The sequence below is a fragment of the Streptomyces sp. EDA2-14 genome (assembly GCF_054963755.1).
Genome location: NZ_JBUEGE010000019.1, coordinates 1 through 200,247, shown reverse-complemented (window position 1 = coordinate 200,247; position 200,247 = coordinate 1). Strand labels below are relative to the sequence as shown.

General features: G+C 71.0%; 178 protein-coding genes, 2 tRNA genes and 3 pseudogenes. 80 read left to right on the top strand and 103 right to left on the bottom strand.

The genetic code is table 11. The features are described 5' to 3' along the window. Positions 1–174: 174 nt before the first annotated feature. Positions 175–771 carry a TetR/AcrR family transcriptional regulator gene (locus ACY34M_RS33730; protein ID WP_462722014.1) on the bottom strand — a complete coding sequence of 199 codons (597 nt, stop codon included), beginning with the start codon at positions 769–771 and terminating at the stop codon, positions 175–177. A 153-nt stretch (positions 772–924) separates the two neighbouring features. Here ACY34M_RS33730 and hisN point away from each other — a divergent pair, with 153 nt between their 5' ends. Together hisN and ACY34M_RS33720 are read left to right on the top strand one after the other, a co-directional pair. Then, on the top strand, positions 925–1,725 hold the full coding sequence (gene hisN / locus ACY34M_RS33725) for a histidinol-phosphatase (RefSeq protein ID WP_462722015.1): 801 nt from the start codon (positions 925–927) through the stop codon (positions 1,723–1,725). 157 nt (positions 1,726–1,882) lie between these two features. After that, positions 1,883–2,284 (top strand): CBS domain-containing protein, encoded by a 402-nt coding sequence (locus ACY34M_RS33720; RefSeq protein ID WP_462722016.1) that lies wholly within the window; start codon positions 1,883–1,885, stop codon positions 2,282–2,284. A gap of 89 nt (positions 2,285–2,373) precedes the next feature. On the opposite strand, the gene katG is transcribed toward ACY34M_RS33720, so the two are convergent. Further along, positions 2,374–4,587 carry a catalase/peroxidase HPI gene (katG, locus tag ACY34M_RS33715; RefSeq protein ID WP_462722017.1) on the bottom strand — a complete coding sequence of 738 codons (2,214 nt, stop codon included), beginning with the start codon at positions 4,585–4,587 and terminating at the stop codon, positions 2,374–2,376. A 137-nt stretch (positions 4,588–4,724) separates the two neighbouring features. Here katG and ACY34M_RS33710 point away from each other — a divergent pair, with 137 nt between their 5' ends. The 4 genes from ACY34M_RS33710 to ACY34M_RS33695 all read left to right on the top strand — a co-directional run bounded on the left by ACY34M_RS33710 (position 4,725) and on the right by ACY34M_RS33695 (position 8,120). Beyond that, positions 4,725–5,144 (top strand): Fur family transcriptional regulator, encoded by a 420-nt coding sequence (locus ACY34M_RS33710; RefSeq protein WP_462722018.1) that lies wholly within the window; start codon positions 4,725–4,727, stop codon positions 5,142–5,144. A 175-nt stretch (positions 5,145–5,319) separates the two neighbouring features. Then, entirely contained in the window at positions 5,320–6,078 is a 759-nt protein-coding gene (locus ACY34M_RS33705) for an ABC transporter ATP-binding protein (protein ID WP_462722019.1), read from the top strand. Further along, positions 6,075–6,941 carry an ABC transporter permease gene (locus ACY34M_RS33700; RefSeq protein ID WP_462722020.1) on the top strand — a complete coding sequence of 289 codons (867 nt, stop codon included), beginning with the start codon at positions 6,075–6,077 and terminating at the stop codon, positions 6,939–6,941. The genes ACY34M_RS33705 and ACY34M_RS33700 overlap by 4 nt, the downstream gene beginning before the upstream one ends. A 30-nt stretch (positions 6,942–6,971) precedes the next feature. Continuing rightward, the gene (locus ACY34M_RS33695; RefSeq protein WP_462722021.1) at positions 6,972–8,120 is read left to right on the top strand and encodes an ABC transporter substrate-binding protein; all 1,149 of its coding nucleotides are present in this window, start codon (positions 6,972–6,974) and stop codon (positions 8,118–8,120) included. Positions 8,121–8,176: 56 nt separating this feature from the next. Here the strand turns inward: ACY34M_RS33695 and ACY34M_RS33690 are convergent. From ACY34M_RS33690 to ACY34M_RS33675, 4 genes are all read right to left on the bottom strand, one after another. Beyond that, positions 8,177–8,250 (bottom strand) — tRNA-Met (locus ACY34M_RS33690). Between the two features lie 192 nt (positions 8,251–8,442). Next, a complete protein-coding gene (locus ACY34M_RS33685) occupies positions 8,443–10,239 on the bottom strand; it encodes a tetratricopeptide repeat protein (protein WP_462722022.1) in 1,797 nt (598 codons plus the stop codon). Positions 10,240–10,466: 227 nt separating this feature from the next. Next, a tRNA-Met gene (locus tag ACY34M_RS33680) sits at positions 10,467–10,540 on the bottom strand. Between the two features lie 47 nt (positions 10,541–10,587). Then, positions 10,588–13,494, bottom strand: coding sequence for a UPF0182 family membrane protein (locus tag ACY34M_RS33675; RefSeq protein ID WP_462722175.1), 2,907 nt, complete (start codon positions 13,492–13,494; stop codon positions 10,588–10,590). Positions 13,495–13,633: 139 nt separating this feature from the next. On the opposite strand from ACY34M_RS33675, the gene ACY34M_RS33670 reads away from it, so the two are divergent. Then, positions 13,634–14,176 (top strand): PPA1309 family protein, encoded by a 543-nt coding sequence (locus ACY34M_RS33670; RefSeq protein WP_462722023.1) that lies wholly within the window; start codon positions 13,634–13,636, stop codon positions 14,174–14,176. A gap of 80 nt (positions 14,177–14,256) precedes the next feature. Here ACY34M_RS33670 and ACY34M_RS33665 read toward each other — a convergent pair whose 3' ends face one another. The 4 genes from ACY34M_RS33665 to ACY34M_RS33650 form a co-directional block, all read right to left on the bottom strand. Then, positions 14,257–15,345 carry a YlbL family protein gene (locus tag ACY34M_RS33665; RefSeq protein WP_462722024.1) on the bottom strand — a complete coding sequence of 363 codons (1,089 nt, stop codon included), beginning with the start codon at positions 15,343–15,345 and terminating at the stop codon, positions 14,257–14,259. 67 nt (positions 15,346–15,412) lie between these two features. Continuing rightward, the gene (locus ACY34M_RS33660) at positions 15,413–15,577 is read right to left on the bottom strand and encodes a hypothetical protein (RefSeq protein WP_462722025.1); all 165 of its coding nucleotides are present in this window, start codon (positions 15,575–15,577) and stop codon (positions 15,413–15,415) included. 126 nt (positions 15,578–15,703) lie between these two features. Further along, the gene (locus ACY34M_RS33655) at positions 15,704–16,168 is read right to left on the bottom strand and encodes a molybdenum cofactor biosynthesis protein MoaE (RefSeq protein WP_462722026.1); all 465 of its coding nucleotides are present in this window, start codon (positions 16,166–16,168) and stop codon (positions 15,704–15,706) included. Positions 16,169–16,267: 99 nt separating this feature from the next. Next, the gene (locus ACY34M_RS33650; RefSeq protein ID WP_462722027.1) at positions 16,268–17,380 is read right to left on the bottom strand and encodes an SDR family oxidoreductase; all 1,113 of its coding nucleotides are present in this window, start codon (positions 17,378–17,380) and stop codon (positions 16,268–16,270) included. Between the two features lie 192 nt (positions 17,381–17,572). Here ACY34M_RS33650 and ACY34M_RS33645 point away from each other — a divergent pair, with 192 nt between their 5' ends. Both ACY34M_RS33645 and ACY34M_RS33640 read left to right on the top strand, forming a co-directional pair. Next, the gene (locus ACY34M_RS33645) at positions 17,573–19,042 is read left to right on the top strand and encodes a zinc-dependent metalloprotease (RefSeq protein ID WP_462722028.1); all 1,470 of its coding nucleotides are present in this window, start codon (positions 17,573–17,575) and stop codon (positions 19,040–19,042) included. After that, the gene (locus ACY34M_RS33640) at positions 19,039–19,563 is read left to right on the top strand and encodes an NUDIX hydrolase (RefSeq protein WP_462722029.1); all 525 of its coding nucleotides are present in this window, start codon (positions 19,039–19,041) and stop codon (positions 19,561–19,563) included. The genes ACY34M_RS33645 and ACY34M_RS33640 overlap by 4 nt, the downstream gene beginning before the upstream one ends. Positions 19,564–19,644: 81 nt before the next feature. Here ACY34M_RS33640 and ACY34M_RS33635 read toward each other — a convergent pair whose 3' ends face one another. From ACY34M_RS33635 to ACY34M_RS33620, 4 genes are all read right to left on the bottom strand, one after another. Further along, complete coding sequence (locus ACY34M_RS33635; protein ID WP_462722030.1) at positions 19,645–20,400, bottom strand: AIM24 family protein; 756 nt, start codon at positions 20,398–20,400, stop codon at positions 19,645–19,647. A gap of 17 nt (positions 20,401–20,417) precedes the next feature. Then, on the bottom strand, positions 20,418–21,098 hold the full coding sequence (locus tag ACY34M_RS33630) for an AIM24 family protein (protein ID WP_306324306.1): 681 nt from the start codon (positions 21,096–21,098) through the stop codon (positions 20,418–20,420). A gap of 11 nt (positions 21,099–21,109) precedes the next feature. Beyond that, entirely contained in the window at positions 21,110–22,771 is a 1,662-nt protein-coding gene (locus tag ACY34M_RS33625) for a TerD family protein (protein WP_462722031.1), read from the bottom strand. A gap of 113 nt (positions 22,772–22,884) precedes the next feature. After that, positions 22,885–23,481 (bottom strand): M48 metallopeptidase family protein, encoded by a 597-nt coding sequence (locus ACY34M_RS33620; protein ID WP_462722032.1) that lies wholly within the window; start codon positions 23,479–23,481, stop codon positions 22,885–22,887. Positions 23,482–23,690: 209 nt separating this feature from the next. Between ACY34M_RS33620 and ACY34M_RS33615 the strand changes: the two genes are divergently transcribed. Together ACY34M_RS33615 and ACY34M_RS33610 are read left to right on the top strand one after the other, a co-directional pair. Next, the gene (locus ACY34M_RS33615; protein ID WP_462722033.1) at positions 23,691–24,857 is read left to right on the top strand and encodes a TOMM precursor leader peptide-binding protein; all 1,167 of its coding nucleotides are present in this window, start codon (positions 23,691–23,693) and stop codon (positions 24,855–24,857) included. A 67-nt stretch (positions 24,858–24,924) separates the two neighbouring features. Beyond that, a complete protein-coding gene (locus tag ACY34M_RS33610; protein WP_462722034.1) occupies positions 24,925–26,289 on the top strand; it encodes an ABC1 kinase family protein in 1,365 nt (454 codons plus the stop codon). Here the strand turns inward: ACY34M_RS33610 and ACY34M_RS33605 are convergent, their stop codons facing one another. From ACY34M_RS33605 to ACY34M_RS33585, 5 genes are all read right to left on the bottom strand, one after another. Next, entirely contained in the window at positions 26,290–26,490 is a 201-nt protein-coding gene (locus ACY34M_RS33605; protein ID WP_462722176.1) for a hypothetical protein, read from the bottom strand. It abuts the gene before it with no gap. A 137-nt stretch (positions 26,491–26,627) separates the two neighbouring features. Then, positions 26,628–26,951, bottom strand: a complete 324-nt coding sequence (locus ACY34M_RS33600) for a hypothetical protein (protein WP_462722035.1) — start codon at positions 26,949–26,951, stop codon at positions 26,628–26,630. After that, the gene (locus tag ACY34M_RS33595) at positions 26,948–27,316 is read right to left on the bottom strand and encodes a WhiB family transcriptional regulator (RefSeq protein ID WP_399237289.1); all 369 of its coding nucleotides are present in this window, start codon (positions 27,314–27,316) and stop codon (positions 26,948–26,950) included. Before ACY34M_RS33595 ends, ACY34M_RS33600 begins: the two co-directional genes overlap by 4 nt. A gap of 187 nt (positions 27,317–27,503) precedes the next feature. Beyond that, on the bottom strand, positions 27,504–27,827 hold the full coding sequence (locus ACY34M_RS33590) for a hypothetical protein (RefSeq protein ID WP_462722036.1): 324 nt from the start codon (positions 27,825–27,827) through the stop codon (positions 27,504–27,506). A gap of 163 nt (positions 27,828–27,990) precedes the next feature. Continuing rightward, entirely contained in the window at positions 27,991–30,207 is a 2,217-nt protein-coding gene (locus ACY34M_RS33585; RefSeq protein WP_462722037.1) for an ATP-dependent DNA helicase UvrD2, read from the bottom strand. Positions 30,208–30,369: 162 nt separating this feature from the next. On the opposite strand from ACY34M_RS33585, the gene ACY34M_RS33580 reads away from it, so the two are divergent. Then, on the top strand, positions 30,370–30,624 hold the full coding sequence (locus ACY34M_RS33580; RefSeq protein WP_462722038.1) for a mycoredoxin: 255 nt from the start codon (positions 30,370–30,372) through the stop codon (positions 30,622–30,624). A 152-nt stretch (positions 30,625–30,776) separates the two neighbouring features. On the opposite strand, the gene nudC is transcribed toward ACY34M_RS33580, so the two are convergent. The 5 genes from nudC to ACY34M_RS33555 all read right to left on the bottom strand — a co-directional run bounded on the left by nudC (position 30,777) and on the right by ACY34M_RS33555 (position 40,806). Next, complete coding sequence (gene nudC, locus ACY34M_RS33575; protein WP_462722039.1) at positions 30,777–31,736, bottom strand: NAD(+) diphosphatase; 960 nt, start codon at positions 31,734–31,736, stop codon at positions 30,777–30,779. A gap of 73 nt (positions 31,737–31,809) precedes the next feature. Beyond that, on the bottom strand, positions 31,810–33,222 hold the full coding sequence (locus ACY34M_RS33570) for a dipeptidase (RefSeq protein ID WP_462722040.1): 1,413 nt from the start codon (positions 33,220–33,222) through the stop codon (positions 31,810–31,812). A 10-nt stretch (positions 33,223–33,232) separates the two neighbouring features. Beyond that, positions 33,233–36,808 (bottom strand): ATP-dependent DNA helicase, encoded by a 3,576-nt coding sequence (locus ACY34M_RS33565; protein ID WP_462722041.1) that lies wholly within the window; start codon positions 36,806–36,808, stop codon positions 33,233–33,235. A gap of 63 nt (positions 36,809–36,871) precedes the next feature. Then, positions 36,872–40,153, bottom strand: a complete 3,282-nt coding sequence (locus ACY34M_RS33560; RefSeq protein WP_462722042.1) for an ATP-dependent helicase — start codon at positions 40,151–40,153, stop codon at positions 36,872–36,874. Positions 40,154–40,431: 278 nt separating this feature from the next. After that, the gene (locus ACY34M_RS33555) at positions 40,432–40,806 is read right to left on the bottom strand and encodes an MGMT family protein (RefSeq protein WP_462722043.1); all 375 of its coding nucleotides are present in this window, start codon (positions 40,804–40,806) and stop codon (positions 40,432–40,434) included. A gap of 155 nt (positions 40,807–40,961) precedes the next feature. Between ACY34M_RS33555 and ACY34M_RS33550 the strand changes: the two genes are divergently transcribed. From ACY34M_RS33550 to ACY34M_RS33540, 3 genes are all read left to right on the top strand, one after another. Continuing rightward, positions 40,962–43,730, top strand: a complete 2,769-nt coding sequence (locus ACY34M_RS33550) for a lysylphosphatidylglycerol synthase domain-containing protein (protein ID WP_462722044.1) — start codon at positions 40,962–40,964, stop codon at positions 43,728–43,730. Positions 43,731–43,819: 89 nt separating this feature from the next. Then, positions 43,820–45,364, top strand: a complete 1,545-nt coding sequence (locus tag ACY34M_RS33545; RefSeq protein WP_462722045.1) for an alpha/beta hydrolase — start codon at positions 43,820–43,822, stop codon at positions 45,362–45,364. Positions 45,365–45,460: 96 nt separating this feature from the next. After that, positions 45,461–47,080 carry an alpha/beta hydrolase gene (locus ACY34M_RS33540; RefSeq protein WP_462722046.1) on the top strand — a complete coding sequence of 540 codons (1,620 nt, stop codon included), beginning with the start codon at positions 45,461–45,463 and terminating at the stop codon, positions 47,078–47,080. An 88-nt stretch (positions 47,081–47,168) separates the two neighbouring features. Here ACY34M_RS33540 and moeZ read toward each other — a convergent pair whose 3' ends face one another. The 7 genes from moeZ to ACY34M_RS33505 form a co-directional block, all read right to left on the bottom strand. Next, a complete protein-coding gene (gene moeZ, locus ACY34M_RS33535) occupies positions 47,169–48,347 on the bottom strand; it encodes an adenylyltransferase/sulfurtransferase MoeZ (RefSeq protein ID WP_450811020.1) in 1,179 nt (392 codons plus the stop codon). A 63-nt stretch (positions 48,348–48,410) separates the two neighbouring features. Continuing rightward, a complete protein-coding gene (locus ACY34M_RS33530) occupies positions 48,411–49,160 on the bottom strand; it encodes a spherulation-specific family 4 protein (RefSeq protein WP_462722047.1) in 750 nt (249 codons plus the stop codon). Further along, positions 49,148–50,116, bottom strand: a complete 969-nt coding sequence (locus ACY34M_RS33525) for an NAD-dependent epimerase/dehydratase family protein (RefSeq protein ID WP_462722048.1) — start codon at positions 50,114–50,116, stop codon at positions 49,148–49,150. Before ACY34M_RS33525 ends, ACY34M_RS33530 begins: the two co-directional genes overlap by 13 nt. 291 nt (positions 50,117–50,407) lie before the next feature. Then, positions 50,408–52,156 carry a hypothetical protein gene (locus tag ACY34M_RS33520; protein WP_462722049.1) on the bottom strand — a complete coding sequence of 583 codons (1,749 nt, stop codon included), beginning with the start codon at positions 52,154–52,156 and terminating at the stop codon, positions 50,408–50,410. Further along, positions 52,153–54,321 (bottom strand): DUF3492 domain-containing protein, encoded by a 2,169-nt coding sequence (locus ACY34M_RS33515; RefSeq protein WP_462722050.1) that lies wholly within the window; start codon positions 54,319–54,321, stop codon positions 52,153–52,155. Before ACY34M_RS33515 ends, ACY34M_RS33520 begins: the two co-directional genes overlap by 4 nt. Before the next feature lie 200 nt (positions 54,322–54,521). Beyond that, positions 54,522–55,892: a DUF3152 domain-containing protein gene (locus tag ACY34M_RS33510; RefSeq protein ID WP_462722051.1), complete on the bottom strand. Its 1,371-nt coding sequence runs from the start codon at positions 55,890–55,892 to the stop codon at positions 54,522–54,524. Between the two features lie 8 nt (positions 55,893–55,900). Next, the gene (locus ACY34M_RS33505) at positions 55,901–56,950 is read right to left on the bottom strand and encodes an alpha/beta fold hydrolase (protein WP_462722052.1); all 1,050 of its coding nucleotides are present in this window, start codon (positions 56,948–56,950) and stop codon (positions 55,901–55,903) included. Positions 56,951–57,123: 173 nt separating this feature from the next. Between ACY34M_RS33505 and ACY34M_RS33500 the strand changes: the two genes are divergently transcribed. The 4 genes from ACY34M_RS33500 to ACY34M_RS33485 all read left to right on the top strand — a co-directional run bounded on the left by ACY34M_RS33500 (position 57,124) and on the right by ACY34M_RS33485 (position 58,989). Continuing rightward, positions 57,124–57,342: a hypothetical protein gene (locus tag ACY34M_RS33500; protein ID WP_462722053.1), complete on the top strand. Its 219-nt coding sequence runs from the start codon at positions 57,124–57,126 to the stop codon at positions 57,340–57,342. A gap of 178 nt (positions 57,343–57,520) precedes the next feature. Beyond that, positions 57,521–58,162 (top strand): TetR/AcrR family transcriptional regulator, encoded by a 642-nt coding sequence (locus ACY34M_RS33495; protein ID WP_462722054.1) that lies wholly within the window; start codon positions 57,521–57,523, stop codon positions 58,160–58,162. Positions 58,163–58,307: 145 nt separating this feature from the next. Then, entirely contained in the window at positions 58,308–58,535 is a 228-nt protein-coding gene (locus ACY34M_RS33490; RefSeq protein WP_327661699.1) for a DUF3107 domain-containing protein, read from the top strand. 178 nt (positions 58,536–58,713) lie between these two features. After that, the gene (locus ACY34M_RS33485) at positions 58,714–58,989 is read left to right on the top strand and encodes a hypothetical protein (RefSeq protein ID WP_462722055.1); all 276 of its coding nucleotides are present in this window, start codon (positions 58,714–58,716) and stop codon (positions 58,987–58,989) included. 3 nt (positions 58,990–58,992) lie between these two features. On the opposite strand, the gene ACY34M_RS33480 is transcribed toward ACY34M_RS33485, so the two are convergent. Further along, positions 58,993–59,748: a ferritin-like fold-containing protein gene (locus ACY34M_RS33480; protein WP_462722056.1), complete on the bottom strand. Its 756-nt coding sequence runs from the start codon at positions 59,746–59,748 to the stop codon at positions 58,993–58,995. Positions 59,749–60,281: 533 nt separating this feature from the next. On the opposite strand from ACY34M_RS33480, the gene ACY34M_RS33475 reads away from it, so the two are divergent. The 3 genes from ACY34M_RS33475 (at position 60,282) to ACY34M_RS33465 (ending at position 63,876) form a co-directional block, all read left to right on the top strand. Next, complete coding sequence (locus ACY34M_RS33475; RefSeq protein WP_462722057.1) at positions 60,282–62,483, top strand: DEAD/DEAH box helicase; 2,202 nt, start codon at positions 60,282–60,284, stop codon at positions 62,481–62,483. A gap of 82 nt (positions 62,484–62,565) precedes the next feature. After that, complete coding sequence (locus ACY34M_RS33470) at positions 62,566–63,441, top strand: alpha/beta fold hydrolase (RefSeq protein WP_462722058.1); 876 nt, start codon at positions 62,566–62,568, stop codon at positions 63,439–63,441. 282 nt (positions 63,442–63,723) lie between these two features. Then, positions 63,724–63,876, top strand: coding sequence for a hypothetical protein (locus tag ACY34M_RS33465; RefSeq protein WP_356374162.1), 153 nt, complete (start codon positions 63,724–63,726; stop codon positions 63,874–63,876). A gap of 110 nt (positions 63,877–63,986) precedes the next feature. On the opposite strand, the gene ACY34M_RS33460 is transcribed toward ACY34M_RS33465, so the two are convergent. From ACY34M_RS33460 to ACY34M_RS33450, 3 genes are all read right to left on the bottom strand, one after another. Next, positions 63,987–64,592 (bottom strand): MarC family protein, encoded by a 606-nt coding sequence (locus ACY34M_RS33460; RefSeq protein WP_462722059.1) that lies wholly within the window; start codon positions 64,590–64,592, stop codon positions 63,987–63,989. 81 nt (positions 64,593–64,673) lie between these two features. After that, positions 64,674–65,537 (bottom strand): PHP domain-containing protein, encoded by an 864-nt coding sequence (locus tag ACY34M_RS33455; protein ID WP_462722177.1) that lies wholly within the window; start codon positions 65,535–65,537, stop codon positions 64,674–64,676. Positions 65,538–65,681: 144 nt separating this feature from the next. Further along, positions 65,682–66,320 carry a DUF6758 family protein gene (locus tag ACY34M_RS33450; RefSeq protein WP_462722060.1) on the bottom strand — a complete coding sequence of 213 codons (639 nt, stop codon included), beginning with the start codon at positions 66,318–66,320 and terminating at the stop codon, positions 65,682–65,684. A 193-nt stretch (positions 66,321–66,513) separates the two neighbouring features. Between ACY34M_RS33450 and ACY34M_RS33445 the strand changes: the two genes are divergently transcribed. Continuing rightward, the gene (locus ACY34M_RS33445) at positions 66,514–67,770 is read left to right on the top strand and encodes an MFS transporter (RefSeq protein WP_462722061.1); all 1,257 of its coding nucleotides are present in this window, start codon (positions 66,514–66,516) and stop codon (positions 67,768–67,770) included. Between the two features lie 8 nt (positions 67,771–67,778). Here ACY34M_RS33445 and ACY34M_RS33440 read toward each other — a convergent pair whose 3' ends face one another. Then, positions 67,779–68,369 carry a suppressor of fused domain protein gene (locus ACY34M_RS33440; protein WP_462722062.1) on the bottom strand — a complete coding sequence of 197 codons (591 nt, stop codon included), beginning with the start codon at positions 68,367–68,369 and terminating at the stop codon, positions 67,779–67,781. Positions 68,370–68,869: 500 nt separating this feature from the next. On the opposite strand from ACY34M_RS33440, the gene ACY34M_RS33435 reads away from it, so the two are divergent. Further along, positions 68,870–70,000, top strand: a complete 1,131-nt coding sequence (locus ACY34M_RS33435; protein WP_462722063.1) for a magnesium and cobalt transport protein CorA — start codon at positions 68,870–68,872, stop codon at positions 69,998–70,000. A 38-nt stretch (positions 70,001–70,038) separates the two neighbouring features. Next, on the top strand, positions 70,039–70,554 hold the full coding sequence (locus ACY34M_RS33430; protein ID WP_462722064.1) for a hypothetical protein: 516 nt from the start codon (positions 70,039–70,041) through the stop codon (positions 70,552–70,554). 35 nt (positions 70,555–70,589) lie between these two features. Here ACY34M_RS33430 and ACY34M_RS33425 read toward each other — a convergent pair whose 3' ends face one another. Then, positions 70,590–71,285: a hypothetical protein gene (locus ACY34M_RS33425; protein ID WP_462722178.1), complete on the bottom strand. Its 696-nt coding sequence runs from the start codon at positions 71,283–71,285 to the stop codon at positions 70,590–70,592. A gap of 242 nt (positions 71,286–71,527) precedes the next feature. On the opposite strand from ACY34M_RS33425, the gene ACY34M_RS33420 reads away from it, so the two are divergent. Genes ACY34M_RS33420 through ACY34M_RS33410 form a run of 3 tightly spaced genes read left to right on the top strand, consistent with a single transcriptional unit; the run spans position 71,528 to position 74,548 of the window. After that, positions 71,528–72,811 carry a magnesium transporter MgtE N-terminal domain-containing protein gene (locus ACY34M_RS33420; RefSeq protein WP_462722065.1) on the top strand — a complete coding sequence of 428 codons (1,284 nt, stop codon included), beginning with the start codon at positions 71,528–71,530 and terminating at the stop codon, positions 72,809–72,811. Then, the gene (locus tag ACY34M_RS33415) at positions 72,801–73,370 is read left to right on the top strand and encodes a DUF1003 domain-containing protein (RefSeq protein ID WP_462722066.1); all 570 of its coding nucleotides are present in this window, start codon (positions 72,801–72,803) and stop codon (positions 73,368–73,370) included. The genes ACY34M_RS33420 and ACY34M_RS33415 overlap by 11 nt, the downstream gene beginning before the upstream one ends. 44 nt (positions 73,371–73,414) lie before the next feature. Then, positions 73,415–74,548 carry an Mrp/NBP35 family ATP-binding protein gene (locus tag ACY34M_RS33410; RefSeq protein WP_462722067.1) on the top strand — a complete coding sequence of 378 codons (1,134 nt, stop codon included), beginning with the start codon at positions 73,415–73,417 and terminating at the stop codon, positions 74,546–74,548. Positions 74,549–74,608: 60 nt separating this feature from the next. Here ACY34M_RS33410 and ACY34M_RS33405 read toward each other — a convergent pair whose 3' ends face one another. From ACY34M_RS33405 to sigE, 5 genes and pseudogenes are all read right to left on the bottom strand, one after another. Further along, complete coding sequence (locus tag ACY34M_RS33405; RefSeq protein WP_462722068.1) at positions 74,609–75,274, bottom strand: hypothetical protein; 666 nt, start codon at positions 75,272–75,274, stop codon at positions 74,609–74,611. A 134-nt stretch (positions 75,275–75,408) separates the two neighbouring features. Beyond that, positions 75,409–75,885 carry a sec-independent translocase gene (locus tag ACY34M_RS33400; RefSeq protein ID WP_462722069.1) on the bottom strand — a complete coding sequence of 159 codons (477 nt, stop codon included), beginning with the start codon at positions 75,883–75,885 and terminating at the stop codon, positions 75,409–75,411. A gap of 200 nt (positions 75,886–76,085) precedes the next feature. Continuing rightward, positions 76,086–77,324, bottom strand: a pseudogene (locus ACY34M_RS33395) (S1C family serine protease); the annotation flags it as partial. A gap of 176 nt (positions 77,325–77,500) precedes the next feature. After that, positions 77,501–78,496, bottom strand: coding sequence for an anti-sigma factor family protein (locus ACY34M_RS33390; protein ID WP_462722070.1), 996 nt, complete (start codon positions 78,494–78,496; stop codon positions 77,501–77,503). Continuing rightward, a complete protein-coding gene (sigE, locus tag ACY34M_RS33385; RefSeq protein WP_385763693.1) occupies positions 78,493–79,206 on the bottom strand; it encodes an RNA polymerase sigma factor SigE in 714 nt (237 codons plus the stop codon). Before sigE ends, ACY34M_RS33390 begins: the two co-directional genes overlap by 4 nt. Positions 79,207–79,434: 228 nt before the next feature. On the opposite strand from sigE, the gene ACY34M_RS33380 reads away from it, so the two are divergent. Continuing rightward, positions 79,435–80,133: an O-methyltransferase gene (locus ACY34M_RS33380; protein ID WP_462722179.1), complete on the top strand. Its 699-nt coding sequence runs from the start codon at positions 79,435–79,437 to the stop codon at positions 80,131–80,133. Positions 80,134–80,298: 165 nt separating this feature from the next. Here the strand turns inward: ACY34M_RS33380 and ACY34M_RS33375 are convergent, their stop codons facing one another. Then, a complete protein-coding gene (locus ACY34M_RS33375; RefSeq protein WP_266713770.1) occupies positions 80,299–80,466 on the bottom strand; it encodes a DUF3117 domain-containing protein in 168 nt (55 codons plus the stop codon). Between the two features lie 320 nt (positions 80,467–80,786). On the opposite strand from ACY34M_RS33375, the gene chcB reads away from it, so the two are divergent. Continuing rightward, the gene (gene chcB, locus ACY34M_RS33370; RefSeq protein ID WP_462722071.1) at positions 80,787–81,590 is read left to right on the top strand and encodes a 2-cyclohexenylcarbonyl CoA isomerase; all 804 of its coding nucleotides are present in this window, start codon (positions 80,787–80,789) and stop codon (positions 81,588–81,590) included. Positions 81,591–81,607: 17 nt separating this feature from the next. Here chcB and ACY34M_RS33365 read toward each other — a convergent pair whose 3' ends face one another. Both ACY34M_RS33365 and ACY34M_RS33360 read right to left on the bottom strand, forming a co-directional pair. Then, positions 81,608–82,207 carry a DNA-3-methyladenine glycosylase I gene (locus tag ACY34M_RS33365; protein ID WP_462722072.1) on the bottom strand — a complete coding sequence of 200 codons (600 nt, stop codon included), beginning with the start codon at positions 82,205–82,207 and terminating at the stop codon, positions 81,608–81,610. Then, entirely contained in the window at positions 82,204–82,608 is a 405-nt protein-coding gene (locus tag ACY34M_RS33360; protein ID WP_462722073.1) for a DivIVA domain-containing protein, read from the bottom strand. Before ACY34M_RS33360 ends, ACY34M_RS33365 begins: the two co-directional genes overlap by 4 nt. A gap of 139 nt (positions 82,609–82,747) precedes the next feature. On the opposite strand from ACY34M_RS33360, the gene folP reads away from it, so the two are divergent. After that, a complete protein-coding gene (folP, locus tag ACY34M_RS33355) occupies positions 82,748–83,608 on the top strand; it encodes a dihydropteroate synthase (protein WP_462722074.1) in 861 nt (286 codons plus the stop codon). Between the two features lie 19 nt (positions 83,609–83,627). Here folP and ACY34M_RS33350 read toward each other — a convergent pair whose 3' ends face one another. Further along, positions 83,628–84,377 carry an LOG family protein gene (locus ACY34M_RS33350; protein WP_462722075.1) on the bottom strand — a complete coding sequence of 250 codons (750 nt, stop codon included), beginning with the start codon at positions 84,375–84,377 and terminating at the stop codon, positions 83,628–83,630. A gap of 87 nt (positions 84,378–84,464) precedes the next feature. Next, positions 84,465–85,547: a succinyl-diaminopimelate desuccinylase gene (gene dapE, locus ACY34M_RS33345; protein WP_462722076.1), complete on the bottom strand. Its 1,083-nt coding sequence runs from the start codon at positions 85,545–85,547 to the stop codon at positions 84,465–84,467. A gap of 62 nt (positions 85,548–85,609) precedes the next feature. Between dapE and ACY34M_RS33340 the strand changes: the two genes are divergently transcribed. Together ACY34M_RS33340 and ACY34M_RS33335 are read left to right on the top strand one after the other, a co-directional pair. Then, positions 85,610–86,557, top strand: a complete 948-nt coding sequence (locus ACY34M_RS33340; RefSeq protein WP_462722077.1) for a heavy metal transporter — start codon at positions 85,610–85,612, stop codon at positions 86,555–86,557. A 298-nt stretch (positions 86,558–86,855) separates the two neighbouring features. Next, the gene (locus tag ACY34M_RS33335) at positions 86,856–87,296 is read left to right on the top strand and encodes an ATP-binding protein (protein ID WP_462722078.1); all 441 of its coding nucleotides are present in this window, start codon (positions 86,856–86,858) and stop codon (positions 87,294–87,296) included. 73 nt (positions 87,297–87,369) lie between these two features. Here the strand turns inward: ACY34M_RS33335 and ACY34M_RS33330 are convergent, their stop codons facing one another. Beyond that, the gene (locus ACY34M_RS33330) at positions 87,370–88,473 is read right to left on the bottom strand and encodes a bifunctional succinyldiaminopimelate transaminase/glutamate-prephenate aminotransferase (RefSeq protein WP_462722079.1); all 1,104 of its coding nucleotides are present in this window, start codon (positions 88,471–88,473) and stop codon (positions 87,370–87,372) included. A 110-nt stretch (positions 88,474–88,583) separates the two neighbouring features. Further along, complete coding sequence (fdxA, locus tag ACY34M_RS33325; RefSeq protein ID WP_356374204.1) at positions 88,584–88,904, bottom strand: ferredoxin; 321 nt, start codon at positions 88,902–88,904, stop codon at positions 88,584–88,586. Positions 88,905–89,044: 140 nt separating this feature from the next. Between fdxA and ACY34M_RS33320 the strand changes: the two genes are divergently transcribed. Together ACY34M_RS33320 and ACY34M_RS33315 are read left to right on the top strand one after the other, a co-directional pair. Continuing rightward, positions 89,045–90,049, top strand: coding sequence for a GNAT family N-acetyltransferase (locus tag ACY34M_RS33320; protein ID WP_462722080.1), 1,005 nt, complete (start codon positions 89,045–89,047; stop codon positions 90,047–90,049). Between the two features lie 144 nt (positions 90,050–90,193). After that, positions 90,194–91,036 carry a transglutaminase family protein gene (locus ACY34M_RS33315; RefSeq protein ID WP_462722081.1) on the top strand — a complete coding sequence of 281 codons (843 nt, stop codon included), beginning with the start codon at positions 90,194–90,196 and terminating at the stop codon, positions 91,034–91,036. 258 nt (positions 91,037–91,294) lie between these two features. On the opposite strand, the gene ACY34M_RS33310 is transcribed toward ACY34M_RS33315, so the two are convergent. The 4 genes from ACY34M_RS33310 to ACY34M_RS33295 form a co-directional block, all read right to left on the bottom strand. Next, on the bottom strand, positions 91,295–93,376 hold the full coding sequence (locus ACY34M_RS33310) for a hypothetical protein (RefSeq protein ID WP_462722082.1): 2,082 nt from the start codon (positions 93,374–93,376) through the stop codon (positions 91,295–91,297). A gap of 153 nt (positions 93,377–93,529) precedes the next feature. After that, on the bottom strand, positions 93,530–94,012 hold the full coding sequence (locus tag ACY34M_RS33305; RefSeq protein WP_462722083.1) for a DUF6113 family protein: 483 nt from the start codon (positions 94,010–94,012) through the stop codon (positions 93,530–93,532). Next, complete coding sequence (mshB, locus tag ACY34M_RS33300) at positions 94,012–94,935, bottom strand: N-acetyl-1-D-myo-inositol-2-amino-2-deoxy-alpha-D-glucopyranoside deacetylase (RefSeq protein WP_462722084.1); 924 nt, start codon at positions 94,933–94,935, stop codon at positions 94,012–94,014. The genes ACY34M_RS33305 and mshB overlap by 1 nt, the downstream gene beginning before the upstream one ends. Positions 94,936–94,984: 49 nt before the next feature. Further along, entirely contained in the window at positions 94,985–95,179 is a 195-nt protein-coding gene (locus tag ACY34M_RS33295; protein WP_462722085.1) for a hypothetical protein, read from the bottom strand. Positions 95,180–95,342: 163 nt separating this feature from the next. Between ACY34M_RS33295 and ACY34M_RS33290 the strand changes: the two genes are divergently transcribed. Beyond that, positions 95,343–97,460: a S9 family peptidase gene (locus tag ACY34M_RS33290; RefSeq protein ID WP_462722086.1), complete on the top strand. Its 2,118-nt coding sequence runs from the start codon at positions 95,343–95,345 to the stop codon at positions 97,458–97,460. 175 nt (positions 97,461–97,635) lie between these two features. Here the strand turns inward: ACY34M_RS33290 and ACY34M_RS33285 are convergent, their stop codons facing one another. The 12 genes from ACY34M_RS33285 to ACY34M_RS33230 form a co-directional block, all read right to left on the bottom strand. Next, entirely contained in the window at positions 97,636–98,772 is a 1,137-nt protein-coding gene (locus ACY34M_RS33285) for an ABC transporter ATP-binding protein (RefSeq protein WP_462722087.1), read from the bottom strand. Next, entirely contained in the window at positions 98,756–99,751 is a 996-nt protein-coding gene (locus tag ACY34M_RS33280; RefSeq protein ID WP_462722088.1) for an ABC transporter ATP-binding protein, read from the bottom strand. The genes ACY34M_RS33285 and ACY34M_RS33280 overlap by 17 nt, the downstream gene beginning before the upstream one ends. Before the next feature lie 6 nt (positions 99,752–99,757). Then, positions 99,758–100,684 carry an ABC transporter permease gene (locus ACY34M_RS33275; protein ID WP_462722089.1) on the bottom strand — a complete coding sequence of 309 codons (927 nt, stop codon included), beginning with the start codon at positions 100,682–100,684 and terminating at the stop codon, positions 99,758–99,760. Further along, positions 100,677–101,600, bottom strand: coding sequence for an ABC transporter permease (locus ACY34M_RS33270; RefSeq protein ID WP_462722090.1), 924 nt, complete (start codon positions 101,598–101,600; stop codon positions 100,677–100,679). Before ACY34M_RS33270 ends, ACY34M_RS33275 begins: the two co-directional genes overlap by 8 nt. 36 nt (positions 101,601–101,636) lie before the next feature. Beyond that, positions 101,637–103,253, bottom strand: a complete 1,617-nt coding sequence (locus tag ACY34M_RS33265; protein ID WP_462722091.1) for a peptide ABC transporter substrate-binding protein — start codon at positions 103,251–103,253, stop codon at positions 101,637–101,639. Positions 103,254–103,481: 228 nt separating this feature from the next. Next, on the bottom strand, positions 103,482–104,609 hold the full coding sequence (locus ACY34M_RS33260) for an ABC transporter ATP-binding protein (RefSeq protein ID WP_462722092.1): 1,128 nt from the start codon (positions 104,607–104,609) through the stop codon (positions 103,482–103,484). 27 nt (positions 104,610–104,636) lie between these two features. Then, positions 104,637–105,698, bottom strand: coding sequence for an ABC transporter ATP-binding protein (locus ACY34M_RS33255; RefSeq protein ID WP_462722093.1), 1,062 nt, complete (start codon positions 105,696–105,698; stop codon positions 104,637–104,639). Positions 105,699–105,708: 10 nt separating this feature from the next. Further along, positions 105,709–106,686 carry an ABC transporter permease gene (locus ACY34M_RS33250; protein WP_462722094.1) on the bottom strand — a complete coding sequence of 326 codons (978 nt, stop codon included), beginning with the start codon at positions 106,684–106,686 and terminating at the stop codon, positions 105,709–105,711. 112 nt (positions 106,687–106,798) lie between these two features. Next, entirely contained in the window at positions 106,799–108,595 is a 1,797-nt protein-coding gene (locus tag ACY34M_RS33245) for an ABC transporter substrate-binding protein (protein WP_462722095.1), read from the bottom strand. Between the two features lie 106 nt (positions 108,596–108,701). Then, complete coding sequence (locus tag ACY34M_RS33240) at positions 108,702–109,733, bottom strand: ABC transporter permease (RefSeq protein ID WP_462722096.1); 1,032 nt, start codon at positions 109,731–109,733, stop codon at positions 108,702–108,704. A 734-nt stretch (positions 109,734–110,467) separates the two neighbouring features. After that, a complete protein-coding gene (gene typA / locus ACY34M_RS33235) occupies positions 110,468–112,375 on the bottom strand; it encodes a translational GTPase TypA (RefSeq protein WP_462722097.1) in 1,908 nt (635 codons plus the stop codon). A 174-nt stretch (positions 112,376–112,549) separates the two neighbouring features. Continuing rightward, positions 112,550–114,841 carry an ABC transporter family substrate-binding protein gene (locus tag ACY34M_RS33230; protein WP_462722098.1) on the bottom strand — a complete coding sequence of 764 codons (2,292 nt, stop codon included), beginning with the start codon at positions 114,839–114,841 and terminating at the stop codon, positions 112,550–112,552. A 296-nt stretch (positions 114,842–115,137) separates the two neighbouring features. Between ACY34M_RS33230 and ACY34M_RS33225 the strand changes: the two genes are divergently transcribed. The 4 genes from ACY34M_RS33225 (at position 115,138) to ACY34M_RS33210 (ending at position 119,086) form a co-directional block, all read left to right on the top strand. Further along, positions 115,138–115,434 (top strand): hypothetical protein, encoded by a 297-nt coding sequence (locus ACY34M_RS33225; RefSeq protein WP_462722099.1) that lies wholly within the window; start codon positions 115,138–115,140, stop codon positions 115,432–115,434. 91 nt (positions 115,435–115,525) lie between these two features. Continuing rightward, positions 115,526–116,368, top strand: a complete 843-nt coding sequence (locus ACY34M_RS33220; RefSeq protein ID WP_462722100.1) for a hypothetical protein — start codon at positions 115,526–115,528, stop codon at positions 116,366–116,368. Between the two features lie 16 nt (positions 116,369–116,384). Next, the gene (locus ACY34M_RS33215; protein ID WP_462722101.1) at positions 116,385–118,316 is read left to right on the top strand and encodes a fumarate reductase/succinate dehydrogenase flavoprotein subunit; all 1,932 of its coding nucleotides are present in this window, start codon (positions 116,385–116,387) and stop codon (positions 118,314–118,316) included. Beyond that, positions 118,313–119,086, top strand: a complete 774-nt coding sequence (locus ACY34M_RS33210; RefSeq protein WP_462722102.1) for a succinate dehydrogenase/fumarate reductase iron-sulfur subunit — start codon at positions 118,313–118,315, stop codon at positions 119,084–119,086. The genes ACY34M_RS33215 and ACY34M_RS33210 overlap by 4 nt, the downstream gene beginning before the upstream one ends. Before the next feature lie 173 nt (positions 119,087–119,259). On the opposite strand, the gene argG is transcribed toward ACY34M_RS33210, so the two are convergent. From argG to ACY34M_RS33170, 8 genes are all read right to left on the bottom strand, one after another. After that, positions 119,260–120,705, bottom strand: coding sequence for an argininosuccinate synthase (gene argG / locus ACY34M_RS33205; RefSeq protein WP_462722103.1), 1,446 nt, complete (start codon positions 120,703–120,705; stop codon positions 119,260–119,262). A gap of 90 nt (positions 120,706–120,795) precedes the next feature. Next, entirely contained in the window at positions 120,796–123,600 is a 2,805-nt protein-coding gene (locus ACY34M_RS33200; protein ID WP_462722104.1) for a SpoIIE family protein phosphatase, read from the bottom strand. A gap of 210 nt (positions 123,601–123,810) precedes the next feature. Continuing rightward, on the bottom strand, positions 123,811–124,227 hold the full coding sequence (locus ACY34M_RS33195) for an ATP-binding protein (RefSeq protein WP_462722105.1): 417 nt from the start codon (positions 124,225–124,227) through the stop codon (positions 123,811–123,813). 144 nt (positions 124,228–124,371) lie between these two features. Further along, entirely contained in the window at positions 124,372–124,800 is a 429-nt protein-coding gene (locus ACY34M_RS33190; RefSeq protein WP_462722106.1) for a (deoxy)nucleoside triphosphate pyrophosphohydrolase, read from the bottom strand. Positions 124,801–124,821: 21 nt separating this feature from the next. Continuing rightward, complete coding sequence (locus ACY34M_RS33185; RefSeq protein ID WP_462722107.1) at positions 124,822–125,016, bottom strand: SPOR domain-containing protein; 195 nt, start codon at positions 125,014–125,016, stop codon at positions 124,822–124,824. Positions 125,017–125,243: 227 nt separating this feature from the next. After that, positions 125,244–126,971, bottom strand: a complete 1,728-nt coding sequence (locus ACY34M_RS33180) for a purine-cytosine permease family protein (RefSeq protein ID WP_462722108.1) — start codon at positions 126,969–126,971, stop codon at positions 125,244–125,246. Between the two features lie 159 nt (positions 126,972–127,130). Beyond that, positions 127,131–127,883 carry a GntR family transcriptional regulator gene (locus tag ACY34M_RS33175; RefSeq protein ID WP_462722109.1) on the bottom strand — a complete coding sequence of 251 codons (753 nt, stop codon included), beginning with the start codon at positions 127,881–127,883 and terminating at the stop codon, positions 127,131–127,133. A gap of 227 nt (positions 127,884–128,110) precedes the next feature. Next, positions 128,111–129,235, bottom strand: coding sequence for a threonine synthase (locus ACY34M_RS33170; protein WP_462722110.1), 1,125 nt, complete (start codon positions 129,233–129,235; stop codon positions 128,111–128,113). Between the two features lie 241 nt (positions 129,236–129,476). On the opposite strand from ACY34M_RS33170, the gene ACY34M_RS33165 reads away from it, so the two are divergent. Next, a complete protein-coding gene (locus ACY34M_RS33165) occupies positions 129,477–132,098 on the top strand; it encodes a glycosyl hydrolase family 65 domain-containing protein (protein ID WP_462722111.1) in 2,622 nt (873 codons plus the stop codon). Here the strand turns inward: ACY34M_RS33165 and ACY34M_RS33160 are convergent. The 4 genes from ACY34M_RS33160 to ACY34M_RS33145 form a co-directional block, all read right to left on the bottom strand. After that, positions 132,035–133,495, bottom strand: coding sequence for a sodium:solute symporter family protein (locus ACY34M_RS33160; RefSeq protein WP_462722112.1), 1,461 nt, complete (start codon positions 133,493–133,495; stop codon positions 132,035–132,037). The genes ACY34M_RS33165 and ACY34M_RS33160 overlap by 64 nt on opposite strands. Continuing rightward, complete coding sequence (locus tag ACY34M_RS33155; protein WP_462722113.1) at positions 133,492–133,725, bottom strand: hypothetical protein; 234 nt, start codon at positions 133,723–133,725, stop codon at positions 133,492–133,494. The genes ACY34M_RS33160 and ACY34M_RS33155 overlap by 4 nt, the downstream gene beginning before the upstream one ends. Positions 133,726–133,773: 48 nt before the next feature. Beyond that, positions 133,774–135,207: an amidase gene (locus tag ACY34M_RS33150; RefSeq protein WP_462722114.1), complete on the bottom strand. Its 1,434-nt coding sequence runs from the start codon at positions 135,205–135,207 to the stop codon at positions 133,774–133,776. Positions 135,208–135,360: 153 nt separating this feature from the next. Further along, on the bottom strand, positions 135,361–136,338 hold the full coding sequence (locus tag ACY34M_RS33145) for an Lrp/AsnC family transcriptional regulator (RefSeq protein WP_462722115.1): 978 nt from the start codon (positions 136,336–136,338) through the stop codon (positions 135,361–135,363). A gap of 157 nt (positions 136,339–136,495) precedes the next feature. Here ACY34M_RS33145 and ACY34M_RS33140 point away from each other — a divergent pair, with 157 nt between their 5' ends. The 6 genes from ACY34M_RS33140 to ACY34M_RS33115 are packed head-to-tail and all read left to right on the top strand — an operon-like array spanning position 136,496 to position 142,330. Next, on the top strand, positions 136,496–137,764 hold the full coding sequence (locus ACY34M_RS33140) for a flavin-containing monooxygenase (RefSeq protein ID WP_462722116.1): 1,269 nt from the start codon (positions 136,496–136,498) through the stop codon (positions 137,762–137,764). A 9-nt stretch (positions 137,765–137,773) separates the two neighbouring features. Further along, positions 137,774–138,220 carry a RidA family protein gene (locus ACY34M_RS33135; protein ID WP_422474198.1) on the top strand — a complete coding sequence of 149 codons (447 nt, stop codon included), beginning with the start codon at positions 137,774–137,776 and terminating at the stop codon, positions 138,218–138,220. Further along, complete coding sequence (locus ACY34M_RS33130) at positions 138,217–138,894, top strand: DUF1028 domain-containing protein (protein ID WP_462722117.1); 678 nt, start codon at positions 138,217–138,219, stop codon at positions 138,892–138,894. Before ACY34M_RS33135 ends, ACY34M_RS33130 begins: the two co-directional genes overlap by 4 nt. Beyond that, positions 138,891–140,036 (top strand): M20 family metallopeptidase, encoded by a 1,146-nt coding sequence (locus ACY34M_RS33125; RefSeq protein ID WP_462722118.1) that lies wholly within the window; start codon positions 138,891–138,893, stop codon positions 140,034–140,036. The genes ACY34M_RS33130 and ACY34M_RS33125 overlap by 4 nt, the downstream gene beginning before the upstream one ends. Then, entirely contained in the window at positions 140,033–141,373 is a 1,341-nt protein-coding gene (locus ACY34M_RS33120) for an MFS transporter (RefSeq protein ID WP_462722119.1), read from the top strand. The genes ACY34M_RS33125 and ACY34M_RS33120 overlap by 4 nt, the downstream gene beginning before the upstream one ends. 39 nt (positions 141,374–141,412) lie before the next feature. Beyond that, positions 141,413–142,330 (top strand): LysR substrate-binding domain-containing protein, encoded by a 918-nt coding sequence (locus tag ACY34M_RS33115; RefSeq protein ID WP_462722120.1) that lies wholly within the window; start codon positions 141,413–141,415, stop codon positions 142,328–142,330. 3 nt (positions 142,331–142,333) lie between these two features. Here ACY34M_RS33115 and ACY34M_RS33110 read toward each other — a convergent pair whose 3' ends face one another. Next, positions 142,334–142,945 carry a TetR/AcrR family transcriptional regulator gene (locus tag ACY34M_RS33110; RefSeq protein WP_462722121.1) on the bottom strand — a complete coding sequence of 204 codons (612 nt, stop codon included), beginning with the start codon at positions 142,943–142,945 and terminating at the stop codon, positions 142,334–142,336. A gap of 138 nt (positions 142,946–143,083) precedes the next feature. Between ACY34M_RS33110 and ACY34M_RS33105 the strand changes: the two genes are divergently transcribed. From ACY34M_RS33105 to ACY34M_RS33090, 4 genes are all read left to right on the top strand, one after another. Beyond that, positions 143,084–144,556 carry an aldehyde dehydrogenase gene (locus tag ACY34M_RS33105; RefSeq protein ID WP_462722122.1) on the top strand — a complete coding sequence of 491 codons (1,473 nt, stop codon included), beginning with the start codon at positions 143,084–143,086 and terminating at the stop codon, positions 144,554–144,556. Between the two features lie 17 nt (positions 144,557–144,573). Continuing rightward, entirely contained in the window at positions 144,574–145,926 is a 1,353-nt protein-coding gene (locus ACY34M_RS33100; RefSeq protein WP_462722123.1) for an aminotransferase family protein, read from the top strand. A gap of 109 nt (positions 145,927–146,035) precedes the next feature. Then, positions 146,036–147,541, top strand: coding sequence for an APC family permease (locus ACY34M_RS33095; protein WP_462722124.1), 1,506 nt, complete (start codon positions 146,036–146,038; stop codon positions 147,539–147,541). Positions 147,542–147,571: 30 nt separating this feature from the next. Beyond that, the gene (locus tag ACY34M_RS33090) at positions 147,572–148,168 is read left to right on the top strand and encodes a DUF7010 family protein (protein ID WP_462722125.1); all 597 of its coding nucleotides are present in this window, start codon (positions 147,572–147,574) and stop codon (positions 148,166–148,168) included. 38 nt (positions 148,169–148,206) lie between these two features. Here the strand turns inward: ACY34M_RS33090 and ACY34M_RS33085 are convergent, their stop codons facing one another. The 11 genes from ACY34M_RS33085 to ACY34M_RS33035 all read right to left on the bottom strand — a co-directional run bounded on the left by ACY34M_RS33085 (position 148,207) and on the right by ACY34M_RS33035 (position 160,769). Next, positions 148,207–149,376, bottom strand: a complete 1,170-nt coding sequence (locus ACY34M_RS33085) for an FAD-dependent oxidoreductase (protein WP_462722126.1) — start codon at positions 149,374–149,376, stop codon at positions 148,207–148,209. Beyond that, the gene (locus ACY34M_RS33080; protein ID WP_462722127.1) at positions 149,373–151,268 is read right to left on the bottom strand and encodes an anthranilate synthase family protein; all 1,896 of its coding nucleotides are present in this window, start codon (positions 151,266–151,268) and stop codon (positions 149,373–149,375) included. The genes ACY34M_RS33085 and ACY34M_RS33080 overlap by 4 nt, the downstream gene beginning before the upstream one ends. Beyond that, positions 151,265–151,930 (bottom strand): isochorismatase family protein, encoded by a 666-nt coding sequence (locus tag ACY34M_RS33075; RefSeq protein WP_462722128.1) that lies wholly within the window; start codon positions 151,928–151,930, stop codon positions 151,265–151,267. Before ACY34M_RS33075 ends, ACY34M_RS33080 begins: the two co-directional genes overlap by 4 nt. 152 nt (positions 151,931–152,082) lie before the next feature. Then, the gene (locus ACY34M_RS33070) at positions 152,083–152,859 is read right to left on the bottom strand and encodes a 2,3-dihydro-2,3-dihydroxybenzoate dehydrogenase (RefSeq protein WP_462722129.1); all 777 of its coding nucleotides are present in this window, start codon (positions 152,857–152,859) and stop codon (positions 152,083–152,085) included. A 5-nt stretch (positions 152,860–152,864) separates the two neighbouring features. Further along, entirely contained in the window at positions 152,865–154,280 is a 1,416-nt protein-coding gene (locus ACY34M_RS33065) for an FAD-dependent oxidoreductase (protein ID WP_462722130.1), read from the bottom strand. Next, the gene (locus tag ACY34M_RS33060) at positions 154,280–156,163 is read right to left on the bottom strand and encodes a squalene--hopene cyclase (RefSeq protein ID WP_462722131.1); all 1,884 of its coding nucleotides are present in this window, start codon (positions 156,161–156,163) and stop codon (positions 154,280–154,282) included. Before ACY34M_RS33060 ends, ACY34M_RS33065 begins: the two co-directional genes overlap by 1 nt. Continuing rightward, entirely contained in the window at positions 156,160–156,588 is a 429-nt protein-coding gene (locus tag ACY34M_RS33055) for a DUF2834 domain-containing protein (RefSeq protein ID WP_462722132.1), read from the bottom strand. Before ACY34M_RS33055 ends, ACY34M_RS33060 begins: the two co-directional genes overlap by 4 nt. Further along, a complete protein-coding gene (locus tag ACY34M_RS33050; RefSeq protein WP_462722133.1) occupies positions 156,575–158,107 on the bottom strand; it encodes a flavin-containing monooxygenase in 1,533 nt (510 codons plus the stop codon). Before ACY34M_RS33050 ends, ACY34M_RS33055 begins: the two co-directional genes overlap by 14 nt. Beyond that, positions 158,104–158,997 (bottom strand): 1,4-dihydroxy-2-naphthoate polyprenyltransferase, encoded by an 894-nt coding sequence (locus ACY34M_RS33045; protein WP_462722134.1) that lies wholly within the window; start codon positions 158,995–158,997, stop codon positions 158,104–158,106. Before ACY34M_RS33045 ends, ACY34M_RS33050 begins: the two co-directional genes overlap by 4 nt. Then, a complete protein-coding gene (locus ACY34M_RS33040; protein WP_462722135.1) occupies positions 158,991–159,701 on the bottom strand; it encodes a class I SAM-dependent methyltransferase in 711 nt (236 codons plus the stop codon). The genes ACY34M_RS33045 and ACY34M_RS33040 overlap by 7 nt, the downstream gene beginning before the upstream one ends. A 12-nt stretch (positions 159,702–159,713) precedes the next feature. After that, entirely contained in the window at positions 159,714–160,769 is a 1,056-nt protein-coding gene (locus tag ACY34M_RS33035; protein WP_462722136.1) for a polyprenyl synthetase family protein, read from the bottom strand. Positions 160,770–161,130: 361 nt separating this feature from the next. Here ACY34M_RS33035 and ACY34M_RS33030 point away from each other — a divergent pair, with 361 nt between their 5' ends. The 4 genes from ACY34M_RS33030 (at position 161,131) to ACY34M_RS33015 (ending at position 166,756) form a co-directional block, all read left to right on the top strand. Continuing rightward, entirely contained in the window at positions 161,131–162,495 is a 1,365-nt protein-coding gene (locus tag ACY34M_RS33030; RefSeq protein ID WP_462722137.1) for a cytochrome P450, read from the top strand. A 183-nt stretch (positions 162,496–162,678) separates the two neighbouring features. Further along, a complete protein-coding gene (locus ACY34M_RS33025) occupies positions 162,679–164,772 on the top strand; it encodes an MMPL family transporter (protein WP_462722138.1) in 2,094 nt (697 codons plus the stop codon). A 71-nt stretch (positions 164,773–164,843) separates the two neighbouring features. Beyond that, positions 164,844–166,058, top strand: a complete 1,215-nt coding sequence (locus ACY34M_RS33020) for a sensor histidine kinase (protein ID WP_462722139.1) — start codon at positions 164,844–164,846, stop codon at positions 166,056–166,058. Next, positions 166,055–166,756, top strand: coding sequence for a response regulator transcription factor (locus tag ACY34M_RS33015; protein ID WP_462722140.1), 702 nt, complete (start codon positions 166,055–166,057; stop codon positions 166,754–166,756). Before ACY34M_RS33020 ends, ACY34M_RS33015 begins: the two co-directional genes overlap by 4 nt. 59 nt (positions 166,757–166,815) lie before the next feature. Here ACY34M_RS33015 and ACY34M_RS33010 read toward each other — a convergent pair whose 3' ends face one another. The 7 genes from ACY34M_RS33010 to ACY34M_RS32980 all read right to left on the bottom strand — a co-directional run bounded on the left by ACY34M_RS33010 (position 166,816) and on the right by ACY34M_RS32980 (position 173,611). Continuing rightward, a complete protein-coding gene (locus ACY34M_RS33010; protein WP_462722141.1) occupies positions 166,816–168,048 on the bottom strand; it encodes an acyltransferase family protein in 1,233 nt (410 codons plus the stop codon). 210 nt (positions 168,049–168,258) lie between these two features. Beyond that, on the bottom strand, positions 168,259–169,467 hold the full coding sequence (gene metK, locus ACY34M_RS33005; protein ID WP_462722142.1) for a methionine adenosyltransferase: 1,209 nt from the start codon (positions 169,465–169,467) through the stop codon (positions 168,259–168,261). A 55-nt stretch (positions 169,468–169,522) separates the two neighbouring features. Beyond that, positions 169,523–169,726 carry a DUF6059 family protein gene (locus tag ACY34M_RS33000; RefSeq protein WP_462722143.1) on the bottom strand — a complete coding sequence of 68 codons (204 nt, stop codon included), beginning with the start codon at positions 169,724–169,726 and terminating at the stop codon, positions 169,523–169,525. Between the two features lie 61 nt (positions 169,727–169,787). Next, entirely contained in the window at positions 169,788–171,452 is a 1,665-nt protein-coding gene (locus ACY34M_RS32995) for an NAD(P)/FAD-dependent oxidoreductase (protein WP_462722144.1), read from the bottom strand. Between the two features lie 13 nt (positions 171,453–171,465). Further along, complete coding sequence (locus ACY34M_RS32990; protein WP_462722145.1) at positions 171,466–171,900, bottom strand: ester cyclase; 435 nt, start codon at positions 171,898–171,900, stop codon at positions 171,466–171,468. Next, complete coding sequence (locus ACY34M_RS32985; protein ID WP_462722146.1) at positions 171,897–172,700, bottom strand: methyltransferase domain-containing protein; 804 nt, start codon at positions 172,698–172,700, stop codon at positions 171,897–171,899. The genes ACY34M_RS32990 and ACY34M_RS32985 overlap by 4 nt, the downstream gene beginning before the upstream one ends. A 173-nt stretch (positions 172,701–172,873) precedes the next feature. Further along, positions 172,874–173,611, bottom strand: coding sequence for a thioesterase II family protein (locus tag ACY34M_RS32980; protein ID WP_462724129.1), 738 nt, complete (start codon positions 173,609–173,611; stop codon positions 172,874–172,876). A 299-nt stretch (positions 173,612–173,910) separates the two neighbouring features. Here ACY34M_RS32980 and ACY34M_RS32975 point away from each other — a divergent pair, with 299 nt between their 5' ends. From ACY34M_RS32975 to ACY34M_RS32965, 3 genes are read left to right on the top strand one after another with little or no spacing between them, the layout of a single operon-like run. Further along, positions 173,911–174,279 carry a hypothetical protein gene (locus tag ACY34M_RS32975; protein ID WP_462722148.1) on the top strand — a complete coding sequence of 123 codons (369 nt, stop codon included), beginning with the start codon at positions 173,911–173,913 and terminating at the stop codon, positions 174,277–174,279. Continuing rightward, positions 174,276–175,859 (top strand): multicopper oxidase family protein, encoded by a 1,584-nt coding sequence (locus ACY34M_RS32970; RefSeq protein ID WP_462722149.1) that lies wholly within the window; start codon positions 174,276–174,278, stop codon positions 175,857–175,859. The genes ACY34M_RS32975 and ACY34M_RS32970 overlap by 4 nt, the downstream gene beginning before the upstream one ends. Before the next feature lie 48 nt (positions 175,860–175,907). Further along, on the top strand, positions 175,908–176,507 hold the full coding sequence (locus ACY34M_RS32965) for a TetR/AcrR family transcriptional regulator (protein ID WP_462722150.1): 600 nt from the start codon (positions 175,908–175,910) through the stop codon (positions 176,505–176,507). Between the two features lie 108 nt (positions 176,508–176,615). Here ACY34M_RS32965 and ACY34M_RS32960 read toward each other — a convergent pair whose 3' ends face one another. After that, positions 176,616–177,092 (bottom strand): MarR family winged helix-turn-helix transcriptional regulator, encoded by a 477-nt coding sequence (locus ACY34M_RS32960; protein WP_462722151.1) that lies wholly within the window; start codon positions 177,090–177,092, stop codon positions 176,616–176,618. 139 nt (positions 177,093–177,231) lie between these two features. Between ACY34M_RS32960 and ACY34M_RS32955 the strand changes: the two genes are divergently transcribed. From ACY34M_RS32955 to ACY34M_RS32915, 9 genes and pseudogenes are all read left to right on the top strand, one after another. Further along, positions 177,232–178,947, top strand: coding sequence for an MFS transporter (locus tag ACY34M_RS32955; RefSeq protein WP_462722152.1), 1,716 nt, complete (start codon positions 177,232–177,234; stop codon positions 178,945–178,947). A gap of 66 nt (positions 178,948–179,013) precedes the next feature. Then, positions 179,014–179,793, top strand: coding sequence for an SDR family NAD(P)-dependent oxidoreductase (locus ACY34M_RS32950; RefSeq protein ID WP_462722153.1), 780 nt, complete (start codon positions 179,014–179,016; stop codon positions 179,791–179,793). 265 nt (positions 179,794–180,058) lie between these two features. After that, the gene (locus ACY34M_RS32945) at positions 180,059–180,583 is read left to right on the top strand and encodes a flavin reductase family protein (protein WP_462722154.1); all 525 of its coding nucleotides are present in this window, start codon (positions 180,059–180,061) and stop codon (positions 180,581–180,583) included. Positions 180,584–180,620: 37 nt separating this feature from the next. Beyond that, positions 180,621–180,884: pseudogene (locus ACY34M_RS32940) on the top strand (AfsR/SARP family transcriptional regulator); the annotation flags it as partial. A gap of 30 nt (positions 180,885–180,914) precedes the next feature. Then, a complete protein-coding gene (locus tag ACY34M_RS32935; RefSeq protein ID WP_462722180.1) occupies positions 180,915–181,406 on the top strand; it encodes an AfsR/SARP family transcriptional regulator in 492 nt (163 codons plus the stop codon). An 84-nt stretch (positions 181,407–181,490) separates the two neighbouring features. Next, a complete protein-coding gene (locus ACY34M_RS32930) occupies positions 181,491–182,552 on the top strand; it encodes a methyltransferase (protein ID WP_462722155.1) in 1,062 nt (353 codons plus the stop codon). A gap of 102 nt (positions 182,553–182,654) precedes the next feature. After that, positions 182,655–183,290 carry a hemerythrin domain-containing protein gene (locus ACY34M_RS32925; protein ID WP_462722156.1) on the top strand — a complete coding sequence of 212 codons (636 nt, stop codon included), beginning with the start codon at positions 182,655–182,657 and terminating at the stop codon, positions 183,288–183,290. A 107-nt stretch (positions 183,291–183,397) separates the two neighbouring features. Further along, positions 183,398–184,507 carry an LLM class flavin-dependent oxidoreductase gene (locus tag ACY34M_RS32920; RefSeq protein WP_462722157.1) on the top strand — a complete coding sequence of 370 codons (1,110 nt, stop codon included), beginning with the start codon at positions 183,398–183,400 and terminating at the stop codon, positions 184,505–184,507. Positions 184,508–184,576: 69 nt separating this feature from the next. Beyond that, the gene (locus ACY34M_RS32915; RefSeq protein WP_462722158.1) at positions 184,577–185,302 is read left to right on the top strand and encodes a helix-turn-helix transcriptional regulator; all 726 of its coding nucleotides are present in this window, start codon (positions 184,577–184,579) and stop codon (positions 185,300–185,302) included. 11 nt (positions 185,303–185,313) lie between these two features. On the opposite strand, the gene ACY34M_RS32910 is transcribed toward ACY34M_RS32915, so the two are convergent. From ACY34M_RS32910 to ACY34M_RS32900, 3 genes are read right to left on the bottom strand one after another with little or no spacing between them, the layout of a single operon-like run. Then, the gene (locus ACY34M_RS32910; protein ID WP_462722159.1) at positions 185,314–186,099 is read right to left on the bottom strand and encodes an SDR family NAD(P)-dependent oxidoreductase; all 786 of its coding nucleotides are present in this window, start codon (positions 186,097–186,099) and stop codon (positions 185,314–185,316) included. 59 nt (positions 186,100–186,158) lie between these two features. Further along, a complete protein-coding gene (locus ACY34M_RS32905) occupies positions 186,159–187,448 on the bottom strand; it encodes a cation:proton antiporter domain-containing protein (protein ID WP_462722160.1) in 1,290 nt (429 codons plus the stop codon). 3 nt (positions 187,449–187,451) lie between these two features. Then, positions 187,452–188,066: a cupin domain-containing protein gene (locus ACY34M_RS32900; RefSeq protein ID WP_462722161.1), complete on the bottom strand. Its 615-nt coding sequence runs from the start codon at positions 188,064–188,066 to the stop codon at positions 187,452–187,454. A gap of 261 nt (positions 188,067–188,327) precedes the next feature. On the opposite strand from ACY34M_RS32900, the gene ACY34M_RS32895 reads away from it, so the two are divergent. From ACY34M_RS32895 to ACY34M_RS32835, 13 genes and pseudogenes are all read left to right on the top strand, one after another. Then, positions 188,328–189,896, top strand: coding sequence for an acyl-CoA carboxylase subunit beta (locus ACY34M_RS32895; RefSeq protein WP_462722181.1), 1,569 nt, complete (start codon positions 188,328–188,330; stop codon positions 189,894–189,896). Positions 189,897–189,928: 32 nt separating this feature from the next. Further along, positions 189,929–190,372: a cupin domain-containing protein gene (locus tag ACY34M_RS32890; protein ID WP_462722162.1), complete on the top strand. Its 444-nt coding sequence runs from the start codon at positions 189,929–189,931 to the stop codon at positions 190,370–190,372. Then, complete coding sequence (locus tag ACY34M_RS32885; protein WP_462722163.1) at positions 190,369–191,655, top strand: beta-ketoacyl-[acyl-carrier-protein] synthase family protein; 1,287 nt, start codon at positions 190,369–190,371, stop codon at positions 191,653–191,655. The genes ACY34M_RS32890 and ACY34M_RS32885 overlap by 4 nt, the downstream gene beginning before the upstream one ends. A gap of 4 nt (positions 191,656–191,659) precedes the next feature. Beyond that, positions 191,660–192,880, top strand: a complete 1,221-nt coding sequence (locus ACY34M_RS32880) for a ketosynthase chain-length factor (protein WP_462722164.1) — start codon at positions 191,660–191,662, stop codon at positions 192,878–192,880. Between the two features lie 64 nt (positions 192,881–192,944). Beyond that, positions 192,945–193,145 (top strand): annotated as a pseudogene (locus ACY34M_RS32875) (phosphopantetheine-binding protein); the annotation flags it as partial. 84 nt (positions 193,146–193,229) lie between these two features. Next, a complete protein-coding gene (locus tag ACY34M_RS32870) occupies positions 193,230–193,694 on the top strand; it encodes an SRPBCC family protein (protein WP_462722182.1) in 465 nt (154 codons plus the stop codon). Between the two features lie 246 nt (positions 193,695–193,940). Further along, complete coding sequence (locus ACY34M_RS32865) at positions 193,941–194,261, top strand: TcmI family type II polyketide cyclase (protein ID WP_462722165.1); 321 nt, start codon at positions 193,941–193,943, stop codon at positions 194,259–194,261. Beyond that, complete coding sequence (locus tag ACY34M_RS32860) at positions 194,249–194,455, top strand: acyl-CoA carboxylase epsilon subunit (protein WP_462722166.1); 207 nt, start codon at positions 194,249–194,251, stop codon at positions 194,453–194,455. Before ACY34M_RS32865 ends, ACY34M_RS32860 begins: the two co-directional genes overlap by 13 nt. Continuing rightward, complete coding sequence (locus ACY34M_RS32855; RefSeq protein ID WP_462722167.1) at positions 194,452–194,784, top strand: antibiotic biosynthesis monooxygenase family protein; 333 nt, start codon at positions 194,452–194,454, stop codon at positions 194,782–194,784. Before ACY34M_RS32860 ends, ACY34M_RS32855 begins: the two co-directional genes overlap by 4 nt. Continuing rightward, positions 194,781–195,116 carry an antibiotic biosynthesis monooxygenase family protein gene (locus ACY34M_RS32850; protein WP_462722168.1) on the top strand — a complete coding sequence of 112 codons (336 nt, stop codon included), beginning with the start codon at positions 194,781–194,783 and terminating at the stop codon, positions 195,114–195,116. The genes ACY34M_RS32855 and ACY34M_RS32850 overlap by 4 nt, the downstream gene beginning before the upstream one ends. A 10-nt stretch (positions 195,117–195,126) precedes the next feature. Continuing rightward, complete coding sequence (locus ACY34M_RS32845) at positions 195,127–196,308, top strand: FAD-dependent monooxygenase (protein WP_462722169.1); 1,182 nt, start codon at positions 195,127–195,129, stop codon at positions 196,306–196,308. A gap of 19 nt (positions 196,309–196,327) precedes the next feature. Next, positions 196,328–196,783 carry a hypothetical protein gene (locus tag ACY34M_RS32840; protein ID WP_462722170.1) on the top strand — a complete coding sequence of 152 codons (456 nt, stop codon included), beginning with the start codon at positions 196,328–196,330 and terminating at the stop codon, positions 196,781–196,783. A gap of 38 nt (positions 196,784–196,821) precedes the next feature. Next, positions 196,822–198,588, top strand: a complete 1,767-nt coding sequence (locus ACY34M_RS32835; protein ID WP_462722171.1) for an acetyl/propionyl/methylcrotonyl-CoA carboxylase subunit alpha — start codon at positions 196,822–196,824, stop codon at positions 198,586–198,588. 75 nt (positions 198,589–198,663) lie between these two features. Here the strand turns inward: ACY34M_RS32835 and ACY34M_RS32830 are convergent, their stop codons facing one another. The 3 genes from ACY34M_RS32830 to ACY34M_RS32820 form a co-directional block, all read right to left on the bottom strand. After that, positions 198,664–199,113: a nitroreductase/quinone reductase family protein gene (locus ACY34M_RS32830; RefSeq protein ID WP_462722172.1), complete on the bottom strand. Its 450-nt coding sequence runs from the start codon at positions 199,111–199,113 to the stop codon at positions 198,664–198,666. Positions 199,114–199,130: 17 nt separating this feature from the next. After that, positions 199,131–199,853 (bottom strand): helix-turn-helix transcriptional regulator, encoded by a 723-nt coding sequence (locus ACY34M_RS32825; protein ID WP_462722173.1) that lies wholly within the window; start codon positions 199,851–199,853, stop codon positions 199,131–199,133. Positions 199,854–199,980: 127 nt separating this feature from the next. Further along, positions 199,981–200,247, bottom strand: a 267-nt coding sequence (locus ACY34M_RS32820; protein WP_462722174.1) for an adenosylhomocysteinase, incomplete at its 5' end; no start/stop codon positions are given.

Here is a 200,247-nt window from a genome sequence, read left to right as displayed (position 1 = left end):
ATCGCGGAGCCGGATGGTGCGGCCCTCCGGGTCCAGCCTGATCCGTCAGAAGGGCCCTAGGCCCTGCCGGGCCGCACCCGGCACCGCTCGGCCGCCCCGCCCATGGCGACCGCGGGGCTCCGCCCCGCACCCTGCTGCTCAAGCGCCGCAGGGGCTTGATGTGCCGGCCCTGGATCAGCTCGCGCCGCGCGCGCGACCCAGCGCCTCACGGACGAGCCGCCCCGTCCCCCCGTCCCCCGGCGGAGCCATCACGCACGACAAGGCCAATCGCACCGCCACCTCGCAGTCCCGCGCCAACGCCTCCGCATCGCTCTTGGCCACCCCCGGCACCCCGAGCGCCGCCACGCTCCGGTCCCGCACCGCGACCACGAAGTCCCCGGGCCCCGGCAGCGGCCCGTCGGCCCTCCGCTGCGCCGGCACGGACGACGAGGACGGCACGGCGGACAACGTCGGCGAAGGCAGCCGCTCGCTCCAGCACCCCGTGAGCGCCGCCCGTACCAGCGGATTGCGCCGCGCACTGGAGACGGTCCACTCGGCGACCCCGTCGAGCCCGCCCTCCTTCAAGGCCCGGTCGACACCCGCGAGATAGGCGTCGGCCTCCCTGCGCACAAGCGCACGGGCAAGCCCCTCCTTGCTGCCGAACTCGTTGTAGAGGGTCTGCCGGGAGACCCCGGCGACCGCCGCCACGTCGACCATGCGCACCCCGCCCCACGGTCGCCGCGCGAGCGCCGTGTAGGCCGCGTCCAATAGGGATTCCCGCGCTGCAGGCATCGTCGCCTCCCCGGTTCGCCGGGTCCGTAAGGCCTGTGTGGCCAGAGTTGACGCGCTCGTACGCACTGTCAAGGCCTCTCGCCCGTCGCACCGGGCCCGCCGGGGGACCGGTCCCTGTAGCAGTCGGCGTACCACGATCGATACTGTTCACTCATGCCCGACTACCAAGATGATCTGCGTCTCGCCCACGTCCTCGCGGACGTCGCCGACGCCGCGACGATGGACCGGTTCAAGGCACTCGACCTGAAGGTGGAGACCAAGCCGGACATGACGCCGGTGAGCGAGGCCGACAAGGCGGCCGAGGAGCTGATCCGCGGCAACCTCCAGCGGGCGCGACCGCGTGACGCGGTCCTCGGCGAGGAGTACGGGGTACAGGGCACGGGCCCGCGCCGCTGGGTCATCGACCCGATCGACGGGACCAAGAACTACGTGCGCGGCGTCCCGGTCTGGGCGACGCTGATCTCCCTGATGGAGGCCGGCGAGGGCGGCTACCAGCCGGTCGTCGGCGTCGTCTCCGCCCCGGCGCTCAACCGCCGTTGGTGGGCGGCGAAGGGAGCGGGCGCGTACACGGGCCGCAGCCTGACCTCCGCGTCGCGCATCCACGTCTCGAACGTGGGCCGCCTGGAGGACGCCTCGTTCGCGTACTCCTCGCTGACCGGCTGGGAGGAGCAGGGCAGGCTCGGCGGGTTCCTCGACCTGACGCGGGCCGTGTGGCGCACGCGCGGCTACGGGGACTTCTGGCCGTACATGATGGTCGCCGAGGGCTCGGTCGACCTGTGCGCCGAACCGGAGCTCTCCCTGTGGGACATGGCGGCGCCCTCGATCGTCGTGTCCGAGGCGGGCGGCAGCTACACCGGGCTCGACGGCCGCCCCGGCCCGCACAGCGGCAACGCGGCGGCTTCGAACGGTCTGCTCCACGACCAGTTGCTCAGCTACCTGCACACGTCGCGTTGAGCTACCCGCACGCCTGAACTCGCGCCACGCGCCCCCTTGTTGACACTCCCTTTACCTGCAACTCTGAGAGTCCCCCCACTTGTGAACTTGTGAACCATTTCTCGTTCTCCACGAGCCCGGTGGCACAAGTACCTCACACAGGAAGGTGGCTCCATCCATGCTCGTCCGTGACGCCATGAGCACGATGGTCCTCACCATCGGACCCAACCACACCCTGCGCCAGGCGGCCCGGCTGATGTCCGCCCGCCGCGTCGGCGCCGCCGTCGTCCTCGACCCGGACGGCTACGGCATCGGCATCCTGACCGAGCGCGACATCCTCAACGCCCTGGGAAAGAACCAGAATCCGGACCTGGAGACCGCCGGCGCCCACACCACGACGGACGTCGTCTTCGCCGCCCCGTCGTGGACCGTGGAGGAGGCGGCCGCCGCCATGGCGCACGGCGGCTTCCGGCATCTCATCGTGCTCGACGGACAGGAGCCGGCCGGCATCGTCTCGGTCCGCGACATCATCCGCCGCTGGGCCCCGGCCCGGAACCAGCAGGCACCGCTGCCGGTGTGACACGCGTACCGGTGTGACACGCGCGAAGGCCGGCTCCCCCGAAGGGAGCCGGCCCTCACTGCTCAGTACCGCTCAGTGCGCGGTGGTGATCAGCGCACGTCGAACCGGTCGAGGTCCATGACCTTGCTCCACGCTGCGGCGAAGTCCTTCACGAACTTCTCCTTGGCGTCGTCGCTCGCGTACACCTCGGCGAGCGCACGCAGCTCGGAGTTGGCACCGAAGACCAGGTCGGCACGGGTGCCGGTCCACTTGACCTGCCCCGACGCGTCGGTGCCCTCGAACTCGTCCTGCGCCTTCGACGTCGACTTCCACTGTGTGTCGATGTCCGTGATGTTGACGAAGAAGTCGTTGCTCAGAACGCCCGGACGCTCGGTCAGGACGCCGTGCTTCGACCCGCCCGCGTTGATCCCGATGACGCGCAGACCACCGACGAGGACGGTCATCTCGGGCGCGCTGAGGGTCAGCAGGTTCGCCTTGTCGGTGAGCAGGAACTCCGCCGGGAGGCGGTTGCCCTTGCCCACGTAGTTGCGGAAGCCGTCGGCCTTCGGCTCCAGGGCCGAGAAGGACTCGACGTCCGTCTGCTCCTGCGTGGCGTCGACACGGCCCGGCGTGAACGCCACCTCGACGTCGACGCCGCCGTCCTTGGCGGCCTGCTCGACGGCCGCGGAGCCCGCGAGCACGATCAGGTCGGCCAGGGAGACCTTCTTGCCGCCCGCGGAGTTGAAGGACTCCTGGACGCCCTCGAGCACGCGCAGCACCTGCGCGAGGCTCTCCGGGTCGTTGACCTCCCAGCCGCGCTGCGGCTCGAGGCGGATACGGGCGCCGTTGGCACCGCCGCGCTTGTCGCCGCCGCGGAAGGAGGAGGCCGCGGCCCAGGCGGCGGACACCAGCTGCGGGACCGTGAGGTCCGAGGCCAGGATCTGCTGCTTGAGCGTCGCGATGTCGGAGGCGTCGATGACCTCGCCCTCGCGCGCCGGCAGCGGGTCCTGCCAGAGCAGCTCCTCGGAGGGGACCTCCGGGCCGAGGTAGCGGACGACCGGACCCAGGTCACGGTGCGTCAGCTTGTACCAGGCGCGGGCGAAGGCGTCCGCGAACTCCTCCGGGTTCTCGTAGAAGCGCCGCGAGATCGGCTCGTAGATCGGGTCGAACTTCAGCGAGAGGTCCGTGGTGAGCATCGTGGGCAGACGCTTCTGCGACGCGTCCTCGGGGTCCGGGATGATCGCCTCGGCGTTCTTCGCCACCCACTGGTTGGCGCCGGCCGGGGACTGCGTGAGCTCGTACTCGTACTCGAAGAGGTTCTTGAAGAAGTAGTTGCTCCACTGGGTCGGCGTCTCGGTCCAGGTGACCTCGAGGCCGGAGGTGATGGCGTCGCGGCCCTTGCCCTTGCCGTGGCCGGACTTCCAGCCGAGGCCCATCTGCTCCATCGGCGCGCCCTCGGGCTCGGCGCCGACCAGGTCGGCGTCGCCCGCGCCGTGCGTCTTGCCGAAGGTGTGACCACCGGCGATGAGGGCGACGGTCTCCTCGTCGTTCATCGCCATGCGGCGGAAGGTCTCACGGATGTCGCGGGCCGCGGCGATCGGGTCCGGGTTCCCGTTCGGACCCTCGGGGTTGACGTAGATGAGGCCCATCTGGACGGCGCCGAGCGGGTCCTCGAGGTCGCGGTCGCCCGTGTAGCGCTTGTCGTCGAGCCAGATCTGCTCGGGACCCCAGTAGACGTCCTCGTCCGGCTCCCACACGTCCTCGCGACCGCCGGCGAAGCCGAAGGTCTCGAAGCCCATGGTCTCCAGCGCGACGTTGCCGGTAAGGATGAGGAGGTCGGCCCAGGAGATGTTCTGGCCGTACTTCTTCTTCACGGGCCAGAGCAGCCGGCGGGCCTTGTCCAGGTTGCCGTTGTCCGGCCAGCTGTTGAGCGGGGCGAAGCGCTGCTGACCCGCGCCCGCGCCACCGCGGCCGTCGCTGATCCGGTACGTACCGGCGGAGTGCCAGGCCATACGGATCATCAGCGGGCCGTAGTGACCGAAGTCGGCCGGCCACCAGTCCTTGGAGGTCGTCAGCACCTCGGCGATGTCGCGCTTCACCGCCGCGAGGTCGAGGGAATTGAACGCCTCGGCATAGTCGAAGTCCTCACCGAGCGGGTTCGCCACCGCCGGGTTCTTCGCAAGGATCTTCAGGTTGAGGCTCTCGGGCCACCACTGGCGGTTGCCACCACCCTGCGTCGGGTGCGCCGCCCGGCCGTGCGCGACGGGGCAACCGCCCGCCTCCGCGTTGGGGTCCGTAACAAATTCTTCGTGATTCTCGGACATTGGGGGCCCTTCCCGAGTGGTCCTGTCGCTTGGCTATAGCCGAGTCTGATCCTACAATGGACAATGTCTAAGTCAAGGAATGCTCCAAAGTCACATCCGTTCGGGGCCACGGTCCCCCGACTGTTAGGCTGGCCCTTATGAGTGACCTGCTGGAACGGCTGCGCGGACGCGGCTGGCGGATGACCGCACAGCGGCGCGTCGTGGCCGAGGTTCTCGACGGGGACCACGTGCACCTCACCGCCGACGAGGTGCATGCGCGCGCCGCCGCGAAGCTACCGGAGATCTCCCGGGCCACCGTCTACAACACACTGGGCGAGATGGTCTCGCTCGGCGAGGTGATCGAGGTCGCGACGGACAAGCGCGCCAAGCGCTACGACCCGAACGCGCACCGCCCGCACCAGCACCTGGTCTGCGACCTGTGCGGCCAGATCCGCGACGTCCACCCGACGGGCAACCCGTTGACGGCCCTGCCGTCCGACGAGCGCTTCGGCTTCACGATCTCGGACGTCGAGGTCACGTACCGGGGACTGTGCCCGAACTGCTCGGCGAAGGTGTAGCGCTTCACTCTCCACTACCTTGGGCCCGCACCGTGAGGTGCGGGCCTTTTGTTGTGCGCCCACAGGCCACCGGACCTCTTGATGCATGCGTCAACCACGCACCCCCTTCCGCAATCTGACGGGCCGTCATATTCTCGCGGTCGCCCACGAGAATCCGCCGCACCCCGGAGGGCCCATGCATCCCAAGCTCCAAGCCCGCGCACTCACCAGGACATTCGGCGCCACGCACGCCCTCGGCCCCCTCGACCTGACGGTCACCCCCGGCGAGTTCGTCTGCGTGGTCGGCCCCTCGGGCTGCGGGAAGTCCACCCTGCTCCGGATCGCCGCGGGCCTCACCCGCCCCTCCGGCGGCACCCTGGAGATCCGCACGACGAGCCCTCGCCCGGCCGCCATGATCTTCCAGGACTACGGGATCTACGACTGGAAGACGGTCCTCGCCAACGTCCGCTTCGGCCTCGACATCCAGAAGGTCCCGCGCAAGGAGGCGAACACCCGCGCCCGCGACTGGCTCGCCCGGATGGGCCTCGCCGACTTCGCCGACGCCTACCCCTCCGCCCTCTCCGGCGGCATGCGCCAGCGCGTCGCGATCGCGCGGGCGCTGGCGGTGGAGCCGGAGATCCTCCTCATGGACGAGCCCTTCGCGGCCCTGGACGCCCAGCTCCGCACGATCCTCCAGGACGAGCTGCTGGAGCTCACCCAGACCACGCACACCACCACGCTGTTCATCACGCACAGCCTGGAAGAGGCGATCGTCCTCGGCGACCGGGTCCTGGTGATGTCGGCCCGGCCGGGTCGCGTGATCGCCGAGCGCAGGCCGCCGTTCGAACGCCCGCGCACCGGTGACATCCGCGACACCCCCGAGTTCACCTCCCTCAAGGGCGAGCTGTGGGACCTGCTGCGCGGCGAGGTGCACCAGGAGGCGGTCCCGGCATGAGCTCCCTCACCCAGACCAAGGCCCCGGACGACCTGCTGGTCCGCGCTCCCGGCCCCGAGGAACTGCACCCCACCCGCGCGCGGCACAGGCGCCGCGCCCTCGAACTCTCGCTCGCCTTCGCGGTCCCGGTGGTCCTGATCCTGCTCTGGCAGCTCGCGGCCTCCCAGTCCTGGATCGACGAGCGCATCTACCCGGCCCCGTCGACGATCCTCGCCGACGGCTGGCAGCGCGCGGCCGACGGCGAACTGTGGCCGGACGTCTGGGCCACCCTGAAGCGGGTCCTCGCGGGCTACGTCATCGGCACCGTGTCGGGCTACCTCCTCGGCCTCCTCATGGGCTCGATCTCCCTGGTCCGCGCGGCCCTCGAACCCCTCCTCGACGCTCTCTACGTCGTGCCGAAGCTCGCCCTCCTGCCGATCTTCCTGAACATGTTCGGCCTCGGCGAGGGCCCGCAGATCGCCCTCGTCGCGGCGACGGTCTTCTTCTTCGTGTGGATCTCGACGATGGCGGCGGTCATCTCCGTGCCCAGCGGGCACCGGGACGCGGGGCAGGTCTTCGGCGCCTCCCCGTGGCAGATGTTCCGGCACGTGCTGCTCCCCGCCTCGCTCCCCGCGGTCCTGGTCGGCGCGCGCATCGCGGCGGGTGTCGCGGTCCTGGTCATCGTCGCCTCGGAGCAGATCGCGGCCAACGACGGCCTGGGCCATCTGATCTTCGACGCCCGCGCCCTCTTCCAGAACGACGTGATGTTCGTCGGCATCGTCTGCGTCGCCGTGCTCGGCGTCCTCTTCTCCGAACTGGTGCGCCTGGCGGGCCGCTTCCTCACCCCCTGGGCCCCACGCGACCGCGGCCGCGGCCAGTCCTGACGTCCCCTCGGCTCTCTGTACGGAGGCTCCATGCGCACCAGACACGTACGTACGACATACGCGGGTACGACCCTGTTCGCGGTCGGCGCCCTGCTGCTCGGCACGGCGTCCTGCGCGAAGAACGACACCCCGTCCGACGCCGCGGCCAAGCCCCGCGCGATCAAGGCGGTCGCGGGCTGCGGCAAGGGCTCCTGGACCGACCCGGCGGACCGCGCCAAGGACCGCGAGCCGGCCCGCTGCGACAAAGGCGCCCCGGCCCCGGTCAAGCTCACCAAGCCCCGCAAGCTCACGATCGCTACGGGCACGCTGAGCGCCGAGTACGTGGCGCCGCTGGAGATGGCGGTCAAGAAGGGCGAGTTCAAGAAGGAGGGCCTCGATGTGAAGCTGAAGGTCCTCCCCACGCCCGACGCCCTCCCCCTCCTCGCCAAGGGCGACATCGACGCCCAGTGGGCCGCCCCGGAGGCGGCCGTCATGAACGGCATCCTCGGCGGCTTCGACATCAAGTGGGTGTCCGGCAACTTCTCCCCCGACCCCAAGTCCAAGAGCGGGCTCTGGGTGCGCCTCAAGAAGGGGCAGAGCGCGTCGCAGGTCCGGATGGCGGGCAAGAAGATGGGCACGCTGATCGGCAAGGGCTCGGTCGCCTCGTACCCGATGAACATCGCCCTGAAGAAGCACGGCGGCGGCCTCGACAAGATCCAGTTCCAGCAGCTCGGCTCGGCGGACGTGCTGACCGGGCTGCAGAACGGCGGCGTCGACTCGGCCTGGCTCCTCGACCCGATCTGGCGCAAGGTCGACGGCGACAAGCGCTACGCGTTCCTCGGCGGCCAGCCGCAGGGCGAGCCGCTCGGCGGCATGCTGTTCGGCCCGAACCTCCTCAGCAAGGACCCGGACGCGGGCGTCGCGCTGCTGCGCGCGTACATCCGCACCGTGAACACGTACTTCCGGGACGACTACAAGAAGGACCCCGCCTTCGTGGCCGAGCTGGCCGGCCTGCTGAAGACGGACAAGAAGGTCCTGGAGGAGACGCCGTCCCTGCGGATGGACTGGGAGATCCGCTCCGGCACGACGGACCGGCTGCAGGCGGCGTACAAGGCGGCGGGCGTCGCGGAGGGGGATCCGCTGCCGGAGGCGAAGACGGTGAACAGGAAGCTGTACGAGGAGGCGGTGGGCCACAAGTAGCCCCGAACATGCCTGAGGCCCGGAACCAGTCATGGTTCCGGGCCTCAGGTCTTCAGTAGCGGGGACAGGATTTGAACCTGCGACCTCTGGGTTATGAGCCCAGCGAGCTACCGAGCTGCTCCACCCCGCGCCGTTGTGTTCACAACCTTACGCGACGCCCCCGACCAGCGCAAATCGCTTCCCCGAGGCCGACGACGCCCACCGCCTTGGGCAATCTGCCGCCTTGGGCGGCAGGGTGGGCAAGGCGGCGCCCGGTGCAGGGTGCACACGCGTCGGGCCCGCCACGGCGCAGCCGGACACCCCGGTCCAGCCTGCCGCAGCGCTACGCCGACAACTCCTGCCGCAACGCGTCCCGCAACCGACCCGCCCGCTCCGCAACCTCCGCAGGGCCGAGCTCGACCGCCTGCGAGGCCCACTTCTGCCCCTCGGCGAGATCACCCCGCCGCGCGCACAGCAACGCGAGCCGAAGCGCCGCCCGCCCATGCCCCGCATCGGCCGCCCGCGTCCACCACAGCGCCGCCTCCGGCTCGCTCCCCTCACGGGCGAGCAGCAGCCCCAGGTTGAACGCCCCGTTCCGCGACCCGGCCTCCGCGGCCTCGCGGTACCAGCGCGCCGCCTCCACCACATCGCCGCGCGCGGCGGCCAGCATCCCGACGCGCACCTGCGCGCGCCGGTGCCCGTGCTCGGCGGCCCGCTCGTACCACTCCTCGCACTCGCTCTTCTCGGTGACGGGCTCCCCCAGCTCGTGCCGGACAGGAGGCGGCCGCCGCACGTCGAGCAGCGAGGCGAGCCGGTACGCGGCCTCCGGGCTGCCGCCCCCGGCCGCACACCGCAGATGCCGCTCGGCGGCCTGCTCGTCGCCCTCGCGCTGGCGCGCGATCCCGGCCTGCAGCGCGGCCTCGGTGTGCCCACCGGCCGCGGCCCGCTCGTACCACTGCAGGGCGGCCTCTTCGTCGTCTCGACCCGCGTAGAGGATCCCGAGATTGAACGCCGCGTCGACGCTGCCGGCCTCCGCCGCCTTGGAGAACCAGGGCTCGGCGCCGACCGCGTCCCCGTTCTGCAGGAGCAGCACCGCGAGCGCGTTGGCCGCCTCGCGGTGACCCGCGTAGGCGGCACGGCGGTACCAGCCCTCGGCCTGCGCGGTGCGCTGCTGCTCGGCGCAGAGCAGCCCGAGGTTGTACGCGCCGTTGTTGTCGCCCGCGTCCATGGCGGCGCGGTACCAGCGCTCGGCGGTCTGCGTCTCGCCCCGCTGGGCGTGCAGCGCGCCCAGCGCGTTCGCCGCGTTGCCGTCGCCGTCCTGGGCGGCGCGCAGCCACCACACGGCGGCGCTCTCCTCGTCCCCCGCGTCGCGCAGCAGGAAGGCGAGGGCGCACGCGGCGCGCGCCTCACCGTCCTTGGCGGACGTCAGGTACCAGCGCCCGGCCTCTTTCAGGTCGCCGCGCTTCTCCAGGATCGAACCGAGGTGCAGGGCGGCCCGCCGGTGTCCCCGCGCGGAGGCCTGCCGGTACCACTGCTCGGCCTCCTCCGCCGGGTTGTCGCCGTCCCCGGAGACGAGCACATCGGCGCCCCCTTTGCGGTCGAGGGCGCGGGCGAGCCGGTACGCGGCCTCGCGGTGCCCGCGCTCCGCGGCGACCCGCATCCACCGCTCCGCGCCGACGTCGCTGCGGTGCTCCAGGAGATCGGCGAGCGCGTAGGCGCCCAGGGTGTGGCCGTGCTCGGCGGCCTGGCGCAGCCAGTACTCGGCGGCGGGCTCGTCGCCCCGCTCGCGGAAGTACCGGCCCAGGGCGTGCGCGGCGGGCGCGGAGCCCGCGACGGCGGCGATGCGCCACCAGCCTGCGGCCTCCTCCGCGTAGCCGCGCTGGTGGAGCAGGACTCCGAGATTGTTGGCCGCCGCCCGGTCACCGGCTCCGGTGGCAGCACGCAGGAGGGGCTCGGCTCCGTCGGGATCTCCGCGGCGCAGCAGCATGGCGCCGAGGACGCTCATCGCCTCGACGTCGCCGGCCTCCGCGGCCAGCCGCTGGCGTGCTTCTTCCGCAGCCTCGCCGGGTTCGTCCCGATCAGTCGGCTGCACAAACCGCCCTGTCTCCAACAGAGTTGCCTTGTCCCCCATAACGTCCATCGTCGCACCACCTGCAACCTGGGTACACCTCGTATACCGCAGCCAGTGAGGTCACTTCAGCGTTTTGTCGACATGCCCACAGGGAGACAAGTGAAACACAGTTTGCTCAACTCCCCCCGAGGGGAGCATCGTTCGCACACGCTTCGCACATGCCAGCGGCTCATGACAACAGGGGGCCCGACGCACCGAAGGCCCGGAAGCCTTAGCTTCCGAGCCTTCGATTTCAGTAGCGGGGACAGGATTTGAACCTGCGACCTCTGGGTTATGAGCCCAGCGAGCTACCGAGCTGCTCCACCCCGCGCCGTTGTGCTGAAACCGTACCACGGCGCGGAGGGGTCATCCGACCAGTCAGCTACCGGCAGCCTCCTTGTCACCACTGTTCTTGTCGCTCTTGTCGTTCTTGTTGTCCCCGGCGGCCTTGTCGGCCTTGTTCTGCGCGTCCTCGGCACGCTCCAGGGCGTCCTGCAGGCGGTCCTGGGCCTTGCCGTACGCGGTCCAGTCGTTGTCCTTGAGGGCCTTCTGGCCGTCCTGGAACGCCTTGTCCGCGTCGGCGAGCGCCTCCTTCACCGTCGAGTTCTCCGGCGTCTGCGTGTCGCCGCCGGGCTTCTCCGGTTCGGAAGGCGTGCTCCCCTCCACGTCGAAGGCCTGGTTGAGCGCCTCGGACAGGGAGTCCGCGAAACCGATCTTGTTGCCGTAACTGACCGCGACCTTACGCATGAGTGGGTACTCGGCGTTGCGGCCCTGGGCGTAGATCGGCTCCACGTAGAGGAAGCCCTTGTCGAGCGGCACCGTCAGCAGATTGCCGTACAGGACCGTCGAGTCGGCGCCCTTCATGTCGCGCACCCAGTTGGCCACGGTGTTCGACGAGTTGAGCGTGTTCTGCACCTGCTCGGGTCCCGCGACCTTGTCCTCGGTGACTCTGAGGAGCCTTATGGCGCCGTAGTCCTTACTGGTCGCGTCGGCGTCGACCGCCATGAACGCTCTCAGGTTGGGCCGGCCGCTCGGTGTGAACGTCGTCGTCAGCGAGAACTGCTGACTGGTCTGACCCGGCATCTTCATGGACAGGTAGTACGGCGGAACCGCGCTGTTGTCCTTCTTGGTCGGGTCGTTCGGCACCTGCCAGGCGTCGGACGCGTTGTAGAACTGGTTCGAGTTCGTCACGTGGTAGAGGCTGAGCAGCTCACGCTGGACCTTGAACATGTCCTGCGGGTAGCGCAGGTGTTCCTTCAGGGAGGCCGGGATCGCGCTCTTGGGCTCGACCGTGCCGGGGAAGGCCTTCTTCCAGGTCTTCAGGACCGGGTCCTTGTTGTCCCAGGTGTAGAGCTTGACCTCACCCGTGCCCGCGTCGACGGTCGCCTTCACCGAGTTGCGGATGTAGTTGACCTGGTTCTGCTGGGCCACCACGGCGCGCTGGCTGTCCGCCTCGTTGAGCGAGTCGGCGGTGCTGTCGCCCAGCGTCGTACGGGACGCGTAGGGATAGCCGTTCGACGTCGTGTAGGCGTCGATGACCCACTTGATCTTGCCGTTCACGACCGTCGGGTACGGGTCTCCGTCGATCGTCAGCCACGGCGCGACGGCCTCGACGCGCTCCTTCGGAGTGCGGTTGTAGAGGATCCGCGAGCCGTCGCCGATGGCCCCCGAGTACAGGATCTGCGGCTCACTGAAGGCGACGGCGTACGCGGCGCGGTTGAGCGGGTTCGCCAGATTGACGCCGCCCTTGCCCTTGTAGCTGGTCGTCTTCTGGGTGCCGTCGTCCTGCTCGTAGTCCAGCTCCTTCTGCGGCCCACCGACGATCGAGTACTGCGAGGTCTTCTCGCCGTAGTAGATGCGCTGGTTGTAGTCGCCGAGGTCGCCGGTGGTCGGCAGGCCCGACTCGGTGAACTGCGGGGCGCCGCCGGAGGTCTCCGTGCCCTTCGCCGTCACTGCTCCGTAGCCGTGCGTGTAGACGAAGTGGTCGTTGATCCAGTTGCGCTTGTCGAGCTTGCTCAGGTTCAGCTCGCGCAGACCCACCACGGTGTCCTGGCCGTTGTAGCGGTCCACGTCCAGGGTCGTCGGGAACTGGTAGTACTTCCGCTGCTGTTCGAGCTGCTGGAAGGTGGGCGAGACGATGTTCGGGTCGTTGAGCCGGTAGCTCGCCGCGGAGTCGGACTCCGTGCGCTGCTTCTTGGCGTCGTCCGAACCCTTGCCCTTGTAGTCCACCGGCTTGGCATTGTCGATGCCGTAGGCCTTACGGGTCGCCTCGATGTTCTTCTTGATGTACGGGGCTTCCTTGGACTGCTCGTTCGGCTGGACCTGGAACTTCTGGACGATGGCCGGGTACAGGCCGCCGATCAGGATCGCCGAGAGCACCATCAGGCCGAAGCCGATGACCGGCAGTTGCCAGGTGCGCCGCCACAGGGTCGCGAAGAAGAGGATCGCGCAGATGACGGCGATGCAGAACAGGATCGTCTTCGCGGGCAAATACGCGTTCGCATCGACGTACCTCAGGCCGGTCCAGTTGTCCGTCGCCTTGAAGTCGCTCTGCTTCACCGCGAGCCCGTACCGGTCGAGCCAGTACGCGACCGCCTTCAGGGCCACGAACACGCCCAGCAGGACGGAGAGGTGCCCCGTCGCCGCCGCCGTGGCGCGTGCCCCCGGGCTGGTGACGCGCAGGCCGCCGTACAGGTAGTGCGTCAGCGCCGCGGCGACCAGGCCGATGACGGCTGCCGCGAACCCGAAGCCGAGCAGGAAGCGGTACCAGGGCAGATCGAACGCGTAGAAGCCCACGTCCATGTGGAACTGCGGGTCCTTCTGGTTGAACGGCACGCCGTTCACGAACATCAGCCACGTACGCCACTGGCTGGCGGCCGAGGCTCCCGCGATGAGCCCCACAAGGGCGGTGATGCCGACGAGCAGCCATCGCTTGAAGGGCGCGATGCCCATCCGGTAGCGATCAAGGCTCTGCTGCTCCATCGACATGGCGCTCAGCGGTGGACGCAGCCGGTGCGCCAGCCACACGTTCACCCCGACGGCGAGCGCCATCAGGATGCCGAAGACGAAGAAGAGCCCGATCTTCGTCCACAGCTGAGTCGTGAAGACGGACGAGAACTTGACCGACCGGTACCAGAGCCAGTCGGTCCAGAACCCGGCGAACATGACGAAGACCATGCCGAGCACGGCCAGGACGCCCAAGGTCAACAACAGCGTCCGGGCACGCCGGGAGGGTCGGCCGACTCTGATCCGCGGTCCTGTCGGGCCCCCGCCGCGGTCCGGCATCTGGAAAGCCAAGGTGTGCACCTCGAAGTTCGATTTTCGGTCGGTCGGGCCCCCGAGATCGCGGACCCATCACCTATGCAACTTACTCACGCTTTACTCAGTTCCCGGTTCGGGGCAGGAACGAGGCAGGATTGTGACCATGTCCAACACTCCCATGGCAGCGAGCCCCCTCACCCGCGCCGTACTCGAGATCGACGAGTACGCCTCCGGGCTTGGCTGGGACCAGCCCGCTCGCCTCTTCGCCCTCGTCGACACGGCCGCGCTGCGCGCCCAGGAACCCGCTCTCGCCGCCCAGCTCGGGCTCGAGGGCGAGCAGGAAGCCCCCGGCCTCACCCCGATCGAGCAGGACGAGATTCCTGCCGGCAAGCCGCTGGACGAGTTCCTCGGCACCATCGCGTGGCCCGACGCCGTCGTGGGCTGCGCGCTGACGGTCGAGCGCCTCATGCTGCCGCCGTCGGCGGAGGCGTCCGTCCCCGAGGGGCTCAGCGACGCGAAGCTCACCAAGTGGGTGGCCGAGCACCCGGACCGCCAGGAGGTCCGCATGACGGTCGGCGTGCTGCGCGACGGCACCCGCGACTCGGCGCTGCGGTTGCGCGAGAAGGACGCGACGACCGAGGTCCTCACGGGCTCGAATCTCGTACCGGGGCTCGCGGAGGCCCTGTCGGCGACGTTCGCCGACTGACGTTCTCTTCGCCTACGTAGAGGGGCGCCACCGGTCGGTTCCGGTGGCGCCCCTCTACGTAGTGCGGTGTTCGCGACTGCTCAGCTCTTGGCCGAGCATGTGGGCAGGTCCGCCGTGTCGCCGTTGCGGATGTCCTTCAGTGCGCCCATCGCGTCGTCCAGGGTGTCCACCTTGACCAGGGTCAGGCCGTCCGGGGTGTCCTTGGCCGCGGTCGCGCAGTTGTCCTTCGGCGTCAGGAAGTACTGGGCGCCCTTGTCGCGCGCGCCGACGGTCTTCATGCCGATGCCGCCGATGGGGCCGACCTTGCCGTCGTCGTCGATGGTGCCGGTGCCGGCCACGAACTTTCCGCCGGTCAGGTCCTCCGACGAGAGCTTGTCGACGATGCCGAGGGAGAACATCAGGCCCGCGCTCGGCCCGCCCACGTCGGCGAGCTTGATGTCGATCTGGAACGGGAACGTGTGGTCGGTCCCCGCCTGGATGCCGACGATCGCGCGGCCGTCCTCGGCCTTCTCCGTCTTGATCGTCACGTTCTCCGTACGGGTGGCTTCCTTGCCGGCCTTCTCGGCGGCGGCCGCCTCCTTGACGGGCACGACCTCGAAGACGACGTTCTCGCCCGGCTTGTGCTTGGTGACGAGCTTGGCGACGTCGGCGGGCTTGGTGACCTTGGTGCCGTCGACGGACTTGATGACGTCACCGGCGTGCAGCCGGCCCTGGGCCGGGCTGTCCTTGACGATGCTGGAGGCGATCACCCAGGACTTCACCGGGATGCCCAGCTCTTCCAGCGCCGCCACCTTGGCGCTCTCCTGGGACTGGCTGAACTCCTCGGCGTTCTGCTGCGAGGACTGCTGCTCGGTCTGGCCGTCCGGGTAGAGCGTCTCGTGCGGCACCACGATGCTGTCGTGCGCGAGCCACCCGTAGACGGCCGACACGAGGTTCATGTTGTAGTCGGCGCTGGTGACGCGGACCGTCGTCATGTTCAGGTGGCCCGACGTGTCGTACGTCTTGTGGCCGGAGATCTGGATGACGGGCTCGCCGCCGTGGTCCGCGAGCGTGTTCACCGTCGGTCCCGGAGACATCTCGGCGTAGGGCACTTTGATGAGCACCCCCGCGCACAAGAGCGCGATCAGCATCAGGGTCGAGGCGAGCATCGTCGCAGTGCGGCGTGGCATGGAACGACAGTACGGGACGACTCTGTCAGTGCACCTGTGGGGCCGGGCCCTTCAGGTGCCCCGGCACTCAGGTCCCCTGATGCGACTTCTCCATGGCCTCACGGAATCGCGCGTACCCACTGAGCTCGGTGACATCACCGGTCTTGTGGCGCTCGCGGCCGGCCCAGATGCCCCACAGTCCAGCGGCCACCGCTGCGACCACCGGAACAAGCAGCCACAGGAGCGCTGCCATGCCGACCTCCCGACCCCATGAGCGACTGCCACTGACGTATCAGCAGATTAACCATCCGCAGTCCCAACGCTCGCCGCAGGGGGTCGGTTACGCAACCGGAACGACCTTGGGCCGGAAGGGAGTCGGCTAGCAGGCGCCGACCCACTCCTCGGTGCCGTCCGAGAACGTCTGGTGCTTCCAGATCGGCACTTCGTGCTTCAGGTCGTCGATCAGCTTGCGGCAGGCCTCGAAGGCCTCCCCCCGGTGCGGACAGGACACGGCGACGACGACCGCGAGATCGCCCACCGTCAGATCGCCGACCCGGTGCACGGCCGCGAGGGCCCGCACCGGGTACTCGGCGACGACCTTCTCGGCCACGCGCCGCATCTCCGCCTCCGCGCTCGGATGGCAGGAGTAGCCGAGCTTGTCCACGTCGGCCCCGCCGTCGTGATTGCGCACGGTCCCCACGAAGAGCGCGGTGCCGCCTGCGGCGTCGTCGCCGACGGCCCGGAAGACCTCGTCGACGGAGAGCGGCGTCTCTCGGACGGCGAGCAGCTTGATCGGGTCCTGTGCCCGCAGCTCGCCGGGGTGCTCGTGCTCGGTGGGTGCCATGCACTCATCGTGCCGCACACCGCCGACAACCGTGAATAGCGTTTTCGACCGGCACGCACGCGTACCGGATTGGAGCCTCCTACAGGTGGGCCGCGCCGGTCAGATGCGCCGCCGCGCCTTTCGTACCCGCCGCACCACGGCCGCCGTACCCAGAAGGGCGACGGTCGCGCCCGCGGCACCGGCCGCCGTCGCGTCCTTGCGGCCGAGGCGTCGGCCCGCCACGGTGCGCCGGCCCGCGACCTCCTCGAGCAGCTCCGCGAGGACCTCCTCGTTGGTCCACTGGGGGCGCCACCCGGAGTCGTGCAGCCGGCTCCCGCTCACCACCCACGGGTACATCGTGTAGGCGAGGTCGCCCGCCGGGGAGGGCGTCAGGCCGATCCGGTGCAGCCGGGCCGCGGCGCCCAGGGCGACGGCGGAGGGCAGCTCCATGCGGCGGATCCCGCTGAGCTCCTCGACCTCCTCCTGCTCGAGCCACCCGTCGCAGCCGACCGCGAGTTCCCCGTCGACCTTCTCCAGGGCCGCGTGCTCCAGGGCGCTGCACAGGTCGTCCACGTGGCAGAACTGCCAGGCGGGCCGGGAACCGGCCACCACAAGGAGGCGCGGCGACTCGAAGTACCTGGTCAGCGCCGTGTCCGTGCCTCCGACGAGCACCGCGGGGCGCACCACCGTGACGTTCAGGCCGGGGTGCGCGCGGGGGGCGCGGCGCGCGAGCCGCTCGACCTCCAGGAGGTCACCGACCCCGGTCGCCTCCGCGGTGGCGCGCAGCTCCGCGTCCTCGGCGAGCGGCAGCTCGTTGTCCTCGAGGGCTCCGTAGACCATCGTCGAGGTGCACAGGACGACCCGGTGCACGCCCGCGGCGGCCGCGGCGGTCAGGACGGTCTGGGTGCCCCGCACGTTGTACGCGGTGCGGGCCGCGGGGTCGGACTCCAGGTCGAGGTCGAGGGCCAGGTGCACGACGACGTCCGCGCCGCGCAGTTTCTCGGCGATGGCCGGATCCCGGACGTCCAGGACGTGCCAGGTCGCGGACGCGCACTCGCCGCGCCGCTCGTCGATGGCCAGGACCTGCTTGATCTCCTCCGACGCGGCGAGCCGCTCGGTGAGCAGGGCACCGATGCCGGTCGCGGCACCGGTGACCGCGACGACGGGGCCGCGCACGGCCGGACTGGATGTGGGGTTTCGCGCTGCGCGAACCTGCGGATCTGGGGAACTCACCGGGCGTCTCCAGCGGTTGTCTTCAGTACGTACCTGTATGACGCGTACGTACCAGGAGGCATCCATCCTGCCGCAGGCCATTCGTCGGCGAAGCACTGAGGCCCGATCCGGTCATGGTGTCTACGCTGGGTGTGTAGTCGGGCAGTCGCCGCCGGGCCCAGAAACCGGCGGCCCAACCAGCCGAGGAATCCCGTGAGTGACACCCCATTCGGTTTCGGCCTTCCGCCGGAGGAGCCGGAAGACGGCGACGAGGGCAAGAAGAAGGACCAGCAGGGCGGTGGCGGTCAGGGACCGGCCGGCCCGTTCGGATTCGGGTTCCCGGGCCTGCCCGGCGCGGGCGGCCCTGGCGGCGAGGGCGGGGACAACCCGTTCGCAGCCATGTTCGGCTCGATGAATCCGAACGATCTGGGGGCGGCCTTCCAGCAGCTCGGGCAGATGCTCTCCTACGAGGGCGGCCCGGTGAACTGGGACATGGCCAAGGACATCGCCCGCCAGACCGTCTCCCAGGGCACGCAGGACGGCGTCAAGGACAGCAGCGTGGGTCCCGCCGAGCGCACCGCGGTCGAGGAGGCCGTGCGCCTGGCCGACCTGTGGCTGGACGACGCGACGTCGCTGCCTTCGGGCGCGCACTCGGCGGTGGCCTGGAGCCGCGCCGAGTGGGTCGAGGCGACCCTCCCTGTGTGGAAGGAGCTCGTCGACCCGGTCGCCGAGCGCGTCGGCATGGCCATGGGCGACGTACTGCCCGAAGAGATGCAGGCCATGGCGGGCCCGCTGATCGGCATGATGCGCTCCATGGGCGGCGCCATGTTCGGCCAGCAGATCGGCCAGGCCATCGGCGTCCTCGCGGGCGAGGTCGTCGGTTCCACGGACATCGGCCTGCCCCTGGCCCCGGCCGGCAAGGCCGCGCTGCTGCCGCTGAACATCGAGTCGTACGGCAAGGACCTCGGCGTCCCCATGGAGGAGGTCCGCCTCTACCTGGCGCTGCGCGAGGCCGCCCACCAGCGGCTGTTCTCGCACGTGCCGTGGCTGCGCTCGCACCTGTTCGGTGCGGTCGACGGGTACGCGCGCGGGATCAAGGTCGACACCACGAAGCTGGAGGACGTGGTCGGCCAGTTCGACCCGCAGAACCCGGAGCAGATCCAGGAAGCGCTCCAGCAGGGCATGTTCCAGCCGGAGGACACCCCGGAGCAGAAGGCGGCCCTGGCCCGCCTGGAGACGGCTCTCGCGCTCGTCGAGGGCTGGGTCGACGCGGTGGTCCACGCGGCCGCGAAGCCGCGTCTGTCGTCCGCCGACGCGCTGCGCGAGACGCTGCGCCGCCGCCGCGCGACCGGTGGTCCCGCGGAGCAGACGTTCGCGACGCTGATCGGTCTGGAGCTGCGTCCGCGCCGTCTGCGCGACGCCTCGCGCCTGTGGGCCTCGCTCACGGACGCGCGCGGTGTGGACGGGCGTGACGGCCTGTGGGCGCACCCGGACATGCTGCCGACGGCGTCCGACCTGGACGACCCGGACGGCTTCGTGCACCGCGACGAGCAGCTGGACTTCTCCGAGATCGACAAGATGCTCGGCGAGGCCGCGAGCGGCTCCGGTGACAAGCCGGACCTGAAGAAGGACGAGGGCGACAAGGGCCAGGACGACAAGGGCGAGGACGACTCCGACAAGTGAGCCTGTACGACGACACGGTCCTCGTGCTCAAGGGCTACGAGGACCAGCCGGAACTGCGCCAGGCGTACCTGGACCATCTGTCGGAGCACGGCGCCGACGGCCTGTGGAAGCCCTGCACCGCGGGGCACATCACGGCGAGCGCCCTGGTCGTCGACCCCGCGCGCGGGCGCGTGCTGCTCACGCTCCACAAGAAGCTGCGGATGTGGCTTCAGATGGGTGGGCACTGCGAGCAGGGCGACGCGACGCTGCGGGCCGCGGCACTGCGCGAGGCGACGGAGGAGTCGGGCATCCCCGGCCTCACGCTCCTCGACGGCGGACCGGTCCGCCTGGACCGGCACGCGATTCCGGGGCCGTGCACCCAGCACCTGGACGTGCAGTACGCGGCGCTCGCCCCGTCGGACGCCACGGAGGCGATCAGCGACGAGTCCCTGGACCTGCGCTGGTTCGCGTACGACGAGGTGGCGGATGTCGCCGACGCCTCTGTCGTGCGCCTGGTGGAGGCCACGCGGGCGCGGCTCTGAAGAGGACATGCCTGAGGACAGGCGTAAGGGGCGAGCGCCATGGGCGCTCGCCCCTCACGCATCTCTTCTATCCCTGGAGCGCTAGCTCCAGACGTTCCCCTGGTTCTGGCCGCGGGCGCCCTGCTGTCCCATCCCGTACTGCGCGGCGAGGCCCCCGCCGATGCCCGCGTTCTGCGGCGGCAGCAGCTCGCTGGGCTGGACGAGCGCGTAACCGCTGCCCATGAAGCTGAGCTCCCAGCCCTCGCCCGTGCTGCCCCGGCGCCGCCAGACGCCCGAGGAATGCGTCTGCGCCTGCATCTGCACCCGAAGCCCGGTGGACCAGGCGACGATCGCGTCCGCATCCGCGTTGACGTAGCGGTCGGGCGTGACCTGGAGCATCAGCGGCTGCCCCGACGTCATCAGCGCGACCTTGCCGTGCCCGGTGATGTTGAGCTGGTACTTGCCCGATCCGGAGATGCCGAACTGGCTGTCCACCGCGACGACCTCGTGGTGCAGCGACGAGTCCATCGCCAGCACGTAGCTGCTGTCGACGGTCAGTCCGTCCTGCTCGACATCCACTACGTGGATGTACTGGGCGAGGTTCGCCAGGTAGACGGTGCCCTGGCCGTGGCAGCGCATCAGGCTGAGGCCCTCGCCGGTGTGCGCGCGGGCGCGCCGCTGGCCGTGCGTCTGGTACTCGCCGTCGAACTCCATCAGCCCCTGGTAGGCGACCATCGCGCCCTTGCGGGCGAGGATGTCGTCGTGGCCCTCCAGGGCGACCCGCAGCATCTGCGGGTTCTGCACCGTGTAGCGCTCCTGGGTCTGCTGCTCGGTGTACGAGAAAAGCGGGCTCTGCATGGTGTGTTCGTTCCCCCTCAGCCCCGTGCTCGGAGGCGGTCGGTGCTGTCCTCACTGGGCTGTACGACGACGATGCCTTCCCCGGAGAAGCCCATCTGGTAGGCCTCGCCGCTGCCGCGCCCGATGAGCGAGCCGGCCCGGAAGCTGCGCTTGCCCTTCACCTTCAGGCTGGGCGACCAGGCGATGAGCGCGTCGGGGTCCACGTAGGTCTCGTCCTCGCCGCGGCCGCAGTCGACCACGATTGGGGTGCCGCGCGAGGTCAGCGCGACGTGTCCCTGGCCGCCGACCGTGATGTTCCACAGGCCCTGCCCGGTGAACTTGGCGAGCCCCTTCACACGCTCGACGCCCCACTGGAGGTGCGCGTCGAAAGCGAGGAGGTTGGTGCCGTTGACGGAGATCGACTCGCCACCGAGGTTGATGACGACGACGTCGGCGCCGTAGTCGGCGAGGTAGAGCAGTCCGTCGCCGGAGCACTTCATGAGAGGCGCGCCCTCGCCCGTGATCCAGTCACGGGCGACCTGGCGGACGGCGGGCGGGTTGGGCTCGTACTGGACGAAGCCTTCGTAGGCGACCATCGAGCCCACGCGCGCGAAGAGGTCGTTTCCGGTCTGCATGGCGACCTTCAGCATGTTGCTGCCGTGGTTCTCCATGCGGGCGGCTACCGGGGTCGGGGCGAAGCCCGCGAGCGGCTGGTTCATGACGGGCTCCCTCAGACCTCGTACGGCTGGACGACGATGAAGTTGCCGGGTGCGCCCCGGAACTGCAGGTTGACGCCTTCGCCGCTGTCGCCCGGATAGGCGTTGCGGCGCATGCGGACCTGGTTGGAGACGATCGCCTGCGCGGCCGCGGACCAGGCCACGACGGCGTTGGAGTCGGCGAACGTGGTGGGCGTGACCGGCAGGACGACGGGCGTGCCGTGGGTCTTCACGACGACCGTTCCGGTGCCCTGGAACTGGAGGACGAACAGGGCGCCTCCGGGGATGCCGTGCCCTTCGATCCTGCGCACCTCGTGCTGGAGGCTCTCGTCGAACGCCAGGACGTTCTCCGCGGAGACGCAGATCGCGTCGCCCTGGAGCTCGATGGGGTGCACATGGGTGGCCTCTTCCGCGAAGAAGACCTGGCCACGGCCGGAGCAGCGCATCAGCTGCATCTCCTGGCCGGTGGCATTGCCCACGATGCGGCCCGCGAATCCGGCGCCCTTGTAGCTGAATTCGACCTTGCCCTGGTAGAGCACCATGCTGCCCTGGCGGGCGAGGACGGGCTGGTCGCCGCTTGCGCCGAGGTCGACACGGATCAGCTTCTTGTTCTGGAGTGTCCAGCGCTGGCCCGTGGGGGCCTCACGGAACTTCTCCAGGGCGGCGGCCACTCCCGGCGCGGCGGCCTGCTGCGGGACGCCCTGCGGTGCGGGGGCCGCCGGGGGCTGGCCGAAGACCTGCTGGGCAGGGGGCGTCGGGGGCTGCTGGCCGAAGCCCTGCGGGGCGGGCGGTGTCTGGGGCTGCTGGCCGTAGCCGGGCGGCAGGGGCGCGCTGCCCTGGCCGGGGACCTGGCCGAACTGCGGCGGCTGGGGAGGCTGCTGCCCGTGCGCGGGCGGAGCGGTCGGCGCCGGGGCCGGCGGGGGCGGCACCGTGCCGGGCGGCGTGGCGAGCGGGGCCGCGATGGTGGGCGCCGCGTGCACCGAAGGCTCGGGGGCCGGCGGGGGTGCGGGAGCAGGCGCGGGAGCCGGAGCAGGCGCCGGTGCGGGTGCGGGCGCGGGCGCCGCGAAGGCCGGCGGTTCGGTGGCCTGGGCGGGCGGCGCGAAACCGGGGGCCGCGGACTGCTGCGGCGCCGCGGTGGGCTCCTCCTCCTCGGCGACCTCGCCACCGAAGTTCCTCAGCAGCGCGTCCAGGCCCCCGTCGAAGCCCTGCCCGACGGCGGCGAAGCGCCACACGTCCTTCAGGTAGAAATCGCCCAGCATGACGGCGCGCTCGGTGGAGAACTCACCACCATGGAAGGAATACCGCGCGACTTCCTCACCACCGGCGACGATGCGGATGTAGCCGGGAGCGACCTGCGACATCTGCCCCGCACCGTCGACGGTCGCGGTGAACGAGAGCTTGTGGATGTTCGCGGGGATCTTCTCCAGCGTGACGCGGAAGGACTCCGTGTCGCCGGCCTGCGCGCCGAGCAGTTGGACGGACTCCTCGGGCGTCTTCGGCTGGTTGAAGAAGACGAAGTACCGGTCGTCGGAGAGTCGTTCCTCGGCGTCGAGGCCGAAGCAGCTGATGTCGAAGCTCAGTCCGGGACCGGTGATCTGTACACCCACGTACAGATCCGTGCCCGCGGTGAGGTCACTGATCTCGGCCTTGTGGCCGCGTTGGAATTCCCTGGCCATGCGTAACGACCGTCCCCCATCCCGATGGTGATTGCGTCGCGCCAGGCTAACCGCAATCACCGACAACGGGAGAAGTCGGTACAGCCCTGGTACAGAAGCGTTTTCGGGAGCGTTCAGTCGTCCCGTGCGGCAGGCAGGTGCGGCAGCCGGTCGGCGGCGACCACTCCTTCGAGATACCCGCGCGCCCGCTCGGTGCGCGGGTACGCCTCCAGGAGCCGCCAGAACCGCGGCCCGTGACCAGGGACCAGGAGATGTGCGAGTTCATGGATGAGTACGTAGTCGACGACGTACTCGGGCATGCCCTGCAGTCGGTGGGAGAGCCGGATACTGCCTTCGGCCGGGGTGCACGACCCCCACCGGGTGTTCTGGTTCGTCACCCACCGCACCGAAGCGGGACAGGCCTTGCCTTCGAGGTACTGGCCCGACAGGCGCTCGGCGCGGTCCGCGAGCTCGGTGTCGCCGAGCACCCGCTTGCTCTCCTGCGCGGCGAGCTTGTCGAGCATGACGCCCACCCAGCGCTTCTCCTCGGCCTCCGACATGCGGGCCGGGATGAGCACCACGGTGCGATCGCCCTCGCGGTAGGCGGAGACGGTCCTGCGCCGGCGGGAGCTTCTGCGGACCTCGACCGCGCTCGACCCCAGGCCTCCTGAGGGCGGGCTGGTCGTGCTGCGCTGCGTGTTCGTGGCACGGTGCAGTGGGTCGGCGGACACGCCCCGACGTTACCCGCTGGACCGGGCGGAAGTCCCGCCTCCGGAAGTCTTCGGTGCGGCTCCGCACCCCTCCCCCTTCCGTTAGTACGACTATCACCCACAGCCTGTGGACAACTTTCCGCACGACTCTCCGCGTCCGGGCATGCTGGCGGTCGATCGACGGACACGACGCCGTCGGCACAGCACGGGGACAGTCACGGGGGACAGTCATGCATCCGATCCTGAAGCCGGCCCTGCGGCGCGGCTGGCACGACCTGAACACGGTGCAGTTCGGTCTGACACCGGCGCACGCGGTGGTCCTGGGCCCGGTCGACACGGCAACCGGCAGCTTCCTCACGCTGCTCGACGGCACGCGCGGGGTGCCGCTCCTGCGGGAGGAGGCCCACAGAATGGGCCTTCCGGACGGGCACGTGGACGCGCTCCTGGAGCGGCTGGGCGGAGCGGGGCTCCTCGACGACGCGACCGGCGGCGGCGCACCCGCGGCGCAGCTGCGCAAACAGCCGCGCGTGATGGATCGGCTCCGCCCCGACCACGCCGCCCTGACGGTCACGACATCCGAGCCGGCCGAAGCCGTAGTGAGGTTGACGGCTCGGCGCGCGATGCGGGTCCAGGTGAGAGGCGCGGGGCGGGTGGGCGCCGTCATCGCCTCGGTCCTCGCCTCGGCGGGTGTCGGTCATGTCGACGTGCGGGACGGCGGCTGCGTCGAGCCGTGGGACGTGGCGCCGGGCGGGCATCCGGTGGAGTCGACGGGCGAGCGCCGGGACGTGTCCGCACGGAGGCTGGTCCGCTCGATGGCGCCCAGCAGGCCACCGCGCCCCGACCGTCGCAGCTCGACCCCCGAGCGCCTGGCGGAGCCGCACCCCGAAGAGCCCCCGCTCTCCCTCGTGGTCGTCTCCCCGCGCGACGGGCTCGCGGTCCACTCCCCCGACCCGGTCGCGGTCGCGGATTTGGTGGAGACGGGCATCCCCCATCTGTACGCGGGCGTCGTGGAAGCCACCGGTGTGGTCGGACCGCTGGTGCTGCCCGGCGGGACGGGCTGCGCGCACTGCCTGCTCCTCGGGCGCACGGACCGCGATCCGACCTGGCCCCGGCTGCTGGCCCAGTGGGGTTCGGGACCCGCGGCCCGTCAGGTGCAGGCCTGTGACCTGGGCCTTGCCACCGCCGTCGCGGGGCTCGCGGCGGCGCATGCGCTGGCTTTCCTCGACGGTGAGTTGCCGTCGACCACGGGGGCACGCTGGGAGGCGGCGGCGCCGGGCCTCGACTGGCACGCCCGACCGGTATGGCCACATCCGCAGTGCCCCTGCGGTGCGGGTGAGAGAGGTAACGGGCAGGAGGTCTCCGTGGAAGCAGAGCCGCACGACACAATGGCGGGGTAAGCAATGGCTGTCGGCAACACGGCACCCGGGCATGCGCGGCATGGCTGTTCGGCACTTGGAGGGGTGTATGTCTGATCTTCCCCGGAAGGCGGTTACCCGTACCGCCAAGCTGGCAGCGCTGCCGATCGGCTTCGCCGGCCGCGCGACCTGGGGCATCGGCAGACGTATCGGCGGCAAGTCCGCCGAGCTCGTCGGGCGGGAACTGCAGCAGCGCACGGCGGATCAGCTGTTCAAGGTTCTCGGTGAACTCAAGGGCGGGGCCATGAAGTTCGGGCAGGCGCTGTCCGTCTTCGAATCCGCGCTGCCGGAGGACATCGCGGGCCCGTATCGCGCCGCGCTGACGAAGCTCCAGGAGGCCGCGCCTCCGATGCCGACCCGCACCGTGCACGCGGTCCTCGACGAGCGGCTCGGCGAGCAATGGCGCGAGCTGTTCCTCGAGTTCGACGACAAGCCCTCGGCCGCCGCCTCGATCGGACAGGTGCACCGCGCCGTGTGGCACGACGGCCGCAAGGTCGCCGTGAAGGTGCAGTATCCGGGCGCGGGCGAGGCCCTGCTGTCGGATCTCGGCCAACTGAGCCGCTTCGCGCGCATGTTGGGCCCGCTGATCCCCGGCATGGACATCAAGCCGCTCATCGCCGAACTGCGCGACCGGGTCTCCGAGGAGCTGGACTACGCGCTGGAGGCGCAGGCCCAGCAGGCGCACGCGGAGGAGTTCGAGGACGACCCCGATGTCGTGGTGCCGCACGTGGTGCACCAGTGCGAGCAGGTCCTGGTGACGGAGTGGATGGACGGGACGCCGCTCGCCGAGATCATCGACAACGGCAGCGAGGAAGAGCGCGATCGCGCGGGGCAGCTGCTGGCCCGCTTCCTGTTCTCCGGACCCGCGCGCACGGGCCTGCTGCACGCGGATCCCCATCCGGGCAACTTCCGGCTGCTGCCGGACGAGAAGGGCTGCTGGCGTCTCGGCGTCCTCGACTTCGGCACGGTCGACCGGCTGCCCGGCGGCCTGCCCCAGCCGATCGGCGCGTCCCTGCGCAGAACGCTCGACGGCGATGCGGCGGCGGTCTACGAGCTGCTCTGCGAAGAGGGCTTCGTCAAGGAGTCGATCGAGCTCGAACCGGACGCGGTGCTCGACTACCTGCTGCCGATCATCGAGCCGGCCCGTGTCGACGCCTTCACGTTCACCCGGTCCTGGATGCGCAATCAGGCGGCCCGGATAGCCGATCCCCGCTCACCCGCCCATCAGCTGGGCAAGCAGCTCAACCTGCCGCCGTCGTACCTGCTGATTCATCGGGTGACGCTCAGCACGATCGGGGTGCTGTGTCAGCTCGGGGCCACCGTGCGGCTGCGGGACGAGCTGGAGGCGTGGGTACCGGGCTTCGTGGCCGGGGACTCGGGACACGCCGAGGAGCTGCCGGCCGCGGAGGCCTGATCACCACCAGTCGGAGTCGAGCCGTCCTTCGATGGCCCTGATGTTCTCCCGGGCGCAGGCGTCGCAGAAGTAGCGCCGGATGCCGCCCTCGACGGAGCACGTCCAGGTCAGCGGCAGCTCCCGGGCGGTCGTGCCGCACCGCGCGCACGCGAGGTCGGGATGGTCGGGCTGCTGTGCGGAGTCCCCGCCAGGAAGAGACATCACCCGGTGACGATAACTCGATGAGCCGATGAACGCCGGGTGCCACACGCCTCGGGGGCCGGTCCGCTTCGGACCGGCCCCCGAGGGAGCAGCCGCACTGTGGCGGCGCGTGTCGACGAGCTGGGTCGACGGTTGGGTTACTGCATGACGGCCGTGGCGAGCGCACGCCGGGCACGCAGCGAAGCGCGCTCGGCACGGCGCTGCATCCGGCGGGCGGTGGCCAGGCTCACGGCCCGGCGTTCGCTCTCGGCCGCCCGCAGCTGCTCGTGCATATGCGCACGAGCCAGGGCTTCTGGGATGAGTTGCATCTGACGGGTCCTGTTCTGGCGCGACTCGTTCGCGCCGGGGGTGGTGAAGTCTGGGATCGCGGAGCCTGCGGGCTCGCTCGTGGACGGCTTCATCGGGGCCTGCTTCTTGGGGTCGTGCGTCAGGGGGCGGTCGATCGTTCCGGGGGTGTTCATGCCACGACCGGGTTCTTGCGCGGGCGGCCACGCGGCCGCTTCCGGGCGACGACAACGCCCTGGACGAACAGCTCGCCACCCCAGACGCCCCAGGGCTCACGCCGCTCCTTGGCGCCGGCGAGGCAGGCCTCCATCAGCGGGCAGGTACGGCAGAGGGACTTGGCGTACTCGACGTCCGCCGGCGACTCGGCGAAGAAGACCTCGGGGTCGTAGGCACGGCAGGGGACGGGCACGTCGAGGTTCTCGATGGCGTCGTCGAGCGCGGTGAGCGCGGTCAGCGGGTTCAAGGTGGAGTCCTCCGTGGACACGGGCGGTGAAAGAGGGCCTGAAGGCGGTACGGACGGGGCGTGCGCTTCGAGTTGCACGGTTTCGTCTTCCTCGTCTGGTCGTTCCGGCCGGTGGGCCGGGTGGCGGTGGTACCGGGTTCTTTTCTTGTCCCGAGGCCCCTTCGCTCTGGTTCCTCGGAAGATCGCTGGGTCTTCCGGGAAAACAGAAGGGCCGCGGATCCCGGGTGGGGTTCCGCGGCCCTGAAGGCGCCTGTCTGATCGTCGATCAGACTGGATCACTCCAGGGTTCGAGCCCACGGAAGGCCCACATCGTGTGGTGCTGCGTCGTCTGCTTCCGGAATCCGGCACCGGCCGCCGCAAAGGCATAGGCCTGGGCCTGTGCCGTCGCTACTGCTTCCGGTGCCTTGGTCGGTCGCTCATTGCGCTCGCGGATGGGAAGACCCGCGAGAGACAGACCGGACTCCGGGCGCATGGCGGAGATGCCAGACAGACCGGTGCCCGGGTTCGAGGAGCCGAGCAGGCAGGAAACGACGACCGAGCGATCGGTCATTTTGGCGGTGCTGATGGAGCTGGCGTTGATGCTGATCACTGGAATCGCCTCCTCTCGGCGTCTCGGGGACCGGTGTGATCCGGTCCGACGGCATTCAAGTACAACACGGAACCAGGGCCTTCGAGAAGACCGCTGCTTTCGTGCTTAAGAACCTATGGGGATTGTTGGGGCATGCGCAAACTATTTTTTCGACGAGTTCTCGTCAGTCGTCCCCGGCGCCCTCGTCGTCCTGATCACTAAACGTCTGACCAGCGCAAATAGCCAGAACATCGGATCCGTAGCTCCGAAACTTCCGGCGTCCGACACCCGGGATGCGGGACAGCTCGGCCGCGTCCTCGGGAGACGCCTCGGCGATGGCGATCAAGGTCTTGTCCGTGAAGACGCAGAACGCGGGCTGGCCGAGGCCCTCCGCCGTGCGGCCGCGCCACTCGATCAGTCGCTCGTACAGGCCCTCGTCCATGTCCGAGGGGCACTCCTCGCAGCGCATCAGCTTCATCTCGGCGGCCTCGAGCGTGCGCCCGCACACACGGCAGCGGGCCACCTTCCGGTCGCCCCTGGGACGCGTGGCGCCGAGCGGCTCGCGGACGGCCGACCGGGTCCCGAACTCGATGCCGCCGCGCCCCGCGCTCGCCCCGCGCCCCGCCGCACCCTTCGACCCCGGCCGCAGCCCGTCGAGGAACCGGCTCGGCCTGCGGTTCGGGCGGCCGCCCGGCGAGCGGGACAGCGCCCAGGAAAGGCCGAGATGACGCCGCGCGCGGGTCACTCCGACGTACAGGAGGCGCCGCTCCTCCTCGATCTGCTCGTCGGTCTTGGCGTAGGTGATCGGCATCATGCCCTCGGCGAGGCCGACCAGGAACACCGCGTCCCACTCGAGGCCTTTCGCCGCGTGCAGCGAGGCGAGGGTAACGCCCTCCACGGTCGGGGCGTGCTGTGCGCTCGCCCGCGCGTCGAGCTCCGCCACGAACGCGCTCAGGGTCGCGGCGGGCTCGGCTCGCGACAGGTCCTCCGCGAGCCGGGCGATGGCGGCGAGCGATTCCCAGCGGTCGCGCACGGCGCCCGATCCGGCGGGCGGTTCAGTGGTCCAGCCCGCGCCGGACAGCACGGCTCTGACCTGGGAGGGCAGATCGACGGCCTCGTCGAGCCCCGCGTCGTTGTCCCCGAAGCGGGCCGCCGCGCGCAGCTCGTGGTGGGCCTTGCGCACCTCGGCCCGCTCGAAGAAGCGCTCGGCGCCGCGCAGCTGGTAGGGCACCCCCGCGTCGGCGAGCGCCTGTTCGTAGATCTCCGACTGCCCGTTCGTCCGGAACAGGATCGCGATCTCGCCCGCGGACACCCCGGCGTCGATCAGCTCGCGGATGCGGCCGGCGGCGCCCTCGGCCTCGGCGGGCTCGTCGGCGTACTCGACGTAGGTCGGGTCGGGGCCCGCCTCGCGCTGTGAGATCAGCTCCAGGCGGTGCTCGGCGGCGCGGCCGCTCGCTCTGGTCAGGACTCCGTTGGCAAGGTGCACGACCTGGGGCGAGGAGCGGTAGTCGCGGACCAGCTTCACGACGGTGGCACCGGGATGGCGCGTGCGGAAGTTGAGCAGGTGGTCGGGGGTGGCTCCGGTGAAGGAGTAGATCGTCTGGCTGGCGTCACCGACGACGCAGAGGCTGTCGCGCTCGCCGAGCCACAGGTCGAGCAGGCGCTGCTGGAGCGGGCTGACGTCCTGGTACTCGTCGACGACGAAGTGCTGGTACTGGGCGCGGACCTGGTCGGCGATGTCCTGCCGGTCCTGGAGGATGCCCACGGTGAGCAGCAGAACGTCCTCGAAGTCGATGACGGAGCGGTCCCGCTTGAGCGTTTCGTACGCGGAGTAGATCTGGGCGATCTCCGCGGGGTGCCGGGGCGCTTCACGGCCCGCCTTGTGCACCGCCGCCGCGTAGTCGCCGGGCACGGTCTGCGTGACCTTGGACCACTCGATCTCCGCGGTCACGTCGCGCAGCTCTCCGCGGTCGAGGCGCAGGCGCGAGGCGGCAGCGGCGTCGGCGACGAGCTGGATCTTGCGGTCGACGAGCCGGGGCAGCTCCCCGCCGACCGCCTTGGGCCAGAAGAACTGGAGCTGGCGCAGGGCGGCGGAGTGGAAGGTGCGGGCCTGCACCCCGACGGCGCCGAGCTGCCTGAGCCGGCCGCGCATCTCCCCCGCGGCGCGGTTGGTGAAGGTGACGGCGAGGACGGTGTTGGGCTGGAGGATGCCCGCGCGGACGCCGTACGCGATGCGGTGGGTGATCGCTCGGGTCTTGCCCGTGCCCGCGCCCGCGAGCACGCACACCGGACCGTGCAGGGCCGTCGCCACGGCGCGCTGCTCGGGGTCGAGCCCCTCGAGCACCGCGTCGGCGGATTCCGGGACCTGCGGGAACAGGGTGGAGTGCGTTGCTGCTGTCACCCCGCCATGCTGCCAGGTCCGCGGCGACGGATGCGTCGCGCTGTCCACAGGCGCCGGGCATTAGTCGTACCAATGCGCTCGACGTGCGGGAATGGCCGCCGGGTCGCGTACGTTCGACTCATTGCGAACACGCACCCCCAGCCACCGAAGGAGCGCGAGGACATGCCGGGCACTGTGACGATGTACAGCACCACTTGGTGCGGCTACTGCCAGCGGTTGAAGAAGCAGATGGACCGTGAGGGCATCGGGTACACCGAGGTCAACATCGAGCACGACCCTGAGTCCGCGGCCTTCGTGGAGAAGGCGAACGGCGGGAACCAGACGGTCCCCACGCTTCTCGTGGTGTCCGACAGCGGCGCCGAGTCGGTCATGACGAACCCGTCGCTGGCGCAGGTGAAGCAGGCCATGGCCGCCTGAGTCGCCCGGCCCCCAGTGAATGGCCCCCGCCCGCCCACGGGTACGGGGGCTTTCCGCTGTCTACGACTCGGCATCGACAGCCGGTCATGGCCTCGCCCTCTTCAGGGCTTCCGGGACCGCCCTCCCCCGAGATCGGCGGGCCCGCAGCTCACTCAGAGCGCGTCGCTGGGCTTCGGCAGGGGCTTGCCGTACCAGAGCTCGATCAGCCGGGCCGCGATCGAGATGCCGTAGGGCGGCATGACCTCACCCGATTCGAAGCCGGCCCGCAGGTCCTCGCGGGAGAACCAGCGCGCCTCATGGATCTCGTCACCGTCCACGTTGATCTCGAAGGACGTGGCGTGTGCCATGAAGCCGAGCATCAGGCTGGACGGGAACGGCCAGGGCTGGCTGGCGACGTACTCGACGTCACCGACGACGACGCCCGCCTCCTCGAAGACCTCGCGCCGCACCGACTGCTCGATGGACTCGCCGGGCTCGACGAAACCGGCGAGCGTCGAGAAGCGGCCCTCGGGCCAGTGCACCTGGCGGCCGAGCAGGATGCGGTCCTGCTCGTCCGTCACGGCCATGATCACGGCCGGGTCGGTGCGCGGGTAGTGCTCGGCCCCGCAGGCCGGGCAGCGGCGGATGTGGCCCGCGGCGGCGATGACGGTGCGTTCGCCGCAGCGGGAGCAGAAACGGTGCAGCCGCTGCCAGTTCTCCAGGGCGACGGCGTGCACCATGAGGCCGGCGTCCCGCTGCGAGAGGAGCATCCCCGCCTCACGCAGCCCGGCCGGGCGCGCGGACTGGTCCATGCGCCCCGGAAGCGTGTCCTTCTGGAGCGCGAAGTAGCTCACGCCGTCCTCGTCGGTGCCCAGGAAGTAGCGGTGGGCCTCGGTGAGGGGCGCTTCGAAGGCCGGGGTCATGACCAGTTCCGTCGTGCCGTCCGACGTCTCGTCGATGAGCGCCTGGCCACCGGAGACCACGAAGACGCGGGTCGTGGGGTGGCTCCACGCGGCGGCGAGCCAGGCCTCGTCGAGGCGGTGGTGTGCGGCGCGGTCGATTCCGCTCGGCGCGGAGAGCGAGAGCGGTCGCCCTGCGGCGAGGTCGGCGGTTCGGTCGGTCCAGGTGGTCACGAGTGCTTCCAACTCCCCCGGTGGAATGGGTGGTTCGGCGGGCGGTTCGGCGGGCGGGTGCGGGGTGCCTCAATCAGTGTGCATCTGCCCAGCTCTCCGCGAGATCGCCCCACAGGTAGGCGGTTGTTTCGACACCCTTCATGAGGAGGTCGAGTTCGACCTTCTCGTTGGGGGCGTGCCAGCCGTCGGACGGCACGGAGATGCCCAGGAAGAGCACCGGGGCGTTCAGAACGTCCTGGAGGTCGGCGGCGGGACCAGAGCCGCCCTCGCGCGTGAAGCGGATCTTCTGCTCGAAGGCCTGTCCCATGGCGCGTGCGACGGACTGCAGTGCCGGGTGGTCGAGCGGCGTGAGGCAGGGGCGGGTGGCGGCCCCGAAGGTGATCGTGTGGCGGATGCCCGCGGGCATCTGCTCGGCGACCCAGGCGGTGACGGCCTTCTCGATGTAGTCCGGGTCCTGCCCGGCGACCAGGCGGAAGGAGAGCTTGAGCATCGCGGAGGCCGGCACGATCGTCTTGCCGCCGGGGCCCTGGTAGCCGCCGCCGATCCCATTGACCTCGGCGGTGGGGCGGGCCCAGATGCGCTCCAGGGTGGTGTGCCCGGCCTCTCCGTGGGTGGCGTGGGACTTCGCCGTGCGCAGCCACTGCTCCTCGTCGAACGGCAGCTCGGCGAAGAGCTCGCGCTCCCGGTCGGTCAGCTCGACGATGCCGTCGTAGAAGCCGGGGACGGCCACGCGCGCGTGCTCGTCGTGCAGCCCTGCCACAAGGCGGGCGGCCGCGGTCGCCGGGTTCGGGACGGCGCCGCCGAAGGAGCCGGAGTGGATGTCCTGGTCGGGCCCGTGCAGCTCGATCTCGCAGTCGGCGACACCGCGCATGCCGGTGCACACCGTGGGAGTGTCCTCGGACCACATGCCGGTGTCGGAGACGATCACCGCGTCCGCGGCCAAGCGCTCCGCGCGCTCCTCCACGAGGGCGCGGAAGTGTGGCGAACCCGACTCTTCCTCACCCTCGATGAGGAACTTGAGGTTGACCGCGGGTGCGGTGCGGCCGGTCGCGGCCAGGTGGGCGCGCACGCCGAGGGTGTGGAAGAACACCTGCCCCTTGTCGTCCGCCGCCCCGCGCGCGTGCAGGCGCTTTCCGACGACGACCGGCTCGAAGGGGTCGGTGTCCCAGCCGTCCTCGCGGGCGGCGGGCTGCACGTCGTGGTGCCCGTAGACGAGGACCGTGGGGGCCTCGGGGTCGCCCGAGGGCCACTCGGCGAACACGGCCGGGGCGCCGGGCGTCTCCCACACCTCCGTGGTCGGGAAGCCGGTCTCGGCGAGTTTCGCGGCCAGCCAGTCGGCGCTGCGGCGCACGTCCGGTGCGTGGGCGGGCTGGGCGGACACGGACGGGATCCGCAGCCACGCGGCCAGGTCGTCGAGGAACGCCTCTCGGTGGTTCTCGACATACGCACGGACGGTGCTGACGGCATTGTCAACGGGCTTGCTCATGGTCACGAGCCTATCCGCCCGCCCGAACGTGCTCGTCCGGCGGTTCCTCAGCGGACTCCGCAGGCTCCCGCGAGCCCTCCAGCAGGAGCCGCTCCAGCTCCTCGCGGCCGGGCAGCCGACGCGGCCGGACCGTCTCCCCGCTGCGTACGTACAGGAAGGCGGCGCTCACCGCTTCCAGGGGCACGCCCTGCAGTTCGGCCCAGGCCAGCCGGTAGACGGCGAGCTGGAGGGGGTCGGCGGACTTCCGGTGGGCCGTCTTCCAGTCCAGGATCTCGTACCGCGCCCCGTCGCCCTCGCCCTCCTTGTAGACGGCGTCGATACGGCCGCGGACGACGCGGCCCGCGATGGCCAGCTGGAAGGGCAGCTCGACCCGGTAGGGAGTGCGGTGGGCGTACGGGGTGCGCTCGAAGGCCTCCTTGAGCGCCTCCAGGTCGCGCTCGTCCGCGATCTCGGCATCGCTGCCGGGCAGCTCCTCGGGGTCGAGCATGGGCAGCCGCAGCTCTTCGAAGCGCGACTCGACCCAGGCGTGGAACCGGGTGCCCCTGCGGGCCGCCGGCTGCGGCGGCTGGGGCATGGGCCGGGCGAGCTCCCGGGCGAAGGCGTCCGGGTCGGCGGCCATCCGCAGCACCTGGGACGCGGTGAGCGTGTGCGGGACGGGGACGTCGCGCACGGCGGCGCGGGCACGCAGCAGCTCGCCGCTCAGCGCCTCGAGGTCGCGGTCCCAGGAGGCGATGGTGCGCGCCTCCTCCGGGGTCAGCTCCGACTCCGGGGCGTGGGCGGGGTGCGGCACGACCGGGGTCGCCCGCTCGGGCTCGGCCACGCGCGCGTCGTCACCGGCCGGGGACGCGTCGTCCTCGTAGGGATCGTGATGGCCCTCGTAAGGGTCGCGGTCGTCCTCGTACGGGTCGTGCTCGCCTTCGTAGAGGTCGTGGTCGCCCTCGTCCGGGGCGTGGCCGTCCTCGTACGGGTCGTACGGGGGTTCGTCGTCCTCGGGCGGCGGTGGCCAGTCGGGGTCCTCGAAGGGCGGCTCGTCGAGGGCGGCGGGGTGCGTCTGCGTGTGGGCGTGCGCGGCTTCGGGCCCCGCGGCGCGCTCCAGGTGGGCGAGGACCGTGTGCGCGGCGGCCCTGCGGCGAGCCCGCGACCCCTCGTCCAGCGGCAGCGGCCAGGCGTGCTCGACCGACTCCTCCTGGAGGGCCGGGTTCTCTTCGTCCTCCGCCGGTTCGTCCGCCCACGCCTCGATCTCGCCGTACCCGGCCACGCAGTGCTCGTACAGCGCCTGGAGGAAGTCCGACGGGCCGCGCCTGCGCTTCTGGGACGGCCCCCACCAGTGCCCGGAGCCGAGCAGCAGGGATCGCGGGCGGGTGAACGTCACGTAGCCGAGACGCAGTTCCTCCGTGTGCTGGTGGTCCTTCATGTCGGCGTGGAAGGCCTTCATGCCCTTGGAGTCCCACGTCTCGATGTCGGGCAGCGTGGCGCCGTCACCGCGCAGTTCATGGGGCAGGACCTTGGCCTGCGCCGTCCACTTCTCGCGGCCCTGTGTGCTCGGGAACGTGCCGTTGACGAGGCCGGGGACCGCGACGACGTCCCATTCGAGGCCCTTGGACTTGTGGGCGGTGAGCACCTTCACGGTGTTCTCGCCGCCGGGCAGCGCGTTGTCGAGGCCCTTCTCGTACTGCGCCGCGGTGCGCAGGAATCCGAGGAAGGCGAGCAGTGTCGCGGAGCCGTCGTTGGCCGCGAACGACGCGGCGATGTCCAGGAAGTTGGACAGCGTCTCGCGCCGCCGGGCCGCCAACGCGTGGGGGGAGGCGGAGAGTTCGACCTCCAGGCCGGTGACCGCCAGAACACGGTGCAGCACGTCCATGAGGGGGTCGGACAACGAGCGGCGCAGCTCGCGCAGTTCGGTGGCGAGCCGGGCGAAGCGCACGCGCGCGTCCGGTGAGAACGGCAGCCCGTCGTCGTCCTCCTCACCCCCGGTCGAGGTCTCCAGGAACGTGTCGAGCGCGTCCGCCAGCGATATCACCTCGGACGGGTCGACCCCCTCGACGGCCTCGGCCAGGCGCCGGTCCGGGTCTTCGTCCCCGCCCCCGCGCGCGTGGGAGACCAGGAAGCGTGCCCTGCGCCCGAGGAGGGCGAGGTCGCGGGGGCCGATGCGCCAGCGCGGGCCGGTCAGCAGGCGGACGAGCGAGGCGTTGGCACCGGGGTCCTGGAGGACCTCGCACATGGCGACCAGGTCGGCGACCTCCGGGAGGTGCAACAGGCCGGAGAGGCCGACCACTTCGACGGGGATGTCGCGGGCGACGAGGGCGCCCTGGATCTCGGCGAAGTCGGTCGCGGTACGGCACAGCACGGCGATCTCGCCGGGCGCGGTGCCCGTACCGACGAGGTGGCCGATGGAGTCGGCGAGCCAGTCGATCTCCTCGCTGTGGGTGCGCAGGAGGGCGCAGCGCACGCCGCCGTCCTCCTCGGCTCCGGGGGCGGGGCGCAGGGCCTCCACGCCCGCGTGCCTGGCCCGGAGGGGCTCGGCGAGTCCATTGGCGAGGTCGAGCAGGCGGCCGCCGCTGCGCCTGTTCTCGCTGAGCGCGAAGCGGGTGGCCGGGCGCCCGTCCGCGTACGCGAAGTGGCGCGGGAAGTCGTCGAGGTTGGCGACGGAGGCGCCGCGCCATCCGTAGATCGCCTGGCAGGGGTCGCCGACCGCGGTCACGGCGTGGCCCGTGCCGGCGCCGAAAAGGCCCGCGAGCAGGATCCGCTGGGCCACGGAGGTGTCCTGGTACTCGTCGAGCAGGACCACTCGGAACTCGTCGCGCAGGATCTCGCCGACCTCGGGCCGGGTGTCGGCCAGCGTCGCCGACAGGGCGATCTGGTCGCCGAAGTCGAGGAGGTCCCGCGTGCGCTTGGCCTCCCTGTAGTGCCCCACGAGCTCGGCCAGCTCCAGGCGCGCGGCGGCCGCCTCGGGGACCTTGCGCAGGTCGGCGTTGCTGAGCTTGACGCCTTCGAGGGCGCGCAGCAGCTCATGGTCGTGGGCGCGCAGCTTGCCGGGCTGTACGAGGTGTTCCGCCAGCTCGCCGTCCAGCGTGAGCAGGTCGCTGACCAGGTCGGCGAAGGAGCGCGTGAGCGCGGGGTACGGGCCGGGCGCTTCGCGCAGCACGCGCGCGGCGAGCTGGAAGCGGGTGGCGTCGGCGAGCAGCCGCGTCGTGGGTTCGAGCCCGATGCGCAGGCCGTGGTCGGTCAGCAGTCGGCCCGCGAAGGCGTGGTACGTGGAGATCACGGGCTCGCCCGGAGGATTGTCCGGGTCGATCGTGTCGGGGTCGGTGACGCCTGCCTTGATCAGGGCCTTGCGGACGCGCTCGGCCAGCTCTCCGGCCGCCTTGTTGGTGAAGGTGAGGCCCAGAACCTGCTCGGGGGCGACCTGTCCTGTGCCGACCAGCCAGACGACGCGCGCGGCCATCACCGTCGTCTTGCCGGAGCCCGCTCCGGCCACGATCACCTGCGGGGCGGGCGGCGCGGTGATGCAGGCCGTCTGCTCCGGGGTGAACGGGATGCCGAGCAGCTCTTTGAGCTGCTCGGGGTCGGTGAGGCGCGTGGTCACCTCATCGAGGCTAACCGGCACCACTGACAGCGCCGTGCTGTTCCGGCTCAGTGGAGGCACACGTCACTCGACGACGTGTTTGCCCTCCGGACGCGCGCTGCACGAGGCCCGGAAGGCGCAGTGCGTGCAGTGCTGTCCTGCGGTCGGCACGAAGCGCTCGTCGAGGACCTTGCCGGCCGCCGTGGCGAGGAGATCGCCGATCCACTCCCCTTCGAGGGGCTCCTGGGCCTGCACCTTCGGCAGGGCCTCGCCGCCGTCCTTCTTGGCGGCGCCCTGCCGCAGCTGCACCAGTTCGGCTCCTCCGGGGTGGGGCCGGACGCCGTCGAAGACCTCGTCGACCACGCCCTCGTGCACAGCGAGCTGGTACACGGCGAGCTGTGGGTGCCGGGCGACGTCCGCAGCGGTGGGCACCTGCTTGCCGGTCTTGAAGTCGACCACGTAGGCACGGCCGTCGGCGTCCCGCTCCACACGGTCCATGGAGCCGCGGATGCGCACTTCGTAGGAGCCCGCATCGAGCGTCACGTCGAAGTCGTGCTCGCTGGCGACGGCGGTGCGGCCCGCGCGGTCCATGACGTGCCACTGGAGGAAGCGCTCCAGTGCGGCGCGGGCGTTCTCCTTCTCCTGGGCCGACTTCCAGGGCGCGTCGAAGGCGAGGGAGTCCCACACCGAGTCCAGGCGCTCCATGAGAACGGCGAGGTCGGCGGGGGTCCGCCCGGAGGCGACCTCGTCGGCCAGGACGTGCACGACGTTGCCGAAGCCCTGGGCCGCTGTGGCGGGGGCGTCCGCCTTGACCTCGCGGCCGAGGAACCACTGCAGGGCGCAGGTGTTGGCCAGTTGGTCGAGGGCGCTCCCGGAGAGGACGACGGGCTTGTCGCGGTCGCGCAGCGGGACCTTGCTCTCGGTCGGCTCGTACATGCCCCACCAGCGGTACGGGTGGGCGGCCGGAACGAGCGGTCTGCCGTCGTCGTCGCTGAGCGCGGCGAGCCGGGCGAGGCGGCGCGCGGCGGCCTCGCGCAGTCCTTCGGAGACGCGCGGGTCGACCGTCGTGGCCCGCAGTTCGGCGACGAGCGCGGCCACCGCGAGGGGGCGGCGCGGGCGCCCGCTGACGTCCTTGGGTTCCACGCCCAGCTCGGTCAGGAACCGGGACGGCTGGTCGCCGTCGTCCGCGGGCGCCTTCACCGCGGTGACGACGAGCCGCTCCTTCGCGCGCGTGGCGGCGACGTAGAACAGGCGTCGTTCCTCTGTGAGCAGCGCGCCGGGGGTGAGGGGTTCGGCGAGACCGTCGCGGCCGATGCGGTCGGCCTCCAGGAGGGAGCCGCGACGCCGCAGGTCGGGCCACAGGCCTTCCTGGACGCCCGCGACGACGACGAGCCGCCACTCCAGGCCCTTGGAGCGGTGCGCGGTCATCAGGCGGACGGCGTCGGGGCGCACGGCTCGTCCAGCGAGGGTGTCGGCCGCGATGTCCTGGGCCTCCAGCTCCTCCAGGAAGTTGCGGGCGCCGCGGCCTCCGGTGCGCTCCTCCGCGCGCGAGGCGACGGCGAACAGGGCACAGACGGCGTCCAGGTCACGGTCCGCGTTGCGTCCGGCGGCGCCGCCCCTGCGGGCCGCGCGCTCGAGTCGGCCCGGCCACGGGGTGCCGTTCCACAGCTCCCAGAGGGCTTCCTCCGCGGTGCCGCCGTCGGTGAGCTTCTGGCGGGCGGTCGCGAGAAGCGCGCCGAGACGCTGCGCGCCGCGGGCGTACGCCGGATCGTGCAGCGCGAGCCGTTCGGGCTCTGCGAGCGCGCGGGCCAGCAGGTCGTCCGAGGGCGGCGGAAGCGCGTTCCCCGACGCGCGCTCCTCCTCGCGCAGGGCGCGCCCCAGGCGGCGCAGATCGGCGGTGTCCATCCCGGCGAGCGGCGAGGCCAGCAGGTCGAGAGCCGTCTCGGTGTCGAGCCAGCACTCGTCCTCCTCGACGTCGGCGCGGGCCACCGCCTTGAGGGCCGTCAGCAGCGGTGTGACCGCCGGTTCGTGGCGCAGCGGCAGGTCGTCGCCGTCGATGTCGAGGGGGACGCCGGCCGCCGTGAGCGCGCGCCGCGCCGCCGGAATGCTGTGCCCGCCGGCGCGCACCAGGACGGCCATGTCGCTCCACGGGATGCCGTCCTCCAAGTGGGCACGCCGCAGGATGTCCGCGATGTTGTCCAGCTCCGTACCGGACGTCGGATACGTGTAGACCTCGGCCCTGCCTCCGTCGCGCACGGGCGACAGCTCACGGTGGGCGCGCACCTTGTGGGCGGGCAGTCGGGTCAGCGGCATCCGCTGGGTGATGCGGCGCGTCGCTTCCAGGAGGTGGGCGCCGGAGCGCCGGGACGTAGTGAGCACTTCGACCGGGGCGGGGGCGCCGTCGGCCCGCGGGAAGTGGTCGGGGAAGTCCAGGATGCCGTTCACGTCCGCACCCCGGAACGCGTAGATCGACTGGTCCGGGTCGCCGAAGGCGACGAGGGTGCGGCCCCCGCCCACGAGTGCGTGCAGCAGCCGCACCTGGGCGGGGTCGGTGTCCTGGTACTCGTCGACGAAGACGGCGTCGTACTGCGTCGCGAGCCGGTCCGCGACCTCCGTGCGGCGCGCGAGGAGCACGGCGCGATGCACCAGTTCCGCGTAGTCGAGCACGCCCTGTGCGTCGAGTACGTCCAGATACTCGGCGAGGAAGGTGGCGGCCGCCCGCCAGTCCGGACGGCCGATGCGGCGCGCGAAGGCGTCCAGGGCGGCGGGCCCGAGGCCCAGCTCGCGGCTGCGGGCGAGGACCGCACGCACCTCGTCGGCGAAGCCCCGTGTGGTGAGGCAGGCGCGCAGCTCGTCGGGCCAGCGCACATGCGCGAGCCCGGCCTGTTCCAGGTCGATCTGCCCCGCGAGCAGTTCCCGTACGGCGACGTCCTGCTCGGGTCCGGACAGCAGCCGCAACGGCTCCACGAAGAGTTCCGCGTCCTGGTGGGCGCGGACCAGGGCGTAGCAGAACGAGTGGAACGTCGTCGCCTGCGGGGCGTGCGCGGCCCCGATGCGCAGCGCCATCCGGTCGCGCAGTTCGACCGCTGCCTTCCGGCTGAAGGTGAGGACCAGGATGCGCTCGGGAGCGGTTCCCCTGGCGATGCGCGCCGAGACGGCCTCCACAAGGGTCGTGGACTTGCCCGTCCCCGGACCGGCCAGGACGAGGAGCGGACCGTGGGCATGGTCAACCACCGCACGCTGATGTGCGTCCAGACGAGGGGGGTCCACCGGAGCCGGCGGGGTACGCACCAGTCGGTACGCACCGGGAAGCCCCTGTCGAACCTGGGGCTGCGACAGGTGCCGGGTGGACGAGGAGGAGCTCACGTGGATCGCTGGTCCTGGTGGGTGTGCTGGTGGTCGAAGGGCCGTCCGCGCGAAGCGGTGGCCATGCGGTGAAGGAGGTGTCTGCCATCGACGGTGCCGTCGACGCTACGCCGTCGAGTGTGACGGAAGCCGGGCTTCCGACGCCTCTCCCGCGTGCCTCCGGGCACGGATGTGCCCCGTCTCACCAACGGGCACGGGGCTGTCGAAGTGCCCCGCACGCCCCGTTTCCCCCATACGGGCCACCGGCACCCCACCCGCGCGCGGGATGGCCGAAGCTGTCAAGTGTGAGCTTCCGTACCCTCCCGGCCGTCCCACCGCGCGCGCCTCATGTCGAGGCGCGGCAGGTGTCCTTCGGCCGCGCGGGAAGCCTCACGCAGCGGCGTGCCCTCCTCCCTGTAGTGGTCGAGCGCACGCAGTTCGTTCCCCGGCAGGAGCTGCCCGTCGGCACGCACCACACGCCACCACGGAACCGCGCCTCCGTAGAGAGCCATCACCCGGCCCACCTGGCGTGGCCCGCCGTCACCCAGCCATTCGGCCACGTCCCCGTACGTCATGACCCGCCCGCGCGGGATCAGTTCCGCGACGTCGAGGACCCGCTCCGCGTACTCGGGAAGCTCTCCCGCCGGTTCGCTCTCCTTGCTCATCCGGCCCATCCTGCCGCACGGCACCGACAGCACGGGGGCGCGCAGAGGAGGCGGCCCGGGAGGCCGTACACGAAGAAGCCTGCCGAGGACTCCCCACTCCTCGAATGCACCCTGATGCCCCCCTATGACGGTGCGGCATGCCACCATCGTGCGGGCGGTGACTGGTGATACGAGATCAAGAAGAGACAACGGAGCAGCAGAGCGTGCACCCCGACAAGGCGGAGGGCACCTCTGTGGCACCGGCGCGCCCTGACGACGCGGCCGATCAGGCCGCCGAAACGAAGCACGAGCAGCCCTTGCACGACCCCGACTGTGCCGAGGGGGACGCGCACACGGAGCGGGTCGACGGCGACGAACCGCTGCTCCCCGCGCGCGTGCACCGCCCCTCGGACCTCATGCGCCTCCTCGTCGGCCTGCTCGCCGTCGTCGTCCTGCTGGCCATCGCCGCGTTCGCGCACGGCACGACCTCGGGCTTCGCCCAGGACATCGACAAGGGCACCGGCCAGGCGCCGGACCTGCTGACCAAGTTCGCGGGTCTCGCGTCGAGCATCGCCATCCTGCTGGTGCCGGTCGCGTTCGCCATCGAGCGGCTCATCAAACGCGACGGCCTGCGGATCGCCGACGGAGTGCTCGCCGCCGTCCTCGCGCACGGGGTGACCCTGGCGACCGACCTCTGGGTCGCCCAGGCCGCCCCGCGGTCCATCAAGGAAGCGCTCACCACGGTGTCGCCCAGCGATATCCACGCGCTGACCGACCCGGTGCACGGCTACTTGGCGCCCGTCATCGCCTATATGACGGCGGTCGGGATGTCGCGGCGACCACGATGGCGCGTCGTGCTGTGGGTCGTGCTGCTGCTCGACGCCTTCGCGATGCTCGTCACCGGCTACACGACACCGTTCTCGATCATCCTTACGGTCCTCATCGGCTGGACCGTCGCCTACGGAACGCTGTACGCCGTCGGTTCCCCGAACGTGCGCCCCACAGGGCAGACGCTCCTCGCCGGCCTGCGCCACGTCGGCTTCCACCCCGTCAACGCCTCCCGTGAGGAAGCCCAGGAGGGCACCACGGAGAACGGCGACCGGGGGCGGCGCTACTTCGTCACCCTGGAGGACGGCCCGCCGCTCGACGTCACCGTGGTCGACCGGGAGCAGCAGGCACAGGGCTTCTTCTACCGCGTGTGGCGCCGCCTGACGCTGCGCGGCATCACGCAGCGCCGCAGCCTCCAGTCACTGCGCCAGGCCCTGGAGCAGGAGGCACTGCTCGCCTACGCGGCGATCGCCGCGGGGGCGAACGCACCCAAGCTGATCGCGACCTCCGAGCTCGGCCCGGATGCCGTCATGCTCGTCTACGAGCACGTCGGTGGCCGGTCCCTGGACTCGCTGCCGGACGAGGAGATCACCGACGAGCTGATGCGGGACACCTGGCATCAGGTACAGGCGCTCCAGTCGCGGCGCATCGCGCACCGCAGGCTGGCCGGTGACGCGATTCTGGTGGATCGTTCCGGCACGGTGGTCCTCACGGATCTGCGCGGCGGCGAGATCGCCGCGGGCGACCTGGTGCTCCGCATGGACATCGCCCAGCTGCTCACGACACTCGGCCTGCGGGCGGGCGCCGAGCGCGCCGTCGCGGCCGCCGTGGCGGTCCTCGGCCCGGACACCGTCGCCGACTGTCTGCCGCTGCTGCAGCCGATCGCGCTCACCCGCTCCACCAGAGCGACGCTGCGCAGGCTCGGACGTGAGCGTGCCCAGCGCGAGCGCGAGGCCGTCCTGGAGGCGTCCAGCAAGGCCAAGCAGGCCCGCATCGAGGAGGCCGCCACCACCGACACCGGCAAGGTGTCCGTACGCGCCGAGAAGAAGTCCGAGAAGGCGGAGCGGCAGGCCGAGAAGCGAGCGCTCGACGAGGCCCTTGAGGAGGCTCGCGAGGAGGATCTGCTGACCCAGATCCGCCACCAGGTGCTGCGCATCCGGCCACAGGCGCCCGTCGAACCGGCCCGCCTGGAGCGCATCAGGCCGCGCACGTTGATCAGCTTCATCGCCGGAGCGATCGGCGCGTACTTCCTGCTGTCGCAGCTGACCCACATCGACTTCGGGTCGATCGTCGGCGAGGCCGAGTGGGGCTGGGTCGGCCTCGCGGTGCTGTTCTCCGCGCTCAGCTACGTGGCCGCGGCGATGAGCCTGCTCGGCTTCGTACCGGAACGGGTCCCCTTCATGCGGACCGTCGCGGCCCAGGTCGCCGGGTCCTTCGTGAAGATCGTGGCGCCGGCGGCGGTCGGTGGCGTGGCGCTCAACACGCGCTTCCTCCAGCGTGCGGGGGTGCGGCCGGGGCTCGCCGTGGCGAGTGTGGGCGCCTCGCAGCTGTTCGGCATGGGCAGCCACATCCTGCTGCTGCTGACCTTCGGTTATCTGACGGGTACGGAGAAGACGCCCTCCCTGTCGCCGTCCCGCACAGTCATCGCGGGCCTGCTGACCGTCGCTGTGCTCGTCCTTGTAGTGACGTCGATTCCGTTCCTGCGCAAATTCGTCGTCACGCGCGTGCGCTCGCTCTTCGCCGGTGTCGTACCGCGCATGCTCGACGTACTGCAGCGGCCGCGGAAGCTGATCACCGGTATCGGCGGCATGCTGCTGCTGACGGCCTGTTTCGTGATGTGCCTGGATGCCTCGATCCGCGCCTTCGGGGACGAGACCCAGACCACGATCAGCCTGGCCAGCGTCGCGGTCGTCTTCCTCGCGGGCAACGCGCTCGGCTCGGCCGCTCCGACACCGGGCGGCGTGGGTGCCGTCGAGGCGACCCTGACGGTGGGTCTGATCGCGGTCGGACTGCCCAAGGAGGTGGCGGCGCCCGCGGTGCTGCTCTACCGGCTGCTCACCCTGTGGCTCCCCGTCCTCCCCGGATGGTTGTTCTTCAACCACCTGACGAGAAAGGGCGCCCTCTAGGCGACTTGGGCCTCCCCCAGGAGGCACGGACCTCACTCGCACAGCCCGCAGCCCGAGCGCCCCGCACCCCGCCGCCGCAGGATGGACGCATGCCCAATCCGTCCTGGTCCCGCACCGCTGCCCTGACCGCCGTCACCCTGCTGTCCGTGTCGCTCGCGGCGTGCGGCAACGACTCCGACGACGACGTGGATCTGACGTCCCAGGAGCTGAGCTGGAAGGACTGCCCCGCGCCCGCGGACTCCCAGGGCGGCGGCGACGCTCCTTCGCCGCTCCCCGGCGGCGCCGAGTGGCAGTGCGCCACCATGAAGGCTCCACTCGACTGGGACAAACCCAAGGGCGACACGATCGACCTGGCGTTGATCCGCGCGAAGGCGAGCGGGAGCGAGGACAGGCGCATCGGCTCGCTGATCTTCAACTTCGGCGGCCCCGGCGGCTCCGGCGTCACCACCCTGCCCGCCTTCGGCTCCGAGTACGCGAAACTGCGCACCCGCTACGACCTCGTCAGCTTCGACCCGCGCGGGGTGGGCCGCAGCGCCGGCATCGAGTGCAAGGACGACAAACAGCTCGACGAGTACTTCCAGCAGGACTCGACGCCGGACGACACGGCGGAGCAGAAGAAGCTCGTCGACAACATCAAGACGTTCAACGACACGTGCGAGAAGAACTCCGGCAAGGTCCTCCCCCACGTACGCACCACGGACGCGGCCCGCGACATGGACCTCATGCGCCAGGTGCTCGGCGACAAGAAGCTGTACTACTTCGGCATCTCCTACGGCACCGAACTGGGCGGCGTCTATGCCCACTTGTTCCCCAAGAAGGTGGGCCGTGCCGTGTTCGACGGAGTCGTCGACCCCACTCAGGACCCGGAGGAAGGCGCGCTCGGCCAGGCGAAGGGATTCCAGCTCGCCCTCAACAACTACGCGAAGCACTGCACGTCCCGGGCCGAGGACTGCCCCGTCGGGGACACTCCGCAGGACGTCAAGACCAAGATCGCGAAGCTGCTCGACGAGCTGGAGGAGAAGCCGATTCCGGGCATCTTCCCGCGCGACCTCACCCAGACCGTCGCGACCAACGGCGTCGCGCAGGCCCTGTACTCGCAGGACTTCTGGGAGTACCTGACCGAGGGCCTCGAGCAGGCCTACGACGGTGACGGCAAGACCCTCATGGCGTTGTCCGACTCGATGAACGGGCGCAACGAGGACGGCAAGTACAGCAACATCCAGGCCGCGAACATCGCCATCAACTGCGCCGACGACAAGCCCCGCTACACGACGAAGGACGTCGAGGCGAAGCTGCCGGAGTTCCGAAAGGCGTCCTCGATGTTCGGCGACTACCTGGCCTGGGGCATGCTCAACTGTTCCGGCTGGGCCGTCGACGGGGCCTCCGACCACCCGGACGTCAGCGCGTCCGGCTCCGCCCCGATCGTCGTCGTCGGCAACACCGGCGACCCGGCCACCCCGTACGAGGGCGCGAGGAAGATGGTCGACGCGCTCGGAGACGGCGTGGGCGTCGAGTTGACGTACAAGGGTCAGGGGCACGGGGCCTACGACAGCGGAAACAAGTGCGTGCAAGGCGCCGTGAACACCTACCTCCTCGGCGGAAAGCCCCCGAAGGGGGGAACGGTCTGCAAGTGATCTCGGAGTTGTCCACAGGCCGAGGCGGATGTCCGTGGGCGCTCCTACGATGGCTTGACTGTCTTTCGAACGGGGGCAGTTGAGGGGGGAGGTGCCATGGCGGCACAGGTTTCGCGCGCACCCGCGGGCGCACGCACACGCAGGGGAAATGGTGTCCGCGCGCTCGCCGTGGTCGCGGCGCTCGCGCTGACGGCCGGGGCGGCCGCGGGGTGCAGTGGCTCGGGCAAGCGCGGCGGAGGCGATCCGAAGCCGTCGTCGGCCTCCGCCGCGCAGCCGTCCGGCGCGGCATCGGGCGACGGCGGCTCACCCGCCCTCCCCTCGTCACTCACCGGCCAGCGCCTCGACTGGGGCCGCTGCCGTGCGCATGCGGGCTCGCCCGCGCCCGGTTCCGACTGGCAGTGCGCGACGCTCAAGGCTCCGCTCGACTACGCCGAGCCGACCGGACCCACGATCGACATCGCTCTCATCCGCACCAAGGCTCGCGGCGACAGGGCGGAGCGGATCGGCTCGCTGCTGTACAACTTCGGCGGCCCCGGCGGCTCCGGGGTGGATCTGCTGCCGGTCCTCGCCCCTCAGTACGCGAAGCTGCGCGAGCGCTACGACCTGGTGAGCTTCGATCCGCGCGGCGTCTCGCAGAGCCGCGGGCTGCGCTGTCGAAGCGACAAGGAGATGCAGGCGGCCGAGTCCGTCGACCTCACCCCGGACAACCGCGCGGAGGAGAAGGCGTACCTCCAGGACGCCGTCGCGTTCGGCAAGGGCTGCAGCAAGCAGGCAGGAAAGCTGCTCGAGCACGTGTCGACCACCGAGGCCGCACGTGACATGGACCTCATGCGTCAGGTGCTCGGCGACAAGAAGCTGCACTACATGGGCGTCTCCTACGGCACCGAACTGGGCGGGATCTACGCGCACTTGTTCCCCGACAAGGTCGGCCGGCTCACGCTGGACGCCGTGGTCGACCCGACCGCGGGCCGCGTCGAGCAGGCGGAGAACCAGGCGCGCGGATTCCAGCGAGCACTCGACAACTACTTCACGTCACGCGGCAAGGACCCCAAGGAGGGTTCGCGCGAGGTCGTCGCGCTCCTCAAGAAGCTCGACGCGGACCCGCTGCCCGCTCCGGGAGGCCGCGAGTTGAACGAGTCGCTCGCGACGACCGGCATCGCGGTCACCCTGTACAGCAAGGACAGCTGGCCCGCCCTGACGCGAGGCCTTCAGGAAGCGGAGCGGGGCGACGGCACCACCCTGCTTTCGCTCGCCGACTCGTACAACGACCGCGACGCGAGGGAGCGTTACGGCACGGCGAGCCACTCCCAGCGGGCGATCTCCTGCCTCGACGACACGGTGCGCCCCACGGTGCCGGAGACCAAGGCCCGGCTGGCGAAGTTCCGTGCGCTCTCCCCCGTGTTCGGCCCGTACATGGGCTGGGACACGGCAGGCTGGTGCCGTGACTGGCCGGTCCCCGGACAGTGGGACGACCCGGACGTGAGCGCGCCCGGTGCGGCGCCGATCCTCGTCGTGGGCAACACCGGCGATCCGGCGACTCCCTACGAAGGGGCGCGTCGCATGGTCGACGAGCTGGGCAAGGGTGTCGGCGTCGAGCTGACGTGGAAGGGCGAGGGGCACGGCGCCTACGGCTCCGGCAGCGCCTGCGTGGACTCGACGGTCAACGCGTATCTCCTGGAGGGGCGAATACCGCGCGAGGGCAAGGTGTGCTCCTGACGGCGGACGCTCGTCCCGAAACGACGGACGGGCCCCGCGCGTGGTGCGCGAGGCCCGTCCGATCAGCTCACAGCGGCTGAGCCGAGGCTCAGTAGACCGGCTTGTCCGGCTCGATCTGGTTGACCCAGCCGATGACGCCGCCGCCGACGTGCACGGCGTCCGCGAAGCCCGCGGACTTCAGCACGGCGAGGACTTCCGCACTGCGGACACCCGTCTTGCAATGCAAGACGATCTTCTTGTCCTGCGGCATGTCCTGGAGGGCCGTGCCCATCAGGAACTCGCCCTTCGGGATCAGCTTGGCGCCCGGGATGGAGACGATCTCGTACTCGTTCGGCTCGCGGACGTCGATGATCTCGATGCTCTCGCCGTCGTCGATCCACTCCTTGAGCTGCTTCGGAGTGATCGTCGAACCGGCGGCCGCCTCCTGCGCCTCGTCGGACACGACGCCGCAGAAGGCCTCGTAGTCGATGAGCTCGGTGACGGTCGCGTTCGGACCGCAGACCGCGCAGTCGGGGTCCTTGCGGACCTTGACCTGGCGGTACTGCATCTCGAGGGCGTCGTAGATCATCAGGCGGCCGACCAGCGGGTCACCCACGCCGGCCAGGACCTTGATCGCCTCGGTGACCTGGATGGAGCCGATGGACGCGCACAGCACGCCCAGGACGCCGCCCTCGGCGCAGGAGGGGACCATGCCGGGGGGCGGGGGCTCCGGGTACAGGCAGCGGTAGCACGGCCCGTGCTCGGACCAGAAGACCGAGGCCTGGCCGTCGAAGCGGTAGATGGAACCCCACACGTAGGGCTTGTTGAGCAGCACGCACGCGTCGTTGACGAGGTAGCGCGTCGCGAAGTTGTCCGTGCCGTCGACGATCAGGTCGTACTGGCTGAACATGTCCATCACGTTGTCGGCCTCGAGCCGCTCCTCGTGAAGGATCACGTTCACGTACGGGTTGATGCCGAGGACCGAGTCCTTCGCGGACTCCGCCTTGGACCGGCCGATGTCGGCCTGGCTGTGGATGATCTGGCGCTGCAGGTTCGACTCGTCGACCTCGTCGAACTCCACGATGCCGAGCGTGCCCACGCCGGCGGCGGCCAGGTACATGAGGGCCGGCGAGCCAAGGCCACCGGCGCCCACACAGAGCACCTTGGCGTTCTTCAGCCGCTTCTGCCCGTCCATCCCGACATCCGGGATGATCAGGTGGCGGGAGTACCTGCGGACCTCGTCTACGGTGAGCTCAGCAGCTGGCTCGACCAGGGGTGGCAGCGACACGGGGACTCCGTTGGTCGGTATCTACGTACGGTTGTTCCGTCTGTAACACTGCCACGCCCCCCTTCATTCCGAGACACCGCGTCCGATGCGCGAGACGATTTCGTCCCAGTAGCCGGGCATCGCCTCCCAGGGGTCGGCCGCGCCGTCCCGATCCGTGTGATCGGTGAAGTAGATCGTGCCCGCGCCCTGCCAGCGCGCGATGCGCAGCGCCTCCTCGAGATGGCCGAGGGGCATCCCGTGCACGAAGTGGCAGAACCGCTCGGGCGGATAGTCGGCGGTCCACTCGGCGACCTGGGACCAGCGGTAGTCGCTCCAGGGGCCGGAAAAAGTCACCAACTGGTCGGCGTTCTCGGCGTATCCGGGGTACGGGTGGGTGCCGTGGTTGAACACGACGTGCGCGTCGTCGACGAGGGCGCGCAGGGTCGTGACGACCCGCCTGACCTCGGGAAGCGCGGTCCGCTCGGTGGGGCAGCGGTCGAAGTAGAAGCCGTCCACCTGGTACCAGTCGAGGAACCGGTGGGCGTCGGAGACGATCTCCCCGAAGGCGCGGGCGCCATAGGTCAGGTCCAAGTGACCAAGGACACGCACCCCGGCCCGCCGCAGCCGCCCCGCCGCCTCCAGGCAGTGCTGGTCGGGACGCGACCCCGGACCATTGGCGACATTCAGGACAACCCAGTGCAAGGGCGTTTCAGGGCGGGTCAGTTCGGCCCACTCCGCGGGTGCGACGAGGGGGTGCGCGAAACCGGGGACACCGAAGCCGAGACGTACGTCGGTACTCGACAGGCCGGTCGTGGTCGGGGTCAGATACGGCATGCCGCCTCCATCCAGATGTCGGCGAGGGACTCTTCGAGGTTGATGCGCGGGCGCCAGCCGAGCCGGTCGCGAGCCGTGCGCACGTCGGCCTGCTGCCAGCTGCCGCAGCCGTCGGGGTACGGATACGCGGTCGGTACGGGTGGCATCCCGTGGTCTGATTCGGCGCGGGGGTGGGCGACGGATGGCCGCATCCCCACGGCGGGGCCGTCGAGTTCGTGGAGGGCGCCGCCGAATCCGGCGACGCGGGCGAGTACAGCGGCGGCGTCGCGCAGCCGCACGGCCCGGCCGGAGCCGATGTTGATGACGCCCTGCGCGGCGGAGAGCGACGCGGCGTGCACGGCGCGCGCCACGTCCCGTACGTCGATGAAGTCGCGCTGTGCGCCGAGACCGCCCAGCTTCAGTTCGCCGTCGCCGGCCTGCATCGCGCGGCGCATCGCCTCCGCGAGCCGGCCGAGCGGGGAACCGGCCGGGGTGCCGGGCCCCGCGGGCGAGAAGACGCGCAGGACGACGGCGTCGAGGCCGGAACCGAGGACGAGTTCGGTGGCGGCGAGCTTGCTGACGCCGTACGGACCGCCGGGCCGGGGCACCGCGTCCTCGGCGGTGGACGAGCCCGGCTGGGAGGGCCCGTACTCGGCACCGCAGCCGATCTGCACGAGGCGGGCTCCGCAGCTGCTGCGGCGCAGGGCCTCGCAGACGGTGGCGACGGCGACGGTGTTGTGCCGGGTGAGGTCCCGGGCGCCGCCGCGGGTGGCGCCGGCGCAGTTGATGACCACTCCGGGGTGGACGGCGTCCAGGAAGCGGGTGAGGGCGCCCGGGCTGCCGGTGGCGAGGTCGAAGCGGACGTCGGCGTCGTCGCCCCGGCCGAGCGCGGTCAGCTGCACGGCGGGGTCGGCGAGGAGACGGTCGGCCACGAAGCGGCCCAGGTAGCCGTTGGCTCCGATCAGCAGGACCCTCATCGGGTGCCTCCCGGGGTTCGCGCCCCGATCGCACGGAGCGCTCCGAGGGCGCCACGCGCTCCGCGCGCTGCGCGCGGGGCGCACCGACCGTGGATTCCGCGCTGCCCGTGAGGTCCGGAGTATCCGGCGTATCCGGCGCCTCCGGGAGGAGGGGTGGTCATCTGGCTATCTCCTTATGAGCGTTGCCGTGGGTCTACGGATGGGCCCGCGGTGTCGGCCCCGCGGGAGGGGGTGGTGCTGGTCATGCACCGGGCACCGGCCTTGGCGGCACGGGGCGCTCGGCGGTGGGGGTCATGGGGCGCCGGCGATCGGGTCGTCGGCGTTCGCGTGGGCGGAGGCCCGGGTCAGGGTGCGGGTGGCGTGCACGAGGAGGACGAGAGCGGCGACGGCGCAGGCCACCGCGGGTACGACCCCCGTGCCCACCGCGTCGACGGCGGTCTCGACGGGCACGCTCAGGACGTCACAGCCGGGCAGCCGGGCGGCGAAGACCGTGGCGACGGCCAGGACTTCGAAGCCGACGGCCGCGCCGAGCGCGACAGCGGGGGCGTGCGTGCGGCGGTGCGCGGCGAGGAGGCGGGCGAGCAGCAGCAGCACGCCGAGGGCGCCCGCTCCGGCGTAGTCCACCTTCTCGCCGAGTACGGCCCCGGCCAGCACGAGGAGCGCGACGAGGGCGAGCGCGGACAGGGCAACGGAGCCGAGGAGCAGTGGGCGTACGGAGGCGGCGAATTCGGCGAGCCCGCGGCTCGCGCCGAGGCGACGCCGGGCTCCGCCCGAGAAGAGCTGGGCGCACCAGGTGGCCGGCGCCACGGCGACGGCGAGCGCGACCAGGGGCGCGGTCGCGGGGGCCCAGGGTTCGTCGGGTCCGCCCGTGAGCGCGGCGTCGAGCAGGCCGTCGCCGAGCAGGGCGTACGCGAGCAGCCAGCAGGACCACAGCCGGGCCGAGGGGGCGGAGGGGCCGTCGACCGTGCGCAACGGTCCGTGGCGCAGCGTCGCGCGCAGGGCGACGAGGGTGGCGAGCACCCCGACGAGGCCGACGGCCAGACGTGCGGTGCCCACCGTGGCGTGCAGGCCGAACAGCGTGAGCGCGCAGGCGGCGCCCGGCAGCAGCGCGAACCCCGCCCACAGGCCGCGCACGCCGGTGGCGGGTGCGGCGGCCTCGACGGAGGTCTCGTGCGGGTCGCCGTCCCGCGGCACGCGCGCGTACATCTCCTCGGCGAGCGAGAACACGTCCTTGTGGCGGAAGCGGGCGGCGGTCCTGTCGGTGACGCCGTGGGCCTCGAGCCCGGCGGCGATCTCCAGCGGGTCGACGGCCCGCTCGCACAGCTCGCGGTGCCGGTGCATCAGCCCCTTGACCGGGTCGGCACCGGAACGGCGGTGGGCGGGACGGACGCTGCCGCCGCGGGCGTCGCCGTCGCGGGAGTCACCACCGCGCGGGCCCACGATGCGTGCGACATCGGCACGGTGGGCGGCCTCGGTACGGGAGATGTCGTCGGTGGCGCCGTCGTCTGCAGCGCCGTCGTCACCGCCCCGGTCATCGGTGGTGCCGTCGGCACGGGACTCCGCGTCACGGGCGCTGACCTCCCGCAGGGCCGCGCCCAGAAGGTCGGCCACCACAGCCGGATCGGCCCGGCGAGCGCCGCCCGAACGCCGTCCGGCGCCACGGGAATCGACGTCGCGGGAATCGACGTCACGGGACTCCGCGACACCGGAAGCGTCACCGCCCGCGCGGTCCTCGTCATCCACAGGACCCCGCTCACGCGCCCCCGCACCGCTCCCCTTCTCAAGAGCGGCCGACCGCCACGCCGCGGGATCACGCAGCAACCCGTCGTCCAGAGCGCCCAGGTCGCCCAGATCGCCCACGGAACCCAACTCGTCCTCCGCCCCGGCAGGTCCACCGGCGCGCGCCCGCAGGGCCTCCTCCGAGCCGGTGCCCCACGCTCCGGCGCTCACCGGTACGCGGGGCGCATCGGCGTCGCCCCCGCTTCCGGTGGCGTCGAGCCCGGTGCGCTCACCCGTGCGTTCGCTGGTCTGCCCGGTCATCCGTCCGCCGCCCCGCTGCCCTGCGTCAGTCCGGCCAACTGCTCGCGCACCTCGCCACCGGCACCCCAACTGGTGCCGGCCGCCCCGCCCTCGCGCCCGGGCAGCCACGCGCCGCCCCGGTCGCCCGCGCTCCGCGTGGTCCAGCGGCCCGGCACATGGGCCTCCGGCGGGTAGGCGAACGGCAGCGGGTCGCCCGCGTCGTCGACGACCTCCCGGCGCACCGGGCAGCGCGAGACGATCTCCAGGTAAATGCTGTGAAATGCCGTGATGTTCTGTTCGACGGTGAACAGCTCGAGGGCACGCGCACGTGCTGCCGCACCGAGCCGTTCGCGTCGCGCGGGGTCGCGCAGCAGCGCGACGCACGCCTCGGCGAGCGCGCGCGGGTTGCGCGGCGGCACCACGAGCCCCGTGCCGCCGATCACCTCGACGACGGCGCCCGCGTCGGTGGAGACCGTGGCGCGGCCGCAGAACATGGCCTCGACCAGGCTGACCGGGAAACCTTCGACGACGCTGGACAGGACGACGACGCCGCAGGAGGCGTGGACATCGGCCAGGTCGGGGGCCTCGGGAGAGCCCAACTCCTCGAAGGAGACGGGGTTCTCACCCATGGCGTGGATCCCCTCCGCCTCGTCCGGGAAGAGCTGTGCGGCGAGGGCCTTGCAGTGCCCGAGGTACAGCGCGGCCTCACGGTCCGCCGCGGGGTCCGACGCGTCGGCCCCACCGGACGTCCTGCCGGAGACGAACCCGTCGGCCGGCCATCCCCCGCCGTCCACCAGGCCCGCGCCCGCGGCGGCGCCCGCCCCGGCGCTCGGAATCGGCCCCGCGCCGGGCACTCCGACGATCCGCAGCCGGGCCTGCGGCTCTTCCTTGCGGATCTCGGAGAACGCGTGCAGCAGCGAGATCAGGTCCTTGGAGGGGTCGATGCGCCCGACCCAGACGAGGGTGTCCGGCTCGCCCGGCCCTTCCCGCTCGCCCACCTCGGCGAAGTGGCCGGCCTCCATGCCGGGGTGGATGGTGCGCAGCTTGTCGCGGTCGGCGCCGCACCGCTCCTGCCAGCGCCGCGCGTGCGCGTTCCCGGGAGTGATCACGGCGGCCTGCCGGTAGACCTCGGCGGCGAGCCGACCGTGGAAGGCGGCGAGGAGCGCGCGCACCGGCGCGCTCAACTCGGCGTCGCCCGCGGCGATGTACCGGGCCCGGAGCTGCACGCCGTACTCGGTGACGAGGAGCGGCACCCCGTAGAAGCGCTTGGCGATCAGGCCGGGCAGGGCGGCCGCGCCGCCGGAGGTCGCGTGGCAGAGGTCGACAGACGCGAGCCCGCCCCCGCCGGGGAGCCCAAAGGACGAGCCCGAAGAGAAACCGGCCGACGGGCCGACCGACGAGACCGACGCCGAACCCGCCGACGAGCCGCCCGGCGCACCGGACACCGAACCCGACGACGCGTCCGCCCCGGCCGACGAAGACGCGGCCCCGGACGCGGACGACCCAGCCGCCGCGCCCACCTGCGAAGCCGAAGACGAAAACGAGGACGACGATGAGGACGAAGACGAGCCGGACGCGCACTCCGCAGGCACGAACCCGTCCTCGTACCAATCCAGCGACAGCGGCCGCAGTTCACGCTCCACATGCGCGGCGAAGGAGAGCAGATCGGGCACGCGGGCCGCGCGCACCGCACGCAGGGCGCCCGGCGCGCGGCAGGCGCGCTCCAGGATGCGGACGGCGGCCTCGGAGCGCAGGGAGATACTGAGCGCGCCCTCGTCGCGGGCGAGTTCGGCAAGCCCGTACAGCGCGTTGGCGAAACGGTCCGCCTCGCTCGTCCGGGCGTCGCCCGACGGCCCGTCGTCCCCCGAGGGCGCATCGGCCGACACCACGGACTCGACCAGCTCCCGGTACAGCGCGGCGAACCGACGCCGGGCGCGCCGCCCGAACGCGCCGTCGCGCGCGCCGCTCTCGCTCCCGGTGCCCGTCGACCACATCGGCGCGGTGCGCACGCGCATCACCTGCGGGGGCAGTTCGAGCCACCCCGCGTCCTCCTGGTCCTGGCTGGTGGCGAGCGCGTAGATGTCGAACTCGTGCTGCTCGAGCCCGCGCACAAGCCGGTCGCACCAGAGTCTGGCCTCACCGTTCACATACGGATAACCACCCTCGGTAAGCAGTCCGATGCGCACGCGTACACCCCCGATCTCCCTTACAGGGAGCCGCCGTTGGGTTGGCGGCTCGCAGCGGGACGAACGTATGCGGACATGCCGGTGGCGTGATGGACGGTTGTCCATCACGCCACCAAAAGGGGTGAACGGGCGTAACTTTCCCGCGCGCAGTGCGTTTGGTCGCGCTAAGAGACCAAACGGCTACACACAGCTACGGACTGTCAAGCCTTGGGAAAGGCCCAGGGATTGGGCTTGCACGTGATCCCGCCGGACGTCAGGAACTTCGTCTGCTGCTGCATGACGGGCGCGAGGGCGCCGTCCTGGGTGCAGGTCACGTGGTTGAAGCCGAGCCGGTGCCCGACCTCGTGATTGATGAGCATCTGCCGGTACGGGTATATGGCTCTGCCGCCGAGGACCTTGTCGTACGTCTTGGAGCCCTGCGCCCACCGGTACGCGTTGATCATCACGCGGTCGGTCGCGGCGGAGTCGCACGAGACGTTGTCCTCCGTCGTGTCGAGGCCCGACTTCGCACACCAGTCGCCCGTCGTGCCCGGGCTCGCGAGCGTGATCACGAAGTCCGGCTTCCCGGAGGAGATGCGCTCGAAGGTGCGGGCGTTGTCGTGGGCCCAACTCCGCTTGTCGTTCAGGGTCTTCTGCACCGCCTGTGCGAACAGCGCCCCGTCGAGCCCGAGCCCCTTCTCGACGTCGACGCGGTAGCGGAACTTCTGCCCGCTGCCCGGCGCCTTGTCGGCGCCGGGGACCGCCGAGAACGCACCGGAGGCCTTCAGGTCCGCCGCGAGGGGGTACTTCTTGGCCATCTTTTCGCCGTACGTCGCCGGGGCGGCCGGCGCCGTCTCCTTCGGGGCGGCCCGCTCGTCCGTGCGCGAGGCGGAGGCGCCCTGTGGGCGGCTTCCCTCGGCGGCCTGTGCCTGTGCGTCGCGCGCGGAGCCGCTGTCCTTGTCGGCGACCTGTCCCGCGACGACGACGGCGAGCACCGTGGTGACGGCCGCGGCGGCGATACCCGTGAAGGTCATGCCTCTGCCACGCTTCGGGCGCCCCTCGTCCGGCTCGGCCGGCTCCTCGTCCTGCGGCGGCGGGGGCGGTTCGGCGTCCCACTCCGCCACGCGCGCGTAGGGATCCGGGTCCGAGTCCGTGGGCGCGTCGTCGAACGCGTCGATGTAGTCCTGCCGCGGCCGGTCACGCCCGGGCTGCCCCTGACGCGGCCGCGGCCCCGGCACCACGGGCTCGGAGGGAACGGTGACGCCGTGCCCGGCCTCGGGGCCGCGCGCCGATGCGACGGGGCCCGCGACCCGCTGCGCGGACGCGCCCCAACCGCCGCCCGACTCCCGCGCCTCGGGATGGCCGCCACGCACGGGCTTGCCCCCCGGACGCACGGACATGTGTCCCGGGGCAGGGGTCCGCCCCGACGGCGAGGAGGGCGGGGCCGGCACGGGCGGGGCCTCGGAGGGGGCCCTGCGCCTGCGCCCGGTGCCCGCACCGGGCCGCGGCGCATCGTGCGCCTCGGGTGCTACCTGTATGTCGACGGCCTCTTCGGCGCCGTCTGCCGATCCTCGGCGGCTATGCCGTCCCACAGGCCGCCTCAGCTCCCCAATGTCGTGCGGTCGTCGGTGCCGGACGCGCCACTCACGGCGTCACGGGCACTACTGGCGCTCCCGCGCCTCTTGTTCAACGCTTCGGTGTCGGCGAGGAGTTCCCGGAACGCCGTGGCGACCGTCTCCGGGTACTCCATCATCGCGACGTGCCCCGCGTCCGGGAGCGTGAGCAGCCTGGAGTCGCGGAAGGCGCGCGCCGCTCGGGCCGCCATCCGGTACGAGACGAGCAGATCACGCCCGCCGTAGATGAGCTGCGTCGGCGCGAGCACGCGCTCGGCCTGCCGCCAGAGGCCGTGCTGCCCGCCGAGCGTGTACGCGTTCACGACACCGCGCGCGGAGCGGGCCATCGCGTCCCAGAAGTAGGGCAGCTGGAGTCTCCGCTCCATTTCCTCGACGGCAGCCCTGAAGCCCTCGGGCGTGACCCGGTTCGGATCTCCGTAACAGAGGGCCGTGACGCCGCGCACCCGCTGCTCCGCCGTCCACTCCTTCGTCAGCCGCGTGAACAGCGGGGCGACGCCGGGCACCGCGAGCAGCCCGGTCGGCAGGGCGGTGCGCTGCACGCGGATCTCCGGCAGCGCGGGCGACACCAGGGTCAGCGTCCGTACGAGATCGGGGCGTACGGCGGCCACGCGCGTGGCGACCGCCCCACCGAGCGAGTTCCCGAAGAGGTGGACGGGTCCGCGGCGCTGGGCGTCGAGGTGACGGATGACCGCGCGCGCGTGCCCGGTCACCGAGTAGTCGCCGTCGTCCGGCGGCGGCGAGTCGCCGAAGCCGGGGAGATCGAGCGCCTCCCCGTCGACGACGTCCTCGAGCAGCGGCATCAGCGCCGACCAGTTCTGCGAGGAGCCGCCGAGCCCGTGCACGTACAGCGCGGGCGGCAGACCCTCACGGGATCCGGGGCGGGCCCGGACCGACAGCGTCAGCCCCGGGAGCGCGACCGATCGCAAGCGCTCCCCCTCCGCGACCTTGACGGAGCCCGGAGTGGGCGACGCGGCGGCGACGGCGGAAGGCACACGCGGCGAATCGGTCGAAGACATGCGACATATGTTACGAGACGATCACACAGTGGATCGCGTGTTCGGCATCACAGAAGGGCCTGGATGCACTCATGGGATCCCCGAAAGGTCGCATAGCGCCCGGGTCGGGTGTCTCATAGGCTCGATATCAGGGCACCCGCCCACGCACGAACAGGTGAGGAAGGGAGCCACAGATGACGGTCGACCCGAGCGACCCCGAGACCTTCACGGAGCGCCGCCCCGCCGAGGCAGGCGTGGAAAACCCCGAGGCCGACACCGCGGAGCAGTACGCGGACCTCGTCCCCGAGCAGGACGACGAGCCCGACACGGAGGCCGACCCGGACACCGCGAACGAGGCGGACCGGGCTGAGCAGGCCCGTGTCGTCACGATCGACGAGGACGACTATCGGTGAGTGCCGTGCGGACATCCGCCCCATTTGTCACCACACATGAGACATCGGGCTCACTACGTGCGGTTTTCACAGCTGTCCGGTCCGTGAAATTCTGCGCTCGCACCGCGCACATCAGGGTTACCCAAAAGTACGATGACGTCGCGGCGCACACCGCACACGGACAATTTTGGGAGGCGGCGTGACAGCCATCGAGCAGACCGAGGCAGCGCGCCCCAAGGGCACACGCCTGCCGCGCCGTGCCCGACGCAATCAGCTTCTGGGCGCGGCCCAGGAGGTGTTTGTCGCGCAGGGGTACCACGCGGCCGCGATGGACGACATCGCCGAGCGGGCCGGAGTCAGCAAGCCGGTGCTCTACCAGCACTTCCCCGGCAAGCTCGAGCTCTATCTGGCGCTGCTCGACCAGCACTGCGAGTCCCTGCTCCAGTCGGTCCGCACGGCGCTGGCCTCCACGACGGACAACAAGCAGCGCGTCGCGGCGACCATGGACGCCTACTTCGCGTACGTGGAGGACGAGGGCGGCGCCTTCCGGCTCGTCTTCGAGTCGGACCTGACGAACGAGCCGGCGGTGCGCGAGCGCGTCGACCGCGTCGGCCTGCAGTGCGCCGAGGCGATCTCGGACGTGATCGCCGAGGACACGGGCCTGTCGAAGGACGAGTCGATGCTGCTCGCGACGGGCCTCGGCGGTGTCTCGCAGGTCGTCGCGCGCTACTGGCTGTCCAGCGCGAGCCCGGTCGAGCGCGACACGGCGGTGCAGTTGCTGACGTCGCTCGCCTGGCGCGGCATCGCGGGCTTCCCCCTGCACGGCGCGGAGAACCAGTGATTCCCTCCGGGAACCGGTGATTCCCTCCGGCTGTTCGCTCTTGGCGTTCAGCCATCGCGCCGGGAGTCTCGCCTGGCCGGGCTAATCTTTGCTGGGTACGGCGCGGTCTACCGCGCACATCACGGATCGTCGGAGGGACAAGGCCGTGGAGGTCAAGATCGGCGTGCTGCACACGCCTCGCGAGATCGTTCTGGAGAGCGACCAGTCCGCCGAGGAGGTCGAGAGCGCGGTGTCCGCGGCGCTGTCCGGCAAGTCCCAGCTGCTCTCCCTGAAGGACGAGAAGGGCCGCAAGGTCCTCGTCCCGGCCGAGCGCCTCGCCTACGTCGAGCTCGGCGAGCCGTCGACGCGGAAGGTGGGCTTCGGCCCGCTCTAGCCCCACTGGGACAGCACACGTGAAAGGCCTGATGGCACCCCTGCCATCAGGCCTTTTGCATGCTCACAGGGAACCCACAGGCGATCCTCGTGCGGAGGATTGCACCCGCCGGGCCAGGGGTAGACCGGCTGTGACCACGACCGAAGCACCCAACGGCCGCGCGGGAGGTATCCGCACCATGCTTCTCGAAGCAATCGGCTCCGCACTGCTCGGCATGGCCCTCGCCATCGCGGCGGGCCATCGCCTGCCGCACAGGCTGCCGTCACGCACACTCGTGCTGCCGACCGGCGTCGCCGGCGCCCTGTTCGGGGCGTTCGTCACCCACAGCGCGCTGGGTCCAGGACACGCGATCGCCACGCTCGTGGGCGCGGTCGCGATGTCGGTGGCCCTGCTCTCGCTGCTGCTGCGCCCCACCCGTGGCAGAGCACGACAGCAGCTGACCCCGTCCGCGTAGGCGCTAGGCGGCGAGTCCGAGCGCCGCCATCCGCTTGGTGTGCGCCTCGGTGATCCGCGAGAACATCTTGCCGACCTCGGCGAGGTCGAAGCCGTCGGCCACGCCCCCGACCAGCATCGTCGACAGCGCGTCCCGGTCCGCGACCACTCGCTGCGACTGGGACAGCGCCTCCCCCATCAGCCGCCGCGCCCACAGCGCGAGCCGGCCGCCCACGCGCGGGTCGGCCTCGATCGCGGCGCGCACCTTCTCGACGGCGAACGACGCGTGGCCGGTGTCGTCGAGCACGGCGAGGACGAGTGAGCGGGTGTCCGAGTCGAGGCGGGCCGCGACCTCCCGGTAGAAGTCGGACGCGATCGAATCGCCGACGTACGCCTTGACCAGGCCCTCCAGCCAGTCCGACGGGGCGGTCTGCTTGTGGAAGCCGTCAAGGGCGCCGACGAACGGGTCCATCGCCTCGGTCGGCTCGACACCGATCTTCGACAGCCGGCCGCGCAGCTGCTCGAAGTGGTGGAACTCGGCGGACGCCATCTTCGCCAGCTCCGCCTTGTCGGCCAGGGTCGGCGCCAGCTTCGCGTCCTCGGCGAGCCGCTCGAACGCCGCCAGCTCCCCGTAAGCGAGCGCGCCCAGCAGGTCGACGACGGCGGCGCGATAGTTCTCGTCCGCGGAGGCGGTGGCCCAGTCCTGGGCGGCGATACCGGTGAGGCCCTGGTTTGCTTGGGGTGCTTCGGCGGACGGCGTGGCGTTGTCAGGCGTCTCCATGAAGCGCACAATAGCCCGCTCCCCGCTTCCCGGAACGCCCTGGTCATGGAGTGTGACAACGGCTACGTACGGCATTCGGCCATCGCACATGCGCGAATCCGGGGTATGGTGGTAAAGAGCCCGCCGAGTGCAAGGCAGTCTGCGTGACACCGCAAGGCGCTTGTGCGCACTTCGGACGGGCCGCATGAATGAGGATGCCCGGTCGGAGGCCCGATCGGCTCCGACCCGACAGCCCTCCGGGTCGCGCGTCACAAGGCGTGCGGATCTGAGGAGGGACCCTCAGCGGCATGAGCGCTCGAGCGTCGGCAGTGGTCCCGCGCCATCCGGTCCACCCGATCCCCGCAGACCGCGGCTCGAGTCCGGTGTACCAGCCGGCACGGTCAAGACCCCCGCGTTCGCCTCACGCCGCACCTCACAGAAGAGGCAACACCCTGACTACGCAGACTTCGACTTTCCGCCAGCTCGGAATTCTTCCCGAGACGGCTGAGGCCCTTGAGGCCGTCGGCATCATCAATCCCTTTCCCATCCAGGAGATGACCCTCCCCGTCGCCCTCTCGGGCACGGACGTCATCGGCCAGGCGAAGACCGGTACGGGCAAGACCCTCGGTTTCGGCCTTCCGCTCCTGGAGCGCGTCACCGTCCCCGTGGACGTCGAGTCCGGCCGGGCCACGCCCGAGCAGCTGACCGACGCCCCGCAGGCCCTCGTCGTCGTCCCGACGCGCGAGCTGTGCCAGCAGGTGACCAATGACCTGCTCACCGCCGGCAAGGTGCGCAATGTGCGCGTCCTCGCCATATACGGCGGTCGTGCGTACGAGCCCCAGGTCGAGGCCCTGAAGAAGGGCGTCGACGTCGTCGTCGGTACGCCCGGCCGACTGCTCGACCTGGCCGGCCAGAAGAAGCTCAACCTCTCGCACGTGAAGTGCCTCGTCCTCGACGAGGCCGACGAGATGCTCGACCTGGGCTTCCTGCCCGACGTCGAGAAGATCGTCAACATGCTTCCGGTGAAGCGTCAGACGATGCTGTTCTCGGCGACCATGCCGGGCGCCGTCATCGGCCTGGCCCGCCGCTACATGTCGCAGCCGACGCACATCCGCGCCACCTCGCCGGACGACGAGGGCGCGACCGTGCGCAACATCGCGCAGCACGTGTACCGCGCGCACAACATGGACAAGCCCGAGATGGTCGCGCGCATCCTTCAGGCCGAAGGCCGCGGGCTCTCGATGATCTTCTGCCGTACGAAGCGCACGGCGGCCGACATCGCGGACCAGCTCAAGCGCCGCGGCTTCGCCTCCGGCGCGGTCCACGGAGACCTGGGCCAGGGCGCCCGCGAGCAGGCCCTGCGCGCGTTCCGCAACGGCAAGGTGGACGTCCTCGTCTGCACCGACGTCGCCGCGCGCGGTATCGACGTCGACGACGTGACGCACGTGATCAACTACCAGTCCCCCGAGGACGAGAAGACCTACTTGCACCGCATCGGCCGCACCGGCCGCGCGGGCAAGAAGGGCATCGCGATCACGCTGGTCGACTGGGACGACATCCCGCGCTGGCAGCTGATCAACAAGGCCCTCGAACTGGACTTCAACGACCCGGTCGAGACCTACTCCTCCTCGCCGCACCTCTACGAGGAGATGAACATCCCGGCGGGCACCAAGGGCGTGCTGCCGCGCTCGGAGCGTACGCGCGCCGGGCTCGACGCCGAGGAGATCGAGGACCTGGGCGAGACCGGTGGCCGCGGGGCATCGTCCTCGCGCGGCGGCCGTGGCGGTCGGGGCGACCGTGACCGTGACCGTGGTCGGGACCGCGAGCAGCGCGAAGAGCGCGAGCGCCCGGCGCGCGCGCCGCGTCGCCGTCGCCGTACGCGCGGTGGCGAGCCGGTCGGCGCCGGAGAGGCCGCTGCCGCCGCTCCCGCCCCCGCTCCCGTGGCGGAGGAGTCCGCCGAGCCGCGGACGCCGCGTCGCCGTCGCCGTACGCGCGGTGGCGCCGCCCCGTCGGTCGCGCCGGTGGCCCCCGCCGCCGAGGCGGTCGTGGAGACGGTCGAGGCGGAGGCCCCCGCCACGCCCCGTCGTCGTACGCGCAAGAAGGCCGAGGCCGTCGTCGAGACGGTCGAGGCCGTGCAGCCGGTCGAGGCCCCGGAGCCGGAGCAGGCCGAGCCGAAGGCGAAGCCCGCGCGCAGCCGCAAGAAGGCGGAGGCGGCGGTCGACACGGCCGAGGCCACCGAGGCCAAGCCGGCCACCCGCACGCGCACCCGCAAGAAGGCGGAAGCCGCCGTCGACACCGCGGAGGCCACCGAGGCCAAGCCCGCCACGCGGACCCGCAAGAAGGCCGCCGCGCCGGTCGCCGAGGCGGCGGACGCGAGCGAGCCGAAGCCGGCCCGGACGCGGACGCGCAAGAAGGCGGAGGCGGCGGTCGACACCGCGGAGGCCACCGAGGCCAAGCCCGCCACGCGGACCCGTACCCGCAAGAAGGCCGAGCCCGTCGTCGAGGCCGCCGAGGCGACCGAGGCGAAGCCCGCCCGGACGCGCACGCGCAAGAAGGCGGAGGCCGCGGTCGACACGGCCGAGGCCACCGAGTCCAAGCCCGCCACGCGCACGCGCACCCGCAAGAAGACCGAGCCCGCCGCCGAGGCGGCCGAGGCGAAGCCCGCGCGGACCCGCAAGAAGGCGGAGCCGGCGGCTGAGGCGAGCGAGGCCAAGCCGCGTCGTACGCGCAAGAAGGTCGAGGCCCCCGAGGCCTGATCGGTCCGACGGCGAAAGGCCCGGATCCCGCTGCGGCGGGGCCCGGGCCTTCGTTGTCGGTGCCTGCGCGTAATCTCGGTTCATGAGCAGGCCCGCGACCTTCACCCCGCCGCCCGGCACCCGTGCGCACCGCCTCCGCACCACCCGTGGCGACTTCGCCGCGCTCACCGGCGAGCCGGCGCGGGGCCCCGTCCGCGGGACCGCGCTCCTGCTGCCCGGATTCACGGGGAGCAAGGAGGACTTCATCGAGCTGCACGCGCCGTTGAGCGCGGCCGGTTACCGGACCGTCGCCGTGGACGGCCGCGGGCAGTACGAGTCGGACGGCCCGAAGGACGACGAAAGCCCCTACCAGCAAGGCGAGTTGGCGCGTGACGTGCTCGCGCAGGTCGCGGCGCTCCAGGCCGCCGAAGGGCCGGGCCGGGTGCATCTGCTGGGCCACTCGCTCGGCGGGCTCGTCGCGCGCGCGGCGGTCATCGAGGACCCGGCCCCGTTCGCCTCGCTCACACTGATGTCCTCGGGACCCGCCGCCGTCACGCCGCCCCAGCAGGAGCGCGCCAAGCTGCTCCGGGACGCGCTCGCCGCGCTCGACATGGCGCAGGTGTGGTCGGCCATCCAGAGCCTGGACGCACCCGAGGACGCCGCCGACATCCGGGGCGACAGCGAGGATCTGCGCCGCCGCTGGATGCGGAACAGCCCGGCGCAGCTCATCGCCACGGCGGGCCAGCTGTGCGCGGAGCCGGACCGGGTCGGCGAGCTCGCCGCGCTCGGGCTCTCCGTGCACGTGCTGTCGGGCGAGCGGGACGACACCTGGCCCGTGCCGCTCCTCGACGACATGGCGATACGCCTCGGAGCCGAGCGGACCGTCGTGGCCGGGGCCGAGCACTCCCCCAATACCGACCGGCCGCAGGCCACGGCCGCCGCCCTGGCCGCCTTCTGGGACCGTCACGCGGCGGCGTAGCGCACCCTCGCCCCGCCCTGCCGACACCCTGCCGGGCCCCTTGCCGACACCTGCCAGGCCCCTTGCTGACACCCGAGTAATTAGCCGATCGAAAAATTTCCTTAGCGTAGGGAATGTTTGCAGCGAGCAACTCGTTGTACCCCTCGGAACGCGCTGCACAGCTGCCGCGCAATTCACTCTTAACGGCCGGGCAACCGCCCGGCCGTACCGCGGGGCCACGCTGAGAAGCCCCCGCACGAGTAGTTCTCCTTCAGGAGGATCACCAGACGAAGGGAGAAGCCCATGCGCTTCGAAATCATGCGACTCGACGATGTCGACGGCAACGCCGTGGACAGCACCGTCGTGGACGCCGCCTCCGTCAACCGGATCGTTCAGCAGGCCGCCGCCATCGGGCAGCGCCTCTACATCCGCCCGGCAGAGTCGACCGCCTCGTAATGGCGTAAGCGACTCGCACACTTCGAAGCCCCCGTACGCACGGTGCGTACGGGGGCTTCGCTGTGGTCCGGGACCGCCAGAAGATCAGGACGGTCAGGGGATCAGGACGGTCAGGAGCCCTGGATCACCTGCGTCACGCCGTTGATGATCTGCTGCACCGCGATCGCGGAGAGCATCATGCCCGCGAGCCGGGTCACCAGGACCACGCCGCCGTCCTTGATGACGCGGATGATCACCAGCGAGTAGCGCATCACCAGCCACAGCACCACATGGATCGCGAGGATCGCGGACCAGACCGAGATCTGGTCGCCCATCGAGTCCGCGTGCTGCACGGCGAGGATCACGGAGACGATCGCGCCCGGTCCGGCGAGCAGCGGCATGCCGAGCGGCACGAGGGCGACGTTCACGTCCTTGGTCTGCTTGGGCTCGTCCGTCTTGCCGGTCAGCAGGTCGAGCGCGATCAGGAGCAGCAGCAGACCGCCCGCGATCATCAGGGCGGGGACGGAGACGTGCAGATAGGACAGGATCTGGTTGCCCAGGACACCGAACACGGCGATGACGCCGAAGGCGACGCAGACCGCCTGGAAGGCCATGCGCTTCTGGACCTTGGCGGGGCGGCCCGCGGTGAGGGCGAGGAAGATCGGGGTGATTCCGGGGGGATCCATAATTACAAAAAGCGTGAGAAAAAGGGATCCGAAGACGGCAGCGTCGAACACGGTGGGGTGCCTTGCGAGAGTGGTGCGGAAAGGGTGGGTCGGGGCGCGTACGGCGTGCGTACGAGGTGCGTGCGGGGCGGGTCAGGCGCTGTGTCCGCCGGCGCCCGGCACCGGGAAGGCGCCCGTGGCGCGCCGCGTGATCTCCCCGTAGACCTCGGGGTCGGTCGTGTACTCGCCGAGCACGCACGTCTTGCGGCTGCCGTGGTAGTCCGAGGACCCGGTGACCAGCAGGCCGACGTCGGCGGCGAAGCCGCGCAGGCGCTCGCGCGTCGCGGCGTCGTGGTCCATGTGGTCGACCTCTATGCCGTCGAGCCCGGCCTCCGCCAGCTTCGCGATCGCCGACTCGGGCACGGTGCGGCCGCGCTTGGCGGCGGCGGGGTGCGCGAAGACGGTGACGCCACCGGCGGCCTTGACCAGCCGGATCGCCTCGAAGGGGTCGGTCTCGTGCTTCGCGACGTACGCGCGTGCGCCGTCGGCGAGCCAGTCCTCGGTGAAGGCGTCCGACACCGTCGGCACGACACCGAGCTCGACCAGGGCGGAGGCGACGTGCGGGCGGCCGACCGAGCCGTCTCCGGCGATCCGGGCGACCTGCTCCCAGGTGACGGGCACACCCAGCTCGTTCAGCTTGGCGATCATGCCCTTGGCGCGCGGCACCCGGTCGTCGCGGACCAGCTCGCGCTCGGCGAGCAGTGCCGGCTCCGCGGGGTCGAAGAGGTACGCCAGCATGTGCATGCTCACGCCGTCGAGACGGCAGGAGAGCTCGGCGCCGGTGACGAGGGTCAGCCCCTCAGGCAGGGCCGCGACGGCCTCCGCATGCCCGCGCGTGGTGTCGTGGTCTGTGAGCGCGACGACGTCCAGACCGGACGCCGCGGCGTTCCGCACGAGTTCGGCCGGGCTGTCCGTGCCGTCGGAGGCGGTGGAGTGGGTGTGCAGATCGATGCGCACGGCTGCGTACTCCAGGCTCGACGGACGGACGGGGAAGCTCAAGGATAACGGGGATTCCACCGGCCCCGTCACCACCGAACCGGGGACAGGCCCCTTACCGCGGAGGCGGACGCAGCCCCTCAGGCCCGGGCGCGCCCCCGGGGCTCACTTCAGGATGCGCGGCGACAGCGCCCCGCACGGCAGCAGGTCCACCTCGGCCCCCGCGTCCCGCAGGTCCGTGAGCACCAGCTCGTCGTACATCAGCATCCCGGTCTGCTCCGGCCACACGACCGCCCACAGCCACAGCCCGCACGCCTCACCGGCGAAGACCGCCCGGTCGTCCGGCGTACCGGAGACGTGCCACAGCGGGGTGGGCCGCCCCGCGGCGAGCACCTTGGCCTGCGGCGGCCCGGAGACCTCCATGTACGGACCGGGGTCGGGCCCGTCGATCCCCGCGTAGCGCGCGCCGAGTCCGACGCCCAGCTCCTCGGCGACGAGCACCAGCTCACCGGGGCCGCCGAGCGGTCCGGGTCCGGAGCAGGCGACGGCGGTGGCGCGACCGCCGTGACGCTCGTCCCCCGCGTTGGCCACGCCGGTGAACAGCCAGCCGACGGGCAGCGGCCAGGGCATCCAGACCGGCACGTGCGCGCGGCGCACCACCACGCTGAGCGCCTCGACGCTGGGCGGGATCACGGGCTGCATCGGGTGCACGGTCCCGTGCACATCGCACTGCCAGGAGTCGGAGAAGAGTCCGGGAGCCCTGACCCGGCCACCACACTTCGGGCAACTGGGTTCGCCCCTCATAGAGCCCCACGGTCCTCCCCGTCCCGCGCCGCGTCAAGGACGATCACCCGTCCGGAGTGCACCGCCGTGGCGTTCCGACCTGGAAAGATAGATGTAGCTTGCATTAATTAGCAGCTCTAACTTATTATGTGTATACGCCAACGATCCGTTCGAGGGCTCGAAGGACCCGCAGGAACCCGAAGGAGCAGCAGGCATGAGCCACAGCAGTACAGGAGGTCCCGCCGAAGGGGACACGTTCGACGCAGGGGCGGGCAGCCTTCTGCGTCAACCGAAGGCGGTCTGGGCGACCGCCGGGGCATCCGTCGTCGCCTTCATGGGCATCGGCCTCGTCGACCCGATCCTGCCGTCGATCGCCAAGGGCCTCGAAGCGACACCGAGCCAGGTCTCCCTGCTCTTCACCTCGTACTTCCTGATCACCGCGGTCGCGATGCTGGTGACGGGCTTCGTCTCCAGCCGCATCGGCGGCAAGAAGACCCTGCTCGTCGGGCTCGCGCTCGTGGTGGTCTTCGCCGCGCTCGCGGGGACGTCCGGCTCCGTCGGTGAACTCGTCGGCTTCCGCGCCGGCTGGGGACTCGGCAACGCGCTCTTCGTGTCGACCGCGCTCGCGGTGATCGTCGGGGCGGCGGCCGGCGGCAGCGCCGCCGCGATCCTCCTGTACGAGTCCGCGCTCGGGCTCGGCATGGCGTGCGGCCCGCTCGTCGGCGCGCTGCTCGGCAACGCCAGCTGGCGCTACCCGTTCTTCGGCACCGCCGCGCTGATGGCCGTCGGCTTCATCTGCATCACCGCGTTCCTGAAGGAACAGCCAAAGCCCGCCAGGAAGACCTCGATCCTCGACCCGATCAAGGCGCTGGGCCACGGCGGCCTCGCGTCCGCCGCGATCTCGGCCTTCTTCTACAACTACACGTTCTTCACGGTGCTGGCCTTCACGCCGTTCGTGCTGAACATGACCCCGTACAAGTCGGGCGCGGTGTTCTTCGCCTGGGGTGTGCTGCTCGCGCTGTTCTCGGTGATCGTGGCGCCGCGCATGCAGGCCCGGTTCGGCTCGCTGAAGGTGCTCGGCGGCTCGCTGGTGCTGCTCGCCGTGGACGTGCTCGTCCTCGGGTACGGCAACCACACCGCGGCCGTCGTCTGCACGATCCTGTCCGGCGCGTTCATCGGCGTGAACAACACCGTCTACACCGAGCTCGCGCTCGGCGTCTCCGACGCGCCGCGCCCGGTGGCGAGCGCCGGCTACAACTTCGTCCGGTGGTTCGCCGCCGCGGCCGCCCCGTTCTTCGCGCCGAAGATCGAGGAGTGGAGCAACATCCACATTCCGTTCGTGGTCGCCGCGGTCACGGCGGTGCTCGGCGCGGTCGTGGTCTGGGTGCGCAGGAACGCGCTCTCCCACGAGGCCGAGGAACTGGAGCCGCGGCACGCCACCGAGGACAGCGTCTCGGTCTTCGCCGACTAGCCCCGGACTCAGTCCAGCGGTACGGACTTGCGCAGTGGATCGCGCAGGTCCGTTCCGCTGTTCAGCCACTTCTCCTGGAGCGCCGCCGCGCCGTGCACCCGCTTCCACGCCGCCTCATTGGGCGTCATGGGCAGCAGCGGCAGGAACCGTACGGGCTCCATGGGGTCGTCCAGGTCCAGGTCCTCGACCAGTCCGCCGGGCTCCGCGACGAGGGTCGAGGTGAACGGGGCGGAGGGCCAGAGCGGTTCGCCCACGTCGAGCGAGGCGCCCGGCGCCACGACGAGACCCTCGACCTGCGGGGAGGCCGCGAGGACCGCGAGCGGACGCAGCACCTTGTCGGTGTCGGCGAGGCCCGCGCGGACCGTGAGGACCAGCTCCGCGCGAGGGCCCGTGACGGGGTCGGCGAGGGCCGCCGTCGGGTCGGTCATCGGGGACGCGGACATGCCGAGGGTCGCGTACCGCACCACGTTCTGGGAGGCGTCTGTGAAGCGCAACACCTCGATGCGGTCGGTACCGAGGAAGGTGACCGCCGCTCGCGCGTCCGGTTCACCCAGGGTTGTCCGGAGTCGCGTCTCCACCAGCGCAAGAACTTCTGCCATCCCGCGAGCATAGATCTCGCACTCAACGGGTAAGGACGGGGCCCGGTTTCGTCAGTCGGCTGATAGTCTTGGCCGCTGGTCGGGACAGCACGCAGAGCGTGCTCACCGAGGGCCCCCGCGAGCCCGTCGGAAAACCGACCCGTTTCACGTCCCCCACGGGGGACCGGCCGGAGGAGGTGGGGCTGTCATGGATCGAAGTCGACCGTGCAGTACCACTTGTTCTTCCGGCCGCTAGGTCACAGGGCCTTTCTCCACCCGTAGTCAGCCGTACGACGGGCTGGCCGGGCATGCCGGAAGAGCACTTCGTTCTACCTGATCTCATCGACGGCCTCCGCGGTCGTCGCGATCTGAATCAGTTCAGCGAAGCCGCCCAGCGTCGGTGCGGTGCTTCCCGCTTTGTGGACGTGCAGCATGTCCCGGTTTCCGGTTGGCCAGGACGTCCTCATTCCGGGTGGTTCCACCCGACGCGCGGCGACTCCCGCCCGCGAAGGAGCCTGCCCATGTCGATGATGCGCGACCTGCGAGCCGCCGTCCGTCCCTCGCTGCGCAAGAGCGTCGCCCCGTACGCCAACGAGGCCCGAACCTCGTACGACTTCACGCGGAACGAGGCCGCCTGCTCGGCCGTCGTGGACTGCGCCGTCTACCGCGACGGGGTCCGCGTCCCGTCCTCCGAGTGCCTCACGCCCGGCGGCGCGAAGCGCCAGGTGCGGCGGGACGGCGGCTTCGCCTGGATCGGCCTGCACGAGCCGACCGAGGAGGAATTCGCCGGTATCGCCGCCGAGTTCGGGCTGCACCCGCTGGCCGTGGAGGACGCCGTCCACGCCCACCAGCGGCCCAAGCTGGAGCGCTACGACGACACGCTCTTCACCGTCTTCAAGACGATCCACTACGTCGAGCACGCCGAACTCACCGCCACCAGCGAGGTCGTGGAGACCGGCGAGGTCATGTGCTTCACCGGCCGGGACTTCTTCATCACCGTCCGGCACGGCGGCCAGGGCTCCCTGCGCGCCCTGCGGCACCGGCTCCAGGACGACCCCGACCTGCTCGCCAAGGGCCCGAGCGCGGTCCTGCACGCCATCGCCGACCACGTCGTCGACGGGTATCTGGCCGTGGCCGACGCGATGCAGGACGACATCGACGAGGTCGAGACCGAGGTCTTCTCGCAGCCCGGCAAGGGCTCCCCGCGCGGCTCGGACGCCGGCCGGATCTACCAACTCAAGCGCGAGGTACTGGAGTTCAAGCGGGCCGTCGCCCCGCTGCGGCGCCCGTTGCAGCTGCTCAGCGAGCGGCCGATGCGGCTGATCGACCCGGACATCCAGAAGTACTTCCGGGACGTCGCCGACCACCTGGAGCGCGTACAGGAGCAGGTCATCGGCTTCGACGAGCTGCTGAACTCGATCCTCCAGGCCAATCTGGCGCAGGCCTCCGTCGCCCAGAACGAGGACATGCGCAAGATCACCTCGTGGGCGGCGATCATCGCCGTGCCGACCATGGTGTGCGGTGTGTACGGCATGAACTTCAAGCACATGCCGGAGCTGCACTGGCGGTACGGCTACCCGATGGTGCTCGTGCTCATCGGCGGCGTGTGTTTCGCGATCCACCGGACGCTGAAGCGCAACGGGTGGCTGTAGGGCCGGGTGCTGTCGGTGGCGCTGGCTAGGCTTGCCGTATGACGACTGCTGAACTGCTCGATGCCGCCCTCGTCGAGGAGGCCACGAAGAAGTCCGGGCTCATCTGGGTGCGCGGGGACCGGGGCGTGGAGCGGGCCCTGTGGCACGTGTGGCACGAGGGCGCGGCGTGCCTCGTGGGCGACGGGCCCGGCGAGCAGCCGCTGCCCGACCTCGTCGACGGCGGCTCGGCGCTCGTCACCGTGCGCAGCAAGGACAAGGGCGGGCGGCTCGTGGGCTGGCAGGCCAAGGTGGTCGAGTTGACGCCCGGTACGGAGGCGTACGAGGCCGCGGTCGGCGAGCTGAAGGGCAAGCGGCTCAACGCGCCCGACGCGGAGACCATGCTGGAGCGGTGGGCCGCGGAGTGCCGGGTGGTGCGGCTCGAACCCGTGGGCGGGCCCACGGAGCCGGTGCCGGACGGGTCGTTGGCCGCTCCCCCGATGGGGTCGCCGGCCACGACCCGGAATCCGGTGCCGGCGGGGCTCCCGAAGCTGCTGGCGCGGCGGAAGCGGCGTTGACGGCTCGGGGCTCCGCCTTCAGGGGCTTGTTCCGGTCACCCGGGCAAGGCCTGGCCGTAGTCGACCGTTTCCGTGGACTTGGGTTCGTCGAGGCTGAAGTCGTCGCCCCAGTCGCTGAGTTGGATCGTGCCGGCGCCTCCGGCCCGCTCCAGGCGCATCGGGTACGCGCCGCCTTCCAGGGAGACGTTGAGGGTGCCGCCCGCGCCCTTGTCGCCCGTCAGCTCTATCGTGCGGACGCCGCCCGCCGAGCCCCGCTCCCCCTTCGCCAGCGTGCCGTGCAGCGCCAGCAGGCCGTCGAGCAGCACGCCCTTGTCGGTGAACGTGCTCAGCCGCTGGTAAGCCGGGTCGCCCTTCGGCACCTTCACGTACTTGCCGTCGAGCTTCTGCCCGGCGTCGCCCCCGCCGTGCCCGCTCTTGGCGTCCTCGGAGTGCGTCCAGAATCCGGCGCCCGCCTTGAGGTACAGGTGGTCGCCGACCCGCAGCAGCCGGAACGTCCCGCCGTCGGTGCTCACCGAGCCGGTGCCGCCGTCGCCCTTCAGCCGCATGTCCAGCTTGTACGTCTTCTTGTTGACGACCACGGAGCCCGCGAGGTGCACGGCGTCGGCCCCGCGGGCCGCCTGGACCGTACGGGACTGGATCTTCGCCGGGGTCAGCTTGCCGACGCCGTTCGTCCCCGCGTCCGGGTCCTCCTCGCTGCACGCCGCGAGTCCGATCGCGAGTCCCGCGCACATCACGCCCACCGTGAGCGTCCTGCGGGTACGGCGGGTGAGGGGGCGCAGGGTCACGGGCGGACTACCTCTCGTACGGCAGCGGGGCGGGGGCAGGTACGGCAGCGTACCTCCGCGATCTGCGGTTACCCGTCCACACCGGGTGGCTGCCGAGCAAAGGCGCGGTAAGCGGTGAGCGGCTAGCCTGAACGACGAATTGCTTGTATTTAAGGACGAATCCGTACGGAGAGGAGGCGCGCGACGGTATGGCTGGCGGCGCTCCCCGCATTTTCGTGTCGCACCTCTCCGGCATCGCCGTCTTCGATCCGAACGGTGATCAGGTGGGCCGCGTGCGCGACCTGGTGGCGATGCTGCGCACGAGCCGCAGACCGCCTCGGCTGCTCGGACTCGTCGTCGAACTGTCGACACGGCGCCGCATCTTCCTGCCGATGACCCGCGTCACCGGCATCGAGTCGGGCCAGGTCATCACCACCGGGGTGCTCAACGTGCGGCGCTTCGAGCAGCGGCCCACCGAGCGGCTGGTCCTCGGCGAGATGCTCGACCGGCGCGTCCGGCTCGTGGAGACCGGCGAGGAGGTCACCGTCCTCGACGTCTCCATCCAGCAGCTGCCCGCGCGCCGCGACTGGGAGATCGACCGGGTCTTCGTACGCAAGAGCGCCCCGAAGCGCGGCGCGTTCCGGCGCGCCAAGGGCGAGGCGCTGACCGTCGACTGGTCGGGCGTCGACGGCTTCAACCTGGAGGAGCACGGACAGGGCGCCGAGAGCCTGCTCGCCACGTTCGAGCAGATGCGCCCCGCCGACCTCGCCAACGTGCTGCACCACCTCTCCCCCAAGCGCCGCACGGAGGTCGCCGCTGCGCTCACCAACGAGCGGCTGGCCGACGTCCTGGAGGAGCTGCCTGAGGACGACCAGATCGAGGTGCTCGGCAAGCTGAAGGAGGAGCGGGCCGCCGACGTCCTGGAGGAGATGGACCCGGACGACGCCGCCGACCTCCTCGGCGAACTCCCCGAGGCGGACAAGGAACGCCTGCTCGACCTGATGAAGCCCAGCGAGGCGGCGGACGTGCGGCGCCTGATGGCGTACGAGGACCGGACCGCGGGCGGCCTGATGACGACCGAGCCGATCGTGCTGCGCCCCGACTCCACGGTCGCGGACGCCCTCGCCCGCATCCGCAATCCCGACCTCTCCCCCGCGCTCGCCGCGCAGGTGTACGTGTGCCGGCCGCCGGACGAGACGCCGACCGGCAAGTACCTGGGCACGATCCACTTCCAGCGGCTGCTTCGCGACCCCCCGTACACGATGGTCAGCTCGATCCTGGACGAGGATCTGCAGGCCCTGACCCCGGAGGCCCGGCTGCCGGAGATCGCCGGGTTCTTCGCGACGTACGACATGGTGGCCGCGCCCGTCGTCGACGACAGCGGCTCGCTGCTCGGCGCCGTGACCGTGGACGACGTCCTCGACCACATGCTGCCGGAGGACTGGCGCGAGCAGGAGTTCCACCTCATCGAGGAGGTGACCCATGCCGACTGAGGAACGCGAGCGGGAGGCCCCGCGCCGGCCGCGCATCCGGCTCGACCAGCCGCGCGCGCCCCGCCGCAAGCTGATCCCCGACTACGACCCCGAGGCCTTCGGCAGGCTCTCCGAGCGCATCGCGCGCTTCCTCGGCACCGGGCGGTTCATCGTCTGGATGACGGTGCTGATCGTCGTGTGGGTGGTGTGGAACATCGTCGCGCCGCCGCACCTGCGCTTCGACGAGTACCCGTTCATCTTCCTGACGCTGATGCTGTCGCTGCAGGCCTCGTACGCCGCCCCGCTGATCCTTCTCGCGCAGAACCGGCAGGACGACCGCGACCGGGTCAATCTCGAACAGGACCGCAAGCAGAACGAGCGCTCCATCGCCGACACCGAGTATCTGAGCCGCGAGGTGGCGGCCCTGCGGATCGGGCTCGGCGAGGTCGCGACGCGCGACTGGATCCGCTCCGAGCTGCAGGACCTTCTCAAGGAGCTGGAGGAGCAGCGGCAGTCGAGCGCGGGGCCCGGGGTATTCCCGGCGGAGCGTGAGCGGGGACGTGACGTAGACGACCGCTGACGGGGCTTTCCGGCTGTGGGTTACCCCGCCGTAGACTCGGGTGCATGGCTACGGAAGACGCGGTGCGCGAGGCACTCGCGACAGTGAACGACCCCGAGATCAACCGGCCCATCACCGAGTTGGGGATGGTCAAATCGGTGGACATCGGTGCGGACGGAGTCGTCGCGGTCACCGTGTATCTGACCGTCTCCGGCTGCCCGATGCGCTCGACGATCGAGAACAACGTGCGCGAGGCCGTCGCGGCCGTCGACGGCGTGACCGATGTGCAGGTCACCCTCGACGTGATGAGCGACGAACAGCGCAAGGAGCTGGCCAGCGCGCTGCGCGGCGGTACCGCCGAGCGCGAGGTCCCGTTCGCGAAGCCGGGCTCGCTGACCCGCGTGTACGCGGTGGCCTCCGGCAAGGGCGGCGTCGGCAAGTCCTCGGTGACCGTGAACCTGGCGGCCGCGATGGCGGCGGACGGCCTGAAGGTCGGCGTCGTCGACGCGGACATCTACGGGCACAGCGTCCCCCGCATGCTGGGCGCCGACGGCAAGCCCACGCAGGTCGAGGACATGATCATGCCGCCGTCGGCGAACGGCGTGAAGGTCATCTCGATCGGCATGTTCACGCCGGGCAACGCTCCGGTCGTGTGGCGCGGCCCGATGCTGCACCGCGCGCTCCAGCAGTTCCTCGCGGACGTGTTCTGGGGCGACCTGGACGTGCTCCTGCTCGACCTGCCGCCGGGCACGGGCGACATCGCCATCTCCATCGCCCAGCTCGTCCCGAACGCCGAGATCCTGGTCGTCACGACGCCGCAGCAGGCCGCCGCCGAGGTGGCGGAGCGGGCCGGCTCGATCGCCGTGCAGACCCACCAGAAGATCGTCGGCGTCGTCGAGAACATGTCGGGGCTGCCCTGCCCGCACTGCGGCGAGATGGTCGACGTGTTCGGCACGGGCGGCGGTCAGCTGGTCGCCGAGGGCCTCACCAAGACCACGGGTGCGACGGTGCCGGTGCTCGGCTCCATCCCGATCGACGTACGCCTGCGCGAGGGCGGCGACGAGGGCAAGCCGGTCGTGCTGACCGACCCGGACTCCGCCGCGGGCTCGGCGCTGCGCGACATCGCGGGCAAGCTCGGCGGGCGCCAGCGGGGCCTGTCGGGGATGGCGCTCGGGATCACGCCGCGCAACAAGTTCTGACGGCTCCACGCCTCTGTACGAACGGCGGGCCGCCCATTGTGGGCGGCCCGCCGTTCTGTGTCACTCGTCCGGTTCCAGCGCCGCGATGTCCTTGACGACGGAGAACCCGAGCCCGTACGCGCTCATACCGCGCCCGTACGCGCCCAGGTGCACCCCGGCCTGCGTGGAACCGGCCAGCACCCAGCCGTACTCGGACTCCCGGTAGTGGAACGGGGTCGGCACCCCGTCCACCGGGAGCGTCAGCGTCGCCCAGTCATCGGACGCGAGATCGTCCGCGAGCACCCACGCCGTCTCGGTCTGCTGCTCCAGCCAGTCGTCCCGCAGCGTGTGGTCCATCTGCACCGGCCAGGTGTACGAGAGCAGGCCGACGCCGGCGAGCCAGGCCGCCGAGGAGACCGAGGTGGCCTCCAGGACGCCGGTGCCGTCGGTGGTGCGCCGTACCGGATTGGCCGCGACGGTCACCACGGCGGCGAACCGCTCGACGTCCTCCGTGAGCTCACTGCGGACGGACGGCTCGTCGCCGTGCCCGATCGATCCGTGCTCGACGGAACCGTCCGCCGTGGTGCCGACCTGCATCAGCCAGCGCGGTCCCGTGAAGGCCTCGTCGAGGCCGTACCACGGGAAGGGCGCCAGCAGGTAGCCGTCGACCGTGCGCCGGGCCGTGGCGGCCTGATCGGCCCCCTCGGTGGCCGGCGCCTGCGCGCCCACCCGACTCGTCGTCTCCATGTACCCGGCCGCCTCCTCGCTCAGTTACGGACCGGAGCGGCCCGCCCCCCTCGGGCGTTCTCACGTCCGGTCCGCGCAACAACAAGGCAGGATGCCACACCGGGTCCCGCGGGCCCGGTTTCGTTGCGTGTGGTTCAGGTCGCGTCCGCGTCGAAGGGCGGCGGTTCCACGGCGGCCGGCTTGCCGGACTTTTCGGGACGCTTGCGCATGTCGACGGCCTCGGGGCGCTTGCTCATGTCCACGCGGCCACCGCCGCCGGACTGGCTCGATCCGGAGTCCTCCAGCTCACCGACGGTGTGTACCGCGTCGGTGACGTCGGCCATTTCCTTCTTCAGGTCGAAGCCGTTGCGGATCTCCTTGAGCCCCAGCTCGTCACTGTCCAGCTGCTTGCGGATGAACGTCTTGGGGTTCAGGTCCTCGAACTCGAAGTCCTTGAACTCCGGACCCAGTTCGTCACGAATGTCCTGCTTCGCACTGTCCGAGAACTCCCGGATCTTACGAATGGTGCGCGAGACGTCCTGAATGACCTTGGGGAGCTTGTCGGGGCCGAACACGAGAACGGCCAGCACGACGATCGTCACGATCTCCAGTGGGCCAATATCGTTGAACACCTTGCACTCCTAGCGCGTCCTCGGCCCGCGGTCGGTCATCAGCAGCAGGTCTTCGGCAGGGTCCGGCAGCGGAACGGGTCCACGGTACCCGGCCCACCTGTCCATCCGGTAGCCACCGGGATACGTCCAGGATCGCCTACCCGTCGTCCTGGCCGGCCCGAGGATGGCCGGGAAGCGGTCGGGAGACGACCGGAATCCTGTCAGTCGCTGTCCTCGGAACCGAGAACAAGAGACAACTTCCGTTCCTTTCCGCCCCGTTCGACCGTGAGGGCCAGTTTGTCCTCGGGTCGATGGGTGCGGATCTTGACGATCAGCTCCTTGCCGGAGTGCACGCGGACCCCGCCGACCTCGGTGATCACATCGCCCGGCTCGATCCCCGCCTGGTCGCCGGGGCCGCCCGGGCTGACGGCCGAGCCGCCGCTGTTGCCCTTCGAGCCGACGCGGGCGCCGTCGCCCGAGAAGTCCATGTCGAGGGTGACCCCGATCACCGGATGCGTGGCCCGACCGGAGTTGATCAGCTCCTCCGCCACGCGTTTCGCCTGGTTGACCGGGATCGCGAAGCCGAGGCCGATGGAGCCGGACTGCCCCTCGGTCAGCTCCGAGCCGCCGGTGTCGGCCGAGCGGATCGCGCTGTTGATGCCGATGACGCGGGCCTTCGTGTCGACCAGGGGGCCGCCGGAGTTGCCCGGGTTGATGGGGGCGTCGGTCTGCAGCGCGTCCACGTAGCTGACGTCGCCGCCGTCCCCCTTCTCGCCGCCCGCCGTGATCGGCCGGTCCTTGGCGCTGATGATTCCGGAGGTGACCGTGTTCGCCAGGTCGAAGGGGGCGCCGACGGCCACGACGGGGTCGCCGACCTGCACGTTCTCGGAGTTGCCCAGGGGCAGCGCCGTGAGCCCGCGCACCCCGGACACCTTGATCACGGCGAGGTCGTAACTGCTGTCCTGCCCGACCAGCTCGCCGTGCGCGCTCTGCCCGCTGGAGAACGTGACCGATATCTCACCGCCCGATCCGGCGGACGACACCACGTGATTGTTCGTGAGGATGTGCCCCTGGTCGTCGAGCACGAAGCCGGTGCCGGTGCCGTCCTTCGCGGAGCCCGCGGTGTGGATGGTGACGACGCCGGGCAGCGCCCTCGCCGCGATACCGGCCACGCTGTCGGGATCCCGGCGCTTGGACTCGACACCGGCCTGCGGCAACCGAATGTCCGCTCCGACCCCGCTGCGCTCCATGTACGCCCCGACCACCCCACCGATGCCTCCGGCGGCGAGGGCGATGACGACGGCCCCGACCACGAGCCGACGGCGCCGGGGAGCGGGAGCCGGTGAGTCGGCCGGTACCGGCATTTCAAGCCCCTGCGGCGATTGAGCAGCGGGGTCCGGGGCGGAGCCCCGCGGCGTGGGGACGGCTCCGGGCGAACCGGCGGCATCGACCGGGCCGGAACCCACGTCACCCGCCCCACCGCCGGAGGCCACGTCACTCTCGTCCATGTCCCGCCGCACTCCCCAAGCCAGGCCCACGGCACCGCACCGCCGGCTCCCACGCGCGCGACCCGGATCCGCCGACGCACCGCTTCACCGGGATTCAACCAGGTTCCCCGGCGTGGGCGCAGAAGGTGTCAGCGCATCGACGACGGACGGGACGACGCGGTCGGCGCCGACGCGGAGGCCGCGGCGAGGCCGGGCCCGTCCGCCTCGAACGAGACTTCCTCGGGCGGTTCCGGGGCCGCCCCGGAGGGCCACGGTGCGACCGAGACCGCGGCGGCAGCGGCCGGGCGTATGAGAGGCGACATGCGGGCCGCGTTGGCCAGCAGCGGCGTCGAGAACGGATAGTTCGCGCTCTCCGCGTGGCCCCCACCGGGCAGCAGCGGCGCTCCCGCCTCGGTGGGCGAGACGGGCGCCGCGAGGGCGCCCCCGCGCTGCCCGAGCAGCGAGACGGTCGACCTGCGGCGCTGTGAGTCCGACGATGCCGACGCGGCACCGGCCGACTGGCTGCGCAGCGGCGTGACATTGCTGCCGGAGCCGCCTCCGCGCGCGTCGGCACTGTCGACCGGGGCGGCGGTCGTCACCCCGCCCAGCGCGATCGCGGCGAGCGAGACCGCACCGGCCGCGGCGAACGCGAAGCGCCGGGACCGTGAGGCCCGGTCGCTCTCGTGCCGGTCGCGGCCCACTTCGTGGATGCGGAAGCCGCGCTGGTCACTGGGGAGGACGGCGGCGTGCGCGTGGGACGGCGCGTACCCGAACGGCTCGGGGTCTACGTCGAAGACGCCCTGGCCGAAGCCCCGGACACCACCGAGGGGCCGGCCGCTGCCGAAGCCGCCTCCCCCGAACGGTGGTGTGCCACCGTCGGAGTCACCTCCCGCGGGCAGCCCCTGGAGGCGGGCGAGAAAGCTCTCGGAGGGCGGCGGCGGAGCCGCCTGCGCGAAGACGCTCTTGAGACGACGCTGGGCGTCGGCCTCGGCCTTGCATTTGGCACAGGTCGCCAGGTGCGCGAGGACGCGCTCACGGGCGTCGTGGTCCAACTCGCCGTCGACCAGGGCGGCCAGCCTGTCCCCCAGGTGTTCGTCGGCCGCGGTCTGTTGGCGTTCGGCAGGATTGAGACGTGATCCACTCACGCGGTCGCGCCCCCTCCTCCGAGGACGGGGAAGGCGCCCGTCCCACAGGCCTCCGCGAGCGTGCGACGCTCCTTGCGGGCCTCGGGCGAGCGGTGCTGCAGCGCCTTGCGCAGCTGCGAGCGGCCACGGTGGATACGGCTGCGGACCGTGCCCAGCTTCACGCCGAGGGTGGCGGCGATCTCCTCGTAGGAGAGCCCCTCGATGTCGCACAGGACGACGGCGGCACGGAACTCGGGCGCGAGGGTGTCCAGCGCCTGCTGGACGTCGGCGTCGAAGTGCGCGTCGTTGAAGACCTGCTGCGGCGACGGTTCTCTGCTGGGCAGCCGCTCGGCGGCGTCGTCACCCAGCGCGTCGAAGCGGATGCGCTGCTTGCGGCGGACCATGTCGAGGAACAGGTTCGTGGTGATGCGGTGCAGCCAGCCCTCGAAGGTGCCGGGCGTGTACGTCGACAGCGAACGGAAGACACGGACGAAGACCTCCTGCGTGAGGTCCTCTGCGTCGTGCTGGTTTCCCGTCAGGCGGTACGCGAGGCGGTAGACGCGGCCACTGTGCGTGCTGACGATCTCCTCCCACGAAGGAGGAGTCCACGCCTGTGATTCCGCATCGGCGGCAAAGGTCGCGGTCTGCGCGGAGTCAGTGGTGCGGATTCGGTCAGCGGTGTTGGTCACGGATTTCGGCTCACCCGCCGACCTGAGAAGACGCCGAAGCACTCCTCCCCGATCCACAGGCGCAGCCGCACCTCCCCTGTCGGCTCTGGTGGTGTCCAGTGGAGCACCTACCATAACCACTCCGTCCGTTAGCTCCGGATAAGCGTTTTTACTCAGATTTGCCGGTCGGCCCCCGACCGCTGATTGCACGGCTGTCGGCATCCCGCTCACCCCCGGTGCTTCGCGTATCCAGCCTGCTCTTTTCCCCTGCCCCTTCAAACGCGCGGTCCCATCTGCGAGTTCCCGCCACCAACGGATAAAGTCACGCGCAGGCATCCATGGGGACGGGAGAGGGCCATTACCGGCAACCGGCAGACGAGTTGGGCGTTCGCCGACGCCTTTGTCGCCGAGGACGACGCGACTCGCTGGGCTCGTGACCGTGCCCGCGAGGCAGGGCTGTACCCGGTGTCCCCCGGCGCGGGCGCGACGCTGGGCATGCTCGCCGCCACGGTAGGGGCGAAGGCCGTCGCCGAGATCGGTACGGGCACGGGCGTGTCCGGAATCCATCTGCTGCACGGGATGCGGCCCGACGGCGTCCTCACCACGGTCGATCCCGAGCCGGAGCGGCAGCAGTTCGCGCGCCAGGCGTTCCGCGCGGCGGGCTTCGCCAGCAACCGGGCCCGGTTCATCCCCGGCCGCGCCCTGGAGGTGCTGCCGCGGCTCGCGGACAGCGGGTACGACCTGGTGTTCTGCGACGGCGACCGGGTGGAGTGCCTCGACTACCTCGCTGAATCGTTGCGGCTGCTGCGGCCCGGTGGCCTGGTCGTCTTCCAGGGGGTCCTCGCCGAGGGGCGGACCGTCGACTCGGGGCCGCAGCCGGTGGAAGTGGTGCGCCAGCGCGAGTTGCTGCGGGCCGTGCGGGAGAGCCCCGAGCTGGTGGCTTCGGTGCTGCCGGTCGGCGACGGGCTGCTCTGCGCCGTCAAGCGCTGACCCGGGCGCGGCGGCGGGACCCCGCACACACGACTGCCCCGGCACCAAATGTGTGCCGGGGCAGTCGAAAAGGTATGGTCGCTCCCGCGTCGGCCGACGACCGGTCCGTCCCCAATTGGGCGGGAAGGGGTGCGGACGCCGCAGGCGACGCGGATGCGGAAGGTGTCAGCCCACGACCTTCTTCAGCTCGTCACCGAGGGCGCTCGCCTCGTCCGGCGTCAGCTCGACCACGAGCCGACCGCCGCCTTCGAGCGGAACGCGCATGACGATGCCCCGCCCCTCCTTGGTGACCTCGAGCGGGCCGTCACCCGTCCGCGGCTTCATGGCCGCCATGCTCGTTCCCCTTCCTGAAACCAGCTCATCGTCAGCCGACAGCCCTCTGAGTGGGCACACGTCACCGGCATCGAACACATTGCTTCCAGGCCATTATCCCGCATCGCGGGACCCGATGACCAACATCAGTCGGCATCGCTTGCGCAACGCGCTTGACCAAAACCACTCAATTCGGGGATCCGACTGCGATACTGCGCCATCTTCGGACGCCAGTCGACGCGAATTTGTTAGACGCAGGTCACATGCCGAGAGCGTTCCACGGGTCGTGATCTCCGTCATGCTGAGCACGGACGACTGAGCGACCGCATAGGAGGAGTCCCATGGCAGACACCGTGCTCTACGAGGTGAGCGACGGGCTCGCGACGATCACGCTGAACCGCCCCGAGGCGATGAACGCGATGAACACCGAGGCCAAGGTCGCCCTCCGCGACGCGGTGCAGGCGGCGGCCGCCGACGAATCGGTCCGCGCGGTGCTGCTGACGGCCGCCGGTGACCGGGCGTTCTGCGTGGGCCAGGACCTCAAGGAGCACGTCGGCTCGCTGCTGGCGGACCGGGAGTCCGGTGAGGGCCGCACCATGAACACCGTGCGCGAGCACTACAACCCGATCGTGCGCGCGCTGACCCAGATGCCGAAGCCCGTCGTCGCCGCGGTGAACGGCGTGGCGGCCGGCGCCGGATTCGGCTTCGCGCTCTGCGCCGACTACCGGATCGTGGCGGAGACGGCGTCGTTCAACACCTCGTTCGCGGGCGTGGCGCTCACCGCCGACTCCGGGGTCTCCTGGACGCTGCCGCGCCTGATCGGCCCCGGCCGCGCGGCCGACCTGCTGCTCTTCCCGCGCTCCCTCAAGGCGCAGGAGGCGTACGAGCTGGGGATCGCGAACCGGCTGGTGCCCGCCGCCGAACTCGCCGAGGAGGCCGCAAAGTTGGCCCGCACGCTCGCCGAGGGGCCGACCGTCGCCTACGCCGCGCTGAAGGAGTCCCTCGCCTTCGCCGGGGACCACTCCCTCGACGAGGCGCTCGACAAGGAGGACGAGCTGCAGACGCGGGCCGGCGCCTCCGAGGACCACACCATCGCGGTGCAGGCCTTCATCGCGAAGGAGAAGCCGAAGTACCTCGGGCGCTGAGCCGGCTCACACCGTATTCACACCGTCGTACGCGCGCGGGACACGCAGTCCGCCAGGTGGTCGTTGACCAGTCCGCAGGCCTGCATCAGCGCGTAGGCCGTCGTCGGCCCGACGAAGCGCAGTCCGCGCTTCTTCAGCTCCTTGGAGAGGGCCGTCGACTCGTCGGTGATCGCCGCCACGTCCCCGATGACCTTCGGGGCCGGGCGCGTCGCGGCGTCCGGCGCGTACGACCAGATCAGCTGGTCCAGCTCGCCGGGCGACCAGTCGACGAGCACCCGCGCGTTGGCCAGCGTCGCGTCGACCTTGGCGCGGTTGCGGATGATGCCGGGGTCGGCGAGCAGGCGCTCGCGGTCCGCGTCCGTGAAGGCGGCCACGTCGGCGATCTTGAAGCCGGAGAACGCGGCGCGGAAGCCCTCGCGGCGTCTGAGGATCGTGATCCAGGACAGGCCCGACTGGAACGCCTCCAAAGAAAGACGCTCGAACAGCGCGTCGTCGCCGTGGACCGGGCGGCCCCACTCCTCGTCGTGGTACGCGACGTAGTCCTCGGTGGACAGGCCCCAGGGGCAGCGCGGCCTGCCGTCGGGGCCGGGGACGGCGCCCCCTGTCGGCTCGCTCACCGGAACCCCTCCCCCGTCTCGTACCCGAATCCGTAGTCGCCCGGCGGTGCGTAGCCCGTGTCCGGGCCGTGGCCGCCCTGCTGCGGGCCCGCGGCCCTGGTGTGGGCGGAGGTGAGGGCGGTCTCCAGCTCCGAGATGCGGGCGTCCCGCTCGGCCAGCTCGGCGCCGAGGCGGTCCAGCGCGTCGTCCACCTCCGCCATCCGGTAGCCGCGCACCGCCAGGGGCAGCTTGAGCGCCTCCAGGTCGGCGGGGGCCAGGGGGCGGTCGGGCGGCAGCGGGTCCGCGTAGAACTGGGACGGCTCGTCGCGCAGCGTGCCGCTGTCGCCGCCGCCGATGACCGCGAACGTCACCGCCGCGATCACCACGACCAGCGCGGCGACCAGAAACAAGAACATGACCATGTCTGCCGTCCCCTGGGTCCGAACGGGCCTTGCGGCCCTCAACCGTCAGGCTTCGATCGTGCCATGCCGCACCGACAGTTAAGGTCGCAGACGACGTTCAACCAGGAACAAGTGAGAACCAGAAGGAGAGTCACAGGGGATGCTCAGGCTGGGCCAGCACACCTTCGGCGCGCACGAGCCGGTGATCATGGCGATCGTGAACCGGACCCCGGACTCCTTCTACGACCAGGGCGCCACCTTCCGGGACGAGCCCGCGCTCGCCCGCGTCGAGCAGGCGGTGACCGAGGGCGCCATGATCGTCGACATCGGCGGGGTGAAGGCCGGTCCGGGCGAGGAGGTCACCGCCGAGGAGGAGGCGCGGCGGACCGTCGGCTTCGTCGCCGAGGTGCGGCGCCGCTTCCCCGACGTGATCATCAGCGTCGACACCTGGCGGCACGAGGTCGGCGACGCCGTGTGCGCGGCGGGCGCGGACGTCCTCAACGACGCGTGGGGCGGCGTCGACCCGAAGCTCGCGGAGGTCGCGGCCCGCCACCGGGTGGGCCTCGTGTGCACGCACGCGGGCGGCGCCGAGCCCCGCACGCGCCCGCACCGGGTGACGTACGAGGACGTGATGGCGGACATCCTGGATGTGACGGTCGGGTACGCGGAGCGGGCCGTCGCCCTCGGGGTGCCGCGCGAGTCCGTGCTGATCGACCCCGGTCACGACTTCGGGAAGAACACGCGGCACTCCCTGGAGGCGACGCGGCGGCTTCCGGAGATGGTCGACACGGGGTGGCCCGTGCTCGTCTCGCTGTCCAACAAGGACTTCGTCGGCGAGACCCTCGACAAGCCCGTCAAGGAGCGCGTCATCGGCACCCTCGCGACCACGGCGGTCTCGGCGTGGCTCGGGGCGCAGGTCTACCGGGTGCACGAAGTCGCCGAGACCCGCCAGGTGTTGGACATGGTGTCGTCCATCGCGGGCCACAGGCCCCCGGCGGTCGCCCGCCGGGGACTGGCGTAACGGCAGCCCCCGAAGGGGCCTACTTGCCGGTCTCCTTGGTGACCAGGGTGATGGCCTCCTCCACGTCGTCCGTGACGTGGAACAGGAGGAGGTCCGCCTCGCCGGCCTTGCCCTGGGCGATCACCGTGTCCCTGAGCCAGTCGACCAGCCCGTTCCAGTACTGCGAGCCGAAGAGCACGATCGGGAAGCGCGTCACCTTCGTGGTCTGCACGAGGGTGAGCGCCTCGAAGAGCTCGTCCAGGGTGCCGAGGCCGCCGGGCAGCACCACGAAGCCCTGGGCGTACTTCACGAACATCGTCTTCCGTACGAAGAAGTAGCGGAAGTTCAGGCCCAGGTCGACGTACGGGTTGAGGCCCTGCTCGAAGGGCAGCTCGATGCCGAGGCCGACCGAGATGCCCTTGGCCTCCACGGCGCCCTGGTTGGCCGCCTGCATGGCGCCGGGGCCGCCGCCGGTGATCACCGCGAAGCCGGCCTCCACCAGGGCCTTGCCGATGGCGACGCCGGCCGCGTACTCCGGCGAGTCCTCCGGGGTGCGCGCCGAGCCGAAAACGCTGATCGCGGGCGGCAGTTCGGCGAGCGTGCCGAAGCCCTCGATGAACTCCGACTGGATGCGCAGGACCCGCCAGGGATCCGTGTGCACCCACCCCGAGGGGCCTTCGGTGTCGAGCAGACGCTGGTCACTCGTCCCTGGCTGCATCTGATCACGGCGCCGGACCACCGGCCCCGTCCGCTGCTCCACAGGACGTCGCTTGCCCTCCGGGTTGCTCATCGTCTGCTCCCTTCCTGCGCAGTCATCACGCACTTACGTAGAGCAAGGGTAGGTCTACGCGGGTTACACACGCGGGACCTCGGGGTTTCACGAAGCGGTGAGCCAGGCGGCCAGGCGCTTCTCGCCCTCCAGGATGAGCGAGGTCTCGACCCGCTCGTCGATCTTGTGGGCAAAGATCGGGTTGCCGGGGCCGTAGTTGACCGCGGGGACGCCGAGCGCGCTGAAGCGCGACACGTCGGTCCAGCCGAACTTGGGGCGCACCTCCCCGCCCACCGCGGCCACGAAGGCGGCGGCAGCGGGGTGCGTGAGGCCGGGGCGCGCGCCGCCGGTGTGGTCGTCGACGACGAACTCCTCGATGGGGCAGCCGGCGAAGAAGTCGCGGACGAACTGCTCGGCCTCCTCCATCGACCGGTCGGGCGCGTACCGGAAGTTGACCGTGACGGCGCACTCGTCCGGGATGACGTTGGTGGCGACGCCGCCCTCGATGCGGACCGCGTTGAGGCCCTCGTGGAACTCCAGGCCGTCGACGACCGGCTTGCGGGGCTCGTAGGCGGCGAGGCGCTCCAGGATGGGGGACGCGGCATGGATGGCGTTGCTGCCCATCCACGCGCGCGCGGAGTGGGCCCGCTCGCCCTTGGTCTTCAGGATGACCCGCAGGGTGCCCTGGCAGCCGCCCTCGACGTCGCCGTTGGTGCCCTCCAGCAGGATCGCGAAATCGCCCTCCAGCCAGTCGGGGTGGGCGTCGGCCACATGCCCCAGACCGTTGAGGTGTGCGGCGACCTCTTCGTTGTCGTAGAAGACGAACGTGAGGTCGCGGTTGGGCTCGCGGACCGTCTGGGCGATCCGCAGCTGGACCGCGACGCCCGCCTTCATGTCGCTGGTGCCGCAGCCCCACAGGGTGCCGTTCTCGTCGAGCCGCGAGGGCACGTTGTCGGCGATCGGGACCGTGTCGATGTGCCCCGCGAGGATGATCCGCTCGTCGTGCCCCAGGTTCGTCCGGGCCACGATGTTGTTGCCGTACCGGTCGACCGTGAGGTGCGGCAGCCCCCGCAGGGCCTCCTCGATCGCGTCGGCGAGCTCCTTCTCAGCTCCACTGGGCGAGGGGAAGTCGACCAACTGCGCCGTGAGGCGTGCGGCGTCCTGCGTGAGGTCAAGAGGGGTGCGGTCCATGGCGCCGAGCCTAACGCCCATGGGGCGGGGGCCCTGTCAGTGGACTCCAGTACCTTGGACGCGTGCCTGAGCCCCCCACTCTCGTCCGGCGCGGCCGCCTCCGACGCATCGGCGCGGCCCTCGTCGTGCTGCTCGCTGTCGCCACGTACGTGGCCGTGCAGTACGCGACCGGGGGTCGCGGCAAGCCGAGATGCACGGTCGTCTCGGCGAGCACCGGGGACGGCGCGGGCGCGACGTACGAGTTCACCTCCGAGCAGGCGGCCAACGCGGCGACGATCGCCGCCGTCGGCACCTCACGCGGCATGCCCGAGCGCGCCATCACGATCGCCCTCGCGACGGCGCTCCAGGAGTCGGGGCTGCGCAACATCGAGCACGGCGACCGGGACTCGCTGGGCCTGTTCCAGCAGCGCCCCACGAAGGGCTGGGGCACCGCGGACCAGATCATGGACCCGGCGTACGCGTCCGAGCGCTTCTACGCGCACCTGGAGAAGGTCCCCGGCTACTCGCGGCTCCCGCTGACCGCGGCCGCGCAGCGCGTGCAGCGCAGCGGCTACCCGCAGGCGTACGCGAAGCACGAGCCGGACGCCATCCTGCTGGCCGCCTCGCTGACCGGTCGCGCCGCCGCGTCGCTCACCTGCGACGGCCGGCCGAGCGGTACGCAGGGCGCGCGGTCCGGGGACCCCGCGCGCGTGAAGGCCGCCCTCGCCCGTGACTTCGGGCGGGACCTGGAGTCGGCACAGGGCCCGGGCAAGGGCTCCGTGCGCATCCCCGTGCCCGCCCCCGTCGACTCGGCCGAGAGCGGCGAGCGGCAGCGCGGCTGGGAGCTGGCGCAGTGGGCGGTGGCCAACGCGTCGGCGCTGCACATCGAGCGGGTCTCCTACGCGGGCCGCGAGTGGACCGCGGACACGTCCGGCCACAAGTGGCACAAGGCGCCGGCGAAGCGGGGCGGCCGGTCCGGTCCGGCGGCCTCGACGTCCGTCGGCGAGGTCCGAATCGTCACTGGGCAGTAGTACGACCCCTCACTCGACGGAGTGAGGCGGATCATGCGCGATGGACGCCGCGCGGGCACCTTCGAACGATCCGGGGCTCTGTCCCCAAGACCCTTGCGAGCAGGCGGCCGTAAGGATTCTGCAGCGTCCGGCGATGCGCGAGGTTTGCCCGTTTCTGCCCACAACTGATAATGCGACGCATTGCAAACCCTTTACGTTTCCGACCCGCAACCTTCCTGGGCCTTGGGGCGGTTGTCACGGCGTCCGATCGTCGTACGACAACCGGGCACCAAACGTTCTCTCCCGCCTAAGGAGCATCATGTCCCTCCCCCTGACCCGCCGGATCGCCCGTGCCGCGCTGCTCGTAGCGGCGGCGGCGCCCGTGGTCGGTGCGGCCGGCTCCGCGAGCGCCGTCGAGCTCCCGGCCACGCCGAACCTGGGCGGCGTGACCGCGCTGGACGGCGCGAACATGGGCAACACCGTGGACAACGCGGCCCAGAGCACCACCGGGCTCGCCGGCAAGACCGGCGGCAAGGCCGTCGAGAAGGTCGTGCCGACCGCGGGCAAGGCCGTCGGCTCGGGCGCCAAGACCGCCGCGCCGGCCGCGCAGAAGGCCGCGGGCGGGCTCGCCGGCAGCGCCGGTGACGTCGTCGGCGACACGGCCGGGTCCGCGACGGACGGCGGGCTGCCGGTGGGCGGCGACAGCCTGCCGACCGACACGCTGGGCAACCTGCCGGTCGACGGCCTGCCGCTCAGCTGACCTCGGGTCGACCAAGAACGGGGTGCCGGGAGCGTTCTGCTCCCGGCACCCCGTTCCGCTGCTGCGGGCCGTCTCAGGACAGCCGGGCCACCGCCGCCGCGACGCGCTCGTCCGAGGCGGTCAGCGCGACGCGGACGAACGTGGCGCCCGCCTCTCCGTAGAAGTCGCCCGGCGCGACCAGGATGCCGAGCCCGGCCAGGTGGGCCACCGTGTCCCAGCAGGACTCGTCGCGGGTCGCCCACAGGTACAGGCTCGCCTCGCTGTGCTCGATGCGGAAGCCGTGCGCGAGCAGCGCCGCGCGCAGCGACTCGCGGCGGGCCGCGTAGCGCTCCCGCTGCACCCGTACGTGCTCGTCGTCGCCGAGCGCCGCGACGACCGCCGCCTGCGTCGGCGCGGAGGTCATCATGCCGCCGTGCTTGCGGATCTGGAGCAGCGGGCCGAGGACGGCCGGGTCACCGGCGATGAACGCCGCCCGGTAGCCCGCCAGGTTCGACCGCTTCGAGAGCGAGTGGACCGCGACCAGGCCCTCGTACGAGCCGCCGTTGACGTCCGGGTGCAGGACGGAGACCGGGTCGGCCTCCCAGCCCAGCTCCAGGTAGCACTCGTCCGAGAAGATCAGGACGTCGTGCTCGCGGGCCCACGCGACGATGCGCGTCAGCTCGTCCTTGTCGAGCACGCGGCCCGTCGGGTTCGACGGCGAGTTGAGCCACAGGAGCTTCAGGTCGGTCGGGTCCAGCTCGGTCGGGTCGTCGTAGACGACGTACTCGGCGCGGGCGAGGCGGGCGCCGACCTCGTACGTCGGGTACGCGAGGCGCGGGTAGGCGACCTTGTCGCCGGGGCCGAGACCCAGCTGGGTGGGGAGCCAGGCGACGAGTTCCTTGGAGCCGACGACCGGCAGGACGTTCGTGTGGTCGAAGCCGCGGGCGCCGAGGCGGCGTTCGCACCAGCCGACGAGCGCGTCGCGCAGCTCGGGGGTGCCCCAGACCGTCGGGTAGCCCGGCGAGTCGGCGGCGTCGACCAGCGCCTTCTGGATCAGCTCGGGCACCGGGTCGACCGGCGTGCCGACAGAGAGGTCGACGATGCCGTCCGCGTGGGCCGCGGCCGTCTTCTTGTACGGCTCCAGCTTGTCCCAGGGGAAGGTGGGGATGCGGTCGATGGGGGCTGGGACGGTGGACACCTGGGTGGCTCGCTTTCTCGCGACGTGGTGGACAAATGCCTCGGTCCCGTACGGCAGTCAGAGCCGTACGGGACCGGGGCAGCGCCTGTGCGTACCGCTGAACTCGGAAATTACTGGTTCTGCGGCGGCAGCGCGGCGATGAAGGGGTGGTCCTTCTCGATCAGGCCCATCTTCGAGGCACCACCGGGCGAGCCGAGATCGTCGAAGAACTCGACGTTCGCCTTGTAGTAGTCCTTCCACTCCTCAGGAGTGTCGTCCTCATAGAAGATCGCCTCGACCGGGCAGACCGGCTCACAGGCACCACAGTCGACGCATTCGTCCGGGTGGATGTACAAGGACCGGGAGCCCTCGTAGATGCAGTCGACCGGGCACTCCTCGATGCACGCCTTGTCCTTGACGTCGACACAAGGCTGCGCGATGACGTAGGTCACGCTGTCGTTCCTCCTCGATAGGGCGCTGGCGGGCCTCCGCAGGCTCCGCCGCCTGGCGCGCGGGAGCGCGGCGTCGTCGATGCCCGCCCCTAGTATCTCCGTTCCCGGGCATGATCCGAACAGGAGGGGTGGGGCGAGCTGTGGAATTCACTGCGGGCGGACGCCTGGAAGTCCGCATTTCTGGCGCTGACGTGGGAAAACGCGTCTCTGTGCGACGGGTGAGCGGGGATGATTCCGCGGGTCGAAAGTTCACCGACACCGTCGGTGTTCTCACATCGTGGGACGACGGTGTGCTGCTCATCACACGAAGAAACGGTGAAGGTGTGCGGATCGAGGAGTCCGCACTGGTCGCGGGGAAGGTCGTGCCGGCCGCTCCCGCCCGCAGGCGCGGCCCCTCGGCGACGTATCCGGAGCTCGCGCGCGTCGCCGCGCGCGCCTGGCAGCCGACCGAGAGCGAGCGTCTCGGCGAGTGGGACCTCAGGGCTGCCGAAGGATTCACCCGCCGGGCCAATTCCGTGCTCCCTCTGGGTGACCCCGGCCGTCCGCTCGACGACGCGCTGGAGCGCGTACAGGAGTGGTACGCGGCCCGTGGGCTTCCCGCGTACGCGCAGACGGCGACCGGGGCCGAGGGAGCGCAGGAAGTCCTGTGCGCCGGGCTGGAGGAGCGCGGCTGGGTGCGCGAGGTGAGCGCGGAGCTGCGGATCGCGGCGCTCGCGCCCATCGGGGACGCGCCGGATGCGCCGCACGTGGTGCTGAGCCGTGCGCCGGGGCCCGCCTGGCTCGCGCGCTACCAGCGCAAGGGAGCGAGCGAGGTGGCGCTGAAGGTGCTGTGCGCCGGGCCATCGGTGTGGTTCGCGACCGTGCCGGGCGAGGGTGAGGTGCCCGCCGCGATCGGGCGCTGTGTGGTCGACGGGCGGTGGGCCGGGTTCGCCGCCGTCGAGGTCGACCCCGCGCAGCGGCGGCGCGGGCTCGCCACGGACGTGATGACGGCGCTCGCGCGGCAGGCGCTCGACGAGGGCGCGTCGGCGGCCTGGCTCCAGGTCGAGTCGGACAACGAGGGGGCGCGCGCGCTGTACGACCGCCTCGGTTTCGCGACACATCACGCCTACCACCACTACCGTGCTCCGGAACGGCATGGCGAGTGACGCGCATTTCCGGCCGGGGGCCCGGGGGTTGCCCCCGGAAGACGCAGTACCACTACCGTGCTCCGGAACGGCGCGGCGGTTTCGTCGACTGATGCCGTCTCGACGGATGCCGTATCGATCGGCCTGAGAGGGCACGAGGCACGTATGTCCCCCCACCTTTCCCCCCGTTCCACGGAGCTGCGGCGCAGGTTCGCCGAAGAGGCGCGGGCCGAGCGGCCCGATCTGGCGCAGCTGTGTCTGCTGCTCGCCGCGCAGGGCGACGCCTCGCTCGACGAGGCGGGCATGGACGCCGTGCAGATCGAGCTGGACGAGCTGGCCGGGCGGCTGCCGTACCGGCCGGGCTCGCCGCACGCCTGGGCCACCGCGTGCGCCGAACTGCTCGGCGCGCGCGCCGGTTTCCACGGCGCGCCGAACGACTACCAGCGCCTGGAGTCCTCGCTTCTGCACGAGGTCGTACGGCGTCGCAGAGGGCTGCCGATCCTGTTGTCGGTGGTGTGGCTGGAGGTCGCGCGGCGGGCCGGGGCGCCGGTGTGCGGGGTGGCCCTGCCGGGGCACTTCGTGGTCGGGTTCGGGGAGCCCGAGGAGCAGGTGCTGGCCGATCCCTTCGACGGTGGCCGGGTGCTGACCGGGGCGGACGCGCAGACGCTGGTGGCGGGGGCGACGGGCGGCCCGCTCGATGCGTCGATGCTGCGGCCCGCCGACCCGCTGGACGTGGTGCTGCGGATCCTCAACAACATCCGGGCGTGGGCGGCGACCCGGCCCGAGCGCTCCGACGTGTCGCTGTGGGCCGTGGAGCTGTCCCTGCTGCTGCCCTCGCATCCGGCGCGACTGCGCTACGAGCGGGCCCAGCTCCTCGTCCGGCGCGGCGACTTCGTGAACGGGGCCGTGGAGCTGGAGGCCTACGCGGACGTGGTCGGGGCGGTCGACGAGACGATGGCGGAGTCCGTGCGGGAGCAGGCGCGCGCGGCCCGCGCAATGCTCAACTGACCCCTGCCTCCGACCCCTACAGCCAGCCCTTCTCCCACGCGGCGGCCGGCTCCGCGTTGGTGCGGCCGTCCGCCGCCGCGCGCAGCACCTCGCGCTCCCGGTCCGCGGTGATCGCCTCGCGCGGGCTCGTGCCGAAGACGCGGGCCTCGCCGGTGTCGGCGGGACGCGGGCCGAGGAGCAGGTGCGCGGCAGTGTCGACAAGCGTGAGTCCCGCATGACGGATGTCATGCGGGACTCGTGACGCGGGAGCGGGCGGAGTTACGGGACGTTCGTTTGGATCTCCGCGGTGCGCTCGGCGGTGGTCTTGCCGAGCAGCGCCTTGCCGATGGCGGCTGCCACGTCCGTGGGCTGGACCGGCGTCTTCTTGCCGGTGCCGCGGGTGACCATGACGCCGTCGAAGGTCGTCCCGTAGAGCTTCTTGAGCTCCACGAGGTCGTACTTCTCGACCAGCTTGCCGTTGACCGGCTGCACGCTGAGGATCTTCGGCAGCGACTTGTCGGGGCCGAACTGGATCGAGGCGCTGCCCGCCTTGACCGTGATCAGTCCGGACATCGCGGGCTCGGCGAACTGCTGCATCTTCCGGTCGACCTCGGCGTCCGGGATCGTCGGCTTGTGCGTCTCGGTGGCCAGCGGGACCGCGCCGGACGAGCCGGTCGAGATCTGCGTGCGGTACGCGTCCTTGACCGCGGCGGCCGACTGCGCGAGGTCGAGCCCCTTGCCGGTCTTGCCGTAGACGGGGACGGCCTTGCCCGGCTCGAACCTGATCGTGCCGTCGCCGGACGCGGCGGCGCCGCCCGCGGCCCGCTCCAGGGACGCGGCCAGCTTCTCCTCGTCGATGGGCACGACCGGGTCGACGACCCGCTCGTTGCCGAACAGCGAGCCGATCACCGAGACCGGGTTGTAGTCGCTGCCCGCGGCGGCCGCCACGGTCGAGGCGGTGTCGAGGGAGAGCCCCGCCTGCGCCGGCTGGAGCTGCACCGTCTTGCCGCCGATCTGGAGCTTCAGCGCCTGCTCGGTGCGCTTGCCCAGGGCGTTCTCCAGCTTGGTGGTCGCCTCGTCGCGAGTGCCACCGCCGATGTCGACGCCCGCGACGGTGGTGCCCTTCGGGACGTCGGAGTGGTTCATCAACAGGCCCGCGCCGTAGGCGACTCCGGCCAGGCCGACGACGCCCGCGCCGAGCAGCACCAGCTTGTTGCGGCCCTTCTTCTTCGCGGGGGCCGGGGTGGCCTGCACCGGCTCGGGCAGCTTCGGCGGGGTGTGCACCGCCGGGGAGTCCGGGCCCTGCTGGAACGGGTCTGAGGCGCCGGGCTTCTTGGGGCCGCCGCCGGTCGCGGAGATGACGGGCATGCCGCTGGTGAGCGTGTCGCCCGACACGTTGTCCCGGTTGGCCGGGGGCTCCGGGGCCGGCTTCTGCGGCGTGAGGATCGCGGTGTCGTCGCTCATCCGCGGCGGCGTCCGGCCTGCGCCGGGGACCTGCGGGTCGGGCGCGGGCGGCGGGGACATGGGTCCGTCGCCCGCGGCCGGGCCCGAGGTGGGGCCGGCCGGGCCGTCGGATCCGGGGCCGCGGCCGGGCGCGCCCGAGTCCTGGTTGGCGGAGAAGTACGGCAGGTCGTCACGGGGGCCGGGGCCGCCGCCGGTGCCGAGGGGGCCGGCCGCCACGGCGCCGGACACGTCGAATCCGCCGGAGGAGCCGCCGGGGCCGCCGGTGGGTCCGCCCGAAGTGCCGGACGGTCCGCCGGGGTTGGGGCCCGGAGCGGCGGGCGGCTTCGGGGCGCCGGTGGCCGGGCCACCCGTACCGGTCGCCGGACCCGTACCGGTCGCCGGGCCACCCGCACCGCCGCGGGTCCCCGCCGGGGACTTGCGCGGTGCGAACCAGTCGCTCGTCTTCTCCTCGCGCTGCGGCGCGGGAGGAGCGGGAGCGGCGGGCGTCGCGGCCTCGGGGGCGGGCACGGAGCCCGTGTCCGCCGAGGTGCCGAACGCGGTGGGTCCCGAGGGGCGACCGCCCTGTGCAGCCTCCGGCGAGGAGGCGATGGGCGGCTTGGGGGCGTCGGCGCCCGGGTCGGCGGCGGACTGCGCCTTGCCGTCGACGTCGCTCATGGGTGTCCGCATGACGACCGGCGGGATCGGCCGGGAGCCGGGGATGTTGATCCGGATCCGGGTCGTCAGCGTCGTCTCGGTCTTGGGTGACTCCGGGGCGCCCTGGTCACCCGGCGGCGTCGGTCCGGCGTCACCGGACGCCCCGCCCTGCGCGGGCGATCCGTACGGAGGCGTCCCCGACGGGTACGCGGCAGCGCCGCGCCCCTGGGGCCCGGAGGACGAACTGTCAGTTTCACGGCTCAAGGCAGGTTCTCCCGGTTGGCTCCGCCGCCCGTCTCGACCTCGCGCGGGCTGCTCGGCGGCGCGCACCACCATACTGGCCGCCGCCGGAAGTCACTGTGTGACGGATGACGAAACCGGAACGGCTCACGCCACGCGACGTCCCAGGGTGCTCCTTCACTTCCCAAGTCGGGAGGCGGGCGCGGGTGGTTGCCCGGGCAGCCAGAAGGTGGCGCACATCACAGCAACAGCCATCCCTCCGAGGAGGAAGAGGTACGAGCCCACTCCTGCGCCGAACAAAAAGTCGCCCTCGGGACGGCTGGCGGTGAGCAGAATCACCGAGAGCACCCAGCCGGCCGCGGGCGCGACCGCCCCGGCGCGACCGCCCATCAGTCGCGCCCCGCCGTGGAAGACTCCCGCGGCCCCGAGGAGCGCGAGCAGCAACCCGCCCGGAAACCAGCCACCTTGAAGGAGCGCGCCCGCGACGGCGACGAGCGCGCCGAGGACGAACAGGGCGAGCAGGGCGGCGCCCCGTCCCGCGCTGAACCCGCCGAAACCGAACGGCAGGTCGACGTCCCGCGCGGCCCCGCCGGAGGCCGCTCCACCGGAAGCCGTCTTGCCGGAGGACGCCGCGGCCCGCCCGTTCTTGCCACCGCTCATCACGCGCTCACTTCCTCAGTGCCGGCAGATCCGGTGCTGCCGACTCCCTCGAACAGGTCCTTTTCGTACGGCGATCCGGGCTCGCCGCGCACCAACTCGTAGTACTCGATGTCGAACAGCGGCTGCGCCAGGCCGTTGGAGAGCGCGAAGACGCCGAGCGCGTCCGGCACGTCGACCTGCGTGGCGTGCGCGCGCATCGCGGCCGCCTTCCGCTCCACGTAGGGCCGGCCGTCGAGCGCGGTGGTGATCCGCTCGTCGTCGACGACGCCCGGCACGTCGTCCACCACGGCGGCGGTGTCGAAGGGTGTGGCGTCGAGCACGCCCGCGAGCCACCGGAAGCGCTCCTCGACGACCGTGCGCGGCACGCGGTTCCAGTAGATCTTCGCGATCGTGTGCGCCTCCCCGAGGTCGGGCCGGAAGGCGGGCTCGGCGGCGAGGTCGGCGGCGCGCATCGCGACGCGGTGGGCCTGGATGTGGTCGGGGTGCCCGTAGCCGCCGTCCGGGTCGTACGTGACGAGGACCTGCGGACGGGTCTCGCGGATCACGGCGACGAGGTGGGCCGCGGCCTCGTCGAGATCGGTGGACCAGAAGGCGCCCTCCCACTCGTTCTGCGGGGCGCCCATCATTCCGGAGTCGCGGAAGCGGCCGGGGCCGCCCAGGAAGCGGTGGTCGGTGACGCCGAGTTCCTTCATGGCCGCGGCCAACTCGCCGATCCGGTGCGGTCCGAGAATGTCCTCCCGGTCCGGCGCGAGATGACCCAGTTCGTCCGGAATTACCTCGCCCTCTTCGCCGAGCGTGCAGGTCACCAGCGTGACCAGGGCGCCTTCGGCGGCGTACTTGGCCATGGTGGCGCCATTGTTGATCGACTCGTCGTCGGGGTGCGCATGCACGAGGAGCAGGCGCCTACCTGGCATTTCCGTCATGCCCACAGCCTAGAACGCCCGGCTGACACCCGGCCCGCAGCCGGGGCGGCTAGAACTTGATGCCGCCGACCATGTCCGCCACGTTCGTGGTCAGCTGTTTGATCGTGGGAGCGATCGACGAACTCGCCAGATAGAACCCCAGGAGCACGCAGACGATCGCGTGCCCCGCTTTCAATCCCGACTTCTTGATCAGGATGAAGACGATGATCGCGAACAGCACCACGGCCGAGATCGAGAGTGCCACAGCGGTCCTCCTCCAAAGTGATCCGGTCGCCGACGGACTCGTACCCACAGGCTGCTAACGATCATAACTATCCGTGCCCGCGCACGAGTCGCCACCGGGGAGCACGCGATGCGACCGGGAGCGCACGGGGGCGCGCACGGGTCATCTCTCCTAGGCTGCATGAATGACCATCGAGACCTTCCCCCGTCAGCACGCGCGCACGCAGCGCTTCACGTTGGGGGCGCCGCGTGCCTTCACCGTGGCGCCGGACGGTGAGCGCGTCGTCTTTCTTCGGTCCGCCTCGGGCACCGATCGAGCGAACGCGCTGTGGGTGCTTGACGTGGCGAGCGGTCGGGAACGGGTGGCCGCCGACCCGGTGCCGCTGCTCGGCGGGGCCGCGGAGCGGCTGTCGGCCGAGGAGCGGGCCCGGCGCGAGCGCAGCCGCGAGGGCGGCGCGGGCATCGTGGGGTACGCCACGGACGCCGCCGTCGAGTTGGCCGCGTTCGCCCTGTCGGGGCGCCTGTTCACGGCCGAGCTGCGCGCGGGCACGGCGCGGGAACTGCGGGTGCCGGGGCCGGTGTTGGACCCGCGCCCCTCCCCCGACGGGCGGCACATCGCGTACGTGACGCGGGGCGCGCTGCGCGTGGTCGACGCGGAGGGCGAGAACGACCGGGCCCTCGCGGAGCCGGAGTCGGAGACCGTGACGTACGGGCTCGCCGAGTTCGTCGCGGCCGAGGAGATGTCCCGGTACCGCGGCCACTGGTGGTCGCCCGAATCGGACCGGCTGCTCGTGGCCCGCGCCGACGACGCGGACGTGCGGCGCTGGTGGATCGCCGACCCCGCGCACCCGGACCGGGAGCCGGCCCGCGTCGCCTACCCCCGCGCGGGCTCGCCCAACGCGGAGGTGCGCCTGTTCGCGTACGGCCTCGACGGCTCCCGCACCGAGGTGAACTGGGATCGCAAGGCGTACCCGTACCTGGCGCGTGTGCACTGGTCGGCGGACGGCGCCCCGCTGCTCCTGGTCCAGGCCCGCGACCAGCGCAGCGCGCTCTACCTCGCGGTGGACACGGACGACGGTTCGACGCGGATGGTGCACGCCGACGAGGACGACGAGTGGCTGGAGCTGCTGCCCGGTGTGCCGTGCTGGTCGCCGAGCGGGCAGCTCGTGCGGATCGCCGACGAGGGCGGCGCGCGGGTCCTCGCGGTGGGCGAGCGGCCGCTGACCGGACCGCAGTTGCATGTGCGCGCGGTGCTCGACGTGGGCGCGAGCGACGTGCTGATCTCGGCTTCGGCGGGGTCCGACGCCGAGTCCCCGGAGACCGGCGAGGTGCACGTCTACCGGGTCAACGAACTCGGGGTGCGGCGCGTCTCCACGGAGCCCGGCGCGCACTCCGCGGTCCGCTCCGGCGACGTCACCGTGCTCGTCTCCGCGACGCCGGACGCCCCCGGCGCACGGGCGCGCGTGGAGCGCGAGGGCAGGACCCCCGAAAAGGCGGTCGACATCGTCTCGTACGCCGAACGCCCGCTGCTCACCCCGCGCGTGACGCTCACGGAGGCCGCGGGCATCCCGTGCGCCGTCCTGCTCCCTTCCTCGTACGAAGAGGGGGACGGGCCTCTGCCGGTGCTCATGGACCCCTACGGCGGCCCGCACGGGCAGCGCGTCGTGGCGGCGCACAACCCGCATCTGACCTCGCAGTGGTTCGCCGACCAGGGCTTCGCGGTGATCGTCGCGGACGGCCGGGGCACGCCCGGTGTCTCGCCCGGCCGCGAGAAGTCGATCCGCGGCGACTTCACGCTCACGCTGGACGACCAGGTCACGGCGTTGCACGCGCTCGCCGACCGGTTCCCGCTCGACCTGTCCAAGGTCGCGATGCGCGGCTGGAGTTACGGCGGCTATCTGTCGGCGCTCGCCGTGCTACGCCGCCCCGACGTCTTCCACGCGGGCATCGCGGGCGCCCCGGTCACGGACTGGCGGCTGTACGACACGCACTACACGGAGCGGTACCTGGGCGATCCGGCCACGTCCCCGCAGACGTACGCGAAGAGCTCCCTGGTGACCGACGACGGGCTCACGGAGGCCGCCGAGCAGCACCGGCCCATGCTCGTCGTGCACGGGCTCGCGGACGACAACGTGGTGGTGGCGCACGCCCTGCGGCTGTCCTCGGCGCTCCTCGCGGACGGCCGGCCGCACGAGGTGCTCCCGCTGTCCGGCGTGACCCACATGACGCCCCAGGAGCAGGTCGCCGAGAATCTGCTGCTCCTTCAGGTCGACTTCCTGAAGCGGTCGCTCGGCCTGTCCTGAGACGGGTCCGGGCCGGAGCGCGTGAAGCGCTCCGGCCCGGTTCTACGGCACCCGCACGGCCGTACACGACACTCTGGGGCGTTTACATATCGGCGTCGGGTCGGCAGAGTTGCCTGCGTGTAAAGGTGTTCCACCCGCACTTCCGTCGGGACGACCTGCCCCCGGCGCGGAGCGCCTAATCAGATACAGCCTCCGCGAAGTGACAGGCCGAGGGGTGGCTCGCCGGGGTCTCGCCGCCCCGGAAGACCGCGGGCACGGCGAGCAGCGGCACCTCGTCCGCGCAGCGCTGCTGCGCCTTCCAGCAGCGGGTACGGAAGCGGCAGCCGGAGGGCGGATTGGCGGGCGAGGGCACGTCGCCGGAGAGGATGATCCGCTCCCGGCCCTCGCGCGCCTCCGGGTCGGGCACCGGCACCGCGGAGAGCAGCGCCTGCGTGTAGGGGTGCGTCGGGTGGTCGTAGATCTCGGCGTCCGAGCCGATCTCGACGATGCGGCCCAGGTACATCACGCCGACCCGGTCGGAGATGTGCCGCACGATCGACAGGTCGTGGGCGATGAAGACGTAGGACAGGTCGAACTCGCTCTGCAGCCGGTCCAGCAGGTTGACCACCTGCGCCTGCACCGACACGTCGAGCGCGGAGACCGGCTCGTCCGCGACGATGATCTCCGGGCGCAGCGCGAGGCCGCGGGCGATGCCGATGCGCTGGCGCTGCCCGCCCGAGAACTGGTGCGGATAGCGGTTGATGTACTCGGGGTTGAGCCCGACGACGTCGAGCAGGTCCTGGACCTTCTTGCGCCGGTCGCCCTTCGGGGCCACCTCGGGATGGATCTCGTACGGCTCCCCGATGATGTCGCCGACCGTCATACGGGGGTTCAGGGACGTGTACGGGTCCTGGAACACCATCTGGATGTTGCGGCGGACCGCCTTCAGGGCCCGGCCGGACAGCGTGGTGATGTCCTCGCCCTTGTACGTGATGACGCCTGCCGTCGGCCGCTCCAGGTTCACCAGCATCTTCGCGACGGTGGACTTTCCGCAGCCGGACTCGCCCACGATGCCGAGCGTCTCGCCCTGGCCGAGGTCGAAGTCCACCCCGTCGACGGCCTTCACCGAGCCGATCTGCTTCTTGACGAGGACGCCCCGGGTCAGCGGGTAGTGCTTGGTCAGGCCGCGCACCTGGAGGAGGGGTTCGTGGCCCGAGGCCGAACCGTTCTCCGCGTAGTCGTTCTCGGCCTGCGCCTTGTGGAGGAGGTGCGTGGCGATCCGGCCCTCGCGCTTCAGGTCGTCCTTGCTCACATGCTTACCGTGTTGCGGCATCGAGCGTCTCCTTCCAGAAGTGGCAGGCGCTGCGGCGGTCCTCCGAGACACGGGCGAGGGGCGGGACGTCCGTGCGGCACACGTCCTGAGCCATGGGGCAGCGTGGGTTGAAGGCGCAGCCGGGCGGGATGTTCATCAGGTTCGGCGGGAGCCCCTTGATGGCGAACAGCTCCTGCCCCTTCTGGTCGAGGCGCGGGATCGATTCGAGCAGGCCCTTGGTGTACGGGTGGGCGGGCGCCTTGTAGATCTCGTGCACCGGCGCCGTCTCCACGATCCGGCCCGCGTACATCACCGCGATCTTGTCGGCGACGTCCGCGACCACCCCGAGGTCGTGCGTGATGAGGATGAGCCCCATGTTGAGCTCGCGCTGCAACTCCGCGAGCAGGTCCATGACCTGGGCCTGGACCGTCACGTCGAGGGCGGTCGTCGGCTCGTCGGCGATGATCAGCGAGGGTTCCAGGGCGAGCGCCATCGCGATCATGATGCGCTGGCGCATGCCGCCGGAGAACTGGTGCGGGTACTGGGTGACCCGCTCCTTCGCGGCCGGGATCCGCACCCGGTCCATCAGCTCGACGGCCCTGGCCCGCGCGTCCTTCTTGGACATTCCCTTGTGGACGACGAACATCTCGCCGAGCTGCTCCCCCACGGTGAGCACGGGGTTGAGCGAGGACAGCGCGTCCTGGAAGATCATCGCCATCTCGGCGCCGCGGATCCGCCGCCGCTCCTCCTCCTTGAGGTTGAGCAGGTCCTTGCCCTTGAAGAGGATCTCACCGCCCGAGATCCGGCCCGGCGGCATGTCGAGGATGCCCATCACGGCCTGCGCGGTGACGGACTTCCCGGATCCCGACTCGCCGAGCACGGCGAGCGTCTCCCCCTCGTCGACGGTGTAGTTCACGCCGTTGACCGCCTTGGCGACTCCGTCGCGGGTACGGAACTCGACGTGCAGGTCGCGTACTTCCAACAGGTTCGTGTTCGCCACGGTCGGCTACCTCAGCTTGGGGTCGAGGGCGTCGCGCACCGCGTCGCCGAGCATGATGAACGCGAGCACCGTGAGGGCCAGCGCTCCCGCCGGGTACAGCAGCATGTGCGGGGCGTTGCGGATGTACGGGGCGGCGTTGGAGATGTCGATGCCCCAGGAGACCGCGGGTGGCTTGAGGCCGACGCCGAGGAACGAGAGCGTCGCCTCCAGGGCGATGTACGTGCCGAGCGCGATGGTCGCGACGACGATCACCGGGGCGACGGCGTTCGGCAGGATGTGGCGCAGCAGGATCCTGGAGTTGGAGGCGCCGAGGGTGCGCGCCGCGTGCACGTAGTCGTTCTCCTTGACCGTGATGACGGAGCCGCGGGCGATGCGGGAGATCTGCGGCCAGCCGAGCAGCACGATGAACCCGACCACCGGCCACACCGTAGTCGACGTGACCACGGACAACAGGACGAGGCCCCCGAGGATGACCGGGATGCCGAAGAAGATGTCGGCGACGCGGGACAGCAGGGCGTCCGCCCACCGCCCGAAGAAGCCGGCGAGCGCGCCGAGGATCCCGCCGAGGAGCGCCACCCCGGCCGTCGCGCACACGCCGACGGTGATCGAGGCCCGGGCCCCGTACACGGTCCGTGTGTAGACGTCGCAGCCCTGCGCGTCGTAGCCGAAGGGGTGTCCCGAGGTGGCCGTGTCCTGGCCGTGCGCGAGGTCGCAGTCGTTGGGGTCGCCGCCCGCGAGGAGCTGCGGCCAGATCGCGACGATCACCAGGAACAGGATGATCAGCGCGGAGACGATGAAGACCGGGTTGCGGCGCAGCGAGCGCCAGGCGTCCGACCACAGGGAGCGCGCGGGCCCCTCGGCGCCGCCGCCCTCGGGCGTGCTGCCGGGCGTGAGCTGGGCCTCGACGGTGACCGGGGTGACGGGCTCAGGCATAGCGGATCCTCGGGTCAAGGACGGCGTAGAGCAGGTCGACGATGAGGTTGGCGAGCAGGAAGACGATCACCAGGACGGTCACGAAGCCGACCACCGTCGGCGAGGACTGGTGCAGGATGCCCTGGTAGAGCTGGTAGCCGACGCCGCGGATGTTGAAGATCCGCTCGGTCACGATGGCGCCGCCCATCAGGGCGCCGATGTCGGTGCCGATGAAGGTGACCACCGGGATCAGCGAGTTGCGCAGCAGGTGCCGCCAGATGATGCGGCGCCGGGGCAGCCCCTTGGCGACTGCGGTGCGGACGTAGTCGGAGCGGGCGTTCTCGGCGACGGAGGTGCGGGTCAGCCGGGTCACGTACGCGAGGGAGACCGAGGCGAGGACGAGGCCGGGCAGGATCAGCTCGCCGAGCGGCGCCTCGTACGCCACCGACGGCTTGACGATCCCCCACTGCATGCCGAACAGGAGCTGGGCGACCAGGCCGGTCACGAACGTCGGCACGGAGATGACGACCAGGGTGAGGACGAGGACGCCCGTGTCGATGGGCTTGCCGCGCCGCAGCCCGGTGACGACACCGAGGCCGATGCCGATGACGATCTCGAAGACGATCGCCACGAACGTCAGCTTGATGGTGACGGGGTAGGCGCGCAGCAGCAGATCGGCCACCGAGTCGCCGTTGAAGGCCGTGCCGAAGTCGCCCTGGAAGATGTTCCCGAGGTAGATCAGGTACTGCTGGACCAGCGGCTTGTCGAGGTGGAACTGCTCGCGCAGCGCCGCCTGGGTCGCCGGGTCGCAGGCCTTGTCGCCGCAGAGCGCCGCGGTCGGGTCGCCCATGACGTTGACCATGAGGAAGATCAGCAGCGTGGTGCCGATGAACACCGGGATCATCTGCAGCAGCCGTCGGATCACATAACGCCCCACGGCACCTCCCTCAGGTAACCCGAGCGGTCGTGGTTCTCAGTCACTGACGGTCATCTCCTCGAAGACCGGCACGCTGAAGGGGTTGAGCTTCACGTCGTGCACGCGGGTGCCGTAGACGGCGGTGCCGTTCTGGTACCAGAGCGGGATCGCCGGCAGCTGCTCGGCGAGGATCCGCTCGGAGTCCTGGAAGTCCTTGATGGCGTTCTTCGGGTCCGGGTCCGCGTTGGCCTTGTTGATCAGCGCGTCGAACCGCTTGTCGCTCCACTTGCCGTCGTTGCTGGGGGCGCCCGTGGTGTAGACGGGCTGGAGGAAGTTCTGGATCAGCGGGTAGTCCATCTGCCAGCCGCTGCGGAACGGGCCCGAGAACTTGCCGCTCTGGATCTGCGTGCGGAAGTCGGCGAAGGTGCCCACCGGGTTGCCGACGCAGGACTTCGAGTTGCCCATGACCCGGTTGATGCTGTTGCAGATGGCGTCGATCCACTGCTTGTGATTGCCGGTGTCGGCGTTGTAGCTGAGGACGAGCCTGCCGCCGGGGAAGCCGCCGCCCTCGTCGATCAGCCGCTTGGCCTCGTCGGGGTTGTACTCGCAACGGTCGCCGCAGATCTCGGGGTTGTAGCCGCCCTCTTCGCGGAGCACCGGGGACGTCCAGTCCTTGGCCGGGATCCGGGTCTTCTGGAAGATCTTGTCGGTGATCTGCTCGCGGTTGATGGCGAGCGAGATGCCCCGGCGGACCTTGAGGCCGTCGGCCGTGTCCCACTTCTTGTCGTACATGGGGAACATCAGCGTCTGGATGATGCCGGCCGGGGTGTTGATGTACCGGCCGCCCACGTCCTTGTGGAGGTTGTCGAGCTGCTCGGCGGGCACGGCGTCCGTCACGTCGAGCTGGCCGGCCACGACGTCCGTGTACGCGGTGTTGTCGTCGGTGTAGACGAGCAGGTCGACGCCCTTGTTGCGGGGCTTGGTGCCGTTGTACTGGTCGTTGAGGCGCAGCTTCATGCGGCCGCCGCGCTCGTAGTCCGTGACCTCGTACGGGCCGTTGCCGAAGGGCTTCTCCAGCCAGGCGTCGTGGTCGGTGAAGAACTTCTTCGGCAGCGGCGAGAAGGCGGCGTAGCCGAGCATGTCGGGGAAGAGCGAGAACTTCTGGTTGAGCTTGACCGTGAAGTGCGTGTCGTCGACGACCTTGAGCCCCGACAGCTTCTTCGCGGTCGGTTTCCCCTTGTCGGGGTGGACCTTGTCGTAGCCGTCGATGTAGCCGAAGAAGTCGGCGCCGATCTGCGCGTTGGGCAGGTAGGCGGCGTAGTTCCAGGCGTCGACGAAGGACTGCGAGGTGACCTTCGTGCCGTCCGCGAACTTCCAGCCGTCCTTCAGGGTGACCTTGAAGTTCTGCGCGTCGTCGCTCTTGATCGACTTGGCGACGGCGTACTCGGGCTCGGCGGTGTCGGGGTTGTAGAGCTTGAGCCCCCGGAAGATCATGTCGAGGACCTTGCCGCCGTTGACCTCGTTGGTGTTCGCGGGTTCCAGCGGGTTCTGCGGGTCGCCCCACTTGGCCCGCACGATGCCCGACTCGGTGGCCGTGGCCCCGCAGGAGGCCAGCCAGGGCACGACCACCACCAGGGCGGCGGCCAGGGCGCCGGTACGCAGGCCGAGGCGCATCAGGGTCCTCCAGAGGGCGATCCGAAGACAAAGGGGACGAACCTTGCGCCCATTGGACCTGCACGAAGCCCGATACGCCTGTTGTGTCACCCATCTGAGGGCGCGGGCGGGAGCCGGGGCGACGGTGAGGTCGACCGCACGAGGCGGAGCCGTATACGGCCGCACATGACAGCGCCCGGCCCCGACGTCTTCGTCGGGGCCGGGCGCTGTCCGGGTACGGGGGTGCCGTCAGGACGTGGTGTCGTCCTCCAGGGCCGCGAGGGCCGGGTCGAGGACGATGTCCTCCGCGCGTCCCTCGATCGTCGGCTCCTCGGGGAAGTGGCAGGCCGTGAGGTGGCCGGACACGTTGCCCGAGATCTGGACCAGCGGCGGCTCCTCCGTCGCGCACTTGTCCTGCGCCTTCCAGCAGCGCGTGCGGAAGCGGCAGCCGGACGGCGGCGAGATCGGCGAGGGCACGTCGCCCTCCAGGCGGATCCGCTCCCGCTTCTCGGCGTCGAGGTCCGCGTCCGGCACGGCCGACATCAGCGCGTGCGTGTACGGGTGACGCGGGCGGTTGTACAGCGAGTCCCGGTCCGCGATCTCCACGATCTTGCCGAGGTACATCACGGCGACGCGCTGCGAGAAGTGCCGCACGACGGCCAGGTCGTGGGCGATGAAGACGAACGCGATGCCCATCTCCCGCTGAACCTTCTGGAGCAGGTTCACGACCTGGGCCTGGATCGACACGTCGAGCGCGGAGACCGGCTCGTCCGCGACGATCAGCTTCGGCTCCAGGGCCACCGCGCGGGCGACGCCGATGCGCTGGCGCTGACCACCGGAGAACTCGTGCGGGAAGCGGTTGTAGTGCTCCGGGTTGAGGCCGACGATCTCCAGGAGCTCGCGGACCCGCTTCTCCCGGCCGCCGGGCGGGTTGATGCCGTTGATCTCCATCGGTCCCGCGATGATCGAACCGACCGTCTGCCGCGGGTTCAGGGACGCGTACGGGTCCTGGAAGATCATCTGGATCTCGGACCTGACCGGCGCCAGCTGCTTGCGGCTCGCGTGGCTGATGTCCTGACCCTTGTACGTGATGGTGCCCTGCGTGGGCTCGTACAGGCGGGTCAGCAGTCGGCCCGTGGTCGACTTGCCGCAGCCGGACTCGCCGACCAGGCCCAGGCTCTCGCCCGCGTGGACCTCGAAGTCCACGCCGTCGACGGCCTTGACCGCGCCGACGGTGCGGCGGATCGGGAAGCCGCCCTTGATCGGGAAGTGCTTCTGCAGATCCCGGACCTGGAGCAGCGGCTCGGTCTCACGGCCGCGCTGGTCGGGGATCGCGTCGGCGACCGCCGTAGTGGTGTTGCTCTTGTTGTCGCTCATGGTCATGCCCCAGTCGCCGGTTTCAGCTCAGCCCAGCCGGGGCTGAATCGTCTCGATGAACACCTGCTGCTTCTGGTCCGCCGTCAGGTGGCAGGCGGAGCCGCGCCCCGCCGGGAGCTCCGGACGCTCGCCCGAGCAGCGGTCGCCGGACACCTTGTCGGTGAAGGCACAGCGCGGGTGGAACGGGCAGCCCGACGGCGGGTTGAGCAGCGACGGCGGCGAACCGGGGATCGGCATCAGCGGCTCGTCGAGGTCCGAGTTCAGGCGCGGCATCGACCCCAGCAGGCCCCAGGTGTAGGGGTGCTGCGGCTGCTTGAGCACGTCGCGCACGCTGCCCCGCTCCACGGCCCGGCCCGCGTACATCACGAGCAGGTCGTCGGCCATGTTCGCGACGACACCGAGGTCGTGGGTGATCATGATGATCGCGGAGCCGAACTCCTGCTGCAGGTCCTTGAGCAGGTCGAGGATCTGCGCCTGGACCGTCACGTCGAGGGCCGTGGTCGGCTCGTCGGCGATGAGCAGTTCGGGGTTGCAGGCGAGCGACATGGCGATCATGGCGCGCTGTCGCATACCGCCGGAGAACTGGTGCGGGTAGTCGTCGACGCGCTGCTTGGGCTGCGGGATGCCGACCTTCTCGAGCATCTCGATGGCCCGGTCGCGGCCCTCCTTCTTGGAGGCGCCGGTGTGCTTGCGGAACGGCTCGGCGATCTGCCGGCCCACCGTGTAGTACGGCGAGAGGGCGGTCAGCGAGTCCTGGAAGATCATCGCCATCTTGTTGCCGCGGAGCTTCTCCAGCTCGGGCTCCGTGGCGGTGAGAAGCTCCTTGCCGTCGAGGAGGATCTCGCCGTCGATGGTGGTGTTCTTCTTGGGGTGCAGGCCGAGCACGGTCAGGTTGGTGACCGACTTGCCGGAGCCGGACTCGCCGACGATGCCGAGCGTCTTGCCGCGCTCCAGGTCGAAGGAGAGGCCGTCCACCGCCTTGACGGCGCCGTCCTCGGTGGAGAACTGCACCCGCAGGTCGCGTACCGACAAGAACGCGTCGGAACCGGTCGGGGCCGGGGCGTCCTCGGGCTTGGTGAGTGTGGTCACGGGGGTTCTCCTAGGACAGGCGCACGCGCGGGTCGATCACGGCGTACAGGGCGTCCACCACGACATTGCAGATGATGATGAAGGCGGCGCTGATGATCATCACGCCCATGAGGACCGGCAGGTCCTTACCCACGACCGAGTCCCTCGCCAGGCGGCCCACTCCCGCCAGGTTGAAGGTCAGTTCGGTGACCATGCCGCCGCTGAGCAGCGCGGCGATGTCCATGCCGAGGATGGTGATGATGGGGATGAGCGATCCGCGCCAGGCGTACCGGAAGAAGACGTAGCGGCTGCTCATGCCCTTGGCCTTGGCGGCCCTGACATGTTCCTCCTGCAGCTGCTCGATCATCGAGGAGCGCGACATACGGGTGTAGTTGGCGGTGAAGATCGTCGCCATCACGAGCCAGGGGATCAGCAGACCCGAGAACCAGGCGGCCGGATTGTCCGTGAACGGCACGTACTTGGGCCGGCCGAGCCAGCCGGTGCTGTAGACGAAGATGCCCAGCATGATCGGGCCGAGCAGGTAGATCTGGAACGAGCTGGTCACCAGGGAGGCGCCGGAGAAGAGCTTGTCGATCCAGGTGCCGCGGAAGCGGGCGGCGAGCAGACCGGCACCGAGTCCGGCGATCAGGAAGACGATCAGGCCGCCGACCATGAGCGAGACGGTCAGCGGGAGACGGTCCATGATCGTGTCCCAGACCATCTGGTTGTTCCGGAACGAGACACCGAAGCACGGGGCGTTGCAGTGGCCCACCGCGAAGTCACGGCCGACGAAGATCCCCTTGAGGAACTCCCAGTACTGCACCGGAACCGGCTGATCGAGCCCCAGGTTCTTGTGAATGATCGCCAGCGCGTCCGGGGTGCAGTTCTTGCCGCACGCGAGTGTCGCCGGGTCCTGTGGGATGGCGAAGTACATGAAGAACGTGAAGGCGCTGATCAGCAGAAGGATGAGTGCTGCGCCAGACGTCCGGCGTATGAGAAATCGAAGCATGGCAGAAAGCTGCTCTCAGGACGGCGGCGGTGGGAGACCAGGAGGCGTTGTGCGGCGGCCCGGGGGTGAGAGCTCCGCCGCGCTCTCACCCCCGGGAACTGCCTTGTACTGACTACTTCTTGAGGTAGATCCGCGTCGGGTCGGTGTAGTTGGTCACCGACGAGTAGCGCAGACCGCCCACGTTGGAGCCGGCGATCTGGAACACCTTGGTGTAGTAGATCGGGGCAGCCGGGTTGATCTTCTCCGAGATGTACTCGGAGAGCTTCGCGTACTCCTTGGCGCGCTCGGCCGCGTCCGCGATCTTCTGGATGCGGGCGCTCTCGGCGTTCACGTGCTTGTCGTTGACGTGGGAGTAGTTGGAAGCGCCGTCCTGGATGTTGGCACCGTCGTAGGACGGCGGGAAGACGGTGTTGCCGTCGGCCCAGTCCTGGCCCCAACCGGTCATGTACAGGTCCATGCCGTTCTTGACCTTGCCCATCTGCTCGTACCAGGTGGCTTGGTCAACTTCCTTCTTCTGGATGTCGAGCCCGATCTTCTCCAGGTTGTTGATGATCAGGTTCGCCTGCGTGACGCGGACGTCGACGTTGGCGTAGGCGTAGACGAGCTTCTTGCCCTTGGCGCCGGCCTCGTCGATCAGCTTCTTCGCCTTGGCGATGTCGCCGTTCGGCTTCTTCGTCCGGTTGAACGGGTCGAACTTCTCGTCGTAGCCCGGGGTGGCGGGCGACGTCAGCGAGTTGGCGGCGTCACCGCCGTAGGCACCGCCGTCGGCGTGGCCGGCCGCGGTGGCCGGGATCGCCAGGGCGATGGCATCGCGGACCTTCTTGTCCTTGATGCGGTCCATGTTCATGTTCAGCTGCCACACGTACGGGCCGTAGCCCTGCACCGTGCGCTTCATGACCTTCTTGTCGGTCGTGATCTTCTGCAGCTGGGTGGCGTCGATCTGGCCGGAGAACATGACGGCGTTCTTGGCCTCGCCGCGGTCGGCCAGGATCGTCTTGGTCTGGTCGGCCTTGGAGACGTTGAAGTCGATGTTGAACCCGTCCACGTAGTTGTGGCGCATCGGGTCCGTCTTCTCGTCCCACTTGTCGTTGCGGACGAGCTGGAGGCTCTTGCCCGGCTTGTAGGAGGAGATCTTGTACGGGCCGGTGGCGACCGGCTTCTGGTCGTACTTCTGCTTGGTGTCCGTCTTCTCGGGCACGACCGAGTACGCCGCCATGGCCAGGGCCTGCGGGACGTCGGTGTGGGCTTCCTTGAAGTGGAAGACGATGGTCTTGTCGTCCGGCGTGTCCAGGACCGAGTCCGGCAGGTGCTTGCCCTTGTACGGGCCGTCGTACGCCTTGCGGTACGAGGTGCCGGAGCCGGACAGCCACTGCTGGATGTACGTCGGGCCGTCCGTCAGGAACGAGGAGTAGAGCCGCTCGATGGAGTGGCGGATGTCGGCCGAGGTGATGACGTGGCCGTTCTCGTCCTTGATCCCGTCCTTCAGCTCGAAGGTCCAGGTCTTGCCGCCGTCCGAGGACTTGCCGGCGTCCTTGGCGAGGTCACCGACGACCGTCTGGGTGCCCTTGTCGTCCTCGGTGTACGTGGTCAGGCCACGGTAGAGGAGCTTGGAGAGCAGACCGGCGTCGGAGACGTATATCTGGCCCGGGTCCAGGTGCGAGAAGTCGGTCTCCTGGTAGACCTGGGCGGTGCCGCCCTTTCTGGCGCCCGGGATCGCCTTGGCCGGGCCGACGGACTGCTGGGCGGTGCCCAGGACGACCGGCTTGGCCTGGGCCTTCGCGTCGCTCTTGGACTTGCCCACGGTCTTGTTGTCGTTGTTGCTGCCGCTGCTGCAGCCGGTCAGCGTGAGGGCGCCGACAGCGGCGGCGACGATCGTCGCCTGCGCCGTGCGCGAACGAAGGATGCTCATGGAGTTGAATCCACCTGCCTGTGAGTAGTGATCCTTGTGTGCTGCCTGACGCATCCGGCTGTGTCGGTCCGGCGCCCGGGTGGCAGCGACCCTCGGTGATCTCCGGTCAGCGACCGGTCTTGGGATCGAAGGCGTCCCGGATCGAGTCACCGAAGAGGTTGAACGCCACGAAGAAGACGACCATGGCGACACCCGGGAAGTACAAGTAGGTCGGGTCCACCTCGTAGATCTTCGCCGCGGTGGCGAACATCAATCCCCAGTCGGGCGTGGGGTCCTGATAACCGACACCGACGAAGGAGAGGAAGGCGACCGAGAGGATGGTGCTGGGGAGCAGGTACGTGCCCTGGACGATGATCGGCGTCACCAGGTTGGGCAGCAGCTCCTTGCGGATGATCCGCCAGGGCGAGGCGCCGGCGACCTTGGCCGCCTCGACGAACTCCCGCTCGCGCAGCGACAGGGTCACCGCACGCACCAGGCGGGACAGGGTCATCCAGGTGAGCATCCACATGATGCCGGTGATCGCGAGGAAGCGGACGTAGACCGGCGTCTCCTCGTCCGGGGCCACGAAGACCGTGACGATGACGGGCATGGCCGCGACCATGAAGAGCTGGTTGGGCAGCGCCATCATGAAGTCGGTGAGACGGCCGAGCCAGTAGTCGATCTTCCCGCCGAAGTAGCCGGACACGAGGCCGATCACGACGCCGAGGATCACCATGCCGATCGTCGCGCACAGGGCCGTGTAGAGCGACGTACGCATGCCGTAGAGCAGGTACGCGAAGACGTCACGCCCGTAGTTCGGGTCGATGCCGAACCAGTGGTCGGGCGACATGCCGCCGTTGGGCCCGGCCGGCAGGTTGAACTCGTTGAGGAGCGTGGGGTCGTCCTGGCCGTAGAAGGTGTACGGGTCCTTGCCGTACAGCTTGCAGATGACCGGGGCGAGCGCGGCTATCAGGAAGAACGCCAGGACGATCCAGGCGGAGATGACGCCCGTCCTGTCCCGCTTGAAACGCCGCCACATCAGCTGGCCGGGGCTGCGCCCCTCGAGCTTCTTGGGCTCCTTCGCGTCGCCCTGCGGCGCGCTCTCCTTGTCCAAGGCGGAAGAGGTCTCGGTGCCCTCAATCTCGATTGGACTCGTCATGATTCGTCCATTTCACAGGTGTTGGAGACCGTCGAGGGTCGGATCGACCCGGCGGCCGTCGCACGGCGTACGTCACTCGAAGCGCGCGAAGGGGGACCACTGACTGGGGTAAACCCACCCCTGAGGAACTGTCAAAAACCGTCGCAGCGCTGGATCGTCGCCTCGGCCACCGGTACGGGACCGGACACGCCCGCGTGGCCAACACCTGTCATCGGGGACGATGCGACCCATTTGGCGCTTTTGGCACCTTGCATGGGTTCCTCCTCATGAGTCCACTTCGTTCACTGCAAGTGGAGGCAGGAGATCGCCACTTGCCGACACCCCTGACGGCGAAGCTGGCACTGCCTCAGCATGCTCGCGAGTCGCCGCTCCCCATAGCGCGTGACCCATTGACCCGAGCTCTACGCGGACCACTATTAGCCACAGCCGCTGTCGCGACCACACTCTTTTGGTCTCGGTTCGATCACACCTGATGTGTACTTCTCCCAAAATCCGGACAAACCGATCCTAGATAGAGGGTCACGAAACGGACGTGTTACATACCTATCGACCATCGGCGTCCGCATTCCGAACTGCGGGCCGGACTTAATCAGTTGCGCTCGGACAGAATTTGACCCGCCGTTGGGAGAGATCAAACCGAGACGTATCACTGCGCGTAGACCGGGTGCAGACTAGCGGCAACGCAAAGGGCCCGGCACCCCCTCTCGGGGATGCCGGGCCCTGCTGCCGTCAGGTCAGTTGTGCTTGGCGCGCGAGGCCGAGCGGCCGCGCTCCTTCTGGTCCAGGACGACCTTGCGGATGCGGACGGCCTCCGGGGTCACCTCGACGCACTCGTCGTCGCGGCAGAACTCCAGGGACTGCTCCAGGGAGAGCTTGCGGGCCGGGACGACGTTCTCCGTCGAGTCCGCGGACGCCGCACGCATGTTGGTGAGCTTCTTCTCCTTGGTGATGTTCACGTCCATGTCGTCGGCGCGCGAGTTCTCACCGACGATCATGCCCTCGTACACCTCGGTGCCGGGCTCGGTGAACAGCACACCGCGCTCCTGGAGGTTGATCATCGCGAAGGGGGTGACCGAGCCGGCGCGGTCGGCGACCAGCGAACCGTTGTTACGGGTCGTCAGCGTGCCGAACCACGGCTCGTGGCCCTCGTGGATGGAGTGGGCGATGCCCGTGCCGCGGGTGTTCGTCAGGAACTCCGTACGGAAGCCGATGAGGCCGCGGGAGGGGACCACGAACTCCATGCGGACCCAGCCGGAGCCGTGGTTCGACATGTTGTCCATGCGGCCCTTGCGGACGCCCATGAGCTGCGTGACGGCGCCCATGTGCTCCTCGGGGACGTCCACCGTGAGGCGCTCGACGGGCTCGTGCGTCTTGCCGTCGACCTCCTTGGTGACGACCTGCGGCTTGCCGATGGTCAGCTCGAAGCCCTCACGGCGCATCTGCTCGACGAGGATGGCCAGCGCCAGCTCACCGCGGCCCTGCACCTCCCAGGTGTCGGGACGCTCGGTGTCGAGGACGCGCAGCGAGACGTTACCGATCAGCTCGCGGTCCAGGCGGTCCTTGACCTGGCGGGCGGTGACCTTGCGGTCCTTGACGCTGTTCTTCGCGTCGGCGCCCTTGCCGCCACCACCACGGCCGACCAGCGGCGAGGTGTTCGTACCGATGGTCATGGAGATCGCGGGCTGGTCCACCGTGATCAGCGGCAGGGCGACCGGGTTCTCCGGGTCGGCCAGGGTCTCGCCGATCATGATGTCGGGGATGCCCGCGACGGCGCAGATGTCACCGGGGCCCGCCTTCTCGGCGGGCTTGCGGGTCAGCGCCTCCGTCATCAGCAGCTCGCTGATGCGGACGTTCTGGACCTCGCCGTCGCGCTTCATCCAGGCCACGGTCTGGCCCTTGCGCAGCTCGCCCTGCTCGACGCGGAGCAGCGCGATACGGCCGAGGAAGTTGTCGGCGTCCAGGTTCGTGACGTGCGCCTGGAGCGGGGCCTCCTCCTCGTAGGTGGGGGCCGGGATGTGCTCCAGGATCGTACTGAAGAACGGCTGGAGGTTCGTGGAGTCGGCCGGGACCGTGCCGTCCTCCGGCTTGGTCAGCGAGGCGACGCCGTCACGGCCGCAGGCGTAGACGATCGGGAACTCGATCTGGTCCTCGTCGGCGTCGAGGTCGAGGAAGAGGTCGTAGGCCTCGTTGACGACCTCGTCGATGCGCGAGTCGGGGCGGTCCGTCTTGTTGATGCACAGGATGACGGGGAGCCGCTGCTGGAGCGCCTTGCGCAGCACGAAGCGGGTCTGCGGCAGCGGGCCCTCGGAGGCGTCGACGAGGAGGACGACACCGTCGACCATCGACAGACCGCGCTCGACCTCGCCACCGAAGTCGGCGTGGCCGGGGGTGTCGATGATGTTGATCGTGATCGGGTCCCCGCCGTCCTTGGGGTGATACTTCACCGCCGTGTTCTTGGCGAGGATCGTGATGCCCTTCTCACGCTCCAGGTCGTTCGAGTCCATCACGCGGTCGTCGACCGACTCCAGCTGGTGGGCGGCGAAGGCACCGGCCTGCTTCAGCATGCCGTCGACGATGGTGGTCTTGCCGTGGTCGACGTGGGCGACGATGGCGACGTTACGGATGTCGTGGCGCGTGGCCATAGTGAGGCGTACTCCCGGAGTGAGTGGTCGGCTGCGCGTACATTGCTTTACGCGCGCCCTGCCGGGCTGGACATGCCACGGCCTCACCCCATGCTACGTGTCTTGGCGGCCACCGGCTCAGCCGGGCCGGACGGACCGCCTCCGAAGCGGCGGCCCGTCCGGCAAAGCCGCAGGTCAGTCGGTGTCCTGGGTGGGCGAGCCGACGGCCTTCGCCCCCTGCTTCAGGAAGCCGATGTCCTCGTAGGAGGGCTCCTGGAAGCCGAACGCCCCCGCGTTCACCAGATTCGCCTTCGCCGCCACCAGTTCGGGCCGCTGGTACAGCGGAATCGATCCTGCAGCGGCCCAGATGCGCTCGTCGGCCTGCCGGACGAGCGAGCGCTCCTTCTCCTCGTCGAGCTCCCCTGCGGCCTGGTCGAAGAGCTGGTCGATGTGGTCGGTGCCGACCCGCGTGTAGTTCTGCTCGACCGTGAGCTCGCCGTCGGCGGCCGGGACCGGCTTGGCGTAGATCGGACGGCCGTCGGTCGCCGGGTAGGCGGAACCGGGCCACGAGTACAGCGCCAGGTCGTAGTCGCCGGCCGCGATGTGGTCCTTGAAGTAGCTTGCGTCGTCGACCTTGGTGATGTCGGTGCGGATGCCGACCTTCTGCAGCATGGCCGAGATCCGGTCGGCGACGGACTGCAGCTGGGCCGCGTCGGGACCGGACGGCAGCACGAAGTTCAAGGTCAGCGGCTTGCCGTCCTTGGCCATCAGCCCGGCGGCGGCGCCCGCCTCTGCGCCCTCCTTGCCGGCGGAGTCGTCGGAGCCCTTGGCTGCGGCCTGCTGCGGGGCGGGGGTCCCCTTCGGGGCGTACGCGCCGGGGGCGGCCCCCTGCTTGGCGTCGCTCGCGTGCTTCCCCTCCTGCGCCGCGTCGGCCTGGTGCAGCAGCGCGGAGTGCTGGGCGGCGGCGAGGGGGCCGGGGCCGAACAGCGGGGGCGCGGCGTCGCCGGGCTTCGCGTCGTCCGCCGCCTTCTGGTCGTCCTCGCCCATGATGTACGTGCCGTCGCCGGACTCGGCCGCGGCGCCCTGCGCCTTGCTGCCCGCCGTCTTGGGCTTCTCCTTCTTCTCCTCGACCGCGCCGCCGCGCTCCCAGCCCGCCTCCGCGAGCAGGGCCTGCGCCTTGTCGGCGTCCTGCTTGCCGAGCGCGTCGCTGTTGTCGGCGTACGCGGGCTGGCCGGACAGGGCGAGGTGGCTGCCGACGGTGGCGGCCGGGAGGCCGAGCGGCTTGAGGACGCTCTCGGCGAGCTTCGAACGGTCGAGGGCGCGGGCGACGGCCTGGCGCACCCGCTCGTCGGCGAGGGGGCCCGTCGACCCGTTCAGGGCGAGCTGGGTGTAGGCGGGTTCGAGCGACTTGCGGACGACGAAGCCGTCCAGTGCCGCCTGCTCCTTCGCGTACTTCTTGACGGCCTTGCGGGTCTTGGCGCGGGCCTCGAGCTCCGCGTCCGCGACCTCCCAGTCCTCGTTGTGCGCACGCGCCCAGGAGCGCAGCGCCTCGCCGGAGGTGACACCGGCCCCGGGTCCGTGCGCGAGCGGGCCCGAGGAGCCCTTGTCGCGGGCGGCGTACGCGATGCGCTCGGCGCCCTGCGGGTCGATGTCGGCCAGGTCGAGCTTGCCCGCGGCGAGCGCGGCGGCCCGCTTGTCGCGCGGCACGGCCTTTAGCTTGACCTTCTCCAGCTTGGCGGGGCGGCCCCACCAGCGGGGGTTGCGCTCCAGCGAGACCTGCTTGTCGCCCCGGTCGACCTTGTCGAGCGCGAAGGGGCCCGCGGTCACTTTGAGTTTGCTGCGCGCGCCCTCGTTGAAGGCGTCCGGCGACCCCATGACGTCCTTGGGGTACAGCGGCGAGAACAGCGAGCGCCAGTCCGCGTACGGCTTGGCGAACGTGACCCGCACCTCCAGGTCGTTGGCGCCGCGCTCGACCTTCTCGATCCGGTTGTAGCCCGCGTTGTGGGCGGTCCAGTACGCGCTGTTCTTCCCCGACAGGGCGCGCCACTGCGCGGCGAAGTCGGCGGCGCCGATCTCCCGGCCGTCGCTCCACACCGCCTGCTGGTTCAGCTTGTAGAGCACGACCTGCTTGGGCTCGGTCTTCACGACCTCGGCCTTCTCCAGGTAGTCGGAGTCGGCCTGCGGGCGTCCCTCGGCGTCGAGCCGGAACATCGACGGCAGCACGGCTCCGGTGACCCGGCTCGTGGCCGCGTCGGCGTCGGCCTGGAAGGAGTTGAGGGTCTTCGGCACGTCGTCGACCGCCCACCGCAGCGTGCCGCCGTCCTTGATGTGGCTGCGGGCCGCCGAGGCGACGTCGGGCCCGGCGGCGGGCCGGCCCGAATCGTCGTCGGAGCCGCAGCCCGCGAGGGCGGTCACGGCGAGCGCGCCGCTCACGAGGAACGCGGCCGAGCGTGCGGCGGCTCCTGGGCGCCTTGGGACATGGGGCATCACGGGTACCTCCGGGGCTGGCCGGTTTTGTCTCGTTTGGCGGTATATGGAGCTGATCACATCTATCGGCCAACTGAAGTGGATCCGAACGCGGCGGCCGCACGACACGCCCGCACGGCACCGCGAAGCCACCCGAGCGGCCCAAAGAACGCCCTCCCGGGCGGCGCGAATTCGCGGGCGCGCACCACGGCGTACACCGGCAATCCGCACGGATCCCTTCACAAACGGCAATGTGACGCGCGACACTCGCAGGCGCATGAGCATCTCCGCCGCACCAGCGGAAGTGAGGCCAAGTCATGTCCCTGCACGACGACTTGACGGCGGTTCAGCACTGTGTCGACGAGCTGGCGCGCGCCGTGGGGCGCCTGCAACCCCAGCTCGAAGGCGTCGCGGGCGGCCCGGATCTGCGCCGGGTACGCGCCGACACCGAGCATCTGCGCGAGAGCGTCGCCCTGCTGAGCGAGTCGGCCGCGAGCGGCGGCGCGCCGCAGCGCCCCGAACTCGTGACCATCCCCGACGCCCCGTACGACAGCTCCCTGTGGACCGACTCGGACGACGAGGGGCTCGGCGCGCGGGACCGGCACGCACCCTGATCCGCCCCCGTCCACCCCCGTCCCCCGTCCCCCCGTCCCCCGTCCCCCGTCCCCCGTCCCTCGTCCCTCGTCCCTGCGAGCGGAGGCTTCGTTGGCCACCGGCACGGAACCCACCAGCACCGAAGACCCCCATACCGAAGGCGGCACCGGCGTCCGGGGCCGGACGCGTGCCGCGATCGCCGCGCCCCATCTGCGCACGGACCGCTGGTGGCTGGCTCCGGCTGCGACCGCGGGCGGGCTGCTCGCGTTCATCGTCTACTCGACGTGGCGGGCCTTCGCGAACGCCGACTACTACGCGGCCCCGTACGTCTCGCCGTTCTACTCGCCGTGCCTCGCGGAGAACTGCGAGCCGATGCGGCACGGACCCAACTGGGAGGTCTTCGGCGGCTGGTGGGGCCTGTCCCCCGCGCTGCTGATCCTGATCTTCCCGCTCGGCTTCCGGCTGACCTGCTACTACTACCGCAAGGCCTACTACCGCGGCTTCTGGGCCTCACCGCCTGCCTGCGCGGTGGCGGAGCCGCACAAGAAGTACAGCGGCGAGACGAAGTTCCCGCTGATCCTGCAGAACATCCACCGCTACTTCTTCTACGCGGCCGTCCTCGTCGCCTGCATCCTCAGCTACGACACCGTGCTGTCGTTCCGCGACGAGAACTACGAGTGGGGCCACATGGGCCTCGGAACCCTGGTCTTCCTCGTCAACATCGCGCTGATCTGGGCTTACACGATCTCCTGCCACTCGTGCCGGCACATCGTCGGCGGCCGCCTCAAGCACTTCTCGAAACACCCGGTGCGCTACCGGCTCTGGGGCTGGGTGGGCAGGCTCAACGCCCGTCACATGCTGCTCGCGTGGGCCTCCCTGGTGAGCGTCGCGCTCGCCGACTTCTACGTGTACCTGGTCGCGTCCGGGGTCTTCGACGATCCGCGGTTCTTCTAATGGTTGGGGCCAACTGATGAGTGCGGTTGAGCGGCAGCAGTGGGATGTTGTCGTGGTGGGCGCCGGTGGCGCCGGGCTGCGCGCCGCGATCGAGGCGCGCGAGCGGGGTGCCCGTACGGCGGTGATCTGCAAGTCCCTGTTCGGCAAGGCCCACACGGTGATGGCGGAGGGCGGCATCGCCGCCTCCATGGGCAATGTGAACTCCGGGGACAACTGGCAGGTGCACTTCCGCGACACGATGCGCGGCGGCAAATTCCTCAACCAGTGGCGGATGGCGGAGCTGCACGCGCAGGAAGCGCCCGACCGGGTCTGGGAGTTGGAGACCTGGGGCGCCCTGTTCGACCGCACCGGCGACGGGCGGATCTCGCAGCGCAACTTCGGCGGGCACGAGTACCCGCGGCTCGCGCACGTCGGCGACCGCACCGGGCTCGAACTGATCCGCACCCTCCAGCAGAAGATCGTCCAGCTCCAGCAGCAGGACTTCCGTGAGACCGGCGACTACGAGTCCGGCCTCAAGGTCTTCCAGGAGTGCACGGTCACCCGCGTCCTGAAGGACGAGGAAGGCCAGGTCTCGGGCACCTTCTGCTACGAACGCGAGAGCGGCCGCTTCTTCGTCATCGAGGCGCCGAGCGTGGTCCTCGCCACCGGCGGCATCGGCAAGTCCTTCAAGGTGACGTCGAACTCGTGGGAGTACACGGGCGACGGCCACGCGCTCGCCCTGCTCGCCGGGGCTCCCCTGCTCAACATGGAGTTCGTGCAGTTCCACCCGACGGGCATGGTCTGGCCGCCGTCGGTGAAGGGGATCCTGGTCACGGAGTCGGTCCGCGGCGACGGCGGGGTGCTGCGCAACTCCGAGGGCAAGCGGTTCATGTTCGACTACGTCCCCGACGTCTTCAAGGAGAAGTACGCGCAGTCGGAGGAGGAGGGCGACCGCTGGTACGAGGACCCGGACCACAACCGCCGGCCCCCTGAACTGCTGCCCCGCGACGAGGTGGCACGCGCCATCAACGCGGAGGTGAAGGCGGGCCGCGGCTCTCCGCACGGCGGCGTCTTCCTCGACGTGTCGACCCGGATGCCCGCCGAGGTGATCCGGCGCCGACTGCCTTCCATGTACCACCAGTTCAAGGAGCTGGCGGACGTCGACATCACGGCCGAGGCGATGGAGGTCGGGCCGACCTGTCACTACGTGATGGGCGGCATCGCCGTCGACTCGGACACGGCGGCGGCGCGCGGAGTGCCGGGCCTGTACGCGGCCGGCGAGGTGGCCGGCGGCATGCACGGCTCGAACCGGCTCGGCGGCAATTCCCTCTCCGACCTGCTGGTCTTCGGCCGCAGGGCGGGACTGCACGCGGCGGAGTACGCGACCTCGCGCGCGGCGCGTGCGGAGGTCGCCGACGAGCAGATCGACACCGCGGCGGCCGAGGCGCTGCGGCCCTTCTCCGCGGAGGGCCCGGAGGAGGGCGTCGCGCCCGAGAACCCGTACACCCTGCACCAGGAGCTCCAGCAGACGATGAACGACCTCGTCGGCATCATCCGGCGGGAGGCCGAGATGGAGCAGGCGCTGCGCAAGCTCGCGGATCTGCGGGTGCGGGCGCGGCGGGCCGGGGTCGAGGGACACCGCCAGTTCAATCCGGGCTGGCACCTGGCGCTCGACCTGCGGAACATGCTGCTGGTCAGCGAGTGCGTCGCGCGCGCCGCCCTGGAGCGCACCGAGTCGCGCGGCGGGCACACCCGCGAGGACCATCCGGCGATGAACCGGGAGTGGCGCCGGGCGAATCTGCTCTGCCGGCTCCGGGACCCCTCCGGCGGCCTTGCGGCCACGGACCCGGTGCGCGGCCAGATCACGCTCACCCGCGAGACCACCGAACCGATCCGCCCCGACCTGCTCGCCCTGTTCGAGAAGGAGGAGCTGGTGAAGTACCTGGCCGAAGAGGAGCTTTTCGAGTGAGCAGCTACGAGGCGGCCTTCCGGGTGTGGCGGGGCGACGTCGGCGGGGGCGGCCTGAAGGACTTCACGGTCGAGGTGAACGACGGCGAGGTGGTCCTCGACATCATCCACCGGCTGCAGGCGACGCAGGCACCCGATCTTGCGGTCCGCTGGAACTGCAAGGCGGGCAAGTGCGGTTCGTGCTCGGCGGAGATCAACGGACGGCCGCGCCTGATGTGCATGACCCGCATGTCGGTCTTCGACCGCGCCGACACGATCACGGTCACGCCGCTGCGCGCCTTCCCCGTCGTCCGCGATCTCGTCACCGACGTCGGCTTCAACTACCGCAAGGCCCGCGAGGTCCCGGCGTTCGTGCCGCCCGCCGGGGTCGGTCCCGGTGAGTACCGGATGATGCAGGAGGACGTCGACCGCTCGCAGGAGTTCCGCAAGTGCATCGAGTGCTTCCTGTGCCAGGACACCTGCCATGTCGTCCGTGACCACGAGGACAACAAGACGGCCTTCGCGGGTCCCCGCTTCCTGATGCGCGTCGCGGAACTGGACATGCATCCGCTGGACGCGGCCGCCGAGGACGGTCTGGACCGCAAGACGACCGCCCAGGACGAGCACGGCCTCGGCTACTGCAACATCACCAAGTGCTGCACGGAGGTCTGCCCCGAGGGCATCCGCATCACGGACAACGCCCTGATTCCGCTGAAGGAGCGGGCGGCCGACCGCAAGTACGACCCGGTGGTCTGGCTGGGCAACAAGATCCGCCGCCGCGGCGGGAATTGACAAGCCCCTGCGGCGATTGAGCAGCGGGGTCAGGGGCAGAGCCCAGAGGCGTGCACGGCCGGTGCCGCCGCCATAACGGCCGGTGCCGCCGCCATAACGGCCGGTGCCGCCGCCATATACGAAGGGGCACCCCGTGGCCGGGGTGCCCCTTCGTCGCCGGTTGTCCGACGGAGTCAGTCCGTGCCGGATTCCATCGCCGCGCGGTCCAGCGCCTCGTCCTCGGCGGAGGCCTCACCGCGGGAGGCGATGGCCTGGGCGCCGCCCTCCGGCATGGTGCCGATCAGGCCGGTCACGGCCGCCTGAGCGGCACCGGAGACCGGGCTGCCCGAGCCGAGCAGGCCGATGCCCGCGTACTGCTCGAGCTTGCCGCGCGAGTCGGCGATGTCGAGGTTGCGCATGGTCAGCTGGCCGATCCGGTCGACCGGACCGAACGCCGAGTCCTCGGTGCGCTCCATGGAGAGCTTGTCCGGGTGGTACGAGAACGCCGGGCCCGTGGTGTCGAGGATCGAGTAGTCCTCGCCGCGCCGCAGCCGCAGGGTGACCTCACCGGTGATCGCGGCGCCGACCCAGCGCTGCAGCGACTCCCGGATCATCAGGGCCTGCGGGTCCAGCCAGCGGCCCTCGTACATCAGGCGGCCGAGGCGCCGGCCTTCCGCGTGGTACTGGGCGACCGTGTCCTCGTTGTGGATCGCGTTGACCAGGCGCTCGTACGCGGCGAACAGCAGGGCCATGCCCGGCGCCTCGTAGATGCCGCGGCTCTTGGCCTCGATGATCCGGTTCTCGATCTGGTCGGACATGCCCAGGCCGTGGCGGCCGCCGATCGCGTTGGCCTCCATGACCAGGTCGACGGCGGAGGCGAACTCCTTGCCGTTGATCGTGACCGGGCGGCCCTTCTCGAAGCCGATCGTGACGTCCTCGGTGGGGATCTCGACCGAGGGGTCCCAGAACTTGACGCCCATGATCGGCTCGACCGTCTCCAGCGAGACGTTCAGGTGCTCGAGGGTCTTCGCCTCGTGCGTGGCACCCCAGATGTTGGCGTCCGTGGAGTACGCCTTCTCCGCCGAGTCCCGGTAGGGCAGGCCGTGGGCGACGAGCCACTCCGACATCTCCTGCCGGCCGCCGAGCTCGGTCACGAAGTCCGCGTCGAGCCACGGCTTGTAGATCCGCAGGTTCGGGTTGGCGAGCAGGCCGTAGCGGTAGAACCGCTCGATGTCGTTGCCCTTGTACGTCGAGCCGTCGCCCCAGATCTGGACGTTGTCCTCCAGCATCGCCCGCACCAGGAGCGTGCCGGTGACCGCGCGGCCCAGCGGCGTCGTGTTGAAGTACGCGCGACCGCCGGAGCGGATGTGGAACGCGCCGCAGGTCAGCGCGGCGAGGCCCTCCTCGACAAGAGCGGCCTTGCAGTCGACGGCACGCGCGATCTCGGCACCGTACGCCTTGGCGCGGCTCGGCACGCCGTCGATGTCGGGCTCGTCGTACTGGCCGATGTCGGCGGTGTACGTGCACGGGACGGCGCCCTTGTCACGCATCCACGCGACGGCGACCGACGTGTCGAGGCCGCCCGAGAAGGCGATGCCGACGCGCTCGCCGGCCGGGAGGGAGGTGAGGACCTTGGACATAGGAAGAGTATGCATGAGAATGCATGACCATGCAACGGGGGTCGGAGCGATGTGCTCCGCGTCACCACCACCGACCGGCCGGAAAGGCGCTCAGAACAGGCTGAGCAGCGCCTCCGTCGGATCCGCGAGGGACGACTCCCCGTCCGGCAGCGGCAGCTCGAACCAGACCGTCTTGCCGCGCGGCGTGCGGCGCGAGCCCCACGCGGCGCTCAGCAGACCGACGAGCTGAAGGCCACGGCCGCCCTCGTCCGTGTCGCGCGCCCGGCGCCTGCGCGGCTGCACGAGACCCGCGTCCCACACCTCGCAGACCAGCGTCCGGTCGAGGAGCAGACGGAGCCTGATGTCGCCCTCGCCGTACCGCAGCGCATTGGTGACCAGCTCGCTGACCAGCAGCTCCGACGTGTCGACGAGCGGGTCGAGACCCCAGCTGACCAGCTGCGCCCGCGCGTACTCGCGGGCGCGGCCGACGGACTTCGGCTCGCGCGGCAGCGTCCAGTCGCCGACGTTCCCCTTGGGCAGCCCCTGGACCCGGGCCATGAGGAGCGCGATGTCGTCCTCGCCGTGGTGGGTGTCGAGGGTGTTCAGGACGTGGTCGCAGACGTCCTCCAGGGCCGGGGAGGGGTCGTCGAGCGCCGCGCGGAAGGCGGAGAGGCCCTCGTCCAGCGGGTGGTCGCGGGACTCGACAAGGCCGTCCGTGTAGAGGGCGAGCAGCGCGCCCTCCGGCAGCTCCACCTCCACCTCCTCGAACGGTTCGCCGCCGACGCCGAGCGGCATCCCCGGCGGCACGTCGAGCATGAGCGCGCCCTCGCCGGGTTCGACGAGGACGGGCGGCAGGTGGCCCGCGTTGGCGAAGGTGCAGCGCCGGGTGACCGCGTCGTACACCGCGTAGACACAGGTGGCGAGGTACACCTCGGAGAGGTCCTCGCCGCCGAAGGAGCGTGCGCTGCGGGCGGGGCGGGTGCCCTGCTGGACGCCGCCGGGGGTGCCGAGACCGCGGGCGATCTCGTCCAGCGCGCTGAGCACTTCGGCGGGTTCGAGGTCGAGCAGGGACAACGTGCGTACGGCGGTGCGCAGTTCGCCCATGGCGACGGCGGCGCGCAAGCCCCGCCCCATGACGTCGCCGACGACCAACGCGGTGCGGTGTCCGGGCAGTTCGATGACGTCGAACCAGTCGCCGCCGACCTCGGTCGCGGCGTTGCCCGGCCGGTAGCGGCAGGCGATGTCGAGGCCGGCCGCCTCCGGGTCGTCCGGCGGCAGCAGGGAGCGCTGGAGGATCAGCGCACGCTCGTGCTCGCGGCGGTACAGGCGCGCGTTGTCGATACAGACCGCGGCGCGCGCGGCCAGCTCCATGGCGAGCGAGCGGTCCCGCTCGGTGAACGGCTCGCTGCCCTTCGTACGGGAGAACTGCACGAGCCCGACGACCGTGTCGTGCGCGACCATCGGCACGGCGAGCGTGGACTGCACGAGGCCGCGCTGCTCGGTGGGGAGCGTCTGCGGGCGCGCGGTGCGCAGGGCGTGCGCGCAGGCGGAGTTGAACGAGAAGCGGTGCACCGCCCCGACGTTGACGGGGGCCTCGCCGCCCAGTTCGAGGAACGGCACGTCGGCGACGGCGCTCGCGGCGGCCACCCGGCGCAGTTCGGCGCTGCCGTCGGCGAGGCCGGGCGGGGCCTCGTCGCCCGCGAGCAGCCCCTGGTACAGGTCGACGGAGGCGATGTCGCAGAAGCCGGGGACGACGACGTCGAGGAGTTCGCGGGCGGTCGTCTCCAGGTCCAGCGAGTTGCCGATGCGGGAGCCCGCCTCGTTCAGGAGCGCAAGATTGCGGCGGGCGTGCGCGGCCTCGCGGGCGGCGGCGTGCCTGCGGGTGACGTCGGTGGCGAGGCCCGCGACGCCGATGGGGCGGCCCGAGCCGCTGTGTACGCGGTAGAGGTTGATGGACCAGTGCCGCCGCTCGGTGGACTCCGGGGCGGGGCCCACCAGTTGCATGTCGGTGACCGCGTCGCCCGTCTCCAGGACCCGGCGCAGCGCGCCCTGCACGCGGTCGGCCTCGTGCCGCGGCAGATAGTCGTGGACGGTGCGGCCCCGGTGGTCGTCGACGTGTCCGCCGAAGACCGAGGTGAACGTGCGGTTGGTGCGCTGGACCTTGAGGTCGGTGCCGAACAGCAGGAAGCCGAAGGGAGATTGGCCGAAAATCGCCTGCGAGGCGGCGAGGTCGGTCTCGATGTGACGCAGCGTCCGCACGTCGACGACGATGCACACCGCGGCGCGCTCGCCGGACTCGGTGGTCGTCGGCATCACATAGATCTCGGCGAGCCCGGTCGGGCCCGCGTCCGCGACGAGCGGCGCCTGCCCACGCGGCTGCTCCTCCGCTTCCGCCGCCGCCGTCGGCAAGCGGAACGGGACGACGCCCGTCCACTCCTGCCCGTCCAGGATCTCCGCCATCTTGCGGTGGCCGCGCTCGCGGAGGTCCTCGGCGACGAACGCCTCGATGGGGTCCTTGCCCACGGCGTCCTCGGGCGCGATCCCGAAGAGCTGGGCGGCCCGCCGGCTCCACTGGTCGATCGCTCCGTCGGGGCCGATCGAGAAGGAGGCGACCTTGATGTAGTCGTAGATCGATCCCGGCGGGCTCGCCTGCCAGAGGTCGGTCCGGCCGAAGGATTCCTCGGACAGGCCTTCGGGGATGCCCGTGGAGGTGCCCGACGAAGACCGCGGGGCCGGCTCCGGGGTCGGCTCCGCCCGCTCCGTGCCCGCGGCGTCAGGACCGTCGCCGGCCCGCGGCGCCTGCTGCGCACGCGGCGTCGACGCCTTGCCCGAGGGGCCCTCGGACACCCTGCTCTTCGCTGGTATCTCGCTCACGCGAACCGTCCCCTCCAGCTCACCGCGTCCGGCACCGGTCACCGAGGCGGCTGCACACAGTATCCAGCACTACGGAGCCGCGCAACACGGTGTTCACGATCACACCATGGTCCCGACGCTTTTTGGCCCGTCGGGACCGACTGTTTCCGTACCCGGGGTGCGGGTGGGCCCACACACGGCATCTCACGCGCGCCCCTCTCACCACCGTCTGTCCCACTCGGGGCGTCCCTAACCCGACGGCCGCGGGAGCCGTCACGAAGGCAGGGCGAGCTCGAACCAGACGGTCTTCCCGCCGGCCCCCTCGCCGCCGGGCCGCGTGCCCCAGCGCCGCGAGACCTCGGTCACCAGCTGGAGCCCGCGCCCGCCCTCCTCGTCGGGGGCCGCGGCGCGGGCGCAGGGCGGGTCGGGCAGCGGGTCGGAGACCTCCACCAGGAGGACGCCGGGGGATCCGGGCGGGCAGCCGAGCCGTACGCCGATGGGCCCGGACGCGTACCGCAGGGAATTGGTCACCAGCTCGCTGACCAGCAGAGCGGCGACGTCGGCCAGCTCGTCGAGCCCCCACTCCACAAGCTGTGTACGCACCTCGGCACGCGCCCTGCGGACGGCCGACGGATCGGCCGGAAAGGCCCACTCGGCGCGGTCGCCTTCGGTGTGGAGCACGCGGATCACTTCCCTGGCCCACTGAGGGCCGTGTCCGGTTTCATAGGGTTAATAGGGATATACCCGGACGGAGTGGCGCACTATCGCGAAGTGGGGTGCGCGGTGGCACGGACGGCGTAGGCGTGGCGCGTGCGAAGCGCGCACAAGCCCCTGTCAGTCGAGGTCGAGCCCCTGTCGGGCGCGATCCCGCAGGACCTCCTTCACCGCGGGAACGTCCTGGTCGAGCCAGTCCACGGACCACACCTCGTCCGACGTCAGCAGGCGCAGCTCGTCGTGGTCCTGGAGGGGGCTCGGGGTGCCGGAGCGCAGGGCGCAGCGCCAGACACGCAGGACGTATCCGGGCTTCAGCGGCCATTCGCCGGGCACCCGCGCGAGCGGTTCGGCCTCGATGCCGAGTTCTTCGCGCAGTTCGCGGACGAGCGCCTGCTCCGGGGACTCGCCCGGCTCGACCTTTCCGCCGGGCAGCTCCCAGCGGCCCGCGAGTTCGGGGGGTGCGCTGCGCCGGGCGGCAAGCAGCCGGTGCTCGGTGTCGTACAGGGCCGCGGCGACCACGACGGTCGATGACGGTGACTCAGGGGGCATGCGCCGGAGCCTATGCCCGCGTCAGTGCGCCGTGCTGCTCCGCCCCTGCTCCAGGCGCTCCACCCAGTACGTGGGCTGGTGGCCCCTGCGGACGTCGAGACTGTCGGCCATGCGCTGGGCCTCGGCCCTCGTCGCGTAGCGGCCCACGCGGTAGCGGTTGCCGTTGTCGTCCTCGCGGATGACCAGCCACGGAAGTGTGGTCGTGCTGTCGCTCATCGCGCCCCGCCCTTCCCCGACCGCACCGGCCCCGACTCGCATCGCGTCCTGCCTCCCAGCCCCGAGGAAACCGCAAACCGCATATGCCCGAGCCTACGCCTGACCTTTACTCAACGGATACGGATTGGCACAAAGAGATACGCAACAAGCCATCGGCCGGGTACGAGGGCGACAGAACAAGGGGGCGCACCAGGTGGATGCGCCCCCTTGTACCCCCCGCGTACGTCTCAGGGCGTGCGGACCGTGGGCATCGGCATCAGCACCGGTTCGTCCGCCGGCCGCTTGGTGCAGACGTCGCCGCACTCCGCGTCGAGGGAACAACAGAGCGAGCAGATCGGGCCGGAGTGGGCCGGGCAGTCGGCGATGTCCGGGAGTTCGTACGCCGTCTCGCAGACGCCGCACGTGTGGGTGGCGGTGATGTCGGTGCCCGCTGCGAACTCGACGTCCGGGCCGTTCACCGGGTTCGGCCGCGCCAGGTAGTACCTGCCCTTGGTGGCCCACGCGATGAGCGGGCAGAGCAGCAGCGCGAGACCTGCGGCGATGAAGGTGGAGAAGGCCTCCGCGTACTCGCCGAAGACCCCGAAGAACGCCGTGATCGAGACGGCCGATGCGATCGTCATCGCGCCGAACCCGGCCGGGTTCACCGCGTACAGGTACGCCCGCTTGAACTCGATGTACTTGGGGCTCCAGCCCACCCGCTTGTTGATGACGAGGTCGGCGGCGACGGCCGCGATCCAGGCGATGCCCACGTTGGAGTAGAAGCCGAGCAGCTTGTTGAGCGCGGCGAACATGTTCAGTTCCATCAGCGTGAGCGCGATGGCGAGGTTGAGGAAGATGTACCAGACGCGGCCGGGGTGACGGTGGGTCACGCGGGAGAAGAAGTTCGACCAGGACAGCGAACCGCTGTACGCGTTGGTGACGTTGATCTTGATCTGCGAGACCACCACGAAGAGCGCGGCGACCGGCAGCGCGACCGAGCCGAGCCACGGCTTGAGCGCCTCGACCTGCGGCGCGATGGGTTCGAGCGCGTGCGTTTTGCCGACGGCCTCCAGGGCCACGAAGGCGAGGAGCGCGCCGCCGATCTGCTTGGCGGCGCCGATGACCACCCAGCCGGGCCCGGCCGCGAGAACGGCCAGATTCCACCGCTTCCGGTTCGCCTCCGTCTTGGCCGGCATGAACCGGAGGTAGTCGGCCTGTTCGCCGATCTGCGCGATGAGCGAGAGCGCGACACCGGTGCCGAGCCCGAAGCCGATCCAGGAGAAGCCGCTGCCCGCGCCCTCGGTCCCGCCGAAGTGCGTGAACTCACCGAAGGAACCCGGCGAGTGGAAGAGCAGGATCACGAAGGGCAGGACCAGACCGATCAGCCAGATCGGCTGCGTCCACGCCTGCACCTTGGCGAGCGCGCCCATCCCGCGGAACACGATCGGGATCACGATCAGCGTGGTGACCAAGTACCCGATGGGCAGCGGCAGTCCAAACACCTCGTGCATCGCCTGCGCCATGATCGAGCCTTCGAGCGCGAAGAAGATGAAGGTGAACGAGGCGTAGATGAGGGACGTGAGCGTCGAGCCGAAGTAGCCGAAGCCCGCGCCCCGCGTGATCAGGTCCATGTCCAGGCCGTACTTGGCGCAGGCCCGGGCGATCGGGATGCCGGTGGTGAAGATGATCGTCGCCGCGCACAGGATCGAGGCGAGTCCGCTGGTGAACCCGTAGGTGAAGACGATGGAGGCGCCGATCGCGAAGTCCGCGAGGTAGGCGATGCCGCCGAGCGCGGTGGAGGCGACCATGGTCGGGGACCAGCGCCGGTAGGAGTGGGGCGCGTAGCGCAGCGAGTAGTCCTCGCGGGACTCGTCGGCGGCCAGCTTGGCGTAACTGCGCTTCGGCGGCTGCCCGTCGGGCGGGCCTGTCGGTGGCCCGGACGCGGGGTCTGCGTGGGATACGGCGGTCTCGGTCATGGCGGCTACCCGTTCCTCCGTCGGCGGTATACCAAATACCTACGGAGGGGGAAGGTAGGAGCCGTACATGACAATCCGCGGCAGCCCCCGATTGCCTGCCTGTTACGGGAGCCGACCCCCGGTTAACTCGGCATCACGCGGCGCCGCGGACGCCCCGCGTCACTTCACCGGCAGGTGGTACGCGATCCGGTAGCGGTCGGCCGGGACCACCACGTCGGCCGTCTCGACCGGCCGGCCCGAGGCGAAGAAGGTCCGGTGGATGACGATCACGACATGCCCCGGTACGCCGCCGAGCGCGCTCAACTCCTCGGCGAGGCCGGGGCGGGCGGCCACTTCCTCCGTCACGTTGTCCACGATCACGTCGATCGCCGCCATGCGCTCGGCCACCCCGCAGCCGCCGAGCGGGCCCTCCTCGGGAAGCATCACCGGCGTACGCCCCGTCACGGCGAGCGGCTCCCAGGACGTCGCGAGCATCATCGCCTCGCCCGCGTCCCGGTACACGTACTTGGTGCGCATCACGCGGTCGCCCGTGCGGATCGCGAGGCGCTCCGCCACGGGGGCCGCCGCGTCGACCTGCTCGCTGCGCGACTCCCAGGTCCCCCGCGCCTCCGGGTCGGCCTGCTCCTGCCGGAACGGCGTGGACCCACTGCTCGGCCGGTAGCCGGAGCGGGCGACGCGGCGCGGAGCGGGCAGCTCGCGCACGTACGTCCCCGAACCGGACCGGCCCTCGACGAGCCCCTCCGCCATCAGGACCTTGCGGGCCTCCAGGGCCACCGTGTCCGAAACCCCGTACTCCTCGCGGATCTTGGCCTGTGAGGGAAGACGGGTGTGCGGCGGCAGCGAACCACTGACGATCTTCTTGCGGAGATCACCCGCAACGCGGAGATAGGCCGGCTGCTCACCGAATGTCACTGGTTGTCCCCTCAGATCCCCATCAGATTGACAGACAGCAACAGCGTGGCAACCGTGGGTTGAGGCGTGCAAGCGAAGGCCAGAGAATCACTCGATGTGATGACTTCCAAGGTCAGAGGCCTTTACGCAGCGACTTTGCCCAGGTAGTGCAGCATTCACACATCGGAGCAGGCTTCGAGCATGCATACGCTTCCGGCTTCGCGCGTGCGTCCCGGTTCGTTGACGGTTCATCCGTTTCCGGGGACGAGGCCCGTCTTGAGCCCGGCACCGCACAGCGGAACCACGGCGCCGCGCCCGCCGAGCGCGCCGCCGTCGCGGACCGCGGCCCAGCACACCGCCGAGGTCGACTCGACGTACAGCCCACGGGATGCGAGGTCGAGTTGGGCGTGCCGGATCTGGTCCTCCGTCACCGTGTGGAAGGCACCGCCCGACTCCCGTACGGCGCGCAGGATCTGGCGGGCGCGCGGCGGGTTCGGGATGGCGATGCCCTCGGCGGCGGTCGGGGCGGGGGCCGCGTCGACGACGATCTCGTCCGAGCCCGCCTGCCAGGCGCGGGCCAGCGGGGCGACCGCCGCCGACTGCACGGCGTGCAGGGCCGGGCGGCGGTCGATGAGCCCGGCGTGGTGCAGTTCGGCGACGGCGAGGGCGGCGCCGAGCAGCAGCGTTCCGTTGCCGACGGGGAGCACCAGTGTCTCGGGGAGGCGGCCGCCCATGTCCTCCCAGATCTCGTGCACGTACGTCTTCGTGCCGTGCAGGAAGTACGGGTTGTAGACGTGGCTCGCGTAGAACACCCCGTCCTCGTCTGCCGCCGCGCGCGCGGCGCGGGCCGTGGCCTCGCGGTCGCCCGGCACCACCTCGACGCGGGCGCCGTGCGCCCGGATCTGCTCCAGCTTCTTGGCGGACGTGCCCTCGGGGACGTAGACGGTGCAGGCGAGGCGGGCGCGGGCGCAGTAGGCGGCGACGGCGGTGCCGGCGTTGCCGCTGCTGTCGGCGATGACGCGTTCGGGGCCGAGGCGGGTGGCGAGGGCGGCGAGCAGTACGGCGCCGCGGTCCTTGAAGGAGAGGGTGGGCAGGAGGAAGTCCAGCTTGGCATCCACTTCGGCGGTGAGCGGCACGAGGGGCGTGCGGCCTTCGCCGAGGGTGCAGTCCGGGCGTGGGAGGGGGAGGCATTCGGCGTAGCGCCACAGGGAGTTGACGCGGCCCGTCAGGGATTTGAGCGGGCCCGGGGTGGGTGAGTAGTCGAGGTCGAGGGGGCCTTGGCAGAGGGGGCAGCGCCAGGTGAGGGTGTGGGCGGGGACGCGGGTGCCGTCGGCGGGGCAGTAGGTGTCGGGGAGGCCGAGGTGGGGGCTCATGGGGTGAGAGTAGGGAACGCGGGGCGTTGTGGTGCGGTGGTCGTTGCCCACGCCTCGGGGCGCCGCCCCGGACCCCGCGCCTCAATCGCCGGCGGGGCTTGATTCTGCCCACCCGCCGCCGGGACCCAAAAGATCGGGGCTCCGCCCCGCACCCCGCTGCTCAATCGCCGCAGGGGCTTAAATTATCCGCACCTCGGCGCGCATACCCGCACATACCGACCTCGCGGCTCACTCTCTCCCCATGAAGTCAGTGCGTCTCGTCGTCATCGCCGCTCTCGCCCTCGGTGCCGGTCTCGTCCCGCCCGCGCAGGCCGCACCGGGCGGCACCGGCTGTGGTGGGCCGGGGTGGACCCTTGGTACGCGGACCGCCGATGCCGGGAGTCCGTACCACGCATACGCGGGGAACGGGTATCTCGGAGTGCGGGTTCCGCCCGGTGGGGCCGGGTACGCGCGGACCGGGGAGGACGGTGACAAGACCGGGTGGCCGCTCTACACGCCGCCGTACGACGGGGCGTTCGTCTCCGGGCTCTACGGGCGGGGGCCGAAGAACACCGCCCACCGCGAGGCCGTCGCCGCACTGCCCACCTGGACCGGGCTCGACGTGCGGGCGCGCGGTGAGACGTACGGGCCGGGCAGCCGCACCACGGGGTACCGGCAGACGCTCGACATGCGCTGCGGCGTCGTGCGTACGGAGGTCACGTGGGTGCACAAGGACGGGAAGCGCACCGACCTCACGTTCGAGGTGCTGGCCGACCGGGCCGATCCGCACGTCGGCGCGGTGCGGCTGCGCGTGAGACCCCACTGGTCGGGCGAGGTCGCCGTCACCGACCGGATCGACGAGCGCGGCGCCCGCCGGATCACCGGCACCGGCAGCGGCCCGGCGGGCAAGCGCACGGCCGCCGTCGGCTTCCGCACGGACGACTCCGGGACCCCGGGCACCGTCGCGACCACGCTCCGCTCCCCCGGCCGCACCCACATCGCCCGCCGCGCCGAGGGCGGGCTCGGCACCAGCCAGTCGGCGGACTTCCGCGCGGCCGACGGCGTCGCGTACGACGTCACGAAGTTCGTGGGAGTGGACACCGGCCTCACGTCGAAGGATCCGCGGGCCGCCGCCCTGCGGGCGTCGAAGCGCGCCGCGGCGGGCGGCTGGGCGGCGCTGGTCGCCCGGCACAACGCCGCCTGGCGCACGCTGTGGGCGTCGGACGTGGAGACGCCGGGCCGCCCCGAACTCCAGTCGCGGCTGCGCGCCGCCCAGTACGGACTGCTCTCCTCGCTGCGCCCCGGCGCCCGCAACAGCATCGCGCCGACCGGACTGAGCAGCGACAACTACGCGGGCATGGTCTTCTGGGACGCCGAGACGTGGATGTATCCGTCGCTGCTCGCCACCCGTCCCGAGCTGGCGAAGCCGGTGCTCGAATACCGGTACCGGACGCGCGGCGCGGCGGCCGACAACGCGCTGAAGACCTCGCAGAAGGGGTTCATGTACCCATGGACCAGCGCGAGTTCGGGTTCCCTGTGGAAGGAGTGCCAGAGCTGGAACCCGCCGCACTGCGTCACCCAGAACCACCTCCAGGGCGACATCGCGCTCGCGGCCTGGCAGTACTACCAGGCGACCGGTGACCGCGCCTGGCTGCGCGAGCGCGGCTGGCCGCTCCTCAAAGGGCTTGCCACGTACTGGAGTTCACGCGTCACCCCGAACGAGAAGGACGGTTCGTACTCGATCAAGGACGTCGCGGGCCCGGACGAGTACAGCAACGGCGTCGACGACGGCGTCTACACGAACGCCGTCGCCGCGACCGCGCTGCGGGACGCCACGAAGGCCGCCCGTCTCGTGGGCGCCGAGGCCCCGGCCGACTGGAAGCGGATCGCCGACCGGCTCCGCATCCCGTACGACCGCGACCGCAAGGTCTTCCTCCAGTACGCCGGGTACGACATCGACAAGGGCGCCGACATCAAGCAGGCGGACGCCGTGCTGCTGCTGTATCCGCTGGACTGGAAGCCGATGCCGAAGGGCGCGGCGGCCGCGACCCTCGACTATTACGCCGCGCACACCGACCGCGACGGACCGGCGATGACGGACTCGGTGCACGCGGTCGCCGCGGCGGGGATCGGTGAGCCGGGCTGCTCGACGTACACCTTCCTGGAGCGGGCCTCGCGGCCGTTCTTCCGCGGTCCGTTCGGCACGTTCTCCGAGTCGCGGGGCGAGAAGGCGGGCGCGGGGGACGCGCTCGCGGGCACGCCCGCGCAGGACTTCCTGACCGGGAAGGGCGGCTTTCTGCAGGTCTTCACGCACGGGCTCACCGGGATGCGGTGGCAGGACGGTGACGCCGTGCGGCTCGATCCGATGCTGCCGCCGCAGTTGTCGAAGGGCGTGAAGGTGAAGGGGCTTCGGTGGCGGGGGCGGACGTACGACGTCGAGATCGGGCCGGAGACCACCACCGTCCGGCTGACCGGTGGCGCGCCGTTCGCCGTCGACACCCCGGACGGGCGCGCGACGGTGACCGGCGCGGGACTCACCCTGCCGACCCGCCGCCCCGACCGCACCCCCACGACCGACCTGGCCCGCTGCAAGACCGCGAAGGCGACGTCGGAGGATCCGGGCCAGTACGCGGGCGCCGCCGTCGACGGCAACCCGGCCACGACCTGGCGCCCGGCCCGACAGGGCGCCTCGCTCACCGTGGATCTCGGCGGCGTGCGCCCGGTGGACCGGGTGCGGGTGACCGGGACGACGGCGTACCGGCTCGAGACCTCGGTGGACGGCGGGCGGTGGGCGCCGTTCGAGGCCGGGGTGGGCGGACGTTACGTGCGGCTCATCGAGACCGGTGAATCGGCGGAGTCCGTCGGCGAGTTGACGGTTTCCTGAGGCCGGGTGCGCAGGAGGAGCTGGGCGCCGGTCGTGACGACGATGTTGACGGCCAGGGCGATCAGGCCGGTGTCCACGGTGCCGACGTCGACGGAGCCGAACGTCAGCCAGGCGAGCACCGCGACGCCGGTCAGGATGCCGATGAGCGCGGGCACGGCCCCGAGCCTGACCTTCTTCGCCAGGCCCATCACGATCGCCGGGGCGAGCTGGGTCAGTCCGCCGTAGGTGAGGAGCAGCAGGTCGGAGAGGAGGCCGGGGCGGGTCAGGCCGAGGACGAGGGCGAGGCCCGCCGCCGCGATCACGCACAGGTGGTTGGTGCGCAGCTGTGTGCGTTCGTTGCGCACGCTCAGCAGGTTGCGCGAGAGCAGGCTGGAGATGCCGACGACGATGGCCGCGGACGGCACCATCGCGGCGGAGGCGGCGGCGACCGCCACGAGTCCGACGAGCCAGCCGGGCAGGGTCTGTCCGGCGAGGGTGAGGGCGACGCCGTTGGGTTCGGTGCCCTTCTTCGCGAGCAGGACGCCGGCGAAGCCGATGACGATCGGGATGCCGAGGGCCACCTGGTAGAGCGGCAGCCAGATCGCGTTGGAGCGCAGCACGCGGCCGCTGCGGGCGGCGAGCACCGGCGGCCACAGGTGGGCCATGGTGCCGAGTCCGCCGCCGATGCCGGAGATGATGACGGCGGTGACGAAGAACGTGCCGTCGTAGCCCTCTTGGTCCAGGGTGAGCAGCTGCGGGTGGCTGTCGCGGATCGTGTCGAAGAGGCCGCCGATGCCGCCGTTGACGGAGAACGCGACGCCCGCGACCAGCACCACGAGCCCGATGATCATCAGCGCGTCCTTGAGGTAGGCGACCCGCGCGATGCCGCGGATGCCGGACCACAGGACGAAGACGACGGTGAGCACGGTGGCGAGGACCATGCTGAGGTTGCCGCCGGTGGCGCTGCCGGTGGCGAGCTGCACGATCATGCCGAGCCCGGTGATCTGCAGTTGCAGGTACGGCAGCAGGAACACGGCGCCGACGACGGCGACGACCTTGCCGAGCAGCGGGCTGCGGTAGCGGTCGACGAAGAAGTCGGCCTGCGTCAAATACCCTCCGCGCTGGCCGAGTTGGCGCATGCGGGGAGCGGTGAAGTACTGGAGCACGAAGTTGATCGCGAGGTAGCAGACCGCGAAGGACGCGGCGACGCCGCCGCCGAACGCGATCCCCGCGAGGCCGAGGAAGCTGAAGGTGGTGAAGGCCTCCCCCGCCTGGAGGAACCAGGTGGTGAAGGTGGAGAAGCCGCGCTTGGCGACGGTCCACTCGCCCAGTTCCTTGCTGGGGGCGCGGCGGCCCGTGACGCCGACCGTCGCGATGGCGACGATGCCGAGGACCGTGATGACCATGGTGCTGTTCACGCGGCGGCCTCCGTCTTCTCCTCGGCCTCGTCCGCGTAGCCGACGGTGGACCGCGTACCGCGGTCCACCAGGGCCAGCGCGACCGTGGTGCCCACGGTCCAGAGCAGGCACCACACCAGGACGGACGGGAGGCCGAACCACAGGTGCGGACCGTTGACGAACGGGAGGAACGGGGTGCTGAGGAACGCCAGGACGGGCACTGCGGCCCAGAGCGCGTGCGGAGATCTCATCGGGGCTCCAGCTGAGGGGAGTTGAGCGCGAGGACTCTCTCTTGATCGCTACGAGAGGTGGGGCGCGCGGCGCCCGTGCCCGGTGGCGGCCTCGTAGGCGGCGCCGATTTCGAGGACGGTGCGCTCGGCGCGCGGCGGGCCCACGATCTGCAGGCCGACGGGGAGCCCGGCGTCGGTGAAGCCGGCGGGGACCGAGAGGGCGGGTGCGCCCAGGACGGTGAGCAGATACGCGGAGCGCATCCAGTCGAGATAGGTGTGCTGCGGCTGTCCGTCGATGACGGTGGGGTACTCCAGGTCGACGTCGAAGGCCACGACCTGGCTGACCGGTGCGATCAGCACGTCGTAGCGCTCGAAGAATTCGGTGGCCGCGAGGTGGATGCGGCTGTGCTCGGTGCGGGCCCGGGCCAGATCGGCGGAGGTGAGCCGCAGGCCCTCCTCGATGTTCCAGACGAGGCTGGGCTTGAGCTGCTCGCGGGAGGTCTCCAGGAGCGGGCCGAGCCCGGTGCGGAAGGCCTGCGCCCGCAGGATGCGGAAGACGTCCTCGGCGCCGTCCAGGTCGGGGCAGTCCTCGGCGACGTGCGCGCCCGCCGCCTCGAACACCTTGACCTGACGGGCGACGAGCTCACGGACCTCGGGGTCGACGGGGACGCGGCCGCCGAGATCGGGCGCGTACACGACGCGCAGCCCCTTGAGGTCGCGCTCCAGCGGGGTGCGGAACGTGGATCCGGGGGTCTCCAGGGACTGCGGGCAGCGCGGGTCGGGGCCCGCCATGACCGACAGGAGCAGCGCGACGTCGGCGACGGTGCGGCCCATGGGACCGGCGACGCCGAGCGTCTCCCACAGGTCGTTCGTGGGCAGCGAGGGCACGCGGCCGGGGGTGGTGCGCAGGCCGACGACGTTGCAGAACGAGGCCGGGTTGCGCAGGGAGCCGCCCATGTCGCTGCCGTCGGCGATCGGGGTGAGCCGGGCGGCGAGCGCGGCGGCGGCCCCGCCGCTGCTGCCGCCTGCGGAGCGGGTCGGGTCGTACGGGTTCCGGGTCGCGCCGAAGACGGGGTTGAAGGTGTGCGAACCGGCCGCGAACTCCGGGACGTTGGTCTTGCCGACGCGGATCGCGCCGGCCCGCTGGACGCGGTCGACGAGGAGTTCGTCCTCGTCGGGCACGTGGTCGGCGAAGAGCGGCGAGCCGTGCGTGGTGCGCATGCCGCGGGTGAGGTGGGTGTCCTTGAAGGCGATGGGCAGCCCGTGCAGGGGCCCCAATTCGGCTCCCGAGGCCGCCAGTTCGTCCGCCTGTCCGGCCCGGTCGAGGGCGTCCTCCGCGTCGAGCGTGACGATGGCGTTGAGCACCGGGTTCACGCGCTCGATGCGGTCGAGGTGGGCGGCGACGACCTCGCGCGCCGACAGCTCGCGGCGGCGGATCCGGTCGGCGAGCTCGACGGCGTCGAGCGCGCACAGGGCGTCGGAATCGGTGGGGCGTACGGGCATGACCGTCCTCGGGCAGGAGGCGACTGTGTGCGCCCTCACACTGCGGCGAGCTGACTGTTTAAGTCAATGGCTCGTACTGGATGAACTTTTCAGACGCGAGATTTACCGGACTGGCATTTACGGTCACACCGTCGAAACCTCGCCCTGCGAGGCTCACAGGGTGGACACGGTGGAGACCCCGCTGCGCTTCCACGCCTCGACCACCAGGTGCGACTGCACGGCCTCGGCCCTGCGCACCCACGCCGGCTCGGTCAGGAAGGCGTGCAGCGCCTCCTTCGACGGCTGGGTCACGTCGACGAGCAGCTGGTGCTCCCCCATGACCACGGCCGCGTACCGCACGAGCGGCGACTCGACGAGGAGCCGCCCCACCTCCTCGACCTCGCCGGGCCGCGTCCTGATCCACAGCAGCGCCTGGACGGGCAGGCCGAGCAGCGCGGGATCCACGACCGCGCGGATGCTGACGAGCCCGGCGCGGCTCAGCGATTCGACGCGGCGCCGGGCCGTGGCGACCGAGACCCCGGCGACGGCGGCGAGCTCGTCGTTCGTGCACCGGCCGTCCGCGGCGAGGGCGCCGAGGATGGCCTCCTCGTCGGGGGCGAGCTCGACCTCGGCGAGGCCGACCCGGTCGTCCTGCCGCTCGCCGCCCCCGAGCGCCGCGACCTCGGCGTCGTCGAGAATGCCCGGCGACCACTCGTGCACGGTGCGGAAGTAGCGCAGCACGGGCGAGACCTGCTGCTGCACGAGCCCCGGAAGGGCGGGCACCTCGTCCAGCATCAGGCGGCCCAACCGGCCTGGCGGGCACTGCAGTTCGGCCACGCAGTCGGCGACGCCCGCGAGCACGTACGAGAAGACGACGTCGGGCCGCCGGGCCGTCGCGAGCGCGGCCTCCCGCACGGAGCCCGGCCGGCAGTTCATCCGCAGGATCACGGTCTCGCCGCGCACGACGAGGCCGCGCACCGCGACGTCCCCGCTCTCCACGAGCCGGTGCCCGCGCCGCGCCACCTTCCGCTCCGGCTCCCCCAGCACATCGGCGATCCGCCGCCAGGAGGCCCGGCCGTCGATCTGCAGGGCGGCGACCACCCGGCGGTCGAGTTCGTCGAGGGGCGCGGTCGGATTCTGCTCGGTGCTCACGGAACGACCCTAGTCGAGACCCTCCGACCCACATCTGAAAAACAGATCACTCACCCCGGAAACATCTGTTGGACAGGGTTGCGGACGCGTCCAAAGATGTCTCGTGCGGTGCCGCGGAACCAGCGATGGACCAACTACCGCTTGAGTGGAGGCTTCAATGCCCAATGAGGCTGCATTGCCCAGTGAAGAGACGGACGTTGTCGTCGTAGGCGCAGGTCAGGCCGGTATCGCCATGAGCGAGCACCTGGGGAACCTGGGCATTCGGCACATCGTCCTGGAGCGGGACCGGATCGCCGAGCGGTGGCGCACGCAGCGCTGGGACTCGCTCGTCGCGAACGGGCCCGCCTGGCACGACCGCTTCCCGAACCTGGAGTTCCCCGACGTCGGCCCCGACGCCTTCGCGACGAAGGAGCAGGTCGCGGAGTACTTCGAGCGCTACGCCGAGAAGATCGACGCCCCGGTCCGGTGCGGCGTCGAGGTGACCAAGGTGCACAAGCGCGAGGGCACGGCCGGCTTCCGGGTCGAGACGTCCGAGGGCACCATCGACGCCGGGTTCGTGGTGGCCGCGACCGGCCCGTTCCAGCGACCCGTGATCCCGCCGATCATTCCGGACGGCGCGGTCGGCACCCAGCTCCACTCCAGCGAGTACCGCAACCCGGACCAGCTGCCCGAGGGCGCCGTCCTCGTGGTCGGCGCCGGTTCCTCGGGCGTGCAGATCGCCGACGAGCTGCGCCGCTCCGGGCGCCGCGTCTTCCTGTCCGTGGGCCCGCACGACCGGCCGCCCCGGCAGTACCGCGGGCGCGACTTCTGCTGGTGGCTCGGCGTGCTCGGCCTGTGGGACCTGACGACGCCGCCGCAGGGCGCGGCCCACGTGACCATCGCGGTCAGCGGGGCACGCGGCGGCCACTCCGTGGACTTCCGCGAGCTGGCGGGCACCGGCATCGAACTGCTCGGCATGACCTCCGCGTACGAGGACGGGGTGCTGAGCTTCGCACCCGACCTCGCCCAGAACATCGCGCTCGGCGACGAGAAGTACCTGGACCTGCTGCGGGCCGCCGACGCGTACATCGAGCGCAACGGCCTCGACCTGCCCGAGGAGCCCGGGGCGCACGTCCTCGGCCCCGACCCCGAGTGCATGACGGACCCGCGCCTGGCGCTCGACCTGGCCGGGGCCGGGGTCACGTCGGTCGTCTGGGCCACCGGCTTCGCCGCCGACTACAGCTGGCTCGACGTCGACGCGTACGACGAGAACGGCCGCCCCGACCAGCGCCGCGGGGTCTCCACCGAACCCGGCGTCTACTTCCTCGGCCTGCCCTGGCTGTCCCGGCGCGGATCGAGCTTCATCTGGGGTGTCTGGCACGACGCCAAGTACGTCGCCGACCACATCACGACCCGGCGCGGATACCTCGCGTACGGCAGCAACTGAGGAGAGACCATGGCCAACGCCCCGATCGTGGCCGGCGGGCACACCCGGATCCGGCCGTTCAACACCCGCGACACCTATCCCGAGCAGAACCTCGACAACGACCTCTGCCAGGCCGTCGTCGCCGGCGACACGGTGTACGTCCGCGGCCAGATCGGCCAGGACCTCGACACCAGCGAGAACGTCGGCGTCGGCGACGCGGAGGCGCAGGCCGAGCGGGCCATGGCGAACATCAAGATGCTGCTCGAGGAGTCGGGCAGCCGGATGGAACACCTGGTCAAGCTCACGATCTACCTCATCGACCCGCGCTACCGCGAGGCCGTGTACCGCACGGTCGGCCGCTGGACCAAGGGCGTCCACCCCATCTCCACCGGCATCGTCGTCTCGGCGCTCGCCCGCCCGGAGTGGCTGTGCGAGATCGACGCGGTCGCCGTGATCCCGAAGGAGGCGCGGGCATGACGTTCTCCCTGGTGGTCCGCGACGGTGAGCGGTTCGGCATCGCGGGCAGCTCGTCGAGCCCCGCGGTCGCCGCCCGCATCGCCCATCTGCGGCCCGGCGTCGGCGCGGCGTCCTCGCAGAACATCACCGACCCGACGCTCGGCACGCGGCTGCTCGACGCGCTCGCGGAGCACGGCGACGCGGAGCGCGCCCTGGCCGAGGTCACGGGTGCGGCGCGCGACGAGAAGACCATCGCCTACCGGCAGTTGACCGTCCTCGGCCGCGAGGGCCCCGGCTTCGCGTACAGCGGCCCGCACACCCTCGGCACGTACGCCACCGCCACCGCCGACGGCGCGGTCGCGGCGGGCAACATGCTGTCCGGGACGCACATCCCCGGTGTGCTCCTGGAGGCGTACCAGAGCGCCACGGGCGAGATCGAGGAGCGTCTTGTCGCCGCCATGAAGGCCGCCGTCGCGGCGGGCGGCGAGGAGGGCCCGGTGCACTCGGCGGGCCTGGCGGTCGTCGCCGACGTCGGCTGGCGGGTCACCGACCTGCGGATCGACTGGGCGGACGACCCCATCGACCGGCTCGGCGAGCTGCTCGACGTGTGGCTGCCGCAGCGCGACGACTACGTGACGCGCGGACTCGACCCGGCGAGCTCACCCTCGTACGGCGTTCCGGGAGACGCACGATGAGTGCCGTCAAGGACGCCGCCCGCAAGGAGGTCGACCGGCACGCCGAGCAACTGGTCGCCCTGTCCGAGCAGTTGCACGCCGACCCGGAGACCGCGTGGGAGGAGCACCGGGCGGCCGCCGCCGTGCCGCAGCTCCTCGACCGGGCCGGGTTCGACGTCACGTCGAAGTACCTGGGCCTGGACACCGCGTTCCACGCCTCCTTCGGCAGCGGCCCGCGGCGGATCGCGCTGTGCGCCGAGTACGACGCGCTGCCCGGCCTCGGGCACGCCTGCGGGCACAACCTGATCGCGGCCTCGTCCGTCGGCGCCGCGCTCGGCCTCGCCGCCGTCGCCGACGACCTGGGGCTCACCGTGGAGGTCTACGGCACCCCGGCCGAGGAGGGCGGCGGCGGCAAGATCGAGCTGCTCGACCGGGGCGCGTTCGCCGGGGTCGACCTCGCGATGATGGCGCACCCCGCGCCGGTCGACGTCGCGGAGGCCCGCCCGTTCGCGGTCAGCCACTCCAAGGTCGCCTACACCGGCAAGTCCGCGCACGCCGCCGCCTACCCGGAGGCCGGGATCAACGCGGCCGACGCCTTCACCGTCGCCCAGGTCGCCATCGGCCTGCTGCGCCAGCAGCTCCCGCCGTCGGCGCGGGTGCACGGCGTGGTGACACACGCCGGTGACGCCCCGAACGCCATCCCCGAGCGCACCTCGGGCCGCTGGTACGTACGGGCCGAAACCCTCGACGAACTCGCCGAGTTGGAGCCGCGCGTCATGCGGGCCTTCGAGGCGGGCGCCCTCGCGACCGGCTGCGAGCTCGAGATCGAGCCGGAGAGCAAGCCGTACGCGGAGTTCCGCGCGGACGAGACCGCGCTCGCGCACTACCGGGCCAACGCCCTCGACCTGGGGCGGGAGTTCGCGCCGCCCGGACAGGCCGCACGCATGAACCGCGCCTCCACCGACATGGGCAACGTGTCGCAGGTGGTGCCCGCCATCCACCCCTACATCGGCATCGGCTCCCTGCCCGCCACCAACCACCAGCACGAGTTCGCCGCGTACTGCGTGGGGTCCACCGCCGAGCGGGCGCTGCTCGACGCGGCGGTGGCGCTGGCGTGGACGGGCGTGGACCGGGCCGGCCCTTCCGAGGAGGCGAAGACATGACCGTGACCGAGCAGTCCGAGACCGGGGTGACCGCCGACGTCGCCACCCTGCGCAGGAGCGTCGCGGCCGGTGCCGTCGGCGTCTTCGTCCACTGGTTCGACTGGGCCGCGTACGCCTATCTCGCGGGCACCGTCGCCACCGTGTTCTTCCCGGCCGGAGACGAGACGACCGGGCTGCTCGCCGTGTTCGGCGTCTTCGCCGTGTCGTTCGGCGTCCGGCCGATCGGCGCGCTCGTCTTCGGGCCGCTCGGCGACCGGATCGGCCGCAAGCGCACGCTGTCCCTGGTCATCTTCATGATGTCCGGCGCCACCCTGGCGATCGGTCTGCTCCCCGGCTACGACTCGATCGGCATCGCGGCGCCGATCCTCCTGGTGGTGCTGCGGCTCGTCCAGGGGTTCGCGGCGGGCGGCGAGTTCGGCAGCGCGGCCAGCTTCCTGGCGGAGAGCGCCCCGCGCCGCAGGCGCGGTTTCGGCGTGAGCTGGCTTGAGGTCGGCTCGCTGCTCGGCTTCCTGGCCGGCTCGTTCGTCTTCCTGCTGCTGTCCTCAGGGCTCGACGAGGCGCAGCTCACCTCCTGGGGCTGGCGGATCCCGTTCCTGATCGCCGCGCCGCTCGGCATCATCGGCGTGATCATCCGCAACAAGATCGAGGACACCCCGGAGTACCGGGCCCTCGAAGCGAACGACACGGTCCCGCGCAGCCCAGCCCGCGAGCTGCTCCGCACCCACAAGCGTCAGTTGCTCCAGGCGGCGGGCCTGATGACGGCGATGCACGTGCCGTTCTACGCGGTGCTCACCTACCTGGTGACGTACGAGACCGACCACCTCGGCCACTCGGCCGACAGCGCGGCCCTGCTGTCCACCGTGATCTCCCTGCTCGGCCTGGCCCTCGTGCCGCTGTTCGGCGCCCTGTCCGACCGGGTGGGGCGCAAGCCGGTGTTCATCGGGGCGACGGCGGCCCTGCTGGTCGTCTCCACTCCGGCGTTCTGGCTGATGCGGACCGGGATGACCGGGACCTGGATCGGCGGTCTGGCGCTCGGCGTGATCCTCGCGGCGATCCTCGGCACGTACGCGGTGTGGTCGGCGGAGGTCTTCCCCACGCGCACCCGGCAGAGCGGGCTTTCCATCTCGTACAACGTGACGGCGGCGCTGTTCGCGGGCACCGTGCCCTACCTGATGACGCTGCTGATCTCGGCGACCGGGAGCACGCTGGTGCCGGGGCCCTACCTGATGGTCTTCGCCGTGGGCGGGCTCGTCGCGGCGCTGTCCCTGAAGGAGACGGCGGGCTCCGCGCTGCTGCACGCCGAGGACGTGGCCGAGAAGCCTTCCGAAGCGGCATAGGGTCGGGCCCGTAACCGGATCACCTGGCAAGGGCCCCGCATGATGTCACCGCTCGGTTTCACCCTCGTTCAGCTGCGCTACTTCCTGGTCGCCGCCGAGCGCGGCTCGATGACGGAGGCGTCGGCGGAGCTGCACATCGCGCAGTCCGCCGTGTCCGCCGCCATCCACAACCTGGAGCGCGACCTCCAGGTGCAGCTGTTCATCCGCCGCAGGGGCCGGGGTCTGACCCTGACCCCGGCCGGGGAGCGGCTGCGGGCGCAGGGCCGGGACCTGCTCGCCCGCGCGCGCGAGGTCGAGCGGGAGGCGCGCGGCGACGGCGCGGAGCTGTCCGGGCCCGTGACGGTCGGCTGCTTCGTGACGCTCGCGCCGTACTACCTGCCGCGCCTGTTCAGCGAGTGCACGCGGCGCCATCCGGGCATCGAGATCGACGTGGTGGAGGCGGAGGCGGACGAGCTGGTCGAGGCCCTGACCACGGGCCGCATCGACTTCGCCCTCACCTACGACCTGGGCCTGTCGACCGAGCCGGAGCTGTGCAGCGAGACGATCGCCCGCGCCCCGGCCTACGTCATCGTCGCGGCCGACCATCCGCTTGCGGGCCGGGGCAGCGTGTCCCTCGCCGATCTGTCGGCCGAACCGCTCGTCCTCCTCGACCTGCCGCACAGCCGCGACTACTTCCGCTCCCTCGTCGCCGCCACCGGCACCGCCCCCGACGTCCGCTACCGCACCCGCAGCTACGAGACGGTCCGCTCGATGGTGGCCCGCGGACTCGGCTACTCCGTGCTCAACCAGCGCCCCGCGACCGGCAGGACCTACGGCGGGGGTGAGATCGCGGAGCTGGAACTCCGGGACGCCGGGCGCCCGCTGGAGGTCAGGATCGCCTCGCTCGGCGGCATGACGCAGAGCGCGCGGGCCCGTGCGGTGATGGACGTACTGCGGGAGAACGCCGAGGACCGGTGAGGCTCACAGCTCGGCGCAGCCCGTGACCGCCCGTGCGTGGACCCGGATCAGGCGCTGGGCCTCGGTGCGCGTGAGACCGGCGTTGCGGCTCACGATGTGCAGCCCGTAGCCGTCCTCCAGGGACACGAGGTTCCTGGCGAGGTCGCCCACGGCCTCCGTCAGGGTGAACACCCCGGTCGCGGCGCCCACTTCGAGCACCGTGGCGTACAGGCCCACCTCGCTGGCGAACAGTGACGCCATCAGTTCGGCGTGACCGGGGCTGCGGTCGGCCCTGCGGTGCAGCTCGAAGAGCAGCCCGTGCGTCGCGTCGCCGGGGGCGGACGGCAGACCGGAGGCGATCAGCGCGCGCAGCCGGTCCACCGGGTCGGCCACCTCGTCGGTGACCGCGTGCCGCGCGGCGAGGAAACGCTCGACCGCGCCCCGGTGGACCTCGAGGACCAGCTCGTCCAGCTCCGGGTAGTAGTAGAGGACCGAGCCCGCGGACATGCCGGCCTCCGCCGCGATGTCCTTGATGCGCAGCCCCTCCAGGCCCCGCTCCGTGATGGCCCGCCCCGCCGCGTCCACGAGCGCCTCGCGCCGCGCGGTCTGGTTCTTCGGTCTCCCCGGCTTACCCATGCGGTTAATTCTCTGTTACGCGGTTCAAGGAAATCAAGCGGATCCCGCCGAACCCATTGACGGACCCCTGACGCATTGTTTGAATCCAACTTCAAAGAACTGGCCAGGACAGCTCCCGTACGCGATCGAAGGCCACGCATGACGACGCACTCGCACTGGCGGCAGCGCGCCGCTGAACTCTCCCCCCGCACCCGTCTCTTCATCGACGGCACGTGGGCCGACCCCACCGGCGGCCAGTGGCTGCCGACCGTCAACCCGGCCACCGGCAAGACCACCGCCGACGTGGCGGTCGCCTCGCCCGCCGACGTCGACCGGGCCGTGGCCGCCGCCCGCGCCTCCTTCGAGGACGGCCGCTGGTCCCGCACCGATCCGGCCGAACGCAAGCGCGTCCTCCTGGAGTTGGCCCGGCTCATCGAGGTGCACGGCGAGGAGCTCGCCCTCTGCGACACCCTCGACATGGGCAAGCCGATCGCCGAGTCGTACGGCACCGACGTGCCCGGCGCGGCCGGCGTCTTCGCCTGGTACGCGGAGGCCGTCGACAAGCTCTACGACGAGGTGGCGCCCGCCCCGCCCGGCAATCTCGCCCTCGTGCGGCGCGCCCCGCTGGGCGTCGTCGGCGCGGTCGTGCCGTGGAACTTCCCGCTGGACATCGCCAGTTGGAAGCTGGCGCCCGCGCTCGCGGCAGGCAACAGCGTCGTCCTCAAGCCCGCCGAGCAGTCCCCTCTCTCGGCGCTCCGCCTCGCCGAACTGGCCTCGGAGGCGGGCCTCCCGGACGGCGTCCTGAACGTCGTGCCCGGACCAGGCGGGGTGACGGGTCGCGCGCTCGGCCTGCACCCCGACGTCGACACCCTCGTCTTCACCGGCTCCACCGCCGTGGCCAGGAAGTTCCTCGGCTACTCCACCGAGTCGAACATGAAGCAGGTGTGGCCCGAGGCGGGCGGCAAGAGCCCCAACGTCGTCTTCGCCGACGCCGACCTGGACGCCGCCTCGGAGCGCGCCGCGTGGGGCTTCGCCTACAACGCCGGGCAGGTCTGCTCCTCCAACACCCGGCTCCTGGTGGAGGCCTCGATCGCCGAGGAGTTCACCGCCCGCGTCGCCGAGCACGCCCGCGCCTGGATCCCCGGCGACCCGCTCGACCCCGCCACCCGGATCGGCCCGCTGGTCGACGAGGCGCAGGCCGAGCGGGTGCTCGCCGCCGTGCGCGCGGCGGACGGCACGCTCGCCTGCGGCGGCACCCGGCCCGACCGCGAGGGCGCCTACCTGGACCCGACCGTCGTCACCGGCCTGACCCCCGAATCCCCGCTCGTGCGCGAGGAGTTGTTCGGCCCGGTCCTCGCGGTGCTGCCCTTCCGTGACGAGGCGGAGGCGGTCCGGCTCGCCAACGACTCCGCGTACGGCCTGGCCGCCTCCGTGTGGACGCGGGACATCGGCCGCGCCCACCGCGTCGCCGACGCCCTGACCGCGGGCACCGTCTCGGTCAACACCGTCGACGCGCTCAGCCCGCTCACGCCGTTCGGCGGCTTCAAGCAGTCCGGCCACGGCCGCGACCTCTCCCTGCACTCCTTCGACAAGTACACGGGCCTGAAGACCACGTGGATCGCGTACAACTGAAAGGGCTTGACCACACCATGAGCCGCACCGCAGACCAGCTGGCCGCCCTCGACCGGGCGCACATCATCCACCCCTACCTGCCGGGCAGCGCCACCGAGCGCGTCGTGATGACCGAAGGGTCGGGCTGCCGCCTCACCGACTCCGAGGGCCGCAGCTACCTCGACGCCACCGGCGGACTGTGGCTGGCGCAGGTCGGTCACGGCCGCACGGACCTGGCCGATGTCGCGCACGAGCAGATGAAGAAGCTGGAGTACTTCACCAGCTTCTGGGAGTTCTCCAACGACCGCGCCATCGAACTCGCCGCGCGGCTGGCCGAGTTGGCCCCGGACCCGCTGAACCACGTGTACTTCACCTCCGGCGGCTCGGAGGGCAACGAGGCGGCCATCAAGATGGCCCGCTACTACCACCACCGCCGCGGCGACACCGACCGCACCTGGATCCTGGCGCGCGACAAGGCGTACCACGGCATCGGCTACGGCGGCGGCTCGGCGACCGGCTTCCCGCTGTACCACGAGGGCTTCGCCCCGATGATGCCGCACGTCTCGCACCTCACGCCGCCGTGGCCGTACCGCACCGACCTGTACGGCGGCGAGGACCCCACCGACTTCCTCATCCGGGAGCTGGAGGAGCGCATCGCGGAGATCGGCGCGAAGAACATCGCGGCGATGATCGGCGAGCCGATCATGGGCGTCGGCGGCATGCTCGTCCCGCCGGCCGACTACTGGCCGCGCGTGCGCGAGACCCTGGACCGGCACGGCATCCTGCTGATCTTCGACGAGGTCGTCACGGCGTACGGGCGCGTGGGCGAGTGGTTCGCCGCCCAGCACTTCGGCGTCACCCCGGACATCATCGTCACGGCCAAGGGCATCACCTCCGGGTACGTGCCGCTGGGCGCGCTCATGGTCGCCGACGGCGTCGCCGAGGTGCTGCTGCGCGACCACGGCTTCCCCATGGGGTACACGTACAACGGCCACCCGGTCGCGACCGCCGTCGCGCTCGCCAACCTCGACGTCATCGAGAACGAGGGCCTGCTCGCCCGCGCCAAGACCATCGGCGCCACGCTGCACAGCGAACTCCAGTCCCAGCTGGGCGACTTGGACATCGTCGGCGAGATCCGCTCGGTGGGCATGATGCTCGCGGTGGAACTGGTCGCGGACCGCACGACGCGCGCCCCGCTGCCCCTGCACCCCGACCGGATGCCGCACGACGTGATCCGCCGCGAGACCGGCGTCATCGTCCGCGACTCCGCGCACAGCCTGGTCCTGTCCCCGCCGCTGATCATGACGGAGACGGAGACCAAGGAGGTGGCCTCGGCCCTGCGCGGCGTACTGGAGCGCACGGACGCCTCCGGCGAGATCCGGGAGGCGTGACACCAAGGGGCCCGGCGGCAGGCGCCGCCGGGCCCCGCCCGCACGCTGTTCCGCCCGCACGCCGCACGCCACCGCTCGCAGTCCCCGACTCCCTCCCTAGGAACTGCCCGTGTCGACGAACCTCCCCTCCGCAGCCCCACAGACGCCGCCCGACACCGCGCCGGACTCGAACCTTCGGCGCAGCCTGAAACGCTTCGACATCACGGCCATGGCCGTGGCCGCGGTGATCTCCTTCGACACCATCGGCCAGATCGCCACCGGCGGCGGCGAGGCGGCCACCTGGACCGCCGCGATCGCCCTGTTCTTCCTGCTCCCCTACGCCCTGCTGTTCGCGGAGACCGGCGCCGCGTTCCCGCAGGAGGGCGGCCCGTACGTCTGGGTGAAGCTGGCCCTCGGCCGCCCGGCGGCCGCGCTCACCACGCTCTTCTACTGGGTCACCAACCCGATCTGGCTGGGCGGTTCGCTGGTCTTCCTCGCCGCCGAGACCTGGGACGGCTTCGTCTTCCACCTCGGCTCGGGCACGTTCGCCGACTACACGTTCAAGCTGCTCTTCGTGTGGATCGCCATCCTCACCGCGGTCGTCTCGCTCAGCCGCGGAAAGCTGATCACCACGGCGGGCGCGGTGGTGAAGGTCCTCTCCCTGGCCCTCTTCACGCTCACGGCGGTGCTGTACGGCGCCGAGCACGGCTTCCAGGGCCTGGGCACCGCCCACTTCGCCCCGACGACGGCCGGCTTCCTGGCCCTCGTACCGATCCTGCTCTTCGCCTACGTGGGGTTCGAGGCGCCCAACGCGGCGGGCGAGGAGATGCACAACCCGCAGCGCGACGTGCCCGCGGCGCTCGGCCGCTCGGCGACGATCGCGGCGGCCTGCTACCTGCTCCCCGTCCTGGCCCTGCTCGCGGTCGTCCCCGCCTCGAAGGTCACCGGCATCGGCGGCTTCATGGAGGGCGTCCGCCTGGTCTTCGGCGTCTACGGACCGGCGGCGGGCCCCCTGTTGACCCTCACCGCGGTCATGTTCGTCTTCGCCCTCCTCACCCAGGGCAGCGCGTGGATGATCGTCAGCGACCGCATGCAGGCGATGGCGGCGGCGGACGGCGGCTTCTTCAGCCGGGCGCTCGGTGCCTTCCACCCCCGGCTCGGCACCCCGGTCCGCACGAACCTGCTCTCCGGCGCCGTGGCCACGGTGTTCATGCTCGCCGCGATGCAACTGGTGCACGGCGACACCGGCGCGATCTTCAGCGTGGTCCTGACGGTGGCGGTCACGACACTGCTGCTCTCGTACCTCCTGGTCGTCCCCGCCCTGGTGGTCCTGCGCCTGCGCCGCCCGGACGTCCCCCGCCCCTACCAAGTCCCCTTCGGCAACCGGGGCTTCATGGTCTGCGCGGCCCTCGTCTACGCCTGGATCCTCGTCGGCTCCTGGGCCGCCCTCTTCCCCGGCGTCCTGGAGTCGGCCTTCGGCATCGACTACGACTTCACCGACACCTGGGGCGTCTCCCGCGCGACGTTCGAGACGTTCACCCTGGGCACGATCGTGGTGCTGCTGCTCGTGGGGGTGGTGGGGCTCATGGTGGCGAAGCGGGCCGGAGAGACCCCGCAGGTCCGAAAAGCCGCCTGAGGCCGTTGGCCGGCGCTGTACTCTCCGCCCATGACGCCGACGACGCCCTCTCCCCTGTCCGCAGAGAACGCGGACAGCGCGGAGTGTGCCGCGCTCACGCGCTCGCTGCGCCGCAGGGGCACGCTCGTGCTCTCCGTGTTCGCCCTGGTGTGGGCGTTCGCCGGCGCCTCCGGGACGGGCCCGGCGTCGGACGCGGTACCGCTGGCGCTGGAAGCGGCGGCCGTCCTGCTCACCGGGGCGGCCCTCTACCTCGGCTACCGCGGGAACGCCGCGCCTTCTCCCCGGACGGTGGACCTGCCGCGGAACTGGGCGCGCGGCGTGGGCCTCGTCAACGTCGTCGAACTGGTGGCGATCTTCGCCGTCGTCGCGGCGGCCAATGCCTCCGGTCGTCCGGGGCTCGTCCCCGTCGGCATCGCGCTCGTCGTGGGCCTGCACTTCTTCCCGCTGTCACGGCTGTACGACCAGTGGCAGTACCGGTGGACCGCCGCCCTGCTGACCGCGGTCGCCCTCATCGGCGCCGTGCTCTACGCGACCGGCCGCACGGACGAGACCGTGCGGGTTGTCGTGGGCCTCGGCTCGGCGGCGGTGCTGTGGGCCTCGGCGTACCACCTGGCCGTGCGCGGCTGAGGCGCGGCGAGGAAATCCGAACTCCCCCTCGGCAGACCTCATTGCCGGCCGTGGAGCCAGGACACCTTGTCGTTCAGGTCCTCCGTGCGCAGCGAGCCCAGCATCGCGTCGCGCTCGCGGGCCTTCTGTCCCGCCGCGTGGTAGAGCTGCTCGCCCATGGCCCGGGAGAGCAGCTGTACACGGGCGGTGCGCTCGCGACGGACGGCGTTGTACCGGGCCAGGCGGTGCGCGACGCCATCGTCGGTCGCGTCGGCCAGGACGTCGCCGAGGGCCACGGCGTCCTCGAGTGCCTGGCAGGCGCCCTGGGCCGCGTACTGGAGCATGGGGTGGGCGGCGTCGCCCATGAGCGCGACCCGGCCGTCGGTCCAGGTCTCCACGGGGTCCCGGTCGCACAGCACCCACTGGCGCCAGTGGTCGCCGAGGCGGAACAGCCGCTGGGCGTCCGGGCACATGTGCGGGAAGCGGTCCAGGACGACGGAGCGGGGCACAGGGCGTCCGGAGACCGGTTCGTCGGCACCGTCGTCCAGCGTCGCCGCCAGGTTGAGCTGGTCGCCTGCGCCGATGACGTAGTGCACGAAGTGCCAGTCGGGGCCTGCCCACAGCGTCACCTCGGAGCGGCGCAGGTCGCGCGGCACCCGGGCGATGGGGATCACCGAGCGGTAAATGGTGTGGCCGCAGACCGACGGGGGGCCGTCGCCGACCAGTTGGGCCCGGACCGCCGAGCGCAGCCCGTCCGCTCCGACGAGTACCTCACCGGTCACGGACCGGCCGTCCCGCGTGGTCACGGTGACCCGGGCGGCGTCCTGAACGTATCCGCGGACGGCGGCGCCCGCGACGAGAGTGATCCGGTCGTCCGCACGGCAGGCCGTCAGCAGGGGTGTGTGCAGGTCGCGGCGGTGGACCACCGCGTACGGGTTGCCGAAGCGGCACCGGTAGCGTTCCGTGACCGGCAGGGCGACGAGGGGCCGGCCGGACAGGCCGTCCTTCAGGCGCAGTGCGTCGACGAGGACCGCGCGGGCGCGGACCTCCTCGCCCACGCCGAGGGCGTCCAGGGCGTGGAAGCCGTTGGGCGCGATCTGGATGCCCGCACCCAACTCGGCGAACGCGTCGGCTCGTTCGAGGACGGTGACGCGCAGACCGCGACGGGCGAGGGAGAGCGCGGTGGCGAGACCGCCGATGCCGCCGCCCGCGACGAGGGCGTGGATCATGACGCGGCCCGCGGGTGCGTGTGCAGGGCGTGGGTGAGCAGCATGTCCAGGATGCGCGGTCCGCTCTGTGTGAGGACCGACTCCGCATGGAACTGCACCGAGGCGAACCCGGCGCCGCGCAGCGCGTGCACCTCGCCGTCCGTCGGGTCCCGGCCGACCTCCACACGGCCGAGGACGGGGTGGTCGAGGACGTCCGACGTGGCCCGGGCGGCGTAGGTGTTGTAGAACCCGACGTGCTCGCGCTGCCCGAACAGGTCGATCGCCCGGCGCTCTCCCTGGCTCGGCGTCGCGCGGCGCACGAGGGGCAGGCCGAGGAGGGTGCAGAGCACCTGGTGGCTGAGGCACACCGCCAGGAAGGGGCGCCGTTCGGACAGCAGCCGTTCCGCGGTCGCGCGCAGCCGGGCGATCCTCGGGTGGTGTGCCTGCGTCGGGTCGCCCGGTCCGGGGCCGAGAACCACGACGTCGTACGCGCTCACGTCGTACTCCTCGTCGTGCGCGCACAGGCTCGTCTCGCCGCCGAGCGAGCGGATCTGCCGTGCGAGCATGGCGGTGAAGGTGTCCTCGGCGTCGACGACCAGGATCCGGCGCCCGTCGAGCGGACCCGGCGGACAGGCCGGCCCCGGGGGTGCGCCGAGCCAGAAGTCGGCGATCTGCGCGTTGCGTTCGGCCAGTGCGGTCCGTACGGCGGGGTGGTCGGCGAAGCCGGTGGCGGTGGGGTCGGCGAGCGCGGAGAGCAGCCCGGCGGCCTTGGCCCGGGTCTCGTGGGCCTCGGTGACCGGGTCCGAGTGACGGACGAGCGTCGCGCCGACGCCGATGCTCAGGCGGCCGTCGGCCGTGATGTCGGCGGTGCGGATGAGGATCGAGGAGTCGAGGGTGCGCCGCCCGTCGGCGTCGCTGCCGATGAGCGCGGCGACACCGCTGTAGTAGCCGCGCCCGGACGGTTCGTGACGGTGGATCACCCGCGTCGCGTTCTCCAGCGGGGATCCTGTCACGGTCGGCGCGAACAGGGTCTCGCGCAGGACGTCCCGTACGTCGAGGCCGGTCTGCCCCTCGACGTAGTACTCGGTGTGCGCGACGCGTGCCATCTCCCGCAGGTGCGGGCCGCGCAGCCGGGCGCCCGAGGGACACATCCGGCTCATCATCTTCAGTTCCTCGTCGACCACCATGGACAGCTCGTCGGTCTCCTTGCGGTCGGTGAGGAAGGACAGGACACCGTCGAGGGTGGGGCCACCGGGCGGGTAGCAGTACGTGCCGCTGATCGGGTTCATCACGGCGGTGCCGCCGCTCAGGCTGATGTGTCGCTCGGGGCTCGCGCCCACGAGGCAGCGTTCCCCGGTGTGGATGAGGAAGGTCCAGTAGGCGCCGCGTTCGCGTTCCAGCAGGCGGCGGTAGAAGGAGAGCGCGGCCCGCGTCGAGAAGCCGGGCAGCCAGGCGCGGTAGGTGCGTTTGATGACGAAGTTGGCGCCCGCGCCGGTGCCGATCTCCTCGGTGATCACGCGGCGCGCCAGGTCCCCGTACTCCTCGTCGGTCAGGTCGAACGCGCCCCGCTCGACCTTGACCGGCTCGTCGGGCAGGCGGCGCAGCAACGCGTCAAGGGCGAGGTCCTGGTGGGTGGTGATCCGCAGCGTGGTGATGGGCGTGCCGTCGTCGTGGGCGATGTAGCCGCGCTCGGCGATCTGGCGGTACGGGACGAGGACGAGCAGGTCGGCGCCGCCGCCCGGGGGTGCGGTTTCGGTCAGCGGGAGGTCGGCGAGGGCAGCGGCACGGCCGGGTTCGGCGAGCAGGATCTCCGCCGTGTCCGCGCCGGTGGTCCGCGGCCGGTGCAGCAGAGCGAAGGCGGGGGCGGTTCCGTCGAGGATGTCGGCGAGCGGGTCGCGCCGTACCGGGCTCACCGTGCACGCCCGGTCAGGGTGGCGTCGGTGAAGGCCGCGCACACGGTGTCGGTCGCCACCACGGCGGCACAGCAGCCGGCCGAGTACTCCAGCGTCCGCCGGTGGTGAGCGGCGGAGAAGTCGGCGACGGCATCGGCCACCAGGAACGGCTGGATGTCGTGGCTGAACGCATCCAGGGCGGTTGTCACCACCCCGACGTGGGCGTACACACCGCAGACGACAAGCTGGTCGCGGCCCGACTCCCGCATCAGCCGCAGCAGGTCCGTACGGAAGAAGGCGCTGTAGCGCCACTTCGTCAACTCCCAGTTCCCGGGCTCGGGTTGCAGCTCGGGGACGATGCGGCGGTGGGCCTCGTCCGCGCGCATGCCCGGCCCCCAGAAGTCCGCGAGCAACCCGCGCTCGGCCCCGGTCATGTCCCCGGGCTGGGCCGTGTACGCGACAGGCACGCCCGCGTCGGCGCAAGTACGGCGCAGGCGCACGATGTTGTGCAGCAGCTGCTCCCGGGGCTCTGTGCCGGGCGCGAAGGGGCGCAGGAAGTACTCCTGCATGTCGTGGACGAGCAGCACGGCGCGCCGTGTGTCGGCCCGCCAGCCGGCCACCGCCGGAGGTAGCTCGCCGGGCCGCGGCAGCGGGTACGGCTCGACAGGAGGAATGCTGGGCATCTGGGTTTCCCTCTTCGTGAGCGGGCGGTTCCCGATCGGCTCCGGAGCGAGCCGCTGGACTGTTGAAGTGGGTGGGGCTCGTAGGGGGCGCCGGCGGAGCGTGGGATTCCTGTGGACCCTCGCCTCACTGCGGCCGGGATCCGACGACACGTCTAGGGCGCGGCGCCGAGCGTCGCGCCGCCGTCGACGGTGAGCGCGTGCAGGGTGATGTGGCCGGCCTCGTCCGACAGCAGGAAGCGGACCGCGCGGGCCACGTCGCCCGGCTGGGCCACCTTCCCGAGCGGGATCCCCACCTTGTACGCGTCCGGGCTGCCGGTGACCGACACGGCGGCGGCCTCCTCCGGTCCGTGCATGCCGTGCAGCATGGGGGTGTCGGTGGACCCCGGGGCGACGACGTTGCAGCGGATCCGGTGCGGCGCCACCTCCAGGCCCAGGCACATGGTGAACGCGGTCGCCGCCGCCTTGGACGCCGCGTAGGCGGCCATCCGGGTGCGGGCGGTGCCCGACGCGTTGGAGGCAACAGTGACCAGCGCTCCGCCGCCGCGGGGAATCATCCGGTTGACCACGGCACGGGACACGACGAAGACGCCGGTGGCGTTGACGGCGAAGGTGGCGTGCCACGCGTCGTCGTCGAGGGCGCGCGCCTCGCCGAGGTGCAGCACCCCGGCCGTGTTCACCAGCGCGTCGACCGGCCCGAGTGCGCGTTCCACCTCGTCCACCACGGCCTCGACCTCGGCGGTGGAGGTGACGTCGGCCGGGTATGCCCGCACGGCCAGGCCGTCGGCGGTGAGCCGTGCGACCTCGGCCCGCAGCCGGTCCGCGGCGAGGTCCACGGCGGCCACCGTGTCGCCCTGTTCGGCGAGGAGCCGGACCACGGCGGAGCCGACGCCGCCGGCCGCCCCGGTCACCAGGACCGTCCTTGAAGGCATCCGGATCACCTCCGCCCGGGCCGTCTGGTCAGGGTGCACACGGCGGCCGCGACGGGGAACAGGGCGCGGCGCAGGATGCGGGCCAGGGCGGGGCTGAAGTCCCCGATCGGGTCGACGCGGACCGGAGGCAGGTCGGGTCTGGTCACCCGGCGCACCGACTCGGCGGAGGCCAGGCCGGACCGCACGGCCCCCTCCATGCCGGCCACGCCGGGTGGCGCGGCGCAGAAGTCGCCGGCGATGTGCAGGTTGGCCAGCGCGGTTGCGGCGCGGGGGCGGAAGCGGCCGAACCCCGGGCCGGGCGCGAAGAACGGGGCAGTGAAGTGCGGCTGGTAACAGACGTGTTCGATGTCGTCGGGGCGCAGGTCCGGGAGGTACGTGGTGAGTTCGTCGACGAGGATCTTGACGGCCTCGTCCTCGGACAGGTCCGCGAGGCGGGCGATCCGGCCGACGACGCAGTTGAGGACCGTGGTGCGGTACCCGGGGAAGGCCTGTCCGACGTCGAGGAGGGTGATCGCGTGCGGCGAGCCGACCAGGCGGACGTGTTCGTCGGGCAGGCCCCGCAGCCGTCGACGCAGGTGGAGGTGGAGCGCGCCGAGCGGACGAGAGGTCAACTCGTCGACTCCATAGGGTGGTTGGAGTGCCACGGTGATGTCCGTGCCGAGCGCGGACAGCGGTCCGTGCGGGACGGCAAGGACGACATGACCGGTGACGTCCTCGGTCGTCGTGACGTTGTCGGCCGTGTCCCTCAGGGTCAGGGTGCGCACCCGCTCGCCGTCCACGCAGACACCGACGAGTTCCTGACCGGTGCGCACCTCGACGCCGTCCGCCTCCAGACGGCGCCGGAAGGGGTCGATGAGCTGGTCCTGCAGTGCGCCGCGCGGCATCAGCACCCGCCCCGGGTGGCGGATGAACGCGGCGATGGAGCCGCGGAAGCCCGCCGCGGACACGGCCGGGCTCTCCGCCGCGCTGGAGGCGACGAAGAGATGCTCGATGTCTGCGATCGCCGTGTCGGTCAGGTACCAGCGGCTGTGCAGGAAGTCGTGCAGGGACTCGTCGCGGGCGCCGTACTCCCGGGAGAGCAGGTCGAGGACGCCGTACCCGAAGAGGAACCGGTCCGCGGCCGGGGCCGTCGCCGCGCGCACCGCCGTGCCCTCGGCCGGGGCCAGTTGGTGGAAGCGGGTGGTGGGGCGCAGTCTGCTGCGCAGGCCGAGGTCGTCGATCAGGCGCAGGGTGTTGCGGTACCAGGCCGGGAAGATGTGCACGCCGTGGTCCTCGGTGCGGCCGTCGATCACCTTGGAGCCCGCCATGCCGCCGAGTTCGGCGCCGGCCTCCAGCAGGCGCACGGGGAGGCCGAGGCCGCGCAGGGTCCAGGCCGCCGTCATCCCGGCGAGGCCGCCGCCGACCACGGTCACCGTGCCCATCACCGCTCCTGTCCGTCGACGGCGGTCCGGTGGGCCGCGAGGGCCATCACCGGGTAGATGAGGCGCAGCAGACTGTCGCGCCAGTAGAGGCCGTCGTGGTGGACCACCCAGGTGTGCTCCGGCTCGGCCCAGTCCCCGTCGTCCTGCTGGGTGCGGATCAGGAAGTCCAGGCCCGCGCGCACCTCGGGGGTTCGGGCGCGGCCCGCGGCGATGAGGGCGAGCAGCGCCCAGGCCGTCTGGGAGGGGGTGCTGTGGCCGCGGCCGATCCAGCTCGGGTCGCGCAGGGCGCGGATGTCCTCGCCCCAGCCGCCGTCGCTCTGCTGGTGCGCGGCGATCCAGGCGCAGGCACGGGCGATCGCCGGATCGTCGCCGGGGACGCCGCAGGCGGTCATCCCGGTGACGGCGGCGCTGGTGCCGTGCAGGTGGTAGCAGGCCCACCAGCCGGGCCAGGAGCCGTCGGCGTGCTGGTGGCCGCGGAGCCAGGCGATGCCGCGCCGGGCGGCCGGGGTGTGGGCGTGGCCGTCGGCGCCGAGGGCCTCGAGGACGTGCCCGGTGATGTCGGCGGAGGGGGCTTCGAGGAAGCCGATGGCGGCGAGCCGGTCGCGTCCGGGCAGCCGCCAGCGCAGTGGTTCGAAGGCCGCCCAGCCGCCGTCGTCGCCCTGCTGGGACAGCAGCCAGTCGTGGGCGCGCGCACAGGCCGCGTCGACGGCAGGATCGCTGCCGCGCGGGTGGATCCGGCGCAGCGCGGCCACCGCCCACGAGGTGTCGTCGGCGTCGGGGTTGGCGTTGTTGGTGAACTCGTAGGGCCAGCCGCCCGCGACCGGGTCCGGGGTCAGCACCGCCCAGTCGCCGAGTTCGGTGACCTGGTTGTCGAGGAGCCAGCGCACCGCGGGTTCGACGGCCGCCTTCGCCTCGGAGCCGCCGGCCATGGCGACGGCGGACAGGCCGAGGGTGGTGTCCATGACCACGGAGGTCCACATCTCGATGCGGCGCTGCCCGTCCTTGTCGGCGACGTACCGGTCGAGCCCGGTCATCGCCGCCTGCACGACGGGGTGGTCCTGGCCGAAGCCGATCGCGTGCAGGCCCATGACGACGTTGGCGGTCTGCGGCCAGTTGCCGCCCCAACTGCCGTCCGTCTCCTGGGTTCTGGTCAGCCAGCGGGCCGCCTTGCGGATCGCGCGGCGGCGCAGCGGGCCGACGGGGTGGCGGGCGTAGAGGTGGCTCAGGGCGGTGGCGGCGCGCACCGCGAGGGGGCGCGGCAGGCGCCGGGCGTGGGGGTCGGCGAACAGTTCGCGGATCTCGAACCCGGCCGCGACGACGGGCCGCTGGGCCATGAACAGGCTGTTGGCGACGACGATGCCGCGGGCGGCCGCGCCGAACTGGTAGATGTTCCCCGGGAACGAGCTGGGCAGCAGCACGATCTCCGGCGGCACCAGCGGGATGTCGTCCCAGGGCCACAGCCCGATCACTGCCAGCCAGGCCAGCATGAGGAGGTTGTCGACGGCCTCGACCCCGCCGGCCGTGCGGATCGCGGCGGCGGCGGCGCGCAGTTCGGGTGCGTGCGCCTCGTGCCCGGCCAGCCGCAGGGCGACGTAGCAGAAGACGGAGAGCAGCAGTTCGTCGGGGCCCGCGTGGTAGGACGCCCACCCGCCGGTCGGTGTCTGTTCGGCGAGGATGGTGCGGGCGGCCGCGGCCACCGTCTCGTCCATGGGCAGGCGCAGGTAGTGGCGGAGGATGACCTCGCCCGACTCGCCGATCAGGCTCGTCTCGAAGTCGCCCTTCCAGAACCCGGCGGGGTCCTGGCGGGCGCGGAGCGCCTCGGCGGCCAGGGCCAGGGCGCGCTCGGCGCCCACCGCGGCCTCGGTGGCATCGCTGGTCGTCATCGCGGGGTCCCTTTCGTCGGTGTGGGGTGGGCGGCCGGCGCGGGCGCGGTGTCCGGGTCGCGTGCGGCGCTGATGCGCAGTTGGCGTACGTACATGAAGGCGCAGAAGCTGGCGATCAGGGCCAGCGCCGGAGCGCCGACGATGTACGCCCAGACGTGCGGGATCCGGTGCCGGCGCCCTTCGACGACCATGAACACGGCGAGGGCGGCCCAGATGAGGATCAGGTCGGCGTAGACGAACTGGGACGCCAGGTTGCGGGTGGCGTCGCGCAGGAAGGCGGTGACGATGCCGACCGGTCCCTCGTCGACCGTGCGCACGACGAAGAGCACGGCCATCGTGCCCATGACGAGCGCCCCGCCGACGGCGGACAGGCCGTAGAACCGGCACAACGCGCGGTCCTGCCCCGTCGGTTCACTCCGTGGCATGGCGGTGCCCTCCCGGGAGCCGGTCGTAGCGGTAGTCGTCGAGGTCAAAGGTGCGGGCCCGGCGGGCGGCTTCGTAGGTGGAGGCCGGGCGCACGGCGGGGGCGTCGCCGTGGCGGTCGAAGTAGTAGCTGTTCGCCCCGCCGCAACTGGCGTGCGCGAACACGGTGTCCGGCTGTCGGCGCAGCACCCGGGCGAAGGACCGGTCGTGCGGTTCCGGGCGCACGACGGCCTGGGTGGCGCCTCTGCGGCGGGCCTCCCGAATCACCCGGAGGATGTGGGTGACCTGGTAGTCGATCATGCCGAACCAGGAACCGCCGGTGAAGGAGTAAGGACCGACGATGAACCAGAGGTTCGGGTAGCCCTTGACCGAGGTGCCCTCGTACGTCTGGAAGCGTTCGGTGTCCCAGAACTCCCGCAGGTCGCGCCCGCCCGGGCCGTGCAGCGGGAAGGGCGGGAGGTTGTCGAGCGCGTGGAAGCCGGTGGCGAGGACCAGGCAGTCGAGCTTGTGCTCGTCGCCGTCCGCGGTGACGACACCGGACGCGGTGACGCTGGAGACGGGCTCGGTCACCAAGCGGACGTTGTCCCGGGTGAAGGCACGCCAGTAGCCCTTGCCGAACGCGGGCCGTTTGCAGCCGAGCCGGTGGCGTGGGGTCAGCTTCTCCATCAGCTCCCGGTCACCGCGCACCTGTTGGCGCAGGTAGAGCCGGGATGCGGCCTCCCCCGCGCGGACCAGGAAGGGGAAGCGCCGGTAGTGGATCATGGCGATGACGAAGCTGAGCTCGGTGACCGTGTCCGTGACGCGTCGGACGGCGCGCTGCGTCCACGGCGCCGCCGCGAACAGCCTGCGCAGCGCGCGGGGCACCGGCACATCGGGCTTCGGGAAGATCCAGTTGGGGGTGCGCTGGTAGACGTGCACCCGGTCGGCCGACGGGGCGATCTCCGGCAGGAGCTGAATGGCGGAGGCGCCCGTACCGATGATGCCGACGCGCCGGCCCGCCAGGGTCAGGGACTCGTCCCAGTCGGCGGTGTGCAGGAGATCGCCGGCGAACCGGTCGATGCCGTCGATGTCGGGCAGCTTGGGCCGGGTCAGCCAGCCGGTGGCGCACACGAGGAAGCGGGCGCCGAGCCGTGCGCCGTCGGCGAGTTCGACCCGCCACAGGTGCGCGTCCTCGTCGTACCGGGCCCCGGTGACCGTGGAACCCAGCCGGATCCGGGAGCGCAGGCCGTACTTGTCGGCGCAGGCGTCGGCGTAGGCCTTCAGTTCCGCGCCGCCGGGAAAGGCCCGCGACCAGGACGGGTTCGGTTCGAAGGCGTAGGAGTACGAGAAGGCGGTGATGTCGACCGCGATGCCGGGGTAGCGGTTGGCGTGCCAGGAGCCGCCGATGTCGTCCTGCGCCTCCAGGATCAGGACGTCCTCGATCCCGGCGCGCAGCAGTCCGATCGCGGTGCCGATCCCGGAGAACCCGGCGCCGACGACCAGCACCTCGTGCCACGTCACGGCGGGCCCGGGCCCGCTCACAGCGCCACCCCGACCGCCAGCAGCGCGCCGAAGACGAGCAGCAGCACACAGGTGTGCTCCAGCACCGGGACCAGGCCGCGGCCGAGCGCCCCGGCCCTGACCCGGCGCACCGGCGACACGGCGGCCGGCACGGCGCACAGGACGAGCAGCACCCAGGGCCTGGCCGCGGCGAGGAGCAGCGCGGACGCGAACGACGAGGCGATGAGGGCCGTGTAGTACTGCCGTGTGCGCCGGTCCCCGAGCCGGACGGCGACGGTGATCTTTCCCGCGACCGTGTCGGTGGGGATGTCCCGGAGGTTGTTCGTGGTCAGCAGGGCGCAGGCGAGCAGCCCGATCGGCACGGACGCGCCGAGCGCGAGCAGGGGGACGCGCTCCAGCTGGATGAACGCGGTGGCGCACACCGCGACGATCCCGTGGAACAGGAAGATACTGACGTCGCCGAGAGCGTGGTAGCCGTACGGGCGGGAGCCGCCGGTGTAGAACCAGCCGCCCAGCGCGCACGCGGCGGCGAGCGCGAGCAGCCACCACGAGACGGTGACGGCGAGGATCAGGGCGGCGAGCACCGCGAGGCCGTAGAGGACGAGCCCCGAGCGCAGCACTTGGCGCGGCGTGGCCTGTCCGGAGCCGACGAGGCGGGCCGGGCCGACGCGGTGGTCGTCGGCGCCGCGGATGCCATCGCTGTAGTCGTTGAAGAAATTCGTGCCGAGGACGAAGCCGAGGGCGAACAGCAGGGTCAGCGCGGTCCGCCACCCGCTGAGCGAGCCGTGGGACCGGGCGACGGCGCCGCCCACGGCGATCGGGGCCAGGGTGACGGGCAGGGTCTTGAGGCGGGCACCCACGATCCAGGCACGGAGCGCGCCGGTACCGCGAGGCCGGGTCGGAGTCACCATTTGCGGCCAACTCCCATGTAGAGCACGCCGGTCGAGCGCGTGGGGACCATGCGGACGTCCTCGCGGCGCGCGGCCAGGTAGCGCAGGCCGTCCCGCAGGTGGGGCCGCAGACCGAAGAGCCGCAGGTCCACGCCGTGGGCCCGGGCGGTGGCGGTGAGCCGGCGCCGGTTCACGAACAGCCGGTGGTCGTGGGTGCCGCGCGGTGGCCTGCCGGGCAGCGGCACCCGCTCGGCGACGGTGATCGCCGCGAGGCGGGCGGTCCTGGTGTCCGCGATGGTGTCGACGATGAGGGTGCCGCCGGGACGCAGCACCCGGCACGCCTCCGCGACCACGGCATCGGGGTCGGTGACGTGTTCCAGGCACTGCCCCGCCGTGACCACGTCGAACGACGCGTCGGGGAAGGGGAGTCGACCGATGTCGGCGCGCACCACCGCGTCGAACCCGTGGCGCAGCGCCTGGCGCAGGGACCGTGCCGACAGGTCCACGCCGACCACCCGGTACCCCTTCCCGGCCAGGTGCGGCCCGAAGAGGCCGCCGCCGCAGGCCACATCGAGCAGACATGCGTCCGTGCGCGCGGCGGGAGGCACATGGGTGGCACGGGCCCGCGCGATCCAGCCGAGCGGGGCCAGGGGGCCCCTGGGATCCCACCAGGTGTCGGCGAGCGTGTCGTAGTCGGCGATGAAGTCATCGCGAATTCCGGGCATGAGACACCCCCGTCACGGAGCCGTGGGGAGAACGTGGAGCGCCGGGTGCTGCGTGGCGAACGCATTTATGAGATCGCGCAGGCATTGCCGCACGACGGGCGCTCTCCGCGCCGTGTCCGGATGTGATTCCACAGCGTCCAGGGCATCCACGACATAGCGTTGCGCCAATTCCGCGGAGCGTCTTATCGCCCCACATTCCTCGACCACGGAGACGATTGCGAGGCACTCCGCCTCGGAGCTCGGACGGCTGTTCAGCAACGGCAGGATCCGGTCCGGCACATCCTTGACCGCATAGATCAACGGAAGGGTGTACACCCCGTTGGCGATATCCTTAGCCTGTTGTTTTCCGGTTTCCTTGCTGCACAGGTCGAGAATGTCGTCCCAGATCTGGAACGCCATGCCGAGTCCGTGCCCGAACCGCTCAAGGGCCGCCCTGGCGTCGTCCGTCGCCTGCGCCTGGAGCGCGCCCATGGCGCCGGCCGTGCGCAGCAGACGCGCGGTCTTGCCTCCGACGGCCGCGAGGTAGTCGGCCTCGGTGCGCCGCGGGTCGTGGAGCTGGCCGGTCTCCATCATCTGGCCCGCACAGACGTCGATCAGCGTGTCGGCCATGACCCTCACCCGGCTCAGGCCGAGCGACGCGGAGACCTGCATGCAGCGGGCGAGCAGGTAGTCGCCGGCGAGCAGGGCGAGGGCGTCGCCGTGGACGACGTTCGCGCTGGGCCGCCCGCGCCGCACCGTCGCCTCGTCGATCAGGTCGTCGTGGTAGAGCGTGGCGATGTGCAGCATCTCGACGACGGCGGCCCCGTCGATGACGCTCTGGTGCGTGACGTCGCCCCGCTCCTCCTGCAGCAGATAGGAGGACAGCAGGACGAGGGTCGGCCTGAGCAGGCGCCCCGTCTGCTCCATGGAATACCTGATCGGCGCCTGAATACTGCGCTGTTCCGGAACGGTCAGGGAACGCAGCGATTCCCGAACTCGGTCCAGGTCTTCCTGGAGCCGTAATTGGATCCGGTTGATTTCCTCGCGGTACGGAGGGAGGTTGACGATCGGAGCAGAAGTCCTCTTCATTGGAATTCCCTTCCCCGTGACCCGTCGAAGGTGACGCACGGACCAGGGGGCGTCAACTCGCACTCGGCGGATCAGCGCGAATACAAGGGCGCCAGGAAGGGGAATTTCCACCTCCCCTCTCACGCACCGAAAGGGCGATTCCGGCATTTCATGGCGAACGCCGGGGCGCCCCGCACGCATCGTCACCCGGCACCGTCGAGACATGTGACCCGGATCACATTGCACGCCCTCGCGGGACCTGCCAAAGAAGTGCGCGCCTCCTGCCATGACATGGACGCGGTCACCCACGCTTCCTACAGTGAGCGCGCCGATGACACACGACATGTGCCACAGGTGTGTCTCCACAAAGGAGATTGATGACATGAAGAGCATCCCCGCGGTGCCCCGGGCCCCGGGAGCGCTGCCCCTCGCGGGACACCTTCCGGCCTTCCTGCGATCACCTCTGGCGTTCTTGCGCACCCTGCCCGCGCACGGCCCCCTGGTCGAGGTCCGGTTCGCCGGCAAACCGATCGTCGTGGTGTGCGACCCCGAGCTGACCCGCACGATGCTGGTCCAGGACCGGATCTTCGACAAGGGAGGACCACTCTTCGAGCGGCTGCGCGAGGCAGGCGGCCAGGGCCTCGCCACCTGCCCGGCGGCCGAGCACCGCAGACAGCGCCGCCTGCTGCAACCCGCCTTCCACCAGGCCCGTTTCCCCGACTACGCGCACATCATCACCCAGCGCATCGACACCGTCGTGGGCGGCTGGCGCGACGGGCAGGTGCTCGACCTGGGCGTCGCGTCGCGGATGCTCACCGCCGACATCGTGCTCTCGTCCCTCTTCGGCACCCGCCTGGATCCCGCGCTCCACGCGCGCCTGGCGGCCGACTTCGACACACTCATGGCCGGCTTCACCCGGCACACGCTGCTCCCGGAGCCCCTGCGCCGGGTACCGACACCTGGAAACCTCCGCTACGAGCGGGCGACCCGCCGCGTACGGGAGTCGATGGTCCGCCTCACCGCCGACCAGCGCGAAAAGGGCGACGCGGACGGGACCACCCTGCTGTCGATGCTCATTGCCGCGCGCGACCCCGAGAGCGACACCCCGGCCCTCACCGACGACGAACTCGTCGACCAGGCCGTGACCATGTACTCGGCCGGTACGGAGACCACGGCCGGCGCGGTCAACTGGAGCCTGTACCTCACGGCCACCCACCCCGCCGTCCGGCGGCGCCTGACGGCCGAGGCCGCCTCCGTCCTCGGCGGGCGCACCGCACGCTGGGACGACCTGCCCCAACTCATCTACACACGCCAGGTGTTCACCGAGGCGCTGCGGATGTACCCGCCCGGCTGGCTCCTGACGCGCCAGGCGGAGAAGGACTCCGAGCTGGGTCCGTACACCCTCCCCCGCGGCACGACGATCGCGTACAGCCCTTACCTGATCAGCCACCTGCCCGAGCTCTACCCCGACCCTCTGCGCTTCGACCCGGACCGCTGGGAGCTCCGGGACGGCGCCAAGCCCCTGATGCCGCCCACAGTGTTCGGGGGCGGTGCCCGCAAGTGCATCGGCGACGAGTTCTCGATGATGGAGGGCGTCCTGCTGCTCGCGTCGCTGCTCAGCCACTGGGACATCCGGCTGCACGACCGCAGCCTGCGGACCCCGCGACTTCCCCAACTCACTCTGAATCCGGGCCGGATGACGGTGACCCTGGCCGCGCGCACCCGGTCGACGACGCACGTGGGGTGACCCGGGCCGACAGCGGTGTGTGCGTACTCCCCCGGGAGTACGCACACACCGCGGCCTCCCCCGGGAGTACCGCACACCTCCCCCTGCGGCCCGAGGAATCGGTCCGTTCCCCACGCGAGACTGGGAGCTCCCGATTACGATTGATAGCTAACGAACTATTTGGACTGTGAGGGAGGCCACCCAATGGGAGGCATGGAGCACCGCACCAGCAGCAAGCGACGAAGGGCCCTGCCCTGGGCCGTGCTCGCGCTGTGGATCGGCCTGCTGGCCTTAACCGCCCCATTCGCGACAAAGCTCGGCGACGTACAGGTGAACCGGGCGGTCGACTACCTCCCGGCCAGCGCCGACTCCACGCAAGTCGCCAAGATCCAGGACCAGATGCCCGGCGGCGAGGCCACCTCGATCGTCGTGGTCTACCACCGCGACGGCGCCCTGACCGCGCAGGACAAGGCCGCGGCGACGGAGCAGATCGGCCGCATCGACCGCGGCTTCGAACTGACCGGCGCCCCCCGGGCCGTGACGTCCGACGACGGCTCGACGGTAATGTACCCGGTCAGCACCACCGCGCCCGGCCAGGACGACAAGAAGCGGGACGCCTTCGTCGCCGACGTGCGCGACATCGCCCGCAGCACGGACGGACTGACCGTGCAGGTGAGCGGCCCCGACGCCATCTCGACCGACGCGCGCGAGATGTACGGGTCCGTGGGCGGGCCCGTCCTCTACACCACGGTCGCGGTCGTGGCGATCCTGCTGATCCTCATCTACCGCAGCCCGTTCCTGTGGCTGGTGCCGCTGGCGGTCGCGGGAATCGCCGACTTCCTCTCCATGGGCGCCGCCTACGGACTCAACCGGATCTTCGACACGACCATCAGCAGCCAGAGCACCAGCGTCATGACGATCCTGGTCTTCGGCGCGGGAACCGACTACGCGCTGCTCATCGTGGCCCGCTACCGCGAGGAACTGCGCCGCATCGAGCACCCCTACGACGCCATGCGGGCGGCGCTGCGCGGCTGCGGCCCCGCCGTGCTCGCCTCGTCCGGGACCGTCGCCGCCGGCCTGTTCTGCCTGCTCTTCGCCGACCTCGGCAGCAGCCGCGGCATGGGCCCGCTGGGCGCCCTCGGTGTGCTGTGCGCGCTCGCCGCCATGATGACGCTGCTGCCGGCCGTCCTGGTCCTGCTCGGCCGCCGCGTGTTCTGGCCGTCGGTCCCGGCCTACGGATCGCGGCCCAAGGCCCGCCGCTCGCTGTTCGGTGCCATGGGCAGTTCGGCCGGGCGCCGGCCCGTGGCGGTGCTGCTGTGCGGCGCGGCCGTGCTCGGGGCGCTCGCCCTCGGCGTGCTGAACCTGCCCTCGCCGCTCAAGCAGGAGGACTCCTTCAAGGACAAGCCGGACTCCGTCGCCGCGATGCAGACCCTCGCCAAGGCGTTCCCCGAGCGCGGCAGCGAGCCCGTCGTCATCACCACGCGCACGGCGCAGACCGACGACGTGCTCGGGACCGTGCGCGACGTGGACGGGGTGACCAGCGCCGAGGCCGGCCGCACCGGCAACGGCTGGACCGAGGTCTCGGTCGTCACGGACTCGGTGTCGCAGACGGCGGGCGAGACCGCCACGATCAAGGCGCTGCGCTCCGCGCTCGACGGCAAGGACACCTACGTCGGCGGCCCCAGCGCGGAGCAGATGGACCTGCGGGAGACCAACGACCGTGACCGGCTCGTCGTCGTACCGATCGTGCTGATCGCCGTCCTGCTCATCCTGGTCGCCCTGCTGCGCAGCCTCGTCGCCCCGCTGATCCTGCTCGCCGCGGTCGTCGCGGTGTGGGGTGCGGCACTGGGCGTCGCGGGCCTGGTCTTCGAGCCGCTGTTCGGGTTCGGCGGCACCGACCCGGGTCTGTACCTGCTGTCCTTCGTCTTCCTCGTGGCGCTCGGCGTGGACTACGGCATCTTCCTGATGCACCGGATGCGCGAGGAGTCCCTGAACGGGGCGGACACCGCCGAGGCCGCGCTCACCGCCCTGCGCACGACCGGCGGCGTCATCGCCTCCGCGGGCCTCGTGCTCGCCGCCACGTTCGCCGTGCTGACCGCCATGCCGGTGGTGCAGCTGGTCGAGCTGGGCTTCGTGATCGCGGTGGGCGTGCTGCTCGACACCTTCCTGGTCCGCACCTACCTGGTGACGAGCGCCAGTGTGGCCCTGGGCCGCCGGGTCTGGTGGCCGGGCCCGTTGTCCAAGGCCCCTGCCGCGCCGGTGGCCGAGCGGGACCGGGACCTGACGCCCGCACCATGACCATCGTGACCGCAGACGGGCGCCCCCGGGTCTCCGGGGGCGCCCGTCCGACCGAGACGGACGGTACGGCCATGACCACGCCGACGCGGCACCAACTCACGCGCACCGACCTGCTGCTGGCCCTCACTCTGGCCCTGACCGCGGTCTTCGTGGTCCGGCTCGGGCGGGACGACGGACACCCCCTCGACCTGCTGGGCTGGACGCTCCTGCTGGCCGCGCACGTCCCGACCGTGTGGCGGCGCGCGGCGCCGATGCGGTCCTTCCTGGCCCTGATCGCCCTCCTCGTCCCCTACCACGCACTCGGCTACCACCACAGTGCCCTGATGGCCGTGTCGATGGTCGCGCTCTACACCGTCGCCGCCACGCAGACCGTGCCGCGCTCCCTCCTCGCGGGCACCGGAGTGGTCGGGGTGGTCGTCACGGTCAAGTTCGGGCAAGGGCTGACCGAGGGCACCGAGGCCCTGCGGGTGTCCGGCTGGATCGTGGCCTTCCTGGCGCTCGGGGCCTGCGTGCGTTACCACCGGCAGAACATCGCGGCGGCCGTCGAGCGGGCCGAGCGCGCCGAGCACTCCCGCGAGGAGGAGGTGGGCCGCCGCCTCGCCGAGGAACGGCTGCGCATCGCCCGCGATCTGCACGACCTGCTGGCCCACAGCATCACCCTCGTCGGTGTCCGCACCTCCGTCGCCGCGCATCTGCTGGCCAACGACCCCGAGCGCCTCGACCGCGCCGCCGTGGGCCGGGCCCTGGAGGACATCGCGGAGACCTGCCGGTCGGCCCGCGGCGAACTGCGCACCACGCTCGAGGTCCTCCGGCACGCCCCGGACGACGACCGTGCCCCGCTGCCAGGACTGGGCGCGCTCCCCGACCTGGTGGCCACGACCCGCGCCTCGGGCGCCCGCGTCACCCTGGACCTGCCCGAGTTGCGGGACGTACCCGCCGCCGTGGGCGCGGCCGCGTACCGCATCGTCCAGGAGTCCCTGACCAACGCCGTGCGGCACGGCGGCCCGCGCCCGTCCGTCCGGGTGCTGGCCCACGAGGCCGAGAGCGCCCTGCACGTCGAGGTGACCAACCGCTCCGAAGGGCCGCTGCGCCCCTCGTCGCAGCCCGCGGGCTTCGGCCTCATCGGCCTGCGGGAGCAGGCGCGCAGCGTGGGCGGCACCTTGTCGGCCGGTCCCGAGGACGACCATGTCTTCGCGGTCCGCGCGCTGCTGCCGCTCGGCCCCGCCGGCCGGCGCCCCGCCATGGCCGGCGCCGGCGCGTCCGTTACGGAAGAAGGAATCCGATGACCCCGCCCATCCGTGTCCTGCTCGCCGACGACCAGGCCCTCGTGCGGGCCGCCTTCGCCATGCTCGTCTCATCGGCCCCCGACATGGAGGTGGTCGGCGAGGCCGCGTCCGGGCGCACAGCCGTCGAACTGGCCCGCACCACCAGGGCCGACCTCGTCGTCATGGACGTCCGCATGCCCGACCTCGACGGCATCGAGGCCACCCGGCTGCTCGCCGCCGACGAGGACCTCGCCGGGGTGAAGGTCCTGATGCTGACGACGTACGACACCGACGAGCACGTCGTCGAGGCGCTGCGCGCGGGCGCCTCCGGGTTCCTCGTGAAGGACACCAGGCCCGCCGAACTCCTCGACGCCATCCGGACGGTGGCCGAGGGCGAGGCCCTGCTGTCGCCGGGGCCGACCGCCCGCCTGATCGACCAGGTGCTGCGCGCACCGGCCGGAGGACTGGGAACGGCCGTCCCCGACCGGCTGGACGCGCTGACCGACCGCGAGCGCGGGGTACTCGCCCTGGTGGCACGCGGCCTGAACAACACGGCGATCGCCGACCATCTCGGCCTGAGCCCGCTGACCGTCAAGACGCACGTCAGCCGGACAATGGGCAAGCTGGACGCGCGCGACCGGGCCCAACTGGTCATCGTGGCCTACGAGTCGGGTCTCGTCCGCCCGAGGGCCGGGGACGACGTGGCCGGACGTCGCTGACGGCTGTGTCCCACACCGGCCCGAGGGGGTGTGGGACACAGCCGTCGGCGACGTCCGGTTCAGGAGGACTCGGAGGCCGATGAGCCGACCAGCCCCCGCTGCTCCCCGGCGGGCGACGCCGGTGAAGCGCCCTTCCCCGTCCGCGAGTTGAGGTAGGCACGGAACCTGCGCTCGATCGGATCCTCGTAGTAGCGGTGCACCAGCCAGCCGACGACGATCGAGATCACGAGACCGACCGCTCCCCACAGCCAGTGCGCGTTCACCGGCGTCACCGGGTCGAGGAAGAAGTCCACCATGTCTTTGTCCGGGTACACCATCGCGGCGATGGTGAAGATCACCGTGAAGTGGAACAGATAGATCCCCATGGAGATCTTGCCGAGCGCCACCAGCGAAGGCCGCGCGTACAGGGAGGAGCGCCCGTCCAGTTCGCGCTGGGTGTAGGCCGCGAGCAGCAGCGCGTACAGCGGAGCCATCACCAGGTCCAGCGGGTCGTGCGGCACCGCGCTGCGCACCGGGGCGCCGGCCATGGCCCACAGCACGCCGAGGGCGACGGCCATCACCGCGACGACCTGGCCGACGGTGAACCGGACGCGCAGGCCGCGCCGCATGGCCGCGGCCATCAGGACGCCGAAGAGGAACTCCTGGATGCGGCCCAGTGGGGAGTAGATGCCGAAGGTCAGCCCCGCGGCGTCGTCGAGAGCGAGCGGCTCGCTGGGCGGGTAGGCGATCCACAGCACGATCCGCAGGGCCCAGCCGTACGCCAGGACCGCCACCGCGAGCCAGGCCAGCTGCCGCAGCGTACGGCGCAGGAAGTAGCGGCCGACCCACAGGAAGATGGCGTAGAAGAACACCACGCACGACAGCATCCACGTGACCGGGTTGGTCGTCTCCAGGACGACGCCGGGTATCCACGCCTGGACGAAGAACAGGCTGGCCAGGGCTGCGCCGATCATGTGGCCCGCATCGGTGCCGGGCGCCGCGAGGGCGAAGCCGAGCGGCAGCGCGAGGGCGATCACCAGGGTGGGCCAGATCCGCGCCATCCGCCGGCTCATGAACCAGCCCCAGGTGTCGTTGCCCCGGAAGCTCCAGGTCAGCGCGAAGCCGGACAGGACGAGGAAGAACGTGCCGCCGGACCCCGCGAGTTCGAGGACCTCGTTCACGTGCGGGACCGGCAGCATCACCGCGAGGTGGGAGATGAAGACGGTGATGGACATCAGGAACCGCAGGCCCGTGAGTGAACGGACGTTCCGCAACGGCGGGGGTTCCAGCTCTACGGTGCCGGTCTCGGCCATAGTCGCCTCACTGAATGAACGGTGAAATGGGTAAGGGGTGGTGCGGGGTTCAGTCGATGCCGCGGACGATGTGCTGCTCACCGGGTTCCTCTTCGACCCCGGCGAGTCCCAGCGGCGGTGCCGCCATCCGGTCCGCGCCGGACAGTTGGTCCTCCGGTTCCTCCTTCATGACTCCTCCAGACGTCGGTCGGCCCTGCGGGCGGGTGTGGCCTAGCGCCGTGCCGCGGCGCTCAGGGCCGCCGCGCGGTCGGTGCGTTCCCACGTGAAGTCGGGCAGTTCGCGGCCGAAGTGGCCGTAGGCGGCGGTCTGCGCGTAGATCGGGCGCAGCAGGTCGAGGTCGCGCACGATCGCGGCCGGGCGCAGGTCGAAGACATCGGAGACGGCCCGCTGGATGACGGGGACGTCGACGGTCTCGGTGCCGAAGGTCTCCACGAACAGGCCGACCGGCTCGGCCTTGCCGATCGCGTAGGCGACCTGGACCTCGCAGCGCCGCGCGAGGCCGGCGGCCACGACGTTCTTGGCGACCCAGCGCATCGCGTACGCCGCCGAACGGTCGACCTTGGAGGGGTCCTTGCCCGAGAAGGCACCGCCACCGTGCCGGGCGTAACCGCCGTACGTGTCGATGATGATCTTCCGGCCGGTCAGCCCCGCGTCACCCATCGGGCCGCCGATCTCGAACCGGCCGGTCGGGTTCACCAGGAGCCGGTAGCCGTCGGTCTCCAACTTGATTCCCTCCTCGGCCAGTTGGGCCAGGACGTGCTCGACCACGTACTCCCGGATGTCGGGGGTGAGCAGAGAATCCAGGTCGATGTCCGCGGCGTGCTGGGAGGAGACCACGACCGTGTCCAGACGCACCGCCCGGTCGCCGTCGTACTCGACGGTGACCTGCGTCTTGCCGTCCGGGCGCAGGTAGGGCACCGTGCCGTCCTTGCGGACCTCGGTGAGCCGGCGTGCCAGACGGTGGGCGAGATGGATCGGCAGCGGCATCAGCTCCGGCGTCTCGTCGGTCGCGTAGCCGAACATCAACCCCTGGTCGCCCGCGCCCTGTTGGGCCAGATCGTCGTCCGCGGCGTCGACGCGCTTCTCGTATGCGGTGTCGACGCCCTGCGCGATGTCCGGGGACTGCCCGCCGATCGAGACGGAGACACCGCAGGACGCCCCGTCGAAGCCCTTGGCGGACGAGTCGTAGCCGATGTCCAGGACCGCCTCGCGCACCAGGGTGGGGACGTCGGCGTAGGCAGACGTGGTGACCTCGCCCGCGACATGGACCTGCCCTGTGGTGATCAGTGTCTCGACGGCGACCCGCGCCGTGGGGTCCTGCGCCAGCAGGGCGTCGAGGATCGTGTCGCTGATCCGGTCAGCGATCTTGTCCGGGTGACCCTCGGTCACCGACTCGGACGTGAACAGTCGTTTGGCCATGGTGTGCTCCGTAGGCAAGGAGTGGCGGAAGGAGGACGAGGGGGTGTCAGGTGTGTCAGGTGTCCGAGTAGAAGCGCGCCCACAGGTCGGCCTCGGTACGGGAGAGGGGGACGGGCGGCGCGAGCCGTTCGGGGTGTCCGGCGGGCGGCTCGTCGAGCAGCGGCCGCGGCGGCTCGGCCACCGGGTGGTCCTCCTGCGCGGGCAGCGGGCCCACGTACATGGAGCCCGCTGCCTGCAGCCCGTTCCACAAGAACCGCACGAGCCGCTGTCCCTGTCCGACGGCCCCTCTGATCAGCAGCACGAAGGGCCGGGGCGGCCCGTCACTCGGGGATGATGACTTCACGGACACTGCTCGCGGTGCCCGCGGGGACCGTCGGCGCGAGGTAGCTCATCTCCTCGGGTGCCTCGTCGAGGAGCCACGCGGACATGGACTTGAGCTCGGGGATGCCGGGGAACATGAACCGCCGGTTCTTGTCCTCGATGCCGATGCCGCGCAGGATGCCCGGCGACGCCTCAATGGCCTTCATCAGCCGGCGCCCGGCGACGGCGGCCTGCAACTCGCCCCGGTCGACGGCTTCGCACAGGCTGACCATCTCGTCGAAGACGGCCTTGTACGCGGGCTGGTCGGGCAGCAGCAGGCCCGGGTACGGCACGTCCTCCATGTCCCGGAACACCTGGTCGTCACCGCTGTCCCGGAAGCGCTCGATGAACCGGTCGAAGCGCAGGTTGATCGGCACCTCGGCGGCGGCCCACACCCGGTAGACCGCGTTCCACAGCTCGTAGTCGGAGAACGAGATGAACGAGGCGTTGACCAGCTGGTCGTTGTACTTGATCAGGCCCTTCTGCAGGGTGTCGACGTAACGGAAGCGCTCGACGTCGAAGTCGTCCTCGCGCAGCGCGTCGAGCAGCCGCCAGGCGAAGGCGTTGATCAGCTCGGTGGTGTTGGTCAGGCCGCGCGAGTAGAGCGGGTCGAGGAACCCGGCCGCGTGCGACATGAGGCACCAGCGGTGCCCGACGGTCTCCTTGGAGGAGTACTGGAGGCGGCCGGTCGACACCCAGGGGCGGACGGTGACGGCATCGGCGAAGATCCGCTCGACCGCCGGGAACCGCTTGATGAACGAGCGGAACTCGTCCTCCGGGCTCACCCCCTCCTGCTTGGGGTAGCGGCGCTCGTCGTAGGTGAGGCCGACGCTCACCAGCGGGTTCTTCGAGCGGGGTTCGTTGTTGAACGGGATGGACCAGATCCAGCCCCGTTCGAACATGTGGTGCATGGTGCCCTGGACCCAGGGGATCGGCGGCAGGTCCTCCGGCTCCATGCGCAGCACGTCGTCGGTCGGCTTCACGCCGATCATGTGGGTGAACAGGGACCGGGAGTGGTGCTTGAGCGCGTCCGGTCCCTCGCGCAGTCCGAGCTTGTCGGCGACCGGGGAGCGGAAGCCGCTGCCGTCGACCAGGAACCGGGCGGTGTACCGCTCGCCGTTCGCGTCCTGGACGGCCACCTCGTCGTCGCCGAGGTCGATGTCGGCGACGCGGAAGCCCTGGCGCACGGCGCAGCCGTACTGGATGGCGGTGTGGAAGAGGAAGGCGTCGGTGTCCTGCCGGAAGAGGTGTCCGGTCTGCAGTGCCTTGGAGGGCGGGCTGAACTGGTTGACCTCGCGGGGGTCGGGCTCCTCCCCCTCCTTGTGCAGCATGAAGCCGAAGTGCTTCTTGACGCCGGAGGTCGGGCCGATGTTCTCCAGGCCCCCCTCGTAGGAGGTCAGGTACTCCAGCTCGGGGATGCCGTACCGCTCGGCGAGCTGCCGGTAGCCCTTGAGGGTGTAGAGCGTCGTCGACTCGCCGACGGCGAACTTGGGGTGCACGGCGGCGTCGATGAGCAGCACGCGCACGTCGTGGCGGGCCAGGATGGCGCCGAGGACGGTGCCGGCGCTGCCCGCGCCGAGAATGATGACGTCGAAGTCCTGCTGGGCCTCACCCGTGTGCGTCATGTCGGTCTCTTCCTCACTTGTCGTCGCCGGTCGGGGACTGCGGTGCGGTGATCTGGGCGATGACCTCGCCGGTGTCGAAGACGTTCCAGTCGCGCCGGACCAGGCCGTCGTGGACCTCCCAGACCACGATTCCGGAGACGTGGATCCGGTTGCCGGACGCCGGGACGCCCCGGTAGGTGCCCGTGTGCCGGGCGGTGGTGGTGTAGTGGGTGACCACGTGCACCCCGTCGGTCACCACCAGGTCGAGGTCGACCTCGATGTCGGAGAAGGCACTGTGCACTCCGCGCACGCTGCGCCGGGGCCCTTCGGGGCCGACCTGCTTGCCGTTGAGCACGAAGTCGGGCGCGAAGATCTGGTCCGCGATGCTCACGTCGCCGCCCGCCCACGCGGTGCCGAACCAGGTCTCGGCGAGCCGCGCGTGCTCCGTCACGACGGCCGCGGCCGTCACTTCTTGAACCCCGAGACGACGACGAAGGTGCCCAGCATCAGGAAGCTGCCCTCGGCGTCCCGGCGCAGGATCTCCTCGCCCCACGCACGGGCCGCGTCCGCGTCGACGACGCCCTGCGCCCCCGCCATGTCCGCGGCCTTGCCGACCCAGGTCAGCGCGTGCGCGGCGGCCAGGCTGGTGAGCGCGACCGGCTGCAGGCGCAGCGTGATGTCGACGGCACCGGCCGCGGCGAGCAGGCCACGCAGCCGGCGTGCCACCCACGGGTTGGGCACGTGGTCGCCCCACCAGTTCATGATGGTGCGGGTCAGCTCACGGTCGGCGAGGTCTGGCGCCCACAGGCCGTGGTCCGGGTCCGTGATCAGCACCTGGCCGCCGGGCTTGACCACGCGCAGCATCTCGGCGACGGCGGCGGCGGGGTCCGGCACGTGCTCGATCACCCGCTCGGCGCGGGCCGCGTCGAACGTGTTGTCCGCGAACGGCAGCGCGCCCGCCTGGCCGTGCAGGAACTCGACCGGGGCGGCGCCGGGCCCGGCGGGACGCGCCTGCGCGATGAGCTCCTCACTGGAGTCGAGGCCGACGACCCGGCCGGTGGGGCCGACGCGCTCGGCGATCGCCCGCACGTCGTTGCCCGTGCCGCAGCCGACGTCGAGCACGTGGCTGCCCGCGGACACCTTCAGCAGCTCGTCGAGCTCCGTCTTCGCCGACGCCAGCTCGATGGCCGCCTGGTCGAGGAACTGCTTTGCCGCATCTGCCTTCTGCCAGACGTCAGCGGGCCTGACCTGGCCGGTAACGGTTGTCATCGATCGGCTCTCCCGGGGATGAGTCATGGGTCTACCCGTCGCTCCGACGGGAACTGACGGTCTGTCACTTGGCGTGCGGGGCACGGCTGCAAGGACACGCCGAAGCTACGGAGAGCCGATTAAGCGCCGCGAAAGCAGCGCGATGGACGGGCGTGAACCGCCCGGGGCACGGGTCAGCGCGCCACGGCGGGCAGGTGCGGTGCGAGGGTGTCGGTGACCGCGCCGGCGACCGCGGTGATGTGCCGGTCGAGGTAGAAGTGCCCGCCCTGATACGTGCGCAGCGCGAAGGCGCCGTCCGTGTGGGCGCGCCAGGCCGCCGAGTCGGCCGGGGAGACGATGGGGTCCTCGGTGCCGGCCAGGGCTGTCAGCGGGCAGGAGATCCGGGCACCGGGCCGCGGCCGGTAGCACGCCACGGCCCGGTAGTCGGCCCGGACCGCCGCCAGCGGTGGGCGGCCGGTCCCGCCGAGGGCGCTCAGCTCGGCGAGCAGGGTCCGGTCGTCGGCCAGGTGGACCGTCGGCGGCCTGAACACGGACGGGGCGCTCACCGCGGAGGCGAACAGGTGCACCGGGCCCGGTCCGCCGGTCGCCTCCAGGCGCCGGGCGACCTCGAAGGCGACCAGGGCGCCGAGGCTGTGCCCAAAGAAGGCGAAGCGGCCGCCGACCAGGGGACGCAACGCCTCGGCCGCCGCGTCCGCGAGCTGTTCGACGCTCTCCAACGGCGCTTCCGTCCGCCGCTCTTGACGTCCCGGATACTGCACTGCGAGGGTCTCCACATCCGGCGCCAGGGCAATCGCCAGGGGCCGGAAATAGCTGGCAGACCCACCGGCGAACGGGAAACACACCAGGCGGAATTCGCCACCGGGAGCGGCGACGATCCTTCTCAGCCAGGGGTTTTCCTCACGAGCGGGCATCGTCATCGCATTACCTCCGCATAAGGCGGGTGTGCCCGCCGGGGTCATGGGACGTGTCCCGCTCAGAGTAGAGATCACGCGCCACGCGGCCCACACGCGAAGGCGTGGCTTGATCTCGACTCACGGTCCGGCTTTATTTTTTCTTTAAGTTTCCGAGGGGCCCGGGCGGCACCCAACTGCCCTGCGACAATGCCAGGTTCGTATTGCACGCCGTCGTGCGTCGGGGTTGGATCGCCGGCATGTCTTTGCGCCCATCTCTGCTGTCCTTGCGCATTACCGCCGCAATCCAGTCCGTGCTGATGCTCGTTCAGACCGCCTTGGCAGGAGGTTTCCTGGGCGGCCACTTCGACATGCTGGCCATCCACGGAACGCTCGGCCGCGGCATCGTCGTGGTCGCCCTCCTGATGGCGGTCGCCGCCTTCTTCGTACGACGTGCGGGCGGGCCCAAGTCGGTTCTCCCCGCCTCGATCGTCGTGCTCCTGGCGCTCGTGGGCCAGATGATGCTCGGCCTCAACCGCAGCGTCGCCGCCCACGTCCTGCTCGGCGTCGTCCTCGTTTCCGCCGTCGCGGTGCTGTCCCAGCGCGCGATGACCACACCGCTGCCCGCCAAGGCCCCCGCCTCCGGCTCCGCCCGGAGCGAGGCCGTGCAGCCGGAGCCGGTCAAGTGAGGCGGCGCGCGCTGCTGGGCGCGGGCGGTGCGGCGCTCGGCGTCGGCGCCCTGACCGCGGCCGGCTGGCCGGCGCTGAGCGACTACGTGCGCGAGGGCCGCCCCGGAAAGGTGCTGGCCAGCGAGGCCGAGCTGCCGCCCGCCTTCCGGACGCCCCTGCCGGTCCCCGAGGTCCTGAAGCCGGTGTCGACGAGCGGCACCACCGACACGTACGAGATCACCCAGCGCCACGCCGAACTGGAGATTCTGCCCGGCCTGCGCACCAAGGCGTGGACGTACGGGGGCACCTTCCCGGGGCCGACGATCGTCTCGCGCTCGGGGCGCCGCACCGTGGTGCGCCACCGCAACGAGCTCGACCGCCCCTCCGTCGTCCACCTGCACGGCGGCCACACCCCGGCGTCCAGTGACGGCTATCCGACGTCTCTGATCCTGCCGGCCGACGGCTCGTACGACATGCGCCGTGTCCACCAGGACATGAGCGGCGGCACGCACGGCATGACGATGGACCACGGTGCGATGGACCTCACCGAGGGCACGCGCACGTACACGTATCCCTTCAAGCAGCGCGCCGCGACGCTCTGGTACCACGACCACCGCATGAGCTACACGGGTGTCGCCGTCTGGATGGGGCTCGCCGGGTTCCACCTCGTGCACGACGACGAGGAGGACCGGCTGCCGCTGCCGCGCGGCGACCGGGACATCCCACTGATGATCACGGACCGCTCGTTCGCCGCGGACGGATCGTTCCGGTACCCATGGCTGGACAGCAAGTTGCGCACCCCGGGGGTCACCGACGCCTACATGAACGGGGTGCTCGGTGACGTCGTCCTGGTGAACGGCGCCCCCTGGCCGGTGCACGAGGTGGACCGGCTGCGCTACCGGCTGCGCTTCCTCAACGGCTCCAACGCCCGCCCGTACAAACTGGAGTTGGACCCGCAGCCGGAGGGCGGCGGCGGTTTCGTGCAGATCGGCAGCGACGGCGGCCTGCTCGACGCGCCCCGCCGGCACGACGCGCTGGAGATCGCCCCGGCCGAACGATTCGACGTCGTGGTCGACTTCTCCCGCTACCGGCCGGGCACCCGGGTCCGCCTGGTCAACCGCTTCGGGGACGGCTCCACTGCGCAGGTCATGCGCTTCGACGTCGGCTCCGGATCCCCGCGGGACGACACGGCGGTGCCGCGGAAGCTGAGCGAGGTGGCCCGGCTCGACCCGGGCCGCGCCGCGGTCACCCGCGACTTCCACTTCCGCGGCTCCAGCGCGGGCTGGACGATCAACGGCAAGGAGTACGAGCCCGGGCGCGCGCTGGCCCGGCCCCGTCTCGGGCAGGTGGAGGTGTGGCGGTTCACCACCAACTTCCACCACCCCGTCCATCTGCACCTCGACCACTTCCAGGTGGTGTCACGCAACAACCGTGACATCGGAGCGTTCGACCACGGCTGGAAGGACACGGTGGACCTGCGCCCGGCCGAGGCCGTCGAGGTGGTCACCCGGTTCACGGACTACGCGGGCGCCTTCATGATCCACTGTCACAACCTGGAGCACGAGGACATGGCCATGATGGGCGACTTCGTCACCGAGTAGCGCCCCACCCCACCGCACCGCTCCCGCCGTCAGGAGGCGCCGCCACCCATGTCCGGGACCACACGGGAACGCATTCTCGACGCGGCGGCCGGCGTCCTGCGGGACGCGGGCTCGCACCGGGCGACCACCAAGGAGATCGCGGCCGCGGCGGGCTGCTCGGAGGCCCTGCTCTACAAGCACTTCGCGAGCAAGGCGGAGCTGTTCGCCACGGTCCTCGCGGAGCGCGTTCCCCTGGATCCACCGCCCCGTCCCGGCCCGCCACTGCCCTCGGCGGGCCGGGGCGACCTGCGGGAGAACCTGTGCGCCCTGGCTCTCGCCGCCCTGGCCCACTACGAGGCCAACCTCCGGGCCCTGGCCGCCTTCCACGCCGACCCGGCGCTCCTGGAGCGCTCCGGCCCGCCGGTCGCGACCACGGACGGAGCCGGAACGGTGGCCGGGTATCTCCGCGCCGAACAGCGCCTGGGCCGGATCGCCGCAACGGCCGATCCCGAGGCCCTCGCCGCCCTGCTGCTCGGCGCGTGCCTGCGTGAGGTCTTCCGCGCCGCGTTCGCGCCCGCCCGGGGCGGCCCGCAGGGGCACGCCGCCCGGCTCGTGGACGCGCTGCTGCCCGCCCTGAGCCTGGATCAGCCCACTTTTTCGGGCACTTGACGCCCGCTTCACGCCCGCCCGGTGAGATGTGGGCGACCACCATGAGCGGGCGCGGCTGTCGCCCTGTCGAGGCGAGGAGCCCATGCGAGCACCCGAGGCGGAGACGGCTCAGCCGGGCTTGACATTGTCCCGGATGCGCCCGAGCAGCTCGCCCAGCTTGGCCACATCGGCATTGCTGAGCCCCTCCAGCATCCGCTCCTGGCTGCGCAGGGCGACGGACTCGATCTCCACGTACCGGCTGCTCCCCTCATCGGTGAGCTCCACCACCGCCGCCCGGCGGTCGACGCCGTCCCGCGTACGGACGATGAGGCCGCGCCGCTCCATCGTCTCCAGGTGCCGCGACAGCGTGGGGCCCTCGATGCTCAGATACTTCGCGAGGGTGCGCTGGATCATCGGCCCCTCCAGGGTGAGCGTCGCCAGGATGGTCCAGGCGGCGAAGCTCGCCCCCGACCTGCTCAACTCCTCCTCGAAGAACGCGCGCGACTCCTTTGCGGCGAGCCGCAGCTTCGGCGCGATGCTCTTGCGCAGCCATGTGGGCCCGTCGTCCGCCGCCGTCCGGGCGTCCGGGGTTTCCTGCTCCGGCACTCGTACCTCCGCTCGTTGCCTGGTCACAGCGAGTATCTCCCGTCACCGAACCGGCCACTCCGGAACCGGTTGACCGCTCCAAAATTAATTCGTTAGGGTACTAATCATTTTCGCGACCGGCAACCAACGGGAGCCTCCTGTGAGTGAGCTCAGCACCGGTACCGCGGCCCCGGCCGACAGCGCCAGCACCCCCGACACCGCGCCGCCACCGACGCGACGTGCCTGGCTGGGGCTGGCCGTCATCCTCCTGGCCGCCTTCATGGAACTGCTCGACGTCACCGTGGTCACGGTGGCGACCCCCGAGATCCAGAACTCGTTCCACACCAGCTACGCCCAGGTCCAGTGGATCCTGGCCGGCTATCAACTGACCTTCGCCGCGGGCCTGGTGGCGGGCGGGCGGCTCGGTGACATCTTCGGCTGCCGCCGGATCTTCGTCTGGGGCGTGCTCTCCTTCGCCGCCGCGTCCCTACTGTGCGGCACCGCCACCAGCGGCACCCAGATCGTCCTCTTCCGGCTGTTGCAGGGACTGGCCGCGGCCCTCATGTTCCCGCAGGTTCAGGCGATCATCCATGTCACGTTCACCGGCAGACACCGGGCAGCCGCCTTCGGCGCCCTCGGCGGTGTCACCGGACTCGCCGGCATCACGGGCCCGCTGCTCGGCGGCGCACTCGTCGAGGGGGACCTGCTCGGCTCCGGGTGGCGGATGATCTTCCTGATCAACATACCCGTGGGCGTGCTCGCCGCGGTCGGCGCGCTGCTCCTGGTCCCCGAGCGGCGCTCCGCCCAGCGCCCCCGCCTCGACCCGGTGGGCACGGTGCTCGGATCGGCCGCCGTCGCCCTGGTCGTCTTCCCGCTGATCCAGGGCCGCGACGCCGGCTGGGCGTGGTGGATCTGGACCCTGCTCGCCCTCGCGGTGCCCGCGGTCGGCCTCTTCCTGTGGCACCAGCGCGCGCTGGAGAAGCGGGGCGGATGGCCGGTGGTGGACCTGGGACTGTTCCGGGGCGGCTCCTTCGGGACCGGCCTCGTGATCCAGTTCTTCAGCTTCGCCGGCATCTCGGCGTTCTTCCTCGTCCTCGCCGTCGAACTCCAGGCGGGCTACCAGTGGTCCGCACTGCGCACCGGACTCGCCTTCCTGCCCATCGCCGTGGGCACCGGCCTGGCCTCCGGGATCGCCATCCCGCTGATGCCCCGGCTCGGCAAACGGGTCGTCCAGGCCGGCGCCGTCGTGATGGCCGTCGGCATGGTGGCCCTCATGCTCACGCTGCACGCCTGGCCGACCGACCTCTCGGTGTGGCGGCTCACGCCCGCGGGGCTCGTGGTGGGACTCGGGCTCGGGCTCATCGTGACCACCGTCAACGACGTGGTGCTCGCCGAGGCGCAGGGCCCGAGCGCGGGGTCGGCGGCCGGGGTGAAGGCGATGGTGGGGCAGTCGGGGAACGCGGTGGGTGTCGCCGTGCTCGGTGCCCTCTTCTTCGGTCTGCTCAGCGGCCATGCGGGCGCCGCCACGAACGCCGAACTCCCGGCATTCCGTGCCGAGTTGAAGCACCTGGCGGTGTCCGCACCGGCCGCCACCGCCCTGGAGCGGTCACTGACCGAGTGCTTCGCCGACCAGGCGCGGGCCGACGACCACTCCGCACCCCCGCCGAGCTGCCGGACGCTCGCCGACCGGGCGCGCACCGCGGGCGACCCGGCCGTGCCGCGCCTGGTCGACACGACCCTGAACACCGCGCGCCAGCAGCACTTCTCGGACTCCCTGCGCACGAGCCTCGGGTACGAGGTGGCGGTCTACTCCCTGGTCTTCCTGCTCGTGTTCCTGCTCCCGCTGCGCCGCATCAGCCCCGGCTCCCGGCGTTGAGTCACCTGTTCAGCCATCAGTTCCAGTCACCCGTTCCCATGTCAGTCACGGAAGGACACATGTGTGATGGACACCCGACAGCGCACGGACCTCACCGGCAAGGTCGCCCTGATCACCGGCGGCAGCTCGGGGATCGGCGCCGCCACCGCCCAACTGCTGGCCCGTGAGGGCGCGGCGGTGGTGGTCAACTACCGGTCCAACGAGGCCGCCGCGTACCAGGTCGTCGAGAACATCAGGGCCGAGGGCGGCACCGCCGTGGCACTCCAGGCCGACGTGACCCGGGCCGAGGAGGTCGACCGCATGGCCGCCGTGGCCCGGGAGGAGGTCGGGCCCGTCGACATCCTGATCGCCAACGCGGCCGGCGTCGACAATCGGGCCGCACGACCGGGGCCGCTGCTCAAGGCCCCGCGCGAACAGGCTCTCCATGTGGTCGAGGCGCAGTTGAACGCCTTCCTCAACCCCGTGCACGCCCTGGTCCCCGGCATGGTGGAGCGCGGGGGCGGCGCCGTGGTGGCCGTCGGCGCCTCCCTGTCCCGGCGCTCGCCCGAGGGGTTCGGCGCGCTGTCGATGTCGAAGGCGGCCCTGGAGGCGGCGGCCAGGACACTGGCCCGCGAGGTCGGTCCCGAGGGCGTCCGGGTCAATCTCGTCGCCCCGGGACTGATCCTCAGCTCGCTGGCCTCACACGTGCCCGAGAAGGTACGGACGGACAACGCGAACAGAACCGCCGTCAAACGCAATGGGACGCCTTTGGACGTTGCCGAATCCATCGCCTTCCTCGTCTCCGAGCGCTCCTCCTATCTCACCGGTGGCTACTTCCTGGTCGACGGTGGCACGGCAATGCTCTGAGCGACCCCGAAAAGTAACCGGTAGCCAGGGCCGAGCCCTGGCTACCGGCACGTAGCGTCACATTCCGCGGTTCGGCGGGGCAGCAGATTCGTCCGAAGGGTTGAGTTCCGGACGACTCCCCCGTGATAGCTTCATCGCACGGAATAGCGGGGGCCAGAACTTCGCAAAGTCCCACTCGGCGACAACCGAGTCGGACTTTATCATTCCGCTTCTCACCCCTGTTGCGCACCCATCTTCTGCCCTGCCGCAGAAAAGGAGGGACATCATGGTGGTGGATCAAGCCGCCGAATTCAGAGAACAGAACACAGAGGTCATCGACCAGCGGGAACTGCGCGCCATATTCGGTCGTTTCGCGACCGGCGTGACGGTCATTACGGCGAATTACTCCGGAGAGCTCTTCGGAATGACCGTGAACTCCTTCGCCTCGCTCTCCCTCGACCCCCCGCTCGCACTCTTCTGCCTGCGCGACTCCTCCTCGTTCCGCGCGGCCCTCGACGTCGGGTCATCGTTCACCGTCAACATCCTCTCCGAGGAGCAGCGGGACATCGCGGCCCTGTTCGCCTCGGGCGTCGACCGCTTCCTCAAGGTCAACTCGCTGCCCGGCCGCGGCGGCAGCCCCGTGCTCACCGAGTCCCTCGCCTACGTCACGTGCGAGGTGACCCAGCACGTGCCCGGCGGCGACCACGTGATCATCATCGGGAAGGCCGTCGACATCGGGCTGCTGAGGCGCGACGGACGGCCACTCGGATTCTTCGCCGGCGCCATGCAGAAACTGCAGCCGTACCAGTAAAAGCCCGGCCCACATCGACACTCGGGGGAGTCACACCGTGCGTTTCAAGTTGCTCGGGCAATTGCAGGTACACGATGGGGACCGGATCCTCACTCCGCAGGCACACAAATTGCGGGTGCTGCTCGCGGCACTCCTGGTCAACCACCACCGAGTTCTCTCGACAGAGTCGCTCATCGACGAACTCTGGCCGCAGGGACCGCCCCGCACGGCACTGCAGGCCTTGCGCGTATACATATCCCAGATCCGAAAAATACTGCAGCAGAGCAGCGCACGGGGTAATCTCTTTCTCGTCGGGGAACCCCCGGGCTACTACCTCTCGATCGACGACGGAATGCTCGATGTCGTCGAATTCGACCGGCACCGGGAAAGCGCGATCGCCGCTCTGGACGAACAGGACGAGGAAACCGCGCTCCGGCACTTCTCGAAAGCCTCCGCGCTCTGGCGCAGCGCACCGCTGGTCGGTCTGCGCGAAGGCACCCTGCTGCAGAGCGCGGCGTCCCGCCTCGAAGAGTCGTGGATCGGCGTCGAGGAGGGCCGCATCTCGCTCGAGGTGCGGCTCGGCAGACGGCGTGGCGAGGCCATCGCGCGGCTGCGCGAACTGGTCGCCGCCAACCCGTACAACGAGCGCCTGCACGCACTGCTGATGGTCGCGCTGTTCCTGTCCGGGCGCAGCGGCGAGGCCCTGGAGGTGTACCGCACCACCCGGCAGTGCCTGGTGGACGAACTCGGCATCGAGCCGGGGGACGACCTCCGCCTGATCCACCGGATCGTGCTCGACTCGGACCGGGCCGCCCTGGACCGGGTCGGCATGTGGACGGCTTAGGGCCCTTCTGAAGGCTCTCGCCGGCTCCGACCCCACACACCACGCCTCACGAACGTAGAGTCACCCAACCCGAAGGGACCTGACATGAGCACGTCCAATCTGACCACGCCCACGCACTTCACCGGGGACGACGCGGCCCTCGACGACGCGTTCGACATCATGCTGGTCGGCTGGTCGTTCATGCGCAGCAAGCTGCTGATGACGGCTCTGGACATGGGCCTGTTCGAGACCCTCGCCAAGGAACCCGGCACCGCCGAACACATAGCGGGCCGTCTCGGACTGCACCAGCGCGGTGTGCCGGACTTCCTCGACTCGCTCACCGCCCTCGGCCTGCTCACCCGGGACGACGAGGGTGTCTACCGCAACGGCCCGGCCACCGGCCGCAACCTGATCCCCGGTCAGCCCGGTTACGTGGGTGGCTTCCTGAAGATGACCACGGAGTTCATGGGGGCCGGCTGGGAGACCCTGGCCGAGATGCTGCACACCGGCGCCGCGCACGGGCAGGACTCCAGCAAGGTGCCCTTCGCGCAGATCTTCCGCGACCCGCAGCGGCTGCGGCAGTTCCTCAGCGCGATGGACAGCCTCAACAGCGCGATCGGCCCCGAGCTCGCCCGCCGGTACGACTGGTCCCAGCACACCTCCTTCGTCGACGTCGGCGGCGCCCGCGGCAACCTCGCCGACACCCTGCTGCTCGCCCACCCGCACCTGACCGGCGGTGTCTTCGACCGTCCCGTGATGAAGCCGTTCCTGGAGGAACTGGCCGCCGACCGGGGCGTGGCCGCGGACCGGATCACCTTCCACGGCGGCGACTTCTACCAGGACAAGATCCCGGGCGCGGACGTCGTCATCTTCGGCAACGTCCTGCACGACACCCCCGTCGCCACCCGCAAGGACCTCATCGCCCAGGCCGCCGCGCACATCCCGGCCGGCGGCGCCGTGATCGTCTACGACCCGATGATCGACGACGACCGCCGCGACGCGGACACCCTGCTGATGAGCCTGACGATGATGATGCAGTCCCCCGCAGGCAACGAGTACACCGCGGCCGAGTGCCGGGCCTGGATGGAAGAGGCGGGCCTGGAGGTCGAGCACGTACTGCAACTGCCCGCGCACGCCACGGCCGTTGTGGGCCGTAAGCGCGCCTGACCGCACGCATCCGCGACGGCCGGCCGGCGCCCCTTCCCGGCCGGCCGTCGTCATGCCCGGACCGTTGCGCGGACAGCCGTGCACAGAAATGGAGAGCACACCATGGCCAAGAGCCACGTGGACCTCACGATCATGCTGGTCAGCCACGACGGCTTCCGCAGGGACCTGCGCCGCCTGGAGACGGCCGCGGCGACCCGCACCGACGACCCGGCCGCCCGCAAGCGGATCGAGACCGGGTGGGAGATCTTCAAGACCCAGCTGCGCTTCCACCACGAGGGCGAGGACCGCGACCTGTGGCCGCGCATGGTCGAGGGTCTGGCGCACCGCCCCGAAACCCTGTCCACTCTGAAGGAGTTGGAGGCCGAGCACGAGCTCATCGATCCGTTGCTCGCCCGGATCGACACCGCCCTCGCCGACCCGCACACGCCCGCCGACCAGGTCGAGGGAGCCGTGGCGGAGTTCGCCGACAGCCTGGGGCGACACCTCGACCACGAGGAGAAGGACGGCCTGCCCTACGTCGCGGAGGCGCTCACGGCCCAGGAGTGGAAGGCCTTCACCGCGGACCAGCGCAACCAGCTGGGCCTGACCGGAGCCGCGGAGCTGTTCCCCTGGCTCCTCGACAACGCCACCGCCGAGAACGTGGAGCGCGTGAAATCCTTCATGCCGATGCCGATGCGGATGGCCCTCAAGAACCTCTGGACCCCCGCCTACCGAGCCCGCGACACCTGGACGGACTGAGGCTCTTACGACGGCTTAATCGCGCTGTGCCACGGTGAACGGGCCGCCGCGGACCGGAGATCCGGTGCGCGGCGGCCCTTCTGTCGCGCCTTCGGAGAGGACCCACCGTGGAGCACACCCTGTCCGCCGAGAACGGATTCCAGCTGGGCCTGTTCGCGCCCAATGCCTCGTCCGGCCTCGCCATCACCAAGGCCCCCGAACGCTGGTCGGGCACCTGGGACGACAACGTCGCACTCGCGCGCCTCGCCGACCGCCTCGGCATGGACTTCCTGCTCCCGGTGGGCCGCTGGATCGGCTGGCCCGGCACGTCCTTCCACGAGGACGTCCTGGAGACCATCACCTGGGCCGCGGGACTGCTCGCGGCGACCGAGCGCATCCGCGTCTTCGCCACCGTGCACAGCGCGCTGATACCGCCCATGGTCGCCGCCAAGCAGCTGGCCACCCTCGACCGGATCGGCGGCGGCCGGGCCGGGCTCAACATCGTCGCCGGCTGGTACCAGGCCGAGTACGAAGCCTTCGGCCTGGACCTGCCGGACAGCCCCGAGCAGCGCTACGGGCACGCCCAGGAGTGGTGGGACCTGGTCCGCACCCTGTGGGCCAGTGCCGCGCCCTTCGACCACGACGGCACCCACTTCCCGCATCTGCGCGGCCTGCACACCAGCCCGCGCCCCCTGCACGGCACGATGCCCGTCATCAACGCGGCCGTCTCGCCCGCCGGGCGCGGCTTCGCCACCCGCAACGCCGACTACCTGCTCACCGCCGCCTTCGACCCCCGGCGCGGCGCCGCCCTCGTCGACAGTGTCCGCGAGGCGGCCGCACGCGAGGGCGGCCGCGACATCGGCGTGCTGTCCAACGCGTACGTCGTGTGCCGGCCCACGCGCGCCGAGGCCGAGGAGTTCCTGCACTACTACGCGCAGGAGAACGCCGACTGGGACGGCGTCGACACGGTGATGAGCGGTCAGGGCATCAACCCGCAGTCGTTCACGCAGGAACAGATCGACATGTTCCGGCCGCGATTCGCCGCCGGACACGGCGGCCACCCGCTGGTGGGCACACCGGACGAGATCGCCGACACGCTCATCTCCTTTGCGAAGTCCGGCGTTTCGGGGATCGCCCTGTCCTTTTTTGACTACCTTGGCGAACTTGAGTACTTCGCGGGCGAGGTAGTACCGCGGCTCGAGAAGGCCGGGATCCGGAGACCTTCTCAGGAGAGCTGACGGCACTCGCGCGCTACGCGCACCATGGGCGATCGGCCATGCACGGGGGCAGGGGGAGCTTTGATCACGGTGACGGTCACGGGCCCGGACGAGAGACGTCGAACGGCCCTGAAAAAACGCTTCGGTGACTTCGACGGCTTCACCGTACTGCCCCGGGGAAAGGAGCGGTCTCCCGACCTCGTGGTGGCCGCGGTGGACCGGGCCAGCGCATGGCTGGCCCACCGCGCCACCTCCGTGCTGGAGCCCGTGCCGCCGCCCACCCTCCTGATGGTGGAGGAGCCGTTCGCCGAGCTGGCGGGCGTGCTGTGGTTCGGTGTGCACGGCATCGTGCTGGACGCGGCGTCGGACGACGAACTGTCCGACGCCGCCCGGCTGGTGGCCCAGCGCTGCACGGTCATCGCGGAGGAGATCCTCGACGACGAGCGACTGAGCGCGAGCGGGCCCGCCCTCGCCTGGGCGGTCGGCCGGGACCCGGCCACGGCGCTCGCGGACCTGTCCAAGCGCGAGCGCGAGGTGCTGGCGCTGATCGGCCACGGCCGCAACAACGCCGAGATCGCGTCGCGGCTGTGGGTGAGCAGCAACACCGTGCGCTCCCATGTCCAGCGCCTCATGCGCAAGCTGGGGATGCGCAACCGGCTGTGCCTGGTCGTCCTCGCTCAGGAACTCGGCCTGGTGGACCTCGACGACACGGTGCCCGGCGACGAGCAGGCGGGCAGCGGTGCCCGCCCGACACAGGTCCGGTCCGTGAGCGGCAGGGGGACGACCGCTCACGGACCGGGGTCCGACGGGGCCTGACCGGCGTGCGGTCAGACCTTGTACATCCGGCGCACCACGGCCTGCAGGGCGGGCCGAGGGGTCGCGCCGAGCCAGTACGGCTGCATGCGGTTCATGGCTCCCGGCGTGACGAACGCGCGGCCCTTGGCCACGGCCTTGAGCGCCGGCTCCACGATCTGCTCGGGCCGCAGCCAGGCCAGCTTGGGCAGGCCCGCGGTGTCGAGCCCCGCGGCCTCGTGGAACTCCGTGCGGACCAGGCCGGTGCGCACCGTGGTGACGTGCACGCCACTGGCGCGCGCCTCCATGTACAGGCTCTCGCCGAACGAGCCGAGGAACGCCTTGGAGGCCCCGTAGACCGCGGACTTGGGCATGGGCAGACCGGCGACGATGGAGGAGATGTTGAGGATGCCGCCGTGCCGGCGGTCCGTCATCTGCCCGAGCGCGGCGTGGCTGAGGACCACGGGCGCCATCAGGTTGACCCGGATCTGATGGGCCTCCCTCTGCCGGGACAACTCGTGGAAGTAGCCGGTCGATCCGTAACCCGCGCAGTTGACCAACAGGTCGACCGCCCGTTCGCCGGGCTCCGCGACCCGCGCTGCCGCCGTCTCCAGGTCGTCCTCGTCCCCCAGATCGAGCGGGAGCACGTCCACCTGGACGTCATAGGTGTCGGAGAGCTTGACCGCGAGGTGCTTGAGCCGGGCCTCCCGGCGGGCGACGAGCGTCACATCGACGCCTTTGCGGGCCAGTTGCTCGGCGAACTCCGCGCCGATACCGCTCGACGCTCCGGTCACGAAGGCACTCTTGTACGGGTAGGACATCTCGGTCTCCAGCGGTCCTGGGAGGCGGGGTGGGGCGGCGGCACGGGTGGCCGCCGGTGTCACGGTGTGCGGGGCAGCACCGTTTCCTTCAACGGCAGTTCGCCACCGCCGCGCGCATAGGACTTGCGGGGCACCAGCGGGCCGGCGAGGGCTGTGGTGACCAGTGCCATCAGCACCATCATCGTGAACATCCGGTTGTCCAGGACGCCCATGCTCACCCCGGCGTTCAGGATGATCAGCTCGGTGAGCCCCCGGGTGTTCATCAGCACGCCGATGGCCCTCGCCTCCTTCCACGGCAGGCCCGCGACGACCGATGCCCCGGTCGCGCCGACCACCTTGCCGAAGCAGGCGACGACGACGATCGCGACGAGCTCCAGGGCCCCGGCCCCGCCCAACTGCGTCACGTCGACGGAGAGTCCGGTGGTGATGAAGAAGATCGGCATGAGCAGCGTCGTGACGTGCTCGAAGGGCACCCGTACCGACGAGGTGAGGAGCTTCAGCGACGACCTCGGCATGACGAGGCCGAAGGTGAACGCGCCGAAGATCGCGTCGAGGCCGATCCAGTGCGTGAAGAAGGCGCAGCCGAGGGCCCCCGCCGCGATCACCGGGAGCAGCCGCGGCGAGACCACGTCGTTGCGGGTCATCGCCGTCACCAGGCGCCGCAGCAGCGGACGCACCACGGCGACGAGGACGACGGCGTACGCGACGGAACCGCCGACGACCGTGAAGACGTGTCCGGATCCGCCGGCGACCGCCACCACCGACACGACGGCGAGCATGCACCAGGCGAGGGCGTCCCCGACGGCGGCGCTGGCCAGGGCCAGAATGCCCACCCTGGTGTGCTGCAACCGGTGCTCCAGGATGATCCGGGCGAGCACCGGGAACGCGGTGATGGCCATGGCCGTCCCCACGAACAGCACGAACGGGGTCTGTCCGACGTGTTCGCCGCCCACCCGGTCGTGGTTGCCGTACAACCAGACGGCGAGGATCACGCCGGTGGCGAACGGCACGGCGATCGCCGACAGCGAGATGCCGAGCACCGCGTTCCTGCGGGCCCTGATCTGCTGCAGGTCGATCTCCCAGCCGATCAGGAACATGAACAGCAGGATGCCGATCTGCGCGACGGCCGACAGGCCCGCGCGGGCCCCCGGCGGGAACAGCAGGTCGGGCAGGTCTCCCGGGAAGAGGCCCAAAAGGCTCGGCCCGAGCGCGATGCCCGCGAGGATCTCGGCGATCACCGGGGGCTGGCGCAGCCGCTTGAGCAGCGGGACGAGCAGTGATCCGGCGACCAGGATGACGGAGACGCCGGCAGCCGTCTCGGCGAGGATCGTGGCCGAGTCCTGGGCCATGGTTCAGCTCCTGCCCGCGGGCGGTCCGCCGTGACCACCCGGTCCACCGTGCCCACCCGGTCCGCCGTGCCCACCCGGTCCGCCGGGACGGCCACCGGGTCCACCGGGGCGGCCGCCAGGAGGACCGCCCGGCCCACCCTTGCCACCCGGACCGCCGGGGCCACCGGGACGGAACCCGACGATGCGGTGCTTGTTGGCGAGAGCCTGCATCTTGTCCCACTCCGGCGGGCCCTGGCCGTCGATCAGCTGGCCGAGCTCCTCGAACCAGTCCTCCACACCGCCCGGAGTGGCGATGCAGAGCATCTTGCTGGGCCTGTGCCAGGTGTTGACGAATGCGTGACTCACACCGCGGGGCCCGTACACCAGACTTCCCGGTGTCGCTTTGTGCTTTACCCCGTCGAGCTCTATCTCGTATTCGCCGTCGATGACGTAGAAGGACTCGTCGACGTCTTCATGAATGTGCACCGGCGGTCCGCCACCAGGCGGGGAGGTCACCTCGAAGAACGAGTAGAGTCCGCCGGTTTCCTCACCGCGCAGCAGCCAACGCCCCTGCTCACCAGCCCACTTGATGGGCTTGACGTCGTCCAGCTGGACGATGCGCCCACGGGTAGCCGTCATGGTTCGTCCCTTCCCTCCGGCCCGTTTCCATTGCGACGCCGTCGAGTATCTGGGCACCACAAAGGCTCCGGATAAAGCCCCGAATAAGCAGTGCGGGTGCCATTCGGCTTTGCGTCCGCCTCACAGGAAATTTTCCGCACCGCCGCAGACTCCGACGGGTACCGGCCGCAGTGGGGCCGGATTCGGTCGAGCGTGTCAGTGGGAGGGAGCGTGAGTGGCGTGTCGGACACAGAACGGCATGGCACCTCCGTAAAGGAGGACATACCGCCAGGGCTGCCGCCCGAGGGTCTGGCCGACCGTGCGGCGGAACTCGGCGTCATCAGACAGCGGGTGGTCGAGGGCCTCGACGCGGAGTCGGCGGTGCGTCAGCACCGGCTCGGGAAGCTGACCGCGCGCGAGCGCATCGGCCGGCTCCTGGACCCGGACTCCTTCCACGAGCTGGAGATGCTGCGCCGGCACCGGGCAACGGACTTCGGCATGGACGCCAAGCGCCCGTACACGGACGGTGTGATCACCGGCTGGGGCACGATCGAAGGACGCAAGGTCTTCGTCTACGCCCATGACTTCGGCATCTTCGGCGGCTCCCTCGGAGAGGCCCACGCCACCAAGATCCACAAGGTGATGGATCTGGCGCAGAGCGCGGGCGCGCCGTTGATCGGCCTCAACGACGGTGCGGGCGCCCGGATCCAGGAGGGTGTCATGGCCCTCGCCGGCTACGGCGGCATCTTCCGCCGCAACGTCCAGGCGTCGGGGGTGATCCCGCAGATCAGCGTGATGCTCGGACCGTGCGCCGGCGGCGCCGCGTACTCGCCGGCCCTCACCGACTTCGTCCTCATGGTGCGCGAGACCGCCAGCATGTACATCACCGGGCCCGATGTCATCAAGGCGGTCACCGGGGAGGAGATCGACTTCGAGGGCCTGGGCGGCGCCGATGTGCATGCCCGGTCCGGGCAGGCGACGTCGGTGCACGCGGACGAGGACGACGCGTTCGAGCAGCTGCGCTGGCTGCTGTCGTTCCTGCCGCAGAACAACCGGGAGTTCCCGCCGAGCGAGGAGAGCAACGACCCGGTGGACCGGGCCTGCGACGGCCTGCTCGACGTGGTGCCCTCCTCCCCCAACCAGCCCTACGACGTCCGCGGCGTCATCGAGGAGATCGTCGACCACGGCGAGTTCCTCGAACTGCAGGAGGCCTGGGCGGGCAACGTCGTCGTCGGCCTGGCCCGGATCGGCGGCGAGGTCATCGGCGTGGTCGCCAACCAGCCCCTCGTGCTCGCCGGCGTCCTGGACATCGAGGCGTCCCAGAAGGCGGCGCGGTTCATCCGCTTCTGCGACTCCTTCAACATTCCGCTGGTGACCCTGGTGGACGTCCCCGGGTTCCTTCCGGGCGTCGACCAGGAACACAACGCCATCATCCGCAACGGCGCCAAACTGCTGTACGCGTACTGCGAGGCGACGGTGCCCCGCATCCAGGTCCTCATGCGCAAGGCCTACGGCGGCGCCTACATCGTGATGGACTCGCGGTCCATCGGCACCGACCTCTCCTTCGCGTGGCCCTCGAACGAGGTCGCCGTCATGGGCGCCGAGGCGGCGACCAACGTCATCCACCGCCGCGCCATCGCCACGTCCGACGACCGGGACCAGACCCGGGCGCGCCTGGTCCAGGAGTACCAGCGCACCCTCATGCACCCCTATTACGGCGCGGAGCGCGGGCTCGTCGACGACGTGATCGACCCGCGCGACACCCGCTCGGCGATCTACGAGGGGCTGCAGATGCTCCGCTCGAAACACGTCGACCTGCCCCGCCGCAAGCACGGCAACTCACCGCTGTGACCCGCCCCCGACACCCCGAGGAGACACCTGACATGCGTCACGAGATCACCGGCGAGCCACGCACCACCATCCGCAAGGTCGCCTTCGACGAGGTGCCGGTCAACCGGCATCGCGGCGGTGAACTGCGCACCCTGCTCGGCCCCGGCAACACCGGTGCCACCAGCGGGTTCATGGGCCATGCGCGCCTGGAGCCCGGCGAGTTCATCAGCGAGCACTACCACCCGTACTCCGAGGAGTTCCTCTACGTGCTGTCCGGCACGGTCGCGCTGCGGCTCGACGGCGAGGAGGTCGAGGTGAGCGACCGGGAGGGCGTCCTGGTCCCGATCAACGTGCGCCACCGCCTGGAGAACCGCTCCACCGCTCCGGTCGAACTCATCTACCAACTCGGCCCGTTGGCGCCTCGGCCCGACCTCGGCCACGTGGACACCGAGGACGTCCCCCACCCGGAGCTCTCCCCCGCCGGGGAGCCGCGATGAGCGCGAACGACACCAAGTGGGGTGCGGTCGTCACCGGTATCGGTGTGGTGGCCCCCGGCGCGGTCGGCCGTGAGGCCTACTGGGACCTGCTGACAGCCGGCCGCACCGCCACGCGCGGCATCACCCTGTTCGACCCCACCGGTTTCCAGTCCCGGATCGCCGCGGAGGTCGACTTCGACGCCGCGGCGTCGGGGCTGACCCCGCAGGAGACCGAACGCATGGACCGCGCTGCCCAGTTCGCGGTCGTCGCCGCGCGGGAGGCGCTCGCGGACGCGGGGCTCGCCGCGGACGGGTCCGACCCGGAGCGCACCGGGGTCAGCATCGGCAGCGCGGTCGGCTGCACCACCCGGCTCGAGGACGAGTACGTGGTGGTCAGCGACGGCGGTAAGCAGTGGGAGGTCACCCCGGAGCTGGCCACCGAGCACCTGTACCGCGCACTGATCCCCAGCACGCTCGCGGTCGAGGTGGCGTGGGCCGCGGGTGCCGAGGGGCCCTCGACGGTCGTGTCCACCGGCTGCACCTCGGGCCTCGACGCGGTCGCGCACGGCGTCGAGCTCATCTCCGAGGGCTCGGCGGACGTGGTGATCGCCGGGGCGACGGACGCGCCGATCTCGCCGATCACCGTGGCCTGTTTCGACGCGATCGGCGCCACGTCCCGCAACAACGGGGACGCGGCGCACGCCTCGCGCCCCTTCCACAAGGACCGCGACGGGTTCGTGCTCGGCGAGGGCTCGGCCGTGCTGGTCCTGGAGAGCCGCGAACACGCGGCGCGCCGCGGCGCGCACGCCTACGCCGACATCATCGGGTTCGCCCAGCGCAGCAACGCGTACCACATGACCGGTCTCAAGCCGGACGGCCTGGATATGGCCGAAGCCATCGACATCGCGATGCGGCGGGCGGGTATCACACCCGACATGATCAGCTACGTCAACGCGCACGGCTCGGGCACCGCCCAGAACGACCGTCACGAGACCGCCGCGTTGAAGAAGTCGATGGGCGAGGCGGCCCTCCGTGTCCCGGTCAGTTCCATCAAGTCGATGATCGGGCACTCGCTGGGCGCCATCGGAGCCCTGGAGGTCGCCGCCTGCGCGCTGGCGATCGAGCACGACACGGTGCCGCCCACGGCCAATCTGCACGAGCAGGACCCGGCGCTGGACCTCGACTACGTGCCGGTGACCGCGCGCAAGAACGTCAACGACATCGTGCTGAGCGTGGGCAGCGGGTTCGGCGGCTTCCAGTCGGCGATGCTGCTGGCCAGGCCCGGACGGGGAAGCGGGAAGTGACGCGATGACCAGCAACCGTCGCACCGTGTTCAGTGGTGTGTCCGTGATCGCCCCCAACGGCTCCACCACCAAGGAGTTCTGGGACGCGACACTCAACGGAGTCAGCGGGATCGGCCCGGTGCGGTCCTTCGACGTGTCCGGCTATCCGGTCCATGTGGCGGGCGAGGTCGACGACTTCGCCCCGCGCGACACCATCGACGGCCGGCTCATGGTCCAGACGGACCGGTGGACCCAGTTCGGTCTGGTCGCCGCGGGACGCGCCCTGGAGGACGCGGGGATCGATCCGCGCGAGCTCGGCGAGTACGACATGTCGGTGATCACCGCGACGTCGTCCGGCGGCAACGAGTTCGGCCAGCGGGAGATCCAGAAGCTGTGGGACAAGGGATCGCGCTTCGTCGGCCCCTATCAGTCGATCGCCTGGTTCTACGCGGCGACCACCGGCCAGATCTCGATCCGGCACGGCATGAAGGGCGCCTGCGGTGTCCTGGTCGGCGAACAGGCTGGCGGGCTCGATGCGTTGGGCCAGTCCCGCCGGGCGCTGCGGGACGACGCCTCGACGGTGGTGACCGGCGGCACGGACGCCCCCCTGGGCCCCTACGCGCTGGCCTGCCACACCTCCGCGGGTCTGATGACCGGCCGGCGGGACGCCGAGCGCGCCTACCGCCCGTTCGACGCCGAGGCCGACGGGTACGTCGCCGGGGAGGGCGGGGCGATCTTCATCGTCGAGTCCGAGGACACCTGGCGGGCACGCGACGCCGATCACGGCTACGGGGAGCTGGCCGGTTACGCGGCCACCTTCGACCCGGCTCCCGGGTCCGGCCGCGAGCCCGGCCTGCGCCGCGCGATCGTGCGGGCGCTCGCCGACGCGCGGGTCGACCCGTCCGACATCGACGTGGTGTTCGCCGACGGTCTCGGGGTGCCGGCCGCCGACCTCGCCGAGGCCCGGGCGATCAGCGCGGTGTTCGGGGAGCACGGCGTACCGGTGACCGTGCCCAAGTGTCTGGTGGGCCGGCTGCACGCGGGCGGGGCGCCGCTCGACGTGGCGACCGCGCTGCTGTCGATCCGCGACTCCGTGATTCCCGGCACCCCGACGCTGTCCACGCCCGCGTCCGGCATCAGCCTGGACCTCGTCCGCGAAACGCGTCAGGCACCGGTGCGTACGGCGCTGGTCCTCGCCCGCGGCTTCGAGGGCTTCAACGCGGCCGTCGTCGTCAAGGCCCTGTGACCCCCACGGGCGTCACCTCCACACCCTTCACCGATCCACGGAGCACCTCCATGGAGCACCTTTGATGAGCACCTCACAGGAAGGCACCGATGTGACCACTTCAGTGATCACCCTCGACGAGTACGCCGAACTGATCAACCGCGCGTCCGGGGCGGGCATCAGCGCCCGCGAACTGCTCGACCCCGCGGTCACGTTCGAGGAGCTCGGCGTCGACTCGCTGGGCGCCCTCGGCGTCGTCTCGGAGGTCGAGCTCCGTCTCGGCCTGGAACCCGACAGCGCCGCCGACGGCACCCGGACCCCCTTCGAGCTGCTGCTCGGCGTCAACCGGCGTCTGGTGGACACGGGTCTCGTGCACGAGGGCCGCACAGAGCAGAGCATCGTCATCGCGGCCCCGTACGAGGAGGTGTGGCAGCAGACGAACGACGTGGCCGCCTGGCCGCAGTTGTTCAGCGAGTACGCACGGGCCGAGATCCTGGAGACGACCGGTGACACGGTCACGTTCCGGCTCACCATGCACCCGGACGAGAACGGCACGGAGTGGAGCTGGGTGTCCCGGCGCACCCTGGACAAGGAGTCCGGAACGGTGCGGGCGCACCGTGTGGAGACCGGCCCGTTCGAGTTCATGAACATCGTGTGGACCTACCACCGGGTCGAGGGCGGCACCGAGCTGCGCTGGGAGCAGGACTTCCGGATGAAGCCGCAGGCCCCGGTGGACACCGCGGGGATGACCGCGCGGATCAACACCAACTCCGCACTGCAGCTGGCCCTGATCCGCGATCGGGTGCAGGAACGCGCCACGCTCACCGCGGTGTGACGTCGACCGCGAGCTGACGGCGGAGGGCCTTCCCGACTTCGGGGAGGCCCTCCGCCGTCGCGCGGCGTGCACAAGGGGCTGCCGCCGGCGGGGGAATGCGGCGACAGCCCTCCAGCAGAGTAGTTCAGAACATTAGGCAGCACACTAACTATTCGCCGTTTGTCCCGCCCTCATAGCGGCTTTACGCGGTGCGCCGAGGATGTTCGCAACCGCCGTGACCATCTCCACGGCAGGGAAGGAGCTCTCATGCAGTACACGTTGATCGTCGCGCGCATGAACCCCGAGGACACGGACCGCGTCGCCGACATCTGGGCCGAGTCGGACGCCACCGACCTCCCGCACCTGGTGGGCGTGAAGCACCGTCGGCTGTTCCGGTACCAGGGGCTGTACTTCCAGTTGATCGGTTCCGAGGAGCGGATCGGCGACCGGATCGAAGAGGTGCGCGGCCACGAGCTCTTCCAGGACGTCAACGAGAAGCTCAAGCCGCACATCGGCGCCTACGACCCACAGACCTGGCGCGGCCCCGCCGACGCGATGGCGAAGGAGTTCTACTCGTGGAACGCGTAGCCGAGCCCCAGAACGTGGTGCGGATCGTGCGCGGCAACCCCGACGCGCACGAGACCGCCGCACTGCTCGCACTGCTCACCGCCCGGCTCTCCGCGCGGCTCGGACTCGACGAGGAGACCGTACCCCCGGCTCCGAAGCCCACCTGGCAGCCGTTCACCGGCCACACCGAGAGCGGCTGGGGGCACGCGTCATGATCCGCACGGTGCTCGACATGAAGGTGCGCGCCGGATGCGCCGAGGCGTTCGAGCGCACCTGGCGGGACGCCGCCGCCGTGACCAGCGGCTATCCCGGCGCCCTCGCCCAGACCATGCTGCGCTCCCCCGACGACCCACTGCTCTACACGATCACCGCCGACTGGGACTCCCGCGAGAACCTGACGGCGTATCAGCGCAGTGAGGACCGCAAGGCGCTGTCCGCCACCCTCGACCAGCTGCGGGAGTCGGCGAGCAAGTCGCTCCTCGACGTCGTCGCGCACGTCGGCGCCGCCACCGCTTCCACCACGAAAGGCACGGTAGGGACATGACCATTCGCGTCATCATGAACGCCACCATCAAGCCCGAGGACTTCGAGGCCTTCGAGCAGGCGTACCTGGACGTCACCAGCAAGGTGAAGGGCACCCCCGGCCACGTCAGGGACGCCCTGCTGCGCGACGCCGCGGACCCGACCCAGTACTCCCTGATCGCCGAGTGGGAGGACGAGGCACAGTTCCGCGCCTGGGCCGACGACCCCGAGCACATGCGGCAGTCCGCCGCCATGTACCCGTTCTGGGCGGACAGCTTCCGGCGTTCCATCCATCAGGTGCGCGCGACGCTGGAGTCGTACGAGACTCCGCGCTCCGCGCCCGCGGCCGGCTGAGGAGAAGGTCATGCCTGTCCAGAAGGCCCTGGTGATCGGCGCGGGCATCGGCGGACTCACCACCGCGATCGGCCTGCGCCGGGCCGGTGTCGACGTCAAGGTGTTCGAGCGGCGTACCGAGCCGAGCCGGCTGCTGACCGGTGGCGGTTTCATGCTGTGGCACAACGCCTTCGTGGCGTTGCGGGGGCTCGACCTCGAAGACCGGGTGAGCAAGGTCAGTTCGGAGATCCTGTTCCACGAGTTCCGCTCGGCGAACGGCCGCACCCTGGCCCGCTGGGCGATCGGCCCCGAGCGGGACCGGATCGGCGCGCCCGCCGTGGCACTGCGCCGCTCCGACCTGAACTCCCTGCTCCTCGACGAGGCCGGGGACTGCGTGCGGATGGGGGCCCAGTGCACCGGCTTCGAGCAGGACGCCGACGGAGTCACGGCACACTTCGCCGACGGCTCCTCGGAACGCGGCGACGTCCTGATCGGCGCCGACGGCATGCGCTCGGCGGTGCGCGGCGCGCTGCGCAACGGCCATGACCTGCCGCCCCGTTACGCCGGATACACGGCCTGGCAGGCCATCGCGGAGCTGCCGGGCGAGGACGTCGTACCGAGCGGCACCTTCTTCAACCTGTGGGGCAAGGGCGGTCTGCGCTTCCTGTACTGCCGCCTCAACGACCGCGAGGTCTACTGGGACGCCATCACCTCCGACGAGGCGAGCACCGCCTTCGACATGTTCCGCAAGGACAAGCGGCAGGTGATGTGCGAGACGTACGCGGACTGGCAGGACCCCATTCCGCAGATCCTCGCGGCCACCCGCAACGACGCCATCCTGCCCATCGACATCGCGGACCGCCCGCCCACCCGTGACCGGGCCTGGAGCCACGGCCGGGTCGTCCTGGTGGGCGACGCGGCGCACGCCATGACGCTCAACCTCAGCCAGGGCGCCGGCCAGTCCATCGAGGACGGCTTCGTCCTGTCCGGCCTGCTGGCGCGGGAGCCCGACCTCGGCCGGGCCCTGTCCCGCTACGAAGAGCTGCGCCGCGACCGGGTCGGCTCGATGGTGCGCGGCGCGTACCGCATCGGCGAACTCGGCAAGTGGAAAGGGTCGTTGGCCTGCGGCGCCCGCGATCTGTTCATGCGGACGTTCTTCGGCACGTTCGCCAAGAAGGGCACCTACCGCCTGATGATGAATTTCGACTACTGACGCCTAGGAGCCGATCCCCATGCTCGTCCACCTCCTGGCGGCGTCGCTCGTCCTGCTCAGCGGTGCGCTGGCGGGGGTGCTCATCGCAGTCCACATCGCGGTGGTGCCCATGCTGGCCGATCTGCCGAGCGAGCGGTACGTCGAGATCCACCGGTCCCTCGACCCTCGTTTCGACCCGCTGATGCCCACCGTCGACAAGATCGCGCTGGCCATCGGTCTGGCCCTGATCGTGCTGGCCCCGGGCTGGGACGCGAAGGCCGCGTTCGCCGTCGCGGAGGCCGGCCTCGTCGGCGTCGCGCTCGTCTCCGAACTGTCCAACGTACGGATCAACCGAACCATCGACACCTGGGCGAACAGGGGCATTCCGTCCGGCTGGGCCGAGACCCGGACCCGCTGGGCACGCTCCAACCGCGACCGGACCTGGATCGCCGTGGCGGGCTTCGCCGCGGCGGTCACCGGGACGTACCTCATGTGACACACCATCGCGACGCCCATGACTCAGGAGCACATCGCATGCACAAGGTACTGATAGCCAACCGGGGCGAGATCGCCGTCCGTGTCGTAAGGGCGTGCAGGGACGCGGGGCTCCGTTCCGTCGCGGTCTACGCGGACCAGGACCGCGAGGCCCCGCACGTGCGGCTCGCCGACGAGGCGTACGCCATGAACGGCACCACCGCCGCGCAGACCTACCTGGACGTCGGCAAGCTCCTGGCGCGGGCGGCCGAGTCGGGGGCGGACGCCGTCCACCCCGGCTACGGCTTCCTGTCCGAGGACGCCGGATTCGCCCGGGCCGTCATCGAGGCGGGGCTGACCTGGATCGGGCCGCCACCGTCCGCGATCGAGCGGCTCGGTGACAAGGTCGCGGCCCGGGACATCGCCCGCACGGTGAACGCCCCGCTGGCACCGGGCACCGACAGGCCGGTGTCCGGGCCCGAGGAGGTCCTGGAGTTCGCCGAACGGCACGGACTGCCCCTGGCCATCAAGGCGGTGGGCGGAGGCGGCGGGCGGGGCCTGAAGGTGGCCCGCACCCTGGAGGAGATCCCCGATCTCCTCGAATCGGCCTCCCGGGAGGCGGCGGCCGCCTTCGGTCGCGCCGACTGCTTCGTCGAGAAGTACCTGGACCGCGCCCGGCACGTGGAGACCCAGTGCCTCGCGGACCTGCACGGCAACGTGGTGGTGGTCTCCACCCGGGACTGCTCGGTGCAGCGCCGTCACCAGAAGCTCGTCGAAGAGGCACCGGCCCCGTTCCTGACGCCCGATCAGGACGCGGCACTGCGTTCCGCGTCCCGTGCCATCCTCACCAAGGCCGGCTATGCGGGTGCCGGTACCTGCGAGTTCCTGCTGGGCGAGGACGGCACCCTGTCGTTCCTCGAAGTCAACACCCGTCTGCAGGTGGAGCATCCGGTCACCGAGGAGATCACTGGAATCGACCTGGTCCAGGAGCAGTTCCGGATCGCCGCGGGCGAAGAACTGGGGTACTCGGATCCCCCGCAGCGCGGCCACAGCATCGAGTTCCGGGTGAACGGCGAGGACGTGGGCCGCGGCTTCCTGCCGACGCCGGGCACCGTGACCCGCTGGCGCGTCCCGGCGGGTCCCGGGGTGCGGGTCGACACCGGCCTGGTGGAGGGCGCCGTCATCGACGGATCCTTCGATTCGATGCTCGCGAAGCTGGTCATCACGGGCGCCGACCGGCCGCAGGCACTCGCCCGGGCGCGGCGGGCGCTCGCGGAGTTCGAGGTCGAGGGCATACCGACCACACTCCATCTGGCCCAATCCCTGCTGGAGACAGCGGAGTTCACGGCGAGCGACCCCGCGATCGGCTTCGCCGTGCACACCCGGTGGCTGGAGCAGTCCGCCATCCGGATCGACCCGTGGCAGGCGCCACGGGAGGAGGACTCCGACGAGCAGACCGGACGCGTGCCGTACACCGTCGAGGTGGCCGGGCGCCGGCTCGAAGTGGTCCTCCCGGGATCGCTGGCGGCGATGTCGCGACCGGCACTGCGGAGCGGGTCCCGGCGGCGGGCGCGGTCGTCCGCGGCAGCCCCGGCGACCAGCGGTGCCGAGTCGCTGACCAGCCCGATGGTCGGCACGGTGGTGAAGATCTCCGCCAGCGAGGGAGCCGAGGTCAGCGAGGGCGACGTGCTGTTCGTCATCGAGGCGATGAAGATGGAGCAGCCGATCACCGCGCACCGCACCGGCGTGGTGCACAAGGTCGCGGTCGCCGCGGGCGCCGGTGTCTCCCGCGGCGCTCCCCTCTGCGAGATCCGCACGGCGGCGTGACACCGACGACCCGTACGACGTGGAGGAGGCCCGCCCGGCAGCGCCGGGCGGGCCTCCTCCCGTGGAGCGGAGCGGTCACACCGGGACCACGCGGAAGATCGGGATGCCGGTCGCGGCCTGCTCGAAGGCGGCCGGGGTCTTGTCGGCGACCACACCGTTCTTGACGAAGATGCCGGCGCCCATGGGCACCTGCGTGGGGAACTCCCGGGCGATCGGCGCCCGCTCGCCGGCGGGTACCTCGATCAGCTGCACGGCCTTGGCCTTGCGGCCACGGACCAGGGTGCCCTGCCCCGCGGCACGGACGTTCTTGACCCAGTCGGACTGCGGGAACGCCTGGAGGATGTACATGGATCCGTCGACCGTCACGGGGGCGACGGGGTTGGTGAACTCCCGTCCCGAGACCCGGCCCTTGACCCGGAGCAGGTGCATCGGCCCCACCGGCAGGCCCATGCCGTGGAAGACGGCCATCATCTTGTTTCCGAACTTCAGGAATCCGGAGACCTTGGGACGCGTGGATGTAGACATGGCTTCGCTCATCTCTTTCACTTCGGGGTCGGTAAAGCGGCCGGCAAAGGGATCGCTTCGAACTGCGCGTGCCGACGGGCGAGGCCCGTCCGGTAGGCGGTGGTGATCACGTCGATGCGGTTCTTGAGGTTCAACTTGCCCATGAGGCTGCGCACATGACTCTTGACCGTCGCTCCGCTCAGATCCAGTCCCTCGGCGATCTCCACGTTGCTCCAGCCCTTGATCATGAGCTCGGCGACCTCCGTCTCACGGGCGGTCAACTGATGCGCGCGCCACCACAGTTCGGCCCGCTGCTCCCGGGAGCCGGCCTTTGCGTGCGTTCCGACGCGCGCCCACACCCGGTATCCGGACCTGAGCAGCCGAAGCGCCGGAACCAGGCCGTCCCGGTGGATCCGGTGGACGGGCATGCCGTCCACGTCGGCCCGGACCTTGCTGCCGCCTGCGCGCTGGTGGGACGGGGTGACGACCACGACCCGCCGTCCAGGCCCGCACCGCGCGAGCTCGTGGAGCATCGGCACGGTGTCGGCGTCCTCCAGCACGGCCACGATGTGCGGACGGTGCGCGGCGACGGCCTGCCGCACACAGTCCGGATCGGCGGCGCAGCTGACCGCCTGAAAGCCCTCCTCGTGGTCGACGACGGACATCACCTCGATCCTGCTGAAGAGATTGCCCCCCACCACGACAACCATCGTGAGCTGCGCTCGCTCGTCACCCTGCAGTGTGGACAGTTCTGGGGGCACGGGAACTTTCTCCTGCGGTCGGCCGCCGGCAACCAAGAATCAGTTACGTAGCGAACTATCTAAATGCTTCCATGGGGGCATGCGGGTGTCAACGCGACGCCGCTCGCCCCTGTCTGTCGCACGGTGCTCAGTAGCGGTAGTGGTCCGGCTTGTACGGGCCCTCGACCTCGACACCGATGTACGCGGCCTGCTCCGGACGCAGCTCGGTCAGCTTCACACCGAGCGAGTCCAGGTGCAGGCGGGCGACCTTCTCGTCCAGGTGCTTGGGCAGCACGTACACGCCGGTCGGGTACTCCGACTGCTTCGTGAACAGCTCGATCTGGGCCAGCGTCTGGTCCGCGAAGCTGTTGGACATCACGAACGACGGGTGTCCCGTCGCGTTGCCCAGGTTCAG

Coding starts and splice junctions, on each gene's coding strand:
- ACY34M_RS33695 (WP_462722021.1), top strand. CDS start 6,972: ATGCGCACCAGACACGTACGTACGACATACGCGGGTACGACCCTGTTC.
- ACY34M_RS33685 (WP_462722022.1), bottom strand. CDS start 10,239: ATGGACGTTATGGGGGACAAGGCAACTCTGTTGGAGACAGGGCGGTTT.
- typA (WP_462722097.1), bottom strand. CDS start 112,375: ATGGCCACGCGCCACGACATCCGTAACGTCGCCATCGTCGCCCACGTC.
- ACY34M_RS33435 (WP_462722063.1), top strand. CDS start 68,870: ATGTCGATGATGCGCGACCTGCGAGCCGCCGTCCGTCCCTCGCTGCGC.
- ACY34M_RS33660 (WP_462722025.1), bottom strand. CDS start 15,577: ATGGCAGCGCTCCTGTGGCTGCTTGTTCCGGTGGTCGCAGCGGTGGCC.
- ACY34M_RS33630 (WP_306324306.1), bottom strand. CDS start 21,098: ATGAACCAGCCGCTCGCGGGCTTCGCCCCGACCCCGGTAGCCGCCCGC.
- ACY34M_RS33720 (WP_462722016.1), top strand. CDS start 1,883: ATGCTCGTCCGTGACGCCATGAGCACGATGGTCCTCACCATCGGACCC.
- ACY34M_RS33445 (WP_462722061.1), top strand. CDS start 66,514: ATGAGCCACAGCAGTACAGGAGGTCCCGCCGAAGGGGACACGTTCGAC.
- ACY34M_RS32950 (WP_462722153.1), top strand. CDS start 179,014: ATGGACACCCGACAGCGCACGGACCTCACCGGCAAGGTCGCCCTGATC.
- ACY34M_RS33075 (WP_462722128.1), bottom strand. CDS start 151,930: ATGCCCAGCATTCCTCCTGTCGAGCCGTACCCGCTGCCGCGGCCCGGC.
- ACY34M_RS32880 (WP_462722164.1), top strand. CDS start 191,660: ATGACCAGCAACCGTCGCACCGTGTTCAGTGGTGTGTCCGTGATCGCC.
- ACY34M_RS33125 (WP_462722118.1), top strand. CDS start 138,891: ATGAGTGCCGTCAAGGACGCCGCCCGCAAGGAGGTCGACCGGCACGCC.
- ACY34M_RS33420 (WP_462722065.1), top strand. CDS start 71,528: ATGGCTGGCGGCGCTCCCCGCATTTTCGTGTCGCACCTCTCCGGCATC.
- ACY34M_RS33055 (WP_462722132.1), bottom strand. CDS start 156,588: ATGCCACGGAGTGAACCGACGGGGCAGGACCGCGCGTTGTGCCGGTTC.
- ACY34M_RS32980 (WP_462724129.1), bottom strand. CDS start 173,611: ATGCCCGCTCGTGAGGAAAACCCCTGGCTGAGAAGGATCGTCGCCGCT.
- ACY34M_RS33475 (WP_462722057.1), top strand. CDS start 60,282: ATGACCCTCCCCGTCGCCCTCTCGGGCACGGACGTCATCGGCCAGGCG.
- ACY34M_RS33250 (WP_462722094.1), bottom strand. CDS start 106,686: ATGCTTCGATTTCTCATACGCCGGACGTCTGGCGCAGCACTCATCCTT.
- ACY34M_RS32845 (WP_462722169.1), top strand. CDS start 195,127: ATGCCTGTCCAGAAGGCCCTGGTGATCGGCGCGGGCATCGGCGGACTC.
- ACY34M_RS33570 (WP_462722040.1), bottom strand. CDS start 33,222: ATGAGCAAGCCCGTTGACAATGCCGTCAGCACCGTCCGTGCGTATGTC.
- ACY34M_RS33180 (WP_462722108.1), bottom strand. CDS start 126,971: ATGACCGAGACCGCCGTATCCCACGCAGACCCCGCGTCCGGGCCACCG.
- ACY34M_RS33225 (WP_462722099.1), top strand. CDS start 115,138: ATGTCCCTGCACGACGACTTGACGGCGGTTCAGCACTGTGTCGACGAG.
- ACY34M_RS33010 (WP_462722141.1), bottom strand. CDS start 168,048: ATGGCCGAGACCGGCACCGTAGAGCTGGAACCCCCGCCGTTGCGGAAC.
- ACY34M_RS32925 (WP_462722156.1), top strand. CDS start 182,655: ATGGCCAAGAGCCACGTGGACCTCACGATCATGCTGGTCAGCCACGAC.
- ACY34M_RS33525 (WP_462722048.1), bottom strand. CDS start 50,116: ATGAGGGTCCTGCTGATCGGAGCCAACGGCTACCTGGGCCGCTTCGTG.
- ACY34M_RS33105 (WP_462722122.1), top strand. CDS start 143,084: ATGACGACGCACTCGCACTGGCGGCAGCGCGCCGCTGAACTCTCCCCC.
- ACY34M_RS33520 (WP_462722049.1), bottom strand. CDS start 52,156: ATGACCGGGCAGACCAGCGAACGCACGGGTGAGCGCACCGGGCTCGAC.
- ACY34M_RS33335 (WP_462722078.1), top strand. CDS start 86,856: ATGTCCCTCCCCCTGACCCGCCGGATCGCCCGTGCCGCGCTGCTCGTA.
- ACY34M_RS33240 (WP_462722096.1), bottom strand. CDS start 109,733: ATGACGAGTCCAATCGAGATTGAGGGCACCGAGACCTCTTCCGCCTTG.
- ACY34M_RS33425 (WP_462722178.1), bottom strand. CDS start 71,285: ATGTGCGCGGGACTCGCGATCGGACTCGCGGCGTGCAGCGAGGAGGAC.
- ACY34M_RS33150 (WP_462722114.1), bottom strand. CDS start 135,207: ATGCCCGTACGCCCCACCGATTCCGACGCCCTGTGCGCGCTCGACGCC.
- chcB (WP_462722071.1), top strand. CDS start 80,787: ATGGCAGACACCGTGCTCTACGAGGTGAGCGACGGGCTCGCGACGATC.
- ACY34M_RS33405 (WP_462722068.1), bottom strand. CDS start 75,274: ATGGAGACGACGAGTCGGGTGGGCGCGCAGGCGCCGGCCACCGAGGGG.
- ACY34M_RS33120 (WP_462722119.1), top strand. CDS start 140,033: ATGACCGTGACCGAGCAGTCCGAGACCGGGGTGACCGCCGACGTCGCC.
- ACY34M_RS33040 (WP_462722135.1), bottom strand. CDS start 159,701: ATGCCCGGAATTCGCGATGACTTCATCGCCGACTACGACACGCTCGCC.
- ACY34M_RS33465 (WP_356374162.1), top strand. CDS start 63,724: ATGCGCTTCGAAATCATGCGACTCGACGATGTCGACGGCAACGCCGTG.
- ACY34M_RS33485 (WP_462722055.1), top strand. CDS start 58,714: ATGCTTCTCGAAGCAATCGGCTCCGCACTGCTCGGCATGGCCCTCGCC.
- ACY34M_RS33110 (WP_462722121.1), bottom strand. CDS start 142,945: ATGGGTAAGCCGGGGAGACCGAAGAACCAGACCGCGCGGCGCGAGGCG.
- ACY34M_RS33285 (WP_462722087.1), bottom strand. CDS start 98,772: ATGCCGCAACACGGTAAGCATGTGAGCAAGGACGACCTGAAGCGCGAG.
- ACY34M_RS33665 (WP_462722024.1), bottom strand. CDS start 15,345: ATGCCACGCCGCACTGCGACGATGCTCGCCTCGACCCTGATGCTGATC.
- ACY34M_RS33030 (WP_462722137.1), top strand. CDS start 161,131: ATGAAGAGCATCCCCGCGGTGCCCCGGGCCCCGGGAGCGCTGCCCCTC.
- ACY34M_RS33230 (WP_462722098.1), bottom strand. CDS start 114,841: ATGCCCCATGTCCCAAGGCGCCCAGGAGCCGCCGCACGCTCGGCCGCG.
- ACY34M_RS33610 (WP_462722034.1), top strand. CDS start 24,925: ATGTCTGATCTTCCCCGGAAGGCGGTTACCCGTACCGCCAAGCTGGCA.
- ACY34M_RS33700 (WP_462722020.1), top strand. CDS start 6,075: ATGAGCTCCCTCACCCAGACCAAGGCCCCGGACGACCTGCTGGTCCGC.
- ACY34M_RS33260 (WP_462722092.1), bottom strand. CDS start 104,609: ATGAGCGACAACAAGAGCAACACCACTACGGCGGTCGCCGACGCGATC.
- ACY34M_RS33035 (WP_462722136.1), bottom strand. CDS start 160,769: ATGAAGAGGACTTCTGCTCCGATCGTCAACCTCCCTCCGTACCGCGAG.
- ACY34M_RS33215 (WP_462722101.1), top strand. CDS start 116,385: ATGAGTGCGGTTGAGCGGCAGCAGTGGGATGTTGTCGTGGTGGGCGCC.
- metK (WP_462722142.1), bottom strand. CDS start 169,467: ATGGCCAAACGACTGTTCACGTCCGAGTCGGTGACCGAGGGTCACCCG.
- ACY34M_RS33140 (WP_462722116.1), top strand. CDS start 136,496: ATGCCCAATGAGGCTGCATTGCCCAGTGAAGAGACGGACGTTGTCGTC.
- ACY34M_RS33415 (WP_462722066.1), top strand. CDS start 72,801: ATGCCGACTGAGGAACGCGAGCGGGAGGCCCCGCGCCGGCCGCGCATC.
- ACY34M_RS33305 (WP_462722083.1), bottom strand. CDS start 94,012: ATGAGCGGTGGCAAGAACGGGCGGGCCGCGGCGTCCTCCGGCAAGACG.
- ACY34M_RS33450 (WP_462722060.1), bottom strand. CDS start 66,320: ATGAGGGGCGAACCCAGTTGCCCGAAGTGTGGTGGCCGGGTCAGGGCT.
- ACY34M_RS32975 (WP_462722148.1), top strand. CDS start 173,911: ATGCTCGTTCAGACCGCCTTGGCAGGAGGTTTCCTGGGCGGCCACTTC.
- ACY34M_RS33410 (WP_462722067.1), top strand. CDS start 73,415: ATGGCTACGGAAGACGCGGTGCGCGAGGCACTCGCGACAGTGAACGAC.
- ACY34M_RS32830 (WP_462722172.1), bottom strand. CDS start 199,113: ATGTCTACATCCACGCGTCCCAAGGTCTCCGGATTCCTGAAGTTCGGA.
- ACY34M_RS32965 (WP_462722150.1), top strand. CDS start 175,908: ATGTCCGGGACCACACGGGAACGCATTCTCGACGCGGCGGCCGGCGTC.
- ACY34M_RS32995 (WP_462722144.1), bottom strand. CDS start 171,452: ATGACGCACACGGGTGAGGCCCAGCAGGACTTCGACGTCATCATTCTC.
- ACY34M_RS33100 (WP_462722123.1), top strand. CDS start 144,574: ATGAGCCGCACCGCAGACCAGCTGGCCGCCCTCGACCGGGCGCACATC.
- ACY34M_RS33655 (WP_462722026.1), bottom strand. CDS start 16,168: ATGGCACCCACCGAGCACGAGCACCCCGGCGAGCTGCGGGCACAGGAC.
- ACY34M_RS33185 (WP_462722107.1), bottom strand. CDS start 125,016: ATGAGCGACAGCACGACCACACTTCCGTGGCTGGTCATCCGCGAGGAC.
- ACY34M_RS33480 (WP_462722056.1), bottom strand. CDS start 59,748: ATGGAGACGCCTGACAACGCCACGCCGTCCGCCGAAGCACCCCAAGCA.
- ACY34M_RS33710 (WP_462722018.1), top strand. CDS start 4,725: ATGAGTGACCTGCTGGAACGGCTGCGCGGACGCGGCTGGCGGATGACC.
- ACY34M_RS33170 (WP_462722110.1), bottom strand. CDS start 129,235: ATGAGCCCCCACCTCGGCCTCCCCGACACCTACTGCCCCGCCGACGGC.
- ACY34M_RS33360 (WP_462722073.1), bottom strand. CDS start 82,608: ATGGTCATGTTCTTGTTTCTGGTCGCCGCGCTGGTCGTGGTGATCGCG.
- ACY34M_RS33555 (WP_462722043.1), bottom strand. CDS start 40,806: ATGGGCCGGATGAGCAAGGAGAGCGAACCGGCGGGAGAGCTTCCCGAG.
- dapE (WP_462722076.1), bottom strand. CDS start 85,547: ATGGACCGCACCCCTCTTGACCTCACGCAGGACGCCGCACGCCTCACG.
- ACY34M_RS33430 (WP_462722064.1), top strand. CDS start 70,039: ATGACGACTGCTGAACTGCTCGATGCCGCCCTCGTCGAGGAGGCCACG.
- ACY34M_RS33115 (WP_462722120.1), top strand. CDS start 141,413: ATGATGTCACCGCTCGGTTTCACCCTCGTTCAGCTGCGCTACTTCCTG.
- ACY34M_RS32935 (WP_462722180.1), top strand. CDS start 180,915: ATGCTCGATGTCGTCGAATTCGACCGGCACCGGGAAAGCGCGATCGCC.
- ACY34M_RS33705 (WP_462722019.1), top strand. CDS start 5,320: ATGCATCCCAAGCTCCAAGCCCGCGCACTCACCAGGACATTCGGCGCC.
- ACY34M_RS33635 (WP_462722030.1), bottom strand. CDS start 20,400: ATGCAGAGCCCGCTTTTCTCGTACACCGAGCAGCAGACCCAGGAGCGC.
- ACY34M_RS33730 (WP_462722014.1), bottom strand. CDS start 771: ATGCCTGCAGCGCGGGAATCCCTATTGGACGCGGCCTACACGGCGCTC.
- argG (WP_462722103.1), bottom strand. CDS start 120,705: ATGTCCAAGGTCCTCACCTCCCTCCCGGCCGGCGAGCGCGTCGGCATC.
- ACY34M_RS33090 (WP_462722125.1), top strand. CDS start 147,572: ATGACGCCGACGACGCCCTCTCCCCTGTCCGCAGAGAACGCGGACAGC.
- ACY34M_RS32890 (WP_462722162.1), top strand. CDS start 189,929: ATGCGTCACGAGATCACCGGCGAGCCACGCACCACCATCCGCAAGGTC.
- ACY34M_RS33315 (WP_462722081.1), top strand. CDS start 90,194: ATGTCCCCCCACCTTTCCCCCCGTTCCACGGAGCTGCGGCGCAGGTTC.
- ACY34M_RS32900 (WP_462722161.1), bottom strand. CDS start 188,066: ATGACGGCTACCCGTGGGCGCATCGTCCAGCTGGACGACGTCAAGCCC.
- ACY34M_RS33290 (WP_462722086.1), top strand. CDS start 95,343: ATGACCATCGAGACCTTCCCCCGTCAGCACGCGCGCACGCAGCGCTTC.
- ACY34M_RS32885 (WP_462722163.1), top strand. CDS start 190,369: ATGAGCGCGAACGACACCAAGTGGGGTGCGGTCGTCACCGGTATCGGT.
- ACY34M_RS33155 (WP_462722113.1), bottom strand. CDS start 133,725: ATGAGATCTCCGCACGCGCTCTGGGCCGCAGTGCCCGTCCTGGCGTTC.
- mshB (WP_462722084.1), bottom strand. CDS start 94,935: ATGACGGAAATGCCAGGTAGGCGCCTGCTCCTCGTGCATGCGCACCCC.
- ACY34M_RS32850 (WP_462722168.1), top strand. CDS start 194,781: ATGACCATTCGCGTCATCATGAACGCCACCATCAAGCCCGAGGACTTC.
- ACY34M_RS33440 (WP_462722062.1), bottom strand. CDS start 68,369: ATGGCAGAAGTTCTTGCGCTGGTGGAGACGCGACTCCGGACAACCCTG.
- ACY34M_RS33545 (WP_462722045.1), top strand. CDS start 43,820: ATGCCCAATCCGTCCTGGTCCCGCACCGCTGCCCTGACCGCCGTCACC.
- ACY34M_RS33600 (WP_462722035.1), bottom strand. CDS start 26,951: ATGAACACCCCCGGAACGATCGACCGCCCCCTGACGCACGACCCCAAG.
- ACY34M_RS33275 (WP_462722089.1), bottom strand. CDS start 100,684: ATGCCTGAGCCCGTCACCCCGGTCACCGTCGAGGCCCAGCTCACGCCC.
- ACY34M_RS32840 (WP_462722170.1), top strand. CDS start 196,328: ATGCTCGTCCACCTCCTGGCGGCGTCGCTCGTCCTGCTCAGCGGTGCG.
- ACY34M_RS33135 (WP_422474198.1), top strand. CDS start 137,774: ATGGCCAACGCCCCGATCGTGGCCGGCGGGCACACCCGGATCCGGCCG.
- ACY34M_RS33540 (WP_462722046.1), top strand. CDS start 45,461: ATGGCGGCACAGGTTTCGCGCGCACCCGCGGGCGCACGCACACGCAGG.
- hisN (WP_462722015.1), top strand. CDS start 925: ATGCCCGACTACCAAGATGATCTGCGTCTCGCCCACGTCCTCGCGGAC.
- ACY34M_RS33470 (WP_462722058.1), top strand. CDS start 62,566: ATGAGCAGGCCCGCGACCTTCACCCCGCCGCCCGGCACCCGTGCGCAC.
- ACY34M_RS33190 (WP_462722106.1), bottom strand. CDS start 124,800: ATGCCCCCTGAGTCACCGTCATCGACCGTCGTGGTCGCCGCGGCCCTG.
- ACY34M_RS33070 (WP_462722129.1), bottom strand. CDS start 152,859: ATGCCTTCAAGGACGGTCCTGGTGACCGGGGCGGCCGGCGGCGTCGGC.
- ACY34M_RS33350 (WP_462722075.1), bottom strand. CDS start 84,377: ATGAGCAACCCGGAGGGCAAGCGACGTCCTGTGGAGCAGCGGACGGGG.
- ACY34M_RS32945 (WP_462722154.1), top strand. CDS start 180,059: ATGGTGGTGGATCAAGCCGCCGAATTCAGAGAACAGAACACAGAGGTC.
- ACY34M_RS33045 (WP_462722134.1), bottom strand. CDS start 158,997: ATGGTGACTCCGACCCGGCCTCGCGGTACCGGCGCGCTCCGTGCCTGG.
- ACY34M_RS32865 (WP_462722165.1), top strand. CDS start 193,941: ATGCAGTACACGTTGATCGTCGCGCGCATGAACCCCGAGGACACGGAC.
- ACY34M_RS33065 (WP_462722130.1), bottom strand. CDS start 154,280: ATGGGCACGGTGACCGTGGTCGGCGGCGGCCTCGCCGGGATGACGGCG.
- ACY34M_RS33500 (WP_462722053.1), top strand. CDS start 57,124: ATGACGGTCGACCCGAGCGACCCCGAGACCTTCACGGAGCGCCGCCCC.
- ACY34M_RS33245 (WP_462722095.1), bottom strand. CDS start 108,595: ATGAGCATCCTTCGTTCGCGCACGGCGCAGGCGACGATCGTCGCCGCC.
- ACY34M_RS33015 (WP_462722140.1), top strand. CDS start 166,055: ATGACCCCGCCCATCCGTGTCCTGCTCGCCGACGACCAGGCCCTCGTG.
- ACY34M_RS33375 (WP_266713770.1), bottom strand. CDS start 80,466: ATGGCGGCCATGAAGCCGCGGACGGGTGACGGCCCGCTCGAGGTCACC.
- ACY34M_RS33675 (WP_462722175.1), bottom strand. CDS start 13,494: ATGCCGGACCGCGGCGGGGGCCCGACAGGACCGCGGATCAGAGTCGGC.
- ACY34M_RS33505 (WP_462722052.1), bottom strand. CDS start 56,950: ATGTCTTCGACCGATTCGCCGCGTGTGCCTTCCGCCGTCGCCGCCGCG.
- ACY34M_RS33580 (WP_462722038.1), top strand. CDS start 30,370: ATGCCGGGCACTGTGACGATGTACAGCACCACTTGGTGCGGCTACTGC.
- ACY34M_RS32910 (WP_462722159.1), bottom strand. CDS start 186,099: ATGTCCTACCCGTACAAGAGTGCCTTCGTGACCGGAGCGTCGAGCGGT.
- ACY34M_RS33615 (WP_462722033.1), top strand. CDS start 23,691: ATGCATCCGATCCTGAAGCCGGCCCTGCGGCGCGGCTGGCACGACCTG.
- ACY34M_RS33025 (WP_462722138.1), top strand. CDS start 162,679: ATGGGAGGCATGGAGCACCGCACCAGCAGCAAGCGACGAAGGGCCCTG.
- ACY34M_RS32985 (WP_462722146.1), bottom strand. CDS start 172,700: ATGACAACCGTTACCGGCCAGGTCAGGCCCGCTGACGTCTGGCAGAAG.
- ACY34M_RS32835 (WP_462722171.1), top strand. CDS start 196,822: ATGCACAAGGTACTGATAGCCAACCGGGGCGAGATCGCCGTCCGTGTC.
- ACY34M_RS33085 (WP_462722126.1), bottom strand. CDS start 149,376: ATGATCCACGCCCTCGTCGCGGGCGGCGGCATCGGCGGTCTCGCCACC.
- ACY34M_RS33265 (WP_462722091.1), bottom strand. CDS start 103,253: ATGCGCCTCGGCCTGCGTACCGGCGCCCTGGCCGCCGCCCTGGTGGTG.
- ACY34M_RS33670 (WP_462722023.1), top strand. CDS start 13,634: ATGTCCAACACTCCCATGGCAGCGAGCCCCCTCACCCGCGCCGTACTC.
- folP (WP_462722074.1), top strand. CDS start 82,748: ATGCTCAGGCTGGGCCAGCACACCTTCGGCGCGCACGAGCCGGTGATC.
- ACY34M_RS33605 (WP_462722176.1), bottom strand. CDS start 26,490: ATGTCTCTTCCTGGCGGGGACTCCGCACAGCAGCCCGACCATCCCGAC.
- ACY34M_RS32855 (WP_462722167.1), top strand. CDS start 194,452: ATGATCCGCACGGTGCTCGACATGAAGGTGCGCGCCGGATGCGCCGAG.
- ACY34M_RS33625 (WP_462722031.1), bottom strand. CDS start 22,771: ATGGCCAGGGAATTCCAACGCGGCCACAAGGCCGAGATCAGTGACCTC.
- ACY34M_RS32930 (WP_462722155.1), top strand. CDS start 181,491: ATGAGCACGTCCAATCTGACCACGCCCACGCACTTCACCGGGGACGAC.
- katG (WP_462722017.1), bottom strand. CDS start 4,587: ATGTCCGAGAATCACGAAGAATTTGTTACGGACCCCAACGCGGAGGCG.
- ACY34M_RS33165 (WP_462722111.1), top strand. CDS start 129,477: ATGAAGTCAGTGCGTCTCGTCGTCATCGCCGCTCTCGCCCTCGGTGCC.
- ACY34M_RS33020 (WP_462722139.1), top strand. CDS start 164,844: ATGACCACGCCGACGCGGCACCAACTCACGCGCACCGACCTGCTGCTG.
- ACY34M_RS33060 (WP_462722131.1), bottom strand. CDS start 156,163: ATGACGACCAGCGATGCCACCGAGGCCGCGGTGGGCGCCGAGCGCGCC.
- ACY34M_RS32905 (WP_462722160.1), bottom strand. CDS start 187,448: ATGGCCCAGGACTCGGCCACGATCCTCGCCGAGACGGCTGCCGGCGTC.
- ACY34M_RS33130 (WP_462722117.1), top strand. CDS start 138,217: ATGACGTTCTCCCTGGTGGTCCGCGACGGTGAGCGGTTCGGCATCGCG.
- ACY34M_RS33530 (WP_462722047.1), bottom strand. CDS start 49,160: ATGCCGTATCTGACCCCGACCACGACCGGCCTGTCGAGTACCGACGTA.